Origin of the sequence: Pseudonocardia sp. ICBG1034 (assembly GCF_020131375.1) — a bacterium.
Lineage (GTDB): Bacteria > Actinomycetota > Actinomycetes > Mycobacteriales > Pseudonocardiaceae > Pseudonocardia > Pseudonocardia alni.
Map to the genome: position 1 here is coordinate 567,588 of NZ_JAHLEK010000017.1, position 230,201 is coordinate 797,788.

Annotated in this window: 199 protein-coding genes, 2 tRNA genes, 3 rRNA genes, 3 pseudogenes and 1 riboswitch (2 of these 208 cut by a window edge); of the genes and pseudogenes, 72 read left to right on the forward strand and 135 right to left on the reverse strand. The window is 74.0% G+C overall.

Annotation, left to right across the window (positions count from 1 at the left end; all coding sequences use genetic code 11):
- From KPF22_RS17375 to KPF22_RS17400, 6 genes are all read right to left on the reverse strand, one after another.
- On the reverse strand, positions 1-163 hold the 5' end (the start) of the coding sequence (locus tag KPF22_RS17375; RefSeq protein ID WP_208818539.1) for an arsenate reductase ArsC. 266 nt of this gene lie to the left of the window's left edge; the window shows 163 of its 429 coding nt (coding positions 1-163); the start codon lies at positions 161-163; its stop codon lies off the left edge, out of view.
- A gap of 181 nt (positions 164-344) precedes the next feature.
- Complete coding sequence (arsB, locus tag KPF22_RS17380) at positions 345-1,439, reverse strand: ACR3 family arsenite efflux transporter (protein WP_224402699.1); 1,095 nt, start codon at positions 1,437-1,439, stop codon at positions 345-347.
- Positions 1,440-1,454: 15 nt separating this feature from the next.
- Positions 1,455-1,826 (reverse strand): helix-turn-helix transcriptional regulator, encoded by a 372-nt coding sequence (locus tag KPF22_RS17385; protein WP_224402700.1) that lies wholly within the window; start codon positions 1,824-1,826, stop codon positions 1,455-1,457.
- 32 nt (positions 1,827-1,858) lie between these two features.
- Positions 1,859-2,119 carry a hypothetical protein gene (locus KPF22_RS17390; RefSeq protein WP_208818537.1) on the reverse strand — a complete coding sequence of 87 codons (261 nt, stop codon included), beginning with the start codon at positions 2,117-2,119 and terminating at the stop codon, positions 1,859-1,861.
- A gap of 204 nt (positions 2,120-2,323) precedes the next feature.
- Positions 2,324-2,935 (reverse strand): flavodoxin family protein, encoded by a 612-nt coding sequence (locus KPF22_RS17395; RefSeq protein WP_208818606.1) that lies wholly within the window; start codon positions 2,933-2,935, stop codon positions 2,324-2,326.
- Between the two features lie 104 nt (positions 2,936-3,039).
- Complete coding sequence (locus KPF22_RS17400; protein ID WP_224402972.1) at positions 3,040-3,642, reverse strand: universal stress protein; 603 nt, start codon at positions 3,640-3,642, stop codon at positions 3,040-3,042.
- 244 nt (positions 3,643-3,886) lie between these two features.
- On the opposite strand from KPF22_RS17400, the gene KPF22_RS17405 reads away from it, so the two are divergent.
- Entirely contained in the window at positions 3,887-4,903 is a 1,017-nt protein-coding gene (locus KPF22_RS17405) for an NAD-dependent formate dehydrogenase (protein ID WP_208818535.1), read from the forward strand.
- 75 nt (positions 4,904-4,978) lie between these two features.
- Here the strand turns inward: KPF22_RS17405 and KPF22_RS33205 are convergent, their stop codons facing one another.
- The 4 genes from KPF22_RS33205 to KPF22_RS17425 form a co-directional block, all read right to left on the reverse strand.
- Positions 4,979-6,049: a GAF and ANTAR domain-containing protein gene (locus KPF22_RS33205; protein ID WP_208818534.1), complete on the reverse strand. Its 1,071-nt coding sequence runs from the start codon at positions 6,047-6,049 to the stop codon at positions 4,979-4,981.
- A 619-nt stretch (positions 6,050-6,668) separates the two neighbouring features.
- Positions 6,669-7,805, reverse strand: a complete 1,137-nt coding sequence (locus tag KPF22_RS17415) for a hypothetical protein (protein WP_224402701.1) — start codon at positions 7,803-7,805, stop codon at positions 6,669-6,671.
- Complete coding sequence (locus KPF22_RS17420; RefSeq protein ID WP_224402702.1) at positions 7,786-8,694, reverse strand: zinc-binding dehydrogenase; 909 nt, start codon at positions 8,692-8,694, stop codon at positions 7,786-7,788. The genes KPF22_RS17415 and KPF22_RS17420 overlap by 20 nt, the downstream gene beginning before the upstream one ends.
- Positions 8,695-8,813: 119 nt before the next feature.
- Positions 8,814-9,962, reverse strand: coding sequence for a glutathione-independent formaldehyde dehydrogenase (locus KPF22_RS17425; RefSeq protein WP_224402703.1), 1,149 nt, complete (start codon positions 9,960-9,962; stop codon positions 8,814-8,816).
- Between the two features lie 331 nt (positions 9,963-10,293).
- On the opposite strand from KPF22_RS17425, the gene KPF22_RS17430 reads away from it, so the two are divergent.
- Positions 10,294-11,304 (forward strand): LuxR C-terminal-related transcriptional regulator, encoded by a 1,011-nt coding sequence (locus KPF22_RS17430; RefSeq protein WP_224402704.1) that lies wholly within the window; start codon positions 10,294-10,296, stop codon positions 11,302-11,304.
- Positions 11,305-11,847: 543 nt separating this feature from the next.
- A complete protein-coding gene (locus KPF22_RS17435) occupies positions 11,848-12,666 on the forward strand; it encodes a sigma-70 family RNA polymerase sigma factor (protein WP_224402705.1) in 819 nt (272 codons plus the stop codon).
- Between the two features lie 80 nt (positions 12,667-12,746).
- Here KPF22_RS17435 and KPF22_RS17440 read toward each other — a convergent pair whose 3' ends face one another.
- Entirely contained in the window at positions 12,747-13,877 is a 1,131-nt protein-coding gene (locus KPF22_RS17440; RefSeq protein WP_208818530.1) for a glycosyltransferase, read from the reverse strand.
- A gap of 335 nt (positions 13,878-14,212) precedes the next feature.
- Here KPF22_RS17440 and KPF22_RS17445 point away from each other — a divergent pair, with 335 nt between their 5' ends.
- Positions 14,213-14,485, forward strand: a complete 273-nt coding sequence (locus tag KPF22_RS17445) for a hypothetical protein (protein ID WP_224402706.1) — start codon at positions 14,213-14,215, stop codon at positions 14,483-14,485.
- On the opposite strand, the gene KPF22_RS17450 is transcribed toward KPF22_RS17445, so the two are convergent.
- A complete protein-coding gene (locus KPF22_RS17450; protein ID WP_374107508.1) occupies positions 14,386-15,654 on the reverse strand; it encodes a glycosyltransferase in 1,269 nt (422 codons plus the stop codon). The genes KPF22_RS17445 and KPF22_RS17450 overlap by 100 nt on opposite strands.
- A gap of 77 nt (positions 15,655-15,731) precedes the next feature.
- On the opposite strand from KPF22_RS17450, the gene KPF22_RS17455 reads away from it, so the two are divergent.
- Both KPF22_RS17455 and KPF22_RS17460 read left to right on the forward strand, forming a co-directional pair.
- Positions 15,732-17,144, forward strand: coding sequence for a cytochrome P450 (locus KPF22_RS17455; RefSeq protein ID WP_224402708.1), 1,413 nt, complete (start codon positions 15,732-15,734; stop codon positions 17,142-17,144).
- Positions 17,141-18,172 (forward strand): glycosyltransferase, encoded by a 1,032-nt coding sequence (locus KPF22_RS17460; protein ID WP_224402709.1) that lies wholly within the window; start codon positions 17,141-17,143, stop codon positions 18,170-18,172. The genes KPF22_RS17455 and KPF22_RS17460 overlap by 4 nt, the downstream gene beginning before the upstream one ends.
- Here the strand turns inward: KPF22_RS17460 and KPF22_RS17465 are convergent.
- From KPF22_RS17465 to KPF22_RS17475, 3 genes are read right to left on the reverse strand one after another with little or no spacing between them, the layout of a single operon-like run.
- Positions 18,160-19,056 (reverse strand): glycosyltransferase family 2 protein, encoded by an 897-nt coding sequence (locus KPF22_RS17465; protein WP_208818528.1) that lies wholly within the window; start codon positions 19,054-19,056, stop codon positions 18,160-18,162. The genes KPF22_RS17460 and KPF22_RS17465 overlap by 13 nt on opposite strands.
- A complete protein-coding gene (locus KPF22_RS17470; RefSeq protein WP_208818527.1) occupies positions 19,053-19,907 on the reverse strand; it encodes a glycosyltransferase family 2 protein in 855 nt (284 codons plus the stop codon). Before KPF22_RS17470 ends, KPF22_RS17465 begins: the two co-directional genes overlap by 4 nt.
- Positions 19,904-20,797 carry a polysaccharide pyruvyl transferase family protein gene (locus tag KPF22_RS17475; protein ID WP_208818526.1) on the reverse strand — a complete coding sequence of 298 codons (894 nt, stop codon included), beginning with the start codon at positions 20,795-20,797 and terminating at the stop codon, positions 19,904-19,906. The genes KPF22_RS17470 and KPF22_RS17475 overlap by 4 nt, the downstream gene beginning before the upstream one ends.
- A gap of 106 nt (positions 20,798-20,903) precedes the next feature.
- Between KPF22_RS17475 and KPF22_RS17480 the strand changes: the two genes are divergently transcribed.
- The 8 genes from KPF22_RS17480 (at position 20,904) to KPF22_RS17515 (ending at position 30,059) form a co-directional block, all read left to right on the forward strand.
- Complete coding sequence (locus tag KPF22_RS17480; RefSeq protein WP_208818525.1) at positions 20,904-21,896, forward strand: NAD-dependent epimerase/dehydratase family protein; 993 nt, start codon at positions 20,904-20,906, stop codon at positions 21,894-21,896.
- Between the two features lie 87 nt (positions 21,897-21,983).
- Positions 21,984-23,606, forward strand: a complete 1,623-nt coding sequence (locus KPF22_RS17485) for a carbamoyltransferase C-terminal domain-containing protein (RefSeq protein ID WP_224402710.1) — start codon at positions 21,984-21,986, stop codon at positions 23,604-23,606.
- Positions 23,603-25,201: an HAD-IIIA family hydrolase gene (locus tag KPF22_RS17490; RefSeq protein ID WP_224402711.1), complete on the forward strand. Its 1,599-nt coding sequence runs from the start codon at positions 23,603-23,605 to the stop codon at positions 25,199-25,201. The genes KPF22_RS17485 and KPF22_RS17490 overlap by 4 nt, the downstream gene beginning before the upstream one ends.
- A gap of 53 nt (positions 25,202-25,254) precedes the next feature.
- Positions 25,255-26,301, forward strand: a complete 1,047-nt coding sequence (locus KPF22_RS17495) for a glycosyltransferase family 9 protein (protein WP_224402712.1) — start codon at positions 25,255-25,257, stop codon at positions 26,299-26,301.
- Positions 26,302-26,333: 32 nt separating this feature from the next.
- The gene (locus KPF22_RS17500; protein WP_374107509.1) at positions 26,334-26,867 is read left to right on the forward strand and encodes an SIS domain-containing protein; all 534 of its coding nucleotides are present in this window, start codon (positions 26,334-26,336) and stop codon (positions 26,865-26,867) included.
- Positions 26,864-28,375: a PfkB family carbohydrate kinase gene (locus tag KPF22_RS17505; RefSeq protein WP_208818522.1), complete on the forward strand. Its 1,512-nt coding sequence runs from the start codon at positions 26,864-26,866 to the stop codon at positions 28,373-28,375. The genes KPF22_RS17500 and KPF22_RS17505 overlap by 4 nt, the downstream gene beginning before the upstream one ends.
- Positions 28,372-29,115 carry an SDR family oxidoreductase gene (locus KPF22_RS17510; RefSeq protein ID WP_208818521.1) on the forward strand — a complete coding sequence of 248 codons (744 nt, stop codon included), beginning with the start codon at positions 28,372-28,374 and terminating at the stop codon, positions 29,113-29,115. Before KPF22_RS17505 ends, KPF22_RS17510 begins: the two co-directional genes overlap by 4 nt.
- A gap of 44 nt (positions 29,116-29,159) precedes the next feature.
- Entirely contained in the window at positions 29,160-30,059 is a 900-nt protein-coding gene (locus KPF22_RS17515; protein WP_208818600.1) for a glycosyltransferase family 9 protein, read from the forward strand.
- A 4-nt stretch (positions 30,060-30,063) separates the two neighbouring features.
- Here the strand turns inward: KPF22_RS17515 and KPF22_RS17520 are convergent, their stop codons facing one another.
- Positions 30,064-30,588 carry a DUF4383 domain-containing protein gene (locus tag KPF22_RS17520; protein ID WP_208818520.1) on the reverse strand — a complete coding sequence of 175 codons (525 nt, stop codon included), beginning with the start codon at positions 30,586-30,588 and terminating at the stop codon, positions 30,064-30,066.
- A 264-nt stretch (positions 30,589-30,852) separates the two neighbouring features.
- Here KPF22_RS17520 and ctaD point away from each other — a divergent pair, with 264 nt between their 5' ends.
- Positions 30,853-32,451 (forward strand): cytochrome c oxidase subunit I, encoded by a 1,599-nt coding sequence (ctaD, locus tag KPF22_RS17525; RefSeq protein ID WP_224402713.1) that lies wholly within the window; start codon positions 30,853-30,855, stop codon positions 32,449-32,451.
- Entirely contained in the window at positions 32,448-34,037 is a 1,590-nt protein-coding gene (locus KPF22_RS17530; RefSeq protein WP_208818518.1) for an NAD(P)/FAD-dependent oxidoreductase, read from the forward strand. The genes ctaD and KPF22_RS17530 overlap by 4 nt, the downstream gene beginning before the upstream one ends.
- Before the next feature lie 33 nt (positions 34,038-34,070).
- On the opposite strand, the gene KPF22_RS17535 is transcribed toward KPF22_RS17530, so the two are convergent.
- Positions 34,071-34,523, reverse strand: a complete 453-nt coding sequence (locus KPF22_RS17535) for an SRPBCC family protein (RefSeq protein ID WP_208818517.1) — start codon at positions 34,521-34,523, stop codon at positions 34,071-34,073.
- A 109-nt stretch (positions 34,524-34,632) separates the two neighbouring features.
- On the opposite strand from KPF22_RS17535, the gene KPF22_RS17540 reads away from it, so the two are divergent.
- Positions 34,633-35,118: a hemerythrin domain-containing protein gene (locus KPF22_RS17540; RefSeq protein WP_208818516.1), complete on the forward strand. Its 486-nt coding sequence runs from the start codon at positions 34,633-34,635 to the stop codon at positions 35,116-35,118.
- A gap of 170 nt (positions 35,119-35,288) precedes the next feature.
- Positions 35,289-36,497, forward strand: coding sequence for an NAD(P)/FAD-dependent oxidoreductase (locus KPF22_RS17545; protein WP_224402714.1), 1,209 nt, complete (start codon positions 35,289-35,291; stop codon positions 36,495-36,497).
- Between the two features lie 19 nt (positions 36,498-36,516).
- Here KPF22_RS17545 and KPF22_RS17550 read toward each other — a convergent pair whose 3' ends face one another.
- Positions 36,517-36,909 (reverse strand): alcohol dehydrogenase catalytic domain-containing protein, encoded by a 393-nt coding sequence (locus KPF22_RS17550; protein ID WP_224402715.1) that lies wholly within the window; start codon positions 36,907-36,909, stop codon positions 36,517-36,519.
- A 135-nt stretch (positions 36,910-37,044) separates the two neighbouring features.
- Between KPF22_RS17550 and KPF22_RS17555 the strand changes: the two genes are divergently transcribed.
- Both KPF22_RS17555 and KPF22_RS17560 read left to right on the forward strand, forming a co-directional pair.
- Positions 37,045-37,287 carry an acyl carrier protein gene (locus tag KPF22_RS17555; protein WP_073575391.1) on the forward strand — a complete coding sequence of 81 codons (243 nt, stop codon included), beginning with the start codon at positions 37,045-37,047 and terminating at the stop codon, positions 37,285-37,287.
- Between the two features lie 318 nt (positions 37,288-37,605).
- Positions 37,606-38,481: an ANTAR domain-containing protein gene (locus KPF22_RS17560; RefSeq protein ID WP_208818513.1), complete on the forward strand. Its 876-nt coding sequence runs from the start codon at positions 37,606-37,608 to the stop codon at positions 38,479-38,481.
- Positions 38,482-38,554: 73 nt separating this feature from the next.
- Here the strand turns inward: KPF22_RS17560 and KPF22_RS17565 are convergent, their stop codons facing one another.
- From KPF22_RS17565 to KPF22_RS17575, 3 genes are all read right to left on the reverse strand, one after another.
- Complete coding sequence (locus KPF22_RS17565; protein ID WP_208818512.1) at positions 38,555-38,845, reverse strand: PASTA domain-containing protein; 291 nt, start codon at positions 38,843-38,845, stop codon at positions 38,555-38,557.
- Positions 38,846-38,904: 59 nt separating this feature from the next.
- Positions 38,905-39,783 carry an MBL fold metallo-hydrolase gene (locus tag KPF22_RS17570; RefSeq protein ID WP_307798968.1) on the reverse strand — a complete coding sequence of 293 codons (879 nt, stop codon included), beginning with the start codon at positions 39,781-39,783 and terminating at the stop codon, positions 38,905-38,907.
- Between the two features lie 170 nt (positions 39,784-39,953).
- Positions 39,954-40,388, reverse strand: coding sequence for a bifunctional nuclease family protein (locus KPF22_RS17575; protein ID WP_224402716.1), 435 nt, complete (start codon positions 40,386-40,388; stop codon positions 39,954-39,956).
- 41 nt (positions 40,389-40,429) lie between these two features.
- Between KPF22_RS17575 and KPF22_RS17580 the strand changes: the two genes are divergently transcribed.
- Positions 40,430-41,296 carry an SDR family oxidoreductase gene (locus KPF22_RS17580; RefSeq protein WP_179760091.1) on the forward strand — a complete coding sequence of 289 codons (867 nt, stop codon included), beginning with the start codon at positions 40,430-40,432 and terminating at the stop codon, positions 41,294-41,296.
- A gap of 131 nt (positions 41,297-41,427) precedes the next feature.
- Here KPF22_RS17580 and nrfD read toward each other — a convergent pair whose 3' ends face one another.
- The 3 genes from nrfD to fdh are packed head-to-tail and all read right to left on the reverse strand — an operon-like array spanning position 41,428 to position 46,786.
- On the reverse strand, positions 41,428-42,627 hold the full coding sequence (gene nrfD / locus KPF22_RS17585; protein ID WP_308010422.1) for an NrfD/PsrC family molybdoenzyme membrane anchor subunit: 1,200 nt from the start codon (positions 42,625-42,627) through the stop codon (positions 41,428-41,430).
- Positions 42,624-43,565, reverse strand: coding sequence for a 4Fe-4S dicluster domain-containing protein (locus KPF22_RS17590; RefSeq protein WP_208818509.1), 942 nt, complete (start codon positions 43,563-43,565; stop codon positions 42,624-42,626). The genes nrfD and KPF22_RS17590 overlap by 4 nt, the downstream gene beginning before the upstream one ends.
- Positions 43,562-46,786, reverse strand: a complete 3,225-nt coding sequence (gene fdh / locus KPF22_RS17595) for a formate dehydrogenase (protein WP_224402717.1) — start codon at positions 46,784-46,786, stop codon at positions 43,562-43,564. The genes KPF22_RS17590 and fdh overlap by 4 nt, the downstream gene beginning before the upstream one ends.
- 221 nt (positions 46,787-47,007) lie before the next feature.
- Between fdh and KPF22_RS17600 the strand changes: the two genes are divergently transcribed.
- From KPF22_RS17600 to KPF22_RS17615, 4 genes are all read left to right on the forward strand, one after another.
- A complete protein-coding gene (locus tag KPF22_RS17600; protein WP_224402718.1) occupies positions 47,008-48,057 on the forward strand; it encodes a hypothetical protein in 1,050 nt (349 codons plus the stop codon).
- 81 nt (positions 48,058-48,138) lie between these two features.
- On the forward strand, positions 48,139-49,005 hold the full coding sequence (locus KPF22_RS17605; RefSeq protein WP_208818506.1) for a manganese catalase family protein: 867 nt from the start codon (positions 48,139-48,141) through the stop codon (positions 49,003-49,005).
- A 177-nt stretch (positions 49,006-49,182) separates the two neighbouring features.
- Positions 49,183-49,941, forward strand: coding sequence for a triacylglycerol lipase (locus KPF22_RS17610; protein WP_208818505.1), 759 nt, complete (start codon positions 49,183-49,185; stop codon positions 49,939-49,941).
- Entirely contained in the window at positions 49,938-50,678 is a 741-nt protein-coding gene (locus tag KPF22_RS17615; protein ID WP_224402719.1) for a GAF and ANTAR domain-containing protein, read from the forward strand. Before KPF22_RS17610 ends, KPF22_RS17615 begins: the two co-directional genes overlap by 4 nt.
- On the opposite strand, the gene KPF22_RS17620 is transcribed toward KPF22_RS17615, so the two are convergent.
- Positions 50,651-50,932 carry a hypothetical protein gene (locus KPF22_RS17620; RefSeq protein WP_224402720.1) on the reverse strand — a complete coding sequence of 94 codons (282 nt, stop codon included), beginning with the start codon at positions 50,930-50,932 and terminating at the stop codon, positions 50,651-50,653. The two genes, KPF22_RS17615 and KPF22_RS17620, sit on opposite strands and share 28 nt — an antisense overlap.
- 116 nt (positions 50,933-51,048) lie before the next feature.
- Between KPF22_RS17620 and ppk2 the strand changes: the two genes are divergently transcribed.
- Both ppk2 and KPF22_RS17630 read left to right on the forward strand, forming a co-directional pair.
- Positions 51,049-52,020: a polyphosphate kinase 2 gene (gene ppk2 / locus KPF22_RS17625; RefSeq protein WP_224402721.1), complete on the forward strand. Its 972-nt coding sequence runs from the start codon at positions 51,049-51,051 to the stop codon at positions 52,018-52,020.
- 448 nt (positions 52,021-52,468) lie between these two features.
- A complete protein-coding gene (locus KPF22_RS17630; RefSeq protein ID WP_208818622.1) occupies positions 52,469-52,843 on the forward strand; it encodes a DUF6158 family protein in 375 nt (124 codons plus the stop codon).
- 61 nt (positions 52,844-52,904) lie between these two features.
- On the opposite strand, the gene KPF22_RS17635 is transcribed toward KPF22_RS17630, so the two are convergent.
- The 7 genes from KPF22_RS17635 to KPF22_RS17660 all read right to left on the reverse strand — a co-directional run bounded on the left by KPF22_RS17635 (position 52,905) and on the right by KPF22_RS17660 (position 59,765).
- Entirely contained in the window at positions 52,905-53,993 is a 1,089-nt protein-coding gene (locus KPF22_RS17635) for a catalase (protein ID WP_305080336.1), read from the reverse strand.
- Positions 53,879-54,376: a catalase gene (locus KPF22_RS32725; protein ID WP_305080337.1), complete on the reverse strand. Its 498-nt coding sequence runs from the start codon at positions 54,374-54,376 to the stop codon at positions 53,879-53,881. The genes KPF22_RS17635 and KPF22_RS32725 overlap by 115 nt, the downstream gene beginning before the upstream one ends.
- Before the next feature lie 38 nt (positions 54,377-54,414).
- On the reverse strand, positions 54,415-55,791 hold the full coding sequence (locus KPF22_RS17640; RefSeq protein WP_224402722.1) for an aldehyde dehydrogenase: 1,377 nt from the start codon (positions 55,789-55,791) through the stop codon (positions 54,415-54,417).
- A 153-nt stretch (positions 55,792-55,944) separates the two neighbouring features.
- Positions 55,945-56,709 carry an alpha/beta fold hydrolase gene (locus KPF22_RS17645; protein ID WP_224402723.1) on the reverse strand — a complete coding sequence of 255 codons (765 nt, stop codon included), beginning with the start codon at positions 56,707-56,709 and terminating at the stop codon, positions 55,945-55,947.
- A gap of 171 nt (positions 56,710-56,880) precedes the next feature.
- Positions 56,881-57,381, reverse strand: coding sequence for an ATP-binding protein (locus KPF22_RS17650; RefSeq protein WP_224402724.1), 501 nt, complete (start codon positions 57,379-57,381; stop codon positions 56,881-56,883).
- A gap of 841 nt (positions 57,382-58,222) precedes the next feature.
- Positions 58,223-59,161, reverse strand: a complete 939-nt coding sequence (locus tag KPF22_RS17655; RefSeq protein ID WP_224402725.1) for an alpha/beta hydrolase fold domain-containing protein — start codon at positions 59,159-59,161, stop codon at positions 58,223-58,225.
- Between the two features lie 178 nt (positions 59,162-59,339).
- Positions 59,340-59,765, reverse strand: coding sequence for an STAS domain-containing protein (locus tag KPF22_RS17660; protein ID WP_224402726.1), 426 nt, complete (start codon positions 59,763-59,765; stop codon positions 59,340-59,342).
- 817 nt (positions 59,766-60,582) lie between these two features.
- Between KPF22_RS17660 and KPF22_RS17665 the strand changes: the two genes are divergently transcribed.
- Positions 60,583-60,975: a hypothetical protein gene (locus KPF22_RS17665; protein WP_224402727.1), complete on the forward strand. Its 393-nt coding sequence runs from the start codon at positions 60,583-60,585 to the stop codon at positions 60,973-60,975.
- Between the two features lie 103 nt (positions 60,976-61,078).
- Here KPF22_RS17665 and KPF22_RS17670 read toward each other — a convergent pair.
- Positions 61,079-61,351, reverse strand: a pseudogene (locus tag KPF22_RS17670) (DUF418 domain-containing protein); the annotation flags it as partial.
- A 1,263-nt stretch (positions 61,352-62,614) separates the two neighbouring features.
- Positions 62,615-63,271 (reverse strand): TetR/AcrR family transcriptional regulator, encoded by a 657-nt coding sequence (locus tag KPF22_RS17675; RefSeq protein ID WP_224402729.1) that lies wholly within the window; start codon positions 63,269-63,271, stop codon positions 62,615-62,617.
- Positions 63,272-63,359: 88 nt separating this feature from the next.
- Here KPF22_RS17675 and KPF22_RS17680 point away from each other — a divergent pair, with 88 nt between their 5' ends.
- Both KPF22_RS17680 and KPF22_RS33635 read left to right on the forward strand, forming a co-directional pair.
- Positions 63,360-64,775 carry a serine hydrolase gene (locus KPF22_RS17680; RefSeq protein ID WP_224402730.1) on the forward strand — a complete coding sequence of 472 codons (1,416 nt, stop codon included), beginning with the start codon at positions 63,360-63,362 and terminating at the stop codon, positions 64,773-64,775.
- 313 nt (positions 64,776-65,088) lie between these two features.
- Entirely contained in the window at positions 65,089-65,532 is a 444-nt protein-coding gene (locus tag KPF22_RS33635; protein WP_374107498.1) for a GIY-YIG nuclease family protein, read from the forward strand.
- A 433-nt stretch (positions 65,533-65,965) separates the two neighbouring features.
- On the opposite strand, the gene KPF22_RS17690 is transcribed toward KPF22_RS33635, so the two are convergent.
- From KPF22_RS17690 to KPF22_RS17775, 17 genes and pseudogenes are all read right to left on the reverse strand, one after another.
- Positions 65,966-66,039: transfer RNA gene (locus tag KPF22_RS17690), tRNA-Pro, on the reverse strand.
- Between the two features lie 27 nt (positions 66,040-66,066).
- The gene (locus KPF22_RS17695; RefSeq protein WP_224402732.1) at positions 66,067-66,774 is read right to left on the reverse strand and encodes a response regulator transcription factor; all 708 of its coding nucleotides are present in this window, start codon (positions 66,772-66,774) and stop codon (positions 66,067-66,069) included.
- 44 nt (positions 66,775-66,818) lie between these two features.
- Positions 66,819-67,592, reverse strand: a complete 774-nt coding sequence (locus KPF22_RS17700) for a DUF5995 family protein (RefSeq protein ID WP_224402733.1) — start codon at positions 67,590-67,592, stop codon at positions 66,819-66,821.
- Between the two features lie 74 nt (positions 67,593-67,666).
- Positions 67,667-70,576 (reverse strand): AAA family ATPase, encoded by a 2,910-nt coding sequence (locus tag KPF22_RS17705; protein ID WP_224402734.1) that lies wholly within the window; start codon positions 70,574-70,576, stop codon positions 67,667-67,669.
- A gap of 26 nt (positions 70,577-70,602) precedes the next feature.
- Positions 70,603-70,836 (reverse strand): hypothetical protein, encoded by a 234-nt coding sequence (locus tag KPF22_RS17710; protein WP_224402735.1) that lies wholly within the window; start codon positions 70,834-70,836, stop codon positions 70,603-70,605.
- 59 nt (positions 70,837-70,895) lie between these two features.
- The gene (locus tag KPF22_RS17715) at positions 70,896-71,870 is read right to left on the reverse strand and encodes a zinc-binding dehydrogenase (RefSeq protein WP_224402736.1); all 975 of its coding nucleotides are present in this window, start codon (positions 71,868-71,870) and stop codon (positions 70,896-70,898) included.
- Positions 71,870-73,282 (reverse strand): ribosome biogenesis GTPase Der, encoded by a 1,413-nt coding sequence (gene der / locus KPF22_RS17720; RefSeq protein ID WP_208824014.1) that lies wholly within the window; start codon positions 73,280-73,282, stop codon positions 71,870-71,872. Before der ends, KPF22_RS17715 begins: the two co-directional genes overlap by 1 nt.
- 83 nt (positions 73,283-73,365) lie before the next feature.
- A complete protein-coding gene (locus KPF22_RS17725; protein ID WP_224402737.1) occupies positions 73,366-74,061 on the reverse strand; it encodes a 1-acyl-sn-glycerol-3-phosphate acyltransferase in 696 nt (231 codons plus the stop codon).
- Positions 74,058-74,732: a (d)CMP kinase gene (gene cmk / locus KPF22_RS17730; RefSeq protein WP_224402974.1), complete on the reverse strand. Its 675-nt coding sequence runs from the start codon at positions 74,730-74,732 to the stop codon at positions 74,058-74,060. The genes KPF22_RS17725 and cmk overlap by 4 nt, the downstream gene beginning before the upstream one ends.
- Positions 74,733-74,834: 102 nt before the next feature.
- A complete protein-coding gene (gene aroH / locus KPF22_RS17735; RefSeq protein WP_062394311.1) occupies positions 74,835-75,197 on the reverse strand; it encodes a chorismate mutase in 363 nt (120 codons plus the stop codon).
- Entirely contained in the window at positions 75,197-75,958 is a 762-nt protein-coding gene (locus KPF22_RS17740; protein ID WP_062394310.1) for a pseudouridine synthase, read from the reverse strand. The genes aroH and KPF22_RS17740 overlap by 1 nt, the downstream gene beginning before the upstream one ends.
- A 5-nt stretch (positions 75,959-75,963) precedes the next feature.
- Complete coding sequence (gene scpB, locus KPF22_RS33640; protein ID WP_374107499.1) at positions 75,964-77,283, reverse strand: SMC-Scp complex subunit ScpB; 1,320 nt, start codon at positions 77,281-77,283, stop codon at positions 75,964-75,966.
- 310 nt (positions 77,284-77,593) lie between these two features.
- Positions 77,594-78,457: pseudogene (locus KPF22_RS17755) on the reverse strand (ScpA family protein); the annotation flags it as partial.
- 2 nt (positions 78,458-78,459) lie between these two features.
- Positions 78,460-79,353: a ParA family protein gene (locus KPF22_RS17760; RefSeq protein ID WP_208823965.1), complete on the reverse strand. Its 894-nt coding sequence runs from the start codon at positions 79,351-79,353 to the stop codon at positions 78,460-78,462.
- A gap of 190 nt (positions 79,354-79,543) precedes the next feature.
- Positions 79,544-80,218, reverse strand: coding sequence for a hypothetical protein (locus tag KPF22_RS17765; RefSeq protein WP_224402738.1), 675 nt, complete (start codon positions 80,216-80,218; stop codon positions 79,544-79,546).
- Positions 80,219-80,273: 55 nt separating this feature from the next.
- A complete protein-coding gene (locus KPF22_RS17770; protein WP_373324217.1) occupies positions 80,274-81,188 on the reverse strand; it encodes a site-specific tyrosine recombinase XerD in 915 nt (304 codons plus the stop codon).
- A gap of 11 nt (positions 81,189-81,199) precedes the next feature.
- Positions 81,200-82,192, reverse strand: coding sequence for an LLM class F420-dependent oxidoreductase (locus KPF22_RS17775; protein WP_224402739.1), 993 nt, complete (start codon positions 82,190-82,192; stop codon positions 81,200-81,202).
- Between the two features lie 348 nt (positions 82,193-82,540).
- On the opposite strand from KPF22_RS17775, the gene KPF22_RS17780 reads away from it, so the two are divergent.
- The gene (locus tag KPF22_RS17780; RefSeq protein ID WP_224402740.1) at positions 82,541-82,858 is read left to right on the forward strand and encodes a hypothetical protein; all 318 of its coding nucleotides are present in this window, start codon (positions 82,541-82,543) and stop codon (positions 82,856-82,858) included.
- A 19-nt stretch (positions 82,859-82,877) separates the two neighbouring features.
- Complete coding sequence (locus KPF22_RS17785) at positions 82,878-83,888, forward strand: DUF1707 domain-containing protein (protein WP_224402741.1); 1,011 nt, start codon at positions 82,878-82,880, stop codon at positions 83,886-83,888.
- Positions 83,889-84,018: 130 nt separating this feature from the next.
- On the opposite strand, the gene KPF22_RS17790 is transcribed toward KPF22_RS17785, so the two are convergent.
- The 23 genes from KPF22_RS17790 to argC all read right to left on the reverse strand — a co-directional run bounded on the left by KPF22_RS17790 (position 84,019) and on the right by argC (position 113,247).
- The gene (locus tag KPF22_RS17790) at positions 84,019-84,651 is read right to left on the reverse strand and encodes an NUDIX domain-containing protein (protein ID WP_073575225.1); all 633 of its coding nucleotides are present in this window, start codon (positions 84,649-84,651) and stop codon (positions 84,019-84,021) included.
- A 174-nt stretch (positions 84,652-84,825) separates the two neighbouring features.
- Complete coding sequence (locus tag KPF22_RS17795; protein WP_083474023.1) at positions 84,826-86,604, reverse strand: CTP synthase; 1,779 nt, start codon at positions 86,602-86,604, stop codon at positions 84,826-84,828.
- Positions 86,605-86,626: 22 nt separating this feature from the next.
- Positions 86,627-87,550: a copper transporter gene (locus KPF22_RS17800; RefSeq protein ID WP_224402742.1), complete on the reverse strand. Its 924-nt coding sequence runs from the start codon at positions 87,548-87,550 to the stop codon at positions 86,627-86,629.
- On the reverse strand, positions 87,547-88,734 hold the full coding sequence (gene steA, locus KPF22_RS17805) for a putative cytokinetic ring protein SteA (RefSeq protein WP_208823951.1): 1,188 nt from the start codon (positions 88,732-88,734) through the stop codon (positions 87,547-87,549). Before steA ends, KPF22_RS17800 begins: the two co-directional genes overlap by 4 nt.
- A gap of 173 nt (positions 88,735-88,907) precedes the next feature.
- Positions 88,908-90,911, reverse strand: coding sequence for a DNA repair protein RecN (recN, locus tag KPF22_RS17810; RefSeq protein WP_224402743.1), 2,004 nt, complete (start codon positions 90,909-90,911; stop codon positions 88,908-88,910).
- A gap of 90 nt (positions 90,912-91,001) precedes the next feature.
- Entirely contained in the window at positions 91,002-91,928 is a 927-nt protein-coding gene (locus KPF22_RS17815; protein ID WP_208823947.1) for an NAD kinase, read from the reverse strand.
- Positions 91,925-92,758, reverse strand: a complete 834-nt coding sequence (locus tag KPF22_RS17820) for a TlyA family RNA methyltransferase (protein ID WP_208823944.1) — start codon at positions 92,756-92,758, stop codon at positions 91,925-91,927. The genes KPF22_RS17815 and KPF22_RS17820 overlap by 4 nt, the downstream gene beginning before the upstream one ends.
- 2 nt (positions 92,759-92,760) lie before the next feature.
- The gene (locus KPF22_RS17825) at positions 92,761-92,967 is read right to left on the reverse strand and encodes a hypothetical protein (RefSeq protein ID WP_062402852.1); all 207 of its coding nucleotides are present in this window, start codon (positions 92,965-92,967) and stop codon (positions 92,761-92,763) included.
- 70 nt (positions 92,968-93,037) lie between these two features.
- Positions 93,038-94,045 carry an HAD-IIA family hydrolase gene (locus KPF22_RS17830; RefSeq protein ID WP_224402744.1) on the reverse strand — a complete coding sequence of 336 codons (1,008 nt, stop codon included), beginning with the start codon at positions 94,043-94,045 and terminating at the stop codon, positions 93,038-93,040.
- Positions 94,042-97,011 (reverse strand): hypothetical protein, encoded by a 2,970-nt coding sequence (locus KPF22_RS17835; protein ID WP_224402745.1) that lies wholly within the window; start codon positions 97,009-97,011, stop codon positions 94,042-94,044. Before KPF22_RS17835 ends, KPF22_RS17830 begins: the two co-directional genes overlap by 4 nt.
- A 158-nt stretch (positions 97,012-97,169) precedes the next feature.
- A 5S ribosomal RNA gene (rrf, locus tag KPF22_RS17840) occupies positions 97,170-97,286 on the reverse strand.
- Positions 97,287-97,427: 141 nt separating this feature from the next.
- Positions 97,428-100,510: ribosomal RNA gene (locus KPF22_RS17845) — 23S ribosomal RNA — on the reverse strand.
- Positions 100,511-100,819: 309 nt separating this feature from the next.
- Positions 100,820-102,339, reverse strand: a 16S ribosomal RNA gene (locus KPF22_RS17850).
- The 16S, 23S and 5S rRNA genes sit together here, the layout of an rRNA operon.
- A 435-nt stretch (positions 102,340-102,774) precedes the next feature.
- A complete protein-coding gene (gene tyrS / locus KPF22_RS17855) occupies positions 102,775-104,049 on the reverse strand; it encodes a tyrosine--tRNA ligase (RefSeq protein ID WP_224402746.1) in 1,275 nt (424 codons plus the stop codon).
- A 46-nt stretch (positions 104,050-104,095) separates the two neighbouring features.
- Complete coding sequence (locus tag KPF22_RS17860) at positions 104,096-104,761, reverse strand: DNA-3-methyladenine glycosylase (RefSeq protein WP_374107500.1); 666 nt, start codon at positions 104,759-104,761, stop codon at positions 104,096-104,098.
- A 2-nt stretch (positions 104,762-104,763) separates the two neighbouring features.
- Positions 104,764-105,987, reverse strand: a complete 1,224-nt coding sequence (locus KPF22_RS17865) for an aminotransferase class I/II-fold pyridoxal phosphate-dependent enzyme (protein ID WP_224402747.1) — start codon at positions 105,985-105,987, stop codon at positions 104,764-104,766.
- On the reverse strand, positions 105,984-107,429 hold the full coding sequence (argH, locus tag KPF22_RS17870) for an argininosuccinate lyase (RefSeq protein WP_224402748.1): 1,446 nt from the start codon (positions 107,427-107,429) through the stop codon (positions 105,984-105,986). Before argH ends, KPF22_RS17865 begins: the two co-directional genes overlap by 4 nt.
- Positions 107,426-107,983 carry an arginine repressor gene (locus KPF22_RS17875; RefSeq protein ID WP_062402841.1) on the reverse strand — a complete coding sequence of 186 codons (558 nt, stop codon included), beginning with the start codon at positions 107,981-107,983 and terminating at the stop codon, positions 107,426-107,428. Before KPF22_RS17875 ends, argH begins: the two co-directional genes overlap by 4 nt.
- Positions 107,976-108,899 carry an ornithine carbamoyltransferase gene (gene argF / locus KPF22_RS17880; RefSeq protein ID WP_208823871.1) on the reverse strand — a complete coding sequence of 308 codons (924 nt, stop codon included), beginning with the start codon at positions 108,897-108,899 and terminating at the stop codon, positions 107,976-107,978. The genes KPF22_RS17875 and argF overlap by 8 nt, the downstream gene beginning before the upstream one ends.
- A complete protein-coding gene (locus KPF22_RS17885) occupies positions 108,899-110,092 on the reverse strand; it encodes an acetylornithine transaminase (protein WP_224402749.1) in 1,194 nt (397 codons plus the stop codon). The genes argF and KPF22_RS17885 overlap by 1 nt, the downstream gene beginning before the upstream one ends.
- On the reverse strand, positions 110,089-111,009 hold the full coding sequence (gene argB, locus KPF22_RS17890) for an acetylglutamate kinase (protein WP_062404726.1): 921 nt from the start codon (positions 111,007-111,009) through the stop codon (positions 110,089-110,091). Before argB ends, KPF22_RS17885 begins: the two co-directional genes overlap by 4 nt.
- Before the next feature lie 34 nt (positions 111,010-111,043).
- Positions 111,044-112,216: a bifunctional glutamate N-acetyltransferase/amino-acid acetyltransferase ArgJ gene (argJ, locus tag KPF22_RS17895; RefSeq protein ID WP_224402750.1), complete on the reverse strand. Its 1,173-nt coding sequence runs from the start codon at positions 112,214-112,216 to the stop codon at positions 111,044-111,046.
- On the reverse strand, positions 112,213-113,247 hold the full coding sequence (argC, locus tag KPF22_RS17900) for an N-acetyl-gamma-glutamyl-phosphate reductase (protein ID WP_224402975.1): 1,035 nt from the start codon (positions 113,245-113,247) through the stop codon (positions 112,213-112,215). The genes argJ and argC overlap by 4 nt, the downstream gene beginning before the upstream one ends.
- Positions 113,248-113,413: 166 nt before the next feature.
- Here argC and KPF22_RS17905 point away from each other — a divergent pair, with 166 nt between their 5' ends.
- Complete coding sequence (locus KPF22_RS17905; protein WP_224402751.1) at positions 113,414-114,244, forward strand: hypothetical protein; 831 nt, start codon at positions 113,414-113,416, stop codon at positions 114,242-114,244.
- Positions 114,245-114,283: 39 nt separating this feature from the next.
- Here the strand turns inward: KPF22_RS17905 and pheT are convergent, their stop codons facing one another.
- From pheT to uvrA, 7 genes are all read right to left on the reverse strand, one after another.
- Positions 114,284-116,791 (reverse strand): phenylalanine--tRNA ligase subunit beta, encoded by a 2,508-nt coding sequence (gene pheT, locus KPF22_RS17910; RefSeq protein ID WP_208823879.1) that lies wholly within the window; start codon positions 116,789-116,791, stop codon positions 114,284-114,286.
- A 38-nt stretch (positions 116,792-116,829) separates the two neighbouring features.
- Complete coding sequence (gene pheS / locus KPF22_RS17915; protein ID WP_073576958.1) at positions 116,830-117,885, reverse strand: phenylalanine--tRNA ligase subunit alpha; 1,056 nt, start codon at positions 117,883-117,885, stop codon at positions 116,830-116,832.
- A 37-nt stretch (positions 117,886-117,922) separates the two neighbouring features.
- Entirely contained in the window at positions 117,923-118,789 is an 867-nt protein-coding gene (locus KPF22_RS17920) for a TrmH family RNA methyltransferase (RefSeq protein WP_374107510.1), read from the reverse strand.
- Between the two features lie 16 nt (positions 118,790-118,805).
- Positions 118,806-119,189, reverse strand: coding sequence for a 50S ribosomal protein L20 (rplT, locus tag KPF22_RS17925; RefSeq protein WP_020623392.1), 384 nt, complete (start codon positions 119,187-119,189; stop codon positions 118,806-118,808).
- 77 nt (positions 119,190-119,266) lie between these two features.
- Positions 119,267-119,461, reverse strand: a complete 195-nt coding sequence (gene rpmI, locus KPF22_RS17930; RefSeq protein ID WP_020623393.1) for a 50S ribosomal protein L35 — start codon at positions 119,459-119,461, stop codon at positions 119,267-119,269.
- Positions 119,462-119,561: 100 nt separating this feature from the next.
- Positions 119,562-120,188 (reverse strand): translation initiation factor IF-3, encoded by a 627-nt coding sequence (infC, locus tag KPF22_RS17935; protein WP_073576959.1) that lies wholly within the window; start codon positions 120,186-120,188, stop codon positions 119,562-119,564.
- A 230-nt stretch (positions 120,189-120,418) separates the two neighbouring features.
- Positions 120,419-123,421 (reverse strand): excinuclease ABC subunit UvrA, encoded by a 3,003-nt coding sequence (uvrA, locus tag KPF22_RS17940; protein WP_208823935.1) that lies wholly within the window; start codon positions 123,419-123,421, stop codon positions 120,419-120,421.
- Between the two features lie 369 nt (positions 123,422-123,790).
- On the opposite strand from uvrA, the gene KPF22_RS17945 reads away from it, so the two are divergent.
- Complete coding sequence (locus KPF22_RS17945) at positions 123,791-124,465, forward strand: MBL fold metallo-hydrolase (RefSeq protein ID WP_062404714.1); 675 nt, start codon at positions 123,791-123,793, stop codon at positions 124,463-124,465.
- Positions 124,466-124,468: 3 nt separating this feature from the next.
- Here KPF22_RS17945 and KPF22_RS17950 read toward each other — a convergent pair whose 3' ends face one another.
- Positions 124,469-125,311: an AraC family transcriptional regulator gene (locus KPF22_RS17950; protein ID WP_208823881.1), complete on the reverse strand. Its 843-nt coding sequence runs from the start codon at positions 125,309-125,311 to the stop codon at positions 124,469-124,471.
- Between the two features lie 49 nt (positions 125,312-125,360).
- Here KPF22_RS17950 and KPF22_RS17955 point away from each other — a divergent pair, with 49 nt between their 5' ends.
- Positions 125,361-125,804, forward strand: a complete 444-nt coding sequence (locus KPF22_RS17955; protein WP_208823883.1) for a DUF2000 domain-containing protein — start codon at positions 125,361-125,363, stop codon at positions 125,802-125,804.
- Here the strand turns inward: KPF22_RS17955 and KPF22_RS17960 are convergent.
- Positions 125,779-126,573 carry a hypothetical protein gene (locus KPF22_RS17960; RefSeq protein WP_224402753.1) on the reverse strand — a complete coding sequence of 265 codons (795 nt, stop codon included), beginning with the start codon at positions 126,571-126,573 and terminating at the stop codon, positions 125,779-125,781. The two genes, KPF22_RS17955 and KPF22_RS17960, sit on opposite strands and share 26 nt — an antisense overlap.
- A 222-nt stretch (positions 126,574-126,795) precedes the next feature.
- On the opposite strand from KPF22_RS17960, the gene KPF22_RS17965 reads away from it, so the two are divergent.
- From KPF22_RS17965 to pqqE, 8 genes are all read left to right on the forward strand, one after another.
- Entirely contained in the window at positions 126,796-127,944 is a 1,149-nt protein-coding gene (locus KPF22_RS17965) for a hypothetical protein (protein WP_224402754.1), read from the forward strand.
- A 23-nt stretch (positions 127,945-127,967) separates the two neighbouring features.
- The gene (gene rnhA / locus KPF22_RS17970; RefSeq protein ID WP_208823891.1) at positions 127,968-128,459 is read left to right on the forward strand and encodes a ribonuclease HI; all 492 of its coding nucleotides are present in this window, start codon (positions 127,968-127,970) and stop codon (positions 128,457-128,459) included.
- A gap of 24 nt (positions 128,460-128,483) precedes the next feature.
- On the forward strand, positions 128,484-130,613 hold the full coding sequence (locus KPF22_RS17975; RefSeq protein ID WP_224402755.1) for a prolyl oligopeptidase family serine peptidase: 2,130 nt from the start codon (positions 128,484-128,486) through the stop codon (positions 130,611-130,613).
- 719 nt (positions 130,614-131,332) lie between these two features.
- Positions 131,333-131,425 (forward strand): pyrroloquinoline quinone precursor peptide PqqA, encoded by a 93-nt coding sequence (pqqA, locus tag KPF22_RS17980; RefSeq protein WP_073577122.1) that lies wholly within the window; start codon positions 131,333-131,335, stop codon positions 131,423-131,425.
- Between the two features lie 64 nt (positions 131,426-131,489).
- Positions 131,490-132,404, forward strand: a complete 915-nt coding sequence (gene pqqB, locus KPF22_RS17985; RefSeq protein ID WP_208823896.1) for a pyrroloquinoline quinone biosynthesis protein PqqB — start codon at positions 131,490-131,492, stop codon at positions 132,402-132,404.
- On the forward strand, positions 132,405-133,091 hold the full coding sequence (gene pqqC / locus KPF22_RS17990; protein ID WP_062402795.1) for a pyrroloquinoline-quinone synthase PqqC: 687 nt from the start codon (positions 132,405-132,407) through the stop codon (positions 133,089-133,091).
- Positions 133,078-133,434, forward strand: coding sequence for a pyrroloquinoline quinone biosynthesis peptide chaperone PqqD (gene pqqD, locus KPF22_RS17995; RefSeq protein WP_208823898.1), 357 nt, complete (start codon positions 133,078-133,080; stop codon positions 133,432-133,434). The genes pqqC and pqqD overlap by 14 nt, the downstream gene beginning before the upstream one ends.
- Positions 133,431-134,516 carry a pyrroloquinoline quinone biosynthesis protein PqqE gene (gene pqqE, locus KPF22_RS18000; RefSeq protein ID WP_208823900.1) on the forward strand — a complete coding sequence of 362 codons (1,086 nt, stop codon included), beginning with the start codon at positions 133,431-133,433 and terminating at the stop codon, positions 134,514-134,516. Before pqqD ends, pqqE begins: the two co-directional genes overlap by 4 nt.
- 46 nt (positions 134,517-134,562) lie before the next feature.
- Here the strand turns inward: pqqE and KPF22_RS18005 are convergent, their stop codons facing one another.
- A complete protein-coding gene (locus KPF22_RS18005; protein WP_208823902.1) occupies positions 134,563-135,201 on the reverse strand; it encodes an SMI1/KNR4 family protein in 639 nt (212 codons plus the stop codon).
- A 124-nt stretch (positions 135,202-135,325) separates the two neighbouring features.
- Here KPF22_RS18005 and KPF22_RS18010 point away from each other — a divergent pair, with 124 nt between their 5' ends.
- Positions 135,326-135,703 carry an FKBP-type peptidyl-prolyl cis-trans isomerase gene (locus KPF22_RS18010; protein ID WP_208823904.1) on the forward strand — a complete coding sequence of 126 codons (378 nt, stop codon included), beginning with the start codon at positions 135,326-135,328 and terminating at the stop codon, positions 135,701-135,703.
- Positions 135,679-136,203: a metallophosphoesterase gene (locus KPF22_RS18015; RefSeq protein WP_307799621.1), complete on the forward strand. Its 525-nt coding sequence runs from the start codon at positions 135,679-135,681 to the stop codon at positions 136,201-136,203. The genes KPF22_RS18010 and KPF22_RS18015 overlap by 25 nt, the downstream gene beginning before the upstream one ends.
- A gap of 7 nt (positions 136,204-136,210) precedes the next feature.
- Here the strand turns inward: KPF22_RS18015 and KPF22_RS18020 are convergent, their stop codons facing one another.
- The 4 genes from KPF22_RS18020 to KPF22_RS18035 all read right to left on the reverse strand — a co-directional run bounded on the left by KPF22_RS18020 (position 136,211) and on the right by KPF22_RS18035 (position 140,806).
- On the reverse strand, positions 136,211-136,438 hold the full coding sequence (locus KPF22_RS18020) for a hypothetical protein (protein WP_208823906.1): 228 nt from the start codon (positions 136,436-136,438) through the stop codon (positions 136,211-136,213).
- Between the two features lie 19 nt (positions 136,439-136,457).
- Complete coding sequence (locus KPF22_RS18025) at positions 136,458-137,555, reverse strand: sodium:calcium antiporter (protein WP_208823908.1); 1,098 nt, start codon at positions 137,553-137,555, stop codon at positions 136,458-136,460.
- A 202-nt stretch (positions 137,556-137,757) separates the two neighbouring features.
- Positions 137,758-138,852 carry a TerC family protein gene (locus KPF22_RS18030; protein ID WP_208823910.1) on the reverse strand — a complete coding sequence of 365 codons (1,095 nt, stop codon included), beginning with the start codon at positions 138,850-138,852 and terminating at the stop codon, positions 137,758-137,760.
- Positions 138,853-139,111: 259 nt separating this feature from the next.
- The gene (locus KPF22_RS18035) at positions 139,112-140,806 is read right to left on the reverse strand and encodes a metallophosphoesterase (RefSeq protein ID WP_224402756.1); all 1,695 of its coding nucleotides are present in this window, start codon (positions 140,804-140,806) and stop codon (positions 139,112-139,114) included.
- A gap of 240 nt (positions 140,807-141,046) precedes the next feature.
- Here KPF22_RS18035 and KPF22_RS18040 point away from each other — a divergent pair, with 240 nt between their 5' ends.
- Positions 141,047-144,166, forward strand: coding sequence for an alpha/beta fold hydrolase (locus tag KPF22_RS18040; protein WP_374107511.1), 3,120 nt, complete (start codon positions 141,047-141,049; stop codon positions 144,164-144,166).
- Entirely contained in the window at positions 144,163-145,059 is an 897-nt protein-coding gene (locus tag KPF22_RS18045; protein WP_224402758.1) for an ABC transporter permease, read from the forward strand. The genes KPF22_RS18040 and KPF22_RS18045 overlap by 4 nt, the downstream gene beginning before the upstream one ends.
- 44 nt (positions 145,060-145,103) lie before the next feature.
- Here the strand turns inward: KPF22_RS18045 and KPF22_RS18050 are convergent, their stop codons facing one another.
- The 4 genes from KPF22_RS18050 to uvrB all read right to left on the reverse strand — a co-directional run bounded on the left by KPF22_RS18050 (position 145,104) and on the right by uvrB (position 151,038).
- Positions 145,104-145,871: an acetoin reductase gene (locus tag KPF22_RS18050; protein WP_208823916.1), complete on the reverse strand. Its 768-nt coding sequence runs from the start codon at positions 145,869-145,871 to the stop codon at positions 145,104-145,106.
- A gap of 135 nt (positions 145,872-146,006) precedes the next feature.
- Complete coding sequence (locus KPF22_RS18055) at positions 146,007-147,212, reverse strand: GAF domain-containing protein (RefSeq protein WP_244326959.1); 1,206 nt, start codon at positions 147,210-147,212, stop codon at positions 146,007-146,009.
- Between the two features lie 169 nt (positions 147,213-147,381).
- The gene (locus tag KPF22_RS18060) at positions 147,382-148,671 is read right to left on the reverse strand and encodes a glycosyltransferase 87 family protein (protein WP_224402760.1); all 1,290 of its coding nucleotides are present in this window, start codon (positions 148,669-148,671) and stop codon (positions 147,382-147,384) included.
- Positions 148,672-148,800: 129 nt separating this feature from the next.
- Complete coding sequence (gene uvrB, locus KPF22_RS18065) at positions 148,801-151,038, reverse strand: excinuclease ABC subunit UvrB (RefSeq protein WP_224402761.1); 2,238 nt, start codon at positions 151,036-151,038, stop codon at positions 148,801-148,803.
- Between the two features lie 81 nt (positions 151,039-151,119).
- Between uvrB and KPF22_RS18070 the strand changes: the two genes are divergently transcribed.
- Complete coding sequence (locus tag KPF22_RS18070; RefSeq protein ID WP_208823924.1) at positions 151,120-151,644, forward strand: DUF402 domain-containing protein; 525 nt, start codon at positions 151,120-151,122, stop codon at positions 151,642-151,644.
- Positions 151,645-151,729: 85 nt separating this feature from the next.
- On the opposite strand, the gene KPF22_RS18075 is transcribed toward KPF22_RS18070, so the two are convergent.
- The 5 genes from KPF22_RS18075 to rpsA all read right to left on the reverse strand — a co-directional run bounded on the left by KPF22_RS18075 (position 151,730) and on the right by rpsA (position 157,216).
- Positions 151,730-152,521: a hypothetical protein gene (locus tag KPF22_RS18075; RefSeq protein WP_224402762.1), complete on the reverse strand. Its 792-nt coding sequence runs from the start codon at positions 152,519-152,521 to the stop codon at positions 151,730-151,732.
- Complete coding sequence (locus KPF22_RS18080; protein ID WP_224402976.1) at positions 152,518-153,294, reverse strand: RNA polymerase sigma factor; 777 nt, start codon at positions 153,292-153,294, stop codon at positions 152,518-152,520. The genes KPF22_RS18075 and KPF22_RS18080 overlap by 4 nt, the downstream gene beginning before the upstream one ends.
- A 223-nt stretch (positions 153,295-153,517) precedes the next feature.
- Positions 153,518-154,645, reverse strand: coding sequence for a dephospho-CoA kinase (coaE, locus tag KPF22_RS18085; protein WP_208826915.1), 1,128 nt, complete (start codon positions 154,643-154,645; stop codon positions 153,518-153,520).
- 42 nt (positions 154,646-154,687) lie between these two features.
- Positions 154,688-155,488 carry a hypothetical protein gene (locus KPF22_RS18090; protein ID WP_208826917.1) on the reverse strand — a complete coding sequence of 267 codons (801 nt, stop codon included), beginning with the start codon at positions 155,486-155,488 and terminating at the stop codon, positions 154,688-154,690.
- Between the two features lie 237 nt (positions 155,489-155,725).
- Positions 155,726-157,216, reverse strand: a complete 1,491-nt coding sequence (rpsA, locus tag KPF22_RS18095) for a 30S ribosomal protein S1 (protein WP_208826920.1) — start codon at positions 157,214-157,216, stop codon at positions 155,726-155,728.
- Between the two features lie 300 nt (positions 157,217-157,516).
- Here rpsA and KPF22_RS18100 point away from each other — a divergent pair, with 300 nt between their 5' ends.
- A complete protein-coding gene (locus tag KPF22_RS18100) occupies positions 157,517-158,365 on the forward strand; it encodes a class I SAM-dependent methyltransferase (RefSeq protein WP_208826922.1) in 849 nt (282 codons plus the stop codon).
- A gap of 4 nt (positions 158,366-158,369) precedes the next feature.
- Here the strand turns inward: KPF22_RS18100 and KPF22_RS18105 are convergent, their stop codons facing one another.
- Positions 158,370-158,963 (reverse strand): carbonic anhydrase, encoded by a 594-nt coding sequence (locus KPF22_RS18105; protein ID WP_073576984.1) that lies wholly within the window; start codon positions 158,961-158,963, stop codon positions 158,370-158,372.
- A gap of 228 nt (positions 158,964-159,191) precedes the next feature.
- Here KPF22_RS18105 and KPF22_RS18110 point away from each other — a divergent pair, with 228 nt between their 5' ends.
- From KPF22_RS18110 to KPF22_RS18130, 5 genes are all read left to right on the forward strand, one after another.
- Complete coding sequence (locus KPF22_RS18110; RefSeq protein WP_224402763.1) at positions 159,192-159,620, forward strand: hotdog fold thioesterase; 429 nt, start codon at positions 159,192-159,194, stop codon at positions 159,618-159,620.
- Positions 159,621-159,768: 148 nt separating this feature from the next.
- Positions 159,769-161,178 (forward strand): branched-chain amino acid ABC transporter permease, encoded by a 1,410-nt coding sequence (locus KPF22_RS18115; protein WP_224402764.1) that lies wholly within the window; start codon positions 159,769-159,771, stop codon positions 161,176-161,178.
- Between the two features lie 10 nt (positions 161,179-161,188).
- The gene (locus KPF22_RS18120) at positions 161,189-162,184 is read left to right on the forward strand and encodes a branched-chain amino acid ABC transporter permease (protein ID WP_062402727.1); all 996 of its coding nucleotides are present in this window, start codon (positions 161,189-161,191) and stop codon (positions 162,182-162,184) included.
- Positions 162,174-163,169: an ABC transporter ATP-binding protein gene (locus KPF22_RS18125; protein WP_208826448.1), complete on the forward strand. Its 996-nt coding sequence runs from the start codon at positions 162,174-162,176 to the stop codon at positions 163,167-163,169. Before KPF22_RS18120 ends, KPF22_RS18125 begins: the two co-directional genes overlap by 11 nt.
- Positions 163,166-163,981 (forward strand): ABC transporter ATP-binding protein, encoded by an 816-nt coding sequence (locus KPF22_RS18130; protein WP_224402765.1) that lies wholly within the window; start codon positions 163,166-163,168, stop codon positions 163,979-163,981. Before KPF22_RS18125 ends, KPF22_RS18130 begins: the two co-directional genes overlap by 4 nt.
- Before the next feature lie 246 nt (positions 163,982-164,227).
- Here the strand turns inward: KPF22_RS18130 and KPF22_RS18135 are convergent, their stop codons facing one another.
- From KPF22_RS18135 to KPF22_RS18165, 7 genes are all read right to left on the reverse strand, one after another.
- Entirely contained in the window at positions 164,228-165,553 is a 1,326-nt protein-coding gene (locus KPF22_RS18135; RefSeq protein WP_208826450.1) for an ABC transporter substrate-binding protein, read from the reverse strand.
- Between the two features lie 355 nt (positions 165,554-165,908).
- Positions 165,909-166,541 carry an ANTAR domain-containing response regulator gene (locus KPF22_RS18140; RefSeq protein ID WP_208826452.1) on the reverse strand — a complete coding sequence of 211 codons (633 nt, stop codon included), beginning with the start codon at positions 166,539-166,541 and terminating at the stop codon, positions 165,909-165,911.
- A gap of 149 nt (positions 166,542-166,690) precedes the next feature.
- A complete protein-coding gene (locus KPF22_RS18145) occupies positions 166,691-166,846 on the reverse strand; it encodes a hypothetical protein (RefSeq protein ID WP_208826454.1) in 156 nt (51 codons plus the stop codon).
- Positions 166,847-167,102: 256 nt separating this feature from the next.
- Positions 167,103-167,179, reverse strand: a tRNA-Leu gene (locus KPF22_RS18150).
- A 73-nt stretch (positions 167,180-167,252) separates the two neighbouring features.
- Positions 167,253-167,963, reverse strand: a complete 711-nt coding sequence (locus KPF22_RS18155; protein ID WP_208826456.1) for a metallophosphoesterase — start codon at positions 167,961-167,963, stop codon at positions 167,253-167,255.
- Positions 167,960-169,120: a class I SAM-dependent RNA methyltransferase gene (locus KPF22_RS18160; RefSeq protein WP_224402977.1), complete on the reverse strand. Its 1,161-nt coding sequence runs from the start codon at positions 169,118-169,120 to the stop codon at positions 167,960-167,962. The genes KPF22_RS18155 and KPF22_RS18160 overlap by 4 nt, the downstream gene beginning before the upstream one ends.
- A 32-nt stretch (positions 169,121-169,152) precedes the next feature.
- Positions 169,153-171,234 (reverse strand): APC family permease, encoded by a 2,082-nt coding sequence (locus tag KPF22_RS18165; RefSeq protein ID WP_224402766.1) that lies wholly within the window; start codon positions 171,232-171,234, stop codon positions 169,153-169,155.
- Positions 171,235-171,374: 140 nt separating this feature from the next.
- Between KPF22_RS18165 and KPF22_RS18170 the strand changes: the two genes are divergently transcribed.
- Together KPF22_RS18170 and KPF22_RS18175 are read left to right on the forward strand one after the other, a co-directional pair.
- Entirely contained in the window at positions 171,375-172,037 is a 663-nt protein-coding gene (locus KPF22_RS18170; RefSeq protein ID WP_062402712.1) for a TrkA family potassium uptake protein, read from the forward strand.
- The gene (locus KPF22_RS18175) at positions 172,037-172,690 is read left to right on the forward strand and encodes a TrkA family potassium uptake protein (RefSeq protein ID WP_073576990.1); all 654 of its coding nucleotides are present in this window, start codon (positions 172,037-172,039) and stop codon (positions 172,688-172,690) included. Before KPF22_RS18170 ends, KPF22_RS18175 begins: the two co-directional genes overlap by 1 nt.
- A 43-nt stretch (positions 172,691-172,733) precedes the next feature.
- Here KPF22_RS18175 and KPF22_RS18180 read toward each other — a convergent pair whose 3' ends face one another.
- The 4 genes from KPF22_RS18180 to dut all read right to left on the reverse strand — a co-directional run bounded on the left by KPF22_RS18180 (position 172,734) and on the right by dut (position 178,185).
- Positions 172,734-173,513 carry a DUF3159 domain-containing protein gene (locus KPF22_RS18180; RefSeq protein WP_208826458.1) on the reverse strand — a complete coding sequence of 260 codons (780 nt, stop codon included), beginning with the start codon at positions 173,511-173,513 and terminating at the stop codon, positions 172,734-172,736.
- Between the two features lie 48 nt (positions 173,514-173,561).
- Positions 173,562-173,939 carry an OB-fold nucleic acid binding domain-containing protein gene (locus tag KPF22_RS18185; protein WP_020622832.1) on the reverse strand — a complete coding sequence of 126 codons (378 nt, stop codon included), beginning with the start codon at positions 173,937-173,939 and terminating at the stop codon, positions 173,562-173,564.
- A 250-nt stretch (positions 173,940-174,189) separates the two neighbouring features.
- Positions 174,190-177,669 carry a DUF3710 domain-containing protein gene (locus tag KPF22_RS18190; RefSeq protein WP_224402767.1) on the reverse strand — a complete coding sequence of 1,160 codons (3,480 nt, stop codon included), beginning with the start codon at positions 177,667-177,669 and terminating at the stop codon, positions 174,190-174,192.
- On the reverse strand, positions 177,670-178,185 hold the full coding sequence (gene dut, locus KPF22_RS18195; protein WP_208819639.1) for a dUTP diphosphatase: 516 nt from the start codon (positions 178,183-178,185) through the stop codon (positions 177,670-177,672). It abuts the gene before it with no gap.
- A 25-nt stretch (positions 178,186-178,210) separates the two neighbouring features.
- Between dut and KPF22_RS18200 the strand changes: the two genes are divergently transcribed.
- Positions 178,211-178,708: a DUF3093 domain-containing protein gene (locus KPF22_RS18200; RefSeq protein ID WP_208819638.1), complete on the forward strand. Its 498-nt coding sequence runs from the start codon at positions 178,211-178,213 to the stop codon at positions 178,706-178,708.
- Between the two features lie 73 nt (positions 178,709-178,781).
- Here the strand turns inward: KPF22_RS18200 and KPF22_RS18205 are convergent, their stop codons facing one another.
- Positions 178,782-179,084 (reverse strand): DUF4193 domain-containing protein, encoded by a 303-nt coding sequence (locus tag KPF22_RS18205; RefSeq protein WP_010223990.1) that lies wholly within the window; start codon positions 179,082-179,084, stop codon positions 178,782-178,784.
- Between the two features lie 313 nt (positions 179,085-179,397).
- Here KPF22_RS18205 and KPF22_RS18210 point away from each other — a divergent pair, with 313 nt between their 5' ends.
- Together KPF22_RS18210 and cei are read left to right on the forward strand one after the other, a co-directional pair.
- Complete coding sequence (locus tag KPF22_RS18210; RefSeq protein ID WP_208819637.1) at positions 179,398-180,483, forward strand: phosphotransferase family protein; 1,086 nt, start codon at positions 179,398-179,400, stop codon at positions 180,481-180,483.
- Positions 180,483-181,112, forward strand: a complete 630-nt coding sequence (cei, locus tag KPF22_RS18215) for an envelope integrity protein Cei (RefSeq protein WP_224402768.1) — start codon at positions 180,483-180,485, stop codon at positions 181,110-181,112. Before KPF22_RS18210 ends, cei begins: the two co-directional genes overlap by 1 nt.
- A gap of 35 nt (positions 181,113-181,147) precedes the next feature.
- Here the strand turns inward: cei and KPF22_RS18220 are convergent, their stop codons facing one another.
- Entirely contained in the window at positions 181,148-181,978 is an 831-nt protein-coding gene (locus tag KPF22_RS18220) for an inositol monophosphatase family protein (protein ID WP_062404688.1), read from the reverse strand.
- Positions 181,979-182,208: 230 nt separating this feature from the next.
- Between KPF22_RS18220 and KPF22_RS18225 the strand changes: the two are divergent.
- A pseudogene (locus KPF22_RS18225) lies at positions 182,209-183,669 on the forward strand (RNA polymerase sigma factor); the annotation flags it as partial.
- Positions 183,670-183,732: 63 nt separating this feature from the next.
- Here KPF22_RS18225 and KPF22_RS18230 read toward each other — a convergent pair.
- Complete coding sequence (locus tag KPF22_RS18230) at positions 183,733-184,587, reverse strand: alpha/beta fold hydrolase (RefSeq protein ID WP_224402769.1); 855 nt, start codon at positions 184,585-184,587, stop codon at positions 183,733-183,735.
- A gap of 81 nt (positions 184,588-184,668) precedes the next feature.
- Complete coding sequence (locus KPF22_RS18235; RefSeq protein ID WP_224402770.1) at positions 184,669-185,238, reverse strand: CHRD domain-containing protein; 570 nt, start codon at positions 185,236-185,238, stop codon at positions 184,669-184,671.
- A 239-nt stretch (positions 185,239-185,477) separates the two neighbouring features.
- On the opposite strand from KPF22_RS18235, the gene KPF22_RS18240 reads away from it, so the two are divergent.
- Positions 185,478-188,972 (forward strand): ABC transporter ATP-binding protein, encoded by a 3,495-nt coding sequence (locus tag KPF22_RS18240; RefSeq protein ID WP_224402771.1) that lies wholly within the window; start codon positions 185,478-185,480, stop codon positions 188,970-188,972.
- 25 nt (positions 188,973-188,997) lie between these two features.
- Here the strand turns inward: KPF22_RS18240 and KPF22_RS18245 are convergent, their stop codons facing one another.
- The 5 genes from KPF22_RS18245 to KPF22_RS18265 form a co-directional block, all read right to left on the reverse strand.
- Positions 188,998-189,771: an alpha/beta fold hydrolase gene (locus tag KPF22_RS18245; protein WP_224402772.1), complete on the reverse strand. Its 774-nt coding sequence runs from the start codon at positions 189,769-189,771 to the stop codon at positions 188,998-189,000.
- Positions 189,768-190,910 carry an NADH:flavin oxidoreductase/NADH oxidase gene (locus tag KPF22_RS18250; protein ID WP_224402773.1) on the reverse strand — a complete coding sequence of 381 codons (1,143 nt, stop codon included), beginning with the start codon at positions 190,908-190,910 and terminating at the stop codon, positions 189,768-189,770. The genes KPF22_RS18245 and KPF22_RS18250 overlap by 4 nt, the downstream gene beginning before the upstream one ends.
- 38 nt (positions 190,911-190,948) lie before the next feature.
- Entirely contained in the window at positions 190,949-191,878 is a 930-nt protein-coding gene (locus KPF22_RS18255; protein WP_224402774.1) for a cation diffusion facilitator family transporter, read from the reverse strand.
- Positions 191,879-191,928: 50 nt separating this feature from the next.
- A complete protein-coding gene (locus KPF22_RS18260) occupies positions 191,929-194,436 on the reverse strand; it encodes an ATP-dependent Clp protease ATP-binding subunit (RefSeq protein WP_208819623.1) in 2,508 nt (835 codons plus the stop codon).
- 69 nt (positions 194,437-194,505) lie between these two features.
- Positions 194,506-195,453 carry a hypothetical protein gene (locus KPF22_RS18265; protein WP_208819621.1) on the reverse strand — a complete coding sequence of 316 codons (948 nt, stop codon included), beginning with the start codon at positions 195,451-195,453 and terminating at the stop codon, positions 194,506-194,508.
- Between the two features lie 200 nt (positions 195,454-195,653).
- On the opposite strand from KPF22_RS18265, the gene KPF22_RS18270 reads away from it, so the two are divergent.
- A complete protein-coding gene (locus tag KPF22_RS18270; RefSeq protein ID WP_224402775.1) occupies positions 195,654-197,153 on the forward strand; it encodes an APC family permease in 1,500 nt (499 codons plus the stop codon).
- 22 nt (positions 197,154-197,175) lie between these two features.
- Here the strand turns inward: KPF22_RS18270 and KPF22_RS18275 are convergent, their stop codons facing one another.
- Complete coding sequence (locus KPF22_RS18275) at positions 197,176-198,429, reverse strand: FAD-dependent monooxygenase (protein WP_208819619.1); 1,254 nt, start codon at positions 198,427-198,429, stop codon at positions 197,176-197,178.
- Positions 198,430-198,562: 133 nt separating this feature from the next.
- Positions 198,563-199,798: an FAD-dependent monooxygenase gene (locus KPF22_RS18280; RefSeq protein WP_224402776.1), complete on the reverse strand. Its 1,236-nt coding sequence runs from the start codon at positions 199,796-199,798 to the stop codon at positions 198,563-198,565.
- A 220-nt stretch (positions 199,799-200,018) separates the two neighbouring features.
- Between KPF22_RS18280 and KPF22_RS32730 the strand changes: the two genes are divergently transcribed.
- The gene (locus tag KPF22_RS32730) at positions 200,019-201,431 is read left to right on the forward strand and encodes a lipopolysaccharide biosynthesis protein (RefSeq protein ID WP_208819617.1); all 1,413 of its coding nucleotides are present in this window, start codon (positions 200,019-200,021) and stop codon (positions 201,429-201,431) included.
- 812 nt (positions 201,432-202,243) lie between these two features.
- On the opposite strand, the gene KPF22_RS18290 is transcribed toward KPF22_RS32730, so the two are convergent.
- Positions 202,244-203,134, reverse strand: coding sequence for an ATP-grasp fold amidoligase family protein (locus KPF22_RS18290; RefSeq protein WP_062402669.1), 891 nt, complete (start codon positions 203,132-203,134; stop codon positions 202,244-202,246).
- A gap of 257 nt (positions 203,135-203,391) precedes the next feature.
- On the opposite strand from KPF22_RS18290, the gene KPF22_RS18295 reads away from it, so the two are divergent.
- The 4 genes from KPF22_RS18295 (at position 203,392) to KPF22_RS18310 (ending at position 208,083) form a co-directional block, all read left to right on the forward strand.
- Entirely contained in the window at positions 203,392-204,393 is a 1,002-nt protein-coding gene (locus tag KPF22_RS18295; RefSeq protein ID WP_208819615.1) for a glycosyltransferase family A protein, read from the forward strand.
- A 28-nt stretch (positions 204,394-204,421) separates the two neighbouring features.
- Positions 204,422-205,441 (forward strand): DNA topoisomerase IB, encoded by a 1,020-nt coding sequence (locus KPF22_RS18300; RefSeq protein WP_224402777.1) that lies wholly within the window; start codon positions 204,422-204,424, stop codon positions 205,439-205,441.
- Positions 205,442-205,485: 44 nt separating this feature from the next.
- Positions 205,486-206,688 (forward strand): MFS transporter, encoded by a 1,203-nt coding sequence (locus KPF22_RS18305; protein WP_224402778.1) that lies wholly within the window; start codon positions 205,486-205,488, stop codon positions 206,686-206,688.
- A gap of 66 nt (positions 206,689-206,754) precedes the next feature.
- Entirely contained in the window at positions 206,755-208,083 is a 1,329-nt protein-coding gene (locus KPF22_RS18310; RefSeq protein WP_208819609.1) for an MFS transporter, read from the forward strand.
- Between the two features lie 3 nt (positions 208,084-208,086).
- On the opposite strand, the gene KPF22_RS18315 is transcribed toward KPF22_RS18310, so the two are convergent.
- A complete protein-coding gene (locus KPF22_RS18315) occupies positions 208,087-209,562 on the reverse strand; it encodes an MFS transporter (RefSeq protein ID WP_224402779.1) in 1,476 nt (491 codons plus the stop codon).
- A 117-nt stretch (positions 209,563-209,679) separates the two neighbouring features.
- Between KPF22_RS18315 and KPF22_RS18320 the strand changes: the two genes are divergently transcribed.
- The gene (locus tag KPF22_RS18320; RefSeq protein WP_224402780.1) at positions 209,680-211,236 is read left to right on the forward strand and encodes an acetolactate synthase large subunit; all 1,557 of its coding nucleotides are present in this window, start codon (positions 209,680-209,682) and stop codon (positions 211,234-211,236) included.
- Positions 211,237-211,395: 159 nt separating this feature from the next.
- Here KPF22_RS18320 and KPF22_RS18325 read toward each other — a convergent pair whose 3' ends face one another.
- Both KPF22_RS18325 and KPF22_RS18330 read right to left on the reverse strand, forming a co-directional pair.
- Entirely contained in the window at positions 211,396-212,589 is a 1,194-nt protein-coding gene (locus tag KPF22_RS18325; RefSeq protein WP_224402781.1) for a hypothetical protein, read from the reverse strand.
- Positions 212,586-213,218 (reverse strand): hypothetical protein, encoded by a 633-nt coding sequence (locus tag KPF22_RS18330; protein ID WP_224402782.1) that lies wholly within the window; start codon positions 213,216-213,218, stop codon positions 212,586-212,588. The genes KPF22_RS18325 and KPF22_RS18330 overlap by 4 nt, the downstream gene beginning before the upstream one ends.
- Positions 213,219-213,332: 114 nt before the next feature.
- On the opposite strand from KPF22_RS18330, the gene KPF22_RS18335 reads away from it, so the two are divergent.
- Positions 213,333-214,688, forward strand: a complete 1,356-nt coding sequence (locus KPF22_RS18335; RefSeq protein WP_224402783.1) for an MFS transporter — start codon at positions 213,333-213,335, stop codon at positions 214,686-214,688.
- A gap of 3 nt (positions 214,689-214,691) precedes the next feature.
- Here the strand turns inward: KPF22_RS18335 and KPF22_RS18340 are convergent, their stop codons facing one another.
- From KPF22_RS18340 to KPF22_RS18380, 9 genes are all read right to left on the reverse strand, one after another.
- A complete protein-coding gene (locus tag KPF22_RS18340) occupies positions 214,692-215,753 on the reverse strand; it encodes an alpha/beta fold hydrolase (RefSeq protein ID WP_208819601.1) in 1,062 nt (353 codons plus the stop codon).
- A gap of 95 nt (positions 215,754-215,848) precedes the next feature.
- Complete coding sequence (cobN, locus tag KPF22_RS18345) at positions 215,849-219,550, reverse strand: cobaltochelatase subunit CobN (protein WP_224402784.1); 3,702 nt, start codon at positions 219,548-219,550, stop codon at positions 215,849-215,851.
- Between the two features lie 90 nt (positions 219,551-219,640).
- Positions 219,641-219,714, reverse strand: a riboswitch (cobalamin riboswitch).
- A gap of 55 nt (positions 219,715-219,769) precedes the next feature.
- Entirely contained in the window at positions 219,770-220,396 is a 627-nt protein-coding gene (locus tag KPF22_RS18350) for a hypothetical protein (protein WP_224402785.1), read from the reverse strand.
- Positions 220,397-220,403: 7 nt separating this feature from the next.
- Positions 220,404-220,664, reverse strand: coding sequence for a hypothetical protein (locus KPF22_RS18355; protein WP_224402786.1), 261 nt, complete (start codon positions 220,662-220,664; stop codon positions 220,404-220,406).
- Between the two features lie 69 nt (positions 220,665-220,733).
- Positions 220,734-221,789 carry an ABC transporter ATP-binding protein gene (locus KPF22_RS18360; RefSeq protein ID WP_224402787.1) on the reverse strand — a complete coding sequence of 352 codons (1,056 nt, stop codon included), beginning with the start codon at positions 221,787-221,789 and terminating at the stop codon, positions 220,734-220,736.
- Positions 221,777-222,649 (reverse strand): nitrilase-related carbon-nitrogen hydrolase, encoded by an 873-nt coding sequence (locus KPF22_RS18365; protein WP_224402788.1) that lies wholly within the window; start codon positions 222,647-222,649, stop codon positions 221,777-221,779. The genes KPF22_RS18360 and KPF22_RS18365 overlap by 13 nt, the downstream gene beginning before the upstream one ends.
- A gap of 61 nt (positions 222,650-222,710) precedes the next feature.
- On the reverse strand, positions 222,711-223,877 hold the full coding sequence (locus KPF22_RS18370) for a hypothetical protein (protein WP_208819589.1): 1,167 nt from the start codon (positions 223,875-223,877) through the stop codon (positions 222,711-222,713).
- Positions 223,878-223,890: 13 nt separating this feature from the next.
- The gene (locus KPF22_RS18375) at positions 223,891-224,886 is read right to left on the reverse strand and encodes an ester cyclase (RefSeq protein ID WP_062402623.1); all 996 of its coding nucleotides are present in this window, start codon (positions 224,884-224,886) and stop codon (positions 223,891-223,893) included.
- 96 nt (positions 224,887-224,982) lie between these two features.
- Positions 224,983-225,978, reverse strand: a complete 996-nt coding sequence (locus KPF22_RS18380; protein ID WP_208819587.1) for a LacI family DNA-binding transcriptional regulator — start codon at positions 225,976-225,978, stop codon at positions 224,983-224,985.
- A 125-nt stretch (positions 225,979-226,103) separates the two neighbouring features.
- On the opposite strand from KPF22_RS18380, the gene hisD reads away from it, so the two are divergent.
- Genes hisD through KPF22_RS18395 form a run of 3 tightly spaced genes read left to right on the forward strand, consistent with a single transcriptional unit; the run spans position 226,104 to position 228,918 of the window.
- Positions 226,104-227,435 (forward strand): histidinol dehydrogenase, encoded by a 1,332-nt coding sequence (gene hisD, locus KPF22_RS18385; RefSeq protein ID WP_208819585.1) that lies wholly within the window; start codon positions 226,104-226,106, stop codon positions 227,433-227,435.
- A complete protein-coding gene (locus tag KPF22_RS18390) occupies positions 227,432-228,193 on the forward strand; it encodes an SDR family NAD(P)-dependent oxidoreductase (protein WP_208819583.1) in 762 nt (253 codons plus the stop codon). The genes hisD and KPF22_RS18390 overlap by 4 nt, the downstream gene beginning before the upstream one ends.
- Complete coding sequence (locus tag KPF22_RS18395) at positions 228,190-228,918, forward strand: HpcH/HpaI aldolase/citrate lyase family protein (RefSeq protein ID WP_224402789.1); 729 nt, start codon at positions 228,190-228,192, stop codon at positions 228,916-228,918. Before KPF22_RS18390 ends, KPF22_RS18395 begins: the two co-directional genes overlap by 4 nt.
- A 235-nt stretch (positions 228,919-229,153) precedes the next feature.
- On the opposite strand, the gene KPF22_RS18400 is transcribed toward KPF22_RS18395, so the two are convergent.
- Both KPF22_RS18400 and KPF22_RS18405 read right to left on the reverse strand, forming a co-directional pair.
- Positions 229,154-229,846 carry an alpha/beta fold hydrolase gene (locus KPF22_RS18400; protein WP_224402790.1) on the reverse strand — a complete coding sequence of 231 codons (693 nt, stop codon included), beginning with the start codon at positions 229,844-229,846 and terminating at the stop codon, positions 229,154-229,156.
- 3 nt (positions 229,847-229,849) lie between these two features.
- Positions 229,850-230,201 carry the final stretch of a carbohydrate ABC transporter permease gene (locus KPF22_RS18405; RefSeq protein ID WP_208819579.1) on the reverse strand. It continues 545 nt past the right edge of the window, so 352 of the gene's 897 nt are visible here — the last part of the coding sequence; the start codon falls outside the window, past its right edge; it ends in the stop codon at positions 229,850-229,852.

A 230,201-nucleotide genomic window follows, 5' to 3' on the forward strand; every position in this document is an offset into this window, starting at 1 on the left:
TGACCTCGCGGACCGCGGGGTTGATGCTCTCGGCCGGTGCGGAGCCGGCGGAGCGGACGCGGACCGTTCCGGCCGCGTGGTGGTCCAGCAGGGCGGCTGCCATCTGGGACCGGCCGGCGTTGTGGACGCAGACGAACAGGACTTCGGGGATGGCGTCGACCATCAGGGTGCTCTCCTGGGATCGGTGGTCCGGGGTGGGATCGATGTCGGAGCGGGGCGGCGGCCGGGCCGACCGTGTGTGCAGGGGACGAGCCGCTGGTCGATCGAGAGGGTGTCGCGGCGCCACGGACCGCTCATGGCGGACCTTCTTCGTCGACGGGCGATCCTGGTGTGGACGTGGTGGGTCAGGTGCGGGACAGCGCATCGGGCTGTGCCGGGAACAGGCGACGGCGGAGCCACAGGGAGACATAGACCAGCCCGACCAGCACCGGCACCTCGATCAGCGGCCCGACGACGCCGGCGAGCGCCTGCCCGGAGGTCACGCCGAACGCCCCGATGGCGACGGCGATGGCGAGCTCGAAGTTGTTGCCGGCGGCGGTGAACGCGAGGGTGGTGGTGCGCTCGTAGCCCATGCCGACGGCCCACCCGAGGGCGTAGGAGCCGGCCCACATCAGGGCGAAGTAGGCGAGCAGCGGCAGCGCGATGCGGGCCACGTCGAGGGGCTGTGAGGTGATGGCCTCGCCCTGCAGGGCGAACAGCAGCACGATCGTGAACAGCAGGCCGTACAACGCGAACGGCCCGATCCGGGGAAGGAACTTCTCCTCGTACCAGTCACGCCCCCTGGCCCGCTCCCCCAGCCTGCGGGTGAGGTAACCGGCGAGCAGCGGGATCCCGAGGAAGATCAGCACGGACGTGACGATCTCCCACGTGGAGACGTCGAGGTCGGTCACCGGCAGGCCGAGCCATCCGGGCAGGACCGAGAGGTAGAACCAGCCCAGCACACCGAACATGACGACCTGGAACACCGAGTTCAGTGCGACCAGCACGGCGGCGGCTTCGCGGTCACCGCAGGCGAGGTCGTTCCAGATGATCACCATGGCGATGCACCGGGCGAGCCCGACGATGATCAGACCCGTCCGGTACTCGGGCAGGTCGGGCAGCATCAGCCAGGCCAGCGCGAACATCAGCGCCGGGCCGAGGACCCAGTTGAGCAGCAGCGAGGTCAGCAGCAGCCTGCGGTCGCCGGTGACGGTGTCGAGGCGGTCGTAGCGGACCTTCGCCAGCACCGGATACATCATGATCAGCAGCCCGAGCGCGATCGGCAACGAGACGCCGTCGACGGCCAGGGCGTCCAGCGCCGGGGCGAGCCCGGGGACCAGGCGGCCGAGCAACAGGCCGGCCGCCATCGCCGCGATGATCCAGACCGGCAGGAAGCGGTCCAGGGTCGACAGCCGGGCGACGACAGCGGCACCGTCGTCGGTGGTGTTCTGGTTGGTCACGTCCGTCCTCGTGCGTCAGTTCGCAGGTGCGGTGGATGCAGGGGCCGTGTCGGTGTCGGCGGCGGGACCGAGCAGGCCCGCGAGACGACCGAGGGAGGCCGGGACCGTGCGGTAGTAGATCCAGGTCCCCCGGCGCTCCCCGGTGATCAGACCCGCCTCGCGCAGCACCTTGAGGTGGTGCGAGATCGTCGGGCCGGACAACTCGAACACTCCGGACAGGTCGCACACACACGCCTCGCCCCCCGCGTGCGAGGCGATCAGCGACAGCAGCCGCAGGCGTACCGGCTCCCCGAGTGCCTTGAACACTCGTGCGAGTTCGGTCGACTCCGGCTCGTCGAGGGGGCGCTCCACGAGCACCGATCGACAGATCGGCTCCTGATTCGACACTCGTCTATTTTGATCAGCATCGAATCGTTGGGTCAAGTGAACAGAGGAGGACGGACCGGGTCGCCGCCGTCGGTCCCCTCGACGCCGCGGCGGGCCTGTTCCAGGACGTCGGTGGATATGTCGGTCTCTCCGTGAAAGCTGATCACGGTGTAACCGCTACGAGTGCGAGCGACGGCGGCACCGAGCCGAACTGCTTCGACATCTGGTTGCGCGCTCGTCGGCATCGCAGCGGTGGGCCGTTCGAACCGCTCGCGGACGAACTGATCGACGGACTGGTCGGAAGGCGCAGGCACGGGAGTCATAGAACCTCCGAGGCACGATGCGTGCTTCAGCAGCTGTGAGTCGTGAGGCTCGGAGGTGAGAGGCACCCGAGGGCCGGAGATGCCGACGCGACCCTCGACCGGTGTCGTGCCGAGCGCGCCACCGCCGAACTCACCGCCATGACGCTGCCGTAGGCGCGCCGAGAACGTGGAAGCCGGGGTCCGCCTACTCCCGGCTCAGCCGGCCGGGTACTGCTGGGTGGACAGGACCCGGGCCAGATGGGCCGCGTTGCGTCCCACAGCCGCGATGGTGGCGGCCACGGCGTCGGGCGTACCGTCGAGATCCTTGTAGTCGCGCGGGTTCATCGCCTCGGAGTTCCAGTAGGTGGATCCGTTCGCGGGGATGGTCAGGCCCATGTCGTTCAGCGCCTGGAACACGTCAGCGACGATCTTGTGGGCGCCGTCCTCGTTGCCGACGACCGCGACGACGGCGACCTTGCCGTACAGGCCCGGCCGTCCTTCGTCATCGGTCTCGGACAACTCGGCGTCGAGACGTTCGAGGACCCGCTGCGCGATGCTCGACGGGTGGCCCACCCAGGTCGGCGTCGCGAACACCAGCACGTCGGCGTCGTGGATCCGTCGGCGGATCTGTGGCCACGCGTCACCGGGCCCCATGTCGGCGGCCGTGCCGGGGAGCACCTGGTGGTCGGCGACCCGCAACGTCTCGCCTCCGACGCCGTGTTCGCGCAACGCGTCGAGCACCTGCTGCGCCATCACCTCGCTGCTCGACGGTTCGGATCCGGACTTGAGGCTGCACACCAGGGCCAGGGCGCTGAGATCGTGTGTCATGCGGGGTCGGCTACCCGGGTGTGCCGCCGACATGCCCGGGTAGCCGGCTCGGTCGTCGTCACCACCGACACGTGGCATCGCTCACGAGTACCGCGTTCCCGACGTCACTCCCCTGCCCCAGGGACGACGACGACCGGCACCGACGCTGTCCGCAGGCACTCCACGACCGTCGACGTGACAGCGGTGAGAGCACCCGGGCGGGAGTTGCCTAGCACGAGCATCGCTGCCCCGACCGAGTGCTCGGTGAGGACGGCGGCCGGACGGCCGTGACCGGTCAGCACCGGGACCTCGGCTCCGGCCTGCGCGGCGCGCACCGCGGCCCGGGCCTCGGCCAGGGCCCGTTCGGCAATCCCCGGCCGGCCCGCAGCCCGACGCGGCGAGGTCTGAACGGGGCTGTGCCACGCCGTCACACCGACCACCGGGACGCCGGCCGCCCCGCCGTGGGCAAGCGCCCAGCGCAGCGCGGCGCGCGAGGCCGCAGACCCGTCCACACCGACGACGATGGTGTCCGGCCCGATCTCGCCCCCGGCCGAGACGTCCGGGCCACCCACTACGACGGATCCGGGATCTCCGCCCGCGCGCGCGGCCTGCTCGGCGGGATCCGGCCCGGGAGCGCGCGCGTCCGGATTCGAGGCGATCCGGTCGACGGGATCGTGCGGGTTCGGATCCGGGCCTCCGCGACCTACCGGGCCGCCCGGGGCTTCCATGACGGACTCGTCCTTCGAGAAGTGATGCACCGGGCCTCCTGACCTGAGTTCCTCCGGACGGGCTGCCTACCCGGCCGGGGGCACGACATGCCTCCCCCGTCGGGCTCCGGCCGGGCCGTGGTGCGCCCGACCGGATCCCCGGCGGAGCCCCCTGCAGGACCGGCTGCGCTTCCCGCTGGGTGATTGCCCGCGGCCGGTCCGGGTAGCCGCCGCGGGTAGACCACCCCCTCGTGAGGAGGACCCCGTGAAGGTCGTCGCCGTCCTCTATCCGGACGACCACCCCGAGCACCACCCCGATGTCGTCGCGAGCGCAGCCCGCGGACTCGACCTCGCCGACCACCTCTCCGCAGCCGGGCACGAGCTGGTGGCCACCAGCGACACCGGCGAGCAGCTGGACCGCGAGCTCGCCGATGCCGAGGTGCTGATCACCACCCCGTTCTGGCCGGTCTACCTCGACGACGACCGTATGGCGAAGGCGCGCCGTCTCTCGCTCGTCATCACCGCGGGAGTCGGCTCCGACCACGTCGACGCCGACGCGGCCACCGCCCGCGGCATCAGTGTCACCGAGGTGACCGGCTCCAACGTCGTCAGCGTGGCCGAGCACAACGTGCTGCAGATCCTCGCGCTCGTCCGCAACTTCGTGCCCGCGCACCGCCAGGTCGCCGAGGGCCGCTGGGACGTCGCCGACGCCGCGCAGGAGGCGCACGATCTGGAGGGCAAGACCGTCGGTCTTCTCGGGCTCGGCGCGATCGGCGCCCGGACGGCCCTGCGGCTCAAGGCCTTCGACGTGACGATCCTCTACTACGCGCGGCACCGGCGGACCCCGGCCGAGGAGGCGACCCTCGGGGTCCGCTACGCCCGGCTCGACGAGCTGGTGCGCACCTCCGACGTGATCTGCGCGGCGACACCGCTGACGTCCGACACCGGTGCGCTCTTCGACGCCGACCGGCTCGCGACGATGAAGCCCGGCTCGTGGCTGGTCAACACCGCCCGCGGGGCCATCGCAGACGCCGACGCCGTACGAGAGGCCTGCGAGTCCGGACAGCTGGGGGGCTACGCCGGCGACACCTGGTACCCCCAACCCGCGCCGGCCGACCACCCATGGCGGAACATGCCGCGCCATGCCCTGACCATCCACTACTCCGGCATGACGGTGGAGGCGCAGGCCCGCATCGCCGACGGGGTACGGGAGATCCTCGACGCGCACCTGGCCGGGGAGGCCTTGCCCGACGACTACGTCGTCGCCGCTCCGCAGAAGTGAACGTGCACGGTCACATCGCAGAAGGGGCGACGTGCACGTCGAGGAACGAGTCAGGGCCGTGAGTCGTGCGCGGTCTCACGGTGGGTCGACGGCACCGGCTGCTCGTTCACCGGCGTAGGTCGCCTGGGCATCGGTGATCACCCAGGTCGCGACATCGGCGAGTTTCAGATTCGTGCTCTGCGAGGACTCGATCAGCATCGTGAACGCCTCGCCGTCGGAGATGCGGAAACGTTCCATCAGCACCCCCTTGGCCCTGCCGATGGCTTCACGATTGATCAGAGCCCGAGTCAGCTCGGTCGCCCGTCGTGCCCCGGCGAGCGCAACGGCGGCCTGGTCGGCGAACAGTGCCCCCAGCAACCGCTCGTGCTCGCTGAAGCCGCCCGGCTCGCGCCCCCAGATGTTGAGCGCGCCTGCTGAGCGACCGGCGGACAGTTGGAAGGACAGAACCGCGGCGAAACCCGCCCTGCGGACGTGCGGAGCCAGCCGCGGCCACGGGACTTGGCCCTCCTCACCGAGGTCGGCTACGTCGGTGACCCCGTCGCCGACGCTGTGCAGGGCGTCGATGCAGGGGCCTTCGCGCAAGGACGCCTGCAACTCGTCGACTCCGGCCACCCGATCGTCGGAGGGGGCGTGTGTGGTGATGGCTCCGTGGCGGTCGATCATCGTCACGCTCGCGCCCGCCGCTGACGGGATCATGTCCAGGGCGCTCGCGACGACGGTGTGCAGCATCGCCGTGCTGTGCGGCGAGTCGACCCGGGTGTCGACGAGCCGACGAGCGGACGTGGCCAACGCCGCTCGCAGGGACTCACTGAGCTCCGCCACGGTTGCTGCGTCGGCCGGGTGCAGAGCGAACTCGCTGTCGGAGTGACCGGCATCGAGGCCGCCGACGCTCTCGGCCGCACGGGCGAATGGGTCGTCGGAGGTCATCCGGTCGGGCCTCACTCTTGTCAGCTGGTCGGTGCTCAGCGCCGCGCAAGGTCCGGGCCGCTGCTGAGCAGGCAGTCGTGTCATCGGACGGCACGACGGTAGCGGCCCCACGGCGATGTGCACAGCGTCACCGAGCCGGTCGGAACTGCCGGCCGGTTCGCGGTCGTCTGTCATGAACTCCTCGCCGGGAGCGGGACCGATCGTCGAGTTGCGGTGCACCGCGGCGGAGTGTCGCCGACACCGAGTGGCCCACGGCGGGCGGCTGACGCGGTCGTCGGAGTTCGGCTGGCGATGTGCGGTTCCGTGGACGGGACGCAGGGCACCCCCCCTGCCGGACGGAATCTCCCCCGCCCGGAACTGCCCGGACCCGGCATCGTCGCTCCTGCCGCGGCATCGCACACATCGAGGCCCCCCCGGAGCTCGCCGAGATCGCCGCCGGACCCGGGACCAGCGCCCTGCAGTAAGGGTTCCGTCACCACCTCGACACCACCCCGCTCGGTCACCTGCGGCTGGCGCGGCTCGTGCGCGCCCACCTGCCCCTGCAGCGGGCCGATCCGACGGGAGGCCGCCGTCGTGACCGGCGGGGATCCACGAACGCGGGGCGCTTCGCCGCCGGCCACCGCGCGACCTTCGGTACCTCGCCGGACCCGTACGTTGCGCCGATGATCCCGGCCGGGGTGCGTCGAGCCCGATCAGGCGTTTCGGGACGGTCCACCCACAGCCGCGAACGCCTGGCGTATGCGTCGGAGCCGGACTCCGTGCAGGTACTCCTCGGCGTCGTCAATCGGGGACCCACATCTCGTGTCCGGGCGGCAGTTCCTGCGGCCCGGACGTCCAGCTATGTCGCGCCCGCCGCACAGTCGCGCTGCCGCTCCAGCTCCCGTCTGCCGTAGGTCGCGTTCCGGACTGCCTCCTCGCTCTCGAGACTGGACCCGAGCGCCCCGGCGACGATGCCGACCGAACTCGCCAACCAGACCAGTTTCAGATAGGTACCGATCGAGATGGGCCGCTGCAGCTGCGCCGAGAAGTAGCCGGGATCGATGAGCGCGAGTGCGGCCAGTAGCCCCGCCAGGTAGAGGAGTACGTACATGCACGTGACCCCGATGATCATCGTGATCGCCGTGGCCGCGTTGTACAGCACCGCCTCGGCCCGTGCGTCCTGGTCAGGCGGCCGATCCCACAGATGGTTGTAGGTGATCAGCCAGGTCGACATGGCGACAATCGCCACCACGGAGATGAGCAGCAGCCGCAGCGGCGAGAGTGAGGTGGCCATCGTCCAGAACGTCGTGGTCACGATGGCGTAGGCGCCGGTGGCGGCGGCAGCCGCGGTGGCCGTGGACAGGTACGGGACCAGACGCCACGGGCGGTTGTCGCGCACCATGCCGGCGAGCAGCCTCAACCTGCCGCGCAGACCGACCAGTGCGAGGTGCGCCTCGGCCTCGCCCTCGACCAGGCGCAACGGGCTCCACCGCGGGATGCCCACAGGACGTCGTCCACGGGCGTGGCGGGCGCCTCCGCTCAGCGCCCGTACAAGTTGGACGACGGCCCCCCGTGCCCTCCGACGGACACCCAGCGCCCCGAGCCCGGGCAGGGAGACCAGCCCACTGCTCGTGCGGTCGCTCACGACGGTGGCGACCGGCCGTGCCCCCGTACGCCGGGGAAGGTCGGTCACCACGATCACGAGGTCCCACTCCTGGCGCTCGCGCTGTTCCCGCGCGAGCGACTCCAGCGGCACCCGGCCCCGCTCGTCGAGCGGGACCTCACGGGTCTCGGTGCTCACCACCCATTCGATCGCCTCGTCGACCTGCTCGGCGAGCACCGCGGGAAGGTCGCGTACAAGCCACGAGGCGAGGTCTGTCGGTGCGCCGGGATCGGCCAGCAGCCCGACCCTGACCCGCCGCCCGCGCTGCGGCCCATGGTGGGCAGACCCGCCGTCCTCGCGGTCGGGAGGCCGCTCACCCGCTCGACTGTCCATGACGCCCCTCCTCGGCCGGTCGCGGCGTTGGCGGCGCCGTGCCCGCGCCGGACACGCACGCACCGCTCCCGGCGACAGCGTCCGGCGGTGGCCCGGTCGCGTCCCACCACACGGTCGCCGGGCCGGCACGGCGTCGGTGGCCTTCGCGCCGTCCCCCACCCGTGTACGGGGATGTCGGGGCCAGCAAGCCTGCTTCGATCGTCGTCGTAGAACCTGTCCTGCTCGGAAAGCCGTATCGATACCGGTCGTCCAGGCCCGTCACCCGCCCGGGCGGAACACCGCGCGGACGCACCCGCCCTCCTTCTCCTTGAACATCCGGTAGCCGTCGGGACCGTCGTCGAGCGGCATCACGTGAGTGGCGAGGCGTTCGGGTCCGCACCTCGTCGCGGCTCGTGAGGTCGAGGGTCTCCGGCAGGTAACGCTGCCCGTGCTGCTGGGCGCCACGGAAGGTCAGCGCCTTGTTCATCACCGCACCGAGTGGCAACTTGTCCACCACGCCGACGAAGACCCCGAGTGTGAGCACCGTCCCGCCCTTGTGGCAGGCGTGGATCGCCTCCCGCACCGCGGTGGGCCGGTCGGTCTGCAGCCGCATCTGCTGTTTGGCCTGGTCGTAGAGGTACTGCGGGCCGGGATGATGCGCCTCCGTGCCCACCGCCTCGATGCAGACGTCCGGCCCCCGCCCGCCGGTCATCTCGCGTAGCTCGGCGGGAACGTCCGCCTCCTCGTGGTCGAGCGTCTCCGCACCGATGTGGGTGCGCACCTGCTTCAGGCGGTTGTCGTAGCGGTCGACGACGACCACCCGCTCGGCGCCCATCACCATCGCTGCGCGCGCGGCCATCTGGCCGACGCCGCCGGCACCCCACACGGCGACGACATCACCCGGCCGCACGCCCGCCTGGTGGGCCCCCGTCCAGCCCGTCGGCGCCGCGTCGGAGGCGAACGGCGCACGCTCGTCGGAGACGCCGTCCGGGACGGTGAACGCCCCGTGGTCGGCGCTTCCCCGCCATGTCAGCTCTCCACCGGGTGCAGGATGATCTTCGTCCAGCCGTCGTCCCGCCTGTCGAAGTGTTCGTAGGCCTCCGGTGCCCGGTCGAGGGGCAGCTCGTGGCTCACGATGAACGACGGCTCGGCCTTGCCCGCCGCGATCAGGTCGCGCAGCTGCCGGTTGTACCGCTTGACCGGCGCCTGGCCGCTGCCGACGTGCTGGCCCTTGAACCAGAACGTGCCGAAGTCGAAGGCGATCTTGCCCTGCTTGGCCAGGTCGTCTGAGGCACCCGGGTCCTGCGGGACGAAGACGCCGACGGTGCCGATCCGCCCGGTGAAGCGCACCGAGGCGACCAGACGGTTCATGGTCAGGTTGGGCTGTTCGCCCCCGGCGGGGTCGTGCGCCTGGTAGCCCACGCACTCACACCCGTTGTCCGCGCCGAGCCCCATCGTCCGGTCGAGGACGGCCTGTACCGGATCCACCTCGGAGTCGTCGATGGGGATCGCGCCGATCGACTCCACGAGCCGCAGCCGGTCGGGGTGCCGGTCGACGACCATCACCTTGCTCGCCCCTCGGATGGTCGCCGACAGCGCGGCCATCAGGCCGACAGGCCCTGCGCCGTAGATGACGGTCTGGTCACCGGGCTGGACGCCGGCCATCTCGGTCGCGTGATAGCCGGTCGGGAAGATGTCAGCGAGCATCACGTAGTCGGCCTGCCGCTCCGCGGCGTCCTCACCCAGCCGCAGGCAGTTGAAGTCGCCCCAGGGCACCCGCAGCAGGTCGGCCTGTCCGCCGGCCCACGGGCCCATGTCCGCGAAGCCGTAGGCGGCGCCGGCCATGTTCGGTTCGGGCTGCGCCGTCAGGCAGTAGTTCGTGAGACTCCGCTCACAGTTCTTGCAATGCCCGCAGGCGATGTTGAAAGGCAGGACGACATACTCCCCCACCTGCACCTTGTCGACTCCGTCGCCGACCTCGATCACCTGGCCCAGGTTCTCGTGCCCGAACCATCGACCGGGCTCGAAGTCGGTCCGGCCCTCGTACATGTGCAGATCGGAGCCGCAGATGTTCGTCGACGTGACCTGCACCAGGACATCGGTCGGACGCTCGATCCGCGCGTCCGGCACCTCCTCGACGCTGACGTGCCGCGGGCCCTCGTAGACCACTGCTCGCACGTTGACTCCCTCGTCGTCGGTGCACCCGACCGCTGTCGGCCCGGCGAGGCCTCATTGCAACGGCCGCAGTGCGGGACCCGGTAGTGGCAGACCTACCGATACCGGCCCGGCGGACCCGCGCCGTCAGGACGGTCGCGGGCCCGCGTCACGTCCCGCCCCTGGACGACCTGGCGGGCAGGCACGTCCCGGCCCACGGGTTTCCGTCGCCGCGCCCCGGGTAGTAGCTCCGACCGCAGCCAGACGCCGACGAGACCGGTGCCCGCCCATGCCCGTCGACCGAGCCGCCGTCCGGTGCGCGGGCCGGAGCCACGGCGACCATCTGGGAGGACACATGCGCTCGCACCGGGCCGGGGAGCTGCTCCTGGCCGAGGCTGCCTCCTCGCCCGGCACCACCCCGGAACGCGCCAGGAACCTTCTCGAGGTGCTCCGGCTGCTCGTTCCGTTCGACGGTGCATGGTTGGCGCTCGCCGACCCGGCGGGCAGTGGGTACCACTCCGTGGCCAGCTTCGACCTCGACCGTCCGATCGTGGAGTTCCTCTCCGGACCACTCATGGCACGCGACATCGAGATCACCGGGACGGACCGCGCACGCCCCCCGCTGAGTCCGTCGGATCTTCCCTACCCCGCACAGGAGCTACCGACCTGGGCCGACTGTCTGATCCCGTCCGGGATCAACGAAGCGCTGGCCCTGGGGCTCTTCACATCAACGGGCCGGCACGTCGGCTTCCTGGCGTTGCTGTCGGGCGATCGGAGTCCACCGTCCCCGGTCACGCGTCGCAGGCTCGGTCGGCTCGGGCCTGTCCTCGCACACGGGATCGACCCGATGCGGTCGCTTCTGAGCGTCGTAGGCATGGTGCGCGGGGCCGAGGCCGGCGTCCTGCTCTGCCGGGACGGGGGCTGCCGCCCCCTGCCGGGGCTGGCGGACGACGCGCTGCTGAGCCCGTCCTCCCCTGCTCTGGTCATCGCCCGCGAGCGCGTCGACGACGGGATGGTGCACTCCTCCTTCCTCGGGCCGCGCAACAGTCCGGGGGCGACCGGCGGGCACGTGCGCGTGACCGCCCTGAGCGCGCCCGAGGACTCACCGCCGGCGCTGGCCGGCCTCGCCCTGCTGACCCCCGGAACGGGGCTCCGAAGGTTGACCCCGCGTGAGCTCCAGGTGCTGGGCTTGTTGGTGGAGGGGTGCTCCAACCAGGAAATCGCGCACGCGCTGGCGGTGAGTCCCCGCACCGTGGCTGCCCATCTCGAGCACATCCTGCACAAGCTCGAAGCACCGACCCGCACCCTCGCCGCGGTCCGCGCCGAACGAGAAGGCCTCTACGTTCCGTCTCTCCCGCACGTCTGAGCGGGCGCTGCGACGCCGCCGTCTCCGGCGATGTCGCACCGGCGCCGGTGCTCGGCTCCATCACCCGGTGCACAGCGCGGTCGCGGCCAGGAGCCGGGTGAGCGAGGAGACGACGAGCGGGCTGACGACGCCTTCCTCGCTGTCGAGCAGCTGCCGGGCGAACTCGGCCGTCCGCCTCCGACCGGTGAACCGTGGCCGGTCAGGCCGCTGAGGCGCGGGGCCCCGGTCGCGATCGATCGACGACGGCCCGACCCGACGCCCTGGTCACGCATCGCAGTCTCGGCCGGATCGGTCGCGCAGGGCGACAGTGGGCCCGACGCTCGCCCGACATGAACGCCGAGGTCGGGCCCTCCGCCCGACAGCGTCCAGCTCGGAGACCCGGCAGGGCGCTGACCACGCAGACCGGTGAGGCACGCCTGCGCCGAGCGGTCTTGCGGTGCTCGGGTCATGTTCGTAGGTTCGAGTTCGGGTCACCTCGATCACGGCCCAGCACCGTTGAACACCGCAGCGGAGACGACACCCGTAACGACATCGGGAGCCTCCATGCGGACATCCACGCCCGTTCCGGCCCAGCGCCACTTTGCCATTACCCGGCGGTCCCGCCGCGACGGCCCTCACGGCTACGACGACCTCGCACCCGAGCTGCAGCGCCTGGCCGCCATGGCGCCGGACGATCCGGACCGCGGGCCGCTGCGCGACCGCATCATCTGCGAGTTCCTTCCCCTGGCCCGCAACATGTCCCGCCGCTACATCACGGGCTCGCACGCCGCGGAGGACGTCGAGCAGGCGGCCGTCCTCGGGCTGATCAAGGCTGTCGACCGGTACGACCCGGGCGCCGCGACCGGCGGCCCGCTCGGCTACCTCGTGCCGACCATCCGCGGCGAGCTGATGCGGTACCTGCGCGACCACAGCTGGGCGGTCCGGGTCCCGCGCGACCTCAAAGAGCTCAGCGTCGGGCTGAACCGGGCCGCACTGGCGCTGACCCAGCGGCTCGGCCGCGCCCCGAAGCCGAGCGAGCTGGCCGAGGAGCTGGACGTCGACGTCGCCCGTGTCGTCGACGCGCTCGGCGCCATGGAGACCCATCACGCCCTGTCGCTCGACGCCCCCGGCCCGGACGGCGAGCCGACGCTCGGGCAGCGCCTCGGCGACGAGGACTCCGAACTGGAGCACGCATCCGTGCGCGACGAGCTCCGCGCCCGGATCGACGAGTTGCCCGCCCGGGAGCGACGCATCCTGCTGCTGCGGTTCTACGGCGACAAGACCCAGTCCGAGATCGCCGCAGAGATCGGTGTCTCCCAGATGCATGTGTCCCGGCTGCTCAGCCGGATCGTGGCCCGTCTGCGGGAGGAACTGGACGGCTGACCGGACCGCCGCTCACAACACGCGGAGGACGGGGCCCGCGCGGTGCGGGGCCCGCCCTCCTCCCTCCTGCTGCGGCGGGTTCAGCCGGTGACGGCCGAGCGTGACCGCGCACGGTCGAGTGCCCGGTTCAGTGACGCCACCCCGTGCCCGCGTCGATAGGCGGCTTCGACCCGGTTGCGACCGGCCAGGCCGAGCGCCTGGCTGCGGGCACGGCCCCTCAGCACCGTTCGCAGCCCGCGGGCCAGCGCGACCGGGTCCCGCGGCGCGACGACGAGCCCGGACACCTGGTCCACGACGAGATCGGTGTGCGCACTCACCTGCGCGCTCACCACGGCGCGCCCACAGGCCATTGCCTCCAGCGCGCCGAACCCGGTCGTCCAGAACGGCTCCGGGCAGACGACGACATCAGCCGAGCGCAGCAACCGCGGCACGTCCACACGAGCGACCGGGCCGAGGAACCGCACCCGATCGGCGACACCACACCGGACCGCCAGCGCGAACAGCCGGTCGCGGTCGGCGTCCGGCTCACCGGCGGGGCGGCCTCCGGCGAGCAGCAGTTCTGCGGCGGATACCCCGGTGAGGGCACGCACCGCGTACTCGGCGCCACTGCGCGGGCCGAGGCCACCCAGTGCGACGAGCCGGGGCCGCTCGCCGCGACGGAGGGAAGGGCCTGCGGGGCGGAACTCGTCGGTGTCGACGGTGGCGGGCACGATCTGCAGTCGATCCGGTTCGACGCCCGCGGCGAACAGCCGTCGGCGGTCCTCGACGCTGGTCACCAGCACCCGGTCCACGTCGCGCAGCACGGCCCGCTCCACCGCCCCACGCTCACCGTCGGCTTCCATTGCCGCGCCGTGCACGAGCTGGACGACCGGGACGCCGGGTGCGGCCGAGCGGGCGGCGAGCACCGCCGTCCAGTGGTGAGCGTGGACGACGTCCGGCCGGCCGCCGCGCCACAGCCCGCGCAGCGTCGCGGTCAACGCGTCCACGACACGGTCTGGCGGGGCGCCGGCCGTTCCTGCGACACGGTGGACCACCGGACTACCGGCCGGGACGTCGATGCACGGGTCGCCGGGAGCGACGGCGTCGATGTCGTGCCCGCCGGCAGCGAGCGTGTCGACCACTTCGCTCAGGTGCCGGGCCCGGCCGCTCCAGTCGGGACGGTCGGGGGTGGTCCACGGGTCGAGCGAACCGGATACGACGGTGATGTGCACGCTGACCTCCAGGTGAGCGGCGGACCGCGGAGCCCGCGCAGCAGAGTTCTACGCGTGCGAGTGCGCGGCGTGTACCCGCGCGACGCCGGTTCATGCTCGTGCCGTGCCGAGACGCTCGACCGCGTCCCGTCGGCCGGACGACCGGCACCTCCGGCCCGTAGTCGTGCTCGGCCTCGCCGTCCCGTGCGGATGCGGTCGAGGACGTCATGTGCCGTGGGCGGCAGGGCGGCCATCTCCTCGCAGTGCGAACCGCGCATCGAGCGGTCCTGCGGTGTGACGCGGCCGTGGGCGGGTAGCTGTGGCCGGTCACACACCCGAGAGGCCGAGGAATCACCATGGATCCCCTGCACACCGGCGAACGGCTCGCCCCGTTCGTCGCCTGGCTCGCGACCCGGATAGAGGACGAGTCGACCCGCCGTACCTACCGGCAGATCGCCGAACACTTCCTGCAGTTCTGCGACGCCGACCGCGGCGAGCCCGACACCCGCCGGCAGCGCTTCGTCCACGCTCACCGCAACCGGGTACCGCCCGTGACGACGCGTGCGGCGCTGGAACGGCTCGCCGAGCACGACGCGGTCGTGCGACGCACGCTGCCCGTCGAATCCTGAACCGCGCGCCGATGCACCCGGGCGACGCGTCCGGCGACCCGGTCCCACCCGTAGCCTTCGACGACGCGGGACCGGCCGGCCGTGCCCATCCCGGCCCGGCGTGCCGGATCGGCGAGCAGGTCGCGCAGAGCGGCGGCCAGCGCTGCCGGGTCGTGCGGCGGAACGTGCATCCCGGTGTGGCCGTGCACGACGGTGTCGGCGAGCCCGCCGACCCGGGTCGCCACCACCGGGCGCCCGCAGGCCATAGCCTCCAGCGGGACGATCCCGAACGGCTCGTACCAGGGCGCGCACACGACCACGTCGGCCGAGCGCAGCAGGCCGGGGACCGCGTCGCGGCGGACGGCACCGGCGAACCGGACACGGTCGGCGACGCCCACCCGGTCGGCGAGGCTGCGTAGCCGGGCGACGTCGGGGTCGCGGTCCGGGTCGTCCGACCCGCCCGCGATGACCAGCTCCGCGCCGGGGACCGCGGCCAGTGCCGCCACCGTCTCGTCGATGCCCTTACGGCGCACCAGCCGACCGAGGACGAGCAGCCTCGGGGCATCGGTGCGGAGTGCTTCGGGACCGTCCGGGCAGAACAGAGCGGTGTCGACACCGGAGGGCACCGTCTCGATCGGTCCTACCGGTACGCCGAGACGGGTCAGCTCGGCCGCCTCGTCCGGGCAGGACGCGATGACCCGGTGCGCACGACGGGCCAGCGCCGCCTCGACCCGGATCCGGCTGTTCGGACTGGTGTCCTCGACGCCCTGGTGTCGGCGCTTGACCGAGCCGAGCGCGTGGAAGGTCTGCACCAACGCGGCGCCGTGGCGCCGCGCCGGGCCGGCCGAAGCCCACCCGGACATCCAGAAGTGGGCGTGGACCACGTCGGGTCGCTCTGCCTGCCAGACCCGGTCCAGCCCGTCGGCCAGCTCCGGAACGTGCTCGACCAGGTCGTCCTTGTCGACCGGCATCGGTGGCCCGCCGGTGATGTGCCGGACCCGGACGCCGTCGCCGAGGTCGACGATCTCGGCGAGGTCGGGGTCGTCGCGCCGCGTGCACACGGTCACCTCGTGCCCGGCGCGACCGAGTGCCAGGGCCAGCTCCCGGACGTGGACGTTCTGTCCGCCGGCGTCCGGTCCGCCGGGATCGACGAGGGGGCTGGCGTGTTCGGAAACCATCGCGATACGCACGCTGCGGCGCATCGCCCGTACCGGCCCCGCCCAAACCCCGGGGCATGCTCGGCTCGACCGCGGGTATCGGACCGGGCATGGCCACTCCCTCGAACGACGCCGTGACCTCGGACCCGCCCCGCACCTCGTCGGAGCCGGCAGCGACGAGCGGTCCGGGTCCGCTGCCCGTCCTGTCCCCCGCCGACACCGCGCGGCTGCTCGGCACCGCATTGGGCCCGATCATCGCCCAGGGCGTCATCGCCCGGCGACCGCGCGTGGTGGCGCTGGCAGGGCGGCTCGGGACCGACGATGCAGCCGTGCGGCTGCTGCAGCAGCTGCGCGCCCGCTACGGCGACGGCCCGGTCCGGGTGCCGCTGCCCGGGCGCCCGTTCGCGCTGGTCCTCGACGGCGACGGCGTCCGGCGGGTGTTGACCGAGGGCCCCGAGCCGTTCGCCCCGGCCTCCTGGGAGAAACGCGGCGCACTCGGCCACTTCCAGCCGCACGGGGTGCTCGTCTCGCACGGCGACGCCCGCGCCGAGCGACGCCGCTTCACCGAAACCGTCCTCGACACCGGGACGCCGCTGCACACCGACGCCGCACACATCGCCGCCGTCGCCCGGGCCGAGACCGGCGCGCTGCGCGACATCGCCGCCCGCACCGGCGTGCTGAGCTGGGACGACTTCGTGCGGTCGTGGTGGCGCACGGTGCGTCGCATCGTGCTGGGCCCGCAGGCCCGCGACGACCACGACCTGACCGACACCCTCACCCGGCTGCGCGGGCGCGGTAACTGGTCCTTCCTCGCCCCCCGCCGTGACCAGCTGCGCGAACGATTCGCCGCCGGGGTGCGGCGGCACCTGGATCAGGCCGCCCCGGGCAGCCTCGCCGCCCGGATCGCCGCCCAGGACCCGGGGACGGGGATCACGCCGGAGGACCAGGTCGGGCACTGGCTGTTCGCCTGGGACCCCGGCGCCGCGGTGACCTTCCGGGCGCTCGCGCTGCTCGCCACCCACCCGCAGGTGCGCGGACGGGCCCGCGCCGAGATCGCCGAAGGGGCTCAGGACGGGCCTCCCGAACTGCCGGTGCTGCGTGCCGCGGTGCTGGAGTCGACGCGGCTGTGGCCGACCACGCCCCTGCTGTTGCGCGAGTCCACACGCGCGACGCGGTGGCCGGGCGGCGACCTCGCGGCCGGCACCTCGGTGCTGGTTCCGGCGTGGTTCCTGCACCGCGACGACACCCGCCGCTCCGACGCCGACACCCTCGACGTCGACCAGTGGCTCGACGGCTCCGCCACCGACGACTGGATGCTCACCCCGTTCAGCGGCGGGCACGGGGTCTGCCCGGCCCGCGAGCTGGTGCTGTTCGTGGCCTCCACGGTGCTGGCGACACTGCTCGACGGGCACCACACGGTACTGCTGCCGCCGGAGTCGTTCGACCCGTCCGCGCCGCTGCCGCGGGGGCTCAACCCCTACGCCATGCGGTTCGGTGTCTCCCGCGCGGCGACCACGCCGTGAGCCGGGTCCTGCTGTGGCACGTCCACGGGTCGTGGACGGGCTCGTTCGTCGCCGGAGGTCACGACTATCTGCTGCCGCTCCTGCCCGATGGCGGGCCGTGGGGGCGCGGGCGCTGCGGGCGGGCCTGGCCGGATCGGGTCCGCGAGGTGGGCGTCGACGAGCTCGCCGGGGCCGCGTTCGACGTCGTCGTGCTGCAGCGGCCCGAGGAGGCCGGGCTGGTCAGCCGCTGGACGGGCCGGCGGCCGGGTGTCGACGTGGCGGCGGTGTACGTCGAGCACAACGCGCCGCCCGAGCACGCCGCCCGCAGCCGGCACCCGCTGGCGGCCCGGGCCGACGTGCCGGTCGTACACGTGACCCACTTCAACGAGCTGATGTGGGACTGCGGCGCAGCCCCGACGACGACCGTCGCGCACGGGGTGCCCGACCCCGGACACCGTTTCACCGGCGAGCTCCCCCGCGCGGTCGCACTGGTCAACGAGCCGGTGCGGCGTGGGCGGGTCACCGGGAGCGACCTGCTGCCCCGCTTCGGCGCGACCGTCGGCGTGGACCTGTTCGGCATCGGCACCGAAGGGCTGACCGCCGCCGACCTCCACCCGCTGCGTGATGCCGACGTGCGAGGGCTCGGTGACGTCGCGCAACACGAGCTGCATGCGCTGATGGCGCGGCGGCGGCTCTACCTGCACACCGCTCGATGGACCTCACTGGGATTGTCGCTGCTGGAGGCGATGGCGCTGGGCATGCCGGTGGTGGTGCCCGCGACGGCCGAGGCCGCCGTGGCCGTCCCGGCCGCCGCGGGCGCGGTGGGTACGAGCGTGGCCGGGCTCGTGGAAGGTGCCCGCGAGCTGGCCGCGGACCGTGAACGGGCCGCGACGGCGGGGGCGGTGGCACGGGCGCACGTCCTGGAGCACTTCGGGCTGCCGGCGTTCCTGCGGGACTGGGACGACGTCCTCGGCGCTGCCGTCGCCGGGCGCCCGCTCCCCCGCCCTCAGCGCGCAGGGGCCGGCGCGCCCGTGTATCACCCGACGTAGCGCCGGGCCGCCGAGCGGCGCTGCGGCGCCTCCAGCAGGGTCAGCCCGCGCTCCACCTCGGCCGGGACGACCCGGCGCTGCGCCGCGACCCAGCGCACCCCGCGCAGGGCGTCGAGCACTGCCGCGGCGGTGGTGCGATCGGCGGGGGCGCCGCGCAGCACGACCGCCGAGCGGCGCAGCGCGCTGCGGACGGGGCGGCGCAACCACAGCGTCCACAGCGTGTTGCGGATCCCGAGGCGGCGGCGCTCGCGCGGATCGCGCAGCCGCGACGGCGCGTGATGCACCACCACGTCCTCCCGCCAGCACAGCCACCACCCGGCGGCGGCCAGGTCGAGGGCGAGCAGTTCCTCCTCCCCGCCGAGCCACATCCGGGGGTGGAAGCCGCCGGCCCCGCGGAATGCGGCGACGCGGATCGTCGTCAAACCCGCCATGATGCCCAGCAATGCGGGCCCGGGCAGGCCGGGCGGTGCCGGCACCGGCGAGTCCCGCATCTCCGGCGTGATCGGATCGTCGACCAGGTCGGGCTCGACCACGCAGCGTCCGGTGATGGTGGCGACGGCCGGGTGCGCGTCGAGGACGGCGACGGCCCGGCCCAGTGCCTCCGCCTCGGGGCGGGTGTCGTCGTCGCAGAAGGTCACGTACGGGGTGCGGACCCGCTCGACGGCGACGTTGCGCCCGACCGCTCCGAGGTTCTGCGACGCCACGATCAGCTCGACACCCGGGTGGTGCGCGCGGACGGCGTCGGCGGTGCCGTCGGTCGAGGCGTTGTCGACCACGACGATCGGCCCGGTGTCCGGCAGGGCCTCGAGGTGGGCGAGTGTGTGCAGCAGTTCGGCGCACCGGTCGCGGGTGATGACGACGACCGTCGTGCGGGGCGCGCTCATCGCTGCTCGAGCAGGGTCAGGGCCCGCTCGACCCGGTCGGGCAGCACACGACGGTGGGTCAACGCGCGGGGCGCGACGCACAGCGCGGAGAGGAGAGCGCGCCGCGACGCCGGTCGACCGAGGGCCCGGCCGGCGAGCGCACCCACCTCGGCGCCGACCCGCGGCCACGGCCGGCGCATCAGCGCGATGAGCAGCCGGTTGCGGGCTTCCAGCGCGACGCGGTCCTCGTGCGGCATCCGGTGCGGTGAGGGGTGGTGGTGGGCGACCAGACCTGCGTGGTGACACACCCGCCAGCCGGCTGCGGTGAGGTCCGCCGCGAGCAACGACTCCTCCGCACCGAACCGGAGCAGCGGATCGAACCCGCCGACGTCGCGGAACGCCGCGACCCGCACGACGGCGGCGCAACCGAGGAACCCCAGGACGTCCGGCCCCGGCTCGGCGCCGCCCAGCGGGCTGCCGCGCAGCTCCTCGTTGACCGGGTCGGGACGCTGCGAGGGTCCCACCAGCACCGACGCGGCGAGCAGCCCGACGGCGGGGTGGCCGTCGAGTGCACGCTCGGCGTGGGCGAGGGCGCCGGGTGCCCACCAGGAGTCGTCGTCGGAGAACGCGACGTACGGGGTGCCGACCCGGGCGACGCCGGCGTTGCGGGCCCCGGACGCGCCCATGCGCCGCGGCAGCCGCACCAGCTCCACCCCGCGGCGGGCGGCAACTGTCTCCGGGGTCTCGTCGGTGGAGGCGTCGTCGACGACCACGACCGGGGGCGGCGGCTCGAGTGCCGCCAGCCGGTCGAGGGTGCGGGCCAGCTCCGGCGCCCGGTTCCGGGTAGCGATCACCACACTGGTGCGGCTCACGCCCGCACTCCCCCGGCGACGAGCGCGGCCTCCTCGGCCAGGGCCGCGGGGACCTGGTCCTGGCCGGGAGAGGCGAGCAGCAGCCGGTCGCGGCAGCGGCACCAGGCGGCGTCGAGTGCGTCGGGACCGCCGGGCCCGGTGACAGCCTCGGCGTCGAGCACCGGCAGACCGGCCGCGCGCCCCTGGGCGGCCACCTTCGCCCCGCCCGCGACCGGGTCGACCGCCAGCACCGGGACGCCGGCACGGGCGCCGAGGACGAGCCCGTGCAGCCGGGTCGTGACGAGCACGTCGAGCCGGCCGAGGACGGCGCGGAACTGATCGGCGGTGGCGAAGCAGCGCCAGTCGCGCGGGTCGATCCGTGTGTCCAGAGCGACGCGGGCGACGTCGAGGCCGGTGAGCCAGCGGGTCAGCACCGTGTGCACGTCGTCGTGGCGGCGCCGGTCGCCGTACTCGGGCTGGCCGGGGGCCAGTACCACCCCGACGACGGGCAGCGGCGCGGGCTCCGGAGCGGACCAGCACAAGTCCGGGGTCGCGGCGACGCATCCGTCGATGTCCCGGGCGACGACCCGGTGGAAGCCGGTGGCCGCAGGATCGTGCGGGTCGGGCACGGACACCCCGACCGCGACGCGGCGGGCGGCGGGGAAGCGCTCGTGCAGCGCGGCGACCTGCCGGCCGCGGACCGGACCGCAGGCGAACACGAGTAGCGCGCACCCCGTCGGGTCGACCGTCGTCGCGCTGTCCGCGGACGGGTCGAGCACCGGGCTGAGCAGCTGCTCGACCCGGCGGCCGGGGCCACGCAGCACCTCCGCGACCCGGCACATCGCGAGCACATCGCCCGCGGTCGCCTCTCCGTCGACGAAGCTCGGCCATCCTGCCACCACGATGCGCACGGCAGGGCGGCTACCCCGACAGGGCCGATCCAGTCCCCACGCCGGCGGGTGGTGCCCGCTCCGGGTGCGTCGTTTCACCGCCGCGAGCAGAGGTAGCCGCCGCGCCATGAGCAGCGCCGAGCCATCCCTGTCCTTCGACCACGCCGTCGTCACCGGCGGCGCCGGCTTCGTCGGTTCCCATCTGTGCGACGCCCTCGTCGACCGCGGTGTCGACGTCGTCTGCCTCGACGACCTGTCCAGCGGACGCAGCGCCCACATCGAGCACCTGCTGGGGCGGCGCGGGTTCCGATTCATCGCCCACGACGTGACCCGCCCCTGGCCCCGCCAGGCCGACCCCGCCCCCGACGGCGACGGACGGGTCCTGGTCGCGCACCTGGCGTCGGCGGCGTCCCCGGCCGACTACCACCGCCGCCCACTGGAGACCCTGCGCGCGGGCGCCGCCGGCACCGAGCACGCACTGGCCGCGGCGCAACGCTGCGGCGGCCGGTTCCTACTCACCTCCACCAGCGAGGTGTACGGCGACCCGGCGGTGCACCCGCAGCACGAGGACTACCACGGCGACGTCGACCCGGTCGGTCCACGCAGCTGCTACGACGAGGCCAAGCGATACGCCGAAGCGCTCACCACCGCACACCGCCGGGTGCACGATACCGACACCGCGATCGCGCGGCTGTTCAACACCTACGGCCCGCGGATGCGTCCCGGCGACGGCCGGATGGTGCCGACATTCGCCGACCAGGCACTGCGCGGCGCCCCGCTGACCGTCAGCGGCAGCGGGGAACAGACCCGCTCGCTGTGTCACATCGACGACACCGTCCGCGGGCTGCTCGCACTCGCCGCCTCCGGGCACCCGGGTCCGGTCAACATCGGCAACCCGGCCGAACGCACGGTGCGTGAGGTCGCCGAGTTGATCCGCGAGCTCGCCGGGTCCGACTCGGAGATCGTCGCAGTGCCCGCCACGGCGGACGACCCCCGGCGCAGGCGGCCGGACATCGGGCTGGCCCGCCGCGTCCTGCGGTGGGAACCGCGGATCGGGCTGGAGGAGGGGCTGCGTCGCACGCTGGCCCGGTTGCAGGACCCGGTCGGCTCCGCTGTGTAGCGACGCCCTGGGACGGAGTTTGTCGCCGGTAGCGGAGGGTAGGAGAGCGCCCGTCCCACGTCAGAACACTCGTGATCGGGAGGTGCCATGCGTGTCCTCGGCGTCAACGCCGTCTTCCACGACCCGGCTGCCGCACTCGTCGTCGACGGCCGGGTGGTCGCCGCCGCCGAGGAGGAGCGGTTCACCCGACGCAAGCACGGCAAGGAACCGGTTCCCTTCTCCGCCTGGGAGCAGCCTGCCGCCGCGGCCGCCTGGTGCCTGGAACAGGCCGGGCTCACCCCTGCCGACGTCGACGCCGTCGGCTGGTCCTACGACCCCGATCTCGTCGAGCACGGGCAGGAGGGCACCGACCCCGGCTGGGAGAAGCTGCGGACCGACCTCGCCCGGCGCGCACCGTGGTTCCTGGCCTCGGCACTGCCCGGGCTCGACCCGGGCCGCGTCCGGTTCGTGCAGCACCACCTCGCGCACGCCGCGTCCGCGGCGCTGGCCGCGCCTCGCCCGGACGGCGCCGTGCTGGTGGCCGACGGCCGCGGCGAGGCCACGTCCTCGCTCGCCGGGGTGTACCGCGACGGCGTCCTGGAAGCGTGCGCGTCACAACGGCTCCCGCACTCCCTCGGACTCCGCTACGAGGACCTCACCGCGCACCTGGGCTTCCGCCGCTCATCCGATGAATACAAGGTGATGGCGCTGGCGTCCTACGGGACCCCGCGCTTCGCCGAGGAGCTCTCACGCGAGCTGCACGCCACCGGCGACGGCGGGTTCCGCGCCGCCCCCCTCGATCTGTCGCGGTTCGCGCCGCCGCGCCGCGCGGCCGAACCGATCCGCCCCCTGCACGCGGACCTCGCGGCGAGCATGCAGCTGTGTCTGGAGGAGACGCTGCTCGACCTGGTGCGCTGGCTGCACGCGCGGACCGGGGAGACGCGACTGACCATGGCCGGGGGAATCGCTCTGAACTGTGTCGCGAACACCCGCATCGCCGACGAGGGCCCGTTCGACGACGTCTGGGTCCAGCCCGCCGCCGGGGACGCCGGCACCGCACTCGGCGCCGCACTGCACCTGGCCGCCGAAGGCGGCGACCGGGTCGCGCCGATGCCCGGCGCGGACCTGGGCCGCAGCTGGAGCGACGGCGAGATCGAGCAGGTGCTGCGCCGGGCCCGGGTCCGCTACGAACGACCCGACGACCTCGCAGACACCGTCGCCGCCACGATCGCCGACGACGGGGTCGTCGCCTGGTTCCAGGGCCGCTCGGAGTTCGGGCCGCGCGCCCTCGGGCACCGCTCCCTGCTGGCGCACCCGGGCCGGGCGGAGAACCTGGACCGGCTCAACGCCGTCAAGGGCCGCGAGTCGTTCCGCCCGGTCGCACCGATGGTGCGGGCCGAGCGGGCCAGGGAGCTGTTCACCCGCGGTCCGGTCGAGAGCCCGTACATGTTGTTCGTGCACGACGTCGCGCCGCAGTGGCGGGAACGGATCCCGGCCGTCGTGCACGTCGACGGCACCGCACGCGCGCAGACCGTCGACCCGGTCGAGCAACCGCTGCTCGCGGACATGCTCACCGCCGTGGAGCAGGCCACCGACCTGCCGTGCGTGGTCAACACCAGTCTCAACACCGCGGGCCGGCCGATGGTCGACACCCCGGTGCACGCGCTGGAGACCTTCGGCTCCGCGCCGGTGGACCTGCTGGCGCTCGGCCCGTTCGTGGTGCGCCGGTGACCGCCGACGGGGCCACCCGCGCGGCGGTGACGGCGGTCGTCCCGACGACCGGGCGGGCCACGCTCGCCCGCGTCCTCGACGACGTCCGGTCCCCCGCGCCGGCGGGCGCGGAGATCGCCGAGGTGGTCGTGGTCGACGACCGGCCCGCCCACTCCCGGCACACCGCGCTGCCCGGGGTGCACACCGGAGGCGACGGACCCCCGGTGCGGGTGCTGTGCACCGGCGGACGCGGACCGGCCGCCGCCCGCAACGCCGGGTGGCGGGCCGCTGCGCCCGGCTGGGTCGTGTTCGTCGACGACGACGTCGTCCCCGGCCGCGGCTGGGCCGCCGCGCTCGCCGCGGACCTCGCCCGGGTCGACGACGGCGTCGCCGCCGTGCAGGCCCGCATCGCGGTGCCGCAACCGGCGCACCGCCGCCCCACCGACCTCGAACGCGGTACCGCGGGCCTGGCCGGGGCCCGCTGGATCACCGCCGACATGGCCTACCGGACCGCCGTGCTCGCCGAGGTCGGCGGCTTCGACGAGGGCTTCCCGCGCGCCTACCGGGAGGACGCCGATCTGGCGCTGCGGGTTCTCGCCGCCGGGCACCGGATCGTCGACGGCGACCGGATCACCACCCACCCCGTCCGGGCAGCGGGCCTGCTGGCGTCGGTGCGGGCCCAGGCCGGCAACGCCGACGACGCCCGGATGCTGCGCAAGCACGGTCCCGGCTGGCGGGCCATCACCGGTACCGGTGCCGGCCGGCTGCGCACCCACCTGCTCACCACGGCCGCCGCGGTCACCGCGGTCGGTGCCGCCGTCGCGGGGCACCGCACGACGGCTGCGCTCGCCGCCGGGGCGTGGGCCGCGGCAACGGGCGTGTTCGCCGCCCGCCGGATCGCACCCGGTCCCCGCACCCGCGGCGAGATGGCGACGATGGCGCTGACCAGCGTGCTCATCCCGCCGGTCGCCGTCTGGCACCGCGCGGCCGGGGAGCTGCGGGCCCGGCGGCTGCCGGCCGCGGTGCTGTTCGACCGCGACGACACCCTGGTGCACGACGTGCCGTTCAACGACGACCCGGACCGGGTCGTCCCGGTCGAGGGCGCCGCCGAGGCCCTCGACCGTCTCCGCGCGGCCGGGATCGCGACCGGTGTGGTGACCAACCAGTCCGGGGTGGCCCGCGGGCTCGTCGCCCCCGAGGCGCTGGCCGCGGTGAACGCCCGGATCGAGGGGCTGCTGGGACCGTTCGGGACCTGGCAGGTCTGCCCACACGACGACGCCGACGAGTGTGCGTGCCGCAAACCGGCTCCCGGCATGATCCTCGCCGCGGCACGCGCACTGCGGGTACGGCCCCGGGACTGCGTGGTCGTCGGGGACACCGGCGCCGACATGGCCGCGGCCCGCGCCGCCGGCGCCCGTGCACTGCTGGTGCCGACGGAGCGGACGCGGCCGGAGGAAGTCGCCCGGGCCGGACGGCGCGTGGTACGCGACCTGGTGGGCGCGGTCGACCGGGTGCTGGGCCTGCGCCCGCGTGCCCCGGACCGGCCCGCTCGTACCACCCACGCGTCGTCCGCCGCGGCCGGTGAAGGACGCGCCGCACACGGGGTCGCGCCGTGACCGCCCCGGCGATACCCCGGCCGGGACCGACGCGGCGCGACCGGGTGCTCGTCGTGCGCCAGGACGCGGCCGGGGACGTCCTTCTCGCCGGGCCCGCGATCCGCGCGGTCGCGGCCGGCGCACGCTCGGTCACCCTGCTCGCCGGGCCACGCGGCCACGACGCCGCCACACTGCTGCCCGGCCTCGACGACATCCTCGTACGGGCCGCGCCCTGGATCGAACCGGACCCCGACCCGATCGACCCGGCCGGGCTCCGCGACGCCGTCACCGAGCTGGCTCGCCGCCGCTTCGACGCGGCGCTGCTGCTCACCTCGTTCCACCAGTCCCCGCTGCCCGGGGCGTTGCTGCTGCGCGCCGCCGGCGTGCCGTGGATCGGCGCCGCGAGCGAGGACTACCCCGGCTCACTGCTGGATCTGCGCCACCCGCCCGAGCACCACCTACCCGAGGCCGAGCGGGCGCTGTCGCTGGTCCGCGCCGCAGGCTTCGACCTGCCACCCGGCGACGAGGGACGCCTCGCCGTCGCGCGGCCACTGCCCGCCGTGCGGGAGCTGACCGGGCCACCGGGCTACGTCGTGGTCCACCCGGGCGCGTCGGTGCCCGCGCGGCGCCCCTCGGCGCACCGCACCGCAGCCCACGTCCGGGCGCTGGCCCGCGCCGGGTACCGGGTCCTGGTCACCGGCGGCCCCGACGAACGCGACCTCACCGCGCGCGTCGCCGGCGAGCACGCCGTCGACCTCGGTGGGTGCACCGGCACCGCCGGGCTGGCCGCCGTCCTCGACGCGGCCCGCGCCGTCGTCGTCCCCAACACCGGGCCGGCCCACCTCGCCGCCGCCGTCGGCACCCCGGTGGTGTCGCTGTTCGCGCCGGTCGTCCCGGCGCATCGTTGGCGCCCGCACGCCGTCGCGTCCGTGCTGCTCGGCGACCAGAGCGCACCGTGCCGCGACACCCGCGCCCGCACCTGCCCCGTACCCGGCCATCCCTGTCTGGACGAGGTGGCCCCGGGCGACGTCGTCGCCGCCGTCGACCGTCTCGCCGGCCCCGCGCCGTCCGCCCCGTCCGCGGCCCGACCGGCCGCCCGACCCCCGGAGGTCCCCCGGTGAGCGAGCAGCAGCTCGACGAGTTGAGCCACGCCCTGTCCGACGTCCGATCCGGCCTGCCCACGCTGCGCGCGTGGGGCACCCACCTCGCCGACCTGCTCACGGCCGGCGGGCGGCTCCTGGCCTGCGGCAACGGTGGCAGCGCCGCCGAGGCCCAGCACCTCACCGGTGAGCTCGTCGGTCGCTACGTCCGCGACCGCCGCCCGCTCTCGGCGATCGCGCTGAACGCCGACACCTCGGCGCTGACCGCGATCGGCAACGACTACGGCGCCGAGGAGATGTTCGCCCGCCAGGTACGGGCGCACGGCCGCCCCGGCGACGTGCTCGTCCTGTTGTCCTGCAGCGGGTCCAGCGCGAACGTGGTGGCGGCTGCGAAGACCGCGCACGAGCTGGGCGTCACCACCTGGGCACTCACCGGGCCCACGCCGAACCCACTCGCCGCGCTCTGCGACGACGCGGTCACCGTCGACTCCGGGCTCACCAGCACCGTGCAGGAGATCCACCTCGTACTGGTCCACCTGCTGTGCACCGCCGTCGACGACGCTCTCGGCGTGGGGACGCACCGGTGACCGCCCCACTGGTGGTCGTCGGCGACGCACTGCTCGACGTGGACCTCGACGGGGCCTCCATCCGGGACTGCCCGGACGCCCCCGGCGCCCCGGTCGTCGACGTGGGGCCAGGCGCCGAGCACGTCCGCCCGGGCGGCGCCGCGCTGGCCGCGCTGCTGGCGGCGCGCTGCCTGGCCGGAACCCGCCCGGTGGTGCTGCTGACCGCGCTCGCCGACGACGACGCCGCACACCGCATCGTCGCCCTGCTCGAGGGCAAGGTCGGGCTGCACCGCATCCCGCTGCACGGGTCGACCCCGGTCAAGACCCGGGTCCTCGACGGCGGCCGCCCGGTCACCCGCATCGACACCGGCGACGGCCACGCCGCATCCGGCGGGCTGGACCCGGCGACCGCCTCGCTGGTGGCGTCGGCCGGGGCGCTGCTGGTCGCCGACTACGGCCGCGGCGTCGCCGCACACCCGGGCGTGCGGCAGCTGCTCGCCGCCCGCGCGCACGGTGTCCCCCTGGTGTGGGATCCGCACCCGCGGGGCGCCGCGCCGCCGCCCGACGCCGACCTCGTCGTCCCCAACGCCGCCGAGGCCGCGGCGTTCGCCGGCCCCGGCCACATCGGATGCCCTGCCCGGAGGCTGCGCGAGCGATGGCGGGCCCGCGCGGTCGCGATCACCCGCGGCGCCGACGGCGCCCTGCTCGACACCGGCCGGGCGGCCCCGACCCGGGTGCCCGTGCCCGCCGCGGCCCACCCGGCCGCGGCAGGGTCCGTGGACACCTGCGGCGCCGGTGACGTGTTCGCCGCGGCCGCCGTGGCGGGGCTGTCCGGCGGATCCCCCGTCGCCGACGCGGTCGCCGCGGCCGTCGCCACCGCGTCCCGGTTCGTCGGCATGGGCGGGGCGGCCGCCCTGGACACCGCGATCGCCGCTGCCGGGCCCGATCCCGCCGGTGCCGCGGCCCCGCCCGGTCCCGCGGCACCGGAGGCGGGACCCTCGGCGGCCGCCCCGCACTGCGTCCCGGCGGCGCCCGACCTGCCCTCCGCGGCCGACGGGTTCGCCCTCGCCGACCGTGTGCGCGCCGCCGGCGGGCGGGTCGTGGCCACCGGCGGCTGCTTCGACCTGCTCCACCCCGGGCACCTCGCCGTGCTGCACGCGGCCCGGCGCCGCGGCGACGTCCTCGTCGTCTGCCTCAACGGTGACGAGTCGGTGGCCCGCCTCAAGGGCCCCGGCCGCCCCTGTCTCTCGGCGGCCGACCGTGCCGCGGTGCTGTCCGCCCTGGCCTGCGTCGACGCCGTCGTCGTTTTCGACGAGGACGACCCGTCGACGGTCCTGGACCGGCTCCGGCCGGACCTGTGGGTCAAGGGCGGTGACCACGACCCGGGCCGTATTCCCGAGGCCCGGGTGGTGCGTGCACACGGCGGCACCGTCGAGACGGTGCCCCGGGTGGGCGAGCACTCCACGACCCGGCTGGCCGCCGTCGCGGCCGGCACCAGGTCCCGCACAAGAACGAGGAGAACGGCATGACCACAGCCCGCACCCCCACGACCACGGACGACCGCGCCGACGGCACCGCGGACGGGACCGCGCTCGGCACCGTGCTGGTGACCGGCGGCGCGTCCGGTCTGGGAGCCGCCGTCGTCGACGCCGTCCTCGCCGCCGGCGGAACCCCGCAGGTCCTCGACCTGCACCCGCCGAAGGCCGACGTCGCGCACGTGACCGTCGACCTCGCCGACACCGCGGCCACCGAGGCCGCCGTCACCGAGCTCGCCCGCCTGGCCGGTCCCCCGGACGCGGTGGTGACCGCCGCCGGCATCGACCGTCCCGCACCGTTCGGGACGCTGCCGTCCGCCGACTGGGAGCGCGTGGTGCGGGTCAACCTGTTCGGCACCGCCGCCGTCCTGCGCGCGACCCTGCCGCAGCTCGAGCTGGTCGGCGGACGCGTCGTCACCATCGCTTCCACCCTCGGGCTCAAGGCGGTCCCCGACGCGACCGCCTACTGCGCGTCGAAGTTCGGTGTGCTCGGGTTCAGCCGGGCGCTCGCCGCCGAGACGGCCGGCCGGGTCAGGGTCACCACCCTGGTGCCGGGCGGGATGCACACCGCGTTCTTCGACGACCGCGACGAGCAGTACCGCCCGCCGGAGGGTGCGGCACTCAACCGGCCGCAGGACACTGCGGCGACGGTGCTGTACGCGCTGCGCCAGCCGCCCGGTTGCGAGGTGCGCGAGCTGGTCGTCTGCCACTCGGAGGAGGGGTCCTGGCCGTGACCGGCCCGGACCTGCCCGTGGTGCTCGCCCTGCGGGCGCCGGGGATGGGGGATCTGCTGACCGCGGTGCCGGCGCTGCGGGCCCTGCGCCGCGCGTTCTCCGAGGCCCGCCTGGTGCTGGCCACCCCCGCGCCGTTGGCCGGGCTGGCCGGGCTCGTCGGCGGGGTCGACGACGTCGTCGACGCCGACGGCCCGGGGTCGCTGCGCTGGTGTGGACCTCCGCCGCGGCTCGCGGTCAACCTGCACGGCAGCGGCCCGCAGAGCATCGATGCGCTGCGCGCCACCCGCCCCGACGCGCTGCTCACCCACCGCCACCCCGATCGGCCCGACGTGTCCGGGCCGTCATGGAGCCCGGACACCCACGAGGTGCGGCGCTGGTGCGGCCTCCTCGCGACGCACGGCCTCGACGCCGACCCCGACGACCTCGATCTCGCTGTGCCCGCCGATCCGCCCGCCGCGGCGAAGGGCGCGGTCGTCGTGCACCCGGGCGCGGCGCACCGGGCCCGGCGCTGGCCCCCCACCCGGTTCGCCGCCGTCGCCCGGGCCCTGCACGACGACGGCCACCGGGTCGTCGTCACCGGCGGGCCGGGCGAGCGGGACCTCACCGCAGCCGTCAGCCGGGCGGCCGGGCTGCCTGCGGGGGCCGACCTCGGCGGGCACGCAGGTCCTGTCCGGCTGGCCGCGCTGGTGGCAGCGGCGCGGTTGCTGGTGTGCGGTGACACGGGTCCTGCGCACCTGGCGACGGCCTACCGGACGCCGTCGGTCCTGCTGTTCGGCCCGACGCCGCCCGACCGGTGGGGGCCGCTGCGCGAGCCGGAGCGGCACCTCGTGCTGTGGCGCGGCGAGCGGGGCGACCCGCACGGCGACCGCCCGCACCCGGGGCTGCTGGCGATCGGCACGGGCGAAGCGCTCGCCGCCGCCCGCGCCCACCTGGCCCGGTCCTGAGCGCTCACTCCTCGTCCGAACCCCGGCGGCTGCTGCGGCCCCGGATGCCGGTGAGCCGGCGCCCGGCGTTCTCCACGTTCCGCTGGAACCTCTCGTACGGCATGTCGCTGCGGACCCGCCCGAACACCGCCGTCGCCCCGAGCACGACCATCACCACCGCCATGACGACCGACCCGGTGTTCATCACCAGCGGCCCGGCGGGCACGAGCCCGAACACCCCGGTCAGCAACCCCGCGACGGCCTCGACGACGCCGACGACGACCAGCACGCCCCCGTAGACGCGGGCCGACCTCAGCGTGGACGCGCACAGGAGACCGGCGATGCCGAGCAACAGATGCCCCAGGTCCCGCACCGGGTCGACGGCGATGCCGAGGAGCTCCCGGCTCGCGTAGGGCACGCCGGGCAGCCCGCTGTACCGGAACCCGATCATGCCGTACAGCAGCATCAGGAACGCGCTGAGCACCACCAGCAGCTGCGGCCACGGGAAGATCGCGTGCCCGTGCGAATGGTGTTCGGACTGGACGGGCATGGAGCCTCCCGGGTCGGTCGCCGCACCGGTCCGTCCGGCGCGAGGATGCGCCTACCCGTCGTCGTCGCGTCGATGCACCGGTGCCGATGCGGCCCGTGCGGCCGTGCGCACCGACGGGCGCATGATTCGCCCGCCGGCGGGTAGCAGCACGCGGTGACCCGCACCGAGCGCCCTCGCGGCCGCGGCACCGCCCCGGACGTCGTCCCACGCACGATTCCCCGCCCCGCCGTGCCCCGGCGCGCCCGGGGCAGCCGGTTGCTGCACATGATGCGCACGACCGACCCCAAGGACATCGGGATCCTCTACCTGGTGACCGCCTTCGGGTTCTTCCTCGCGGGCGGGGCGATGGCGTTGCTGGTCCGGGCCGAGCTGGCCCGCCCGGAGCTGCAGTTCCTGTCCACAGAGCAGTACAACCAGCTGTTCACCATGCACGGCACGATCATGCTGCTGCTCTACGCGACCCCGATCCTCTTCGGGTTCGCGAACTACATCGTGCCGCTGCAGATCGGGGCGCCGGACGTGGCGTTCCCCCGGCTCAACGCCTTCTCCTACTGGCTGTTCCTGTTCGGCGGGCTCATCGTCGTGGCCGGGTTCCTGGTACCGGGCGGCGCCGCGGACTTCGGCTGGTTCGCCTACACCCCGCTGTCGAGCGCCACCCACTCCCCCGGGCCCGGCGGGGACCTGTGGGCGGCCGGGCTGATCGTGTCCGGGCTGGGGACGATCCTCGGCGGCGTTAACATGGTCACCTCGATCGTCTGTCTGCGGGCGCCCGGCATGACGATGTTCCGGATGCCGATCTTCACCTGGAACATCCTGTTCACCTCGGTGCTCATCCTGCTGGCGTTCCCGATGCTGACCGCGGCGCTGTTCGGGCTGCTCGCCGACCGCCACCTCGGCGCGAACATCTTCTCCCCCGAGCACGGCGGGGTGGTGCTCTGGCAGCACCTGTTCTGGTTCTTCGGCCATCCCGAGGTCTACATCGTGGCGCTGCCGTTCTTCGGGATCGTCACCGAGGTGTTCCCCGTGTTCGCGCGCACACCGCTGTTCGGGTACAAGGGGCTGATCTACGCGACCGTCGCGATCACCGTGCTGTCGGCGTTGGTGTGGGCACACCACATGTACGCGACCGGGGCGATCGTGCTGTCGTTCTTCTCCTTCACCACCTTCCTCATCGCCGTTCCGACCGGGGTGAAGTTCGTGAACTGGATCGGCACCCTGTGGCGCGGGAAGATCACCTATGAGACGCCGATGCTGTTCGCCGCGGGCTTCCTGGTGACGTTCCTGCTGGGCGGACTGACCGGGGTGATGCTGGCGTCGCCGCCGCTGGACTGGCACATGTCCGACACCTACTTCGTGGTGGCGCACTTCCACTACGTCCTGTTCGGGACGATCGTGTTCTCCGTGTTCGCCGGGACGTACTTCTGGTTCCCGAAGATGACCGGCCGGATGCTCGACGAACGGCTCGGGAAGGTCCACTTCTGGACGATGTTCGTCGGTTTCCACCTGACGTTCCTGGTGCAGCACTGGCTGGGCAACCAGGGCATGCCCCGCCGCTACGCCGACTACCTCCCGACCGACGGGTTCACCACGCTGAACACCGTGTCCTCGATCGGCGCGTTCCTGCTCGGGGCGTCGACCCTGCCGTTCCTGTGGAACGTGTTCCGCAGCTACCGCTTCGGGCGGGTCGTCGACGTGGACGACCCGTGGGGGTTCGGAAACTCCCTGGAGTGGGCGACGTCCTGCCCGCCGCCCCGGCACAACTTCACCGAGCTCCCGCCGATCCGTTCCGAACGTCCGGCATTCGAGCTGCACCACCCACATACCGTCGCCCACGCCCGTGGAGAGGGGAGCGAGAACTCGTGACCGACACCGTCGACGCCGTCGTCGTGGGCGCGGGGCACAACGGCCTCGTCGCCGCCAACCTCCTCGCCGACGCCGGGTGGGACGTGCTGCTCTGCGAGGCGTCCGACGCCCCGGGCGGCGCGGTCCGTACCGCGGAGATCACCGCGCCCGGGTTCCGGTCGGACCTGGCCAGTGCCTTCCACCCGCTCGGGGCCGCCTCCCCCGTACTGCGCGAGCTGGACCTGCCCTCCTACGGCCTGGTGTGGCGGCACGCGCCCGCGGTCGTCGCCCACCCGACGGCCGACGGACGCTGCGCCGTGCTGCACCGCAGCCTCGACGACACCGCGGCCGCCCTCGACACCGACCATCCCGGCGACGGCGACGCCTGGCGCGCCATGGTCGCGGAGTGGGACGCGATCGGCACCGATGTGCTGGAGGCAGCGTTGCGACCGTTCCCACCGGTCCGGGCCGCGTCGCGGCTGTGGCGTCGGCTCGGGACCGGGGACACGTTGCGGCTGGCCCGGACCCTGCTGCAACCGGTCGCGCGCATGGCCGCCGAGCGGTTCGGTGGCACCGCGGCACCGCTGCTCCTGGCCGGTAACGCCCTGCACACCGACCTGGGACCGGACAACGCGGCCAGCGCCGCCTACGGATGGCTGCTCGCGATGCTCGGCCAGCGAATCGGGTTCCCCGTTCCCGCGGGCGGCTCCGGGGCCCTGACCGACGCGCTGGTCGCCCGGTTCACCGCCCGCGGCGGGCGACTCGACGTGGGCCGCCCGGTGACCTCGGTACTCGTGGAGGGTGGCCGGGCCACCGGCGTGCTCGACGCCCACGGCGGCCGGGTGCTCGCCCGCCGCGCGGTGCTCGCCGACGTCGACGCCCCTCGCCTCTACCGCGACCTCGTCGGCGAGGAGCACCTGCCGGCGAGGTTCGTCGCCGACCTCGACCGGTTCCAGTGGGACTTCTCCACCGTCAAGATCGACTGGGCACTGGACCGCCCGGTTCCGTGGACGGCTCTGAGCGCCCGGTCGGCAGGCACGGTGCACGTCGGCGCGGACGTCGACGGGCTGCGCCGCTACGCCTCGGACCTGTCCGCCGGCCGGCTGCCCGGCGAGCCGTTCCTGCTGTTCGGCCAGATGACCACGGCCGACCCGGACCGCTCCCCGCCCGGTACCGAGTCGGCGTGGGCCTACACCCACGTGCCCCGCGGGCTGGGCTGGGGTCGCGACGACGTCCTACGCTGGGCCGACCGGATGGAGCGTGTCGTCGAGGACCACGCGCCCGGCTTCACGGGCCTGGTCCGGGCCCGGTCGGTAGCCGGACCCGCGGACCTGCAGGACTACGACGGCAACCTCGTCGACGGCGCGATCACCGCCGGCACGTGCGCGCCGCACCAGCAGCTGGTGTTCCGTCCGACGCCCGGGCTGGGCCGCGCCGACACCCCGGTCGACCGGCTGTTCCTGTCCGGGGCGTCGGCGCACCCGGGCGGCGCGGTGCACGGCGGGCCCGGCGCGAACGCCGCCCGGGCCGCGCTGGCCGCGTCGGGGCCGGCGGGGCCGCTCTACCGGGGCGCGGTCCGCTTCGCGCATCGACGGATCCACGGCTGAGCCTCCGCGCGGCCCCGGTCACGGGGCTCCCGGTCAGGCCCGCTCGGGCCGGTCCGGGCGCCCCCGGGCGAGGGCGGCGAGCCGGGCCAGACTCTCCGCGTTCCGCAGCTTCAACAGCGGCGCCCGGACCGGCACGGGGATGAGCCGCCCGGGTCCGGCGACGGCGTCCTCGGTCATCCGGATCGTCGTACCCGTTCCATCGGGGGTCAGCTCCAGGCGCACCCGGGCGGTGCCTCCGGGCCCGGCATGGGCGCGCAGCTGCAGCATCTTTCCGGGCTCGTTCTCCTCGACCACGGTGCGGTCCTCGATCATCAGCGGCCACGCCCCGACGCTGTGCTCGATGGTCGAGCCCACCCGCGGCCAGTCCGACGAGACCCGCCGGATGTGCACCGCCCCGACCACCCACAGGCCGTAGCTCCAGCCGTCGGTCAGGACCGCGTAGACATCCTCGGTGCGGGCGTGCACCCGCCGCCGTACCTCGATCATCGGACCGCCTCTCCGTCGCCGACCGGACGATCCGACCCGTACCCACGCTCGGCCCCGCCACACCCCCGCACCCGGGTTTGGACCCACGACCACCGGTGATACATCTGCGGTGACGACCGACCCTGCACCCGACGACCTGATCGACGTCCTCGCCGCCGACCACCGCATGCTGCTGGCCCTGCTCGACCGCGCCGCCGCGGCCGACCCCGGCCCGCAGCGCTCCGACCTGGCCGTCCGCGCCGCGAACGCGGTCCGCCGGCACTGCGTCGCCGAGGAGACCCTGCTGCATCCGGTGCTGCGCCGCTGCCTCGAGGACGGTGACCGCTGCGCACAGGCCGACGCCGAGGAGCACGAGCAGCTCGAAGCCCTGGTCACCGAGCTGCTCGCCGTCGGTACGGGGTCGCCCGACGCGGAGCAGGTGCTGCACCGGCTCGCCGTGTCCACCCGCTTCCACATCGAGGGCGTCGAGACGCGGCGGCTCCCAGCCCTGCGCCGGCGCCTGACGGTCACGGAGCTGCACGAGCTCGCCCGCGCCGTCCAGGAGACGATCGACCCGCGTGACGACCGCCGCGGCCCCACCGCCGTCCTCGGGTGAGGGCCGCACCCACCACGGCCTGCCGCGCGAGGCGGACACAGCGCCGTCGATCGCGGGCGCGGCCTCGATCCCCGGGCCACCGCAGCTCGACCACTGCCCGCGGCTCGGCAGGCGTGCCCCACGGCACGGCGCCCGGGTGTCGACGCGTTCGGTCAGGGTAGGCGGGCGACATGAGCGTGACGACGACCGGACTGCTCGTGGTCGGCGGCGGCCCCGCAGCCCATGCCGCGGTGACCGCGTACCGCGGGCACGGTGGCCCCGGCCCGGTGCTGCTGGTGTCCGCCGACGACCGCCCTCCCTACCTCCGGCCTCCACTGACGAAAGAGCTCCTGCGCGGGGGAAACCTCGGCGAGGACGACCTGCTGCTCGACGACCTGACCCGGCTCGGCGACGTCGAGGTGCGCACCCGGACCACAGTCACCTCGCTCGAGCCCGGTACCCGTACTGCGCGGCTCGGCGACGGCGGCGAGGTGCGCTGGCGAGCATGCGTGCTGGCCACCGGATCGGAACCGGTGCGCCTGCCCGTCCCCGGCGACGGCGACGCCTACCACCTGCGCTCGCTGGCCGACGCGCGGGCGCTGCTGGCGGGACTGCACGACGCGGGATCCGTCGTCGTCGTCGGATCGGGGTTCATCGGCTGTGAGGCGGCGGCGTCGCTGGCCGCGCGCGGCCTGGACGTGACGGTGTGCAGCACGGAGCGGGTCCCGCAGGCCTCGCGGCTCGGTGACGCCGTCGGCAACCGCATCGCGGACTGGTTGAGAGGAGCGGGGGTCCGTCTGCGCGGCGACGCCGAGGTCACCGGGATCGAGTCGACCGGTGGCGCGCCCGTGGTGCACGTCCGGGACGGCGAGCACGTCGCGGCGGACCTGGTACTGGTCGCGGCGGGCGCCCGCCCCCGGCTCGGGCCGGCCGAGGCGGCCGGGGTCCTGGTCGAGGACGGCCGAGTCGTCGTCGACGAGCACATGCGGACCGCGGTGTCGGGTGTGTTCGCCGCCGGGGACGTCGCGCGTGCGTTCAACGCGGCCGCAGGCCGGCACGTCGGGGTGGAGCACTGGGGCGATGCCGAGGAGATGGGCGCCGTCGCCGGGGCCGCCGCCGCCGGGTCGGACGCCCGCTGGGACGCCGCGCCCGGCTTCTGGTCCGAGATCGGCGACCGCGTGCTCAAGTACTCCGCCTGGGGCGACGGGTTCGACGAGGTCGCCCTGACCACCCACCCCGGCGGCGGGTTCACCGCCTGGTATCAGCGCCACGGGTCGGTGTGCGGAGTCGCCACCCACCAGGCCGACGAGGACTACGAGCGCGGCTCGGACCTGGTGCGGCGCAACGCGAGGGCATCGGAGGTCGCGGACGTGCCGACCACGGCCGGCCCCCGGGACTGACCCCGGGGACCGGCGTCGATCAGGTGCCGGGGTCCAACGCGACCTTGACCCAGCCCGCGCGATGGTCGTCGAACTCCTGGTACGCGGTGACGACGTCGCCCAGGCTCTCCCGCACGGTCACTCCGCGGCCGGGGCAGCGCCCACAGCACAGGGTGGACGGCACCACCACCCGGTCGCCGGGGCGGAAGGCCCGCACCCCGTCGCCCACCTCCTCGACCACGCCGACACCCTCGTGCCCGAGCACCGTCCCGGGCCGCATCCCCGGCATGGTGCCGCGGACCATGTGCAGGTCGGTCCCGCAGATCGCGCTGACGGTCAACCGGACGACGGCGTCGCCCGGGTCGCGCGGGGCCGGGTCGGGCACCTCGGCCAGCTCGATCTCGCCGGGGCCCTGCCACACCACTGCCTTCACTCGTCCTCCTCCGGTCGTCGTTCTGCAACGGGCGTGCGCCTACCCGCCGGAACCGGCTCCATGTCCGGCATGAACGCCGGGGTGGCGGGTAGGAGGAGCGCGCCAACGGAACCGACCGAGGAGGAGGTGGCCGTCATGGCCACAGGCGAGACCGGATTCAGCGACGTCGTGTTCGACCTGGTGTCGGTGCAGTACCACGCGCTCAAGGGGGGCCACGACTACGGCCAGTACGTCCGCGACGCGCGCAACGCGGGCTACGACGACATCGCGGAGTTCTTCGAGCGGGTCATGGAGGAGGACGCGACACGCGCCTCCACCTGCCACGACCTGCTCGCGAAGCTGTCCTCGAAGGAGGACACGGGCGCCGCGGTCTCCTGACCGGTGCTCGGGGCGCCGGCCGGCCAGAGGGGGCCGGCCGGCGCCGACCGGACGGGGTGACCCGGCGTGGTGCCGCCCGGCGGCGGTGTCATAACGTTCTGTCGCAGTGCGCCAGGGGCCTTCGGTCCCGGCCGGCGCCGACCCGGGGTCGAACAGCCGGCCCAGCGTCCCCACCCGTGCACGCCCGCGTGCGTCCCGGGCCGGGGACCCCCGTCAGTGCACGAGAATGCGCTGCCGGACCGCGCCCCCGGCCACGCCCGACGCTCCCCCGAGCCGTCCCCCGCACGCCGACCGCGGCCGGCGGTATCGGAGGACGAGATGCCCCCCGGCGGACCGGAGGCGCGCCTGCTGCGCGCCATCAACGACAACCCGCTGTTCCGGACGACCCGCTCGCCGTACGCGGTGCTCGACCGGTCACTGCGCATACGCGCGGTGAACCCGGCCTGGCTCGAGGCGACACTGCGCGAGCCCGGCGAGGCCCTGGACCGGCCCCTGTTCGACGTCTTCCCGGACAACCCTGCGGCGCCGGACGTCGGCGCGGTGGCGGCAGTGACGGCGTCGCTGCTGCGAGTGCTGCGGCGCGGCGCCCGCGACGACATCGGCCTGCAGCGCTACGACGTGCCCGCACCGCGCGGGGCCGACGGCTTCGTCGAGAAGTACTGGGTCGGAGCGCACTCCCCCGCCCGTGACCCCCGAGGCCGGCTCGCCGGAATCCTCGTGCACATCGAGGATGTCACCCCGCTGTGGCCGGTGCGGACCGATGTCGACGACGCGGTGCCGGGCGAGGGACCCGGGACGCTCGTGGACCGGTCACGACGGTGCGGACGGGACGACAACGCTGCGGACGCGCCCGGCGGTCGGACCGCAGGGAACGGCCCCGGGTTCTCCGGGTACGGTCCGGCGGCCCCGCCCGGCTCGCACCTGCCGGCGGTCCCGGCCGACCCGGTCCCGGCGGTCGCGCTCGTCCGCGAGCTCGCCACCGAGGGCGAGGCACTGCGGCTGCGCTTCGGGCGGCACGTCGCCATCGAGCAGGCGAAAGGTGTGCTCATGGCGACCCGCGGCTGCGGGCCGGAGGAGGCGTTCGCGCTGCTGCGGGAGCTGTCGCAGACCACGAACACCAAACTGCGGCAGGTCGCGCTGTCGGTGGTGGAGAACGCCGCGCGGGGCGAGCCCCCGGGCCGGTGCGGCGGCTGAGCGTCCGGCACCGGACGGACGGGGCCCGCGAACTGTGGTCGGGATGGGCGGCGCCGTCAGCGCCGCCCACCGGTCACCACCGGGCCGGGCCCGACCGGGCGCAGCCCACCCCACCGCCCCCGCCGTCGTCACCGGGCGGAGGGCCGGTCCACATCCGCACGGTGCTGCCGAACGTCACGACGGCCCCGGCCCGTGGCTCCTGCTCGAGGACGCACCGCTGCGGTGGGTCCTCGCCGGGACGGCGGTGCTCGACGGCGATCACGCCGCCGTCGAGCGCCACGTCGTGCGCGCCCGCCACGTCGAGACCGGTGAGATCGGGAACCACGACCACCCGCTCGCGGCCGTGTTCGGACGTCGAAGCCATGGGTTCGCATCACCGCTGCCCGGGCCGCCCACACCTCCCCGGTCGACGACATCGGTGGATCAGCGGGGCGGCAGCCCGTCGAACGGTGTGCCGGGCGCGTTCGCCGACCCGGTACCGGGGCCCGGGCTCGCCGCGACCCACCGGCCCGTCGAGGGCGGCAGCTCCACGGTGTCCCCGCGCCCGACCACCCGCACCCGGTCGCCCATCCCACGGGCCCGCATCTCCTCCAGGAAGTGTGTGAGTGGGGACCGGAACACGTCGTAGTCGTCGAAGTGCACGGGGACCACGCGACCGGGACCGACCATCTCCACCAGGTCGCTGCCCTGCGAGGCGTCCAGGGTGACCAGCACACCGCCGACCCGGGTACCGCCGAGGTGGGCGACCATCACGTCGATGTCACCGAACCGGTCGCGGATCTCGCGGAGCTCGGGGACCAGGACGGTGTCCCCGGTGATGTAGAGCCGCAGCACCCGCCGGCCCCGGCGCTCGTGGTCGATCACCGTGCCCTGCACCGGCGGCAGGAGCCGGTGCACACCCACCGGGCCGTGCCGCGCCGGTACCGAGGTGATACGGACCCGCTCCTCGTCGTCACCGAGCTCCCAGCTGTCCCAGGTCTCGAGCCCGGTGGCGGCCTCGAACCCCCATCTGCGCAACCGGCGGCACGCGTGCGGGGTGGTGAGGACGGGCACCGAACGGTCCAGCCCGTCACGGGCGACGTCGTCGAAGTGGTCCCCGTGCAGGTGCGACAGCACCACCGCGTCGAGGCGGGGCAGCTGATCGATGTCCAGCGCCGGGTCGGTTCGCCGCCTCGAGGACAGACCCCAACCCAACCGGGCACGCTGCCCCCGGTGCAGGAAGTTGGGGTCGGTCAGCAGCCGGAACCGGCCCAGCCTCAGGATCACGGTGGCGGTCCCGACGAACGTCAGCGAGGTGTCCACGCCTGCCCGCCTACCCGGCGCCCGCGAGCACACACCCGACGTGAACCCCTCCACCACTCCTTGCGTCTCGGTTGTGCACCAGTGACCCTGGAATGCGGCTCGGATCGGTACCCGGGAGCCGGATCGTGTCAGGCCCCGGTGGTTGAACACGACAGCCGCCGGGGCCGCCCTCAGGGGTCGTCGAAGTCGTCGGGCACCGCGGTGTCGAGGAACCTGCGGAACGCGTCGACATCGTCGGTCTGCGGCCCCGCATCCTGCGCGCCGGCCATGCCGGGGTCGATACCGGCCGCGGCGAGCACCGTGTCCCCGACCTCGATCGCCGCACTGTGCTGCAACGCGAGGACCACCGCGTCACTGGTGCGGGCGTCGATGCGGGTGCCGTCGTCGAGCTGCAGTTCGGCGTGGAAGACGTGGTCGCGCAGGGCGTGCACCCGGACGCACGGCAGCCGGCGCCCGGCTGCCTCGAGCACCGCGCCGATCAGCCGGTGGGTACCGGGACGGGTACCGCGGACCCCCTCCGGCTCGGCGACCGCGGCCAGTGCCTCCGCCCCACCGACCGACACTGCGACTGTTCGCGCGCCTACCCCGGCCTCTGGGACCCACACCCGGCGGCATGGACCGGTGCGGCCCGGGTAGCCGGCCGGACATGCGGCTCGACGGTGCTGTGGTGGTGGTGACGGGTGCGTCCGGCGGGATCGGACGTGCGACGGTGCGGGAGCTGGCGCGCCGTGGCGCCCGGCTCGGGTTGATCGCGCGCGACCGAGCGTCCCTGGAGGACGTGGCGGCGGAGCTGCCCCCGGACCGGGCCCTGGTGGTGCCCTGCGACGTCGCCGACGACGAGGCCGTCAGCGCGGCCGCCGCGCACGTCACCGAGCAGCTCGGCCCGATCGACGGCTGGGTGAACTGCGCAGGCGTCGCCGGGTTCGGCACCGTGCTGTCGACTCCGCCCGCCGACGTGCGACGGCTGCTGGACATCAACATCGGCGGTTGCCTCAACGGCGCTCGCGCGGCACTGCCGTCGATGATCGCCTGTCGGCACGGTGTGCTCGTCAACGTCTCCTCGGTGCTCGGGATCATCCCGGCGCCGTGGGTGACGCCCTATTGCATGTCCAAGTCCGCGGTGCGGACGCTGTCGGCCGGGCTGCGCGCCGAGCTGCGTCGTGCGGGCATCCGCGGGGTCTCGGTGTGCACGGTGCTGCCCGGGGCCGTCGACACCCCGATCTGGTCGACCGCGGCCAACCACACCGGGCGGAAGGTGGCCCCTCCCCCGCCGGTGGACGCCCCGGAGCGCGTCGCCCGGGTGATCGCCGCCCGGCTGCGGCGCCCGCGGCCCGAGACGGTCACAGGCGGGATCGCGGTACGGCTGCTGGTCCTCGCGCACCGGTTCGCACCGGGACCGGTCGAGCGTGCGCTCGGGCTCGTCCTGGGCCGCTGGTCGCTGCACGGCGGCACCGCGCAGACCTCGGGGGCGCTGTGGGACCCCGCCCTGTCTGGGCATCGCACCCGCCGCTGAGCCGTGCCGCCGGCCCGGGCGCGCCGGATCCGGCCGGGACCAGGCACGTCCTCCGGCACGTCCGGCGGCGGGTGCGATCGGTCAGGACGCCCGGACCGTCCCCGGCGGTACCGACCCTGTTCGCCGGGGGCTCACCAGGCCGGTCCGCCGTCGGATCCGGCACCCGCCGGGTCCGGACCGGGGAGGTCCCCCGCGGTGACGGCCTCGCCCGGCGGCACGGTGCCGAGATCGCCGCGCTCCTCCTCCGCGGTGCGGGCGGCTTCGCGACGGCGCAACCGATCCCGCTGAGGGACGACGGTGTAGGCCGGGTCCCACGCGGTCGCCATGCCGGCGTCGAACACGCCCCACCGGGTCGCGGCGGACCCGGCGTTGAGCAGGAGTCCGGCCGCGGCGTCGAACCCGCGGCGGCGCCGTCGTGAGCCCGGGCGCAGCCGGTCGAGCAGCGGCCCGGCCAGCGCTGCCGCCAGACCGCCGAGGGTCGCCGCGCGGGCGGCGCGCAGCACCCGCCCGGCGCGGCCGGTGCGGTAGGCGTGCGCGCTCATCCCGATCGCGGTCTCGGTGCGGTGGGTGGCGACCAGCTCCAGTGCCGCTCCGGCGACGGCGATCCGCCGCGGCGGGCCGTCACCGTGCCCGGTCAGCAGCGCCGACCCGCCGCCTGCGGCGAGCGCCGACCCGGCGAACACGAACGGCAGCTCCCGGTAGGCCCCGTGCCAGCCGGGGACGGCGGTGTCGGCGAGCAGCACGGCGGTGTAGGTGGTCATCGCCGGGCCGAGGAGCCCGCCGACCAGTCCGGCGGCGCGCCCGGCGCCGGGCAGCAGCCCGGTGACCTCCGAGGCCGCCGCGGCCCCGGTGACGGTGCCGAACGGGGCGAGGATCCAGGATCCCACCGACAACGGCGAGGTCGGCTTGAACACCCGCATCATGTGCAGGAACCGCTCGGGGCGGCCGAGGTCGTGGATGAGGAACGCGACCGAGGCGACCGCCCCGCCGGCGGCGACGAGCCGACCGGAGCGACGCAGTCCGGGCCGGCAGGTGAGGTCGGCCAGCGCCGCCGTGGACGCCGCGACCCCGGCCGCGCCGCCCAGATAGAGGTAGGCGGGGACGTCGGGCACCTTCCACACCGGCGGCTTGATGATCGGCCGGTCGTGGTAGCTGCGGAAGTCGGCCTCGGGGACCATCAGCCGCTCGCCGCGGCCGCCCCGGCGGCGTCGCCGTCGCTCGGCGCGGCTGGGCCCGGGGCGGGTGTCGTCGTGCCCGGCGGGGGCCTCGTCGGCCACGTCCGGTCCGGGCGCGGCCTGCCCGGCGGCGGGACCGCTGCCGTCGGCGGTCACCGGCGGGCTCCGACGAACGCGGCGGCGACCGTGGCCGCGACGGTCGCCGCCGCGACCGCCGCGTGCCGCCACATCGACGGCAGGTCCCGCGTCGTGACCACCGGGTCCGGTGGTAGCCCGTAGACCTCCGGTTCGTCGAGCAGCAGGAAGAACGCGCCATCGCCGCCGACGCCGTCGTCGGGGTCGCGGCCGTACAGCCGGGCGCCGTCCACACCCTGGGCCTGCAACGTCGCCAGCCGCTCGTCGGCGCGGGCGCGCAGTTCCTCCAGCGGGCCGAACTGGATGGACTCGGTCGGGCACGCCGTCGCGCAGGCCGGGGCGAGGCCGGCGCCGAGCCGGTCCTGGCACATGGTGCACTTGAACGCGCGGCCGTCGCCCTCGCGCTGGTCGATGACGCCGTACGGGCAGGCGGGGATGCAGTAGCCGCAGCCGTTGCAGATGTCCTCCTGCACGAGCACGGTGCCGTGCTCGGTGCGGATCAGCGAGCCGGTCGGACAGACGTCGAGGCACGCGGCGTGGGTGCAGTGCTTGCACACGTCCGAGGACATGAGCCACCGCACCTCGGTGGCGTCGGCGCGGTGCTCGCCGGCGTCGACGGAGCCGGGCAGATCCATCGCCGGCATGCCCAGGTCGGTCTGGGCGGAGCGGGTCGCGGGAACGCGTTGCTCGACGAACGCGACGTGCCGGTAGCTCGACGCCCCGAGCCCGCCGGTGTTGTCGTAGCCCATCCCGGCCGACTCGAGGACGTCGCCCCCGGCGCCCTGCGGGGTGACTCCGTCGGCGGGCAGCGCGTTCCACTCCTTGCACGCGACCTCGCACGCCTTGCACCCGATGCAGACGCTGGTGTCGGTGAAGAACCCGACCCGGTCGGGGTGGTCCTCGGCGTAGCCGGCGTCGGCGGAGGGGTCCGCCAACGGGCCGTACCACGAGTTGCTCACTGGTCCTCCAACCCGGCGGCGCGCCGCCGGTCGGCGAGGTAGGCGACCAGGTCGGGCCCGCGCGGCCGCCGTCCGGGGCGGATGTCGCAGGTCGCGGCCTTGGTCTCCATGATGTGCACGTTCGGGTCGAGCGCGACCGAGAGGAGCTCGTTGGCCGCGTCCCCGGTCGAGAGTCCGTTCGGGCCCCAGTGCCAGGGCACGCCGATCTGGTGGATCACCGTCGTGCCACCGGAGCCGTCGCCGACACGCAACGGTTTCGCCCGCTCGGTGATCATCACCCGGCCCTCGACGGCCGACCGCGCGGTGACCACGTGCGCCCAGTCGTTGTCCACCAGGCCACGCTCGGCGGCCAGCTCCGGTGACACCTCCAGGAACATCTGCGGGAACAGCTCGTTGAGGTGCGGCGTCCACCGGCTCATGCCGCCCGCGGTGTGGTGCTCGGTGACGCGGAACGTCGTGAACACGTACGGGAAGTGGTCCCCGGGCGGGTTGTAGGTGTTGTCCGGGCGCGGGAACTGCTGACGCGCCGGGTTGGCCCGGTGCCGGGGGTAGAGCACGTTGGGCACGGGGGACTCCTGCGGCTCGTAGTGCGCCGGCATCGGCCCGTCGAGCAGCCCGGCCGGGGCGTAGAGCCATGCCCGCCCGTCGCCCTGCATCACGAACGGCTCGTTGCCGGCGATCGACTCGGCACCGCGTGAGTGCTCGGCGGGGACGTGGTCCGGCGGTGTGCTCACCGGGAAGTCCGGCACGTCCGGCCCGGTCCAGCGCTCACCGTCCCACCACAGGAGCTTCTTGCGCTCGCTCCAGGGCTTCCCGTCCGGGTCCGCCGAGGCCCGGTTGTAGAGCACCCGGCGGTTCATCGGCCACGCCCAGCCCCACTCGGCGGCCACGAGGTCCTGCTCGCGTCCCGGCCTGCGGCGCGCGGCCCGGTTGACCTCCTCGGCGTAGACACCGGTGTAGATCCAGCAGCCGCCCGACGTCGACCCGTCGGCCTTCATGTCCAGGTAGGACGACAGTGCTCGGCCGTCGGCGTCGGTGCCGTTGATCTCCCGCAGCACCGCGTCGGCACTCGGCTCGGCGATCCCGGTCGGCCCGACCTCGACCGGGTAGTCCCAGGTCAGGTCCTGCAGCGGGCGGTCGCGCGGGTCCGTGGACCCGGCCAGACGCTCCTTGAGGCGCAGCCCGAGCTGGTGGTAGAACCACAGCTCGCTGCGGCAGTCCCCCGGCGGTTCGACGGCCTTGTGGTGCCACTGCAACAACCGCTGGGTGTTGGTGAAGGTGCCGTCCTTCTCGGTGTGGTTGGCCGCGGGGAGGAAGAACACCTCGGTACCGATGTCCTCGGTGCGCATCTCCCCGGTCTCGATCTCCGGGCCGTCCTTCCAGAACGTCGCGGTCTCGATCATGTTGAGGTCGCGCACCACCAGCCATTCCAGCTTCGCCAGCCCGAGGCGCTGCTGCTTGGCGTTCGCGGTGCCCACGGCGGGGTTCTCCCCCATCACGAAGTAGCCCGGCACCTCGCCGCGGGCCTGCGCCATCACCGTCCGGAACGACGAGTGATCGCCGGTGAGGCGTGGGAGGTGGTCGAAGCAGAAGCCGTTGTCGGCTGTGGCGGCGTCGCCGAACCAGGCCTTGAGCAGGCTCACCAGGTACGTGTCCATGTGGCCCCAGTAGCCCTTGTCGCCCGAGTTCGACTCGATGAAGGTCGTGAGGTCCTGCTCGCGGTGGGCGTGCGGCATCGGGATGTAGCCCGGCAGCATGTCGTACAGCGTCGGGATGTCGGTGGAGCCCTGGATGGAGGCGTGGCCGCGCAACGCGAGGATTCCGCCGCCCGGCCGCCCGATGTTGCCGAGCAGCGACTGCAGGATGGAGGCGGCCCGGATGTACTGCACGCCCACCGTGTGGTGGGTCCAGCCGACGGCGTAGGCGAACGCCGAGGTCCGCTCCCGCCCGGAGTTGCGGGTGAGCGCGTCGGCGACCGCCCGGAAGTTCTCCGGGGAGATCCCGCAGACCTGCTCGACCATCTCCGGGGTGTAGCGGGCGTAGTGGCGGCGCAGCACCTGGAACACGCAGCGCGGGTGCTGCAGCGTGTCGTCACGGGTCGGGGTCGCGGAGAACGGGGCGCCGCCGGACCCGGAGATCTCGGCGTGCTCGTGCTCCTGCACCATCGCCCGCTCGTCGCGCAGCCCGGCACTGGCCTCGACATCGGCGTCCTGGTACTGCCAGGAGTGCACGTCGTAGGTGCCGGTCGCCGGGTCGAACCCGGAGAACACTCCGTCGAGGTCCTCGGTGTCGCGGAACTCCTCGGACACGAGCATCGGGGCGTTGGTGTAGGCCTTCACGTAGTCCTCGAAGTACGCCCCGGTCTCCAGGACGTGCCGGATCAGCCCGCCGAGGAACGCGATGTCGGTGCCGGCGCGCAACGGCACGTGCACGTCCGCCACGGCCGAGGTGCGGGTGAACCGCGGATCGACGTGGATCACGGTCGCGCCGCGCCGCTTCGCCTCCATCACCCACTGGAAGCCCACCGGGTGGGCCTCGGCCATGTTCGAGCCCTGGATGACGATGCAGTCGGAGTTGACCAGGTCCTGCTGGTAGTTGGTGGCCCCACCACGGCCGAACGAGGTTCCCAGACCGGGAACCGTGGAGGAGTGTCAAATACGGGCCTGGTTCTCCACCTGGACCGCGCCGAGGGCGGTGTAGAGCTTCTTCATGAGGTAGTTCTCCTCGTTGTCGAGGGTCGCTCCTCCGAGACTCGCGATGCCCATGGTGCGGTGCAGGTGCCGGCCCTCCTCGTCGACGTCCTGCCACGTCCGCTCGCGGGTCTCCACGACCCGATCGACGATCATGTCCAGCGCGGTGTCGAGGTCGAGGTCCTCCCACTCGGTGCCGTGCGGGCGCCGATAGCGCACCGCGGTGACCCGCTGCGGGGAGGTGACGAGCGACAGCGTCGAGGAGCCCTTGGGGCAGAGCCGTCCACGGCTGATCGGCGAGTCCGGGTCACCCTCGACGTGGGTGACCCGTCCGCCGCGGGTGAAGACCCTCTGCCCGCACCCGACCGCGCAGAACGGGCAGATCGACGTGGTGACGCCGTCGGCCTCGACGGTCCGGGCGACCGTGCGGTCGGTGCCCGTCGATCGGGACGCCACCCCCCGGCCGAGCGGGTCGCTGCCGGTCAGCTGCCGGGCGACCGGCCAGGACTCGATCCACTCACGCATTCCCACACCCGCCCGTGTGCCCGGTCACCACCGCCCCAAACCTCCGCCGGTCCGGCGGGTGGGTCCCCGGGTGTCCCGGGCGGACGTCCGCTCCGGCCGGCGTGTGATCGACGTCGACGGGTCGCTGGTCGACACCAGCTGGGCGTCGGTCGTTCCGTGCCGCCCGGTCCCCGGCGGACGACCCCGTGCCGGGTTTCGCGCGGTCGGCCCCGGGGAGGCGCCGCCCCATGACAGGACCCGCTCGCGACGACGGCCCGGACGGGGAGACGGCGGATCGCGAGTGGCTGGTGGTGGGGCTGCTCGCCGACCCCGACCTCGCCGAGGACGTCGCACGCGACATCGCGCCGCGGCTGCAGGACGAGCTGCCCGGCGAGGTGGCGGGACGGGCGGTCGGCTGGACCGTCGTCACCGGCCGGGACGCGTTCGAGTCACTCGGCAGCCCGGACACCGACCTGATCGACAAGGCCCGCGAGCGGGTCGCCGACACCGGCTGGGACCTCGCCGTCTGCCTCACCGACGTGCCGCTGCGTTCCGGCGGGCGGACGGTCGTGGCCGATGTCGCCGACGACTGCGTCGCTGTCGTGTCGCTGCCCGCGCTCGGCTCTCTGCGGATGCGCGACCGCGCCCGGCGCGCCGTCGGCGACGCGGTGACGACGATGGCTGCCCAACGTCTCGACCCCGGGTCCGGCTCCACCGGCACCGTGCCCGCCCGCCGAGGCGGCGGCCTGCGTCTGCTGGCCGGGATGGTGCACGTGAACCGGCCATGGGCGCTCACGATGGGCCTGACACGCTCGCTGGCCGGCGGGCTGGCCGGCGCCGCGTTCGGGGTGCTCTACCCGAGTATCTGGACGCTCGCGGCCTCGATGCCCGGCTGGCGGCTCGCGGTGGCCCTGGCCGGCGCAGTAGCGGTGCACGTGGGCTGGCTGGTCGTCGGGCACGGCCTGTGGGAGCGCCGCGGCGACCCGCGCCGGCGCGACCGGCCCAGCACCGGGCTGCGGAACTCGGCGACCGTGGTCACTGTGCTGCTCGGCGTCGTCGCCTACACCGCCGTCCTGTTCGCGCTCGCACTGGCCGCGCTCCTGGTGATCGTGACTCCGGACTACCTCGGACAGGAGATCGGGCACCCGGCCGGGTTCGGCGACTACCTGGCCACCGCGCTGATGGCGACCGTCGTCGGCACCGTGGCCGGCGCGATCGGCTCCGGGCTGGAGGACGGCGCCGCGGTGCGGCGGGCGGCGTACCGGACGCGCACCGCGGAACGGGTCCGGGACGGATGACCGGAATCATCCCGGCGCACCCGGGTAGGAGGGCCGCGCCGCCGGAACCGGCGGCGACCCGAGCGGCCAGGAGGTCGACACGTGTTCCGACACACCAAGCTGCTGCAGTGCGAGGCGAAGCCGGACGGCCCGGACGCCGTGCTGGCGCGCAGGATCCAGGAGCTCATCGGCGGCGCCTGGGGCGAGATGACGGTGGCGACCCAGTACCTGTTCCAGGGCTGGAACTGCCGCATCGAGGGCAAGTACAAGGACCTGATCATGGACACCGCCACCGAGGAGATCGGGCACGTGGAGATGCTGGCGACGATGGTCGCCCGACTCCTCGAGAACGCGCCCGCCACGGACGTCGCGCACGCCGTCACCGACCCGGCGGTAGCCGCGACGATGGGCGGGATGGACGTACAGCAGGCCATCGTCGGTGGCGGCGGCGCGCAGCTGCGCGACTCCAACGGGGTGCCGTGGAGCGGTGCCTACATGGTCGCCTCGGGCAACCTGCTCGCCGACTTCCGCACCAACGTCGCCGCCGAGTCGCAGGGCCGGCTCCAGACCGCACGCATCTACAACATGACCGACGACCCCGGCGTGAAGGAGATGCTGAAGTTCAACCTCGCCCGCGACACCGTGCACCAGAAGCAGTGGATGCGCGCCATCGAGGAGCTCAAGGCCGACGGGATCGAGGGCGACATCGTTCCGGACGATCTGCTCGACGTCGAGGACCAGGTCCACAACAACACGATCTGGCAGCTGTCCGACGGCGGCTCCGGCCCCAACGGCGGCTGGAGCCACGGCGAGAACGCCATCGACTACCTCACCGACCCCAAACCGCTCGGCGGGCCGGGCACCGCGCCCAAGCCGGACCCGGAGCTCTACGCCAGCTACGCCGGCGGGCAGAACGCGATGGGCACCGCGAAGGGCAAGGCCCAGCAGGCAGCCGAGAAGCTCCGCTGACAGCCGGAGCGGTCGCACCGCTCAGGTGAGCGCACGCCGCGTGACGGGCCCGGCCCGGCGCGCGGCGTGCAGCTCATCCAGGACGTCGTCGTGTCGGCGCACCCGACCGCGTTCCGGTGCCACGCGTGCGTCCGGGCGTACCGGGTAGGTGGAGGGCCCCGACGGACGGAGGCTCGTGTGCTCACCGCTCTCGTCGCCGCAGGCCTGGAGAAGGCCGGCGAGCTGACGATGCCCGCTGCCGAACCGGCTCCGTGGCCCGACCCGCACGTCCACCGCGATCCGGTACTGCTGCTCGGTGGTCTCGGCACCACAGCCCCGTTCCTGCGCCCGCTCGCGGGCTGGCTGCGCGCCCGCGGTCATCCCGTGGTCGCGGCCGCCGTCGGTGCCGGGTTGGGGTGCGGGCGCGCCACCACCGACCAACTGGAGCCACAGCTCGCCGAACTCGCCGACGCGACCGGGCGACCGGTGCGCCTGGTCGGACACAGCCGCGGCGGGCAGTTCGCCCGCGCCCTCGCCCACCGCCGTCCGGAACTCGTGGCCGGCCTGATCACGGTCGGAACGCCGTTCCGCCTCGTCGGGCTGCGCGCGCCGATGCTCGTCACCGTCGCCGCGCTGACCAGCGTCGGGACCGCCGGCCTCACGGGGGTCGCCCGAACCGCATGCCTCGTGGGACGGTGCTGCCGCGGGTTCCGCGACGCCCAACGCGCACCGGTACCCGCGACGGTGCCGTTCACCTGCATCTACAGCCGTGGTGACCGGGTTGCCCCGCCACGCGTGTGCACCGATCCGCAGGCGGTGAACATGGAGGTTCCCGGTGGACACACCGGGCTCCTGATCGGCGCCCACGCGCGGGAGGCGATCGCCGAGGCCCTCGACCGCGACACCGCACACGACGACACCGGGACCACCCGGCACACGGAGAGGTGCCCGCTATGACCGTGCCCCCCGATACCGAGGCTGTCCTCGCCGAGCTGCGCGATGCAGCGGCCGGGTTGGTGTCCGCCCGCCACATCACCGACCTCGACGACTCGCTGCGCGGCATCGTCACCGCCGCGGTCGCGACCGTGCCCGGCGCCGAGGGCGGCGGCATCTCCCGCACCCACGGGCGGCGGGTCACGTCGCACCACCCCAGCACTCCCCGGATCGCTCAGCTCGACACCACGCAGAGCCGGCTCGGCGAGGGGCCCTGCGTGGACGCCGCCGACCGTCCGCCTGCCTCCGGCGTGGTGCACGCAGACGACCTCGGGGGCCCCGACGCGGCGCGCTGGCCGCGGTTCGCACCGCGAGCCACGCGGCTGGGCTACCGCTCGATCGTGTCGACCGGACTGGCTCACCGGACCGGCCCACACACAGCGCTCAACCTCTACGCCCGGAACCCGCATGCTTTCGGCGACACCGCCCACGCCGTTGCCGGGCTCTTCGCGGTGCAGGCCGCAATGCTCCTGCACGGCGCCGAGCACACCGCCCACCTGAAGCGGGCGCTGGAGAGCCGCGACATCATCGGCCGGGCGAAGGGCGTGCTCATCGAGCGCTTCGGGCTCGACGACGACGCCGCGTTCCGCCGCCTGGTCACCAGCTCGCAGGAGACCAACATGAAGCTCGCCGACGTGGCGCGGTGGGTCGTCGAGGACGCCGTGGCCCGGCGTCAGGAGCGGGGCAGCTCGTCGGCGTAGGGCACCGGATGGTCCGCGCCCTGGTCGAGGAACGTCTCGTTCAGGACCTGGGCGATCACATTGTGCTCCAGCGCGGACATCGGGTGCTCCCCGCGCAGCAGCGCGGCCAGACCGTCCGGCCCTCGGGTGCCGCCGAGGGCCAGGTAGTTCGACCACAGGGTGCCGTCATCGAGGCCGGACAGCTCCAGGCCGAGCAGCAGCGCGCGTAGCGACTCGTCGTGCCGCGCGGGATCCAGGATGCATCGCGGGTTCATCGGTCACGGCTACCCGCTCGCGAGCGGTCCTGCACGGGTGTGACGGCGGGGCGATTCCGGGCGATTCGTCCGGCCGGGGCGGGGTACCTCCGCACGGAGACGGAGAAAGGGGTGCCATGACGTCGATCGGACAGGCGGTGGACGGCTTCCGCGGGCTGCCCGACGTCGCGGGGCGGTCTGCGTCGACCCGGCGTGAGCTCCGGGAGGCGTTGCGGACCGTCGACCTGCTGGACGACACCCACACCTGGAGCGTGCACGACGACGTCGACGGTGACGGGGTCCTCGTCGACGCCGACGGCCGGGAGGTCCGGACGTGGTGTGAGGAGTCCCCCTACACCGAGCGGATGCCGCGCGAGGAGTACGAGCGCACCAAACGCGCCCTGCAGATCGAGCTGCTGAAGCTCCAGTCGTGGGTGAAGGACTCCGGCGCCCGGGTCGTCGTGCTGTTCGAGGGCCGCGACGCCGCCGGCAAGGGCGGCACCATCCAGCGCTTCACCGAGCACCTCGACCCGCGCGGCGCCCGGGTCGTCGCCCTCGACAAGCCGACGCCCACCGAGCAGGGGCAGTGGTACTTCCAACGGTACCTGGAGCGGCTGCCCACAGCCGGGGAGATCGTGCTGTTCGACCGGTCCTGGTACAACCGGGCCGTCGTCGAGCGGGTCATGGGTTTCTGCACCGACGACGAGTACGAGCGCTTCGTCCGCGAGGTCCCTGGCCTGGAGCGCTCGCTGGTCGACGACGGCATCCACCTGCTGAAGCTGTGGTTCTCCGTGTCGCGCGCCGAGCAGCGCACCCGGTTCGTGATCCGGGTGTTGGACCCGTTGCGCCAGTGGAAGCTCAGCCCGGTCGACCTCGCCGGAATGGCGCGGTGGGAGGACTACACCGCGGCCAAGGAGGCGATGTTCGAGCGCACCCACACCGAGCACGCGCCGTGGACGATCGTCGACTCCGACGACAAGCGCCGCGGGCGGGTCGAGGCGATGCGCTGCCTGCTCTCCGGGCTCGACTACCCGGCGAAGGACGTCGCCGTCGTCGCCACGCCGGACCCGCTGGTCGTCGGACCCCCGGCGACCGGGAACCGCCCCTGACCCCGGTCGCCCCGCGGCGCGGCGCGCGACCCGGGACGGCCCGAGCACGACCTCGCGACGCACCACGGCGTCCGCCGGATCGGCGGCGACCTCGCCGCCGCGGTTCCCCGCCTCGCGCAGCTGCCCGTGCGTCCGCTCCGCAGGGAGGTCGTGCTGCTGGGCCGACCACCCCACGGCCTGCTCGATGCGGGCGCGGCGGGGTGCCCGCAACGGCACAGCGTGGACACCGTGGAACCCCTAGCCGGTCGCGGTGACGACAACGGTCCCACCCGCGCGACGGGCGCGGGGGTGGTCGTCCCACGCCCGCGCCCGTCTCCCCACTACGCGGTGCCCCTCCGCGTCGAGGGAGCATGCCCGGGGTTCGGCATTCCACACCTCCGGCACGCCTCGCGTGCCCGGCCGCGGCGCGGCCGGGTCTACGGCGGCGGGTACCGGGTAGGCGCCTGCCATGACCGATCCGCTGCGGCACGACCAGGATGACCACCAGGACCACGACCAGGACTCCGAGGCCACCATGACCGCTCCGCCCGGGCTGCGTCCCGACGGCGGTGCCTCCTCGGACGCCTGCGACGCAGACGTCGGCACGTCCGGCGAGGATGCAGCGGCCACTCGCGGCGTCGCCCCGACCGACCTCACCGACGACGACCTGCGCCGCGAGATGACCCACCTGCACGAGACCCGCCACGACACCGTCCTCGGTGGGACCGAGGACGCGTTGCAGGTCCACACCACACGGATGCTCGCGCTGGAAGCGGAATTCCTGCGCCGCCTCCCGGATGAGGCCGCCCCGGATCCGCGCCGCACGCGCGCCGGGAGCCGCTGAGCACCGGACGCGGGCCGCGGGGGGCACCCCTCGCGGCCCGCGCCACTTCGGCCCACTCCCCTCAGCCGGGAACCCGGCGGTGCTCGTTCGGCACGCAATGGGTCATCGTGTGCCCTTCCACGTCGCGCGGGCCGTTGGCGCCCAGGTTCTCCAGCCGCTTGCGTTCGCCGTCATCGAGCGTCTGTGTCTCGAGCGGTGTCAGGTCACGGACGTCGTCGGCGGTGATGCCGAGCCCCTCACCGACCCGGCGGCCCAGCTCGTCCTCGCACAGGAACAGGTGCCACACCATCCGGCGCCGCACCTCGTCGGTGGCCTCGCCGATGTTCGCGACCAGGTTGCCGACGAGGTCGTCGCGCTCCCAGTCCTGCATCAGCAGGAACCGCTCACCTGCCTGCGCGTAGTCGTTCGTGCGTGGCAGCCGCGCGCGGGTGAGCCGTCCGGTGAGCTCCGGGCCCTGCTCGTCGGGGTGCGGGTAGTCGGCCTCGGTGAGCCCGCCCATGGCGGACGGTTCGTAGTTCACGTGGGGGTTCTCCCCGCCGGTGTCGACGACGTAGGTCATCTGGCCGTCGCGCTGGTTGGTCGCGGGCGGCCCGTTGCGGGGCGCGTTGACCGGGAGCTGCAGATAGTTCGGGCCGACGCGGTAGCGCTGGGTGTCGCTGTAGGAGAACGTGCGCCCGACGAGCATCTTGTCGTCGGAGAAGTCGAGGCCGTCGACGAGCACACCGGTGCCGAAGCTGATCTGCTCGTTCTCCGCGAAGTTGTTCGCGACGTTGCGGTTGAGCTGCAGCGTGCCGACCTTGCGAGGCGGGAACATCTCCTCCGGCCACACCTTGGTGTCGTCGAGCGGGTCGAAGTCCAGCTCGGGATGGTCGTGGTCGTCCATCATCTGGACATGGAGCTCCCACTCGGGGTACTCGCCGCGCTCGATGGCGTCGAACAGGTCCTTCGAGGCGTGCCCCAGGTCGTCCGCCTGCACCGCGGCGGCGTCCGCCTCGGTCATCGACGCGACCCCGCAGGTGGGCAGCCAGTGGTACTTCACCAGCCGGGTCTCCCCATGCGCGTCGACCCACTTGTAGGTGTTGACGCCGAAGCCCTGCTGGTGGCGGTAGTCGGCCGGGATGCCGCGTGGGCTGAACAGGTTGACCAGCATGTGCCGTCCTCGGTGTAGAACCTGACCGCGAAGCCGCGAGGGTCGCGGGCGGCCTCGGAGGAGTCGCGCCCGCCGATCACGGTGGAGAACCGCAGTGCGACCTCGGTCTGCTTGCCCTCGGCCGCGAAGAGCTTCGCGCGGGTGAACCGCTCGATCGGCTCGTCGCCCCACCGCCCGGTGGCGGTGAAGGTGCCGTAGGCGGTGAACCCGCGGGCGTGCACGACCCGCTCCGGGATCCGCTCCCGGTCGAAGTGGCTGATCCTCTCCAGGAACTGGTAGTTCTCCAGCGTGGCCGGGCCCCGCGGCCCGACCGTGCGCTCGTTCTGGTTGTCGTGGACGGGATGGCCCTGTCGAGTGGTGAGGTGGCGACGCTCTTCGGTCATGGCCGGGCGCGTTCCCGCTGCGGGGACATCGAACCCACTCAGCGCTGTGCGGGCGCCCCCTCCAGGTGCACGACCTTCACCGTGGTCATCTCGTCGAGCAGCTCAGGGCCGTGCCCGAACCCCGTACCGCTCGCGCCGCGCGGCTGGGCGGCCCCACCGGGCGCCCCGCCGAACACGTTGTTGATCTTGACGGTTCCGACGGGCAGCGACCGCCACGCGTGCTGCGCGTGCGCCATGTCGGAGGTGAGCACGGTCGCGGCGAGCCCGTACGGGTCGTCGGCCGCCTCGCGCAGCGCGGTCGCGAAGTCGGGTACCACCCGGACCGGCGCGACGGGGCCGAACGTCTCGGTGGCGAACACGTCCATCTCCGGGGTGCAGTCCTCCAGCACGGTCGGCGGGTAGAACGCGCCGGGACCGTCGGGCAGGGCGCCTCCGGCGCGGACACGGGCGCCTGCGTCGACGGCCCCGACGACCTGGCGGTGCACCTCGGCCCGCAGGGTGCGGTCGACCATCGGACCGATCCGGCCGCCCCACGGAGCGGCCTGCCCTGCGAGCGCGTCGAGGAACGGGGCGGCGACGTCGGCGTGCACCAGGATCCGCTCGACGGACACGCAGATCTGCCCGGAGTTGGCGAACGCGCCCAGCGCGGCCTGCTCGGCGGCCCACCCCGGGTCGACACCGGCGTCGACGACGAGCGGGTCGTTTCCACCGTTCTCCAGCAGCGCGTACGCGCCGGTGACCGCGCAGGCGGCGCGGATCTTCCGGCCGGTGGCGGTCCCGCCGACGTGGGCGACGACGTCCACCTCCGATGCGGCGAGGCGGGACCCGACCTCGCTGTCGCCGTCCAGGATCCGAAGGACGTCCGGCGGCAGGTGCGCGGCGATGATCTCGGCGAACCGACGTCCCGTCGCCGGGCATCGTTCGCTCGGCTTGTGCACCACGGTGTTCCCGGTGGCGAGCGCGGCGCCGAGGAGCCCGGCGGCGACGGCGACGGGGTCGTTCCACGGGGTGAGGACGGCGACGACACCGCGCGGCCCGGGGACCATCAGGTCGGTCGCACCGGGGTCACCGTGCAGGGTACGGCCGCGATGCACCGGGCCGAGCTCGGCGTACTGGATGAGCGTGCCGACCCCGGCGTCGACGCCGCCGCGGGCGTCGGCGGCCGGCTTACCGGTCTCGCGGCCGGTGAGATCGGTGAGCTCGTCCGCGGCGGAGCGGACGGCGGCGGCGGCGCCGTGCAGCGCGGCGGCGCGTTCGGCGGCGGGGGTGGCCGCCCAGCCGGACGCGGCGGCGCGGGCTGCGTCGACGGCGGCGTCGACCTCTGCGGGATCGGCCTGCGGTACCGGCCCGATGACGTCGCCGGTGCGGGGGTCGTGAATCAGACGGTCGGATGTGGTCGGCTCGACGAGGGTCATGCCGCGCGCCTACCCCACACGTCGGCGCTCACCCCGTCCGACGTCCTGCGAGATGGTCCTGCGAACGGATCGGCAGGCGGACAGGTCCGCTCAGGGCTGTCCCACCGCGAACGCGGCCACCGCCGGCCGTGCGGGTCGCACCGGGCGAGCCGGCTACGGCTCGTGTCCCGCCCGACCGCGCCCGGCGGAGACGAGGAACGGGCGCAGCGCCACGGCCAGCTCGGCGCCGTGCGTCAACGGCGCCATGTGCGCCGCCGTCGCGACGTCGGCGACCTCGGCCGCCGCGGCGGAGGAGGCGAGCCGGGCCAGCCAGTCGGCCGAGCAGATCCCGTCGCGAGCGCCGCGCAGCAGCAGCACCGGCCCACCGAACCCGCCGACCACATCGGACAACGGGTGGCGCCGCGTGGCCTCCAGCGCGCGAACAAAGCTGACCATGCCGCTGTAGGTGTAGTCGCGCACCAGCTGCGGCACCTGCTCCGGGCGCTCGGCCACCACATTGCGCAGCCACCCCCGCACCAACGCCGCCCGGCTCCCCGCACGCGGGTCCGCGGTCGGGCCCACCAACACCAGGGCAGGCACCCGGCCCGGGGCGGCACGGGCCGCCTCGGCGACGACCTGACAGCTCGCCGAGTGCCCGAGCAGCACGGCGGATCCGATCCCGAGGTCGTCCATCCGCCGCAGCAACCGCCGCGCCGACGACCGCGGGTCCAGCGGTGCCCGCGGCGAGGCGGGCACCCCGTAAGCGGGCAGCGCCAGCGCCGTCGCCGGGAACGGCGGATCCAGGCACGACAGCGTCGGCTCCCAACCGCGCACCGACAGGCCGAGCCCCGGAACGGCCACGGCCCCGACCTGGCCGAACCGGACACCGTCGGGGAGCGGTAGTACCTCCGGCGGGCAGATCCGGGCCGGCAGCCTCATCGGTCCCCTCCGCGGTTCTGGCGGGTCACGCCGATGAGCACCCGCGACGGCCCCCTCGCGTCACCGTCGAGCGTCACCCCGCCGGATCCGGTGCGGCTGCCGCAGCCGCTGCCGGTGCGCGAGGCGTCGATCCGGTGGACGGGCGCGGGTGGGCGTGCCGGCACGAGCCGGTCACGGCCGTCGCGGAGCAAGGCTGACCTGCGGGCCAGGACCGACCGTGGCCCACACCGTCTTGTCCCGCGCCCGGCGGACGACACCCCAGCCGGCCACCGAGTCGACGATGGTCAGACCGCGTCCGCGGAATCCGCCCCACCGCGACCGGCCGACCGTCAATGGTGCCTGCGGCAGCCCGTCATCGACCTCCACACGCACCTGAGGAGGTCGGCGATGCACGTAGATGCGGACAGTGTCCGCCCCACCCCCGTGATCATGAGCGTTGGCGATGAGTTCGGTGACGACCAGTTCGGCGTCGATACGCAGTTGCTGATCGACACCACGCAGCTGGTCGCGCAGCCAGCTCCGGACAACCGTCAGGCGAGGCGGGGTGCACCCGTCCAAGACCAGCAGAGGCGAATCGAGTTCTGGCACCGTACTTCCCGGGAGGTGGGCCCGGCGGCCGAGCACATCCGTGCGGCCACCGCGAATCACGTACCCGCTCGCCGCGGCCTTCACACACCGGTTCGTCGTGCCCTGCGTCGTCGCACGGCCCGCCTGCCGTGCGGCCGCCCCGACGGGCCGCGCCGACCGACGAAGCCGTTCTGCAACGGGTCGGACAGTGGACCAGCCGGGCGTGGTACGCCGAGCACACCCGCGCCGCAGCGCGGGCGACGGCCGCGTGATCGGACGCCGTCTCCCGCGTGGCATCCGAGGCCGCGGCGGCTGCGGTCGCGGAGTGGGCGCGGCGGGGAGTGTGCCAGTCGTGCGGGTGGACGACCGGCTCGGTGCCCGACCGGTAGGGGCCCTCGCCACACGTGCCTCCGTCGCCGTCGGTGACCGAGAGCACGTCGACGCGGACGGCCTGTTCGCCGGCCCGGGCCAGCAATCCGCCGACCGCGCAGACGTCCTCGTCCACGTGCGGGGTCACCACCACCAGCCGGTGGCACAGCTGGACGTGCAGCGGCCGCGTCCGATCGAGCTCTGCCCGCCATCGCGCATCCAGCAGGCGCGGGCCCACCGCCGACCACCACGCATCACAGCGGAACACCGGCCGCCTCCTTCCTGATCGGCGCATCGTCGTCACTTCGCGCCGGTCCGAGGTCGGGCCGTCCACTCGCGAAGTGGACGTGCCTCCACCCCCGGCCCCGGACCACGATCCGACGACCCCGTGAAGGCTGGGAGGGCGCGACGGGCGGTCACACACGGGCGCTGAGCGGGGTCGGGGTCCTGTCAGGCGTGCCGGATCCGGACAGGGATCCGGCGACATCCGGACGGCCGCGGCCCGGACGGTGCGCAACCGTGCGCCGACGGCTGACGACCAGGGTGTCGCGGGTCGGTGGCTCCGGCCACCGGCCCGTCAGCGACGCAGGAAGTCGAGCAGATGACCACGGGCGACCCGGCCTTCGGGCAGCGGATGCATGATCCAGTTGTGGTACATGCCCCGGTACTGGCGCAGCTCGATCTCCTGTCCGACCCGTTCGGCGTCACGCCGTAGCCGCCGGGCGTCGGCGAGCAGGAGGTCCCGGGTGCCGACGAAGGCGGCGATCCGGCCGAGCCCACGCAGGTCGGCATCGACGGGGCTGATCTCGGGATCGTCCAGCGCGGTCCCTGCCGCGTACCAGCGCCCTGCCTGACGCAGCCCGTCGACCCCCAGCACCGGGTCGTCCGGCGCGATGCGGACCGACATCGCGTCGCCGACCGCCAGGTCCAGCCACGGGGAGAGCAGCCCGATCCGGGAGGGCACCGGCTCGCCCCGGTCGCGCAGCCGCTGGGCCAGCGCCAACGCCAGCCCGCCACCGCAGGAGTCGCCGAGCACGATCCGGTCCTCGGCCCGGTGTCCGGCCAGGAACCGTTCGTAGGAGTGCTCGGTGAACGGCCAGATGTCACGGTGGTCTGCCGCCGGAGCGAGCGGATACATCGGCAGCGTGACGGTCGCGCCGAGCCGGGCGACGAGCCAGCGCGCGAAGTTCCAATGGTGTGCACCGGGCTGCTCGACGAATCCGCCGCCGTGCAGATGCAGCACGTGCACCTCCGAACGCGGACCCCGTGGCGGCTGAAGTGTCCAGCAGTCGTGCCCGTCCAGCGCGGTGTGCCGCACGCGTGTGGTCGCGCGTATCCACCACGGTGGCCGGGTGCCGCTCGGATCCTGGTGCTCCGCCAACAGTGCGCGCATGGTCGCCGGGTCGTCGTAGAACGCCGATGTACGCCGACGGAGCTTCCAGGCGATCACGCCCCGGGCGCGGGCACTGACCCTCGTGCGCGAGCTGTCGATCTCCCCCGATCCGATGTCGGTCATGTCGACGTCGTACCCGGGCGGGGGCGGTGTGAACGCTGCGGCGGCTCGACGCGCATGGCCGTGTGCGACGGCGCCGTGGGGCCACTCCGGGGGCGCTCGGCGCCGTCCCGGTCATTCTGGGGCCGACCCGGCTCGGCCACGGCCCGTTCGTCACGGCGACACCGACCCGCCGGGAATGTCACCTCCGCCCGGTGGCGGAGGTGATGGCGACCTCGACGGTCGGGTACCAGGTGAGCGCAGCCAATCTCCGCTGCGCGGCGGGCGAGAGGAAACGCAGGTCGAAGGTCCCGGCCACGGCCAAGCCGATCCGACGACGGGTACAGGCATGAAGCGCGTGCGCAAGCGCCTCGGGGCCACCTCGGCTGATCGTGTCCGACTCCGACACGTCGATGACGACGGTGTCGAGCCGTCGGTGACCGGCACGGGCCATCTCGATCTCCGCATCGAGGAGGCGCAACAACCGGCCACCGGAGGCCGAGTCGAGATGGCCCCGTGCCCGGATGACCGACGTGCCGTCATGAGGGCGGATCACGAACGGTCGCTCCGCGCCCGGTCGCGGGGTTGAGGTACGACTGCCGTGGATCGCAGATCCGGGATTCTCCATGGCCGGCTCCCAGCACAGGTCCATCGCGCGCAGAGCGCTCCGGGCGGAACGGCGAGCTGGTGCTCGACCCGGTGTCGTGCAGCTACCCGGATCGTCGCGTCCCACACCTCACGGCACGAGCCCAGGACCACCCGGGTTCCGCCCCGCCGCAACCCGCGACCGTGACGGGTACCCGATGACGAGACTGGACAGGTGAGCCTTCGCTCGTCGGCCTGGGGCGCCCACCGGCGCACCGTTACCGGGGAGCCGCCACGTCGGCCACCGTGCGCGCGGTCCAGCCGGCGTTCCAGCGACATTCGACACCACCCGACGCCCTACCTCAGTACGGGCGTCTGGATCGCGCCCACCGCGACCCGATCGCCGCAGACCCGCACCGCGACCGTCGCCGAGATCGCCACGGGGTGGGGTTCGGTCACCCGTCGCGGTTCGCGGCCCACTGCCGCGCCGCACACGCGGTGCCACCGAGCCGCACCCTGCGCCCCGGCACCTCGACCGGCGCGCGGTGACCGGATGCACCGCCGGTCTCGGCGATACTCCCCGCGATCGCGGGTACAGGACGACGATGTGGACCTGGAGCCGGAAGCCCACGGGGTGCGGGCCCGTCAGCACGCCACCCGGTCCGTCCGACGCCCGCGCCTGCAGTGCTCGGGCGGCACGACACCGCCTCTCGCGTCGGTACAACGCCGGCCTGCATCAGAGCGCGACCCGGGATCACGACATGGACCGTCCTCCGACTGTGGTGCGACTGTCGGGTCGGCCGCGTTCGGGATCTCTGCAGGAACCGATCTCGGCCGCAGGAACCCGGCGGTAGGTGGCGATGGGAGACAAGCCGGATCCCGACCGCAGGACGTACTGGGGCGCGCGATATGCCCGCAGCTGGTTCACGATGCTCGTCGGGGCGCCTCTGGCGGTCGGCATCTACCTGTCGATCCTGCAGAACACGTCGGCATGGCTGGTGCTGGCGCCGATCACCGTGGTGATCGTCGCAGCGCTGTGGCTGGTGCCGGTGGCGGTCGTCTCCGACAGGGGCATCCGGTTCGTACTGTCCGGCACGACCCTGCCCTGGTGCCGGGTGGCAGCGGTACTCGACCCACGCCCCGGGGACGAGGTGGTGCGGCTCGAGATGACCGACGGGCGCATCGTCAGGGTGCCTGGCGTGCCGCCGAGCGAAGCACCCCACCTCCGGACACTGCGCTCCGGTGGGTCCTGAGCGCACGCGCCGCCACCCGCCGTCCGCTCCGCGTGGCGGTACGGACTCGTTCTGTCTGCAGCTCCCGCACACGCAGTGATGCTGACGCGCCCTGCGCACGTGGTCAGGCTGTCGCCGGACGCGGAGCCCTCCGCCCGGCGCCGTAGGTGAGGCGGCGCAACAGAGCCTCGGCCGGCCCGCGCCGGCCCGCGCGATCCAGACCAGCGGCGACGACCACGGTGATCACCCAGGTGGCGACGGCGACCGCGGCAGCCGTCGCGGCGCCGAGCCGCCCGCCGAGGTCGAGCAACGCCGGCTCGGTGGCGACGAACCACACCGGCGACTGCGCGATGTAGAAGGTCATCGACCGGCGACCGCAGGCGACCAACGCGTTCGTGACCGGTCCGCGCCGCCGCCCGAGGCGGGCTGCACAGTCCTCGGCCCCGGGCGTCGGCCTCCCGGGCCGGCCCCGCGCATCGTGGCTCTGTCAAGATCCGGAGAACGCCTGCTGTACTCGGCCGGTACCGGCTTTCCCGCGGCGCCCGACGGTGGGCTGCTCCTCAGCCACCCCGCACCGAGTCGAGGCGTCGATCGGCCGGGGTCCCGGTGCCTCGGTCCGAGCGCCGGGACGAAGGTCGGGGCAGTGGCCGGCCATGTCGGGTGGCCCGGTCCGTTCGGGTCGCCGCCGCGGGCGACGGCGGGCAGAACAGCAGGTTCTCCCAGTCCTGGAGCACACGAGGCCTTCCTGATGGTGGGGTAGCGCCGCAGCCGCGTCGGCTCCGCCGGCGAGACCACCGGGTTGGGAGCCCTGCCTGGCCACAGGGGTCAGACCGGTGAAGGCCCTGCGGTGGCGAGGGCTTGTGCGGGTCGATCCCGATCCCCTACGCGAGCGTGCAGCTCGTACAGATGCTCGGGCGAATCGACGCGACGGTCGGGATCCCGTCATCGGTGACGACACGCACGACCTCGACGGGATGACGGGGCCCGCCGACGCTGAGCACGACTCCGCCGAGCCGGTGGCGACCGGCAACGGGGCCCGGACGTCGGCGGCCATTACGGCCGCGCCGAGGGCTCGGAACGTGCGGCACGGTGCAGCGCCGCAGTGGACGTCCACCGTCATGTCCACCGCCACGTGGTGGCCGAGCTCGAGGCAATCCCCGTCCCGGGGATTGCGGGGCGTGCAATGGTCGATCCATGGACATGGCACTTCGGGCTGGCCTCGGTCGCCATCTCAGCCGGTGTGTCGACCTGTGCATCGCTCACCTGCGGCGCGGCGCAGCCACGACTCGCGGACCGCAAGAATCCGAGCGGCGTCGGCGGGAGTGCGCAGCGGAAGCGCTCCGACGCTCTCCTCCCTGGGCGGCACCGCTTCCCGAGCGCATGCCGGCTGCCCGCGATACCGAACCCAACCGCACCACACCGCGCTAGATTCACCCGAACGGCACAACCATCACGGAGCATGAACTCTGACCTCTTTCCGCGCCGTGGAGCGGCGTGCTCCACGGTACGACCACAGTGGACTCACGCATGATCATCCAGGACGATCATCCGAGGATCACCGCTGTCGCCGTACCCACAGGTCAAACACAGAGAAGACGGGGCGCGGCCGCCGACGTCCGAGTTGGTCTGCGCCGTCGCGAGACGGTTGTCTGCGGGTCAGTCACTCGATCGCTGCGCTCCCGGTTGTATCGACGATTGCCCCGGGTTCCATGTTGCGCACGGCGGCGATGACGAACGAGCTTGCCATCGCGCCGGCCCGTTCTGGGCTTGTTCGTTCGACGACGACAGCTTGGTATGTGCCATGGACGGCTACACCGATGATCATCGCGGCGATCATGTCGGCGGAGGCCGAGGCGTGCGGGTGGCGAGCGTCGAGGGTCCGGCGGACCCGCCGCGCGACCTCATCCCGGATCGTGTCGAGCAGCGTCTGACGGATGCGTGCGGCGGGTCCGGCGGCCTCGGGGCCGAACAGCAACCTGAAGCCGGCGGGGTTGGCGGCGGCGTGGTGGAAGAAGGCGAGCATGTCACCTTCGAGCTGCTCGGACACGCTCAGTACGTCGGCGGACTCGTATGCGGTGACCAGGTGGACGCGCATTCGCTCGGCCTCCCGGTGCAGACACGCGGTGTAGAGGTCGTCCTTGCTGCCGAACCGGCTGTAGTACGTGGCTTTGGTGGCCGTGGACCGTTGGGTGATCGCGTTCATCGTCGCGCCGTGATAGCCACTCTCGCCGAAGACCAGGACGGCGGCGTCGAGGAGCTCGTCGGTGCGCCACCGCATCCCGTTGCGGGTGCGGGTGCCCTCCTCGGCCGAACTCATGGAGCCAACCTACGGCCCACCCGTATCCCCTGAGTTATACCGCTCGTTCTGACTCAGTGAAGGCCATCACCGGTCGAGGAGGACGGGCATGATGAGGAAGGCAGCGGTACGGACGCTGGCCGCAGCAGCTACCTGCGTCGCACTGGCCGGCCTCGTGATGGTCGGGCAGGCCCAGGCCGACCCGGCCCCGGCCGCAGATGCCTCGACCGCCTGCCCGCTGCCGTCCGGTTCGGCCGCACCAGGCCGCTCCGACCCGGGCGCCCAGCAACTCGACCCGGCCGCCGTGCGCGATGCCGTGGCCTACGCCCAAGCGAACATGCGGCTCTCGGTGCGGATCTACCGCAACAACTGTCTGGTCGGGACCGGACCGCTGGACCCGGTCACTCAGAATGTGCCGTTCAACGTGTTCAGCTCGACCAAGAGCGTCGTGTCGATGGCCACTGGCATCGCCTACGGGCAGCGCAAGCTTGCCCTCGACGACCCGATCGGCAAATACCTACCCGAGGGGCCCGGCTGGGGCGACGCCGACCACCGAGCGATCACCATCCGCAACCTGCTCAACGAGGCCGGCGGGCTGGACGAGGCCATCCTCAGCGAATTCGCCACGATCGGCAACGACCCGAACGTGGCACGTCAGGCCCTCGCTCTGCCGATAACTCACGAGCCCGGCACGAACTTCGACTACAGCCAGCGCACCCCGGACCTGGTCGCCTTCGTCGTCGCCCGAGCCGTCGGGCAGGACTTCCAGGACTTCGTCCAGGACAACCTGTTCGACCCGGTCGGCATCGACCGCAACAGCTACTTCTGGCTGCGCGACCGCTCGGGCAACACCTACGGCTACGCGAACCTGTTCATCCCCAGCGAGCAGTTCGCCCGCCTCGGTCTTCTCATGCAGAACGGCGGACGCTGGAATGGTGAGCAGGTCGTCCCGGCCGACTACGTCCAGCAGGTCAGCGTCCCCTCTGCACCCAACCCCTGCTACGGACTGCTCTTCTGGACCAACCGCGGCGACATCTGTAAAACCACCGACATCCCCGCCAGCAGAGTTCTGGACCACCAGCTCACCCCGAGCGCGCCCCGGGACATGTACGCCATGGTCGGAGCCCTGCAGCAGAACAACTTCATCATCCCCAGCCTCGACATGACCGTCACCTGGACCGGCGTCCTCGGCGACAAGGCACCTGACCCGCAGGCCATCGCCAGCGCCAGCCCCGGCGCGGACCTGTACTACAACTTCTTCCGCATCCTCATGCGCGGGGTCCGCGACCAGGACGTCCCCGACCCCGGGCCGTACGTCGCCGATGCGGCGAGCGCGAACCTCGATCCCGCCAACTACCTCGATCCGAAGATCCTCGGCAACGGCATCGGGATCGGTCCGTACGCCCCACCCGGCTGCAACCTCGTGTTCTGCCCGCCCGGTGACCTCACCACCGGCCCACGCCAGGAGATCCCGGACATCATCGAGTCCGTTGGCGGCGCGACCGACCTCGGCAACAACGAGTAGCCGCTGGCGCGTTTCGCCGCCATCCAGACGTTGAAGCGGAACGAATCAGCGCGATCCGCAGACCTGGGGTGTTCGCGATCCAACATGCCCCGACCAGCGTGAACCTGCCCGGACGACTGTCGCTTCCTATCACCGTTGGTGGACGCGCTGACGAACGATTTGACGAACAGCGACCTCGCCGCTCGGCCCCCGGGCAGACTGCCGTGGGTGTCGCCTGCTCCCCGCCGATCGAGTCCGTCGTCGACGCGCTGATCGACAACCCGGGCCCCCACCGAGGACGTCCGCATTCTGGCGCCGTCGGTTCCGGGCCTCTATGCCTGGTGGGCGCCTCCCGCCATCCTGCCCGACCTTCCGGGCCGCCTCCGTGCAACGGTTCCGGACCTGCGGCTTCTCCACGTCGGCCTCGCGACGAAGCTCCGCGCGGCTCGCCTCGAACCATCTACGTCGGAGCGGCAGTTCAACCCTGTGCCGCACACTCGCCGGCCTCCTGCTCGATGAGCAGCAGTACCGGACGCGCTGGAGCGACCGCGTCGTCCTGGTCGACGACGACGAGGCTCAGCTCACCCAGTGGATGAGCGAGAACGTGGACCTCCACGGGGCTCCGAACGCGACTCCCCCGCTCCCACCGACGATCTCCGTCGTCAGATCGGTGCGGATCGGTGGGGACACCGATATGCGGAGGTCCCGCCGTCGCCTCGGGATGCCGCAGCGCTGCGTCACCGTGCTCCGTGACCACGACATCTTCCCCCTCGCATAGCTCGCGTTGCACACGCGACGCCAGCCGACTGCCGCACGGGTTCGACCTACTTCATCGACCGACGCACAGTAAGCGCAACAAGACGACTGAACTGCGCGGCCGTCACTCCCCGGTTCCCCAGCGCGCACACGCCAAGCGGGATCCAGAGCAGCGCGGCGCCGTCGATAGTGATCGTGACGGAACCCATGAGCCCCACCTCCAGGGTGAGTTCATGCAGGTGGCCCGCTCCGAGAGTGGTGTGGGCGACCCGGCAAGCGACATGGTGCTCCGCTGCTCCTGCTCACATAGCTCGGGGGGTGGATACGCCACTGGCAACGTCCGGACCACAACGGTTGTCGACCGCCGGGTGGTTGAGCCCCTCCCAGGGAGGACGTAGCGCATCAGACGAGTAAAGGCCGGTACCCGATGCTCTCGGATACCGGCCTCCGGCCTGTCGGGACGACAGGATTTGAACCTGCGACCCCTTGACCCCCAGTCAAGTGCGCTACCAAGCTGCGCCACGTCCCGGCCACCCCTCGCGGGGCACGTGGAACCTTACCGTACCCACGGCAGCATCCCACCGGGGGTGTCGTCCGTGGCGTCGACACTGCGCACGAGCGCGACGGCCTCCAGCTGCGACCCGACGTCGAGCTTCGCGAGCACCGCTCTGACCTGCGTGCGGACCGTGGGGAGCGACACGACGAAGTGCTCGGCGATGGCGTGCGCCCGCACCCCGCCGGCGAGCAGTTCGAGGACCTCCCGCTCGCGGCGGGTCAGGGTCGCGATGCGTTCGCGGACGGCACGCTGACGGCGGTCCCACTCGACGTAGCGCTGCACGAGCTCGTCGCGGTGGGTGGCGTGCAACAGCGACCGCCCGACGCGGGCCTCCCGGATCGCGACGACCAGTGCGGGCATCGAGGCCGTCTTCGACACCCAGGTGAAGCCGCCCTGGTGCAGGGCCGCGCCGATCCGGGTGGGGCTGGAGCTGCCCGAGAGGACGAGAACCCGCCACCCCTGGGCGCGCAGCCACGGGATGAGCGGGATGGTGTCGATCCGGCGGCCCTCGGCGTCGCGTCCGAGGTCCAGGTCGAGGACCAGCAGTCCGGGCTCGACCCCGGCGACGGCGCGGTGCACCTCGACGTGCGAGTGCGCGGGGCGGAACGCGGCCGGTTCGCCCTCCGCGCGCAGAGCCAGCGCCAGCGACGACCCGACGAGCTCGTGGTCGTCGATGATCAGCACCGTCGCGAGCGGCGCGACCGCCACCGGCCGGGGGTGTGACACCCGCCCGCCCCCCACTCGGGCGGGTGTCACGTCAGGGCTCCCAGCGTGAGCAGGCCACGCCCCAGGAGCGCGGTCCGGCGGTCGAGCGCCGCGACCTCGTTCTCGTACTCCATCGGCCGGGAGCGGAGCTCCCACAGCTCGAGGGCCTGCCGCCAGGCGACGTCGCGCGCCAGCACCACCGGCACGTCGGCGACGCAGCCGAGCAGCTGCTCGGACAGCGAGGTCTCGCCGGGGTCGTTCCGGTCGAAGCCGTCGAGCAGGCGGACCATGTGCAGCGAGAACACGTCGTTCACGGCCCGGTAGTCGGCCCGCTCGGCCGGGCCGGGGGTACTGCGCCCGAGGACCGTGCAGGTACGCACGACCGCGGGCGCCAGATCGAAGTTGACGTGCGCGTTCACCCCGACCACCGCGTACTCCACCGGGGAGATCCGCTCGTGGTGGCGGCGTTCCAGCAGCACCCCCCAGGACCGCGGCGGGGTCCCCCCGGTCGCCTCGGCGTACAGGGCCCGGAAGTAGCGGCGGGCGAACTCGACGTCGAGCCGGACCAGGAAGTCCCGGTCGGCGAACAGGTCGTCGTCGAGCTGGTCCCGGATGCCGCGGGTGATGCGCAGGTAGAGCCGGTTGAACGAGGCGACGCCGTCACCGGGGCCGTACTCGCACTCGAGGATCTCCTGGAGGTGCTCCAGGTGCGCGACGACGCCGTCGATCGTCTCCGGTGGCGTCGCGAGCAGCGCTCCGACGCGCGCCCGGCCCGCCGGGGCCGTGCCCTCACCGGAGGGCGTCTCGATGGTGGCCGTCATCGCCTGCCTCCGTGTCGCTCGATCCGGTGATCAGCCTGGTCGAACGTGCCCGGCGAAGGTATCGGGCGAATGACCTAGATATCGGTGCGGTGCTCGCGGAGGACGGCCGCGGCGCTGGTGCGGTTGGTGACGTCGAGCTTGGCGAAGACCGAGGCGAGGTGGGCACCGACCGTCTTCGGGGTGATGAACAGCCGGGCCGCGATCTGCTTGTTGGTGGCGCCGTCGGCGAGGACCTCCAGCACCTCCCGTTCCCGGTCGGTGAGCCGGGCCAGCGGACCGTCCACGGCGACCGGGGCACGACCGTCCGTCGCGACCGCGGCGAGCTCGGGCACCTCGATCCGGGCCCGGCGGGCGACCTCGGCGATCTCGTGGAGCAGCGGACCGGCCCGCAGGCCTGCGGCGAGCCGGGCGGCGCGGCGCAGGTCCGCGGTGCCGTCCTCGGTACGGCGGCCCGCCAGCAGCGCCTCGGCGCTGCGCAGTCGGGCGTAGGAGCCGGGGTAGGGCTGGCCGAGGCCGTCCAGCAGGTCGGCGACGCCTCGCCAGGTGCCCGGGTCGGACCCCGCGGTGGTCCGGGCGTCCTCGGCGGAGCACATGGCCTCGTAGCTCGCGATGACCCCGCGCAGCGCGGGGGCGGAGCGGTCCCCGCGGTCGAGGAGGTCGCGCCGGTGGCGGCGCAGCCGTCGCAGTCCGCTGGCGTCGGGGGGACGTCCGGCGAGGACGGCCTGGGCGTGCGCGCGGGCACCGTGCCAGAGCAGCGGCGCGACCGCGAAGACGTCGTCGATGCCGGACTCGACGACGTCGAGCCCCTTCCCGACGTGGGCGAACGCCAGCTCCGGGTTGCCCCGCCACATCTCCAGCCCGGCGCGCAGGATCAGCAGCGGCAACCGCTGCTTGGGCAGGCCCGTCGATCCGGCGATCAGCTCGGCCGCGGTGAGGTCGACGTCGGAGCCGTCGAGGTCGCCACGGCCCATCCGCAGTCGGGCGCGGGCCAGGCGCAGCTCCAGCATCTGCGCCCCGGACGGGCCGGCCGACCATGCCGTCGCCACTTCCCGTTCGGCCTCGTCCCAGGCACCGGCGCGGAACAGCCCGTTCGCCGCCACCACCCGCAGCGACACCGACGAGGTCCGGCCCAGCCCCAGCCCGGCCATCCGCTCGGCTCCCGCCCGGGCCGCGGCGACGCCGTCGTCGAGGGCGTTGAGCGGGCCGGTCAGCAGCTCCGCGCGCCGGGCCAGGCACTCCCCCAGCGTCTCCGGGTCGCCGTCGACCTCGGCGACGGCGACGGCCTCGGTCAGCGCGTCGAGTCCGGCGGCGCCGTCGCGGGAGTGCGCGGCACCGAACCCGAGCGTCGCCAGTACCGACGCCAGCGCCCGCGGCTCCCCCACCCGGCGTGCCGCGACCAGTGCGTCCTCGGCGACGGCGCGGGCACCGGCGTAGTCGGCCCGGTCGAGCAGCGCGGCCGCGTAACCGGCGAGGACCTCGGCGCGGGCGGCGACGGCGGTGTCGGCCGGATCGTCGCCGGCGGGCAGGGCGGCGACGGCGCGCCGGTAGGCCTCCTCCGCCTCGGCCAGCTGGCCCGCCGCGCCGAGGTAGCGCCCCAGCCGGGAGCGCAGCACCGCCTGTTCGGTGCCGGGGGGAGCGTCGGGCTCGCCCAGCCGTTCGGAGAGCAGCGCCACGGCCGAGTCGTGGTCGCCCGCCAGGGCCGCCGCGGACGCGGCCTGCTCCAGGTAGCGGCTGCGGTCGCGGACGGCGTCGGGGACCGGCAGCGTCGCTGCGCGCAGCCAGTGCCGGTGCGCCTCGGCGTAGCCGCGCAGCCGTTCGGCCTCCTGTGCCGCGTCGAGGGTCGCCGCCAGCGCCTCGTCCGGGCGCCCGGCGAGCTGCCAGTGGTGGGCGAGGCGGGCCGCCGACCCGGGCACGCGGTGGCCGCCGTGCAGCGCGGTGGCGTAGCGGCCGTGCAGCTCGACCCGCTCGGCGGGGAGCAGGTCCGCGGAGACGACCTCGGTCATCAGGCCGTGCCGCAGCGTGTAGCCGTCGGCACCGGCGACGACGACGAACCCGGCGTCGGCCGCCTCCCGCACGGCTGCGGCCAGCTCCGGCCCGTCGACGTCGACGACGGCGGCCAGCAGCGTGTGCTCGACCTCCCCGACCCCGGCCGCCACGGCCCGCACGACCTCCACCGCCCCCGTCGACAGCCCGGCGGCGCCCGCCCGCACCAGCTCGCGGACGGTCTGCGGCACGCCCCGCGGGTCCCCGTCGAGCACGGCACGGACGGTCTCGCGGGCCAGGAACACGTTCCCGCCGGAGTGTCGCCACACCAGGTCCTCGACGTCGTGGCGCTCCGGTGCCCACTGCGCGACCAGCTCGGCCAGCTCGTGCCGGGGCAGCGGCTCCACCCGGGCGAAGCGAACGCCGCGGTGCCGGCGCAGCTCCCCGGTGAGCCCGAGCAGGTCGATCGGGACGCCACCGGCCGGGTCGTCGCGGTAGGTGCCGACCAGCAGCACCGGCGACGACGACAGCGCCGCCAGCAGGTAGGCGAACAGGTCGCGGGTGGAGCGGTCGGCGCGGTGCAGGTCGTCGACGACGAGCACCACCGGTGCCCGGCGGGCCGCCCGCTCGACGACGGCGGCCAGCTCGCCCAGCATCTCGACCCGCCCGGCCGGCCCGTCGGCGCGGTCCAGCCGGGACAGCGCGGCCGCGCACTCCCGGCCCAGCGCGCCGCGGGTGCGGGACTGCTCGCGCAGCGCCGACACGACGGGCCAGAACGGCGGGGCGTCGGCGATGTCCAGCGCGCGGCCGGACAGCACGACCGCGCCGCCGCTCGTCGCGGTGCGGCCGAACTCCGACACCAGCCGGGTCTTGCCGACCCCCGCGTCGCCGCCGAGGAGCACGGCCGAGGCCCCGCCGGCGACGGCGTCACGCAGCGCGTCGGCGAGCAGGTCCAGCTCCGCGACTCGGCCGTGGAACACCTCGGCCGGGGTCTCCCTCACGCCCGGCCACGATAGTGACGGTGTCGTCACCGTTCCAGGGGTCCCGCGGCGACGGTGCGCCGGGCGAGCAGGATCGACAGCCAGGCGTGGACGCGGGCGTCGGGCTCGCAGCCCCGGCCGTCCCACGGGTGCAGCAGGTCGGCGTACCAGGAGGCCTCGGTGCGGGCGTCGTCGACGAGTTCGTCGCCGCCGCACAGGGCCAGCGCCAGCTCGCAGGCGGCGCGCACTCGCCACACCCAGAGCCGCTCGAACACCGTCACCTCGACACCGTCACGCCCGGGCACTCGTCGGGGCACCGCCGGTGGTTACAGGCGCGGCGTCACGATCCGGCGACCTCGATCACGACCTTGCCGACGGCTCCGCCGGACCGCAGGTGCGCGACGGCGCCGGGGGCGTCGTCGAGGGACACGGCCCGGTCGACGGTGGCGCGCACCTGGCCGTCGCCGATCAGGCCGAGGACCGGCGTCAGCGCGGCGGCGACGGCCGCCCGCTCGTCGGCGCTGCGGACGCTGAAGGTGGTCCCGATCAGGCGGAGCCTGCGGAAGGACAGGGTGTTGAGGTCCAGCGTCGCCGACGGGCCGGCGAGCCGGCCGATCTGCACGACGGTCCCGCCGATCCGCACGGCGGGCAGGGCGGCAGCCAGGTGGTCGCCGCCGACGAGGTCCAGCACGACGTCGACGGGCCCGTCGAGGTCGCCCAGCGCGTCGACCCCGACGAGCGGGACCGCCCCCGCGTCGACGAGCGCGGCGCGCTTGGCGGGCGAGGTCGTCGTCGCGAGGACCGGTGCGGCCCCCAGCGCGGCGGCGAGCCGGATCGCGACCTGCCCGACCCCCGTACTGCCGCCCAGCACCAGCACGGTGCCGCCCTCGGCGCCGAACCCGGCCTGGGTGACCAGCGCGTCGTGCGCGGTCTCCAGCGCGACCGGCAGCGCGGCGGCGTCGGTCCAGGACAGGCCGGACGGGACCGGCAGGGCGCGGCGGGCGTCGACGACGGCGTACTCGGCGAACGCGGCGGGCGCGGACGCGAACACCCGGTCCCCCGGCCCGCGCCCCGGGGCACCGGTGACGCCCGGACCGGCGTCGACGACCTCACCGGCGAGCTCCATGCCCGCGGTGAACGAGCCGTCGTCGTCGGCGTGCGGGACGGGATAGCCGCCGCCCAGCGCGAGCAGGTCGGCACGGTTCACCCCGGCCGCCCGGACCCGCACGAGCAGCTCCCCCGGGCCCGGGACCGGGGTGTCGATCTCGTCGACCTCCCAGGTCCGGGCACCGGGACGGCCGCGCAGGGCCCGCATCACTTCTTCCGGGGGCGCTTCTCGCGGACCCGGACCGAGACGCGGATCGGCGTGCCGCCGAACCCGAACTCCTCGCGCAGCCGGCGCTCGACGAAGCGCCGGTAGCCCGCCTCGAGGAACCCGCTGGTGAACAGCACGAACGTCGGCGGGCGGGTCTGCGCCTGCGTCGCGAACATGATCTTCGGCTGCTTGCCGCCGCGGACCGGCGGCGGGGTCGCGGCGACGAGGTCGTTGAGCCACTGGTTGAGCCGCCCGGTCGGCACCCGGGTGTCCCAGGACTCCAGCGCGCGGTTCAGCGCGGGCGCGATCCGCTGGGTCGACCGCCCGGTCAGCGCGGAGACGTTGACCCGCTCCGCCCAGCGCACGCTGATCAGGTCGCGCTCCAGCTCACGGGTGAGCTGGTGGCGGCGCTCCTCGTCGACCTTGTCCCACTTGTTGAACAGGATGACCAGGGCGCGCCCGGACTCCACCACCATCGTCAGGACCCGCTGGTCCTGCTCGGCGATCGGCTCGGAGGCGTCGATCAGCACCAGCGCGACCTCGGCGGACTCGATCGCGGAGCTCGTCCGCAGCGAGGCGTAGTACTCCATGCCCGAGGCCATCTTGACCCGCTTGCGCAGGCCGGCGGTGTCGACGAAGCGGAACACCTGGCCGTCGAGCTCGACCAGGGAGTCGACCGGGTCGACGGTGGTGCCCGCGACGTCGTGGACGACCGACCGCTCCTCGCCCGCCAGCTTGTTCAGCAGGCTGGACTTGCCGACGTTCGGCTTGCCGACGAGCGCGACGCGGCGCGGACCGCCCCCGGAGGCACCGAAGTCGTCACGCGGGGTCTCGGGGAGGATCTCCAGGATCGCGTCGAGCAGGTCACCGGAGCCGCGGCCGTGCAGGCCGGACACCGGGTGCGGCTCGCCGAGCCCGAGCCGCCACAGGTCGGCGGTGTCGGAGGTGAGCCGGTCGTCGTCGACCTTGGTGGCGCACAGCATCACCGGCACGTCGGCGCGGCGCAGGACCCGCGCGACGGCCTGGTCGGTCGCGGTGGCGCCGACCGAGGCGTCGACGACGAGCAGCACGGCGTCGGCGAGGCGCATCGCGGTCTCGGCCTGCTTCGCGACGAACCCCTGCAGGCCGGCGGCGTCGGGCTCCCAGCCACCGGTGTCCATCAGCTTGAACCGGCGACCGTTCCACAGCGCGTCGTAGACGACGCGGTCGCGCGTCACCCCCGGCACGTCCTGCACGACCGCCTCGCGACGGCCCAGCATGCGGTTGACCAGGGTCGACTTGCCGACGTTCGGGCGGCCGACGACGGCCAGGGTCGGGGTCGCCAGCATCTCGTCGGGGTCGATCCCCGCGGTGACGACGCCCTCCTCGTCGACGGCCACGAACTCCGTCGGGTCCAGCCCGAGCCGGTCCATCTCGGCCCGGTCGGCCGCGTCACCGATCTCGACGCCGCCGCGGTACGCCCCGCCGAGGCTCGTTCCGCGTTCGCTGCTCTCGCTCACTGCTCTCTCACGTCCCCGGCCGCGTCGGGCCGTGTCACTTGCCTGTGTTCGTTGTCCAGTTCGCGGACCAGTGTCCGCAGGGCCTCCGTGACCTCGGTGGTCGCGGCGGCCAGGCCGTTCCGTCCCGGCGCCGTCGGCGCCGGCAGCGGGTCGCCGACCAGCACGTCCACCCGGGGGCGGAGGCGGCGGGCCGCACCCGCCGGGCGGTGCGTACCGCGCACCGCCACCGGCAGCTGCGGCGCCGATGCCGCGCGGGCCAGCCAGGCCGCGCCCTGCCGGGCACTGCCGATGTCGCTGCCGACCTCGCCGGTACCGCGGGTGCCCTCCGGGAAGACGGCGACCATGCCGCCGTCGCGCAGGACCTCCAGCAGGGTCGTCAGCGGCCGCCGGTCGACGACGTCACGCCGCACCGGCACCTGTCCCAGCCACCGCAGCAGTGTCCCCACGATCCCGGAGAACATCTCCGCCTTCACCAGGAACACCACGCGGCGCCCGAACATGCCGAACAGCAGAGGTCCGTCGACGAACGCGCTGTGGTTCGCGACGAGCACCACCGGACCGGTCGCCGGGATCCGCTCCCGGTGCCGGATCCGCACCCGGAAGAACGGGACCCACAGCCAGGTGCCGATCCAGCGGCCGAGGTCGTGCAGCCACCCGAGAGCGTCCTCCGGCAGCGCACGCGCCCGGCTCACCCGTCCAGCCCCCGCGCGGACACGAGCTCGCGCAGCTTCGCCAGCACCGCGTCCGCCGACAGGTGGTCGGTGTCGAGCACCAGCGCGTCCGCCGCCGCGTAGAGCGGGGAGACCCGGCGCGACGAGTCGAGCCGGTCCCTGCGTTCGACGTCGGCGAGGGTGACGTGCAGGTCGGCCTTGCGGCCCGCCTTCTCGTCCTGCCGCCCGCGCCGCGCCGCGCGGACCTCCGGCGACGCCGTCAGGTAGACCTTGAGGGGCGCGTCCGGCACCACGACGGTACCGATGTCGCGCCCCTCGACGACCATCCCGCCGTTGCTCTCGACCGCCGCGCGGATCAGGGCGTGCTGGCGGGCGACCATCTCGGCCCGGACCTGCGGCACCGCGGAGACGGCCGAGACGAACCCGGTCACCTCGGGGCCGCGGATCGGGCCGGAGACGTCCTCGCCGTCCAGGGTGATCGTCGGGGCGACCGGGTCGGTGCCCGACTCCAGACGGGCCCCGATCGCGGCGCGGGCGATCTCGTCCTCCGCCGCACCCTCGCCCAGGCCGGCGCGCAGCGCGGCCAGCGTCGCGGCGCGGTACATGGCCCCGGTGTCCAGATAGGCCGCCGAGCAGGCCTGCGCCAGCCGTCGGGAGACGGTCGACTTGCCCGTCCCGGACGGACCGTCCATCGCGACGACGCCCCGCAAGGCCACCTTGTTCCCCCACCGTGTTCGAGTTGCTGCGTCCGGCATTGTCGCCGGTCGGCCCCCGCCACGACGGGGCGGGGTGTCCTACTGGGGCAGATCGGTGCGCAGCGCCCGCGCCCCGTGCAGGTAGACGTGCCGCATCGCCGAGCGCGGCTTCGGGGTGTCGACGTGGGCGAGCAGCCGCAGCACCCGCGGCAGCGCGCCGGGCACCGACATCTCGGTGGCGCACATCAGCGGCACGTCGGTCAGCCCGAGCAGCCGTGCCGCGTACGCCGGGAACTCGGCGGTGAGGTCCGGGGTGGCGGTGAACCAGATCGAGATGATGTCGTCGGACACCAGCTCGTTGCGCTCCAGCACCGCGGTGACCAGCTCGGCGGAGCGGTCGAGGATCTGCCCGCGGTCGTCGGCGTCGACCTGGGTCGCGCCCCGCAGGGCCCGCACGGCCATCAGAGACCCACCGCCTTGTACAGGGAGCCCACCTCGACGCGGTCGAGGGGACGCAGCTTGCCGGGACGCTGGTTGCCCAGGGCCACGGTCCCCACGTGGGTCCGGACCAGGCGCTGCACCGGGTGGCCGACCTCGGCGAGCATCCGCCGCACGATGTGCTTGCGGCCCTCGTGCAGGACCAGCTGCACGGTGGCCCGGCCGGGGACGGCGTCGACGAGCTTGAACGAGTCGACACGGGCGATGCCGTCGTCCAGCTCGATGCCGTCGCGCAGGCGTCGCCCGAGGTCGCGGGCGATCTTGCCCTCGATCTCGGCGAGGTAGGTCTTGGGCACCTCGTAGGACGGGTGCATCAGCCGGTGGCCGAGCTCGCCGTCGTTGGTGAGCAGCAGCAGCCCCTCGGTCTCGGCGTCGAGCCGGCCGACGTGGAACAGCCGCTGCGCGGTGTTCATGATCTCGACGCGGTCGGCGAGCAGGTCACCGACGCAGGGTCGGCCCATGTCGTCGGACATCGTGGAGTGCAGCCCGAACGGCTTGTTCAGCGCCAGGTAGACCTGGTCGTCGCGCAGGGTGACCCGCGCGCCGTCGACGTGGACGACCGCGGTGTCCGGGTCGATCCGGCGGCCCTGCTCGCGGACGGTCTCGCCGTCGACCTGCACGCGTCCCTGCGCGATGAGGTCCTCGGCCGCGCGCCGGGAGGCGACGCCCGCGCGGGCCAGCACCTTCTGGAGCCGGACGCCGTCGGGGTCGTGTGTGTTGCTCATGGTGCCTAGCTTTCCAGGTCGTCGATCGCGTCGATGTCGGGCAGCAGCGGTGCCAGCGGGGGCAGCTCGGCCACGGAGGAGATCCCGAGCCGTTCGAGGAACAGCTCGGTCGTCCGGAACAGTGTCCCCCCTGTGTGTTCCTCGGTGCCGGCCTCCTCCACCAGTCCACGGGTGAGCAGGGTGCGGAGCACGCCGTCGCAGTTGACGCCGCGGACCGCGGAGACCCGTGCACGGGTGACCGGCTGCCGGTAGGCGACGACCGCGAGGGTCTCCAGCGCGGCCCGGGTCAGCCGGGCGCGCTGGCCGTCCATCAGCATCTTCTCGACGTAGGGGGCGTAGCGGTCGCGGGTGTAGAACCGCCAGCCCTCCCCTGCGCGGCGCAGGTCGATGCCGCGCCGGTCGGCGGTGTAGGCCAGCGACATCCGGTGCAGCGTCTGCCGGATCCGCGACGGCGTCTGGTGCAGCGCCGTGGCCAGGGACGGCTCGTCGACGGGGGCGTCGACGACGAGCAGCAGCGCCTCCAGGGCGTGCTCGAGCTCGGTGTCGTCGGCGAGCTCGTGGAACTCGGGCTCCTCGGGATCCGGCTCGTCCCGGGTCCCGGGTTCCTCCGCTCGGGGGTCCTCTGCTCCGCGGGCCGTCGGCCCGTTCTCCGGCGCAGCCGGGTCGTCCGGCCCGGCAGCCGGGTCGGGACGGCCGGAGTCGCGCCCACCGGGGCGCCCGGACCGGTCGTCCTGGACGTCGAGCGTCGCGGATGCGTCGTCGCGAGCACCGTTTCGCGACGCTCGACCGTCGGTCGACGTGTCCGAGGGGGCGGCATCGCCGGCGGTGGGGTCACCGGACGGGTCGGGATGCACGTCTCCGCCCTCGGCGGGGCCGGAACGTGCGTCCCGATCGCCCGGCGGCGCAGGTGCGGTGGTGACGGGTCCGGAGACCGCCGGCTCGGTGCCGGCGAGCCGGGCCGCCACGGGCTCGGTGCCGGCAGCGGGCCCGGCGTCGGCTGCGGGCCCGGCGTCCCGGGCGGGCTCCGCGGAGCGGGCGAGCTCGGCGTCGGCGGTCGTCGCCTCCTCGTCGGCCCCGTCGGCCTCGTCGGCCCCGTCGGCCCCGTCGGCCCCGTCGGCCCCGTCGGCCCCGTCGGCCCCGTCGGCCCCGTCGGCCCCGTCGGCCGTAGCCTCCGGTTCCGGGGCGGCTCGGTCCTCCGCGCCGGCCGCGACCTGCGGCGACGCGGTGGCGTGCGGGCTGCGCGGCACCGTGCGGCCGATCAGGCGCAGCAGCTCGGACGGGTCCTCCGGGTCGTCGGAGCCCGGCCGGTCGTCCGGCTCAGTCACCGGTGGTTCCGGTCCTCTCGTCGTCGGGGTCGGGACGGGGCGCGTGCAGACCGTCGCGGTCCGCGTCCGGGCCGACCGGATGCGGATCCGCCTCGTCCGGGCGGTCGAGGTCGGAGTCCGGACCGCCGAGGTCGTCGAGGTCCGCGCCCGGGTCGTCCAGGTCCGTGTCCGGATCGTCCGGGTCCGCGTCCCGAGCATCCGGGTGCGCTCCGGAACCGGAGTCGGCATCGGGATCGGAGTCGGGGCCGGACGCGACCGACTCGTCGACGCGGTTCCTCTTCCGGCGGCGCCGGTTGCGCGCCCGCACCGCCTCCTCGGCGGCCGCGGCCTCGTCCTCCAGCGCGGCGGCGTAGGCGACCGGGTCGTCCTCGCGGTCGGCGGTCCAGGTGACCGTCAGGTCGGCGAACGCCTCCGGCTGTTCCAGGGCGACCGAGCGCTCCCGGTACAGCTCCAGCAGCGCCATGAACCGGGCGATGACCTCCAGCGTCGCGACGCAGTCGGCGGTCAGGTCGGCGAAGGTGGCCGTCCCGGCGAGCGCGAGCCGCTCCCGCAGGATCGCCGCGTGCTCGGGCACCGACACGTGCACCGCGTGCAGGTGGTCGACGCCGACCTCGTCGGGCGGGCGGGGCCGGAACACCGCGGCGGCGAGCTCGGCGAAGGCCTGCGCGTCGACGCCGAGCAGCACCTCGGGCAGGAGCTCGGCGTAGCGGTCCTCGATCGCGACCGAGCGCGGGAAGCGGCGCATCGCGCCGTTCTCGAGCTCGACGAACAGCGCCGCGGCCTCCTTGTAGGCGCGGTACTGCAGCAACCGGGCGAACAGCAGGTCACGGGCCTCAAGCAGGGCGAGGTCGTCCTCGTCGTCGACCTCGGCGCCGGGCACGAGCCGCGCGGCCTTCAGGTCGAGCAGGGTCGCCGCGACGACCAGGAACTCGGTGATCTCGTCGAGGTCGGCGTCGTCGCCGAGGTCGGTGAGATGGGCGATGAAGTCGTCGGTGACCTTGTGCAGGGCCATCTCGGTGAGGTCGAGCTCGTGCTTGCCGATCAGCTGCAGCAGCAGGTCGAACGGGCCCTCGAAGTTGTACAGCCGGACGGTGAAGCGCCGGGTCCGCGGCGCGGCGACGTCGTTGTCGTCGAGACCGTCGCCCAGACCTTCGGGAGCACCGTCGGCGAGCAGCGTCACCGGGCGATGACCTCGCGGGCGAGCATCCGGTACGCCTCCGCGGCATACGACGTGGGCGCCCACGTCGTGATCGGCTCACCGGCGACCGTGGTCTCCGGGAACTTGATCGTCCGGTTGATGACGGCGTCGAACACCTTGTCGCCGAACGCCTCCACCACGCGGTCGTGGACCTCGCGGGTGTGCAGCGTGCGGGTGTCGAACATCGTCGGGAGCACGCCGAGCAGGCGCAGGTCCGGGTTGAGCCGCTCGGTGACCTTGTCGATGGTGTCCATCAGCAGTGCCACACCGCGCAGCGAGAAGAACTCGCACGCCAGCGGGATGAGGACCTCGTCGGCGCAGGCCAGCGCGTTGATCGTGAGCAGGCCCAGCGACGGCTGGCAGTCGATGAGGACGATGTCGTAGTCGGGCAGGAACCGCTTGAGGGCACGGCCGAGTGCCTGCTCCCGGCCGACCTCGGTGACGAGCTGGACCTCGGCCGCCGACAGGTCGATGTTCGACGGCAGCAGGTCCAGGTTCTCGACGCCGGTGTCCTGGAGCACCTCGTCGGCCTCGACGCCGCGTTCCATCAGCAGGTTGTAGACGGTGGACTCGAGCTGGTGGGGCTGCACGCCGAGGCCCACCGACAGCGCACCCTGCGGGTCGAAGTCGACGAGCAGGACCCTGCGGCCGTACTCGGCGAGCGCGGCCCCGAGGTTGATCGTCGACGTCGTCTTCCCGACGCCGCCCTTCTGGTTCGCCACCGCGATCACGCGGGCCGGGCCGTGCACCGACAGCGGTGCGGGCTCGGGAGCGCGCGCGCTGGTGGTCTGGGTGCCTCGCCCGTGATCCGGCGCCGGCTCGTCGCTCGGGTCGTCGAGCCTGCTCTGGGCCTCCGGCCGCGTCGGGTTCATGCGGTCTCCGGTCTCGTCGCGGGTACCGTGCCGGGTCTCGGGTCCCGGTCAGGGCCTGAGACCGCACTGCAGGAGATGTCCCCACGTGCGGCGACGTCCCCGTCGGGCCACGTCGCGGTATGGATTTCCAGGTCACCCTACCTGCGGGCGGGCGCCGTCCGGTCGACGGTGCGCCCCGGCGTGTCGCGCCTCAGCGGGCGGGCAGGACCGAGACCCCGCCCGCGCTGCTCGTCGCGGTGATCCGGTGGTCGGCACCGGGCTGGTCGGGGACGCCGACCTCGGTCGACCCGGCGGAGGTCTCGGCGGTCACCTCGTAGGCGGGACCGACCGGGACCCGGATCCCGACGCCGCCGGCGCCGGACTCCGCGGTCACGTCGGCGGCCGCCGCGGCGAAGGTCAGCTCGACCGCGCCGGCGCTGGACCTCGCCCGCACGTCGCCCGGTCCGGCACCGGTGGCGCTGACCTCGCCCGCCGACGACGTCAGGTCCAGTGCCCCGGTCAGTCCCTGGACCTCGATGCCGCCCGCACGCACGTCGACCAGCGCCGACGACGCGGCGGGCGCGGTCACCACGAGACCGGCCTGGCAGCGGTCGCTGCCCTGGTCCGGGCAGCGGACGGTGATCCGCAGGACGCCGCCGTCGACCTTCTGCTCGACCTGCGGGCGGGCCTCGCCGGTCCACCGCAGGTCCTGCTCGACCGACGCCTTCTCCCCCGCGACCAGGCGCAGCGCCCCGGCGTCGGAGTCGACCTCGACCCGGGTGACCGTCCCGTCGACGGGCTCGTTCACCGCCTCCTGCCGCTCCTGCCCGGCGGCGACACCACCGCATCCGGCCAGGAGGAGTCCGGCCGCCGCCAGTGTCGTCACCCGTGTCGCCCACGCTCCGTGCCGCATGGGTCCCGGAACGTAGTGCCCGCGCCCCTCAGCCGCGGGCGCGGGGGTGCGCGGTGGCGTAGACCTCGCGCAGCGTGTCGACGGTGACGTGGGTGTAGATCTGCGTGGTCGCGACGCTCGCGTGCCCGAGCAGCTCCTGCACCACCCGCACGTCGGCGCCGCCGGAGAGCAGGTGGGTGGCGAAGCAGTGCCGCAGGGTGTGCGGGGAGACCGCGGCGACGACGTCGCCGGGCAGCCCGGACGCCTCGGCGGCGGCGCGCAGCACGTGCCAGGCGCTCTGCCGGGACAGCCGGTTGCCGCGGGCGTTGAGCAGCAGCGCCGGGCTGCCCGTGCCCCGTCCGGCGAGGTCGGGCCGGGCCCGGACCCGGTAGGCGTCGACGGCGGCCAGCGCGGGACGCCCGACGGGCACGATCCGCTGCTTGTTCCCCTTGCCGTGCAGCAGGATCGTCCGCGCGTCCGGGTCCAGGTCGTCGAGGTCGGCGCCGACGACCTCGGAGATCCGGGCGCCGGTGGAGTACAGCAGCTCCAGCAGGGCCCGGTCGCGTAGCCCGACCGGGCCGTCGGACACGCAGCCGGCGAGGAGCTGGTCGACCTGGTCGACCGACAGCGCGGACGGCAGCCGCGAGCCCAGAGCCGGCGGCGCCACTCCGGCCGCGACGTCGGTCGGGGTGAGCCCCTCGTGCAGCGCGAACCGGTGCAGCCCGCGCACCGCGGCCAGCGCCCGCGCCGCCGAGGACGCGGCCAGCGGGCGCTCCCCCGTGCGCAGCGCCGTGACGAACGCGGCGACGTCGGCCTCGGCCACCTGGGTCAGCTCCGCGCGTCCCAGGTGGTCGAGGTGGTCGAGGTAGCGCCCGAGGTCGAGCCGGTAGGAGCGCAGGGTGTTCTGCGCCCGCCCCCGTTCGACGGCCAGGTGGTCGAGGTAGTCCTCGGCCACCCGGCGCACGGTCGGCACCGTCAGTCCCGCAGGGCCGGGACGACCTCGCGCTCGAACAGCTCGATGCCCGACCGGTCGTAGGCGGCCTCGGGGAAGTAGAAGATGCCGTAGCTCATGCCGACGGCCTGCAGCGCGGAGAGCTTGTCCACGATCTGCTCCGGGGTCCCGACACCGGGCATCCCGCGGAACGCACCCAGCGCGCCCTGGGCCTTCTCCGCACCGACGATCGGCTCCAGCCGGGCGACGAGCCGGGCGAGCCGCTCCTCCACCTCGGCCTCGGTGTGCCCGATCGCGACGTTGTAGTTGGCCGAGCGGACGATGGCGTCGTAGTCGGTGCCGACGTCGCGGCAGTGGTCGGCGAGCAGCGCCGACTTGTGCCGGAAGCCGTCGAGGGTGCCGTCGAAGTTGGTGTACTGCGCGTACTTCGCGGCGATCTTGAGGGTGACCTTCTCGCCGCCGCCGGCGATCCACAGCGGGATGCCGCCGTCCTGGAGCGGGCGGGGCGCGACGATGGCGTCGTCGACGGTGTAGTGCTTCCCGTGCAGGGTGGCCCGGCCCTCGCGCCATGCCTGGGCGAAGATCTGCACGCCCTCGTCGAGCATGCCGAGCCGCTCGCCGGGCCGGGGGAAGCCGTAGCCGTAGGCGCGCCACTCGTGCTCGTACCAGCCGCCGCCGATGCCCATCTCGACGCGGCCCTTGGAGATGACGTCGGTGGTGGCGGCGACCTTCGCCAGGTACGCGGGGTTGCGGTAGGCCATGCAGGTGCACATCTGGCCGAGCCGCACCCGCTCGGTCGTCGCGGCGAAGGCGGCCATCAGGCTCCACGCCTCGTGGCAGGCCTCGTCGGTGGGCGCGGGGACGGTGTGGAAGTGGTCGTAGACCCAGACCGACTCCCAGACGTCGCCGCGGTCGGCGTGCTCGGCGAGGCCGCGCATCACGTCCCACTGGGCGGCGGGGTCGATGCCGACGAGGTCGAGACGCCAGCCCTGGGGCACGAAGAGTCCGAAACGCATGCGCAGAGCCTAGGACGGCCGTCGCGCGGCGGCCCGTGAGGGCAGTCTGCACAGTGGTCGGCCCCGGGACGGGCACATCGCCCCGTGACCGGGCTCTGACCTGCACCTACCGTTCTCGCAACCAGGCGGGAGTCGGCCCTGAGCCAGTTCCTGCTCGGCTCGACACCCGGTCTCGGGATGGGTTCTGGGACGCCTTCGTCGCCGTCACCCTCGGCGCGGTGGTCCTGGAGCTGGTCTCGATCCGCGTCGGGGTCATCGGCTGCGAGGAGGGCCTGAACACCTCGCTGCTGGCCCGCTGGACCGGCTGCGGCCACGGCGGCGGCGCGCTGATCGGCGTCGCGATCGGGGGTGAGGCTCGTCGGCTGGTTCGGCGTGCGGTCCGGGGTCTCGGCCGAGGGCCTGGTCACGCTGATCGGCGGGCTGCCGGTCCGGGCGTGGTCGCTGGTGTTCGGCCTGGTCGTCAGCATGATCGTGCTGTGGGGCTTCGGCTCGACCGGGGTGGGACGGGTGCACCGCGGGGCGGGCGGGCCGGCCCGCACCCTCGGCGAGGCCGGGGACGCGGCCCGGCCCGAACGGGTACGCCACGTGCTCGGCGCCGACCTCGCCGACCCGGACGAGCGCCTCGCCCTGCATCGCGCGTGTCGCAGCGTGCTGTTCCACAGCTGATCGCGGCTACGGTCGGGGTATGAGCGCGGACCCGATCGGCTACGCCGAGCAGGAGGAGACGGTGCGGGCGCTGTCCCGCCACTACACGGGCGGGGCGCTGGATGTCGACGCGTTCGACGCGCGGGTGCGCCGGGCCCGGGCGGCGACGACGCGGTCGGAGCTGGCGGCCCTGTTCACCGACCTGCCCGAGCCGCACCCGGCGTCGCTCGCCGGGGTGGCGCCGCCCCCGTCCGCGGCCGGCGACGACCCGGGCGGTGGCCCCACCGGTGCGGGTCCCACGACCACCGGGTCCAGCGCCACGGATCCCACCTCCGCAGATCCGGCCACCACCGGCGCGACCGCGCGCACCGGGACGTCCACCGGCAGCGGCTCCGCGGACGCCCACGACGACGGGCACGGCGGTGACGCCGAGCGCACCGCGCGCTTCGCGGTCCCCGGCCCGACCCGGGCCACCCCGTACCCGGATCCGTCGGGTCACCACCCCGCGGCGGGCCCCTACCCGGACCCGTCGCCGACGACCGCCGGTACCCGCCCGCCGTGGCCGGCCCCCGGGGCGCCCGGGTACCCGGGCGCGGGGTACCCCGGCGGGCCGTACCCGGACGGCGGCCCCGCGGGCATGTCCCCCGGCGGCGGGTTCCCCGGCGGCGGGTTCCCTGGCGGACCGGCGTGGGCCGCCGGTGCGCCGGGCTGGGCGTCCGGGCAGCCGCAGCACCCGGGCGCGGCCTACCCGCCGCACCCCGGGCCCCCGTCCTACGGCTCCTACGGCTACGACCCGTCCGCGCCCTACGGCCGCGAGCCCTACTCGGGGCTGCCGTACTCGGACAAGCAGAAGATCGTGGCGGGGCTGCTGCAGCTGTTCCTGCCGTTCGGCATCGGCCGGTTCTACTCGGGCCACACCGGGCTGGCCGTCGCGCAGCTGCTGGTCACGTTCCTGACCTTCGGGATCGGTGCGATCTGGTCGTTCGTGGACGGGATCGTGGTGCTCGCCGGGTCGCCCCGGGACCCGGCGGGTCGTCCGCTGCGGCCCTGACCACCGCCCGGCGCAGGCACCCGTGGGCGCCGCCGGGCGGACACCCGCCGGCCCGGCAGGCCGTCACCCGGAGACCTGGCGCGGTCACCCGTCGCCGCGGCCCGCGGTCACCCGTCGGCGCGACGGAGGATCACTCGTCGGCGCGGCGGGCGAAGCGGAACGGGCGGTCGGCCCACTCGGCGTCGACCGGGCGCGGGTCGAACTCCCCGGCCAGCACCGCGCGGGCCGCGAGCAGCCCGGCGCAGGACACCGCGTTGACGATCTCGCCGGAGAACACCATCCCGACGGCCTCGGCGATCGGGATCCAGCGCAGCTCCAGGTCGGCCTCCTCGTCGTCACCCAGGTCGGGGCGGGGCTTCTCGACGAGCTCGCGGGCGAGGAAGATGCGGACCGACTCGTCGGAGAACCCGGGTGAGGGCACGACGTCGAGCAGCACCGACCAGTCCGACGCGGACAGCCCGGCCTCCTCGGTCAGCTCCCGGTCGGCGGTGACCGCGGGGTCCTCCCCCGCCACGTCGAGCAGGCCGGCGGGGAGCTCCCACAGCCGTCGCCGGACGGCGTGCCGGTACTGGTGCAGCATCCGGACCCGCCCGGCCTCGTCCACCGCGACGACGGCGACCGCCCCCGGGTGCTCGAGGATCTCGCGGGTCGCGACCCGGCCGCCGGGCATGACGACGCGGTCCGACCGCAGCGCCATGACGCGGCCGGAGTAGATGTCGGTGGCCGAGCGGACCGGGAAGTCGTGCTCACCGGGGCGGGTCACCGGGTCACCGCCCGGCGGGTGCGCAGTTCGATCACCTGTCGGACAGTAGTCGCCGGGCCCGGCCCGTGCGGGGCGCGCGGGCCGTGCGGGCCGCGTGCCGCGCCCGGCGGCAGGGCCCCGGGCCGCCGGGCCGGACCGGGCCACCGTCGGCGGCCCGGCCCGGCCCGGCCCGGGTCAGCGGGCGGAGGTGCTCTCGGCCCGGGCCACGCCGTTGCCGCCCGCGCCGACGGCGACGTCGTCGCCCTCGACCGTCTCGGCGTCGTCGGCGTCGGTGTTGTCCCGGCCGGGCAGGTGCACCGGCAGCCGGTCCTCGGCCCGGTAGCGCAGCGCCGCCTTCACGAACGCGGCGAACAGCGGGTGCGGCCGGGTCGGGCGGCTCTTGAGCTCGGGGTGCGCCTGGGTCCCGACGAAGAACGGGTGCTGCGACGACGGCAGCTCCACGAACTCCACGAGCGTCCCGTCCGGGGAGGTCCCGAACACCAGGCCCGCCTCGGTGAGCTGCTGCCGGTAGGCGTTGTTCACCTCGAAGCGGTGCCGGTGCCGCTCGGAGATCTCGCGCGACCCGTAGGCCTTCGCCGCGACCGAGCCGGGCTGCAGCACCGCCGGGTAGGCGCCCAGGCGCATGGTCCCGCCCATGTCCCGCTCGCCCGCGACGACGTCGCGCTGGGTCGCCATCGTCGAGATCACCGGGTGCGCGGTCTCCGGGTCGAACTCGGTCGAGCTGGCGTCCTCCAGGCCGGCGACGGTGCGCGCGGTCTCGATGACCATGCACTGCAGGCCCAGGCACAGCCCCAGGGTGGGGATGCGCCGGGTGCGGGCGTGGGTGATGGCGCCGAGCTTGCCCTCGATGCCGCGGATGCCGAAGCCGCCGGGGACGAGCACCCCGTCGACGCCGTCGAGCGCCTCGGCCGCGCCGGCCGGGGTCTCGCAGGAGTCCGACGGCACCCAGCGGATCGCCACCTTGGCGTGGTGGGCGAAGCCGCCGGCCCGCAGCGCCTCGGTGACCGAGAGGTAGGCGTCGGGCAGGTCGACGTACTTGCCGACCAGCGCGATCGTCGCGGTCTCCCGCGGGTGGTGGACGCGGTCGAGCAGGTCGCCCCACACGGTCCAGTCGACGTCGCGGAACGGCAGCCCGAGCCGGCGCACGACGTAGGCGTCGAGGCCCTCGCCGTGCAGCACCTTCGGAATGTCGTAGATCGACGGTGCGTCCGGGCACGCGGCGACGCCGTCGAGCTCGATGTCGCACATCAGCGAGATCTTGCGCTTCATGCCCTCGGGGATCTCCCGGTCGGCACGCAGGACCACCGCGTCGGGCTGGATACCGATGTTGCGCAGCGCCGCGACGGAGTGCTGGGTCGGCTTGGTCTTCAGCTCGCCCGACGGCGCCAGGTACGGCACCAGGGACACGTGCAGGAAGAAGCAGTTGTCCCGGCCGACCTCGTGGCGGACCTGGCGGGCGGCCTCGACGAACGGCAGCGACTCGATGTCGCCGATCGTGCCGCCGACCTCGGTGATGACGACGTCGGGGGCCAGGCCCTCGGCGTCGGGCTCGGCCATCGCGAGGACGCGGTCCTTGATCTCGTTGGTGATGTGCGGGATCACCTGGACGGTGTCGCCGAGGTACTCGCCGCGACGCTCCTTGGCGATGACCTCGGAGTAGACCTGGCCGGTGGTGACGTTGGCCCGCCCGGCGAGGTCACGGTCCAGGAACCGCTCGTAGTGGCCGACGTCGAGGTCGGTCTCGGCACCGTCCTCGGTGACGAACACCTCGCCGTGCTGGAACGGGTTCATGGTCCCGGGGTCGACGTTCAGGTAGGGGTCGAGCTTCTGCATGGTGACGCGAAGCCCGCGCGCGGTGAGCAACTGACCGAGACTGGAGGCGGTCAGGCCCTTACCCAGCGAGGACGCGACCCCACCGGTGACGAAGAGATGACGGGTGGCGCGAGTCTGCACGGAGTTTCAGCCTACCGATCGGTCAAGGGGCGGCGGGAACCGGCCCCACCGTTCCGGCCCCGGAACCGTAGCGGCCGGTGCCTCCTGCCTGTCGTTCGGCGAGCGCGAGCACGGTCGCGACCCGCCCGGCCCCGGTACCGACGCCGTCGACGGTGGCCAGCCGGCCCACCGGACCGGCCCCGGACGAGCGGGCGGCGGCGACGGCCGAACCGTCCCCGGCGTCCCGCCCGGCCAGTACGGCTCCCGCGCCACGACGGTCGAGCTCCGCGGCCAGTGCCGCGGCGGTGGACGCCGAGGCGCCGGCGTCCACACCGGAGTACGCGTCACCGGTGACGACGACGGCCACCCGTCCGGCCGCGGGACTGCCCTGCGGTGCCTCGGCGAAGCCGCCGCCGGCGAGCCCGGCCAGCACCGCGCCGGCCCCGTCCGGGTCGGGTGCGGGGCCGTCGGCCGGGGCCAGCAGCGCGGAGCCGAGCAGGCCCCCGGCGAGCGCACCGGCGTCGGTGGCGGTGGGGAGCTGGGCCCCCGACGGCAGCAGCCGTGCGGACAGGTCGCGCAGCTGGTCGGCGCGGGCCGGGTCGGTGACGGCCGGGGTGAGCACGACCTCCCCCGCGACGCTGCCTCCCGCGGCGACGACGAGCTCGGCGACCGCGCGCGTGTCGGCCGGGTCGGCACCGAGCGCCACGACGGTCACGGGCACACCGGTGAGCTTCCCGCGCACCAGCTCGGGTCCGACGCGGCCGGCGAACTCGTCACTGGCGTGCAGCTGCGCGGCCAGGGTGTCGCGTTCGACGCTCAGCCGGGCGGTCTCGCCCGTGTCCGTCCCCGAGGCCGCGACGTCGGCGATGCGCTGCGGCAGCCCGACGACGGCGAGGACGAACCCGGCCGCGAGGGCCAGCACGAACACCGCGACCAGGGCGATGCGGTGGTGGCGCCGCGAGATCACGCCGGGAACCATCCGGCGACCAGGGCCCGCACGCTCTCCAGCACGCCACGCAGCCACTCCAGCACCGCGGGGCCGCCGCCGGACACGAGCACGGCGACGACGACCGCGACCACCGCGGCCGCGATGAGCAGCAGCAGCGGCGCGAACGAGGTCCGGCTCCGGTACATCTGGGCGATCATCGCGCCGTCGACGACGCTGCCCCCCGCCTGCAGCCGGGTCAGGAACGTCGAGGCGTTGCTGCCCGACCGCCCGCGGTCGAGGAACTCCCCCATCGACGCCGACAGCCCGACCGTGACGATCATCGAGGCGCCGCGGTGGTGGGCGAGCAGCAGGGCGAGGTCCTCGGGGTTGGCCATCGACGGGAACGTCACGGCGCTGGCGCCCAGGTCCTGCACACGGTGCAGCCCCGGGGCGTGCCCGTCGGGGAAGGCCGGGACGACGACGTCGGCGCCGCTGGTCAGCGCCTGGTTCGACACCTCGGACGGGTCGGCGACGATGAGGTCCGGGCGGTGGCGCGCGTTGAGCAGCGCGTCCGCGCCCGCCCCGACGCCGACGAGCACCGGCCGGTACTCCTTGATGTAGGTCTTGAGCCGCTTCAGCACGGCGAGGTGCTCGAACCCGGCGGCGACGACGAGCACCGGCCGCCCGTCGAGGGCGACGTCGACCTCGGGGACGCCGTGCCCGTCGAGGAGCAGCGAGCGCTCGCGGCGCATGAACTCGATGGTGTTCGCGGCGAACGCCTCGAGCTGGTGGGTCAGGCCCTGCTTGGCCTCGTCCAGGGCGTCGGCGACGGTGTCCTCGGTCTGCTCGCGGCCCTCGCACAGCGGCTGTTCGCCGGTGTAGAGCACGCCGTCGTGCAGCCGCACCCGGATGCCGTCCTTGACCGCGCGCAGGGTGTCGGGACCGCAGTCGTCGACGAGCGGGATGCCCGCCTCGACGAGCACCTGCGGGCCGAGGTTCGGGAACCGGCCGGAGATCGACGGGGCGGCGTTGACGACCGCGGCGACCCGGGCGGCGACGAGCGCGTCCGCGGTCGCCCGGTCCAGGTCGACCTGGTCGATCACGGCGATGTCGCCGGGGCGCAGGCGCCGGAGCACCGACTCGATGCGGCGGTCGGCGCGGGCCGGGCCGGTCAGGCCCGGCAGCTCCGGTCGGGAACGGTGCAGCAGGCCGGACAGCTTCATGTGGCGCACTGTGACAGGTGGGGCGTCCGTGACCACGCAGGCACGCCGCGCGAGACCGCGACGTCACCGGCCCGGACGACCCCCCGTCGCCCCCCGGGTGGCGGTGCCCGAAGCACCGCGCCGCTCACCCACAGCGACGGCACGCCGCCCGGGCGGCCGTCGGCCGGGCCCGCTCAGCCGGCCCGGGCGACCCGGCGGCGCCGCGATGCGGCGGAGGGACGGCCCGCGGCACCGTCCGGGTCGACGCCGCGGGAGTCGGTGCCGCGGGAGTCGGTGCTGCGGGAGTCGGTGCTGCGGGAGTCGGTGCTGCGCGGCCCGGGGACCGCACCCTCCGCCGGCGCGGTCGCGGCGCCGGTGTCCGTGTCCTGCGCGGTCCGGCCGCGCCGGGACTGCGCGCGACGCGACCGGGCCTCGGCGAGGTCCGCGGGCCGTGCCGCCGCGCGGTCGGCCTCCCGGTGCGCGGTCGCGGCGCTGAGCAGCTCCTCGGCGTGCGCGCGGCCGGTGTCGGTGTCGTCCATCCCGGCCAGCATCCGTGCGAGCTCCCCGGTGCGCTCCTCCTCGGTGAGCCGCCGCACGCTGGAGCGGGTGACCCCCGCCCCGGACGCCTTCTGCACCACGAGGTGCCGGTCGGCGTACGCCGCGACCTGCGGCAGGTGGGTGACGACGATGACCTGGTGGCGGGCCGCGAGCTGCGCGAGCCGGCGGCCGATCTCCACCGCGGCCCGGCCGCCGACGCCGGCGTCGACCTCGTCGAACACCATGGTCGGCACCGGGTCGGCGCCGGCGAGCGCGACCTCCAGGGCCAGCATGACCCGGGACAGCTCACCCCCGGAGGCCCCCTTGTGCAGCGGCTGGGCCACCGCCCCGGCGTGCGGGACGAGTCGGATCTCGACCTCGTCGACGCCGCTGGACCCGGCCTGGCAGCGCCGCCCGCCGACCTCGAGCACCGGCCCGGTGTCGGCGGCGGGCCGCGGCTGCACGCCGACCTGCAGCGTCGCGTCCTTCATGGCGAGCCCGGCGAGTTCCGCCGTGGTCGCCTCGGCCAGCCGGGACGCGGCGGCGGTGCGCGCCGCGGTGACCGCGGCGGCGTGACCGGCCAGCTCACCGGCGAGTGCGTCACGGCGGGCCGACAGCTCGGCGAGCGCCTCGTCGGAGGTGTCGAGCCCGGACAGCCGCTCGCGGGCGGTGTCCGCCCAGGCCAGCACGCCGTCGGTGTCCGCCGCGTACTTGCGGGTGAGTGCCTTGAGCTCGGCCTGGCGGGTCAGGACGCGGGACAGCAGCTCGGGGTCGGCGTCGAGCCGGTCGAGGTAGCCGCTCAGCTCGGCCGCGGCGTCGGCGAGCACCGCGATGGCCTCGGTGAGGCGCGGGCCGAGCTCCTCCAGCGCGGGGTCGCCGCTGCCCTCGGCGAGCCCCTTGGCCTGCCCGGCGAGCCCGACCGCGCCGGGAGCCTCGCCGTCGTCCGAGCCGGACAGTGCGAGGTGTGCGCTCTCGGCGGCGGCTCGCAGGTCGTCGGCCTCGGCCATCCGTCGGGCCTGCTCGACGAGCTCGCGGTCCTCACCGGGCTGCGGGTCGGCGGCCTCGATCTCGGCGAGACCGTGGCGCAGCAGGTCCGCCTCCTGGGCGAGCCGGCGGGCGTTGTCCCGTCGCTCGGCGAGCTCGGTGACCACCTGCAGCCACTCGGTGCGCACCGTCCGGTAGGCGGCCAGCGGGACCGCGACGGGGTCCCCGGCGAAGCGGTCGAGCAGGGCCCGCTGGTCGGAGCCGCGCAGCAGCCGCAGCTGGTCGTTCTGCCCGTGCACGGCGAGCTGGGTCTCGGCGAGCCTGCCCAGCACCCCGTTGGGCACCGACCGGCCGCCCAGGTGGGCCCGGGAGCGCCCGTCGGCCGACACGGTGCGGGCGGCGATCAGCGACCCGTCGTCGTCGGCCTCGGCGCCCACCTCCTCGGCCAGTTCCAGCGCCCCCGGCGACGCCGCGAACCGGCCCTCGACGACGGCGCGGCGCGCCCCGGCCGACACCCGCGAGGACTCCGCGCGGCCACCGCCGAGGAGGTTCAGCCCGGTCACGACCATGGTCTTCCCGGCGCCGGTCTCACCGGTGAGCACGGTCAGGCCCGGGTCGAGCTCCAGGGTCGCGTCGTCGATCACGCCGAGGCCCTGGATCCGCATCTCGGACAACATGCGTGGGACCATACGTTCGAACACCGACAGCGTTCGAGCCCCGACACGCGAACGGCACCGAACGGATGTTCCCGTGCGCCGAACGGTCGATCAGGTGTTCGAACCCGGTGGCTGGGTCCGGGCCCCGCGCCAGCCCCGGACGGGTAGGTCGAACTTGCGGACGAGCCGGTCGGCGAAGGGCTGCGCGGCCAGGCGCACCATCCGCACGGGCTCCGATGCGCGGCGCAGCTCCACCCGGGCCCCGGGCGGCACCGCGACGGTGCGACGGCCGTCGCAGTCCAGCACGGCGGACGGGCCGTCGGCGGACACCTCGATCGCGACGGTGCTCTCCGGCGCGATCACCATCGGCCGGGCGAACAGGGCGTGTGCGTTGCTGGGGACCACCAGCAGTGCCTGCACCTGCGGCCAGATCAGCGGCCCGCCCGCGGAGAAGGCGTAGGCGGTGGAGCCGGTCGGGGTGGAGCAGAGCACCCCGTCGCAGCCGAAGGAGGACACCGGGCGACCGTCGACCTCGAGGACGACCTCGAGGATGCGGCCGCGGGTGGTCTTCTCGACCACGGCCTCGTTCAGCGCCCACGCCCGGCCGAGCACCTGCCCGCCGGCGGTGACGACGGCCTCGAGGGTGGTCCGTTCCTCGACCTCGTAGTCGCCGTCGGCGAGCTTCTGCAGCGCCTCGGGCAGCGTGTCCTCCTCGGCCTCGGCGAGGAAGCCGACGTGGCCGAGGTTGACGCCCAGCAGCGGCACGCCGGCGTGGCGGGCGAGGTCGGCGGCGCGCAGCAGGGTGCCGTCACCGCCGAGCACCAGGACCGCCTCGGCGCCGCGGGCGCACTCGGGGCTCCCGGGGACCGGGACCGGCTCGTAGCCCGCCGGGACGTCGGGGTCCGCGGCGAGCTCGGCCCACTCGTCGGCGAGCACCCGGGTGCGCAGGCCGAGCCGCCCGAGTTCGCCCATCACGTGCAGCGCGGTCTTGCGGTTGGTGGGCCGCCCGGTGTGCAGGACCAGCAGGACCTCCCTCATGCGGGGCCGTCCGCGACCGCGGCGGTCAGCATCGGCGCGAGCTCGGGCTGCTCGGGGGCGCCGCCGGCCGGGCCGGCGGCGGGCCGGCGCAGGTGCAGGAAGTACTCGACGTTGCCCGACGGGCCCGGCAGCGGACTCGCGGTCGCGCCGAGGACGTGCAGCCCGGCCGCAGCGGCGGCGGTCGCGACCCCGTGCAGCGCCTCGGTGCGCAGGCCCGGGTCCCGCACGACCCCGCCGGAGCCGAGCCGGTCCTTCCCGACCTCGAACTGTGGTTTCACCATGGGCAGCAGGTCGCCTCCGGGCGCGGTGCAGGCGGCGAGGGCCGGCAGCACGGTGCGCAGCGAGATGAACGACAGGTCGGCGACGGTCAGGTCGACCGTCCCGCCGATCTGCTCCGGTTCGAGGGCCCGGACGTTGGTGCGGTCGTGCACGTGGACGCGCTCGTCGGACTGCAGCCGCCACACCAGCTGGCCGTACCCGACGTCGACGGCGACGACCTCGGCCGCCCCGCGGGTGAGCAGCACGTCGGTGAAGCCGCCGGTGGAGGCGCCGGCGTCGAGGCAGCGCCGCCCGGCGGGGTCGACGTCGGTGAAGGCGTCGAGGGCGCCGAGCAGCTTCTTGGCACCGCGGGAGGCCCAGTCGGGTTCGCCGTCGTCGTCCGGGCGGACGAGGACGGGTGCGTCCCGGTCCACCACGGTGGCGGGCTTCGCCGCCGGCATGCCGTTGACGACGACCCGGCCTGCGGCGATCAGCTCGGCGGCCTGGCCGCGGGAGCGGGCGAGCTTGCGGCGGACGAGCTCGGCGTCCAGCCGGGCGCGGGTGGGGCCCATCGTCACTCCCGTTCCGAGCCGGCGCTCAGCGCGCGGCCGAGCGCGGCGTGCACCCGCTCGAACGCGGCCGGGTGCTCGGAGACCGGACGGTCGTCCAGCGCGTCGAGCGCCGCGACGGCCGCGTCGACCTCGGCACGCAGGGCCGCGACGGGGCGGTCCTGCTCGGGCCGCGGGTCGCCCGGACGGGGTCCGGGTGCGGGAACGCTCATGGATGATCTCCGGGGACGGGGTTCTGACGCCACGGTAGCCGACGGTCCCGACCGCGGCCGCGACGCGGCGTCACCGCCCTGGCCGCTCCGCCAGGCCGAGGTCCGCCAGTGCCGCGGCGGCGGCCGCACCGTCGGGACGGACGTCCTGGACGCCCTGTTCCCAGGCCACCGGGCACAGGGCACGCAGCGCGTCCACCGTGGGTTCGGGCCCGTCCCCGTCGCCGGACAGCACGAGCGTGCCGCCGTCGGCGCGGACGTCCCAGCCGGGCCGCGGCCCGGGGGCCAGCTCGTCCGGTGGGCGGGTGAGCGCGGCGAGGTCGGCGCCGATGTGGGTGGGCCGCAGCTCCGGGGCGGCGGTGAGCAGCTCCGCGGCGCCGCTCACCCCGGTCAGGACCATCAGCGACGGGGCGCCCATGGCGTTGGCACCCTCGATGTCGGTGTCGAGGCGGTCCCCGATGACGAGCGGGGCCTGCGCGTCGCCGCACCCCTCGCGGAGCAGCCGGGCGGCGGGCTTGCCCGCCACCTGCGGCCGCGCCCCGGTCGCCGTCCGCACGACCTGGACCATCGAGCCGTTGCCGGGCAGCGCCCCGCGCTCGGTGGGCAGGGTGGGGTCGACGTTGGAGGCGACCCACAGCGCTCCGGCCCGGACGGCGACGACCGCCTCGGCCAGGATCCGCCACCCGGTGTCGGGCGAGTGCCCCTGGACGACGGCGTCCGCGCCGTCGGCGTCACCGACGACGGCGAGCCCGCGGGCCCGGACCTCGTCGGCCAGCGCCGACGTGCCGACGACCAGCACCCGCGCACCCGGCGGGAGCTGCTCGGCCAGCATCGCGGCCGCGGCCTGTGAGCTGGTGCGGACGTCCTCGACGCGCGCCGGGAAGCCGAGCTCGGCGAGGTGCGCGGCGACGTCGGCGGGGCTGCGCGAGGCGTTGTTGGTGACGTACACCGTGGGCACGCCGCGGTCCGCCGCCCCGCGCACCGCCTCGACGGCCCCCGGGACGACCTCGGGGCCCCGGTAGAGGGTGCCGTCGAGGTCGGCCAGGAGGACGTCGTGGCGGGACAGGAGGTCGTCGGTCACCGGTCGCCGGCCCCGGTGTCCCGGACCTGCTGGTGGTCCGTGGCGGGAGCCGCCCCGGAGGCCTCCGGCTCCTCGACCACGGCGCCTCCGTCGCCCGCGTCGGTCCCGTCGCGGACCTCGTCGGTCCCGTCGACGTCGGTCCCGTCGACGTCGGTCCCGTCGACGTCGGTCCCGTCGACGTCGGTCCCGTCGACGTCGGTCCCGTCGACGTCGGTCCCGTCGGCGCTCGGGGCGTCGGCCCCGGACGCGTCGTCGGCATCGGGGTCGCCGACCGCTCCGGCGTGGTCGTCGGCGTCGATCCGACCGGATGGCACCGGGGCGTCGCTGTGCGGCGCATCGGCGTGGTCGTCGGCGGCCGGGGACACCTCCTCCCAGCCGACGGAGAGCTCGTCGTCGGCGCCCTCGAGCTCGTCGCCGGTCAGCTCGGCGATCCGCGCGGCGGCGTCGGTCTCCCGGTGCTGGTCGGCATCGTGGGCGTGGACGAACCACTGCACGGCCTCCGACTCCCGGCCGGCGGCGAGCAGGTTGTCGGCGTAGGCGTAGAACAGCCGGGCGCTCCACGGATCGCGGCGGACCGGGTCGAGCTCGGGGACCTGGAGCCCGACGACGGCGGCGTCGGCCTCGCCCAGGTCGCGCCGGGCCCCCGCGGCGACGATGAGCAGCTCGATCCGCTCCTCGTGGCCGAGGTCGCGGGCCTCCGGGCTGCGGGCCAGGTCGAGAGCACGCTCGGGACGGCCGAGGGCGCGCTCGATGTCGGCCATGACGTGCACGTGCCCCGGTCCGCCGCCCATCCGGCGGGCGGCGCGGAACTCGCCGAGGGCCTCGTTCCACTCCCCCGCGTGGTAGGCGACGATGCCGGCGGCCTCCCGGACGACGGCGATCCGCGACGCCCGGCGCCGCGCGTAGCGCACGTGCTCGAGCGCCTGCACGGCGTCCTCGTCGACGAGCAGCCCCGCGGCGACGAGGTGCCGCGCCACGACCTCGGCGGTCTCCTTCTGGAGGCCGCGCAGGTCCCGGCGCACGCTCGGGTCGAGCTCGGCGGCCGTCACCGAGTCCGGCAGGTCCGGCTCGGCGACGAAGGTCCGCTCGGCCGACTCCGGGATCGCCCGTCGCGGACGGGCGTCGCGATCACGGCGGTCGTCACGGCCACGGTCGTCGCGGCCACGATCGTTCCGGCCACGGTCGTCACGTCTGCGGTCGTCACGGCCGGAGTGCGGGCCCCGGTCGTCCCGGCCGCCACGCGGGCCACGGTCGTCACGCTCCCGGCGCGGGCCACGGTCGTCACGGTCACGGAGCGGGCGACGCTCGTCGCGCCCGATGGGACGCTCGGCACGGTCGGTGCGCGGACCGTCGACGGTGTCGCCGTCCGATCCGGTCGTGCCCGGGGCGGTCCCGGCGCGGTCGACGGCGTCGGCCCCGGTACCGGCCCCACGGGCGTCGGTCACGGGGGTGTCGATCCGGTCCCCGCTGTCGGACCGGGGGCCGTCGGGCGCGGTGCTGCCCGTGCCGACCGCGTCGTCGGTGCGCTCGTCGCGGGTGACCGGCGCGTCGGCCGCCTCCACGGGCGAGGTCTCCGGAACCCGGGTAGCGGTGTCGGAGGCGGTTGCGCCGGTCGGCGCGGCCGCCTCCCGCGTGTCGGCCGTCGACGGCGTCACGGCAGGCGCGTCACCGGCCGGCTCGGCCTGCACCGCGGCCGGCTGCGCGACGTCCCGGGGCGCGACGACCGCGGACCGCTCGGACGGGCGGTCGTGCGACGGGCGCTCCTCGCGGGCGCGGTACGGGCGGTCGTCCCGGTCCCGTGACGGGCTGCGCCGGTCGTCGCGACCGCGGGGCGCGCGGTCGTCACGGTTCCGGTAGGGACGGGCGCCACGGTCGTCGTCGCGCTGCGGACGGGGGCCACGGTCGTCACGGCCACCGAAGGAACGGCCGCCACGGTCGTCACGGTCCCGGGACGGGCGACCGGCCCGGTCGTCGCGATCACGGAACGAACGGCCACCGCGGTCGTCGTCGCGCTGCGGACGGGGGCCACGCTCGTCGCGGTCCCGGAAGGAACGGGCACCGCGGTCGCCGGACGGACGTCCCCCGCGGTCGTCACGGTCGCGGAACGAACGGCCACCGCGGTCGTCGTCGCGCTGCGGACGGGGGCCGCGGTCGTCACGGCCACCGGAGGAACGGCCGCCGCGGTCGTCACGGTCGCGGAAGGAGCGGGCACCGCGGTCGTCACGGTCCCCGGAGGGCCGACCGCCACGGTCGTCACCGCCGCGGAACGGACGCCCGTCACGGTCACGGTCACGGGCAGGACGGCGGTCGTCCCGGCCGCCGGAGGAGCGACCGTCACGGCCCCCGGACGGACGCTCCCCGCGGTCGTCACGACCGGAGAAGGAACGCCCGCCACGGTCGTCGCGACCGGAGAACGAGCGGCCACCACGGTCGTCACGGCCGGAGGAGGGACGACCGGCGCGGTCGTCGCGGTCCCGGAACGAGCGTCCGCCGCGGTCGTCGTCGCGCTGCGGACGGGGGCCACGGTCGTCGCGGTCACGGTAGGGACGGCGGTCGTCACGGCCCGCGGAGGGCCGGCCACCGCGGTCGTCGCGGCCACCACGGAACGAGTCACGCCGGCCGGTGCCGCCGGAACGGCGGTCGTCGTCACGCGCGGGACGACGGTCGTCGTCGCGACGCGGCCCACGGTCGGAGCGGTCGTCGCCGCGGAAGCCGCTGTCGCGCCGGCCGGTGTCGCGTCCACCCCGGTCGGACCAGGAGCGGCCCTCGGTGCGGCGCTCGCCCGGACGTCCCCGGTCGTCGCGCGCACGGTCGCCGCCGCGGGTACCCCGGTCGTCGCGACGCGTGCGGTCGTCGCCGTCGCGGCGCCGTCCCCGCTGGTCGTCACCGCGGGACCATCCCGACCCGCTGCGCGAACCGCGCTCCTCGCCTGCCCGGCCGTTGCCGGGACGTTCCCCGTCCGTCACGTGGTCAGGGTACAAACCAACACCGTCACTTCCGCGGTCGGCGACCGCACTGGGCGAACCGGTCCGCGCAGAGAGGCGGACACGGCTGCAGACATACGAAAAAAGGGGAGTCCACAGCGGCTTCTACACCGTTGCGGACTCCCCTTTCAGAGGTTGAATGTCGGCGGCGACCTACTCTCCCACACCCTGGCGAGTGCAGTACCATCGGCGCTGGAAGGCTTAGCTACCGGGTTCGGAATGGGACCGGGCGTTTCCCTACCGCAATGACCACCGACAACACTATCCAACTATCACCCCACCCCGAACCCGGGGACAGGGTCGAGCACACACACCACCCCACACCCTGCCCGGGCATACCCGGGGACAGTGTGGATGGTTGTGGACTCAGGGTCACACAGTGGATGCGAACAACTCGTTGTGGCAAGCCCTCGGCCTATTAGTACCGGTCAACTCCACCCCTCACAGGGCTTCCATCTCCGGCCTATCAACCCAGTCATCTACTGGGAGCCTTACCCACTCGAAGGTGGTGGGAGACCTCATCTTGGAACAGGCTTCCCGCTTAGATGCCTTCAGCGGTTATCCCTCCCGAACATAGCCAACCAGCCGTGCCCCTGGCGGGACAACTGGCACACCAGAGGTTCGTCCGTCCCGGTCCTCTCGTACTAGGGACAGCCTTCCTCAAGTCTCCAACGCGCGCGGCGGATAGGGACCGAACTGTCTCACGACGTTCTAAACCCAGCTCGCGTACCGCTTTAATGGGCGAACAGCCCAACCCTTGGGACCTACTCCAGCCCCAGGATGCGACGAGCCGACATCGAGGTGCCAAACCATGCCGTCGATATGGACTCTTGGGCAAGATCAGCCTGTTATCCCCGGGGTACCTTTTATCCGTTGAGCGACACCCCTTCCACAAGGTGGTGCCGGATCACTAGTCCCGACTTTCGTCCCTGCTCGACCCGTCAGTCTCACAGTCAAGCTCCCTTGTGCACTTACACTCAACACCTGATTGCCAACCAGGCTGAGGGAACCTTTGGGCGCCTCCGTTACTCTTTGGGAGGCAACCGCCCCAGTTAAACTACCCACCAGGCACTGTCCCTGAACCAGATCATGGCCCGAGGTTAAGACACCCAATTCGACCAGAGTGGTATTTCAACAACGACTCCACCACCACTGGCGTGGCGATTTCACAGTCTCCCACCTATCCTACACAAGCCGAACCGAGCACCAATACCAAGCTATAGTAAAGGTCCCGGGGTCTTTCCGTCCTGCCGCGCGTAACGAGCATCTTTACTCGTAGTGCAATTTCGCCGAGTCTGTGGTCGAGACAGCGCCCAAGTCGTTACGCCATTCGTGCAGGTCGGAACTTACCCGACAAGGAATTTCGCTACCTTAGGATGGTTATAGTTACCACCGCCGTTTACTGGCGCTTAAATTCTCCGCTTCGCCCCGAAGAGCTAACAGGTCCTCTTAACGTTCCAGCACCGGGCAGGCGTCAGTCCGTATACATCGTCTTGCGACTTCGCACGGACCTGTGTTTTTAGTAAACAGTCGCTTGGGCCTGGTCTCTGCGACCGGCCGTCCCTAGCCCGCAAGGAGCCTCAAGACAACCGGCCCTCCTTCTCCCGAAGTTACGGAGGTATTTTGCCGAATTCCTTAACCACAGTTCGCTCGATCGCCTCGGTATTCTCTACCTGACCACCTGTGTCGGTTTGGGGTACGGGCCGCAACAGCACTCGCTAGAGGCTTTTCTCGACAGCATGGGATCACCCTCTTCGCCTCAATCGGCTACGCATCACCTCTCACCCTTTGATGAGCCCCGGATTTACCTAGGACTCGGGCTACAGGCTTACACCACGACAACCACCGCGTGGCGGAGCTACCCTCCTGCGTCACCCCATCACTTGCCTACTACCAGATCGGATCCCACGCTCCCCCACAAACAACACTCCCGAAGGAGCGAAGGTGGGTTCGGATGGTTAGCATCACCAGCCTCGGCATGGACGCACTATCACGAGCACGGGAATATCAACCCGTTGTCCATCGACTACGCCTGACGGCCTCGCCTTAGGTCCCGGCTCACCCTGGGCGGAACAACCTGGCCCAGGAACCCTTGGTCATCCGGCGGCAGAGATTCTCACTCTGCATTCGCTACTCATGCCTGCATTCTCACTCCCACACCCTCCACCCGTAAATCACTCCCGGGCTTCACCAGATGCAGGACGCTCCCCTACCCAACAACACAAAAGTGTCATTGCCACGGCTTCGGCGGTGCGCTTGAGCCCCGCTACATTGTCGGCGCAGGACCACTTGACCAGTGAGCTATTACGCACTCTTTCAAGGGTGGCTGCTTCTAAGCCAACCTCCTGGTTGTCCGGGCGATCCCACATCCTTTCCCACTTAGCGCACGCTTAGGGGCCTTAGCCGGTGATCTGGGCTGTTTCCCTCTCGACCACGAAGCTTATCCCCCGCAGTCTCACTGCCGCGCTCTCACTCACCGGCATTCGGAGTTTGGCTGACTTCGGTAAGCTTGTCGGCCCCCTAGGCCATCCAGTGCTCTACCTCCGGTGAGAAACACACGACGCTGCACCTAAATGCATTTCGGGGAGAACCAGCTATCACGAAGTTTGATTGGCCTTTCACCCCTACCCACAGCTCATCCCCCAGGTTTTCAACCCTGGTGGGTTCGGGCCTCCACGACGTCTTACCGACGCTTCACCCTGGCCATGGGTAGATCACTCCGCTTCGGGTCTACACCCCGCGACTCACACGCCCTATTCGGACTCGCTTTCGCTACGGCTACCCCACACAGGTTAACCTCGCCACGAAGCATAACTCGCAGGCTCATTCTTCAAAAGGCACGCCATCACCCCGAAAGGCTCTGACGGCTTGTAAGCACACGGTTTCAGGTACTATTTCACTCCCCTCCCGGGGTACTTTTCACCTTTCCCTCACGGTACTTGTCCGCTATCGGTCACCAGGTAGTATTTAGGCTTGACGGGTGGTCCCGCCAGATTCACAGCGAATTTCACGGGCTCGCTGCTACTCGAGAACACGCCCACAACAGAACCCAATGTTTTCGCGTACGGGGCTATCACCCACTACGGCCGACCATCCCAGAGTCGTTCCGCTAACACAGATCCTTGCTGTCCCACCCTCGGCAGAAGATGAACGACACGTCTCACAACCCCGCACCCGCAACGCCTGCCGGCTTGACACGGACACGGTTTAGCCTCTTCCGCTTTCGCTCGCCACTACTCACGGAATCACTATTGTTTTCTCTTCCTGTGGGTACTGAGATGTTTCACTTCCCCACGTTCCCTCCACGCACCCTATGAATTCAGGTACGGGTAACGCCCCATGACGGGCGCTGGGTTTCCCCATTCGGACACCCTCGGATCACAGCTCGGTTGACAGCTCCCCGAGGCCTATCGCGGCCTCCCACGTCCTTCATCGGCTCCTGATGCCCAGGCATCCACCATGTGCTCTTAACAACTTGACCACAACAAGATGCTCGCATCCACTATGCAACACTCAACCCACAACCACACCCAACCAAGAAACAACCACCACCCACACACGCAGGCGTTAGGAAGCCCTCGACCAGAGCGGCCAAAGAAAACAACCCACAGGATGTCTTCTCAGGACCCAACAGTGTGCCAAGCCAAACGGTCCGACGTACTGCGTTCCACCCAACGCACCCGACCCACGAACGAGGCCGCAAATGCGATTCAATGAAGGAACCACAGACTCACCATGAGCACAACTCACAGAGCATCGTGGTGCCCCACCACATGATGGGACTCCTTAGAAAGGAGGTGATCCAGCCGCACCTTCCGGTACGGCTACCTTGTTACGACTTCGTCCCAATCGCCAGTCCCACCTTCGACAGCTCCCTCCACAAGGGTTGGGCCGCCGGCTTCGGGTGTTACCAACTTTCGTGACGTGACGGGCGGTGTGTACAAGGCCCGGGAACGTATTCACCGCAGCGTTGCTGATCTGCGATTACTAGCGACTCCAACTTCACGGGGTCGAGTTGCAGACCCCGATCCGAACTGAGACTCACTTTAAGGGATTCGCTCCACCTCACGGTCTCGCAGCCCTCTGTATGAGCCATTGTAGCATGTGTGAAGCCCTGGACATAAGGGGCATGATGACTTGACGTCATCCCCACCTTCCTCCGAGTTGACCCCGGCAGTCTCCCATGAGTCCCCACCATTACGTGCTGGCAACATGGAACAAGGGTTGCGCTCGTTGCGGGACTTAACCCAACATCTCACGACACGAGCTGACGACAGCCATGCACCACCTGCACACCAACCACAAGGGAAGCCCTATCTCTAGGGATGTCTGGTGCATGTCAAACCCAGGTAAGGTTCTTCGCGTTGCATCGAATTAATCCACATGCTCCGCCGCTTGTGCGGGCCCCCGTCAATTCCTTTGAGTTTTAGCCTTGCGGCCGTACTCCCCAGGCGGGGCGCTTAATGCGTTAGCTGCGGCACAGAAACCGTGGAATGGTCCCCACACCTAGCGCCCAACGTTTACGGCGTGGACTACCAGGGTATCTAATCCTGTTCGCTCCCCACGCTTTCGCTCCTCAGCGTCAGTATCGGCCCAGAGACCCGCCTTCGCCACCGGTGTTCCTCCTGATATCTGCGCATTTCACCGCTACACCAGGAATTCCAGTCTCCCCTGCCGAACTCAAGTGATGCCCGTATCGACCGCACGCTCAGAGTTAAGCCCCAAGTTTTCACGGCCGACGCGACACACCGCCTACGAGCTCTTTACGCCCAATAATTCCGGACAACGCTCGCACCCTACGTGTTACCGCGGCTGCTGGCACGTAGTTGGCCGGTGCTTCTTCTCCAGGTACCGTCAATTGCTCTTCGTCCCTGGCGAAAGAGGTTTACAACCCGAAGGCCGTCATCCCCCACGCGGCGTCGCTGCGTCAGGCTTCCGCCCATTGCGCAATATTCCCCACTGCTGCCTCCCGTAGGAGTCTGGGCCGTGTCTCAGTCCCAGTGTGGCCGGTCGCCCTCTCAGGCCGGCTACCCGTCACCGCCTTGGTAGGCCATCACCCCACCAACAAGCTGATAGGCCGCGGGCCCATCCCCCACCGAAAAAACTTTCCACCACCAACCATGCGATCAGTGGTCCTATCCGGTATTAGACCCAGTTTCCCGGGCTTATCCCAGAGTGGAGGGCAGGTCACCCACGTGTTACTCACCCGTTCGCCGCTCGTGTACCCCCGAAAGGGCCTTACCGCTCGACTTGCATGTGTTAAGCACGCCGCCAGCGTTCGTCCTGAGCCAGGATCAAACTCTCCAACAAAACCCTGACTTGCAACAAACAACTGGCCACAACACCCGACGGGATCGAATGCTGCAACCAAACAAACAATTTGGCACAAAACGCCAAACCGAATCAAAATAGCTCGACACACTGTTGAGTTCTCAAAAGACACCCGCACTCGAGGACCGGGCCTGATGGCCGTCGCCCCGGGGCGTCAGAGTTGGCCCCGCTGGGAGGCAACTCTCTTATGCTACGTGTACCGGAGAGCAGCGTCAAGCCTTGCTCCGGGCGGCCAGATCTCCACCGAGGTGGAGTTCGTGGGCCGTCGCCTCCGGGCCGGATCAGCGTCCCTGACCTCTCGGCCGGTCTCGCTCTCGTCCGTCCCGTCCTGGCGACAACGAGAAAGTTACAGGACGGCCCGGAGGCGATTCACAGGGGGGTACCTGTTCAGCGTTCCCGCAGGTCAGCGGCCGATCACGCCGATCCGACCCGCACACCGGCCAGGTTGCGCTTCCCCCGCCGCACCACCAGCCAGCCGCCGTCGAGGACGTCCCCGGCACCCGGGACCCACTCCTCGTCGACGACCTTGACGTTGTTGACGTACGCCCCGCCCTCCTTCACGGCGCGGCGCGCGGCCCCCTTGCTGTCGGTCAGACCGGTGGCGACGAGCAGGTCGACGATCGTGTCGGCCGGGCCGGCGTCGGCCGTCGGCACCTCGGCGAGCGCGGCACCGAGGGTGGCCGCGTCCAGGTCGGTGAGCTCCGCGCGGCCGAACAGGGCCTGGCTCGCCGTCGTCACCTGCTTCGTCTGCTCCTCGCCGTGCACCAGCGTCGTCAGCTCGGCGGCGAGACGTCGTTGCGCGCCACGCAGATGCGGCTTCTCGGCGAGCTCGGTCTCCAGTGCCTCGATCTCGGCGCGGTCGAGGAAGGTGAAGAGCTTGAGGTAGGTGATCGCATCGGCGTCGGCGACGTTCACGAAGTACTGGTACCAGGCGTACGGCGAGGTGCGCTCCGGGTCGAGCCAGACGTTGCCGCCCCCGGTGGACTTGCCGAACTTGCGGCCCTCGGAGTCGGTGACCAGCTGCAGCGTCAGCGCGTGGACGTGGTCACCGGTCACCCGGCGGACGAGGTCGACACCGCCGACGATGTTGCCCCACTGGTCGGAGCCGCCGATCTGTAGCCGCACCCCGAGCTCCCGGTACAGGTGCAGGTAGTCCTGGGCCTGGAGCAGCAGGTAGCTGAACTCGGTGTAGGACATCCCGTCGCCGGCGAGGCGGCGCTTCACCGTGTCCCGCGAGATCATCGTGCTGACGGGGAAGTGCTTGCCGAGATCGCGCAGGAACTCCAGGACCGTCTGCTGCCCGGTCCAGTCGAGGTTGTTGACGGCGACGGCGCCGGTCGGCCCGTCGTCGAAGGACACGAAGCGCTCCAGCTGGCCCCGGATGATCCGGGTCCAGTCGGCGACGGTCGAGGCGTCGTTGAGCGACCGCTCCCCCACGTCGCGCGGATCCCCGATCATCCCGGTCGCCCCGCCCGCGAGGATGACCGGACGGTGTCCGGCCTCCTGGAAGCGACGCAGGGTCAGCATCGGGATCAGGTGCCCGGCGTGCAGGCTCGACGCGGTCGGGTCGAAGCCCGCATAGATCGACACCGGGTCGTCGGCGGCGAGCTCCTTCGCGAGCGCGTCGCGGTCGGTGCTCTGCGCGATCAAGCCGCGCCACTCCAGGTCGTCGAGGATGTCGGTACCCACGGTGCCCATCTTGGTCGGGCCGCCGCGGCCCGTGCACGCGGGTGCCTCAGGCGCTGCGACGACGGCGCGTCCCGGCCCGGTACTGGCTCACTGCCGGTGAGCCGTCGACCCAGAACCGCCAGGGCAGCTCGGCCGCCGCGGCGACGCCCACCCGAGGTCCGGTCCGGACCAGCTCCGGTGCGACCGGGTCGCCCGCGCGCAGCCGCACCCGTGACGCCGGGTCGGTGACGTCGGTCCCGTCGTCCTCGCGGCGCATCCCGAGCAGTGCGGCGAGCCGCGCGGGACCGCGGGCCAGGTCGGCGTCCCGGCGGGCGGTGGGCCGGCGCTCCCGGGCGACCCCCGGGTCGGTGAGCAGCTCACCGGCCCGCAGCAGGACCGCGCCCGGCTCGCCGTCGGACAGGCACGAGACGTTCGCGCAGAAGTGCATGCCGTAGACGAAGTAGACGTACAGGTGCCCGGGTGGGCCGAACATCACCGCGTTGCGCGGGGTCCGGCCGCGGTAGCAGTGCGACGCGGGGTCGTCGCGGCCCCGGTAGGCCTCCACCTCGACCAGGCGCACCGCGACCGTGCCGTCGGGGGTGTCGGCCTCGAGGACGCAGCCGAGCAGGCGTCGTGCGGCGGGCAGGACGTCGACGGCCAGGGCGGACCGGTCCAGCAGACCGGCGGGGCCCGGCCGGTCGTCCCGGCCGGGCCCCGCCGTGTGGTCGTCCACCGTCAGCGGCGCGCGAGCGCCAGCTGCACGCAGGTCACGACACCGGCCATGGCCTTCTCGACCTCGTCGAGCGGGGGCAGGGTCGGGGCGAGACGGATGGTCGCGTCCTGCGGGTCCTTGCCGTAGGGGTGCGTCGCACCGGCCGGGGTCAGGACGACGCCCGCCTCCTTCGCCAGTCGCACGACCTCCGAGGCGAGGCCGTCCGGGACGGTCAGGCTCACGAAGTAGCCGCCCCGGGGCTTGGTCCAGGACACGCCCTCGACGTCGGAGAACGCCTCGGTCAGCAGCCGGTCGACCGCGGCGAACTTCGGCGCGATCAGCTCGCGGTGGGCGGCCATGTGCGCCCGCAGCCCGGCGGCGTCCTTGAGGAACAGGGCGTGCCGCAGGTGGTTGACCTTGTCCGGGCCGATCGTCTTCTTCGACGCCAGCTTCAGCCACCAGTCGACGTTCGCCGGCGAGGCACCGAAGAACGCGACGCCCGCACCGGCGAGGGTGATCTTGGAGGTGGACCCGAAGACGAACGGGCGGTCCGCGTTGCCGGCCTCGGCGGCCAGGGTGAGGACGTCGGCGATCTCGACCTCCTCGGTGGTCAGGTGGTGCACCGCGTAGGCGTTGTCCCACATGATCCGGAAGTCCGGCGCGGCGGTCGGCATGGTGGCCAGCCTGCGCACGACCTCGTCGGAGTAGACGACCCCGTCGGGGTTCGAGTACTTCGGCACGCACCAGATGCCCTTGATCGACGGGTCCTCGGCGACGAGCCGCTCGACCTCGTCCATGTCGGGGCCGTCCGCGGTCATCGGGACGGTGACCAGGTCGATCCCGAGCCGCTCGCACACGCCGTAGTGGCGGTCGTAGCCGGGGACCGGGGCGATGAACGCGACGCGGCCGGCGTCGACCCAGCGGGTCGGGGCGCCGGGCAGCGCGGTCAGCAGCGCGTGCACGAGCGTGTCGTGCATCAGCTCCAGGCTGGAGTTGTTCGACGCCACCAGCTGCCCGACCGGGACCTGCAGCGACGGCGCGAAGATCTCCCGCAGCTCGGGCAGACCCTGGCCGCCGCCGTAGTTGCGGGTGTCGGTGCCGTCGGCCGCGCGGAACTGTCCCGCGCCCGGCAGACCGAGCAGCTCGTGGGACAGGTCCAGCTGCTGCGCGGACGGCTTGCCCCGCGTCAGGTCGAGCTTCAGGCCGGCGGCCTTGAGCTCCTCGTAGGCTGCGGCAGGGTCGGTCATGCGGTTCCTCCGGTGAACTCTCGCGCTGCTGCGACCGCGGTACGCAGGTCGGTGAGCTGCTCGGCGACCCGGTCGCCGGCCGTCCCACCGCGCGCGTTCCGCGACGCGATGGAGCCTTCCACGCTCAGTACGTCGCGGACACTCGGGTCGAGTGCCGGGTGCACGGCGGCCAGCTCGGCGTCGGTCAGGTCCTCCAGCCCGACGCCGCGGGCCTCGGCTGCGCGGACGCAGCCGCCCGCGGCCTCGTGCGCCACGCGGAACGGGACGCCCTGCCGGACGAGCCACTCGGCGACGTCGGTGGCGAGGGTGAACCCGGCCGGGGCCAGCTCGGCGAGCCGCCCGGTGTGGAAGGTCAGGGTGGCCACCATCCCGGCGACCGCGGGGAGCAGGAGCTCCAGCTGCGCGACCGAGTCGAACAGTGGCTCCTTGTCCTCCTGGAGGTCCCGGTTGTAGGCCAGCGGGAGCCCCTTGAGGGTGGTCATGAGCCCGGCGAGGTTGCCGACGAGCCGGCCGGACTTGCCGCGGGCCAGCTCGGCGACGTCGGGGTTCTTCTTCTGCGGCATGATCGAGCTGCCGGTGGAGAACGCGTCGTCGAGGGTGACGTAGCCGAACTCGGCCGTCGCCCAGAGGATGATCTCCTCCGACAGCCGCGACAGGTCGACGCCGATCATCGCGAGGACGAACGCGGCCTCGGCGGCGAAGTCCCGCGAGGCGGTCCCGTCGATCGAGTTGGCCGAGGACCCGGTGAAGCCGAGCTCGGCGGCGACGGCCTCCGGGTCGAGCCCGAGCGAGGACCCGGCGAGCGCGCCGGAGCCGTAGGGTGACCAGGCGCTGCGCCGGTCCCAGTCGGCGAGCCGGTCGACGTCGCGCAGCAGGGCCTGGGCGTGCGCGGCCAGCTGGTGGCCGAGCAGCACCGGCTGGGCGTGCTGCAGGTGGGTGCGGCCGGGCATCGGCGCGCCGGGGTGGGCCTGCGCCTGGGCGACGAGGGCGTCGACGACGTCGAGCACGCCGGAGCCGACCCGTCGCGTGGCGTCGCGCAGCCACATCCGGAACTGGGTGGCGACCTGGTCGTTGCGCGAGCGACCGGCCCGCAGCTTGCCGCCCAGGTCGGCACCGGCCCGCTCGATGAGGCCGCGCTCCAGCGCGGTGTGCACGTCCTCGTCGCCCGGGTCGGGGCCGAACGCCCCGGAGGCGACGTCGGCGGCGAGCTCGTCGAGCGCCTTGTGCATCCCCGACAGCTCCTCGTCGGTCAGCAGACCGGCGCGGTGCAGGACCCGGGCGTGCGCCTTCGAGCCGCGGATGTCGTAGGGGGCCAGTGCCCAGTCGAAGTGGGTGGACTTCGACAGCGCCGCGAGCGCGTCGGCCGGACCGGACGCGAACCGGCCACCCCACAGCGCTCCGCCACCGGCGACCGCGCCCTGTCGGGGGTCCGCGTCGGTCATGTCGGGTCTCCTTCTCGTTCGTCGTGCGTCCCGGCGGCCGCGTGGGCCCTCCGGGGCAGGTCCTGCAGCCGTTCGGCCAGCTCCGCCCCGGTGAGGGGTTCGCGGGCGACGACGATGACGGTGTCGTCGCCGGCGATGGTGCCGACGACGTCGTGCAGTGCGGCCCGGTCGAGTGCGCTCGCGAGGTAGTGCGCCGCACCCGGCGGGGTCCGCAGGACCGCCAGGTTCCCACTCGCGTCGGCGGACACGAGCAGCTCCCCCAGCAACCGGGCGACCCGCCCGGTGCCGCCCTCGACCCCGCGCACGGGGCTGCCGTCCTCGGGGATGCGGTAGACCGGCTGCCCGCCGTCCGCGCCGCGGAGCTTCACCGCGCCCAGTTCGTCCAGGTCGCGCGAGAGCGTGGCCTGGGTCGTCTCGATGCCGTGCCGCTCGTGGAGCAACCCGATGATCTCCACCTGGCTGCTCAGCTCGTAGTTCCAGACCACGTCGATGACGGCCGCCTGCCGGCTGGCCCGGCTCACCGGGTTCCTGCGGTCGCGGTCCGCCTCACCCATGCCGCAGGAGCCAGGTGAGCAGCGCCTTCTGCGCGTGCAACCGGTTCTCGGCCTCGTCCCAGGCGGCGCTGGCGGGGCCGTCGAGGACCTCGTCGGTGATCTCGTCGCCCCGGTGGGCGGGCAGGCAGTGCAGCACGATGGCGTCCGGTGCGGCGCGCTCCAGCAGGGCGGCGTTCACCTGGTAGGGCCGGAACGGCGCGACCCGGTCCAGCCCGTCGTCCTCCTGGCCCATCGAGGTCCAGGTGTCGGTGACGACGACCTGGGCGCCGTCGACGGCGGCGACCGGGTCCGCGACGAGAGTGACCGATCCCCCGGTCTGCTCGGCCCGGGTCTTGGCATCGCGCAGCACGTCGTCGTCGGGGGTGAACCCGGCGGGTGCGGCGATCCGGACGTGCAGCCCGGCGGTGGCCCCGCCGAGCAGCAGCGAGTGGGCGATGTTGTTCGCGCCGTCGCCGAGGTAGGTCAGGGTGAGCCCGGCGAGGCGGCCGAACCGCTCCCGCACGGTCTGCAGGTCCGCCAGGATCTGGCACGGGTGGAACAGGTCGGTGAGCGCGTTGACGACCGGCACGGTCGCCGCGCCGGCCATCTCCCGGATCCGCTCCTGGCCGCTGGTGCGCCACACGATCGCGTCGACGTAGCGCGACAGCACCCGGGAGGTGTCGGAGATCGTCTCGCCGCGCCCCAGCTGGCTGGTGGTGCCGTCGAGGATGATCGCGGTGCCGCCGAGCTGGGTGATCCCGGCCTCGAACGACACCCGGGTGCGGGTGGAGGACTTGTCGAACACGACCCCCACGGCGCGCGGCCCGGCGAGCGGGCGCTCGGCGAACGGGTCGGCCTTGAGCCGGTCGGCGAGGTCGAGGACCTCGGCCTGCTCGGCCGGGGTCAGGTCGTCGTCGCGGAGCAGGTGACGGACCATCAGTTCCCCTGCCCCTCGTGCTGGGCGGCGGCCGCGTCGAGGACGGCGGGCAGCGCCGTCAGGAACTCCTCGGCCTCGTCGTCGGTCAGGGTCAGGGCCGGGGCCAGCCGCAGCCGGTCCGGGGTGGCGTTGTTCACCAGGATCCCGGCGTCGCGCGCGGCCGCGGCGGCCTGGCCGGCGACCGGCGCGGTGAGGCCGACGCCGATGTGCATACCGGCGCCGGAGACGTCGCCGACCAGGGGGTGGCCGAGACCCTCGATCCGGCTGCGGATCTCCTTGCCGAGCCGGTCGACGTGGGCGAGCAGCCCCTCGGCGGCGACCGTGTCGAGGACGGCGAGCGCCGCGGCGCACGACACCGGGTTGCCGCCGAAGGTGGTGCCGTGCTGGCCGGGCTCGAGCAGGGCTGCGGCGTCGCCGAACCCGACGCAGGCCCCGATCGGGAGACCGCCGCCGAGGCCCTTGGCCAGTGTGATCACGTCGGGGACGATGCCGTGCGCCTGGTGGGCGAACCAGTACCCGGTACGGCCGATGCCGGTCTGCACCTCGTCGAGGACCAGCAGTGCGCCGCGCTCGGCGGTGATCCGACGGGCCTGTGCCAGATACCCCTCGGGCGGCACGATCACTCCGGCCTCGCCGAGGATCGGCTCCAGGAACACCGCGGCGGTCCGTTCGGTGACGGCGGCGTCGAGTGCGGCGGCGTCACCGAACGGGATGTGGGTCACCCCGGCGGGCATCGGCTCGAACGGCGCCCGTTTGGCGGGCTGCCCGGTCAGCGCGAGCGCACCCATCGTGCGGCCGTGGAACGCGCCCTCGCAGGCGATGATCTCCGGCCGGCCGGTCCGGCGGGCGATCTTGAAGGCGGCCTCGTTGGCCTCGGTGCCGGAGTTGCAGAGCAGGGTCCGGGCGTCGTCGCGGCCGAGCAGTGCCTGCAGCCGCTCGGCGAGCTGCAGCGCGGGCTCGGTGATGAAGAAGTTCGAGGTGTGGCCCAGGGTGCGGACCTGCTCGGACACCGCCTCGACGACGGCCGGGTGCGCGTGTCCGAGTGCGTTGACCGCGATTCCGGAGTAGAGGTCCAGGTACGCGCGACCCTCGGCGTCCCAGACGCGGGCGCCCTCGCCGCGGACCAGGGTCAGCGGCGGGGTGCCGTAGTTGTTCATCAGTGCGGCCTGCCACCGCTGCGCGTGCGTGGTCATGTCGTTCCCCCGGCTGTGGCGTCCGGCAGCACCATGGTGCCGACGCCTTCGTGCGTGAACACCTCGAGCAGGACCGAGTGCGGCACCCGCCCGTCGATCACGTGGGCCTGTCCGACGCCCGACCGCACGGCGCGCAGGCAGGCCTCCATCTTCGGGGCCATGCCGCTCTCCAGGCGGGGCAGCATCGGCTCGAGCTGGTCCGCGGTCAGCGAGGTGATGATCGACTCCGGGTCGGGGTAGTTCGCGTAGAGCCCCTCGACGTCGGTGAGCACCACGAGCTTCGCGGCGTCCAGCGCGCCGGCGAGCGCCGCGGCGGCGCTGTCGGCGTTGATGTTGTGGACCTGGCCGTCGGCGTCCGGCGCGATCCCGGCGACGACCGGGATGCGACCCGCCGCGATGATGTCCAGCACCGCGTCCGGGTTGACCTTCGTGACGTCACCGACCAGGCCGATGTCGACGGGCTCGCCCCCGACCAGCGCGGTGCGCTTCTCGGCCGTGAACAGGCCCGCGTCCTCACCGGACAGGCCGACGGCGAGCGGCCCGTGTGCGTTGATCAACCCGACGAGCTCGCGCCCGACCTGGCCGAACAGCACCATCCGGACGATCTCCATCGTCTCCGGGGTGGTGACGCGCAGGCCGCCGCGGAACTCGCCGGGCATGCCGAGCCGCTTCAGCATCGCCGAGATCTGCGGCCCGCCGCCGTGCACGACGACCGGGTGGATGCCCGCGAGCCGCAGGAACACCATGTCCCGGGCGAAGGCCTGCTTCAACTCGTCGTCGATCATGGCGTTGCCGCCGTACTTGACGACGACGATCCGGCCGTGGAAGCGCTGCAGCCAGGGCAGCGCCTCGGCGAGCACACCGGCCTTCTCCCCCGCCCGCTTCAGCCGGGCCGGGGTCTCCGGGGACGGTGCGATCTGCGGCTGCGGCAGCGCGTCCGGGGCGACCGGCTCAGGAGGAGTAGGCACTGTTCTCCTCCACGTAGGCGTGCGACAGGTCGGTGGTCCGGATCTCGGCGGTGTGACCGTCGGCCCCACCGGACAGGCCCAGCTCGACCTCGATCAGCACGTCCTTCCCGGACAGGTCGCAGTCGGCCCGGTCCCCGGCGACGACGGCGCCCTTGCACAGCAGCACACCGTTGATCGTGACGTCGAGGCGCTCGGGGTCGATCTCGGCGTCGGCGTACCCGGCGGAGGCGGCGACCCGGCCCCAGTTCGGGTCGGACCCGAACATCGCGGTCTTGACCAGGGAGTCGCGGGCGATCGTGCGGGCGACGGTGACCGCGTCGTCCTCGGAGGCGGCGCCGGTGACCCGCACGGTGATCCGCTTGGTGACGCCCTCGGCGTCGGCCTGCATCTGCTCGGCGAGGTCGCGGCACACCCGGGTGAGCGCGGCGGTGAAGACCGCCGGGTCGGCCTCGACGCCGGACGCGCCGGAGGCCAGCACCAGCACGGTGTCGTTGGTGGACATCGAGCCGTCGACGTCGAGCCGGTCGAAGCTGTAGCGGACCGCCTCGCGCAGCGCGGCGTCGAGCGTCGCCCGGTCGAGGACGGCGTCGGTGGTGACCACGCTGAGCATGGTCGCCATCGACGGGGAGATCATCCCGGCGCCCTTGGTGGTGCCCCCGACAGTCCAGCCCGCCGGGTCGGTCACCGCGGACTCCTTCGGGACGGTGTCGGTCGTCATGATCGCGGCGGCGACGGCGGACCCGGCCTCGGGCCCGGACGCCAGCTCCGCGGCGGCCGACCGGACCCCGGCCAGCACGGTCTCCCGCGGGAGCTGCTCACCGATCAGGCCGGTGGAGCACACGGCGACGTCGATCGCGCCGCAGCCGACCACCTCGGCGACCTGCTCCGCGGTGGCGTGCGCGACCTGGAAGCCCTCGGCGCCGGTGCAGGCGTTCGCCCCGCCGGAGTTGAGGACGACCGCGCGCAGCGAGCCGGTGGTCAGCACCTGCTGGGACCAGAGGACGGGCGCGGCCTTGACCTTGTTGCGGGTGAAGACCCCGGCGGCCTCGGCGCGCGGGCCGTCGTTGACGACGAGCGCCAGGTCGGCCCTCCCGGACTTCTTGATCCCGGCGGCGATCCCGGCGGCCCGGAAGCCCTGGGCTGCGGTCACGCTCACGGCGCCACTCCCGTCGTCGGCAGGCCGGTGGTCTCGGGCAGACCGAGGGCCAGGTTCATGCACTGGACGGCGCCGCCCGCGGTGCCCTTGGTGAGGTTGTCGATCGCGGAGACGACGACCAGCCGGGCCGCGTCGACGTCGACGGTGACCTGCAGCGCGACCATGTTGGAGCCGAGGGTCTGCGCCGTGGTGGGCCACTGGCCCTCGGGCAGCAGCCGCACGAACGGCTCGTCGGCGTAGGCCTTCTCGTAGACCGCCCGGACCGCCTCGGCGTCGGTCGCCGGGTCGGCGAGCGGGGCGGAGCAGGAGGCGAGGATGCCGCGCGGCAGCGGCGCGAGCACCGGGGTGAAGCTCACCGACACGGGAGAGCCGAGCGCGGTGGACAGGTTCTGCGCGATCTCCGGGGTGTGCCGGTGCACGCCGCCGACGCCGTAGGCCGACAGCGACCCCATGACCTCCGCGCCCAGCAGGTGCGGCTTGGGCGACTTGCCCGCGCCGGAGGTGCCGGTGACCGCGGTGATCACGACCTCGGGGGCGACCAGGCCGGCCACCAGGGCCGGGACCAGCGCGAGGCTGGTGCCGGTCGGGTAGCAGCCCGGCACCGCGACGCGACGGGTGCCGGTCAGCGCGGCCCGGGCACCGGGCAGCTCGGGCAGCCCGTAGGGCCAGTGCCCGGCGTGCTCGCCGCCGTACCAGCGGTCCCAGGCGGCCGGATCGGTGAGGCGGTGGTCCGCACCGCAGTCCACGACGAGCGTGTCCGGCCCCAGCTGGGCCGCCAGCTCGGCGGACCTGCCGTGCGGGAGTGCGAGGAACACCGCGTCGTGTCCGGCGAGGTTCACCGCGGTGCTCTCGCCCAGGACGCGGTCCGCGAGCGGGGTCAGGTGCGGCTGGTGCTCGCCCAGACGCGTCCCCGCGTTCCCGCCGGCCGTGAGGGCGCCGATCTCCACCTCGGGATGTGCGAGCAGCAGCCGGAGGAGCTCTCCCCCGGCGTAGCCACTGGCTCCCGCCACTGCGATGCGTACCACGTGGATGAGTATGCACGCCCACGGAAAGCCATGCAATCGGGATTCACGATCGCGATCGGACGGTGCGGAACCGGCCCGGCGGCCGCGTGCGACGCCTAGTTTCCCGCGGGTGCGGCGACGGGTGACACGCGGGGTGGGACCGGGCGCGGGAGCGCCCGCACGGGGACGGTCGGTGGCGCGCACGGCGGCCGTCGCGGCGGTGCTCGCGGGGCTGCTCGGCGGGTGCGCGTCGACCGTGTCCGGGACGCCGTGGCCGACGGGTCAGGGGCCCGCGCTGCCGCCGTCCGGGGCGGCGCCGGTGGAGCCCACGCGACGGCCGCCGACGTCGTTCACGGTGCCGGGGCCGCTGTCGAGCGGGCCGCTCGCCGCCCCGACCACCGACGGCCGTCCGACGGCGACGGTCCCGCCCGTCCCGGTGCCGCCCCCGTCCGGGGTCCCGTCCGGTCCGCCCGACGGCGGGGCCGGTGTGGCGCGCACGGTGCCACCGGTGCCGGTCGGGGACGGGGCGTCCCGTGTCCCGGACGGCCGGGTCCGGCCCTCCCCGGGTACGGCGCGCGCCACGGCCCGGCCCGCCTCTCCGGCCGCTCCGGCCCCGCTGACCTCGGACGTGGTGGCCGACGAGTGCCTGCTCGACCGGGCGGCGCTGACCGGCCTGCTGGGCGGGCCGCCGGTCGCGCCGGCGACGAACGCCGTCGTCACCCGCACCGACGGGACCCGCACCCGGGCCTGCTTCGCGCTCGCCGACGGCGTGACGGTGTCGGTCAACGTGTACACGACGAACCGGGGCACGCCGGCCGGCTACGTCGCCGGCGCCCGGCACGGCAGCGCGGTGACCGGGCTCCCGGCGGGGACCTCCGCGACGGTGCTCGACACCGTCGCCGGGCCGACCCTGCAGCTGTCCACCGCCCGGTACCTGGTGACGGTGGCGGTCGCGGGGCGGACACCGTCCCGCGACCGGTGGCGGACCGCCGCGGTCGCCGCCGTCGCGGCGGCCCCGCGCTGAGCCGGCCGTGGCCCGGCGCGGGCCCGCCGCGGACCGGGGTCAGCGCAGCGCGGCTCCGTGCCGGGCGGTGGCCTCGGCGACCGCCGCGTCCCGCGCGGCGTTCGCCTCCTCGCTGGTCAGCGTGCGGTCCGCGGCGCGCAGGCGCAGCGAGAACGCCAGCGAGCGGCGGCCCTGTCCGACCTGGTCGCCGGTGTAGACGTCGAACAGCCGCACCGACTCCAGCAGCTCGCCCGCGCCCGCGGTGAGCGCATCGGAGAGGTCCGCGGCCGGGACCGTCTCGTCGGCGACCAGCGCGACGTCCACGGCGACCGGCGGGAACGCCGACACCCGCGGCACGGGCAGGTTCTCCCGCAGCGGGACCGCGTCGAGGTCGATCTCGGCCGCGGCGGTGCGGGCCGGCAGCCCCAGCGCCTCGACGACCTTGGGGTGCAGCTCCCCGGCGTACCCGACGACGGTGTCGGTGCCCGCGACGACGAGCTCCGCGCACCGGCCCGGGTGCCACGGCGCCCGCTCGGCGCGACGCGGCCGCAGCTCCACCCCGGCGGCGGCACCGGTCAGCCGGGCCGCCTCGACGGCGTCGGACCAGGCGGCGGGACGGCCCCGGCCCCACCAGCCGCGCGGCTCGCGGTTCCCGGCGAGGACGACCCCGACGTGCACGGGCTGGTCGGGCAGCGCGGCGCGCAGGGCGGCGTACTCGGCGTCGGACGGACGGCCCGTGACGGCCGGGTCGGGCATCGCGGGGGTGGTCTCCCCCGGCTGCACGACCTGCGCGATCGCGTACAGCGCGAGGTCCTCGGCGCCGCGGGAACGGTTGCGCACCAGCATGTCCAGCAGGCCGGGGAGCAGGGTCGTCGTGAGCCGGGACCGCTCGGCGTCGAGCGGGTTGGTGACGGCCACGGTGCGGCGGCGCTCGTCGTCGGCGGGCAGGCCCAGGTCGTCCCACACGGCGTCGGAGACGAACGGGAACGGCAGCACCTCGACGTGCCCGGCCTCGGCCAGGGCGCGCGACACCGCGCGGCGGCGCCGCTGGGCGGCGGTCAGGCCACGGCCGGCCGGGGCGGTGGGCAGCACGGAGGGGATGGCGTCGTAGCCCTCCAGGCGCAGCACCTCCTCCACCAGGTCGGCGGCCATGGTGAGATCCGGGCGCCAGGTCGGCGGGGTCGCGACGACGACGCCCTCGCCACCGGCACCGGTGTCCAGCGCGACGGCGCAGCCGACCTGGGTCAGGCGGCGCACGGTGGCCCCGCGCGGGTAGTCGACGCCGGCGACACGGTCGGGCATCGACAGCGGCATCCGCACGCTCGCGACGGCGGGGACCCCGCCGGCGTCGGTGCGGCCGTCGGCGAGGGTCCCGCCGCCGAGCTCGACGAGCAGCTGCGCGGCGCGCTCGGCCGCGACCGGCGGCAGCGCGGGGTCCACCACCCGCTCGAACCGCTTGGACGCCTCGCTGGGCAGCTTGTGCCGGCGCGCGGCGCGCGCGATCACCGGTGGGGAGAAGTGCGCGGCCTCCAGCAGCACGTCGACGCGGGCGCCGTCGGCGAGGTCCTCCGGCGCGGGGATCTCGGTGGACGCGCCGCCCATGACACCGGCGAGCCCGATCGGGCCGGAGTCGTCGGTGATGAGCAGGTCGTCGGTGTCCAGCGCACGGGTGTGGCCGTCGAGGGTCTGCAGCTTCTCCCCCGTTGTCGCGCGGCGGACCTCGATGGTGCCGGTCAGGCGGGTCGCGTCGTAGGCGTGCAGCGGCTGGCCGAGGTCGAGCATCACGAAGTTGGTGACGTCGACGATCAGCGAGATCGGCCGCATCCCGGCCGAGAGCAGCGCGCGCTGCATCCACCAGGGGCTGGGCGCGGCCGGGTCGACGCCGTCCACCCGGCGGGCGACGAACCGCGGGCAGGCGTCGGTGTCGGCGAGCCGCACCGGCCACGCGTCGCCGGTGGTGTCCGGGACGGTGACCCGGGTGACCGGGTCGGTGTAGTCGGCGTCGAGCGAGGTCGCGAGCTCGCGGGCGAGACCGCGGACGGCGAAGCAGTAGCCCCGGTCCGGGGTGACGGCCAGCTCGACGACGGGCTCGGACAGGCCGAGGACGTCGAGGGCGTCGTCGCCGGGCTCGGCGGTGCCGGGCGGCAGTACGAGGATGCCGCCGCTCTCGGCGCCGAGGCCGAGCTCCTTCGCCGAGGCGATCATGCCGTCGGAGACCTTGCCGTACGTCGTGCGCTGGGCGATCGCGAAGTCACCGGGCAGCACCGCACCCGGCTCGGTGACGACGACGAGGTCGCCGACCGCGAAGTTGCGGGCGCCGCACACCACGTAGCGGTGGCGCTGCCCCTCGAAGCCCACCCGGCAGTACCGGATCGGCTTCTTGAACCCGGTGAGCTCCTCGATCTCCTCCACCCGGGCGACCGTGACCGGCCCGGTGACCGCGGGGGCCGGGTGGATCTCCTCGACCTCCAGCCCGACGCGGACGAAGGCGTCGCCGATCGCCTCGGGACCGGCGGGCAGCGCCGCCGGGTCGATGTGCCGGGCGAGCCAGGACGCGGACACTCGCACTGCTCAGAACTCCTCGTGTGGAAGCGGGGTGGGCCGGGTCAGACGCCGAACGCGGTCGAGAAGCGCACGTCGCCCTCGACCATGTCCCGCATGTCCGGGATGCCGTTGCGGAACATCAGGGTCCGCTCGATGCCCATGCCGAACGCGAAACCGGAGTAGACGTCGGTGTCGACGCCGCAGGCGCGCAGGACGTTGGGGTTGACCATGCCGCAACCGCCCCACTCGACCCAGCCGGGGCCGCCCTTCTTCTGCGGGAACCACAGGTCCACCTCGGCCGAGGGCTCGGTGAACGGGAAGTACGACGGCCGCATCCGGGTGCCGGCCTCCGGGCCGAACACCGCGCGGGCGAACGCGTCGAGCGTCCCCTTCAGGTGGGCCATGGTCAGCCCGCGGTCGACGGCGAGGCCCTCGACCTGGTGGAACACCGGGGTGTGGGTGGCGTCGAGCTCGTCGGTGCGGAAGGTCCGGCCGGGGCAGGCCACGTAGACCGGCAGCTCGCGCTCCAGCAGCGACCGGACCTGCACCGGCGAGGTGTGCGTGCGCAGCACCGTGCCCGAGTCCTGCCCGCGCTCGGGGTCACCCAGGTAGAAGGTGTCCTGCATGGTGCGGGCGGGGTGGTCCTTGCCGAAGTTGAGCGCGTCGAAGTTCAGCCACGACGCCTCGACCTCGGGACCCTCCGCGACCTCCCAGCCCATCCCGACGAAGATGTCGGCGATCCGCTCGGACAGCTGTGTGATGGGGTGGCGCGCACCGCGCGGGCGACGGTCCCAGGGCAGCGTGACGTCGACGGCCTCCTCGGCCAGCACCCGGGCGTCGCGCTCGACGAGCAGGACCTCGCGGCGCGCGTCGAACGCGGCCTGGGCCTCCGCGCGGGCGGCGTTGACCCGCTTGCCGGCGTCGGCGCGCTCGGGGCCGGGCAGCTGCCCGAGCGACCGGCGGGCCATCGGGATCGGGGCGCGGTCGCCGAGGTGCGCGGGCTTCGCCGCGGCCAGCGCGTCGAGGTCGCCCGCCTCGTCGAACGCCGTGCGGGCGGCCTCCACCGCGGCCTTCAGTGCATCCGGGTCGAGAGGGCTCGCCGTGTCGTTCTCACTCATGGTGCCCACGATCGTAGAGGGCGGCCGCGAGGCGGTTTCAGTCGCGCGCCGGGGACAGCCGCGGGGCGACGCCCGCGCGGGCCCCGACCGTCGCGTACAGGCATATCGCCGCGGCGGTGGCAAGGTTCAGCGACTCGGCGCGGCCGTGGATCGGGACGCGGACCCGATGGTCGGCGGCGGCGTGCACCTCGGCCGACGGGCCGTGCGCCTCGCTGCCGAGGATCCAGGCGACGGGCCCGGCGAGGGTCGGGGTGACGGCGGGATCGTGCAGGTCGACCTCGCCGTGCCCGTCGGCGACGAGCGTGGTCAGCCCGGCCGCGCGGCACATCTCGACGACGGCGGGCGCGTCCCGGTCGCGGGCCAGCGGCAGGTGGAACACGCTGCCGGTGGAGGCCCGCACGGCCTTGCCGTTGTGCGGGTCGACGGTGTCCCCCGCCAGGAGGACCGCGTCGCAGCCCGCCGCGTCGGCGACCCTGATCACGGTGCCGACGTTGCCGGGGTCGGAGATGCCGTCGCAGACCGTGACGAATCCGGGGACCCCGGCCAGCGCGGTGGCGGCCGGGACGTCGAGCAGGTCGCAGACGGCGACGATCCCCTGCGGGGTGACCGTCTCGGACAGACCCGCGGCGGCCTTGTCCGTCACCGGGGACACACGGGCGCCGGAGCGCTCCGCGGCCTCGACGAGCTCGGGGTGGCGCTCGGCGGCGACGGTGGTGACGAACAGCTCGTGCACCGTCACGGCGGCGAGGGCCTCGCGGACGGCCTGGGCGCCCTCCACGAGGAAACGCCCGGCCCGATCGCGCCCCGCGCGCCGCAGCAGCTTGCGTGCTGCTGCAACGCGGGGAGTGCGTTCGGTACCGGGCGTGGAGTCCGCGGAGCGCTCGCCGGCGCCGCGCGACTCGATGTCGCCTCGGGTCACCTCAGGCCGCGGAACCCTGCTCGGTGCCGACCGGCAGGTTCTCCTTCGCCACCGCGACGAGCGCGGCGAAGGCGGCCGGGTCGCTGACGGCGATCTCGGCGAGGTTCTTGCGGTCGACCTCGACACCGGCGGCCTTCAGGCCCTGGATGAACCGGTTGTAGGTCATGTCGTTGGCGCGGGCCGCGGCGTTGATACGAGTGATCCACAGCTGCCGGAAGTCGCCCTTGCGCGCACGACGGTCCCGGTAGGCGTAGTTCATCGAGTGGAGCATCTGCTCCTTGGCCTTGCGGTACAGCCGCGAGCGCTGCCCGCGGTAGCCGGCGGCCGACTCCAGCGTGGTGCGGCGCTTCTTCTGGGCGTTCACGGAGCGCTTCACGCGTGCCATGGGGTATCTCCTGGGGCTTCTCCGGCACTACCGCGATGGGGGTACGGCGTGCCGGGGTTCGTGAAAGGGGCGGAAGGTCAGTGACCGAGCAGCTTCTTGACGCGCTTCACATCGGCCTTGGCGAGCTCGACGGTGCCCGACAGGTCGCGCTTCTCCTTGCGCGACTTGACCTCGAGACGGTGCCGCAGCCCGGCCTGCTGGCGCATGAGCTTGCCGCCACCGGTGATGCGGACGCGCTTCGCGGTCCCCTTGTGCGTCTTGTTCTTCGGCATGACGTATCCGTTCGATGTCGGCCCCCGAGGTTCCGGGGGTCGGTGCGGGTACTGCGTGTCCCTCCCGTGCCCGGCTGCGGCCGGGCACGGGAGCGGGACCTCACGCCTCGGCGTCTGCCGGGGCGTCGGAGCTGGCTGCCGCCGTCGTCTTGCGCGACGCCGGCTTCTTGGTCGGTGCCAGCACCATCGTCATGTTGCGGCCGTCCTGTTTCGGAGCGGCCTCGACGACGGCCATGTCACCGATGTCCTCGGCCAGGCGCTGGAGCAGGCGGTAGCCCAGCTCGGGACGCGACTGCTCGCGACCACGGAACATGATCGTGACCTTGACCTTGTTGCCGCCTTCGAGGAAGCGGATGACGTGACCGCGCTTCGTCTCGTAGTCGTGCTTGTCGATCTTCGGCCGGAGCTTCTGCTCCTTGATCACGGTGAGCTGCTGGTTGCGCCGGGACTCCCGGGCCTTCTGCGCGCTCTCGTACTTGAACTTTCCGTAGTCCATGAGCTTGCAGACCGGCGGGCGGGCCTGGCCGGCGACCTCGACGAGGTCGAGGTCGGCGTCCTGGGCCAGCTTGAGGGCGTCCTCGATGCGCACGATCCCGACCTGCTCGCCGTTCGGGCCCACGAGGCGGACCTCGGGCACGCGGATGCGGTCGTTGATGCGGGGCTCTGTGCTGATGGGGTCTCCTGTGTGACTCGCTGTGTCGCTACTACCTGCTGCCGGCGACGACAAGCGAAGACCCGTTGATCGGCCCGCGACAGAATGCTGCCGCGAAGCCGGACCATGGACCCGGACACCGTTACGATCACGGCGCGGGTGGGAGCGGGGCTCCACTTGACGCCCGGAACACACGTATCAACGCGATCCCGGGTGGTCGCATTCCCGAGGGTAACAGGCCGCCGGTACGCCGGGAACGCGGGGTCCGGGCCGGGACCTGCGCGGACCCCGGGCCGGGGCCGGGCTCAGCCCGCGCTGGCGGCCTTGGCCCGGCTGCGCCGTGCGGTCGCCGGCCGCCCCGCGCCCGCGGTGCCGTTGCCGTTCGACGACGAGGTCCGCCGCCGGACCGGCTTGACCGGCGTGTCGTCCGGGGTGACCAGGTCGCGCAGGAACCGGCCGGTGTGGCTGTCGGGGTGTGCCGCGATCTGCTCCGGCGTCCCCTGGGCCACCACGGTCCCGCCGCCCGAGCCGCCCTCCGGGCCCATGTCGATGACCCAGTCCGAGGTCTTGATGACGTCGAGGTTGTGCTCGATCACGATCACGGTGTTGCCCTTGTCCGCCAGCCCCTGGATGACGGCGAGGAGCTTGCGGATGTCCTCGAAGTGCAGACCGGTGGTCGGCTCGTCGAGGATGTAGACGGTGCGGCCGTTGCTGCGCTTCTGCAGCTCACTGGCGAGCTTGACGCGCTGGGCCTCACCGCCGGACAGCGTCGGCGCGGGCTGCCCGAGCCGGACGTAGCCGAGGCCGACGTCGACCAGGGTCCGCAGGTAGCGGGCGATGGAGGTGATCGGCTCGAAGAACTCGGCGGCCTCCTCGATCGGCATGTCGAGGACGTCGGCGACGGTCTTGCCCTTGTAGTGGACCTCGAGGGTCTCCCGGTTGTAGCGGGCTCCCTTACAGACCTCGCACGGAACGTAGACGTCCGGCAGGAAGTTCATCTCGATCTTGATCGTGCCGTCGCCGGTGCACGCCTCGCAGCGGCCGCCCTTGACGTTGAAGGAGAAGCGGCCCTCGGCGTAGCCGCGGACCTTCGCCTCGGTGGTCGCGGCGAAGAGCTTGCGGACCTTGTCCCACACGCCGGTGTAGGTCGCCGGGTTGGACCGCGGGGTCCGCCCGATCGGCGACTGGTCGACCCGGACGAGCTTGTCGAGCTCGTCGATGCCGTTGATCCGGGTGTGCCGGCCCGGCACCTGGCGGGCTCCGTTGAGCCGGTTCGCCAGCACCGTGGCGAGGATGTCGTTGATCAGCGTCGACTTGCCGGACCCGGACACCCCGGTGATCGACACCAGGCCGCCGAGCGGCACGTCGACGTCGATGCCGCGCAGGTTGTGCTCGCGGGCGCCGACGATGGTCAGCCTGCGGTCGTGGTCGAGCTCGCGGCGCTCGGGCAGCGGGATCGACTTGCGCCCGGACAGGTAGGCACCGGTCAGTGAGGTGTCGTGCGACTCCAGGTCGGCGATGGTGCCGGAGTGCACGACGCGGCCGCCGTGCTCACCCGCGCCGGGGCCGATGTCCACCGCCCAGTCCGAGGCGCGGATGGTGTCCTCGTCGTGCTCGACGACGATCAGGGTGTTGCCCAGCTCCTTGAGCCGGGTCAGCGTGTCGATCAGCCGCCGGTTGTCGCGCTGGTGCAGCCCGATCGACGGCTCGTCGAGCACGTAGAGGACCCCGACCAGGCCGGAGCCGATCTGGGTGGCCAGCCGGATGCGCTGCGCCTCGCCGCCGGACAGCGTGCCCGCGGCGCGGTCCAGCGACAGGTAGTCCAGCCCGACGTCGAGCAGGAAGCCCAGCCGGGCCTGCACCTCCTTGAGCACCGCGCCGGCGATCATGGCCTGCCGGTCGTCGAGGACCATGCCGTTCAGGAACTGCGAGCACTCCGCGACCGACATGTTCGACACCTGCGCGATCGACCGCTCCCCCAGGTCGCGGTGCGGCAGGGTCACCGACAGCACCTCGGGGCGCAGCCGGGCGCCGTTGCAGGCGGGGCAGGGGATGTCGCGCATGTAGCCCTCGTAGCGCTCCCGCTGAGACTCGGACTCGGTCTGCTCCAGGCGGCGCTCGAGGAACGGCATGACGCCCTCGAAGTTCGCGTAGTACGAGCGCTCGCGGCCGTAGCGGTTGCGGTAGCGCACGTGGACCTGGTCGTCGCTGCCGTGCAGGACCGCCTTCTGGGCGGCGGCGGGCAGCTTGCGCCAGGGGGTGTCCATCCGGAACCCGACCGCGGCGGCCAGGCCGGACAGCAGCCGGCCGAAGTACTCCGCGTTGTGCCCGGACGACCAGGGCGCGATCGCGCCGTCGCCGAGGGACAGGTCCGGGTCGGGGACGACCAGCTCGGGGTCGACCTCCTTCTTGACCCCGATGCCGGAGCAGGCCGGGCAGGCGCCGTAGGGCGAGTTGAAGGAGAACGTGCGGGGCTCGAGGTCGTCGACCGCGAGGGTGTGCCCGTTCGGGCAGGCCATCTTCTCGGAGAAGCGGCGCTCGCGCTGCGGGTCGTCGTCGGGCAGGTCCACGAAGTCCAGCACGACCAGGCCGTCGGCCAGCCGCAGCGCGGTCTCCACCGAGTCGGTGAGGCGCTGCTTGGCGGTCGCCTTCACCGAGAGCCGGTCGACGACGACGGAGATGTCGTGCTTCTCCTGCTTCTTCAGCTTCGGGGGGTCCGAGAGCGGGTGGACCGTGCCGTCGACGAGGACGCGGGAGTAACCCTGGGCCTGCAGGTTCCCGAACAGGTCGACGAACTCGCCCTTGCGGGTGCGCACGACCGGCGCGAGGACCTGGAAACGGCTGCCCTGCTCCATCCCCAGGACCTGGTCGACGATCTGCTGCGGGGTCTGCTTCTCGATCCGCTCGCCGCAGGTCGGGCAGTGCGGGATGCCGGCGCGGGCGTAGAGCAGCCGCAGGTAGTCGTGGATCTCGGTGATCGTGCCGACCGTCGACCGCGGGTTGCGGTTGGTCGACTTCTGGTCGATCGAGACCGCCGGGGACAGTCCCTCGATGAAGTCGACGTCGGGCTTGTCCATCTGCCCGAGGAACTGGCGCGCGTACGCCGAGAGGGACTCGACGTAGCGCCGCTGACCCTCGGCGAAGATCGTGTCGAACGCCAGGCTGGACTTGCCGGACCCGGACAGCCCGGTGAAGACGATCATGCTGTCGCGGGGCAGGTCGATGTCGATGCCCTGCAGGTTGTGTTCGCGCGCGCCACGCACCACCAGCTTCGGCCCGTCCGGGACCGGCGACGCGCCCGGGGACAGGGCGGTGCCGGCGTCGCGGCGGTCGGTGCTGTGGTCGCTCACGTTTCGCGCCTCCTGGGGTGGCGGTGCCGTCCGGGTGATACCCCGTCGTAGCGCCCGCAGGGCTGGGGGACATTCCGCGACCGGGCACCTGTGGCCGGTGAGGTTCGTCCCCACGTCCGCCGCCGATGCTAGGTCGACCCACCGACAGCGAGCCCGTCGAGCCGGCCCCGCAGGCGGTCCGGCGCGGTGGATGCACACCGGGACGCGCCGGTCGGTCCGCAGCGCACGGTACTCGCACGTCCGTTCGATCCGTCAGCGGCCCCGTGGGTGCGACCGGCGGGTTCTCCCCACCGCGGGATGTCGGTGCGGGCCGCTACCCTCCCGCTCGTGGACGTCCTGGAGAACTACACCGGTCACACCGACCCGGGCGGCGCGGCCATCCGCCGCGACCTCGAGCGGCTGAGCATCAGCAAGGTCTCGGTCGGCGAGATGGACAACAACGCCTACCTGCTCGTGTGCAAGCAGAGCAACGAGGCGCTGCTGATCGACGCGGCGGCCGAGCCGACCCGCATCGCCGACCTCATCGGCGCCGCCGACGAGCGCCCGGACCTGCGCCACCTGGTCACCACCCACCGCCACGCCGACCACTGGCAGGCGCTCGGCGCGATCGCGGGCATGTTCGAGCCGCGGCTGATCGCCCACCCGCAGGACGCCCCGGAGCTGCCGGCCCCGATGGACGAGTTCGTCGAGCACGGCGACACGATCACCTTCGGCGAGATCGAGCTGGAGGTCATCCACCTGCGCGGGCACACGCCGGGCTCGCTGGCGCTGCTCTACCGCGGGGAGGACCGGCCGCACCTGTTCACCGGGGACAGCCTGTTCCCGGGCGGGCCGGGGAAGACCTGGTCGGCCGAGGACAACGCGCAGCTCATCGGCGACCTCGAGGAGCGGGTGTTCGACCGGCTCGACGACGACACCTGGTTCTACCCGGGCCACGGTGACGACTCGACGCTCGGAGCCGAGCGGCCGAGCATCCCGGAGTGGCGCTCGCGGGGCTGGTGACCCTCAGCGCACCGCCGGGCCGCTGCGGGCGTAGCGGCCCGGCGTGACCCCGACCAGCCGGACGAACCTGCGGTGCAGGTGCGCCTGGTCGTGGAACCCCACCGCCGCGGCCGTCGCCGCCGGCGGGGTCCCGTCCAGCAGCAGCGACCGCGCCCGTTCGACGCGGCGGGCGTCGAGGTAGCGGTGCGGCGGCAGCCCGAAGCGCCGCGAGAAGGTGCGGACCAGGTGGCCGGGGTGGGCGTGCAGCAACCGCCCGGCCTCGGCGAGGGTCACCCCGTCGACCAGCCGGGTGTCGAGCAGGTCCCGCAGCCGGCCGGCCAGGTCGTCCGCGGGTGCCCGGCCGGGTCCGGCGGCCGGGTCCAGGTGCCGGGCGAGACGTTCGGCGACGAGCGCGAGCCTGCTCTCGGCGTGCAGCTCCTCCCCCGGCACGACCAGCGCGCGGTGCAGCTCGTCGAGCCTGCGGCGCAGGACCGGGTCGGCCACGCCCGGCCGGTCGACCGCGGGGCCGACCAGCCCGCCCGTCCCGGACGCCCCCGGGTCGAGCGCGGCGGGGTCGAGGTAGAGGACCCGCTTGCGGAAGCCGGAGCCGCCCGCCGCGCGTCCGTCGTGCGCGACCCCGGGCGGCAGCAGCGTCACCGGGGCCTCCTCGGTCCCGTGCGGGCGCCGGTCCAGGTCGTAGCGGACGGCGCCGTCGTCGACGATCAGGACGGTCCACGTGGAGTGCGCGTGCAGCGGGTACCGGTGCCGGACGAAGCGGGCGTGCAGCACCTCGGCGATGCCCGGCACGCGCTGCGGCCGCCAGGCGGTGACGGCCTCGCCCGGCGCCTGCGGCCCGGCCCCGTCCATGTGAGGAACGTACAAGAGTGCGGGCGCACGGCCGTCGAGGATCGACGACGTGACCATCTCCGCCCCGCTCCCCCCTTCCCCCGCACGCGCCGCCACCAAGATCGCCGTCGTGCTGCGTGACGACCTGCTCGGCTGGCAGGTCGCGAACGTGACCGCGTTCCTCGCCGCCGGGATCGCGGCCGGCGTCCCCGAGCTGATCGGCGAGCCCTACGCCGACGCCGACGGCACCGCCTACCTGCCGACCCTCGGCCTGCCGGTACTCGTCCGCGCCGGTGACGCGACGACGCTCGCGGCCTGCCGGGCCCGGGCGGTCGGCCGCGGGCTGCCGGTGGCGGTGTTCACCGCGGCGATGTTCTCCACCGGCAACGACCACGACAACCGTGCGGTGGTCGCCGCGGCCCGGGCCGAGGAGCTCGACCTGGTCGGGGTGGCGCTGCACGGTCCGCGCAACGCCGTCGACAAGGTCCTCACGGGGACGACGACCCATCCGTGACGGCCGGCGGGGCCAGCCCGGCGTCGTCGAACAGCTCTCGCCAGCGCGCCGCCGGGAGCCGGTCCAGCGGCCGGTCGGCGGACGCCCACGCCTCGGCGACGGCCCCGGGCAGCAGGTCCGCGCCGACCAGCCCGGCGTCGGTGAGCTCGGCGAGCAGCTGCGGCACGCGGTGCCCGCCGACCCGGGCGACGGCGGCGTCCCAGTCGGCCCGGGTGAGCGGGCGATCGCGGTCGAGCAGCGCGTTGACGGTGATCTCGTACAGGGCCTGGCTCACGCGGTCAGGATGCCCCCTCAGCCCAGCTCCTCCAGCGCGAGTCCGGTGGAGCGCGGGCCGAGCAGGCCGACGTCGAGGCACAGCAGCACGACGAGCGCCGCCGCCGCCGAATACCGCGACCGGCCCGGCCGTGGCCAGCGGCGGGACGGCGACGAACGGGAGGAACGCCGACGTCGCCCGGGACAGCGAGTAGGCGATCCGACCCGCGGTGGAGCGGATCGTCGTCGGGAGGATCTCGGCCTGGTAGATGTGGAACGCGTCGGAGAACACGTTGCTCACCGCGGTCAGCAGGAACCCGGAGCCGACGATCACCAGCGGTGTCGACCCGGCCGCGAACACGATGCCGAGCACGCCGCCGAGGAACACCTCGTACAGGTCGAAGAACGACCCGATCCCCACCAGGACGACGAGTCGCCGGTGCCGTCCCGACAGCGGCAGCGACTCCGGCACCGCCGCGGGTCCCCGCGTGGCCGTCGTGCGCAGTGCCTCGGTCATCGCCGCCTCCCCCGCCGTCGTTGGCGTTGCTCACCATTGCTCATCGCAACGATGTCGTGCGGTGACCGGTACGGGACGGGCGGCGTCCGGCTGGACCGCCGGGAGGGGCGCGACGGACGGTCGTCGTGCACGGACGGTCACCGTGACGAGGCGACCGGCCGCCGTTACTGCTCCGAACGGCCGCTGTTCGGGAGCGGTCGGCCCGCTTAGCGTCCCGCACCGATGAGCGCTCCCCACGCCGACGACCGCACCCCCGCGCGCCCGGAGGGCCGCCGCAACGGGCATCCGACGACGCTGCTGACCGGCGCCGCACCCACCGACGGCGACCCGGCCCCCGGCACCGCCGCACCCGCGCCGGGCCCGGTCCCCGCCCCGCGCGCCGGGGACGGGACCGCCGATCCCGCCGGGACGCCGCCGGAGCCCGCACCGGAGCCCACCGAGCTGACCGGGCCGGTGGACGTCCGGAACCGGCCGGGCCCGCGGACCCCGCCGATGCCCTGGCCAGCCGTGCCCGCCGAGGAGCGGTCGGTGGGCGGGGTCCCCGCACAGCGGACCGGTCCCGGCGGGGCCGGGAGCGACCGGACCGGCGGAGCCGCACCGTCCCCGGCCCGTTCGGCCGCCGGTCCGCACGCGCCGTGGACCGCGGTGCCAGCGCCCGGACGCGCCCCCTTCCCCACCGCGCCCCGGGCGGCACCGGTCCGGGGCGGTGGGCGCTCCGCCGCGCCCGTGCCGGTCGTGTACCCGCCCGGCCACGCCGCGTCCGGGACCCCCGCCGGCCGCTGGGACGCCCTGCGCGACCGGCTGTCCGCGGCCCGGCTCCCCGACGGCGGGCTGCGCGGCGCCGTCCCGCACCGGGCCGCGGCGATCGCCGTGGCCACGACGCTCGTGCTGGCCGCGGCGGTGGTCGTCGCCGCCTACGTGGGATCCGGGCGCACCGGCGGCCCCGGTGCGCCGCAGGGGTCCGGCACCGGTACCGCGCCGGTGGCGGCGCCGGCGGACCTGGTCGCGGGCACCACCGCCGCCGACCCGGCCGCATTCGGGTCGCCGGCGTCGTTCACCTCACCGACCGGCAACATCTCCTGCCGGATCACCGGCGGCGTCGGGGACGGCGCCGTCCGCTGCGATGTCACCGCCCGCACCTGGTCGGCGGGTGACTGCCCGGACGCGGCGCTGGTCACCGGCGGGCCGGCGGGTGCCCGCACCGAGTGCGGCGGCGCGCCCGTCGGCTCCGGTGCGGCGGTGCTCGACTACGGCACACACCTCACCGAGGGCGACGTCACCTGTGTGAGCTCCCGGACCGGCGTCGAGTGCCGCGACGCCCGCACCGGCGCCGGGTTCACCGCGGCCCGGGCGGCGTACCGGCTCTACTGAGCCGACCGCTAGCGTCACCGGCCGTGAGCACCGCCGACCCGTCCGTCGTCGTCGAGATCTTCACCGACGGGGCCTGTGTCCCGAACCCGGGACCGGGCGGGTGGGGCGCGGTGCTGCGGTACGGCAGCCACGAGCGCGAGCTGCACGGCGGCGAGCCGGAGCGCACGACGAACAACCGGATGGAGCTGACCGCCCCGATCCGCGCGCTGGACGCACTGACCCGGCGCAGCGTTGTCCACCTGCACACCGACAGCACCTACGTGCGCAACGGCATCACCCAGTGGCTGCCGCGCTGGCAGGCCCGCGGCTGGCGGACCGCCGCCGGGGAGCCGGTGAAGAACGACGACCTGTGGCGCGAGCTCGACACCGCCGTCCGCCGCCACGACGTCACCTGGTTCTGGGTGAAGGGGCACGCCGGGCACCCGGAGAACGAGCGTGCCGACCGGCTCGCCGCCCGCGGCTGCGAGGAGGCGGGCGGACGCGCGTCCGGGAAGCGGCCGTCCCGCACGCGGTGACGCCGGGGAGATAGCGTCGGCCGCGTGGCCGACTCGTTCCCCCGCCTGCACGCCCGCACCCGCCGCTTCACCCTCGGGGTCCCCCGCGGGTTCACCGTCGCCCCCGACGGGTCGCGGGCGATGTTCCTGCGCAGCCGGTCCGGTACCGACCCGGTCACCTGCCTGTGGTCGGTCGACGCCGCGACCGGCGCCGAGCGGCTGCTCGTGGACCCGGCGTCGGTGCCCGGGCTGCCGGGCGAGGAGGACCTGCCCGCCGCGGAGCGGGCCCGGCGCGAGCGGGTCCGGGAGCAGGCGGGCGGCGTCGTCGGGTACACCACCGACGCCGCGGTCACCCGCGCCGTGTTCGCGCTGTCCGGGCGGCCGTTCACCGTCGCGCTGACCGGTGAGCCGGACGTCCGCCCGCTCGACGTCGGCGGGATCGAGGCCGTGGTGGACCCGCGGATCGACCCGAACGGGGCCCGGGTGGCCTTCGTCGCCGAGGGCGCGCTGCACCTGCACGACCTCACGACCGGCACGACGACGGCCGTGCTCACCCCCGACGGCGACGACGTCTCCTGGGGCCTGCCCGACTTCGCCGCGGCCGAGGAGATGGACCGCCACCGGGGGTTCTGGTGGTCCCCCGACGGCGGCGCGCTGCTCGTCGCCCGGGTCGACGAGTCGCCGGTCGTACGCTGGCACATCGCCGACCCGGCGCACCCCGACCGCGTCCCGACCACGGTCCGCTACCCCGCCGCCGGCACCCCGAACGCCCGGGTGGGGCTGGTCGTCGTCGCGCTCGACGGCAGCCGCACCCCTGTGACCTGGGACGACGAGACCTACGAGTACCTCGCCACCGCGGGCTGGGACGCACACGGCCCGCTGCTGTCGGTCCAGCCGCGCGACCAGCGCGAGGTCCGCACCCTGGCTGTCGACCCCGCGACCGGGCGGACCACCACGCTGCACTCCCAGACCGACCCGGTGTGGGTGGAGAACGTGCCGGGCGTCCCGGCGCGCACCGCGTCCGGGGCGCTGGTGCGGGCCGAGGACTCCGGCGGGGCGCGCCGGCTCGTCGTCGGCGACACCTACCTGACCGGTCCGGAGCTGCAGGTGCGCGGGGTCGTCGGCATCGACGGCGAGACCGTCCTGTTCCGCGCCTCGACGGAGCCGACCTCGGTGGCCGTCTGGTCGGTGACCCCGGGGTCCGAGCCGGTCGCGGTGACGCCGACGACCGGGGTGCACGCCGTCGCCGCAGCGGGGGGCACCACCGTGCGCGTGTCCCAGGACCTCGCGACGGCGCCGCACGCCGTGCTCGTCACCGCCGCCGGGGCCGAGCATCCGGTCGCCGGGCACGCCGTCGACCCCGGGTTCGACCCGGCCCCGGTGCTGCACTCCTTCGGTGAGCGGGAGCTGCGCACCGCCGTGTTCCTGCCGTCCGGCCACGTGCCCGGCACCCGCCTGCCGGTGCTGCTCGACCCCTACGGCGGCCCGCACTCCCAGCGGGTGCTGCAGGCCCGCAACGCGCACCTCACCAGCCGCTGGTTCGCCGAGCAGGGTTTCGCCGTGCTGGTCACCGACGGTCGTGGCTCCCCCGGCCGCGGCCCGGAGTTCGACCGCGCGATCCACGGCGACCTGGCGGGACCGGTGCTGGAGGACCAGATCGCGGCCCTGCACGCGGCCGCCCGGGCCTACCCCGACCTGGACCTGGGGCGGGTCGGGATCCGCGGCTGGTCGTTCGGCGGTTACCTGTCCGCGCTGGCGGTGCTGCGCCGGCCCGACGTCTTCCACGCGGGCATCGCCGGCGCGCCGGTCACCGACTGGACGCTCTACGACACCCACTACACCGAGCGCTACCTCGGGATGCCGGGCGGCGAGCCCTACACCCGCTCGTCGATCATCGACGACGCCGCGACCCCGCCGACCGCGGACCGGCCGCACCGCCCGCTGATGGTCGTGCACGGTCTCGCCGACGACAACGTCGTCGCCGCGCACACCCTGCGGCTGTCCTCGGCGCTGCTCGCGGCCGGGCGTGCCCACCAGGTGCTGCCGCTGTCCGGCGTCACCCACATGACGCCGCAGGAGGTCGTCGCCGAGAACCTGCTGCTCCTGCAGGTCGGGTTCCTCCGGGACGCCCTGGTCGCGCGGCCCCGGAGCGCGGACCACTCCGCTCCGATGTGACTCCGGACACATATGGGCGCTGCGGCGGCCTGGTGCACGGCGTCCGGGCCGGGCACGGACGAACAAGGGCCACGCGGCGGGATCCGTCGTACGACACGCTGACGGCGCCGGAACGAACGGTACGCCGTGCGCCACCGGCGGCGTGACCGACCGACGGACGGGAGGTCGGGGCGCCGGGACGCCGCGGACGGGGCACGCGCACCATCCCGCCGCCGGGCGCACATCATTGGGTGAAACACCTGTTTCGGCGATGGGCGACCACAGCACGCACCGGGGAATTCACCGGCCTGTCGCCGGGCTGCGCCCCGCTCCGACATCGTCCGGCCGGCGTCGGGGATCCGCGCACCGCACGTCAGAGGCTCCGCCGGGGTCCGGAGCCGGATCGCCGGCGCACCTCCGTTCCGGTGCGGAAATGCGTCGTCACTGCAGTGCAAGATTCATTTCGCTGCCATTTCGGCCGGGCCCGACGACATTCTTGCATTGATCGTCCGCCGTACGGTGAACGCCGTTTGCGGGTACCTCTGAGCTGCTGGATGTCTCTCTCGCCGCTATCATTGCGATCGGTTCGGAGCGAGCGGAATGCCGGGGTTGACACTCCTCCCCGGTCGGTGTGAAAGTGATCACCCAGCGGCCCGGGGAAATGAGATCCCGGGGGTGGGGTCACCTGCCCTCCCGAACCGGAACCGCACCCCACGATGACGTGAAGGGAGGTGATCGCCATGGAGCCGACCACCGACTGGGAGGCGCCGGAGTTCGAGGAGATCGGCTGCGCGCCCGAGGTGACGATGTACATCGCCCGTACCGAGGCGTGAGGCGACCCGACGGCCGGGGGCGCGCGAACCGCGGGCCCCCGGCCGTCGACACGGGAGGGGTGCGATGAGGATCCGGGTGCTGGGAGCCGCCGCGGGTGGCGGGTTCCCGCAGTGGAACTGCGGTTGTCCGGGCTGCCGCGCGGTCCGCGACGGCACACGGCCGACGACCCCGCGCACCCAGTCCTCGATCGCCGTCAGCCCCGACGGGGAGCGCTGGTGGCTGGTCAACGCCTCCCCCGACGTCCGCACCCAGCTCGCCGACTCCCCCGCCCTGCACCCGACCGGCGACCGGACCACGCCGTTGCACGGCGTCCTGCTGACCGACGCCGAGATCGACCACACCCTGGGCCTGGTCCTGCTGCGCGAGGGCCGCGGTGTGCACGTGCACGCCACCGCCGCGACGGAGCGGACCCTGCGCACCGGGACGGGCCTGCTCACCACCCTGGAGCGTTTCTGCCCGGTGACCTGGACCGAGGTGGTCCCGGGAGCGGAGCACGACCTCGGCGGACTCGTCTACCGGGCGTTCGACGCCCCCACCGCCAAGCACGACCGGTTCGCGCCCGCGCCGGCCGGACCGGGCACCGGCACCGACGGCACCGGTCGCGTCGTGGGGTACCGGTTCACCGACCCCGCGACCGGACGGTTCGCCGTCCATCTCCCGGGCGTGCAGGAGCTGACCCCCGCGGTGCTCGCCGAGATCGACGGGGCCGACCTGCTGCTCGTCGACGGCACCACGTGGTTCGACGACGAGATGGTCCGGCTCGGGCTGGCCGCGAAGACCGCGCACGACATGGGGCACCTGCACGTCGGCGGTCCCGGCGGGAGCCTGGAACGGCTCGACGGGCTGCGCGTGGGCCGCACGGTGTACGTGCACATCAACAACACCAACCCGATGCTGCTGGACGACTCCGACGAACGCGCCGAGGTGGAGAAGGCCGGCGCGCTCGTGGGATACGACGGTCTGGAACTGGAGATCTGAGTGACCGCATCCGACGCACTCGTCGAACGGCTGCGGGCGCACGCCGCGAGCTATCACAGCGCCCACCCGTTCCACGTCCGCATGAACGACGGGACCCTGACCCCCGACCAGATCCGCGGCTGGGTGGCGAACCGGTTCGCCTACCAGGAGGCGATCCCGGTCAAGGACGCCGCGATCCTGTCGAACTGCCCGGACGTCGCGGTCCGGCGGCGCTGGATCAGGCGGATCACCGACCACGACGGGACAGCCGAGGACGGGCCCGAGAGCGGCGGCATCGAGGCCTGGCTGCAGCTGGGCGAGGCCTGCGGGCTGACCCGGTCGGAGATCACCGACCACCGCCACGTGCAGCCCGGCGTGCGCTTCGCCGTCGACGCCTACATCACCTTCGCCCGGACGAAGCCGTGGGTCGAGGCGGTCGCCTCGTCGCTGACCGAGCTGTTCGCGCCCGACCTGATGGCCGAGCGGCTGGCCGCGTTCGAGAAGTACTACACCTGGATCGACCCGGCCGGGCTGCAGTACTTCCGCAACCGGCTGTTCCAGGCGCCCCGCGACTCCGAGCACGCGCTCGAGGTCGTGCTGGCGCACTGCCACACCCCGCAGGAGCAGGACGCCGCGGAGGCCGCCCTGTCGTTCAAGTGCGACGTCCTGTGGGCGGTCATGGATGCGATCGATCATGCCTACGCGTGACAGCGCGACCGGCGCCGCGAAGGTCCCCCCGCAGCGGCGCGGCGACGGCACGGGCCGGCTCCCCGTGGTCACCGGGGAGTCCCGGCCCCGGCTGGGCCGGCACGTGCGGATGCGGCCCGACCGCCCGACCGGCGGCTGGGTGCTGCTCGGGCCGGAGACCGTCGTCGTGCTGAACCGGACGGGGCACGCCGTGCTGCGGCTGTGCGACGGGCAGCGCACCGTCGACGACCTCGTCGCCGCGCTGGTCGAGGACTTCGACGAGACCGACGCGCTCACCGTGGGCGACCAGGTCCGCGACTACCTCGGCCGGCTCGCGGCGCGCAGTCTGGTGGCCCTCGGATGACCGCCGCCCCGCGCCCGTTCGGGCTGCTCGCCGAGCTGACCTACCGCTGCCCGCTGGCGTGCGCGTACTGCTCGAACCCCATCGAGCTCGCCCGCTACGACGACGAGATGACCACCACCGAGTGGCAGCGCGTCTTCACCGAGGCCGCCGCGATGGGCGTGCTGCAGTGCCATCTGTCCGGCGGCGAGCCGCTGCTGCGACGTGACCTGCCCGAGCTGGTCCGCACCGCGTCCGAGCTGGGTATGTACACGAACCTGGTCACCAGCGCCATGGGCCTGTCCCGGCCGCGCGCGATCGAGCTGCGCGAGGCGGGCCTGGACCACGTGCAGGTCAGCGTGCAGGCCGACGAGCCCGCCACCTCCGACCGCATCGCCGGGATCCGCTCCTTCGACCGGAAGCTCGAGGCCTGCCGGCTGGTGCGCGAGCTGGGCTGGCCGCTGACCGTGAACGTCGTGCTGCACCGGCAGAACATCGACCGGATCGCCGAGATCGTCGACCTGGTCGAGCGGCTCGGCGCGGACCGGGTGGAGCTGGCCAACACCCAGTACTACGGCTGGGCGTGGCGCAACCGCTCGGCGCTGCTGCCGACGCGCGACCAGCTCGACCGGGCCGAGGTGGTCGTCACTGCGGCCCGCGCCCGGCTCGCGGGCCGGATGGAGGTCGTGCACGTCCTGCCCGACTACTACTCGGCGTACCCCAAGCCGTGCATGGGCGGATGGGCGCAGCGGCAGCTGACCGTCGCCCCGGACGGCGACGCGCTGCCCTGCCCGGCCGCGCAGACCCTGCCCCTGCCGCGGGCCTCGGTGCGCGATGCCGGCCTGGCCGAGATCTGGTCGTCCGCACCGCTGTTCACCGCCTACCGCGGCGAGGACTGGATGCAGGATCCGTGCCGCACCTGCGACCGGCGGGAGGTGGACCTCGGCGGCTGTCGCTGCCAGGCGTTCCAGCTCACCGGCGACGCCGCGGCCACCGACCCGGTCTGCCACCTGTCACCGCAGCACGACCTCGTGACCGACGCGGTCGCCCGGGCGAACGGACCGGAACCGGTGGACGTCGAGCTCGTCCCCCGGCCCCACCGCTGACCGCGGGGCATCCACCACCGTGGACGGCCGATCCGGACCGGCCGCGTCAGCGCAGGTGCCGGACGTCCCAGAACCGGTGGTCCGGGGCGTCGTCGCCGGTGTCCTCGCAGACGGGTGCCGGCTCCGCGAGCAACCGGTGCAGGTAGTCGGCCACCCCCGTCGCGACACGGCGGCGCTCGTCCTCGTCCGGCCCGGCGACGACGACCTGCCCGCGCACGCCGCCCGGCTCCGGCACCGTGTCGACGACCAGGGCGTTGCCGCCGCCGTCGACCGCCAGCGGCCACCAGCCCGGATCCCAGTAGCGGGCCCGCACCGGGTCACCCTCCCGCACGGTGATGTGGTCGTCGTCCCCGTCCTCGATGACGTCGAGCCACCCGCGGTACTGCACCACGGCCTCGTCGAGCGGGACGAAGCGGTAGGTCGCGGGGAAGATGCTCGTCGCCACCTCGGGCCGGGGTCCGGGGGCCCGTGGGTGGTCGTTCAGCTGACCGTCGGCGAGCAGGTAGAGCGCGGCCAGGTCGGCGGGGAACGGCGCTCCGAACACGGCCTCCGCGGCCCGGACCTCCTCCGGTGAGGCCGGCGGGCGGACGTTGGCGGTGGCCGGGAACCCGGCCTCGTCGAGCGCGCGCAGCCAGGCGGTCCACACCTCGGAGAGCCCGGCGGACGACGGGGAGGAGTCGCTCATGGGGTCAGCCTCGCACGGCGGGGCGGGCCCCGGGCGCGTACGGCGGAGCCCTCTGGCAAGGTCGTGGCGCACCACAGCCTCCTCCCCGTCCGGCCGGAGGAGCACGTCTCCCAGGAGGTCTCCCGTGACCGCACCGCAGAAGCCCGCTGTCGAGATCGTCGACGGCCCGCTGCCCACCGAGCTCGTGACCCAGGACCTGGCCGTCGGCGACGGCCCCGAGGCCAAGCCCGGGGACACCGTCGCCGTGCACTACGTCGGCGTCTCGCAGTCCACCGGCCGCGAGTTCGACAACTCCTACGACCGCGGCCAGCCGCTGCAGTTCGGCCTCGGCGCCGGCCAGGTCATCTCCGGCTGGGACAACGGCGTCGCCGGGATGAAGGTCGGCGGCCGCCGCCGGCTCGTGATCCCGCCGCACCTGGGCTACGGGGCCCAGGGTGCGGGCGGCGTCATCGCCCCGAACGAGACCCTGATCTTCGTGTGCGACCTGGTGGGCGTGCGCTGACCGCGCTCCTGCTGATCTCCGACACCCACCACCCGAGCCGCGGGGCGGCCCACGCCGGTGGGCTCCCCGGGCCGGTGTGGGAGGCCGTCGACGCCGCCGATGTCGTGGTGCACGCCGGTGACTGGTCCTCGGTGGAACTGCTCGACCGGGTCGAGGGCCGCGCGGCCCGGCTACTCGCCTGCTGGGGCAACAACGACGGCGACGCGCTGCGCGCCCGGCTGCCGGAGACGGCGCGGGCGACGCTCGGCGGAGTCCGGGTCGCCGTCACCCACGAGACGGGCCCGAAGCAGGGCCGCGAACGCCGGGCGCTCGCCGCGCACCCCGAGACCGACCTGCTGGTGTTCGGGCACTCCCACATCCCGTGGGACTCCACGACCGACGGGTTGCGCCTGCTGAACCCGGGGTCACCGACCGACCGGCGCCGGATGCCGACCCACACCTGGATGACGCTGACCCTGCACGACGGCCGCATCGACGACGTCGTGCTGCATCACCTCTAGCGCCTCCTCAGTCGTCGTCATCGTCGTCGGGTTGCTGCTGCCCCGGCGCCGGGTCCTGCTGCGCCGGGACGGCCGGGGACTGCCGGTCGTCGTCCATCCGCGTGACCGCCGGCGGGCCGCCCGCGTCGTCGTCATCGTCGTCGCGGGCGCCCTCGCCCGTGCCGAACACGAGGACCAGGCCGATCACGGCGGCCACGACCACGAGCGCCGCGGACATCCGGTTCTTGGTGAGCATCGTCCCTCCCTGCGGGTGCTCAGTCGTCGACGGGGACGCCGCCGAAGACGGTGAGGCTGATGACGAAGTAGGCGATGTAGAGCGCGAGCAGCACGACACCGTGCCAGCGGCGGATCCGCCCGGTTCCGAGGAACACGGCCGAGAGGACGGTGAGTCCGAGCAGCACGGGCAGGTGCCAGACCAGGGCCGTCGGGTCGACCACGATCGCCCCGCCGACCAGCAGGATCACGCCGAGCTTGCCGGTCACCGAGAACACGACGCTGCCCAGGACGTTGGCGACGGCGATCTCCGGCGCCCCGCGGCGGGCGGGCTCGACGGTGATCAGGAGGTCCTCCAGCGATAGGGCCAGGGTCGCGATCGTGACCCCGAAGACCGTGCCGCTGATCGCCCAGGTCTCGAGGATGCCCTCGGTGCCCTGCCCGGCGATCAGCGCCCCGACGACGAGCCCGATCAGCGCGATCACGGCGAACAGGATCGTCCGGCCGGGCGGCTGTGCGCGCGCGGCGAGGAAGCCGTCGTCGACGCGCAGGTCCTCGGGCAGCCGGAAGCCCGGGGATCCGGTGGCCTCGTCGGGCCGGGGCGGACCACCCGACCCGGCCGACGACGTCCCGCTGCCGCCCGCGCCGACACCGGCCTTCTCCAGCTGCTCGTAGACCTCCGCGTTGCGCCAGACGGGCCGTCGGGCCGAGTACTCGCGGTAGGCGATCCAGCCGACGAAGGCGACGAACAGCAGGATCAGCACGACGCCGGTGCCGGCGGTGAGCAGCCCGCCGAGCGCGAGCAGGAACATCACCACCGGAGCGGCGACGTAGAGCGCGAGGTAGTCGCGCGGGACCTCGACGCGGGTCGGCGCGATGATCGCGGCCAGCGCCAGCACGATGCCGGTCAGCGCGATCGTGGTGCCGATGACGGCGCCGAGCGCGACGTCGCTGAGGTCCTCCAGGTTGAGCACGACGCCGAACGCGAGATCATCGAACTCGATCCCGGTGAAGACCACGGCGATCAGGAACAGCGAGATCGCCCACCGGCTCGCCACCCCGACCAGATAGCCGATGAGCTTCTCCGCGCTGTAGACCAGCACGGCGACACCCAGAACGAATTCGATCACCGGGATCATGCATCAGCCCCTCGCTACGATGCCAGGATCGACTGATCGTGAACGGGATCACCTGTCGATGCAACACTTGACACGGTAAACGCCATCGTTTCCGCAGGTCACAGGCATAGCGCGCGGACCGGCGCCGGACACGGGTCCGCCCCGGTGTCCGATGGGGAACCGGACGCCGGGGCGGAGGACTGCCCGCCGGGGAGGGTGGGTCTCAGTCGCGCGGGGGCGCGCTCACCCGGTGGTCGGCCTGCTCGTCCTGGGCCTCGATCTGCGCGGCCTCCTCCTTGGTGCGGGCCAGCGGCGGCGCGGTGATCCCGCTGCCCTGCTCGGCCAGCTCGGGCTTCATCCGGACCGCGACGAGGCTGACGATCGTGGTGAGCGCGAGGACGCCGACGATGACGCCGAGCGAGAGTCCGATCCCGACCTCGGGGACCGGGACCGGCTCCCCGCCGTTGATGAAGGGCAGCTCGTTCTCGTGCAGGGCGTGCAGGGCGAGCTTGACGCCGATGAAGGCGAGGAGCACCGCGAGGCCGTAGGACAGGAAGACCAGCTTGTTGAGCAGACCGCCGAGCAGGAAGTAGAGCTGGCGCAGCCCCATCAGCGCGAACGCGTTCGCGGTGAAGACGAGGTAGGGCTCCTGGGTGAGGCCGAAGATCGCCGGGATCGAGTCCAGGGCGAACATGATGTCGGTGACGCCGATGGCGATCATCACGATCAGCATCGGGGTCAGCCAGCGCTTGCCGTCGATCTTCACGGTGGTCTTGGCACCGTGGTAGTCGTCGGTGACCGGGAATGCCTTGCGGACCCACTGCAGGACCCGGCCCTCCTTCCACTCCTCGTCGTCCCCGCCGGCAGCCTGCTTGACCAGCGAGACGGCGGTGTAGATGAGGAACGCGGCGAAGAGGAAGAACACCCAGCTGAAGCGGTCGATGACCGCCGCGCCCGCGGCGATGAAGATGCTCCGCATGATCAGCGCGATCACGATGCCGACCAGCAGCACCCGGTGCTGGTGGAGGACCGGCACCTTGAACGCGGACATGATGATGAGGAAGACGAACAGGTTGTCGACCGACAACGAGTACTCGGTCAGGTAGCCGGCGAAGAACTCGCCGGCGTAGGTGCCCCCGGAGAAGAACCAGACCCCGCAGCCGAACGCGACGGCCAGCGCCACGTAGAAGACGACCCAGCGGGTGACCTCGCCCAGGGTCACGGCGTGCGGCTTGTGGTCGTTGAGCCACAGGTCCGCGCCGATCACCAGCACGAACCCGACGATGGTGACCAGCCAGACCCACAGGGGCACGTTCACGAAGTTCCTCCAGACCAGGGCAGCATGAGACAGCCCGAGGTCTCTCCCGCCACGGCAGCCCGTTGCTGTGGCTGCCGAGCGTGGCCGGTGGTGCCGGGTCCGCTCGCGAACCACGCTCGCGACGACACCGTGCTGACGACACCACCGCGATAGGGATACTCCCCTGCGGTAGGTGAAGTGTCCTCCCTGGTCCGTTGCATGGCGAGTCGGGGTGACCCAGGGCACCCGGTCGGGCCGGAAGTCGTCCTTCGTGTCCGGTTCAGCGGGGCGTGCGACGGCTGAGCCGGACCATGTCGATCTCCTCGCCGAGGTCGGAGATCGCGTGCACGACGAGCCGGGAGTCGGTGCCGCCGGAACCGGGGACCACCGAGCAGCGCAGGTAGGCGTAGCCGAGGTAGCGGGTCCGCGACCAGGTGACGGTCTCGGTCTGCTTCTGGTCGTCGGGACCGGCCAGGAAGCTCGTGACCGGCGCCTGCTCGGTCTCGTGGCCGCGGAAGCTGTCGGTCTCGCCGGGCTGCCAGCGGTAGCGGGGCCGTCCGCCGGAGCCGACGCAGACGTAGGTGGTGCCGTCGGTCTCCGGGTGGACGGTGGAGCGGTCCGGCGCCGGACGGGTGGGGCGGCCGTCGCGGATGGGGTCGGTGCGCTCGTACTGGTGGTTGTGGCCCTGCACGCACAGGTCGACCCGGTAGCGGTCGCACAGCGGCGCCAGCGCCCGTCGCACCCCGGCGTCGGAGGCGTGCGAGCCCGAGGTGGCGAACGCGCAGTGGTGGAAGAACAGCACGATCCAGTCGATGTCCGGGTCGGCGCGCCAGCCGGCCAGGGTCCGCTCCAGCCAGGTCAGCTGGGTCCCGCCGGAGTAGCCGGCGTTGGTCGGGATCTCGGTGGAGAGGTCGTTGGCGTCCACGCTGACGACCCCGACGGTGCCGTGGGTGAACGCGTACACCGAGGGGCAGCCGCGGGGGCCGGTCCCGGGCAGCGCGAGCCGGGCGGCGTGACCGGCGTAGCCGTGCGCGGGGCCGTCGGCCCGGTTCAGGTCGTAGAGCGCCTCCATGTCGTGGTTGCCGGTGGCGAACATCCACGGGGTCGACGCGGCCGAGCGTTCGATCGCGGCGAAGTAGGTGCTCCAGACGGTGGGGTCGAAGCTGTCGTGGGCCTCGTCGTCCTGCGGGGCGCCGTTGCGGACCGGCCTGCCCGCGCCGGAGGGGTCGGCGTAGCAGATGTCGCCGGCGAGCAGGTGGAACGCGGGTGTCTCCGCGGCGACGAGCGCGGTCAGCGCCTCCGCGGGCGCCGGGCTGCGGTGGGTGTCGTCGGGCTTGTAGTGGTTCGGCTCCCCACCGCTGCTCACGCCCTGGTCGGCGAAGGCGGTGAAGGTGAACCGGTGCCGGGTGCCGCGGGGCGCGGCCGTGCGGAAGGTGCTGGTGGCGGTGGTCGCCGTGGTTCCGCCGGGGCCCTCGATGCGGAACCGGTAGACGTAGCGGCTGCCGGGGGTCAGGCCGTCGGCGCGGGCGTGGGCGAACCACTGACGGGTTCCGCGGATGCTGCCGTCCACCTGCGGGACGAGGCTCTCCAGCGGGCGGACCTGCACCGGGAGCGTGAGCCCGAACCCGGAGTCGGTGCCGACGTCGACGACCATCCGGCCGGGCGGCGGGGCCGCGGTCAGCTCCCCGGAGAACGACATCGAGCGGGCCGGGTCGGGCCCGTAGGCCAGGTGCCGTCCGACGACGGTCACCGGCGCGGGTGCGGCGGCCGCGGCCACCCCGCGGGCCCAGGGCGACCCGGACGCCGCGAGGGTCGCCAGGACTCCGGCGCCGCCGCGCAGCGCGGTGCGCCGGCTGACGGGGTGGCGTCGCAGGAAGGCGGCGAGCCAGTCCTGCTGGTCGGCGATCGTCATGTCGACGGCGAGTGCCCGCGGGACACCGACGCCGGGGGTCTCTCCGGTGGGGTTGACGCTCACACCCGGTGACGGTGCCGGGCTGCGGTCTCCGGTCGGCGTTGCACGGCGGAACGTCGGGTGAACGCCCGGCGACACCCCGGGGTCACGCGCCGTTGGTGCGGCATTCATCCCGGGTGCCCGGTTCGCCGCGGCCGGTGCCGGTTCCCGTGCCGGAACGGTGCCGGGCGGCGGGCGTGGCGGGACGCACCCGCCGACCGGCGACGCGGTCGCGGCGATCTGCGTAGTTTCGATGACGTGCACGTGCTCCCCCGGACCCGGTGGGTCCGTACCCCGATCGTGGCGGCGACGGTCGCCGCCCTGGTGCTGGCGGTCGCCCCGGCCGCGTCGGCCGCACCCGGTGTCCCGGTCGCCGCGCCGGCGTCCGCCGCGGCGGCGGCCGACGACGGCGGCGCGGTCGCCGTGACCGAGGAGAAGGTCGCCGTCCCGGCCGGCCCCGGGCAGCCGGGCACGATCGACCTGGACACCTCGCTCTACGTCCCCGCCTCGGCGACCGCGGCCTCCCCCGCGCCCGCGGTGCTGGTGGCGCACGGCTTCGGCGGCAGCAAGGCCTCGGTCGACTCCGACGCCCGCGAGCTCGCCGCCCGCGGCTACGTGGTGCAGACCTGGACCGCGCGCGGTTTCGGCGCCTCCGGTGGCTCGATCGGGCTGGACGACCCCGACCGTGAGGTGGCCGACGCGTCGCGGCTGGTGGACCGTCTCGCCGCGCGCGCCGACGTGCAGCGCGACGCCGACGGCGACCCCCGCGTCGGTGTGACCGGTGGGTCCTACGGCGGTGGCCTCGCCCTGCTGCTGGCCGGGTACGACCGGCGGATCGACGCGATCGTGCCGGTGATCACCTGGAACGACCTGGGCCAGGCGCTGTTCCCCAACAACGCCGTCCCGGCCGGTGCGACGCCGCCGGGCACGCCCGCGGCCGGTGCGGGCGCCGGCGACGGGGTGTTCAAGAGCGGCTGGGCCGGGGTGTTCTTCGGCTCCGGTGGCCGGGTGCCCGCGGGCGGGGACTCCCCGGCGGGTGCCGCCGCCGGCTCCTCCGGCGGGCTCGGTGGCTCCGGTTCCGGCGGCTCCGGCGGTGGGAGCGGTTTCGGCTCGTCCTCGGGCGGGGCGTCCTCCTCCGACGGCACCGGCACCGCGGGCGCGTCCGGGCCGGACGGCGCCGGCACCGCGGGACCGGGCACCGCCGCCGGCACCGCGGCCGGTCCGGGAGGCGCCACGGCGCCCGGCGCGGCCACCGGCCGTGCACCGGACGCGTCGCGGCCGGCGTCGGACCCGATCTGCGGACGCTTCGCCCGCGACGTCTGCGCCGCCTACGGCGAGGCCGCCCGCACCGGCCGCGTCTCCCCGGAGCTGGCCGAGCTGCTCCGCCGCTCCTCCCCCGCGACCGTCACCGACCGGATCACCGCACCGACGCTGCTGGTCCAGGGCGAGCAGGACACCCTGTTCGGCCTCGACCAGGCCGACGCGAACGCCCGCCAGATCGCCGCGAACGGCACCCCGGTGTCGGTGCTGTGGTTCGCGGGCGGCCACGACGGCGGCGGCCCCGACTCCGAGGTCCGCGCCCGCGTCGCCGACTGGTTCGACCAGCACCTGCGGGGCCTGCCCGCGGCGGAGGGCACCACCGGTGGTCTCGCCGAGGCCCCCTTCGCCTACCAGGTCCGCAGCACCGTCCGCACCCGCGGCGACACCCCCACCGGCCGGACCGTCCTCGCCGGGGCCTACCCCGGCCTGACCGCGGGCTCCGGACCCGCCCCGACGACCGCGCTGCCCCTGGAGGGCGGCGAGCAGACCGTCGTCCACCCGCCGGGCGGGAACCCGTCGGCGCTCACGTCGCTGCCCGGCCTCGGCTCGGCGCTCGGGTCGCTGGGCTCGCTCGGCGGCCTGTCCGGCCTGACGACGCCGGGCCAGTCCGCCCGGTTCCTCACCGCACCCGTCGCCGACGCGATGCAGCCCTCCGGGGCGCCGCGGGTGACGGTGCGCGTCGCGCGGGTCGCCGGACAGCCCGCCCCGGACACCGCGGTGCTGTTCGCGTCGCTCACCACGCTCACCCCCGACGGGCGCAGCACGCTGCTGGGCAACGCCGTCGCGCCGCTGCGGATCGCCGTCCCCGCCGACGGCTCCCCCGCCGAGGCGACGGTGACGCTGCCCGGCGTCGTCGCGCCGGTGCAGGCGGGCAGCCGCCTGCTGGTGCAGCTGTCGACGACCGACCAGGGCTACGACTCCGGGGCCGACCCGGCCGTGTGGCGGGTCGGGCTCGCCGGGGACACCGCGCTGTCGGTGCCCCAGGTGCCCGGCCGCACCGAGTCGGCGGGGACCGTCCCGCTGTGGCCGGTGCTCGGGATCGCCGCGGTGCTGGCCGCGGCACTCCTGGTGTGGCTGGTGGCGCGGCTGCGGTCGCGCCGGACCGAGCCCTCCGACGACGACGTGCCCGGCGACGCTCCGCCGCTGGTCGTCGGCGGGCTGGCGAAGACCTACCGCAACGGGTTCGCCGCGGTGTCGGACGTGTCGTTCACCGTGCCGCGCGGCGCGGTGCTCGGCCTGCTCGGCCCGAACGGCGCCGGCAAGACGACCGTCCTGCGCATGCTCATGGGCCTGATCGCACCCACCGCCGGGACGATGACGGCGTTCGGCCGTCCCATCCGTCCCGGCGCGGCGGTGCTGTCCCGGATCGGCGCGTTCGTCGAGGGCCCCGGGTTCCTGCCGCACCTGTCGGGCGCGGAGAACCTGCGGCTCTACTGGGAGGCCACCGGGCGCCCGCCGGAGCAGGCGCGGATGGAGGAGACGCTGGAGATCGCCGGGCTCGGCGACTCGGTGCACCGCCGCGTCGGCACCTACTCCCAGGGCATGCGGCAGCGCCTCGCGATCGCGCAGGCGATGCTGGGCCTGCCCGAGCTGCTCATCCTCGACGAGCCCACCAACGGGCTCGACCCGCCCCAGATCCACGCGATGCGCGAGCTGCTGCGCCGCTACGCCGCGGGCGGCCGGACCGTGCTCGTGTCCAGCCACCTGCTGTCGGAGGTGGAGCAGACCTGCTCGGAGGTCGTGGTCATGCACCGCGGCACGGTCGTCGCCGCGGGGACGGTCGCCGAGCTGATGGCGGCCGGGGGCGGCTCGTCGTTCACCGTGGACGACACCGGCCGGGCCGCGGCGGTGCTGGCCGCCCTCGACGGCGTCACCGACGTCGTCACCGGGGACCAGCCGGGCGTCGTGCACGCCCATCTCGACGGCACCGCCCGCGCCGACGCCGTCGCCGCGCTGGTGTCCGGCGGGGTCGCGGTCAGCGCGGCCGGGCCGCGCGGGCGGCTGGAGGACGCGTTCCTGGAACTGGTGGGCCCCGAGGGGCGCGACGTCGGAGGTACCTCGTGAGTGACGACCGTCAGCTCTCGACCCGCCGCGGGCACGTCGGCGACCTCGTGAGCGGCCGGGCCGCGCCGCCCGCCGTCCCGGGACGGACCATGCCGCTGCGCACCGAGCTGGTCCGCCAGCTCCAGCGCCGTCGCACCCAGGTCGCGTTCGCGCTGGTGGTGGCGATGCCGATCATCCTGTGGGCGGCGTTCTCCCTCGGCGACGACGAGCCCGGCGCCCGTGGCCCGAGCCTGGTCGACCTGGCGTCGGGCAGCGCCGCGAACTTCGCGGTGTTCACGCTGTTCGCCTCGGCGAGCTTCCTGCTGGTGGTGCTGGTCGCGCTGTTCTTCGGCGACACGGTGGCCTCGGAGGCGTCGTGGTCGTCGCTGCGCTACCTGCTGGCCGTCCCGGTGCCGCGGGCGCGGCTGCTGCGGCAGAAGGCCGTCGTCGCGGGGGTGCTGTCGGTGGCGGCGCTGCTGCTGCTGCCGGTCGCGTCACTGGTGGTGGGGGCGATCGCCTACGGCACCGGGGACCTGGTCTCGCCGATCGGGGAGTCGCTGCCGTTCTGGAGCGCGGCCGGGCGGGTGATGCTCGGCGCGCTGTACGTGACCGTGCAGCTGAGCTGGGTGGCCGGGCTGGCGCTGCTGCTGTCGGTGAGCACCGACGCCCCGCTGGGCGCGGTCGGCGGCGCGGTGATGGCCTCGATCGTCTCCCAGATCATCGACCAGATCGAGGACCTGGGGATCATCCGGGACTTCCTCCCGACCCACTACGGCGACGCCTGGTCGGCGCTGCTGGCGACCGACGTCGACTGGTCGGACATGACCTACGGGACGTTCTCCGCGGTCTGCTACGCCACCGGGTTCCTGGGGCTCGCGGCGTGGCGGTTCCGCACCAAGGACATCACCAGCTGACCGTGGTGCCGGGCCGGCCGCACGGCCCGGCACCCGGTGGGCCCTCAGACCATGACCACCCCACCGTCGATCATGACGGCCTGGCCGGTCATGTAGTCGGAGTCCGGGCCGGCGAGGTAGGAGACGAAGGCGGCGACGTCGTCGGCGGTCTGCACCCGGCCCAGCGGGATGGCGGCCGCGTACTGCTTCAGCGTCTCGCCCTTCCCCGCGCCGCTGCGGGCGCCCATCTGCTCGTCGATCAGGTCCCACATGTCGGTGCCGACGATCCCCGGGCAGTACGCGTTCACGGTGATCCGGTGCGGCGCCAGCTCCTTGGCCGCGGCCTGGGTGAGGGCACGGACGGCGAACTTGGTCGCCGAGTAGTGCCCGAGGAGGTCGAAGCCCTGGTGCCCGGCGATCGACGCGGCGCTGACGATCTTGCCGCCGGTCCCCCGGTCGATCATCACGCGGGCGGCGGCCTGCAGGCAGTAGACGACGCCGAACACGTTGACGTCGAAGATGGTGCGCAGGTCGTCGGGTGTCACCTCGAGCAGCGGCTTGACCTGGGCGATACCGGCGTTCGCGACCATCACGTCCAGACCGCCGAGCTCCTCGGCGACCTGGCCGACCATCGCGGTGACCGCGTCGGGGTCGGTGACGTCGGCCGGGTAGGCCACCGCGGTCCCGCCCGCCGCGCGGATCTCCTCGGCGACGGCGGTGGCGCCGTGGGCGTCCCGGTCGTTGACGGCGACGGCGTGCCCGTCCCGTGACAGGCGCAGGGCGATGCCCCGCCCGATCCCGCGTCCGGCTCCGGTGACCACGGCGACACCCATGTCGGCCTCCCAGTTCGCTCGCGCGGGCCGCCGGGGGCGGCGTCCCTGCCGCGGCGGGACGTTCCCGCGACCCCAGTCCAGCCGGTGATGCGGGTCACGGACAGCGTTGCAGCCGGGTTGCAGCGACGGGGTCGCTCAGTCGCGACGCAGTGCGGCCACGCCCGGCGCGGTCGACTCCCGCACGACGCGGCTGCCGGCCAGCCCCGTCAGGTCCAGCTCGACCTCGGGGGCGATCCGGTAGGGGCGGGCCAGCAGGATCCCGCCCAGGTTCCGGCGCAGCCGCGACATCTCGGCGCGGACGGTGACCAGGTGCGCCCGGTCGCCGTAGAGCCCCTGGGACAGCGTGGCCGCGTCCAGCCCGCTCGCCCCCGCACGGGCGAGCAGCGCCAGGACCTCGGCGTGCCGGGTCGACAGCGGGTGCACCCAGCGGGTCGTGCCCTCGATGACGGCCTGCGGCGGACGACCGTCCAGGTCCAGGCGCAGCCGCATCCGCCTGCTCCCGCCGGACGCCGGGCGCAGCAGCCAGCCGCCGGGCACCGGCTCGGGCAGGCACGGCCCCAGACCGTGGACGGCGATCAGGCGCTCCGGCACCGGTGCGGCGACCCGTTCGACACCGGGCAGCCCGGACGCGGCGGCGACCCAGCCGTGGTCGTCGACCACCAGGCCCGGTCCGGTGTCACCGGCGAGCATCGGGGCGCCGATGGTGCGCAGCGCGTCGAGGCGGGCCTCGTGCCGCTGCCACAGCCCGGCCTCGGCGAGCCGCACCGCGGTGTCGACGAGCGCGACGGTCGTCGGGTGGATGGTCTCGGCGGGCCCGGACAGGTCGACGACACCCAGCAGCTCGCCGCTGCGCGGATCATGGACGGGGGCCGCGGTGCAGGTCCAGCCGTGGTGGCTGCGCACGAAGTGCTCGGCGGAGAAGATCTGCACCGGCCCGCCCTCGGCGAGCGCGGTCCCGATCGCGTTGGTGCCGACCGCCTGCTCGGACCACTCCGCGCCCTCGGTGAACCCGAGCGCGTCGGCGCGGCGGCGGACGGCGGTCGAGCCCTCCCGCCACAGCAGGACCCCGTCGGCGTCGCAGACGACCATCACGTGCCGGGCGTCCTCGGCGACCGAGGTCAGCGCGGCACGCAGTGCGGGCAGCACCGGCACCAGCGGTGACGTCGCGCGGCGCTGCTCGACGACGGCGGCGTCCAGCGGGCCGGGCGGCTCGCCGGCGTCGGGGTCCACGCCCTGGGCCCGGACCCGGTCCCAGGAGCGGGTGACCAGCCGACGTCCGCGCGCGGTGTCGTCGGGGCGCGCGTCGCCGGACAGCACCGCGTCGTGCAGCCGGGACAGCATCCGGGCGTGCCGACCGAGGTCGGTCCCCGGGCGGACCGCGCACACGCCTGCCCGGTTCCGGTCGTCGTCGACTGGCTCCACCGGCACCTCCGGCTCCCACAGTAGGCGGGTGTCCGTGACCCGCGCCATAGTCGCGGGCGGTCGTGCCCGGCCGGCCCCCGCCGGAGGGTCAGGACCCGACGTGACGCCGCTCGGGGTGCGGGGCCCGCGGACCGCCGGGACGGCCCGGGCCCCGGGTGACGTACCAGCAGCCCAGTCCGAGGGTCAGCGCGGCGGGGATGACGTAGCTGGCCCCGAGGACCTGCTCCCAGAGGCTCCACTTCATCTCGACGCCCCACACGTTGGGCATCCAGCGGAACGGCGCGATGTAGAAGATCGCGGCGATCACCGCGCCGACCGCGGCCCACCCGGCGCTGCGGTACCGCAGGGCGTGCGCACCGATCCCGATCAGCGCGGGCACGACCCACACCCAGTGGTGCGACCAGGCGGTCGGGGTCGCCATCAGCACGACGGCGGCCGTCGCCGACATCGCGATCACCGGCTCGGAGCGCCGGACGACCGGCACGGCCAGCGCCAGCAGGACGGCGACGATGCCCAGCCACAGGATGTGGAACCAGGGGTCGGGGACCTCCTGGCGGGCGAGCACGGCCTGCACGGTCTCGTTGGAGAAGAACGTCGAGCCGCTGACCCCGGCCGCCGGCCCCCCGACGAACCAGTACCGCACCGAGGAGTCGAGGTCGACGACGAACCCGAGGCCGGTCGCGAGGATGCCGGTGACGACGGCGACGCCCGCCGCCTTCCAGTCCCGCCGCACCAGGAAGTACAGGACGAACCCGCCCGGGGTCAGCTTGATCGCCGCGGCCAGGCCGAGCAGCAGCCCGCGCGGCCACCAGGTCCGCGGGGCGAGCAGGTCGACCAGCACCAGCAGCATCAGCACGAGGTTGATCTGGCCGAAGGCGAAGGTCTGCGCGACCGGCTCCATGAGCAGCGCCGCGGCCAGCACCGGCACGCCCAGCACGAACGGGGCCCGCCGCCCGCCCGCGGGCCACGCGACGCGGATCGTGAGCGCGATGCAGACCGCCAGCGACAGCACCGAGGCGACGAACTGGGCGGTGAACGCGACGGCGTAGGGCACCACGGTCAGCGGCACCATCGTGATCGCCGCGAAGGTCGGGTAGATGAACGGCAGCTCGGGCCCGTGCAGGGGCAGCGGGAGCCGACCGTACATGTCACCGCCGTCCAGCCAGACCTGCACGCCGATCCGGTAGACGTCGAGGTCGAGTGCGTAGTCGCGCAGCCGGAACCAGGACCAGTACAGCGCCGCGGCCAGCAGCGGCACCGTGACCACGAGTGTCCAGGGGGTGAGTGCCGCCGTCCGCAGCCGTCCGGCGAGGACCGCGGCGGCCCCGCCGCGGGCGGCGGGCACGTCGGGGTCGTGCGGGGTGCGGGTGACGGTCACGCGGGCTCCTCCGTGTGCGGCCGGGCCGGACGGGTACGGGCCGCGCGACGGGCGGAGCCCGGCGGCCGCTGGGGACGACGGTGGACCACGGTAGCGGGGCGCGACCCCGCGCCCCGCCGCGGGACCCGCCTACGACACCCCGGCCGCGTCCATCCCCCGCAGCTCCTTCTTGAGGTCGGCGATCTCGTCGCGGAGCCGGGCCGCCAGCTCGAACTGGAGGTCCCGTGCGGCGGTGAGCATCTGGTCGTTCATCTGCTGGATGAGGTCGGCCAGCTCGGCACGCGGCATGCCCGCCGTGTCCTTCGCCGCCACACCGGAGCTGCCCGCCGCGGCCGGACGGCCCTTCTCCCCCGCCGCCCGCTTGCCGCGTGAGGCGTTGCGGCCCGACCCGCCGACCGGGACGGCCTCGGTGTCCTCGGCCTCGCGGTAGACCTGGTCGAGGATGTCGGCGATCTTCTTGCGCAGCGGCTGCGGGTCGATGCCGTGCTCGGTGTTGTAGGCGACCTGCTTGGCGCGGCGCCGGTCGGTCTCGTCGATGGCGTACCGCATCGAGTCGGTGATCCGGTCGGCGTACATGTGGACCTGGCCGGAGACGTTGCGCGCCGCGCGGCCGATGGTCTGGATCAGTGACGTGCCGGAGCGGAGGAAGCCCTCCTTGTCCGCGTCGAGGATCGCCACCAGTGACACCTCGGGCAGGTCGAGACCCTCGCGGAGCAGGTTGATGCCGACCAGCACGTCGTACTCGCCGGACCGCAGCTGCCGCAGCAGCTCCACCCGGCGCAGGGTGTCGACCTCGGAGTGCAGGTACCGGACCTTGATCCCGAGCTCGAGCAGGTAGTCGGTGAGGTCCTCGGCCATCTTCTTGGTCAGCGTGGTGACCAGGACCCGTTCGTCCTTGGCGGTCCGGTCCCGGATCTCGGCGACCAGGTCGTCGATCTGGCCCTTGGTCGGCTTCACGACGACCTCGGGGTCGACCAGGCCGGTGGGGCGGATGACCTGCTCGACGAACTCGCCGCCGGTGCGGTTGAGCTCGTAGGGGCCCGGGGTCGCGGACAGGTAGACGGTCTGGCCGATCCGGTCGGCGAACTCCTCCCAGGTGAGCGGCCGGTTGTCCACCGCGGAGGGGAGACGGAAGCCGTACTCGACGAGGTTGCGCTTGCGGGACATGTCGCCCTCGTACATGCCGCCGATCTGCGGCACGGTCACGTGCGACTCGTCGATGACCAGCAGGAAGTCGTCCGGGAAGTAGTCGATCAGGGTGGCCGGCGCGGTGCCGGCGCCGCGGCCGTCGATATGGCGCGAGTAGTTCTCGATGCCCGAGCAGAACCCGACCTGGCGGATCATCTCGATGTCGTACTGGGTCCGCATCCGCAGCCGCTGGGCCTCGAGCAGCTTGCCCTGGTTCTCCAGCTGCGCGAGGCGCTCCTCCAGCTCCGCCTCGATGGCGCGCACGGCGCGCTCCATCGCCTCCGGGCCCGCGACGTAGTGCGTCGCCGGGAAGACCTTGATCTCGTCGACCTGCTCGACCTCCTCGCCGGTCAGCGGGTTGAGGTAGTACAGCGCCTCGATCTCGTCGCCGAAGAACTCGATCCGCAGCGCCAGCTCCTGGTAGGCGGGGATGATCTCGACGGTGTCACCCCGGACCCGGAACGTGCCGCGGGTGAAGGACATGTCGTTGCGGGTGTACTGCACGTCGACCAGCAGCCGCAGCAACCGGTCCCGCTCGACCTCCTCGCCGACCCGCAGCGAGACGGACCGGTCGAGGTAGGACTGCGGGGTGCCGAGGCCGTAGATGCACGACACCGAGGCGACCACGACGACGTCGCGGCGGGACAGCAGGTTCATCGTCGCCGAGTGCCGCAGCCGCTCGACGTCGTCGTTGATCGAGCTGTCCTTCTCGATGTAGGTGTCGGTCTGCGCGATGTAGGCCTCGGGCTGGTAGTAGTCGTAGTACGAGACGAAGTACTCGACCGCATTGTTCGGGAGCATCTCCCGCAGCTCGTTCGCCAGCTGCGCGGCCAGGGTCTTGTTCGGCGCCATCACCAGCGTCGGGCGCTGCTGCTGCTCGATCAGCCACGCGGTGGTGGCCGACTTGCCGGTGCCGGTGGCGCCCAGCAGGACCACGTCCTGCTCGCCGGCACGGAGGCGCCGGTCCAGCTCGGCGATCGCGGTCGGCTGGTCACCGGCCGGGACGTGCTCGCTGACCACCCGGAACGGGGCCGTGCTCCGCTCGACCGCACCCACCGGGCGGTGCTCGGAGTGCGCACGCGGGGTGTCCGTCGGGGTGGTGCCCGCGTCCGGGTGTGCCTCGTCCTCCCGGGCACGGGAGTCCGCCGCGCTGCCCGGGACCTCGGTCGCGAATGCCATGACACCAGGGTACGAGCGACCCCCGACACTTTCCCGCCGTGCGCCCCGCCGGATCCTCCGGAGGAGGCAGGATGGGCGACCGTGCACCCGCCCAAGACGCAGACCTTCGACCCCGGACGGGGCGTCCAGATCGACACCAAGGGGACCCACCGCGAGATCGCCACACTGCGCGAGGAGACCTGGGGGCTGTACCTGTCCCGGCCCGTCGTCGCCCGGCCGAACGCCTGGTGGATCGAGACCTGGGTGCTCCCGGAGCTGGGCGTGTGCCTGTCGGACTGGCGGTGGCGGCCGGGGCACGAACGCGACCAGGACGTGTACGTCGACGTCGCCGCGATCACCCGTGAGGGCAGGCGGCTGCACATGACCGACCTCTACCTGGACCTCGTGGTGCGCCGCGGCCGCGGGACCGACGTCATCGACGTCGACGAGTTCGTCGCCGCCGTGGCGCAGGGGCTGGTCGGGACCGACCTGGCCGAGTACGCCCTGGAGCGGTCGCACGCCGTGCTCGACGGGCTGGTCCGCCACGACCACGACCACGTGGCCTGGCTGGCGTCCCTGGGGATCGACCTGGGCCCGCGGGACCGGCCGGAGGACGCTCGGGACTGACCGTCGCCATCGACCGGTGACGGCGGCCGGTCCGTGCGGCGCGCCCGGGGCACCGGCCGGCCGCGGCCGGACCGGCCCGGGTGGGTCAGAGCGCGGAGGACTGCGCCGGGCCGAGGCCGACGGCGCTGGTCGAGGTCTCCGGCGTCGTGGTCCCGGTGGTGGTCGTCGGGTCAGGCGAGGTGGTGGTCGGCGCGGCCGAGTTGGTCGTCGTCGGGACCGGGTCGGTCGTCGGCTCCGGGGTGCCCTCGTCGGTCGGCTTCGGCGTCGAGGTCTCCGGCGGCGGAGTCGTCGTCACCGGCGGCTTCGTCGTGGTCGGCGGCGTCGTCGTGGTGGGCGGCGGAGGCGTCGTCGGCTCCGGCGAACCCTCGTCGGTCGGCCGCGGCGGGGTCGTGTGCGGCGGCGGGGTCGGCTGACCGCCGCCGGTGGGCGGCGGCGGGACCACCGGCGCGCCGGGGGTGCCGGGCGCGGGGGCGGGACCGGGTGCGGGGGCGGCGGGCGAGCCGCCACCACCGGGCAGCGCGCCGCCCTGGGTCGCCGCGACGGTCGGGTCGAACGCCGGCGGGAGACCGCCCTGACCACCGGTGGCGCCACCGGCGCCGCCGGTCTCGACCGGCTCCGGGGTCGGGCCGCTCTCCTGCGGCGCGGCGATGGCGAAGGGCGGGCCGACGAAGCTGCCGCCGGGTGCGGCCGCGGTCGCGACGGCGGTGATCCCGCCCAGCGACCCGACGGTGAGCACCGCCGCGGCCGCGGCCGAGGTGGCCCGGCGCGCACCGGCGGCGCGGGAGATCACGTCGTCGACGGCCGGCAGCGGCACCGCCGCCGCCAGGACGTCGTCGAGCCGGTGGAACTCCCGGTCGATGTCGGCGAACCCGTTCATACCCGTCCCCCCTCGGTGGCGGGTGGGTACCCGCCACGCAGGTCGTACAGCGGCGCCCCGTGACCCGGCGGCGGTCCCCCGACCGCGCCACCCGCCGGTCCGATGATCTCCTCCAGCACCTCGGCCATGCCCTCGGTCACGACCTCGCGACCGCGGACGAGCCGGCGCCGCACCTCGTGCTCGGTGACCCGCTCGAGCTCGGCGACCGCGCCGGTCGACAGGCCCGCCATGTGGTGCAGCACCACGGCCCGGCGGTCGACGGGTGCGAGCCTCCCGAGCGCCTCCAGGAGCGCCCCGGTGCGCGGGTCGGTCTCCTCCGGCGACGGCCTGCGACGGCGGCGCAGGATCCGCCCCCGCATCGACGTGCGGATCGCGACCCGCCGGACCCAGCCGACGGCCGCGTCCTCGTGGTCCGGGCCCGCGGGCTCGGCGCGCAGCGCGGCCCAGCGCCGCCAGGCCCGCGAGTAGGCGTCCTGCACGGCGTCGTGCGCGTCGTGCGGGTTGAGCGTGATCGCGTAGAGCTGCGCGACCAGGCGCGGGTAGTGCGTCTCGAGGTGTGCGCCGAAGTCCGCACGGAGCTCGCCGTGCGGGAGCGTGCGGTGCTGCTGGACGACCGCGCCGCTGATCGGCGGGGCCTCGTACTCGGCGCCGGTCCACGCGTCGCGGTCGAGCGCGCCCGGCTCCGGCGCAACGCCGTACTCGTCCGTGTGGGGGAAAGCGGGCGCGCGCTCGGGCTCGGCGAACTCGCCGTCCGCCCCGGAACGCTGGGCCACTGTGCTCAACCCCGTGTCCTCTCGTCGCCGTCACCGGACCCTGCGGTCCGGTGCCGATCACCCCGGTGACCGGCCCGATCGACGGGTACCCGCAGGTACCGCGGCCGATCCGGGCAGGAGCACCCTCTGCCCCGCCTGATCGACCAACGAGCGTGCGGCGTTACAGAAACGGGTTCGGCGCGACCCGATCGTCACGTTCCGCGTGATCTGCGTCCCGGGACGCTCAGCCGTTCGGGTCGGATCGCCACGCTGCCGTGTACGCACGGTAGTGACGCGGGTCCGGGTCGTCGGCGTGCCGTTCCGCCGCCGCACGCTTGTGCGCGGCGTAGCCGGCACGGGCGGTCGCGTCGGCGCGCAGCCGGTCCCGCAGCTCGATCGCGTGCCGCCAGGCGGGCGAGCCGTGCACCCGCACGGCCACCACGGCGGCCCGCCCCGGGTCGGCCGAGCGGTGCACCCGAACCGTGCCCGTGGTCTCCTCCGGGGCGGCGGTGTCGACCGGGAACCCGGCCGCGACCAGGGCATCGGTGACCGTCACGGCATCGGCGGGCGACTCCACCGCGAGCTGCAGGTCGAGCACGTCGCGGGCGGGGAGCCCCGGGACGGCCGTCGACCCGACGTGGTCCACCCCGCGGCCGGAACCGCCCGCGGCGACCGCGACCCGCTCGGCGAGCCGGTGGGCCTGCGCCGCCCAGTCCGGGTCGTGCTCGACGAGCCGGGGCGGCCCGTCCGCGGCCGGGCGGCCCGTGCGCAGGTTCTCCTCGAACCCGGCGAGCCGCCCGTCCCACAAAGCGTCCACCCGGCGACGGGTGTCGTCCGGCTCCCCCGAGTTGTCCAGCCAGACGTCGGCGGCGGCGCGGCGCTGCTCGTCATCGGCCTGGGCGGCGATCCGGGCCCGGGCGTCCTGCTCGCTCATCCCGCGCGCGGACACCAGCCGCCGGACCCGCTCCTCGGCGTCCACCCCGACCACGACGACCAGCGGGAACGCCGGAGCCATACCGCCCTCGACGAGCAGTGGGATGTCCTGCACGACGATCGCGTCCGCCGGGGCGGCGGTGATGAGCTCGTCGGACCGGGCCCGCACCAGCGGGTGCACGATGCCGTCGAGGGTGCGCCGTGCCCCGGCGTCGGAGAAGACGACGGCGGCGAGGGCGGGCCGGTCGAGCCGGCCGTCGGCGTCGAGGACGTCCCGGCCGAAGGCCTCGACGATCGCCGCCAGCCCCGCGGTGCCCGGTTCGACGACCTCACGGGCGATCACGTCGGAGTCGACCAGCACCGCCCCGCGTTCGACCAGTCGCGTCGCGACCGTCGACTTGCCCGCACCGATCCCGCCGGTCAGCCCTGTCCGCAGCACGTGATCACCGTAGCGGGCCGTGCCGGGGCGTCCCGGCCGCGCTCAGGTGGTGCCGCGTGCGTTGCCCGCGGCACCGGTGCCGGCCTGCGGGGCGGGCGCCGGCGGTGCGGCGGGCGTCGGCCGCGCGGACGGCGGCTGCGTCGGCGTCAGCGCCGGGATGATGCGCTGGGCCAGGTCGGGCAGGGTCTCGGCCGCGGACCGGGTCTGCCCGGGAGCGGCCACCGGCAGGATGAACGTCAGCGTGTCGACGCCGTAGACCAGGGCGAGGGTGGTCTCGTCCGGCCGTTCGACGAGGACGCCGGGGACCGAGCCGACGGTGATGTCACGCGAGGCGGTGGCCGAGCCGCGCTCGGCGTTGGTGTTGAGCTGCCACTGACGGGTCGCGGACGCGGTGTCGCCGTAGCGGCCGATGTTGAGCTGGAACAGCACCGGGCCGGAGTTGCGCGCCCCGCCGAAGGCCTGGGCCTGGCCGCCCGCGCGGTAGGTGCAGGCGGTGCGCTCGGTGCGGTTCACCGACGCCTCGGGGACGCCGCGGACCGACTGGACCGACACCGACCCCAGGACCTGCCCGAACAGCGCTCCGGCCTGCTCGGGGTCCATCAGCTGCGCGCAGTCGGTGGGCAGCGCGATCGGGATCGGTCCCCGCCCTGCCTGGGCGGCGCCGGACTGCTCGGCCGGGAACGTCGGGACCGCGATCCCGGTGTCCCCGGACGCCGTGCCGCATCCGGCGAGGACCGCGGTGAGCAGGACGCCCGCGAGTGCGGACCGCCCGCGACGCAGGAACGTGCGGTCGTGGGACAGGGACTCGCCGGAACGCGTCCGGCGGACGGTACGGCCGGCCATGCACCCAATCTAGGCCGACCCGAAGATCGACTCCGGACCGGTGCGCGCGCCGTGACCAACCGCAGCCGAACCGTGATCTGCACCTGGCGTGTCCGCTCTGACACGCCGGGCGACGTGAACGGGCGTCGACCGGGACCCGTAGGGCCCCCGGAAACGGGCCGGGCCCCGGTGACCGTGACGGTCACCGGGGCCCGGTGTGGTGCAGTCGCCGGTCCGCGTGGGACCGGCACGGGACCGTCAGGCCCCGCCGGAGAGCTTCTCGCGCAGAGCGGCGAGCTGCTCGTCGCTGGCGAGCGAGCCACCCGACTCGGCCTGGCCACCGCCACCGCCGGTCGAACGGTCGTCGTCACCGCCGGAGGAGTAGTTCGCCGGCGCGATGTCGTCGCCGCCCTCCGCCTCGGCCTCGGCGGCCTTGCGGATCTGCGCCATGTGCTGGTCGTAGCGGGCCTGCGCCTCGGCGTACTGCTTCTCCCAGGCCGCGCGGGCCTCGTCGAAGCCTTCCTTCCAGTCGCCGGAGTCGACGTCGAAGCCCTCGGGGTAGATGTAGTTCCCCTGGTCGTCGTACTCGGCGGCCATGCCGTAGCGGGTCGGGTCGAACTCGGTGTCGACCGTCATGCCCTCGTTGGCCTGCTTCAGCGACAGCGAGATGCGACGGCGGTCGAGGTCGATGTCGATGACCTTGACCATCGCGTCGTCGCCGACCTGGACGACCTGCTCCGGGATCTCGACGTGGCGCTCGGCCAGCTCGGAGATGTGGACCAGGCCCTCGATGCCCTCCTCGACGCGGACGAACGCGCCGAACGGGACGAGCTTGGTGACCTTGCCCGGCACGATCTGGCCGATCGCGTGGGTCCGGGCGTACAGGCGCCACGGGTCCTCCTGGGTCGCCTTCAGCGACAGGGAGACGCGCTCGCGGTCCAGGTCGACGTCGAGGACCTCGACGGTGACCTCCTGGCCGACCTCGACGACCTCGCTCGGGTGGTCGATGTGCTTCCAGGACAGCTCGGAGACGTGCACCAGGCCGTCGACCCCGCCCAGGTCGACGAACGCACCGAAGTTGACCACCGAGGAGACGACGCCCTTGCGGACCTGACCGCGCTGCAGCTGGTTGAGGAACTCGCTGCGGACCTCGGACTGGGTCTGCTCGAGCCAGGCACGGCGGGACAGGACCACGTTGTTGCGGTTCTTGTCCAGCTCGATGATCTTGGCCTCGATCTTGCGGCCGACGTACGGCTGCAGGTCCCGCACGCGGCGCATCTCGACCAGCGAGGCCGGGAGGAAGCCGCGGAGCCCGATGTCCAGGATCAGGCCGCCCTTGACGACCTCGATGACGGTGCCCTCGACCGGCTCGTCGGCCTCCTTGAGCGCCTCGATCGTGCCCCAGGCGCGCTCGTACTGCGCACGCTTCTTGGACAGGATCAGCCGGCCCTCCTTGTCCTCCTTCTGGAGGACGAGGGCCTCGACGAACTCGCCGACCTCGACGACCTCGGCGGGGTCGACGTCGTGCTTGATCGACAGCTCGCGCGAGGGGATGACGCCCTCGGTCTTGTAGCCGATGTCGAGCAGGACCTCGTCACGGTCGACCTTGACGATGGTGCCCTCGACGATGTCGCCATCGTTGAAGTACTTGATCGTCTGGTCGATGGCGGCGAGGAAGTCCTCCTCCGACCCGATGTCGTTGATAGCGACCTGCGGCGTGGTCGGGGCGGCGGTGGTGTCGGTGGACATGTAGTGAGGTGCTCCGATGGATTTCTCTGGCATGGTCGGCCCGGTCGGCTCTGCTGCAGCAGTGCGCCCCGGTTCTGGTACGTGTAGCTGTGACGTTGTAACAGTCACCCTCTGGCGTCGATTCCCGTGGTCGGGAACATCGGTGCACGGACGTCCGCGAGACCGGCGCTGGAGTGGCGCCGCGCGGTCGGCCGACACGTTGACCACGGTGCGGGAAGAATGCTACGCGGCCCGCAAACCCCCCGGCAATGCGGGTCCGCCATCCGCGAGCGCGCACGGGCTTGCGACGATCGGGTGGTCATGAGCAGCCGCGACGAGTACTTCTCCGCCGAGGACGCCGTGGGGACCGCCGGTGTCGCCCGGCGCCGCGTCGGCAGCGCCGAGTCCGAGGCGGCCGGGCGCCGCTGGTGGGACGCCGACGCCGACGACTACCTGGCCGAGCACGGTTCCGACATCGGCGACGAGGCGTTCGTCTGGTGCCCGGAGAACCTGCACGAGGACGAGGCGGGCCTGCTCGGCCCGCCCGCCGACCTCGCCGGGAAGCGGGTGCTGGAGGTGGGCGCGGGCTCCGCCCCGTGCAGCCGGTGGCTGGCCCGCCGCGGGGCGCACCCGGTCGCGCTCGACGTCTCCGGCGGGATGCTGCGTCACGCGGCCCGGCTGAACGACGCGCTCGGGCTGCCGGTGCCGCTCGTGCAGGCCGGCGCCGAGCACCTGCCGTTCGCCGACGCCACGTTCGACCACGCCTGCTCGGCGTTCGGGGCGATCCCCTTCGTCGCCGACCCGGGCCGGGTCATGCGCGAGGTGCACCGGGTGCTGCGTCCCGGCGGGCGCTGGGTGTTCGCGGTGAACCACCCGATGCGCTGGGTCTTCCCCGACGACCCCGGCGAGCAGGGGCTCACCGTCGTCCAGTCCTACTTCGACCGGACCCCGTACCTGGAGGTGGACGGCGACGGCCGGGCCACCTACGTCGAGCACCACCGCACGCTCGGCGACCGGGTGCGCGACGTCGTCGCCGCCGGCCTGGTGCTCGACGACCTGGTCGAGCCGGAGTGGCCGGAGGGCCACGAGCGGGTGTGGGGACAGTGGTCGCCGCTGCGCGGCGCGCTGTTCCCCGGCACCGCGATCCTCGTGACCCACCGGCCGGGCTGAGCCGTCAGACCTCGAGGACCGCGCCGGTCTCCAGGTCGTAGCGCGCACCGATGATCGTGAGGTGGTTGTTGCAGACCGCCCCCGACAGCGACGGGTCGGAGGTCAGCTGCGCGACGACCCGGCGGACGTTGGCGTCGACCGCGCCGGCCACGGCGCCCTCGCCCTCCCCCTCGCACACCGGGACGATGTCGCCGACCAGCGCGCCCAGCGTCGACGGCGCCGGCGCGGGCTGCCCGGCGGCGACCGACACGGCCGCCTTCACCGCGCCGCACTGGGAGTGGCCGAGCACCACCAGCAGCGGGATGCCCAGCGCCCCGGCGCCGAAGGCCAGCGTGCCGAGCACCGCGTCGTCGACGACCTGACCGGCCGTCCGCACCACGAACAGGTCTCCCAGCCCCAGGTCGAACACCAGCTCCGCCGGGACGCGGGAGTCCGAGCAGGAGAGGATCATCGCGGCCGGCGTCTGCCCCGCCACGGCGGCGGCGCGCTCCTCGGCGGACCGTCGCGGGTCCTCGCGCTCGTCGCGCTGCCAGCGCCCGTTGCCCTCCAGCATCATCTGCCACGCCTGGGCCGCGGTCGGCCTGCTGTCGTTCGCCATAGGGTCTCCCTCGGTCGGCTTCTCACCGACCAAGATCGGCGAACGGGTCCGCGCGGGCAAGCATGCACGCCGCTGCGCCCCTCCCGTGTGACGAGACCCGCACGGCCGGCGGCCCGGAGCGTCCCGAGCCACTCCGCCCGGCCGGTGGCCGGGTCGTGGCGGGCACCGGCGACCGGGGCCACGGGGCGCCACGTCGTCCCGGGCCGCGGCGCGTCGTAGGGTCGGCGGGTGCCGATCACCCCCGACCAGCTGCCGGAGCTGAGCTCCGAGCACGCCGACGAGCAGCTCACCGACCGGATGGGCATCGAGATCCTCAAGGCCGACCTCGACGAGGTCGTCGGCCGGATGCCGGTCGCGGGCAACCGCCAGCCCTACGGGCTGCTGCACGGCGGCGCCAGCGGCGTCCTCGCCGAGACCCTCGGGTCGACCCTGTCCGCGATGCACGCGCTGCCCGAGCGGTTCCCGGTCGGGCTGGAGCTGGCCTGCACCCACCACCGTTCCGCCACGTCCGGCTGGGTCACCGGGACCGCGCGGCCGATCCACGTCGGGCGGTCCACCTCGACCACCGAGATCGTCCTCGTCGACGACGACGGCCGCCGCGTCTGCACCGCGAAGCTGACCTGCCTGCACCGCGACACACGACCGCCGGTGACCTGACGCTCGCCCTGCGACACCGTCGCGTTACGTCTCGGCTACGTCCTGGTCCGAGACGTCCGTACCAGTTCTCTCCTCGGCTACGTTCGCCCCCATCACCCATCAGGGTGTCGCACAGAGTCGTGTCCGACGACCCCATCGAGGACGAACGTTGTCACCACCCCCGCTCCCGCGCCGACCGCGCGCCGACCGCGCGGCCACCCCGCCCGACGGTGCGTCCCGGCCCTCCCCGATCCCCACGACCGCCCGGTGGCTGGTGGGCCTGCTCATCACCCTGCTGGGCGCGCTCGCCCTGTCCGGGACGGCCGCCGCGGCGACCGCTCCCGCCGGCCCCGTACCGGCCTCCCCCGGTGCCGTCGCCCCGTTCCAGCAGGCGGACGGCATCGACGTCAGCGGCACGCTGCGGGACCAGAACGGTCAGCCGCTGCCGAATGTGCGCATCACCGCCGAGCGCGACGGTGCGCCGGCCGGTGAGACCCGTTCCGGGGCCAACGGCCGCTGGACCCTGACGGTCCCCGGCGCGGGCTCGTACCTGTTCCGGCTCGACGAGGCCTCGCTGCCGCCCGGCACCGAGGTCCTGCAGGGCGAGACCACCCGCGAGGTGACCGCCGGATCGCTGAACACCGTGGTGTTCCGCTTCGGCGCCGAGGTCGAGGGCACCGCCACCGGCGGGTTCGCGACCTTCCTGCGGCTGCTCGTCGACGGGATCCGGTTCGGTCTGGTCATCGGCATCTCGGCGGTCGGCCTGTCGCTGATCTTCGGCACGACCGGCCTGACGAACTTCGCACACGGCGAGATGGTCACCATCGGTGCCGTCATCGCCTGGTTCATCAACGTCGGCGGCGGCGTGCAGCTGATCCCCGCGACGATCGTCGCGATGCTCATCGGCGCCCTGCTGGGCGCCGCGAACGAGCTCGGCATCTGGCGGCGGCTGCGCCGGCGGGGCGCCGGGCTGATCGCCCAGCTCGTCGTCTCCATCGGCCTGTCGATCGCACTGCGCTACCTCGTACTGATCATCTTCGGTGGCCGGTCGGAGTCCTTCGCCGACTACACCGGGCAGACCGTCCGCAACTACGGCCCGGTCGCGCTGACCGACAAGGACCTGTCGGCCATCGTGATCGCGGTCGTCGTCCTCGTCGCGGTCGCGCTGCTGCTCCAGAAGACCCGGATCGGCAAGGCCATGCGCGCGGTGTCCGACAACCGGGACCTCGCCGCGTCGTCGGGCATCGACGTCGACCGCGTGGTGCTGTTCGTCTGGATGCTCGGCGGGGCGCTGGCCACCCTCGGCGGCGTGCTGTTCGCGCTGTCGGAGCTGTCCTCCACCGTCCAGTACGAGATGGGCTTCCGCCTGCTGCTGCTGATGTTCGCCGGCGTGATCCTCGGCGGCCTCGGCACCGCCTACGGCGCACTGCTCGGCTGCCTGATCGTCGGCGTCCTGGTGCAGCTGTCGACGCTGGTGCTGCCGCTGGACCTCAAGTACCTGGGCGGGCTGGCCGTGCTGATCGTGATCCTCGTGTTCCGGCCGCAGGGCCTGCTCGGGTCCCGGGCACGGATCGGCTGAGGGGGCGGACATGATCGACTTCGGACAGCTCCTCACGGTCGGGCTCTCGCAGCTGATCGGCCCCTCGGCCATCTTCTTCGCGCTGCTGGCCCTCGGCCTCAACATCCACTTCGGCTACACCGGGCTGCTCAACTTCGGCCAGATCGGCTTCGCGCTGGTCGGCGCCTACGGCATGGGCATCTCGGTCGCGAACTACGGCGCCCCGCTCTGGCTGGGCGTCCTCATCGGCATGGCCTGCGGGGTCGCGCTCGCCCTGGTGCTCGGCATCCCGACGCTGCGGCTGCGCGCGGACTACCTGGCGATCGTCACGATCGCGGCGTCGGAGATCCTGCGGCTGATCACCCGGTCGACCTCGCAGACCGGGTTCACCGGCGGCACCCAGGGCCTCACCGGGTTCGCCGACTCCTTCGCCCGCGCCAACCCGTTCGGCACCGGCACCTACGATTTCGGGGTGCTGTCGCTGCGGGGGCCGGACCTCTGGTCGATCCTCGTGGGCTGGACGGTCGTCGGGCTGTGCGTGCTCCTCACCTGGCTGCTCGTGCGCAGCCCGTGGGGCCGCGTGCTCAAGGCGATCCGGGAGGACGAGGACGCCGCCCGCGCGCTGGGCAAGAACGTCTTCGCCTACAAGATGCAGGCGCTCGCCCTCGGCGGGGTGTTCGGTGCGCTGGGCGGCATCGTGTTCGCCCTGGCGACCCAGTCGCTGACGCCGGACTTCTACTCGCCGCCGCAGACCTTCTTCGCCTACGCCGCGCTCATCCTGGGCGGCGCGGGACGGGTCTTCGGCCCGGTGGTCGGCGCGATGGCGTTCTGGTTCCTCCTGTCGGTCGCCGACGCGTTCCTGCGCCAGGCGACGGCCGGGGAGTCGCCGCTGCTGCCGTTCATCTCCTCCCAGGACGTCGGCGCGATCCGCTTCGTGCTCGTCGGCCTGTTCCTGGGGCTCATGATGGTGTTCCGACCACAGGGCATCTTCGGACGCCGCAGGGAGGTGCTGGGCGATGGCCGCTGAGGACACGACCCCCGACCCGACCGTGACCGACCCGGCCCGCACGCTGACCGGCGTCGCCCCGGAGCCGGGCGTCGCCAAGCCGGACCCGGTGCTCACCGTGGACGGCGTGACCCGGACGTTCGGCGGCCTGAAGGCCGTGGACGTCGCCCACCTGGAGTTCCAGCGCGGCGCCATCACCGGCCTCATCGGCCCCAACGGCGCCGGGAAGACGACCCTGTTCAACCTGCTGACCGGCTTCGACCGGGCCGACACGGGCTCCTGGATCTACGAGGGCAGCCCGCTGCAGAAGCTGCCGCCGCACCGGGTGGCCCGTAAGGGCGTCGTCCGCACGTTCCAGCTCACCAAGGCCCTCGCGGGCATGACGGTGCTGGAGAACATGAAGCTCGGCGCGGTCGGGCAGCGCGGCGAGAGCTTCCTCGGCGCGCTGTTCACCGGCTGGGGCGCGCAGGAACGGCGGATCACCGAGCAGGCCCGCGAGCTGCTGGCCCGCTTCAAGCTCGACACCAAGGCCGAGGACCTGGCCGGGTCGCTGTCCGGCGGGCAGCGCAAGCTGCTCGAGATGGCGCGGGCCCTGATGATGGACCCGAAGGTCGTCATGCTCGACGAGCCGATGGCCGGGGTGAACCCGGCGCTCACCCAGAGCCTGCTGGGGCACGTGAAATCGCTGCGCGACGAGGGCATGAGCGTCGTGTTCGTCGAGCACGACATGGACGTCATCCGGGACATCTCCGACTGGGTCGTCGTCATGGCCCAGGGGCAGGTGATCGCGGAGGGTCCGCCCTCGGCGCTGTCGTCGAACCAGGCCGTCGTCGACGCCTACCTCGGTTCGCACCACGACCAGGTCCTCGAGTTCGACGAGCACGGCAACCCGGTCGGGCAGACCGCGGAGATCGTCGCCGAGATGGAGGCCGCCGAGATCGAGGGCGCCCTCGCCGACGACGGCACCGGTCCGGCCCGCCCGGATCAGGAGGGGAAGCGCACATGAGCGAGCAGGCACCCGGTGCCGACCGGGCCATGACACCGGAGCAGGCCGCCACCCCGGAGGTCCACCGCGCGCTCGCCGAGGGCGCCGTGCTGCGGGTCGACACCCTCGTCGCCGGGTACGTGCCGGGCGTCGACATCCTGACCGGCAGCGACTTCTTCCTCCGCGACGGCGAGATCGTCGGCATCATCGGGCCCAACGGCGCCGGCAAGTCGACGCTGCTGAAGGCCATGTTCGGGCTGATCCCCGTGCGCAGCGGCACGGTCCGGCTGCGCGACGCCGAGATCACCGGGGCCAAGGCGCACGCCCTGGTCACCAAGGGGCTCGGCTACGTCCCGCAGCGCGACAACGTGTTCCCCTCGCTCTCGATCGAGGAGAACATGCAGATGGGCGTGTTCCTCCGGCCGAAGACGTTCGCGAGCCGCTTCGACGTCGTCGCGGACCTGTTCCCGATGCTGGGGCAGCGCCGGAAGATCAAGGCGGGGTCGTTGTCCGGCGGTGAGCGCCAGATGGTCGCGATGGGGCGGGCCCTGATGATGGAACCGTCGGTGCTGCTGCTCGACGAGCCGTCGGCGGGCCTGTCCCCGATGCTCCAGGACGAGGTGTTCGTCCGTTGCAAGCGCATCAACGCGGCCGGGGTCTCGGTCATCATGGTGGAGCAGAACGCGCGTCGCTGCCTGCAGATCTGCGACCGCGGCTACGTGCTCGACCAGGGCCGCGCGGCCTACACGGCGGGTGGCCGCGACCTGCTGAACGACCCGAAGGTCATCGAGCTGTACCTGGGGACGCTGGCCGGCAGCAGCGAGAAGAAGTGACCTGACGCGCCGGTCCCGCGACGGCCCCGCCCCCACCCACGGGGGCGGGGCCGTCGTGTTCCCGCCGCCGGTCCACCGGGGCCACCGCGCCGGTGCGTTCCGGGTGCCGCCGGGGCGTCGTGCCCTGCGTCGCGCCGGGTGCCGGGCCGGTGCATCGTCCCGGTGGGGCGCGGCCGGTCCCGGGGACGACGAGGGGGCGGGCCGTGGCGGCCCGCCCCCTCGTGTCGGTGCGTGTGGTGCGGTGTGTCAGCCCTGGGCGCCGACCCGGACGTAGGTGGTCGCCGCCTCGTCGATCTTGTTCTGGGCGTTGAACGTCTGGACCCCGTACGACCCGGATCCCGGCTCACCGGCGTCGGTGAAGTCGAGCGTCCCGGTGGCGCCGTCGTAGTCGACGTCACCGCCCCGGTCGAGGATCGCCTTGCAGCCGGCGAAGTCGGTGCACTTCTCGCCGTCCTTGGTGATCCCGTTGATCTGGGTCGCGATGTCCGCGCCGTTGGTCGACTTCGCGGCCTCGGCGGCCAGCGCCGAGACCACGACGGCGTCGTAGGACTCGGCCGCGTAGTTGAAGTCGGTCAGGCTCGGGTCCTGCGCGGTGAGCCGCTGCCGGAAGTCACCCGACAGCTCGGTGAGCGGCAGGGTGCCCTTCATCCCGTTCAGCAGGCCGGCGGGCAGTCCCTCGCCCAGGGCGTTGCCCATGTTGCCGTCGGTGCCGTACACGGCCTTCTGGGCCGGTCCGATCTGCACCTCGCTCATGCGCGACAGGATCCGCTTGGACTCGTCGAAGCCGATGACCGCGACGGAGTCCGGGTTGAACTGGGCGACCTGGTCGATCTCGGGGTTGAACGACGCCGCGTTCGGGTCGTAGATGATCTTGGTGATCTGGTCCTGCGGGATGCCGGCGGAGACCAGGTTGCGCTCGGCGCTGTCCGCCAGGCCCGAGCCGTACGGGTCGTTGCGGGCGAGCAGCGCCACCCGCTGGCCACCGTCGGAGGTGATCAGCTGCGCGAGCGCCTGCCCCTGCAGGACGTCCGGCGGCGCGGTCCGGAAGTACAGGCCGCGGTCCTGCCAGCAGGTGAACTCGTCGGAGGTGTTGGCCGGCGAGAACTGGACGACACCCGCACCGGTGATCTTGTCGATGACCAGCTTCGACACACCCGACGCGGCGGCACCGACGATGACCTGCGTCCCGGCGCCGAGCTGCCGGTCGACGGTCTGGTTCGCGATGTCGGTGGTGTCGTCACCCGAGTCACCGCGCAGGTGCTGGACCGGGTTGCCGAGGACTCCCCCGGCGGCATTGATCTCCTTGACCGCCACGTCGACCCCCGCGAACTCGGGCGGACCGAGGAACGCCAGGCTCCCGGTCTCCGGCAGCAGGGAGCCGATCTTCAGCGGCGCGGTGCTGGGGTTGCCGGTGGCCTGTGCCTGCGGCGGGGTGCATGCCTGCCCCGCGGCGGCGGGCTCCTCCGAGCCGCCGGTGGCCCCGCCGGAACCGGTGTCCCCGCCACCGCATCCGGCCAGTACCAGCGACGCCGCCCCGGCGAGGGCGGCGAGTCGCCACGTCGTTCGCGTCATTCGAATCCCCTTCGGTTCTCCGCCCGCCCGAAGCAGCGCGGGAGGATGGCGGAAAAGTAGTACGCCCGAACCAGGAAAGGGGACACCGTCACCACTCGTGACAGGAATGTGATCCGCGGACACCAGCGTGACACAAGTGGATCTTTTCCGGTGCCCGGACGGCCACATTCGGTAACCGGAATTGTCTCGTGACGCATCGGAACGGGGGGCACCGGTCCCGTCGACGGACCGTCGGCCCTCCGGGCCCGGCAGGGTGGCCCGCCCGCCGGCACGGACGACGCCGGCCCCGCCGCGCGGTGCGCGGCGGGGCCGGAACGACGGTGCCGGGCGGCGGTGGTCGACCGCCGCCCGCGCCTCAGGAGGACTTGGCCGGGGCCAGCCCCTCGACGACCGCCTCGGCGACGGCCTTCATGGTCGTCCGGCGGTCCATCGCGGTCCGCTGGATCCAGCGGAAGGCCTCCGGCTCGGACATCTTCTGCGCGGTCATGAGCAGGCCCTTGGCCCGGTCGACGACCTTGCGGGTCTCGAACCGCTCGTTGAGCGAGGCGACCTCGTCCTCGAGCGCCTTCTTCTCGGCGAACCGGGAGACGGCGAGCTCGATGGCCGGGACCAGCTCGTGCCGCGCGAACGGCTTGACCAGGTAGGCCATGGCGCCGGCGTCGCGGGCGCGCTCGATCAGCTCGCGCTGGCTGAACGCGGTCAGCATGACCACCGGCGCGATCTTCTCCTCGACGATGGTCGACGCCGCCTCGATGCCGTCCTTCCTGGGCATCTTGACGTCCATGATCACCAGGTCGGGCCTCAGCTCGCGGGCCTGGGTGATGGCGGCCTCGCCGTCGCCGGCCTCGCCGGCGATGCGGTAGCCCTCCTCGGAGAGCATCTCGGCCAGGTCCATGCGGATCAGCGCCTCGTCCTCGACGACCAGCACCCGCCACCCGGGCTGCGGGCCGTCCTCGGCCGGCTTCTCTGCGGGAACGTTGTCGGTCACCGGAGAACTCCTTCATCGGTCAGTGGGGTGTCCGGAGCGCCCACGCTACCGGCGGTATGGGTGCACAGCCGAACCACTTCGGCCTTTCGTGTGCGGAAACACGATCCGGCGACCGCATTACCCGTCCGATCGGGCAGGACCGGCGGTGCTCACGTCGTCGGGCCGATCGCGGCGTCCGGGGCGGCGACGGCGTCACGGCACGCGACCGACGGTGAGGTCGCGTGCGCCGGCCGGTGTGCGATCCCCGGCCGGTCCCCGGCGAGCCGCACGATGTCGTCGGAGGTGGTGTCGAGGGATCGGCGCACAGTGGCGTACTCGCGCAGGGAACCGTCGGACCGGCGGGCCCGGACACGGTTCGTGGCGCGACCGTCGTCGGACGGGGGACAAGCCGCGCGGGGAGCGGTCGGGGTGGGCGTCGACGATGTGGCGCCGCCATTGCCGAGCCGGACCGGGGGGTGTGCCTACCACGTCCACCCGGAGGAACATGCAGGCCAGACGGCGAAGGCACCCCGGGACGCGGCGCCCGGAGCCGTGGGCCGACACGTCGGGCGGATCGGCGAATGGTGCCCCCGGTGGGATTCGAACCCACACTGTACGGTGTTTGAGACCGCTTTCTCTGCCAGTTGGAATACGAGGGCGAAAGCAATTCACTGCATTCTGTGGTGAACCGATCCTAGCGGGTTCCGGGCAACCCGCGGCAGCCGACCCGCCTCACACCGGCCAGCTCAGGAACCTGCTGCGCGGCGGCCCGTCCCCGAGCACGTGCAGCACCCCGCCCGGCGCCGGGACGGGGTCGCTCCCCCCGGTCCCGGGCACGTCCGGCCAGCGCAGGGCGGGCGCCACCGACGGGGCGACGACGAGCGGGTGCCCGGCGAACGTCGTCGCCAGCGGGGTGTGGACGTGCCCGCACACCACCAGCGTCGGGTCGCGGCGCGCGGCGAGCAGGGCCTCGAACACACCGGCCTCGACCAGCCGCATCCCGTCGAGGACCGGGTGCCCGACCGCGACCGGCGGGTGGTGCAGGGCGACCAGCAGCGGCGCGGGGTCCCGGACGGCCTCGGCGAGCAGGGCGACCGCGGCGTCGGACAGCGCACCGTGCGGCGCCCCGGGGACGAGGGTGTCGAGCAGCGCGACGGTGGTCCCGCCGGTGCGGTGCAGCCGGTCGCCCACCGGTCCGACGGCGTCGGCCATCGCGGCGCGGTCGTCGTGGTTGCCGGGCACGTGCAGCGCGCCGAGGCCGTCGAGCAGCCGTGCGGCGGAGGAGTAGGACTCGGGGGCGCCGTCGTCGGCGAGGTCGCCGGTGACGAGCACGACGTCCGGCGCCGGGTCCAGCGCACGGACCCCTGCGACGGCGCGGGCGGCCCGGCCGTCGGTGTCCGGGCGGCCGAGGTGCAGGTCCGACAGCTGGACGACGGTGGTCACCGCGGGATCGGCTCCAGCAGGGCGGCCGCCTCCATGTGGTGGGTCATCGGGAACGCGTCGAACGCCCGCAGCGCGGCGGTGCGGTACCCGGCGGCGGCGAACAGCGACAGGTCCCGGGCCAGCGCGGCCGGGTCGCAGGCGATGTGCACGATCCGCTGCGGGGCGCGGGCGGCGAGGTCGCGCACCGCGGCCTTCCCGAGCCCGGCGCGCGGCGGGTCGGTGACCACGACGTCGGGGTCGGGGCCGAGCCGGCTGATCTCGCGCTCGGCCCGGCCGCGGACGAACTGGACCTGCGGCAGGTCGGCGAGCGCGGAGGCACCGTCGGCGACCGCGGACGCGGCGGACTCGACGACCAGCACGGTCCCCGACTCCCCCACCTGGTCGGCGAGGACCGAGCCGAGCAGCCCGACGCCGCCGTAGAGGTCCCAGGCGACGCCGCCGGTGGGGGCGCCGGCCCAGTCGCGTACGACGGACGCGAGGGTGTCCGGCAGCGCCGGGTGGACCTGCCAGAACGTGCCGGCCGACAGCTCCCAGGTGCGGTCCGCGGCGTGCACGGTCGCGCCGGAGCCGACCCGGGCGGCGCCGTCGCCGACGACGGTGACGTCGAGCTCGGAGTCGGGCCGGAAGCGGCGCTCCAGCACCGGCGGCAGCGCGCCGGCCGGGACGAGCGGGCAGTCGCCGATCTCGCACACGTCGTGGCTGCGGTGGGCGCGCAGGCCGGGGACACCGTCGTCGTCGACGGCCAGCCGGACCCGGGTGCGCCAGCCGAGCGGACCGCCGGGGAGCTCCTCGACCTCGACGGCGGCGAGGTCGGCGGTGGCGACGACCGCGGCGCCGGCGCCGAGACGCTCCAGCTGCTCGCGCAGGACCGTCGTCTTCAGGGCGCGCTGGGTGGCGTGGTCGGTGTGCTGGAAGTCGCAGCCGCCGCAGCCCCCGGGACCGGCCCACGGGCAGGCGGGCTCGACCCGGTCCGGGGACGCCTCCAGCACGGCGACGGCGTCGGCGCGGCAGAACGCCCCGCCCGGGTCGTCGGTGACCACCGCACGGACCAGCTCACCGGGCAGTGCGTGCCGGACGAACACGACCCGGCCACCGTCCCCGTCGCGGGCCACGCAGTGGCCGCCGTGCGCGACGGGGCCGACCCGCAGCTCCAGCATGCGGTCGGTCCAGTCGGTCGCCGTGTCGGCGTTCACCGGTTCTCCTTCCTCGTCACCCGGGGTGCGGACGGGGTGCCGCCACCCGTACCGACGCCCGCGCCGTCGCGGCGTTCGCCGGGTAGCTGCTCCATACCCGGGTAGCCGCGCCGGGACGCCCCCGGCGCCTGCAGCGGCGACAGCGCCCGTGTGCGCGACGACGACGGCAGCTGCCACGGCACGCTGGTCACCATCACCCCCGGCTGGAACAGCAGCCTCGACTTGAGCCGCAGTGCGCTCTGGTTGTGCAGCACCTGCTCCCACCAGTGTCCGACGACGTACTCCGGGATGTAGACGGTGACGACGTTGCGCGGGGAGTCGCTGCGGATGCGCTTGACGTAGTCCAGCACGGGCCGGGTGATCTCCCGGTAGGGCGACTCGACGACCTTCAGCGGGACCGGCAGGTTCCGCTTGTGCCACTGCTCGACGAGCTTCTTGGTCTCGGAGTCGTCGACGTTGACCGTGACCGCCTCGAGGATGTCCGGGCGGGTCGCGCGGGCGTAGGCCAGCGCCCGCAGGGTCGGCTTGTGCAGCGTCGAGACCAGGACGACGGCGTGGTTGCGCGAGGGCAGGACGTCGTCGGACTCGTCGGCGACCAGCGCGGCGGCGACCCGGTCGTAGTGGAGCTGGATCATCCGCATCAGCACGAAGAACCCGCCCATCGCGACGATCGCGATCCAGGCGCCGAGGGCGAACTTCGTGACGAGCACCGTGACCAGTACGACGCCGGTCATGCAGGCACCGAACCCGTTGATCGACTGGGCGCGGCGCATCCGGCGGCGTTCGGACGCCGAGGGGTCCAGCGCGAGCTCCCGGTTCCAGTGCCGGACCATCCCGGCCTGGGACAGCGTGAACGACACGAACACGCCGACGGTGTAGAGCGGGATGAGCCGGGTGACCTCGGCCTGGAACCCCACGACCAGCAGGATCGCGAACAGCGCGAGCGCGACGATGCCGTTGGAGAACGCGAGCCGGTCGCCACGGGTGTGCAGCTGACGGGGCAGGTAGCGGTCCTGGGACAGGATCGAGCCCAGCACCGGGAAGCCGTTGAACGCGGTGTTCGCGGCGAGGACCAGGATCAGCGCCGTCATCACGATGACGAAGAAGTAGCCCGGCGGGAAGTTGTCGAACACGGCGTCGGCGAGCTGGGCGATCATGGTGTGCTGCTCGTAGCCGGGCGGCGCGTCGGGGAACTGGCGCGCCGGGTCCTCGGCGATCTGGACGTGGGTGAGCTGGGCCAGGGCGATCAGCCCCATGAACAGCGACACCGACATCACGCCGAGCAGCAGCAGCGTGGTGGCCGCGTTCCTCGACTTCGGCTTGCGGAAGGCGGGCACGCCGTTGGAGATCGCCTCGACACCGGTCAGCGCGGCGGCGCCCTGGGTGAAGCTGCGCAGCACGAGCAGCACGAGCGCCAGGCCGGTGAACGCGTCGCCCTCGGCGACCAGGTGCAGGTCGGCACTCTCCGCCCGCACGGAGTCGCCGAGGATCAGCACCCGGGTCAGGCCCCAGATGATCATCGTCGCGACGCCGATGACGAAGGCGTAGACCGGGACCGCGAAGGCCGCGCCGGACTCGCGGATGCCACGCAGGTTGACCGCGGTGAGGACGACGATCGCCGACACCGCGAACAGCACCTTGTGCTCGGCGACGAACGGCACCAGCGCGCCGATGTTGGCCGCGGCCGCGGAGATCGAGACCGCGACGGTGAGGGTGTAGTCGACGAGCAGGGCGCTGGCGACGGTCAGCCCGGCGTTCTTGCCGAGGTTCACCGTCGCGACCTCGTAGTCACCCCCGCCGGAGGGGTAGGCGTGGACGTTCTGCCGGTAGCTGGCGACGACCGTCAGCAGGACGACGACGACGGCGAGACCGATCCACGGCGACATCGCGTAGGAGGCGACACCGGCGACCGACAGGGTCAGGAAGATCTCCTCGGGGGCGTAGGCGACCGACGACATGGCGTCGGAGGCGAACACGGGGAGGGCGATCCGCTTCGGGAGCAGGGTGCTGGTCAGGCGGTCGCTGCGCTGCGGTCGTCCGACCACGAGCCGCTTGAGAGCGACGGCGAGCTTGGACACGGGGCGCAGCCTATGCCCCCGCTCCGTTGCGCTTCGCGATAGCGTTCACTCCGCGTCGTCGGCGTCCGCGTCGCCGTGCGTACAGAAGGAACGAACCGTACATCCCGGGCTCCCCACCCGGCGGAAGGATCCCTGACGCCATGCACGTCGTGATCATGGGATGTGGCCGCGTCGGCGCGTCCCTGGCCTCGGGCCTGGAGCGGCTCGGCCACGAGGTCGCGGTGATCGACCGCGACCCCCAGGCCTTCCGCAGGCTCGGCCCGGACTTCCGCGGGCGCCAGGTCGTCGGTTTCGGCTTCCACCGCAGCGTCCTCGACGAGGCCGGGCTGGAGTCGGCCGACGCGTTCGCCGCCGTCTCCTCCGGGGACAACTCCAACATCATCGCCGCCCGGGTGGCGCGCGAGAGCTACGGCGTCGGCAAGGTCGTCGCCCGGATCTACGACGCCAAGCGTGCCGCGGTGTACGAGCGCCTGGGCATCCCGACGGTCGCGACGGTCCCGTGGACGACCGACCGGCTGCTGCGCATGCTGCTGCCCGACGGCGTCGCCACCGCCTGGCGCGAGCCCACCGGCACCGTGGCCGTCCTGCCGCTGCCGCTGCACGGGGACTGGGTGGGGCGCCCGATCCGCGACCTGGAGCGGGCGACGAGCTCGCGGGTCGCGTTCATCGTGCGGTTCGGCACCGGGGTGCTGCCGACCAAGGACACCACCGTGCAGCACGAGGACACCGTCTACGTGGCGGCGGTCTCGGGCACGGTCAGCGACGTGACGGCGGCCGCCGCGGCGCCGCCCGAGGAGGACTGATGCGGGTCGCGATCGCGGGGGCGGGCGCCGTCGGGCGGTCCATCGCGCTGGAGCTGGTCGAGTCCGACCACCGGGTCATGCTGATCGAGCGCGAGCTGACCCACATCGACCCGAACGCCGTCCCCGAGGCCGAGTGGGTGCACGCCGACGCCTGCGAGCTGTCCTCGCTGGAGGACGCCGGCATCGAGGGCTGCGACGTCGTGATCGCCGCGACCGGCGACGACAAGGTCAACCTGGTGGTCTCGCTGCTGGCGAAGACCGAGTTCGGGGTCCGTCGGGTGGTGGCCCGGGTGAACGACCCGCGCAACGAGTGGCTGTTCGGCGAGAACTGGGGCGTCGACGTCGCGGTGTCGACGCCGCGGCTGCTGGCGGCGCTGGTCGAGGAGGCCGTCGCCGTGGGTGACCTGGTGCGGCTGCTGACGCTGCGCCAGGGGCAGGCGAACCTCGTCGAGGTGACGCTGCCCGAGGACACCCCGCTGGCCGGACGGCCGGTGCGGGTGCTGGAGCTGCCGACGGACTCGGCACTGGTGACGATCCTGCGCGGCGGCCGGGTGATCGTGCCCCAGCCCGACGACGCCCTGGAAGGCGGCGACGAGCTGCTGTTCGTGGCGACGACGGCGGTCGAGGAGGACATCCGCGCCGCCCTCATGTGACCCCGCCCGGGACCGGCGCGCGGGCGTCGCGCGCCGGTACGGGTCAGGCGGTCGCGGTGCGGGCGCGCTCGGCGCGGCGCACGATGAGGATCGTGGCCAGGATCGCGACACCGGTGAGCGGGTAGCCCATCGCGAGCCGCGCGACGCCCAGCCAGGTCTCGGAGTCGGCCAGGTACAGCCCGCCCTGTACGACGACCTTCGCGAGGAAGGTCGTCGCCCACACCGCGGTGGCCCAGCCGTAGGCACGGACCAGGTGGGGGTCCCGGCGCCACTCGGTGCCGTGTCCGTTGATGCCGTGCCAGATCACCCCGGCCAGCGGCCAGCGGGCGATGATCGAGACCAGCGCGACGATCCCGAGGGCGCCGCTGTAGAGCAGACCGGGCAGGTAGAAGCCGCGGGCCTCGCCGGTCCGGCTCGCGACGAGCGCGCACACCCCGACGCCGAGCAGGCCGGAGATGGCCGGCATCACCGGGTCGCGCCGGACCAGCCGCCAGAGCAGCACCAGCACCCCGGCGCCGAGCGCGGCGTACAGCGCGGTCCGCAGGTCGCCCAGGACGTTGGCGACGACGAACACCACGACCGGGATCGTCGAGGCGACGATCCCGGTGACCCCGCCCATCTGCTCGAGCAGGGTGGGGGTCGGAGCCCGCCCGCCCGCGTCCGTCGCCGGTGCCGCCGCGGGCCCGGTCCGCTCCGGCTCGGGCCCGGCGGCGTGCGCCGGTGCCGTCACCGGCCGGCCGAGGGGCGCGGTCCGGTCCTGCGGGTCCACGTCGGGGACACGCGGGATCCGGGTGGTCGGGGCGTCGTGGTGGTGGTCGTTCAAGCCGGTCCGATCCGTCGGCTCAGGAGCAGACCGCGAGGGTCCCGCGGGTCACTGCGCCTGGCAGATCTCGTAGTACGGGTTGTAGAGCACCTTGCGACCGTCGCGGACCGAGATCCGTCCACGGACCCGCATGGTGCGCCCGGCCTCGATGCCGGGGATGCTCCGCCGGCCCATCCAGACCAGGGTGACGCCGTCGGTGCCGTCGAACAGCTCGGCCTTCAGCGTGGCGTCGGCGCTCTGCGGACAGAGGTCGACGCTGCGGATCCGGCCGAGCATCGTGACCTCCTCGCCGCAGGCGCAGTCGCGGGCCGGGCGTGCCCCGGTCTCCTCGACGTCCTCGGCGAGATCGCGCGCGTCGAGCTCGTCGACGTCGCTGGTGAGTTTGCGGAGCATCCGGCGGAACGCTCCGCCATCCGTGCTGCCCATGTCTCTCCTCGGCCCGCATCCGGTACCGGCCCGGGGTCACCGGACCCTCCGGTGACCCGCACTCGCGTGGCGACCCGACAGGGTGTCGTGGTGGCGCCGAGAGCGTAACGCGCGGACGCTCCGGTTTGTGCCCGTGGCGGCCCTGACCTCCCGGTCGCCGCCCCGCCGACCGGTTCCCGGGCCGCGCCCGGTGGTCGGTGGGCAGGCGCGGGCCGGGCGTACCGGACACCCGCGCCCACCGCACTCCCGCTCAGTCCCGGCGGTGCCGTCCGAGGTCGCGGGGACCGGTGCCGCCCGCGCGCCGACCGGACGACCACTGGCCGGTCAGCCCGGACCCGCCCGCCGCACGGCCGGCGTCGAGCGCGTCGGGGACGTCGTCGGTGTCGTCGTCCCCGGTGCCGGTGCGGGCCGGGTCCGCGTCCGCGGGGTCCTCGGCGGCGCGGGCCGCGGCCCGTCCGGCGGCGGCCCGGCTGGCCCTGTAGTCGGCCAGACCGGTGACGCCGCCGTGCGCGTCGGTGCGGTCGGCCCCCCGCCCGTCGGCGTCGGGTCCGCGGTCGGCCGACGCGCTGCGGAGCAGGTCCTGCAGGGCGCTGCGTGCCTCGTCGGCCGAGGTGGGACCGCCTCCGTGCCAGGGGCGGCCCGCGTCGCCCGCGGCCCGGAACAGGTCGTCCCCGCCCGGGCCCGGCTCGGCCCGGCCGTTCGTACCCGGCTCGGCCCGGCCCGATTCCGGCCGGCCCGGTCTCGCCGGGTCGTCCGTTTCCCGGCCGGACGGGACCGGCGCTGCGGGGCCCGGCACTGCGGGGCCCGGCGCGGCGGCGTTCGCCGACCCGGGGCTCGCCGACCCGGGGTTCGGCGACGCGGGGACGGCGGGCGCGGGACCCGCGGTGCCGCTCCCGGTGTCGGGGGCGGCGTCGGGTTCGCGGCGTCGTCCGCCGCCCGCGGGGGCGTCGAGGGCGACGGCGGCGAGCAGGTCGGCCACCGAGGTGCCCGCCCCCGCTCCGTGCCGGCCGGAGCGGCGGCTGGCGGCGATCTCGGCGGACAGCCAGCCGTCGTCGTCCGGGGTGGGGTCGGCGGGTGCCGTGTGGCCGGGCGCGTCCGCGGCGGGGCGGGCGCCCCGCCGACGACGGGCGGGCGCAGGTGCATCGGGCTCCGGCAGGGCCGGGAGGCGGTCGAGCGTGGCCTCCATCAGCGGCACGTCCGACAGCGGGATGTCCTCGATGGCCCCGGTGGGCTGCGCCGCCGGTGCGGGGGTGGCGGCCGGAGTGTCCCGGATGCGCCCGGCGAGCAGGTCCGCGGCGTCGACACGGGTGGCGTCGGCCGCGCGGTCGCGCCGGGAGCGCCGGCCCGCCCCACCGGTGCCCGGTGCGGCCGTGCCCGCGGCACCACCGGCGGTGGTCGCGCTGCCGCGGGTCTCGCGCCCGTCCGCGGCGTCACCGTCGCCGAGGCCGGTCCCGATGCCGGTACCGCCGCCGAGGGACGGTCCGCCACCGGGAGCCGTACCGGGGTCGAGAGCCGAACGGCCGTCGAGGGCGGTGCCGGACAGGGAGGGGCCGTCGTCGAGGACGGAGGCCGGCACGGGGGCCGGAACGGGGGTGCCGGTGTCCAGGATGTCGCCGGCTGACGCGCCCCGGCCGAAACCGGTGAGCGGGGTCGCGGACCGGTCGTCCTCGGCACCCGCGAGCAGGTCGGCGACCGACAGCGCGGTCACCGCCGGGTCCCGGCGGGCCGGGGTCTCCACCGGCTCGGGCTCGGCGGCCCGGACCGGGGCGGCCGCGGACGGCGCCGGGTCCGGTGCGTGCAGCGGCGCCGGGGCGTGGTTCGGCTCGCGGCCGGGCAGCGGGCGCGCACCGGTGTCGGCCCCGGGCCGGGCCGGGCCGGCCGCGGGGGCGACGCCACCCGTCGTCGGGATCGCGCCGGTCGGGGTCGCGCTGCCGGGGACGCCCCCGGCCGGGGCGCCGCCGAGGCGGTTCGCGCCGGTCCGGTCGGGCCGGGCCGGACGTCCGCGACGGCGGCCGGGCCGCGCCTCGGACCCGGGGGTGACCAGCGGGCCGCCGGTCAGCGCGGTGCGCTCGGCGGGCGACTCGTCGGCGCGGACGGCGGGGGTGAGCTCCGTGCGCTCCGCGGGCAGCTCGGCCGGAGCCGCCGCGGCGGGGCGGCGGACCTGCGGCAGCGCGCGGGTGCGCGGGTCGGCGGCCTCGACCGACGGGCGGGGGCCCACCGGCCCCGCGGGGGGCTGCGTGGCCCGGGCCGCGGGGGCGGCGGGCGCGGTGCGGCGCGGACCGGCCGGGCGGGCGGGCTCCACCGGCGTCGCCGGTTCCGCGGAGGCGGCGGCCGGCACCGGGCGGGCGCCGGTCGCCGGGCCGGACGGCACCGGGGTCGCGCCGGTGGTGCCCGACGGCACCGGGGTCGCGCCCGTCGCGCCGGTCGGGGCCGGGACGGAGACGGTGATGCTGGGTTTCTGGGGCGCGACCTCGGGCTGCTGCTCGCGCAGGTGCTCGGGCAGCTCCAGCGGCAGGACCGTCCGCGGCGGGTACGGCGACTTCCCGCGGACGACGATGATCCCCCGCAGCACGCGGCGGAGCTCGACGTCGAGGGCCTCGACGGTCTCCAGCGACGCCGTCGCCACGCCGTAGACCATCCAGCGCGGGCCGTCGCAGCCGACGAACACCGAGGCGGCGTTCTCGGTGCGGGCATGGAGCTCGCGGCCCCAGTCGCCGCGGGCGTTGCGCACCCGGGCGCCGCCCTTGCGCAGGGACTGCTCGATCTCCGCGGACAGGTCCGCCCACAGACCGGACGATCGTGGCGCGGCCAGCGCGCTCACCGCGATCCGGCCCTCGGCCAGCAGCAGGTGCACGGCCTGGGGGCGCTCGGCACCCGTGGGCTCCAGCTTCAGCTCGGCGCCGTAGGGCACCGGGACCTGCAGGGCACCGAGGTCGACGCGGGCGAGCGCGTCGGTCATCGACGGGTCGAGCTCCTCGACGTCGGCCGGGCCCAGCGGGCGGCCGCCGCTGCCGGGCGGCGGGACCGAGAGCGGGGCGTCGCCGACGCCGTACTCGTCCTCGTCGTACTCGTCGTAGTCGTCGTAGTCGTCGTACTCGTCGTCGAGGTCGTCGGACGGCGGCGCGGAGGGACGCCGGCCCCAGGACGGGTCGTCGGGGTCGCCGCCGTCGAAGCCCTGCGGGGTGCGGTCGCGGGCGTAGGCGAGTTCGTCGTCCTCGGCCCGGTGCGACAGCAGCGGCGGCTCCTCGTCGTCCCAGCGGCCGTCGGGGGCGACCCGGTCGTCGTGCGCGGCGGGTGCGGGGTCGGGCAGGCGCCCGGAGGCGCCGGTGGCGGGGGGACGGCCGGTGGCGTCGCGGCCGACCGCGCGCACCGCCGTCGTCGCCGCGGCGGTGCCGTCGGGGGCGGGGACGGCACCGGTCCGCGGGCCGGCCGGAAGGACGTTCGCCGGTACCGGGCGGGGGCCGGCGGAGGGCACGGAGCCGTTGCGCCCCGGCGCGGGCGGCCTGCCGTTCGGCGCACCGGGTCCGGAGCCGTTGCGCGGGGCCGCGCCGTTCACCGGCGGCGCCCCGCGACGGGCGTCCTGCTCTGCATAGTGGTCGGCGTAGTCGTCGAAGTCGTCGATGTCGGAGTCGCCGTAGCCGGGATAGCCCGGATAGGCACCCGTCCCTGTGTCCTCGACCCCGTCCTCGGGACGGATGTCGAACATCCGACCGCGTGCGCGTCCCGGCATCTACTGGTCCCCTCCCCCGGCGACGAGCGCGGCGTTCCCGCCGGTCGAGCCGTGACCGGCGGCGCCGCGTACCGACGCGGGCAGCGCGGTGACCTCCACGAACCGGGCCGTCTCGACCCGCTGCACCACCAGCTGCGCGATGCGGTCCCCCCGGTGCAGCTCCACCGGCGTGTCCGGGTCGGTGTTGACCAGGCACACCGTGATCTCGCCGCGGTACCCGGCGTCCACGGTGCCGGGTGCGTTGACGATCGACAGCCCGCAGCGGGCCGCGAGGCCGGACCGCGGGTGCACGAACCCGGCATAGCCCTCGGGCAGCGCGATCGCCACCCCGGTCCCGACGAGCGCCCGGCGCCCGGGCTGGAGGACCACGTCGGTGGTCGTCACGAGGTCGGCCCCGGCGTCCCCGGGCCGCGCGTACGCGGGGTGGGGGACGTCGGGGTCGAGCCGCATCAGCAGGACGTCGACGGACGCTGCTGCCGGCGGCTGGTCCGGGGGAGCGGGCACGGAACCGGGCACGGCGGGCGACGCTACCCTGGGCCCCGTGAGCGAACGGGTTCCGGAGACCGACTCTGCGACGGCTGGCCCTGCTGCGTTCGACGAGCGGTTGTCCGTCCCGGTGTGGTGGTACCTGCTCGCCGTCGGGCTCGGTGTCCTGATGGGCGCGCAGATCCACATGGGCTATCCCGGCCTGCGGGCGTGGCTGGGCTATCTGGTCATGGTGCCGCTGTGCGTCGGCGTCCTGTGGTGGATGGGCCGCAGCCGCACCACCGTCCGCGACGGCGTGCTGATCTCGAACGGCCGGGAGCTGCCGCTGTCCGCGGCCGGGGTCACCGACACCGTCGCGCGCGCCGACAAGCAGCAGGCGATGGGCCCCGACCTCGACCCGCAGGCCTACGTGCTGCACCGGGCGTGGGTGGGGCCGCTGGTACGGGTCCAGGCGACCGGCCGCGAGGAGCCCTACTGGGTGCTCAGCACGCGCCGTCCCGACGCGCTGCGGGCGGCGATCGCCGCGCAGGCGCCGCACCCCCAGCAGAGCTGACCCCGCGGACGCACGACGGGCCCCGGCGGAGTCCGCCGGGGCCCGTCGTCGTGGTCCCGCAGTGCGGGCCCGGTCAGGCCGCGCAGTCGCGGCAGAGGAACTGCCCGCCCGAGGTGCTGGCGAGACGGCTCCGGTGGTGCACCAGGAAGCAGCTCGCACAGGTGAACTCGTCCGCCTGCTTCGGCAGGACGTTCACCGTCAGCTCCTCGCCCGACAGGTCCGCGCCCGGGAGCTCGTAGCTCTCCGCGGTGTCGGTCTCCTCGACGTCGACGACCGCGGACTGCGCCTCGTTGCGGCGCTGCTTGAGCTCGTCGAGCGAGTCCTCGGCCATCTCGTCGGCCTCATTGCGACGTGGGGCGTCGTAGTCGGTCGCCATCAGGTCTCACCCTTGCCTTACGTCCGTGCTGCTCGATTCGGCCCTCGAACAGCGGTACTTCGCATCGGTTGGTCGTCGCGTGCCGCTGAGGAACGTCGCGGGAAGCGGGTTTGTGCCCGGCGCCCGGAGTGACGCCGGTCTCACCTTCCCCGGTGGTCCGGGTGGCTCGTCCGCCGTGCGTCCTGTCGCGGCCGGTCCGGCACCGGCGGCGGGGAGGGTAGCCCAGCGTCCGGCGGGCGTCGCAGCGAGTCCCCCGATCACGCCGGGTGTCGCCCGGGCGCGGGCGCCGCCGGGCGCACTAGTGTCGCCCGGTGTGACGACGAGCGCCCGCACGCCCACGCCCGGTGCCGACCCCGCCACCGTCGGCGCGTGGCTGTCCACGGCCCTCGGCGACGAACGGTGGCGCGAGGCGCAGCTCACCTCGATCGGCGCCGGGCGGTCCAACCTGACCTATCGGGTCTCCTCCCCCGCCGGCGCCGTCGTGCTGCGTCGTCCGCCGGTCGGCGAGGTCGCCGCGACCGCCCACGACATGGGCCGCGAGCAGCGCGTGATCTCCGCTCTCGGGCCGAGCGCCGTGCCGGTCCCCGCGGTGCTGGCCGCCGACGACGGCGACGTGCTCGGCGCCCCCTGCTTCGTGATGGAGCTCGTCGACGGCGTCGTGCCGCTGGACGACCTGCCCGAGGGCTGGGCGTCCACCGAGGCGCAGCGCCGCGCCGCGGGCGACGCGCTGGTGGACGTGCTGGCCGCGCTGCACGCCGTCGACCCGGTCGCGGCGGGGCTGGGTGACTTCGGTCGCCCGGACGGCTTCATGGAGCGCCAGATCCGGCGCTGGGGCACGCAGTGGGCCGCCGCCCGCGACGGCGACGACCCGGTCCCCGTCGACGCCGACGAGGAGTCCGAGCTCACCCGGCTGTCCGAGCGGCTGGCCGCCGACGTCCCCGCCGCGCAACGGCACACCGTCGTGCACGGTGACTACCGGCTCGACAACTGCGTGTTCGACGCCGAGGACCCCGGCCGCATCCGCGCGGTGCTGGACTGGGAGATGTCCACCCTCGGCGACCCGCTGGCCGACCTCGGGCTGCTGCTCGTCTACTGGAAGCAGGACGGCGACGACGCCGTCTGGTCCGCGGCCCAGCCGTTGCCGGGCCCGACCGGCCTGCCCGGCTTCCCGACGCGGCGCGAGCTCGTCGCGGGCTACACCGCGCGGACCGGCCTCGACGCCGGTCCGCTGCCCTGGTACGTCGGGTTCGGCGCGTTCAAGCTGGCCGTCGTGCTCGCCGGGATCCTGGCCCGGGTCCGGGCCGGATCGGTCCCCGAGGAGATGGCCGAGGGCCTCGACGGGTCGGTCGGCCCGCTCGTCGCGCTGGGGCACCACGTCCTGGACGGAGGGTCGTTCTGATGCTCCCCACCCGTACCCGCGGCGACCGTCCCTACGAGCGGCGCCGGACCCGCCCCATCCTGGTCACCACCGCGCTGCTGGCCGTGCTGGCCGTGGCCACGTGGGCGGTCGTGCTGGGCACCGCCTCGGACGGCTCGGCGTCGACGAACTGCCCGGCGCCGTCGTCGGGGACCCTGGCGGGCTCGAAGGTCGACCGCACGGAGCTGGAGTCGGCCGCCCCGACCGCGCCGGACGACGTCCGGTTCCAGGTCCGCAACGCCGGCGGGCAGCGCGGCCAGGCCAACCTGGTGTCGGCCGAGCTGAAGGACCTGCAGTTCGGCGAGGCCGGTACGCCGGGCAACGACACCGTTTTCCCCGACGGGGACCTGGACTGCATCGGTCAGCTGCGGTTCGGCCCGGACGGTGCGGCGTCCGCGTCGACGCTGGCGCTCGCGCTGCCGTGCGTCGAGCTGATCCGCGACGACCGGCAGGGCGCGGTGGTCGACGTCGTCGTCGGGTCGGCGTTCACCGACGTCGCACCGGGCCGCGCGGCCCGCGACGTGCTGGACCAGCTGTCCGCGCCGGGGACCGAGGGCGGTCCCCGAGCGGACCCGGGCCTGCTGGCCCAGGCCCGCGCCGCGGTCTGCTGAGCCGCGACCGTCCGGGCGGGGGGGGCCGGACCCGCTCAGACGGTGTCGGCGCCGCTGCGGCGGGCCAGCGCGGCCAGGTCGGCGGCGACCCCGGGCGCGGCGGCGAGGGTGACGTCGGCACCGAGGGCGTCGCCGTCGACGGGACCGCGGACGCCGGGGCTGCCCGCGACGTGCACGACGGCACCGGCCTCGGTCGCGATCAGCGCACCGGCCGCCCAGTCCCACCAGTTGCAGCCGTGCTCGAGATAGCCGTCGAGCCAGCCGGCCGCGACCGCGCACAGGTCCAGCGACGCCGCGCCGGCCCGGCGCACGTCGCGGACCTCGGGGAGCATCGCCGCGACCATCCGGGCCTGGCGGGCGCGCCGCTCGGCGCGGTAGGCGAACCCGGTGCCGACCAGGGACTGGCCCAGCTCGGTCGTCGCCGCGGCGCGCAGGGGGCGCCCGTCGAGGGTCGCGCCGAGACCGCGCCCGGCCGACCAGAGCCGTCCGGAGGCGGGCTCGGACACGGCACCGGCGACGCCCTCCCCGTCGAGGACGGCGGCGATCGAGATCCCGTACCAGGGCAGCCCGTAGAGGTAGTTCACGGTGCCGTCGATCGGGTCGACCACCCAGCGCGCGGCGGCGGCGTCGCCCGCGCCCTCCTCCCCGTACACCGGCTCGCCGGGGCGCAGCTGCGCGAGCCGGTCCCGGACGAAGCGCTCCACCGACGCGTCGGAGGCGGTGACGACGTCGGTCGGCGAGGACTTCGTCGTGACGCCGTCGTCGTGCGGTGCGGGCAGGCCGCGCAGGTGCTCCGCGGCCTCGGCCGCGACCTGCTCGGCGACGGCGCGCAGGGTGGCGGGATCGCTGCTCTCGTGCGGGCTCACCACCCCATCCGACCACGTGCGGAGCCACCCGGACGCGCGGGGCGGCGTGAGGTGCGTCCCCCCGGCCGGTACGCAGTTACAATGGAACGCGTACCCCGTCTCCGGGACGCGCGGCGACCACCATCGACGCCGGCGACCGAGGCGGTGGCAGGACAGGACATCCCGGCCGTCGTGGCCTCGTCTCCCCCGACGAGCGCGCCGCGACCGGGCCGCGTAACGACTCCAGCGCACGTAGCGAGAGGGCCCAGGTGGCAGCCGCAGACTCCGCAGCACGCAGCGACTCGACCGTCGAACCGACGTCGGGTACCGCATCCCGCAGCCGCCGTACTTCCGGCACCACGAGCACCGCGTCGGCGACGACCGGCACCGCCAAGAAGCCGGCCGCACGCACCCGCAAGCCCGCCGCGGCGGGTGGCACGGCGACCAAGGCCGCGCCGAAGACCGGCCCGCGCAAGGCCGCCCCGAAGAAGGCCTCCACCAAGAAGGCCGACGGCGACGAGCCGGACGCCGACGGCGACGAGGTCGTCCTCGAGGACGGCGAGGTCGACGCCTCGGACATCGAGGCCGATCTGGCCGAGGCCGCGAAGGAGGAGACCGCCGACGAGTCGTCCGACGACGACGATGACGACGACTCCGACGACGAGACCAACACCGGCAAGAACCGGGTGGCGCCGACCACCCGGGCGTCGCAGCAGAAGTCGGCGGACTTCGTCTGGGACGAGGAGGAGTCCGAGGCCCTGCGCCAGGCGCGCAAGGACGCCGAGCTCACCGCCTCGGCCGACTCGGTCCGCGCGTACCTGAAGCAGATCGGCAAGGTCGCGCTCCTCAACGCCGAGGAGGAGGTCGAGCTCGCGAAGCGCATCGAGGCCGGCCTCTACGGCGCCGAGCGCATCCGCAAGGTCTTCGAGTCCAACGAGAAGCTGTCCCCGCAGCTGCGGCGCGACCTGCGCTGGATCGTGCGGGACGGCGAGCGCGCCAAGAACCACCTGCTCGAGGCGAACCTCCGGCTCGTGGTCTCGCTGGCCAAGCGCTACACCGGCCGCGGCATGGCGTTCCTGGACCTGATCCAGGAGGGCAACCTCGGCCTCATCCGTGCGGTCGAGAAGTTCGACTACACCAAGGGCTACAAGTTCTCGACCTACGCCACGTGGTGGATCCGGCAGGCCATCACCCGCGCGATGGCCGACCAGGCCCGCACCATCCGCATCCCGGTGCACATGGTGGAGGTCATCAACAAGCTCGGCCGCATACAGCGTGAGCTGCTCCAGGATCTCGGGCGCGAGCCCACTCCCGAGGAGCTCGCCAAGGAAATGGACATCACCCCGGAGAAGGTGCTGGAGATCCAGCAGTACGCCCGGGAACCCATCTCCCTGGACCAGACCATCGGCGACGAGGGCGACTCGCAGCTCGGTGACTTCATCGAGGACTCCGAGGCCGTCGTCGCGGTCGACGCGGTGAGCTTCACCCTGCTGCAGGACCAGCTGCAGTCGGTGCTGGCGACGCTGTCCGAGCGCGAGGCGGGCGTCGTCCGGCTGCGCTTCGGTCTCACCGACGGCCAGCCGCGCACCCTCGACGAGATCGGCCAGGTCTACGGCGTGACCCGCGAGCGGATCCGCCAGATCGAGTCGAAGACGATGTCGAAGCTGCGGCACCCGTCGCGGTCCCAGGTGCTGCGCGACTACCTGGACTGAGCACCACCCGTCGCACGACGAGGGCCCCGCCGGACGATCCGGCGGGGCCCTCGTCGTCCGCGGTCAGAACAGGTCCGGCGTCGCGGGTGCGACGTCGTCGAGGAACGCGGTGACGGCCGGCACGAGGGTCGCCGTCTCCCCCACCAGGCCGATGTGCGAGGTCGCGGGCAGCACCACCAGGCGCGCACGGGGGACCTCCTGCAGCATCCCGGTCGCCGCGGCCCGTTCGTCACCGCCGCCGAGCAGGCGGAACATCTCCACCGCGTGCTCGGGCCGCACGCCGTCGGCGTCGCCGACGATCACCATGGACCGGGCCGTGATCGCACGCATCCGGTCGTCGGGGATCTCCTGGTCCTCGGCGTTGAGGACCTTCACCTTCTCCACCCACGCCGCGAACGCGACGGGGTCCGGCGTGTGCTCCAGGAAGGCCGTCTCGACGGGCGAGCCGGCCAGTGTCGTCGCGTCCATCCCCGTGATCGCGGCGTGCACGGCGGGGTACCAGCCGTCGCGGCGGAACGTCGCGGCCATCACGACCAGCTTGCCGACGAGGTCCGGATGCCGGAGCGCGAGCTGCAGCGCCACGCCGCCGCCCTGCGAGTAGCCCATCACGTCCGCCCGGCCGACGCCCAGGCCGCGGAGCAGCGCCGCGGCGTCGTCGGCGAACTGCTCGTAGGACAAGGCACGGGGCACGTCCGGTGTCCGGCCCTGGCCCTGCATGTCGGCGACGACCACGGTGCGGTCGCCGGCGAGCCCGGCCGCCCACGCCGCCATCGAGCCGGCGGCCATGAACGCACCCGGCAGCAGGAGCAGCGGTGGCGACGTCCCGAGCTCGCCGTACACCTCGTGGTACAGGTCCAGGCCGTCGACCGGCAGGTGCCCGCTCGAGGTCGGCGACGGGGTGGTGGCCGCTCCGGTCATGGTGTCTCCCGCGGTGGGTCGAGGGTCCGTCCCCCTACCGACCGTGCCGGGGCCGCGGACTCATCGGCCCCGGCAGCGCCGTCAGCCCGTCTTGGACAGCTGCCCGCGCACCGCGCCGGTCCGGTACTGCTCGGTGTGGGTGTCCACGAACCAGGCCGCCGGGTTGGCCTCCAGGTCCTTGACCGTGAACCCGGTGCCGGTGTCGACGCCGCCGACGACCACACCGGTGGTGAACGGCCCCTGCAGGCAGCCCTTGCTGGTCATCGGGCCGCCGGGCGGGCCCTGCGGGTCCGGGAAGACCATCCGCGGGTTGCCGGACTCGTTCGGCTGCCCCTCCTGCAGGTGCGTGGCGGTCCGCGCGGGGCTGCTGAACGGCGGGGTGACCCCGGTCATCTGGATGTCGTAGCAGACGATGTCCTGCCGGCTGTTCAGGCGCAGGGTGAACTGTCCGCTCGCGCCCTGCTGGCCGGGCACCGGTGCGCCGTCGTCGGCGCGGACCGCGTCCGGGGTCAGGGTCGCGGTGAGCGTGCTGGTGAACGTGGGGGGCTCCGGTACGGGTGCGTCCTCGGCCAGCGCCGGTGACGCGGTGAGTGCCAGTGCCGCCACCGCGCAGAGCGCGCCCCCGGCCCACCTGGTCGACCACGGTCCCATCGGTTCCCCCTCGTGTTCCACGCATCGCTGCGGGGCAAGCATGCGGACACCGGGGCCCGGACGCGCCCCCTCGGGGCGTTGTCGACCGCTTCGTGTGGGGCACCGCCCGATCCGGTTTCGACCGGCCGATCGGGGGCAGGGCCGCCGAAAACCGGGCGATTCTGTCGGGGGTCGCGGTTAACGTCGATCACCGACGGCGCCGGAGATCCCGTAGCGCGGTCTCGTCGGGGGTGTCGAGGGTGCGCGCGCTGTCCTGGCGTCGGCTGGGTGGACCGGTGTCGGTCGTGGCGGTGGGCGCCGCGGTGGTGGCCGCGGTGGCGGAGGCGACGGCGGCGACCGTGGTGGGGGCGGTGGTGAGCGGGCCGACGGCCACCCTGGTCGCCGTGCTGGCCGCGCTGCTGCTGGGCGCCGCCCTGCTGGACACCCTGGGCCGGGTCCTGTTCTCCGGGGTGGTCGGGCGCGCGGAGGGAAGGCTCCGGTCGGACCTCGTGGGGTCCGCGCTGGCGCAGCCGCTGCCCGCGCTGGAGGACCAGGCGGTCGGTGAGCTCCTCGACCGGGTCGACGACGACTGCCGCCAGCTCGCCCAGCTCATCCGGCGGATCGGCTGGGAGACGGGCCGCTCGCTGCTGCGCTCGGTCGTCGCGTGGATCGTCGCCGGACTGGTGTTCTGGCCGGCGTTCGTCGTGTTCCCGCTGGTCGCCGCCGTGATCGTGCTGGTGGCGCGGCCGTTGACGCCGCAGATCGCGCGGGCCAAGGTCGCCGAGGAGACGGCCTGGTCGGACCACGCGGCGCAGCTGGAGGAGGCGGTCGCCGGGCAGGACGACGTGCGCACCTCGCTGGGCCAGCCGCACGTGGTGGCCGGGTTCGCCCGCCGGGCCGCGACGGTCGTCGCACGCACCCACGAGGTGTGCCGGATCGCGACCCGGCTCGGGCTGCGGACGGGCACCGTCGCGCACGCGCTGCTCGGGGCGCTCGCGCTCGGCGGGGTGTGGCTGGTCGCCGGCGACCCGGGCGGGATCGCCGCGCTGGTCACGCTGTGGCTGCTGGTCACCGCGTTCGTCGGGCAGATCGACGCGATCGTCGACCGGATGCCCGACATCCAGGCCGGTCTGGGCGCGCTCACCCGGGTGTCGTCGCTGCTGGAGACCGAGCGGGAGCCCGAGGGCGGCCGTCCGCTGCCGCCGGGGCCCGCGGCGGTGGAGCTGCGCGGGCTGACCGCCGGGTACGACGACGGGTTCCGCCTGGGCGGGATCGACCTGACCGTCCCGGCCGGGACGACGTGCGCGCTGCTCGGCCGTACCGGCTCGGGGAAGTCGACGGTCACCAAGGTGCTCTCGCGCGCCGTGGAGCCGCCGCGCGGGCAGGTGTTCCTGGCCGGGGTCGACGTGCGCGATCTCGACCTGGACGGGCTGCGCCGCGCGGTCGGGGTCGTCACCCAGCGCACCGAGATCCTGGCGGCGACGCTCGCGGAGAACATCACCCTGTTCGACCCCGCCGTCCCGCGCGGCGCGGTCGAGGCCGCGACGGCCGCGCTGGGGCTCGACGAGTGGGTCGAGGCCCTGCCCGACGGCCTGGACACCCGCCTCGGCACCGGCGGGATCGCCCTGTCCTCCGGCGAGGAGCAGCTGGTGGCCTTCGCCCGGCTGCTGGTGCGCGACGTCGCCGTCGTCGTGCTGGACGAGGCCACCGCGCGGATGGACCCGCGCTCCGAGGAGCGGGTGACCCGCGCGTCGCGGGCGCTGCTCGCGGGCCGCACCGGGATCGTCGTGGCGCACCGGCTGTCGACGATCCGCCGCGCCGACGCCGTCGCGGTGCTGTCCGACGGCCGCCTGGTCCAGCACGGTGCGCGGGAGCAGCTGGCCGCCGAGCCGGGCCGCTACGCCGACCTGCTCGCCGCGGACCGGTCCCTGCCCGGGGCCACGGGCGCCGCCGGCGCCGTCCGGACCGGGCCCGCGACGGCGCGGCGCGACGGTGCGGTCGCCGTCGCCGACCCGGGGTCGCCGCTGCTGCACCGGGCGGTCCGGCGCGCGGTGCCGCCCGTGGACCCGGTGCCCGCTCCCCCGTTGTGGCGGGTCGTGCTGCGGCTGGCGCTGGCCCACCCGCGCTGGGGGCTGGCCGGCGGGTCGATGTTCACCCTCGCCACCCTGGGCTCGGCCACCGGTGTGCTCACCGGCTGGCTGTGGGGGCTCGTCGTCGCGGGGTTGGAGGGCGGCGGCACGCCGTGGGGGCCCGCCGTCGCACTGACGGTCGTGCTGATGCTGTTCCCGGTGTGGATCGCCGTCGCGTTCCGCACCTACCCGCGCTGGTGGTCCGCGACGACGCTGCGGCTGCGGCTCGGGGTGCTGCGCGGGCAGACCATGCAGCGGCGTGGTCCGCGCTCCCCCGCGGGCGAGGTCGTGGCGCGGGCGCTGGACTCGGACCGGATGATCCTCTATGTGGACCGCTGGGTCGACGTCACCAACTCGGTGGTCGTCGTCGTGGTGGCCGGGCTGGTGGCGGCCGACGTGCGGGCGGCCGCCGTCATCGGCGGGTTCCTGCTGGTCTGCGCGGGCGTCGCGGCGATCGGGGCGCCGTTCGCGGGGCGCTCCGGGCGGATCGCGGCCGACGCTCGGGCCCGGTTCGGCACCGCGCTGGGGTCGGTCCTGGAGTCGGTGCGCACGGTGAAGCTCGCCGCCGCGACCGGCGCGCTGCGGGCCCACCTCGGCGCCGTCGACGGCGACCGGGTCCGGGCCACGGTCCGCGAGTACCGGGTGCGCACCCTGCTCGACGGTGTCCCCGGTGTGCTGCTGCAGTGCGCGGTGGTGCTCACCTGGTCGCTGTACCTGGCCGGGACCTGGCCGCTGGCGACGGCGCTGCTGGTGTCGACCACGCTGAACGGGGCCGGGTTCCTCGGGCAGGTGTGCGCGGCCGCGGTCACCGAGGCCCCGATCGCACGGCGCTGGCTGCGGGCCGTCGCCCCGTTCGCGGGTCCCGCGGACCTGACCCGGCTGCCGCCGGGGGTCGACCTGGCCACCGGGGCCGCGCCGGCCCCGGGGCCGGTGGAGCGCGAGCCGCTGCAGCGGCTGAGCCTGGAGAAGGTCGCCGCCGTGCACGACGACGGCACCGTCGGCGTCGAGGGTGTGGACCTCGACATCGACGCGGGCTCGCTGGTGCTGGTCACCGGCCAGGTCGGGTCGGGCAAGTCCAGCCTGCTCGCGGGCCTGGCCGGGCTGGTGGGGCACGAGGGCGTCATCCGGTGGAACGGGCGCGCGGTCGAGGATCCGCAGACGTTCCTGCGTCCCGGGCAGGTCGCCTACGTCGGGCAGGTCCCCCGGGTGCTCTCGGGCACGTTCGGCGACAACATCGCCCTCGGGCACGACCGGCCGGTGCAGGACGCGGTCGGCGACGCCCGACTCGACCGGGACGTGGCCGCGGCGGGCGGGCCGGACGCCGTCGTCGGACACCGGGGCATCCGGCTGTCGGGCGGGCAGGTGCAGCGGGTCGCGATGGCCCGGGCGCTGGCGACCGGCGCCGAGCTCATCGTCGCCGACGACGTGTCCTCCGCGCTGGACGTCCGCACCGAGATCGAGCTGTGGGCCGCGCTGCGCCGCCGCGGCAGCACCGTGGTCGGCGCGAGCACGAAGCGGGCGGCGCTGGCCCGGGCGGACCGGGTGGTCGTGCTGGACCGCGGGCGGGTCGCCGACGAGGGCACCTGGGACGAGCTGTCGGTGCGGTGGTCGCACCTGGCGGGCTGAGCCCGGTACCGCGGGCCCGGCCGGCTCAGCCGGGCGGGAGCGGGTGCCGGCCGAGGAACGTCAGTACCTCGTCGGTCGCGCGCCGCTCCAGGAAGTAGGCGTGCCGGGCCCCGGGCAGCACGACGAGTTCGGCGCCGGGGATGCGCCGGGCGAGGCGGAGCCCGTTGTCGGGCGGGGTGAGCTCGTCGTCGCCGCCGTGCAGCACCAGGGTCGGGGCGGTGATCGTGGCGACCGCGTCCCACGCGTCGTGCCGTGCGCTCGCGCGGCGGTGGCCCGCCCGCGCAGCCGGACTCATCGTGTCGTCGCCGAGGACGGGCAGCGGGTCCGGGATCTCCGGGCCGGCCATGAGGCGGCGCAGCTCGCTGGCGTGGGTCGCCGGCTCGGCCAGGCGGCGCGGTACGTCCGGGTCGGGGGCGACGGTGCCGGGTCCGCCCGCGGTGGTGCAGCCGAGCACCAGCGCGCCGACCCGGTCGGGGTGGTCGGCGGCCACCCACTGCGCGACCCGGCCGCCCATCGACGTGCCGTAGACGTGGGCGCGACCGATCCCAGCCGCGTCGAGGACGGCGACGACGTCGCGGGCGAAGCGGCGGGTGCTCCAGTCGTGGTCGGCCGCGTCGTCGCTGGTCCCGGTGCCGGCGGTGTCGACGGCGACGGTGCGGTACCCGGCGAGGCCCTCGCGTACGGAGCTCCACCAGTGCCGTGCGTTGGCCTGCCCGGCCAGCAGGACCAGCGGCTCGCCACTCCCCCGGACGTCGAACCCGATTCCGGTCCCGTCCGGTGCGACGGCCCGTGCACTCACCGGACCACCCGCGGCTCGGGCCAGCCGATGCTCGGGGTGTGGCCACGCATGTTCCGCAGCCACCAGGCGTAGTCGTCGGGGACGAGTGAGAACGGGTCGTCATGGCCGAGCTCGCGGGCGGCCCACACCGGCCAGTGCGGGTTGGCCAGCGCGGGCCGCCCCAGCAACACGACGTCCAGGGCGCCGGACCGGACGGCCTCGTCGGCGGCCTGCGGTACACCGAGGTTCCAGCTCGCCGCGACCGGGATGCCGATCTCCGCACGGATCCGCCGGGCCCGATCGACCCACGCGCCCTGCTCGCCGCGCATCGCGTCGCGCGAGTCGGGGGTGTTCCCGCCGAAGGACAGGTCGGCCAGGTCCAGGCCGTGCTCGCGCATCCAGCCGATCGCGGTGACGGCGTCGTCGAAGGTGGTGCCGTCGGGGTGCAGGTCGTCGGCGCCGAGCCGCATGGTCAGCGGGTACTCCTCCGGCCACGCCCCGCGGACGGCGTCGAGCGCCTCCAGCAGGAACCGCGCGCGGTTCTCCAGGCTGCCGCCGTAGGCGTCGGTGCGGCGGTTGGAGATCGGCGAGAAGAAGCTCGACCCGAGGTAGCCGTGCGCGAAGTGCAGCTCCATCCACCGGTAGCCCGCCTCGGCGGCACGGCGGGCGGCGTCGGCCCACGCGCGGTGCAGACCGTGGATCTCGGCGACGGTCAGCTCGTGCACGGCGTGGTCGTGCTTCGGCCCGCCGAACGGCACCGGCGACGGTCCGGAGGTCAGCCAGCCGTCGGGATGCTCGGGCGGGAGCTGGGCCTTGCCCTCCCAGGGGAGCTGCTCGCTGCCCTTGCGGCCGGTGTGGGCCAGCTGGATCCCTGCGACCCCGCCCATCGCCTCGACCATGGCGACGGTGCGGGCGTGCCCGGGGACCTGGTCGTCGCGCCAGAGCCCGGCGCAGTGCACCGAGGTGCGCCCCTCGGCGCTGACGGCGATCTGCTCGCCGAAGACGAGTCCGAACCCGCCCGCCGCCCGGGCGCCGAGGTGCATGAGGTGGAAGTCGCCCATGTGCCCGTCGTGTGAGCGGTACATGGTCATCGGCGACATCGCGATGCGGTTGCGCAGGGTCACGCCCCGGAGCGTGTACGGGCTGAACAGGTGCGCCATTCCACGGACTACCCCGGGCGGCGGTGGATCACCGCGGCTCAGCCGCAGTGGTTCTCGTGCCCGGTGTGCGCGGCGTGCTCGACCTGCAGGGTGGAGTGGTCGAGCCCGAACCGCTCGCGCAGCTCGTGCCCGGCGCGGTCGAGCACCGAGGAGTCCCCGCAGTGCGCGGAGACCTCTTCGTCGACGACGACGTGCGCCGACATCGCGGGGGTGCGGTCGTTGATCGCCCACACGTGCAGGTCGTGCACGTCGGCGACTCCCTCGACGGCCAGCAGCGCCGCCTTGACCTCCTGGGCGTCGATGCCCTTGGGCGCCCCCTCCAGCAGGACGTGCGCAGCCTCGCGCAGCAGCGACACCGCGCGCGGGAGGATCAGCGCGACGATGAACAGCGAGGCGATCGTGTCCGCGTAGGGCCAGCCGGTCGTCATCAGGACGACGGCGGCGGCGAGCACGCCCACCGAGCCGAGGGCGTCGCCGAGGACGTGGAGCATGGCACCGCGCATGTTCATGTTCCCGCGGTCGCCGCCGGCCAGGACGGCGAGCGACACCAGGTTGCCGATCAGGCCGAGCACGCCGATGACCAGCAGCGGCAGGCCCGGGATCTCCGCGGGCACGAACAGCCGCTGCACCGCCTCGATGCCCACCCACACCACGACCGCGACGAGGGTCAGCGCGTTCAGCGCGGCGACGAGCACCTCGGCCCGGCCCATCCCGTAGGTCCGCGACGTCGTCGCCGGTCGGGCGGCGAGCACACTGGCGATCAGCGCCGCGACCAGCGCCCCTGCGTCGGTCAGCAGGTGGCCGAGGTCGGCCAGCAGCGCGAGCGAGCCGGTGTACACCGCGCCCGCCGCGCCGAGGACCGCCGTGACCAGGGTGACGCCCAGCGCCGTCGCGAGCCGGCGGCGGTCGGTGCCCGCCCCGGCGTGCCCGTGGCCCGATCCGCCGCCGTGTCCGTGTCCGTGCCCCATGCCGCCACCATACATGCATACATTCGCATGTGAATCGTGCGCGGCCGGGTTCAGCCGGTGGGGACCGCCACGGACTCGATGCTCAACGCCCCGGCCTCGACGCCGACCCGGGCGGTGCGGCCCGCGCCGATCCGCCCGTCGAGCAGCATCGACGACAGCGGGTTGTCGAGCTCGCGGCGGATGGTGCGGCGCAGCGGACGCGCCCCGAACTCGGGGGCGTGCCCGTGCTCGGCGAGCAGCGCGACGGCGTCGTCGCTGATCTCGAAGCCGATGTCCATCCGGCCGAGCCGGTCGCGGGTGTCGTCGAGCAGCAGCCGGGTGATCCGGGTGAGCTGCTCGGCCTCGAGCCGGCGGAAGACGATGGTCTCGTCGATCCGGTTCAGGAACTCGGGCCGGAAGACCTCCCGCAACCGCGGCATCAGCCGGTCGCGCAGCACCGCGTCCTCCCGCTCGGCGGGGGTGGTGCCCGGACCGGCGGCCGGGCCGAAGCCGAGCGTGGTGCCGTGCCCGGTGATCAGCTCCGACCCCACGTTGGAGGTCATGATGATCACCGTGTGCCGGAAGTCGACGGTCCGGCCCTGGCCGTCGGTGAGCCGGCCGTCGTCGAGGACCTGCAGCAGCGTGTTGAACACGTCCGGGTGCGCCTTCTCGATCTCGTCGAGCAGCAGCACCGAGTAGGGCCGCCGGCGCACCGCCTCGGTCAGCTCGCCGGACTCGCCGTAGCCGACGTAGCCGGGCGGGGCGCCGACCATTCGTGCGACGGTGTGCTTCTCGCCGTACTCGCTCATGTCCAGGCGGACCATGCGGTCCTCCTCGCCGAACAGCGCGACGGCCAGGGCGCGCGCCAGCTCGGTCTTGCCGACCCCGGTGGGGCCGAGGAACAGGAAGCTGCCCACCGGGCGGTTCTCGTCGCCGAGCCCCGAGCGCGAGCGGCGGATGGCCTCGGCCACGGCGGTGACCGCGGCGTCCTGCCCGATGACGCGCTCGTGCAACTCGTCCTCCAGCTTGAGCAGCCGGTCCCGCTCGGCCTCGGTGAGCTGGGCGACCGGGATGCCGGTGGAGCGCGCGACGACCTCGGCGATCTCCTCGACGCCGACGACGGGTGCGCGGCCGTCGGGGTCGGTGGGGTCGGCGGCCAGCTCCTCGCGGGCGGCGGTGATCTCGTCGCGCAGCTGGGAGGCCTTCTCGTAGTCCTCGTGCGCGACGGCCTGGTCCTTGTCGCGCTGCAGCGCGTCGAGGCGCTGCTCGACGGCCCGCCGGTCCACGGTGGGGGTGCGGGTGCGCAGCCGGACCCGGGCGCCGGCCTGGTCGAGCAGGTCGATCGCCTTGTCCGGCAGGAACCGGTCGGTGACGTAGCGGTCGGACAGCTCCACCGCCGCGCGCAGCGCGTCCGGGGTGTAGCGGACCTGATGGTGGGCCTCGTAGCGGTCGGCGAGACCGCGCAGGATCGTGACGGCGTCCTCCACCGACGGCTCGGGCACCAACACCGGCTGGAAGCGACGGGCCAGCGCGCTGTCGGACTCGATGTGCCGGCGGTACTCGTCGAGCGTGGTGGCGCCGATGACGTGCAGCTCGCCGCGGGCCAGCGCGGGCTTGAGCAGGTTCCCGGCGTCCATCGCGCCGCCGCCGTCCCCTCCCCCGGTGCCCGCGCCGACCATCGTGTGCAGCTCGTCGATGAACACGATCAGCGCGTCGCTGTGCGACCGGATCTCCTCGATCAGCGTGCGCATGCGTTCCTCGAAGTCGCCGCGGTACTTGGTGCCGGCGACCACCCCGGCCAGGTCCAGCTGCACGACGCGGCGTCCGCGCAGGGTGTCGGGCACCTCGCCGTCGGCGATGCGCTGGGCGATCCCCTCGACGACGGCGGTCTTCCCGACCCCGGCCTCCCCGATCAGCACCGGGTTGTTCTTGGTCCGGCGGGACAGGACCTCGACGGTCTGCTCGATCTCGTCGGCGCGGCCGATGACCGGGTCCAGCCGGCCGCCGCGGGCGGCCTCGGTGAGGTCCTGGCCGTACTGGTCCAGGGTCGGGGTGCCGGTGTCCGCGGCCGCGCCCGGGTCCGGGGTGCCCGTCGCGCCCGGCCCGGCGGGGGCCTGCGGGGTCATCGCGCCGGGGCTGAACCGGGAGCGGGCGAGCAGCCGGCCCGCGGCGGAGTCCTCGTTGGCGGCGAGCGCGAGCAGCAGGTGCTCGGGTCCGATGTAGCTCGACCCGAGCGAGCGGGAGATCTGGTGCGCGTCGAGCAGCGCGCGCTTGGCCGACGGCGTCAGCGACGGCGGCCGCCCCGCGTCGTGGCCGCCGCCGGGCCGTGGCAGGCGCTCCTCCAGGATGCGGGCGATCGTGTCCGGGTCGCCGCCGGCCCGGGCGATCCAGCCTCGGGTGGAGTCGGTGCGGGCGCAGGCGAGCAGGATGTGCGTGGCGTCGAGGTCGGTGTCACCGCGTTCCGCGGCCTCCTGGGCCGCCCGGGCCATGATCTCGCGGGCACCGCCGCTCAGCAGCCGGGTCAGGTCGATCCGGTGCACCGGGCCGCGGGGGTCGCCGGGGCCGAAGAAGCCGGTCATCGTCCACCTCTCGTCGGGTCGGGGCGATCGACCGCATTCCCGGTACCGGGCCCGTCGAAACCGCCCGCCTCAGGAGGTGGCGAGCACGTCCGCGGCGACGTCGCGGCAGACCTGCCAGCCGTGCTCGACCCCGAGCCCGCCCGGGTAGGTGGTGAGGACGGCCAGCGCGCGGTCCTCCCAGGCCAGCACGCAGTGCACGTTCCAGCCGTCGCCGCCGTGCAGGGTCCAGCCGTTCTTCTCCGCGACGGCGCCGGGCAGCACGGGCCGGATCCCGGACCGCCCGTCCGGGGTGACGGCGTCGAGGTCGGCGAGCAGCTCGGGTCCGCCGGGCAGGGCCGGGGCGCGCTCGCGCACGCAGGCGAGGACGCGGGCGGCGTCGAGCGCACTGACCTGCGTGTACGACCACCACCCGGGCCGCGACGTCGACACCGTCACCCCGCACTCCGGGGCGAGCCGCGCGGTGCTCGCGTCCCGGCCGAGCGCCCGGTAGAGGCGTTCGGCGGCGTCGTCGTCGGAGGCGCGGACGGCGGCGGCGATGTCGGCACGTACGGCGGGCGGGACCGGGCGGCCCCGCTGCGCGGCGGCCCGCAGGGTGTCCAGGGCCAGCCAGGCCTTGATCGTCGACTCGGCCTCGCTGCGGCGGGTCGCGGCGTCCGCGGAACCGGTCCAGCGGCCGTCGCCGGTGTCCAGCAGCGCCCAGGACACGGCGAGCCCCTCCTCCCCCTCCCGGTCGACGGCGAGCGTGCCGGGCGCGAGGTCGAGCGGGTCGGCCGTCGCCGACCCGGTGATCGCCGCGAGGAGCTCGCGCAGGGTGCCGGGCGGCTCCGCGTCGGCCGCGGGGGCGTGCTGCAGCCGGGCGGCGGACGGGGGTGTCTCGGCCGGGCCGGCCAGGGCCGCCGACACCGGCCCGGCGGCCCCGGCGGCCCCGGCGGCCGGAGCCAGCACGAGCGCGGCGACGACGGCGAGCACCGCTCCCCGGGCCGCCCGGGACCGTCGGCGTCCCGGCCTCCGCTCCACCACGGCTCCTCCGGTCGTGGACACCCGGTCGGTTGCCCACGACCGACATCGTGCCCCGATCGTGGCCGATTCGGACAGGGAGAACAGAACGTTCACACGGGATTATCAGGATCGTCGTCGCACCTGGTGCGGCGCGTCGTCACCCGGCGTCATACCGTCACGCAACGACCGGTCGACCGACGACGAGTGGGGGTGGCGGAGTGGGCTGGACGCGCACGATGCCGGTGGAACGGATCCTGGCCCGGAGCGAGCACGGGGACGGGGGTGCCGACGGGCACGGGACGCCGCTCAAGCGCACGCTGAAGGCCCGTGACCTGGTCGGATTCGGTGTCGGCATCATCATCGGCACCGGCATCTTCACCCTCGCCGGGGTCGAGGCCCAGCAGCACGCGGGCCCCGCCGTCACGCTGTCGTTCCTGATCGGTGCGGTCGTCGCCGGGCTCGCCGCCGTCTGCTACGCCGAGCTGGCCTCCTCGGTCCCCACAGCGGGCTCGGCCTACACCTACGCCTTCGCCACTCTCGGCGAGGTCTTCGCCTGGATCATCGGCTGGGACCTGCTGCTGGAGTTCGGCCTCGGCCTCGCCGTCGTCTCCCGGAGCTGGTCCGGCTACCTGGCATCGCTGTTCGGCCTGCCGACGGAGTGGTTCGGCGAGGACGCGACGGTCAACGTCGGCGCGGTGCTGATCATCGCGCTGCTGACGGTCGTCGCGGTCGCGGGCATCCAGCAGTCGGCGCGGCTGACGAACCTGCTGGTCCTGGTGAAGCTCGCGGTCTGCGTGCTGATCCTGGCCGTGGGCGTGTTCTACATCGACCCGGCCAACCTGCAGCCGTTCATCCCGCCGGCGCAGGCGCCCGAGGACGGCGGCTCGGTGTTCACCCAGCCGATCATCTCCGGGGTGTTCGGGCTCGCGCCGACCGTGTTCGGCGTGGGCGGCATGCTCACCGCGGCCGCGGTGGTCTTCTTCGCCTACACCGGGTTCGAGGCGCTGGCCAACCTCGGCGAGGAGGCGAAGCGTCCCGACCGCGACCTGAAGATCGGCCTGCTCGGCGCGCTCGCCGTCTGCGCGGTGCTCTACGTCGGTGTCTCGATCGTGCTCACCGGGATGGTCCCCTACACCGAGATCGACACCGGCGCCCCGCTGGCGTCGGCGTTCGCCGGCGTCGGGCTGCCGTGGGTGGGCGCGCTGATCGCTCTCGGCGCGATCACCGGACTGACCTCGGTGATGATGGTGGAGCTCGTGACCATCGGCCGGATCGGCTTCGCGATGGGTCGCGACGGCCTGCTGCCGAAGGCCATCGGCACCGCGCACCCGAAGTGGGGCACCCCGCACCGCATGACGATCATCGGTGGTGTCGTCTGCGCGGTGATCGCGGCGTTCACCCCGATCACCGCACTGGCCGACATGGTGTCGATCGGCGCGCTCTCGGCAATGATCATCGTGGCGATCGCGGTGCCGGTGCTGCGCCGGACCCGCCCCGACCTCGACCGGCCGTTCACGGTGCCGTTCTCGCCGGTGGTGCCGGCGATCACCGCGATCGCGTGCCTCTACCTGATGCTGAACCTGAACCTGGACACGTGGATCCGGTTCATCGGCTGGCTGCTGCTCGGCCTGGTCGTCTACGCCGTCTACGGGCGGAGGCACTCGTTCCTCGCGCGCGAGGAACGGGAGGGTTCCGGGGCCGGGCGGGACCGGGCCTGAGCCGGTCCCGCCGGGCCGCGGGTCAGCGCTGCAGGGCCTCGCGGGGGGTGATCTCCCCGCGGGCCAGCGCCCGCCGGACCCGGCGGGCCGCGGTCAGCCTGCGACGGACCTGGCGGACCGGCTCGACCTGTGTCGCGCGGTGCAGACGCTCGTTGAGCCGGCCCTGGTCGTGCCGGCGGTCGAGCAGCGACCAGGAGAAGGCCAGCGCGTCGTCGGCGCCCTCGAGGCTCTCCGGGACGGTCTCGAACCACTCCATGCTGGCCCGGGCCATCCGCTGGATGGGCGCCATCGCGGCGCGGCGACGCGCGTCGTACCCGGCGAGGGCGGCCTCGACGTCGTCGGTGCCGCGGGTCCCACGCGGGTACAGCTCCTCGGCCAGTGCGATCGAGTCGGCGACCGCGAGCACGGTGCCCGAGCCGATGGCGAAGTGCGTGGTGTGCGCCGCGTCGCCGGCGAGGACGACGTTGCCGTCGCGCCAGGACATGTTCCGGACCTCGCGGAACTGCAGCCACGGCGAGGACCCCATGCCGGGCGGGGCGATCAGCGAGTGCCCGTCGAGCGAGCGGGCGAAGACGCCCTCGAGCATCCGCATGGCCTCGTCGGGCGCCATCGTGTCGAGCCCCAGGCCCGCCCACGTCTCCGGCGTGCACTCCACGATGCAGGTGCTGACGCAGTCCGCCGCGGGGTAGGCGTGGAACCAGATCCAGCCGGCGTGGGTCTTCTCGAACGCGAAGGTGAACGGCCGGAACGGCTTGCTCGTCCCGAACCACACGTAGCGGTTGGCGCCGTGGGCGATCCGCGTGCCGAAGACGTCGGCCCGGGCGGCGCGGATCGCGGACCCGACCCCGTCCGCGGCGACGACGACGTCCGCGTCCGCGGTCAGCGGGTCGCGTGCGGTGTCGCCGTCGGCGGCGACGGCGGTGTCGAACATGAGCTTCACGCCGACCTGACGGGCCCGCTCGGCCAGCACCTCCAGCAGTCGCGCCCGGCCGATGGAGTAGCCGTAGCGCCCGCCGAGGTGCACCGGGCGCCCGGAGACCTCCACGACCTGGGAGTCCCACACGTGCGCGGCGGCCCGCACCTTCTCGGCACCGAGGGGGTCGGTGCGGAAGAGCTCGTCGAGGATGTCCTCACCGAGTGTGACCGCGAAGCCGGAGGCCGTGCCAGGACCGTTGCGCTCCGCGAGGACGACCTCGTCCTGCCCGCCCGACCGCAGCCGGGCCAGGATCGAGAAGTACAGACCGGCCGGTCCACCACCGACGACCACGATCTTCACACCGGACCTCCATCGGATGTCATCGATCTGGGACGCAACGACCCTACGAACGTGGCGGACCTGTGTGGACACCGGGTCCGACCACGATCGGTGACGGTGCGCATGCCGGCGGCAAGCGGTTTCGCGACGGAACTCAGCTCTGCCGACCGCGCAGGGCCGACCGCCGGACGCGGCGGGCGGTGGTCAGACCGCGCCGCACCTGACGCAGCGCGGGCACCTGGGTGGCGCGGTGCAGGGTGCGGTGGATGCGGCCCATGTCGCCCCGGCGGTCGGTGAGCGACCACGCGAACTCGACGGGGTCGGTGACCTGCTCGAGCTGGCGTCCGGCCTGCTCGAACCACTGCATGTTGCGCCGGGCGGCGTCCTGGATCGGGCCGATCTCCGCACGCCGGCGGGCGTCGTAGGCCGACAGCGCGGCGCCGCGGCCGTTCGGGCAGGTCAGGTCGGCCGCAGCAGTCCGGCCCACGACGCCGTAGAGGGCGTCGACCAGACCCATCGAGTCCTGCATGGCCAGCACGGTGCCCGAGCCGATACCGAAGTGCGTGGTGTGGGCGGCGTCGCCGGCCAGCACGAGGTCGCCGTCGCGCCAGGTCCGGTTGCGGACCTCGCGGAAGCGCAGCCAGGGCTTGTCCCCGAGCCCACCGAGGGGCTCGATGAGCCGGCGCCCGGCCAGCGTGCGGTGGAAGACCGACTCGACGAGCCGGACGGCCTCGGCCCCGGACATGTGGTCCAGGCCCAGCGCCTCCCAGGTGTCGGGCTCGCACTCGACGATGCAGGTGCTGACCCCGTTCGACGAGGGGTAGAGGTGGATCCACATCCAGCCCGCGTCGGTCGGCTGGAAGTCCCAGACGAAGGTGTCGGAGTCGCTGTCGGCGCCGAGCCAGACGTAGGGGTTCGTCCCCTCGTCGACGGTGGTGCCGAAGTGCTCGGCGCGCGCGCTGCGGATCCGGCTGCCGACGCCGTCGGAGGCGACGACCAGGTCGGCGTCGAGGTCCGCGCGGTCGACCGCGGAGCCGTACTCGATCGTCACGCCCAGCTGCTCGGCCCGGCGCGCCAGTACGTCGAGCAGGTCGACGCGGGCGATCGCGTAGCCGTACTTGCCGCCGACGTGCACCGGGCGGTGGTCGCCCACCCGGATCTCCTGGGCGTTCCACAGCCGCGAGGCGCGACGCAGGGCCTCACCCCCCTCGGGGTCGTTGCGGAACGCATCGTCGAGCATGTCCTCGCCGTAGGTGACGGCGAACCCGTGGGTCCGCCCCGCCTCATTGCGTTCGTGCACGACGACCTCGTCGCGTCCACCGGACCGGAGCCTGGCGAGGACCGCCAGGTACAGACCGGCCGGCCCACCTCCTGCGCAGGCGATTCGCACGCAGACCCCCTTCGGTTCATCAGGTCACCGGAAGAAATGAACCGTAGCGCAGGAGTTGCGGAGCGCGACGGGGTGTGTATGTCCGCGGTGTCCGACCCCGGACGGTGACGGGCCGTCCGGGGCCCCTCCCCCTGGCACCCGGGTGGTCGACCCCTGGTTAGCGTGGTGGTGTGCACGCACTCAGCGGGACGTCCCGCGCCGCCGTCCGGTGGTGCGCGCGATGAGCGTCGGGGAGATGGTCGCCGGCCGGGTCCGCTCGGTCCGCCGGGAGATGGGCAACCCGCTCTACCGCAACGCGTACGCCCTCATGCTCAACACCGTCGTCAACTCCGGCTTCGGGTTGCTCTACTGGGTCTTCGCCGCGCGCGTGTTCAGCACCGAGGACGTCGGCCGCGGCAACGCCATGGTCAACCTGATGATGCTGATCTCGGTCCTGACCTCGCTGAACTTCGGTCAGGCCCTCATCCGCTTCCTCCCGACGGCCGGACGCGACTCACGGTCGCTGGTGCGGCTCGCGTACGGGATCAGCGCCGCCATGGCGGTCGTCGGCTCGGCCGCGGTCATGACCTACTGCCACGTCGCCTACGCCCCCGGCGACCCGCTGCACGTCTCCCCCGGCTTCGCCGCGTGGTTCGTGGTCTCGACCGCCGCGTGGTCCATCTTCAACCTGCAGGACCAGGTCCTCACCGGGCTGCGCTCGGCGATGTGGGTGGTGCTGGAGAACGGCGTCTACGGCGTCGTGAAGCTCGGGCTGCTCGTGGTCGTCGCGTTCACCTCGGTCTCCGACGGCGTGTTCACCTCCTGGAGCGCGCCGGTCATCGCGCTGCTGGTGCCGTTCACCCTCCTGATCTCGCGGCGGCTGCTCCCCCGGCACACCGCCGAGACCGCGGACCGCGACGACGCGGGCGCCCCGGACCGCGCCACGCTCGCCCGCTACATGGGCGGCGACTACCTGGGCCAGGTGTTCAACCAGGCCATGTCGTCGTTCCTGCCGGTGCTGGTGGTCATGACGATCAGCCAGGCGGCCAGTGCCTACCTGCTGCCGGCCCAGACGGTCTTCCTCGCGATGAGCATGCTGTCGATGGCGATCACCTCGGCACTGGTCGTGGAGGGCTCCCGGAACCCGGCGCACGCGCACGTGTTCGCCCGGGCGGTGCTGCGGCGGATCTGCCTGCTGGTGTGGCCCGCGTCGCTGGTCATCGCGCTGGCCGCGCCGCTGCTGCTGTGGTTCTACGGGCCGCAGTACGTCGAGAACTCCACGACGCTGCTGCAGCTGCTGATGGCCTCGATGTTCCCGCGCGTGATCGTGACGATGTGGATGACGAAGTCCCGTCTGGCGAACCGCACCTTCCCCCTGGCCGTCCAGCAGCTGGTGCACTGCGCGATCGTGCTCGGCGGGATCCCGCTGCTGGCCCCGGTGCTCGGCGTCGACGCGGTCGGCTGGATGTGGCTCGCGGGCGAGCTGGTCCTGGCGATCGTCTTCCTGCCGTCGGTGGTGCGCTGGCTGCGCCGGCCGGTCCCGCCGCACCCGCCCGGCGACGGCGGCCCGGATCCCCTCTCCCGGGACGACGACACCCGGCCCATCGGTGGGCCGGAGGCACGGACCCACGAGTTCCCCCGCGTCCGCGACTGACCCGCGGTACCGCGGGCTCCGGCGCTCCCCCTGACCCAGGGTGCTCGGAGCCTCCGGGCTCCGGAGGCCCCGGGGCTCGGATCCACCGAGCTCCGGGCTTCCGGGCTCCGATTCACCCGACCTTCCGGCTTCCGGAGGTCCGATCCGGCGAGCTCCGGGCCTCCGGGCGACAGACCGGCCCACGGTCCGCCGGCCACCCGGCGCAATGGCCACCAGCGCCTCTGCTCGCAGGCGACCACAGCCGCGAGGCTGCGCCGCGGTACAGCACGGCACGCCGGTCCACGCCTGCCCCCGGCCCGGCGGTCCTGTCGCACCTCGGACGAGGTCGTCGCACCCGCCGCATGGGGTGCGACGAGGGTGGTCCTCACCCACGCGCCGAGGAGCGCCCCACCGGGCGACGTGCGGGACGGACCTGTCGATCAGTACGTGTGCGCTGTCCGACCAGGCGTCGGCACGCTCAGGTACTGATCGATCGGCGGCGGGCGCCGTCGTCGCACGCTCTCCCCGGCTGGCATCCCGGTTCCGCTCCGACGACCGCCAGGACGGCATCCCGGGGACCGGCGTCGGCGGCATCCCGTCCCGACGCCACACCCCTTCGCGGCGGGCCACACCTGTTGCAGGAGGTGTGGCCGCCCGCGAAGGGGTGTGGACGGGGCGGCGACCCGCGACGACGCACGGCGACCGTCGCGCGGGGTGCCGCGACCGGCGGCGGGTCACCACGGGGTCGTCGGGGCTCGGCGCGGCGGACGGGTCGTGCGGAGGGTGTGCGGCGACGAGGGCGGCGCAGGACCAGGGGCTGCGCGAGAGCCCGGTCAGGAGCGCTGGATGAACTTCTCCGGGATCGGGGTCCCGTTGCGCCACAGGTTCCCCAGCGCCCGGTCGAAGGCGCGGGGCCGCAGCCGGACGAGCCCGCCGCCCGGGTTGTGGGTGATCTCGCCGAAGTAGACGTGGCCGTCGACGTCGTAGAGGTCGACGCGGGCGAAGGTGAAGTCCTTGCCCAGCGCGCGGGCGATCTCCAGCATCCGCTCGTAGGACGCGGGCTTCTCCGGGAGCGCGTCGGCCTGGGAGAAGCGCCCGGAGATCCGGAACGGCACCCAGTCCGGGTGCAGCATCGTCGAGGTGTGGGCGACGAAGCGGTCCTGGTCGATGACGACCATCGCGGGCTCGCCGTGGAAGACGAAGAACTTGTAGTCGGCGGGCGGCTTGGTGCCGTCGCCGATCATCTCCTCGACGACGGCGCGCGGGGTGAGCCCCTCGTAGGGGCGCTCGCGCCAGCCGTGGGTGAAGAAGTCGGTGCGCAGCCAGCGGGCGACCGTCGACCGGATCTTCGCGTGGTCGGCGGCGGCCGGGTGGCGCACCAGGATCGTCATGTCGCAGCCGTGGGTGCCCTTGACGACGTAGGGTCCCGCGGGGGCCTCCAGGTCGAGGTCCTCGGGCCGCTCGACCACCTGGATGAGCGGGATGAGGTGCTCGGCCCCGATCCGCTCGGCCACGTGTTCCCGGACGGCGTACTTGTCCGCGGTGACGTGCACCAGCTCGGGCTGGTCGTCGAGGTTCTTCTTCGCGAGCAGCTGGGACCAGGTCCGCGGCCGCCGGAACGTCGTCAGCTCCCCCTGGAACAGGGCGTGGTGGGCGATCGCGAAGGCGCGGTGCGGCAGGAACCGGAGCCGCCGGGACAGCATCACCCGTGCGTCGAACGACATTCTCCGGACGATAGCGACCCTCTCCCACCACCCGGCGCACCGGCCCCGGACCGGGTGGCCGGCCGCCCGGGGCAACCACGGATGCCGCACGGGCGTCACCAACAGTGCGCAGGCTCGTTGCCATTCGCGAGGAACGCCCGCAGCACGGCCTCGGTCGAGGGCGTGCCGAATGCTCTGCGTCACCCCTTACGGTGAAGGCGGGGCCGACGGCGCCGAAGACCGGCGCACCCCGGAAGGAGCTGGCGACTGTGCCGACCGTGCGGAACCCCCACGTTCTCGTCACCGTGATCACCCCGGCCTACAACGTCGGTCCCTGGATCGGCGAGGCCATCGACTCGGTGCTCGCGCAGACCGAGTCCCGGTTCGAGTACCTCGTCGTCGACGACGGGTCGACCGACGACACCGCCGACGTCGTCCGCTCGCGCGCCGAGCGCGACCCGCGGGTGCGGCTGATCCAGGTGGAGAACGGCGGCTCGGGTGCCGCGCGCAACCGCGCCCTGGCCGAGAGCGCCGCCCCCTTCGTCGCGTTCCTGGACGGCGACGACCGCTGGCACCCCGAGTTCCTGTCGCACATGCTCGAGACCATGCACACCGCCCCGCCCGGGGTCGGGATGGCGTACTGCCACACCCGCGTGATGCTGGAGTCCGGGCAGGTCGTGGCGCTGCGCTGGCAGCCGTCGGGCAAGGTCGACATCGACAAGCAGCTGGTGGAGAACAACCCGCCGCACAACGGCAGCTCGCTGATGATCCGCCGGGCCTGCTTCGACCAGGTCGGCGGCTTCGACTGCTCGCTGCCCTCCGCGGTGGACTTCGAGATGTGGCTGCGGATCGCCGCCGGCTCGAACTACCCGCTGATGTGGGGCACCCGCCGCTGGCTGCTCGACATGCGCCTGATGCGCACCGGGTCAATCAGCTCCAACCGGCAGCGGCGGTTCGAGTGCCTGGACAAGGTCATCGCCGACTACGCCCCCCGGATGGGCCGCCAGCACCCGGGCATGGCCTACGTCCGGCCCGCGGTCTTCGCCTACCGCGACGGGCTGGACGACTTCGGCGACCGGTGGGCGCTGCTCGCCCGCGAGGCGGGCACGAAGGAGCTCGCGAAGGACTCGTGGGGCCGGTCGCTGCTGGCGTGGAGCAGCGCGGGCCGCGAGCGTCGCGCGCAGCTGCGCAACGTCCGCGACACCGCCCGCAACGGTGCCTACAAGGGCATGTCCGGGGCGCTCCGGACCGCGGTGAAGATCAACTCGCTGCGGGGGTGATCCCGGCGCGCGGCGGGTATCCCCCGGCGTGCGACTGACCAGGGCGATCCCGTACCGCGGCGGCCTCACCCGTCGTCGTCGGGGGCGGGGGTTCAGCTACCACGACGCGACCGGCGCCGCCGTCGCCGCGCCGGTGCGGGCCCGGATCGAGGAGCTGGTGATCCCGCCCGCCTGGCGGGACGTATGGATCTCCGAGCGGGAACGCGACCACATCCAGGCCGTCGGCTACGACGACGCGGGCCGCCGCCAGTACGTCTACCACCCGCGCTGGCACGCCGACCGCGACACCGAGAAGCACGACCGCGTGCTGGAGCTCGCCCGCAGGCTGCCCCGTTTCCGTGAGCGCGTGCAGCGCGCCCTCGACGGCCGCGGGACCGGCCGCGACCGGGTGCTCGGCGGGGCGATGCGCATCCTCGACCTCGGGGTGTTCCGCACCGGCGGCGAGCAGTACGCCGAGGAGAACGGCACCTTCGGGCTGTCGACGCTGCGCCGCGAGCACGTCCGGCTGCGCGGCGGCGGGTGCGAGTTCTCCTACACCGCCAAGGGCGGCATCCACCGGCGCGTCCGGATCCGCGACGACGGCCTGGTCCGCCTGGTCCAGGCGCTGCGCCGGGCCCGCCCGGACGGCGACCGCTTCCTCGTCCACCGCGACGGGCGGCGCTGGCGCGAGATCCGCTCCGACGACGTCAACGACCACTTCCGGTCGCTCACCGACGCCGCGCACACCGCGAAGGACCTGCGGACCTGGAACGCCACCGTCGTCGCCGCGGTCGCGTTCGCCGAGCACGGCGCCGCCGGTGGCGCCGAGCTGTCCGCGACCGCGCTGAAGCGGGCCGAGGCCGCCGCGATGCGCCAGGTCGCCCGGGCGCTGGGCAACACCCCGGCCGTCGCCCGCAGCAGCTACGTCGACCCGCGTGTGGTGCGGGCCTTCGAGGAGGGCCACACGGTCGCGGCCGGGCTGCGCCGCATCCCGCGCGGCGCCGACGAGCACCGCAGCCGGGTCGCCGTCGAACGGGCGGTGCTACGCCTGCTCGAACGCCACAGCTGACCCCGCGGCCCGCCGGTGCCGGCCGGTCGGCGCATGATGGGGCCGTGGTGGCAGTCGAGGCAGGCCGGACGGAACGACGGGCCCGGGCGGCGGTGGCCCTGGTCTTCCTCACCAACGGCCTGGTCTACGCGAACCTGCTGCCCCGCTTCCCGCAGATCAAGGCCGATCTCGGGCTGTCCAACACCCAGCTCGGGCTGGCGGTGGCCGCGATGCCGTTCGCGGCGCTGCTCGCCGGACTGACCGCGGGCCCGCTCATCGCCCGGTTCACCTCGGCGAGGGTGGCCTCGTTCGGGATGGCGGTGATCGCGCTCGGTGTCGTGCTGGTGGGGTTCGCGCCCTCCTGGGCGCTGTTCGCCACGGCGATGCTGCTGGTCGGGGCGTCCGACGCCGTCGTCGACGTCGCGCAGAACGCGCACGGCCTGCGGGTGCAGCGCCGCTACGGCCGGTCGATCCTCAACGGGTTCCACGCGCTCTGGTCGGTCGGGGCGGTCGCGGGCGGGCTGATGGGCTCGGCCGCCGCCGGGATCGGGCTGGCGCTGCCGGTGCACCTGGGGCTGTCCTCGCTGCTGTCGGTGGTGATCGCCGTCGCGGTGTACCCGCTGCTGCTGCGCGGCGACGACGGTGACGACCGCCCGACCCCCGACGCGGCCGACGGTGCACCGCCGCGGCGGCCGTGGACCGGGCTCGGCCCCCGCACCGTGGCGCTGCTCGCCGTGTTCGGGCTGGTCGCGATCTCCGGCACCCTGGTCGAGGACTCCGGCGCCACCTGGGCGGCGGTGTACCTGCAGGGGCTCGGGGCCGGTGCGGCCGTCGCCGGCCTCGGGTTCGTGGCGCTGCAGGGCTGCCAGTTCGTCGGCAGGCTGATCGGTGACCGGATGGTCGACCGGTTCGGCCAGCGCGCGGTGGCCCGAGCCGGCGGTGGGCTGGTGCTCGCCGGGATGGGGCTCGCGCTGGCGTTCCCGACGGTGCCCGGGACCGTCGCCGGGTTCGGTCTCGCCGGGTTCGGGGTGGCGACGCTCGTCCCGGCCGCGATGACCGCCGCCGACCACCTGCCGGGGCTGGCCCCGGGGACCGGGCTGACGATCGTCACCTGGCTGATGCGGGTGGGGTTCCTGGTGTCCCCACCGGTGGTCGGCCTGGTCGCCGACGCAACGTCGTTGCGGGTCGGGCTGCTGGTCGTCCCGGTGGCCGGGCTGGTCGTCGTGCTCGTCGCGGGGGTGCTCTCCACCCGTCGCCCCCGGGCCTGAGCACCGGCCGATCGGACCACTCGTGCGTCTCGACACGAATCGGACGACCCCTTAGCGTCACGGCGCATGACCTCCACCGTCCCGCCGGCGTCGCCGGGACCCGCACTCCGGTCCTCCCGCAAGGTCGCCACCGCCAGCCTGGTCGGCACCACCATCGAGTGGTACGACTTCTTCATCTTCGGCACGGCCGCGGCCCTGGTGTTCAACCAGGTGTTCTTCCCGTCGGTCGACCCCGTCACCGGAACCCTGTCCGCGTTCGGCGCCTTCGCCGTCGGGTTCATCGCCCGCCCGCTCGGCGGGGCGGTGTTCGCGCACTTCGGCGACAGGGTCGGCCGGAAACCGATGCTCGTCTACTCGCTGCTCCTGATGGGCGCGGCGACCGTCGGGATGGGGCTGCTGCCGGGCTACGACACGCTCGGGGTCTGGGCTCCGGTCCTGCTGGTGACGCTGCGGTTCCTGCAGGGGTTCGGCGTCGGCGGCGAGTGGGGCGGTGCGGCGCTGATGGCCGTCGAGCACGCCCCGTCGCACCGGCGCGGGTTCTACGGCAGCTGGCCGCAGGTCGGCGTGCCGCTCGGCCTGGTGCTGGGCACGGCGACGTTCGCGGTGCTGTCCGCGACGCTGACCGACGAGCAGTTCCTGGCGTGGGGCTGGCGGGTGCCGTTCCTCGCCAGCATCGCGCTGATCGCGGTCGGGATGTGGATCCGGCTCGGCGTCCACGAGTCGCCGGTGTTCCGGAAGGCGATGGACGAGAAGGCCGCGAACCGGATGCCGGTGCTGGAGGCGCTGCGCACCTACCCGAAGGAGATCCTGCTCGCCGCCGGGTCGTTCCTGGCGACGAACTCGACGTTCTACGTCTCCTCGGTCTGGCTGGTCACCTACGCGACGCAGTCCCTGTCCTACGACCGCACGACGATCCTCGCGGCGAACTCGGTGCTGTCGCTGTCGGACATCCCGCTGATCATGGCGTTCGGTCTGCTGTCGGACCGGATCGGGCGTCGTCCGATGTTCGTCGGTGGGATGGCGCTGCTCGCGGTGTTCGCGGTGCCGTACTTCTGGCTCGTGTCGACCGGGAGCATCTGGCTGTTCCTGCTGGGCGGGCTGGTCGTGCAGGTGGCGCGCTCGGCGGTGTACGGGCCGCAGTCGGCGTTCTTCGCCGAGCAGTTCTCCACCAGCATGCGGTACTCGGGGGCGTCGCTGGCCTACCAGATCGCGTCGATCCTCGGCGGTCTCGCGCCGCTGCTGTGCACCGCGCTCGTCGCGCTGACCGGTTCGCTCTACGCCGTCGCCGGCTACGTCGTCGGGATCGCGCTGGTGTCGATGGTCTGCTCGTGGCTGATGACCGAGACGCTGCGGTCGGGGCTGCGCGAGGACGCCGCTGCCGTCGCCCGGACCTGACCCCTACCGTCCGCCGGTCGCGGTCACCGGCGTGCCCCGTCCGCGGGCACGCCGGGCCGCGACCAGGTCGGTGACCCCGAGCACGAGGGCCAGCGCCACCAGCCCGACGGTGATGAGCAGGCCGTGCGAGATGGCGTCCGCCCAGTCCCCGCCGGACGCGGTGAGCCTGCCGAAGAACACCGCGCCGACCGCGGACAGCCCGATCGCCGTCCCGATCCGCTGCCCGGTCTGCAGCACCCCGCCCGCGGTACCGCCGGAGGTGTGCGGGATCTCCGCCAGCGCGAGGGTCTGGTTCGGCGCGATCACCAGCCCTCCGCCCGCCCCGGCGAGCAGCAGCGGTCCGGCGATCGCGAGCCCGGTCCACGGGCTGTGCGCGGTCGCGGCCAGGACGAGGTCGGTGACGCCGAGCCCGACCATCACCGTCAACAGCCCGACGACGATCATCGGCTGCCCGAACCGCGCCACCAGGCGCCCACTGAGTGCGGAGGTGACGGCCGAGCCGAGCGCGAACGCCGTCATCGTCAGCCCGGTCTGCAGCGGGGTGTAGCCCAGCCCGTTCTGCAGGTAGAGGGTGAGCACGAAGAAGATCGAGGTGAACCCGGCGAAGTAGACGGTGCCCAGCGAGGCTCCGACGGCGTAGCTGCGGGTCCGCAGCAGCGCGAAGTCGATCAGCGGGTGACCGTGGACGCGCTTGGCCCGACGCTCCCACGCCACGAACGCCACCAGCGCCGCGACCGAGACCGCGACCAGCCACCACGGCGCCGACGCCGGGTCCCGTTCGGCGAGCACCAGCGGCAGCATCAGCGCGACGACGGCGACGCCGAGCAGCACCGAGCCGCCCAGGTCCAGCGGGCGCCGCTCCCCCGTGGTCACGGTGTCGGCGGGCAGCAGCCGGAACGCCGCGACCAGCGCCGCGGCGCCGATCGGGATGTTGACGAAGAAGACCCAGCGCCAGCCGTCGGCGTCGTCGGCCCAGGCCAGCAGCAGCCCGCCCAGCAGCGGGCCGACCGCGGTCGAGATCCCGACGACGGCACCGAACATGCCGAACGCGGTGCCCCGCTCCGGGCCGCGGAACAGGTCCTGGATGAACCCGACGACCTGCGGGGACAGCAGGCCGGCCGCGACGCCCTGCACCAGCCGGACCGCGACGAGCACCTCCGGGTTCGGGGCGAACCCGGCGACCGCGCTGGTCAGGGTGAACAGGGCGAGGCCGGTGACGAACATGCGACGGCGGCCGCGGTCGTCGCCGAGACGCCCGGACGCGACCAGGACCAGGCCGAACGTCAGCGCGTAGCCGGACACGATCCACGACAGCTGCGCCGCCGAGGCCCGCAGACCGGCCTGCATGGCGGGCAGCGCGACGTTCACGATGCTGACGTCGAGCAGGCTCATGAACCCGGCGACCAGGCAGACCGACAGCGCCCGCCAGCGTCGCGGGTCGGGGATGTACGCCTCGGGCGCGGTGCGGTCGTCGCTCACAGTCCCTCATTCCCCGTCCTGGCGATGCGGGCCGCAACTCGAACCCGGGTCCTGCGGACACGCGTCACATCGTGTGGACTCACCGACCATGTGGACCGAAGAGATCGGGAACCGGTCGTGAGGGGCGCCGAGGCGCTGGTCGGGTCGCTCACCGCGGCCGGGGTCGACGTGTGCTTCATGAACCCGGGGACCTCGGAGATGCACTTCGTGCAGGCGCTCGACGCGGTGCCGGAGATGCGCGGGGTGCTGGCCCTGTTCGAGGGCGTCGCGACCGGTGCCGCCGACGCCTACGCCCGCATCGCCGGGAAACCGGCGGCGGTGCTGCTGCACCTCGGGCCGGGGCTGGGCAACGGGCTGGCGAACCTGCACAACGCGCGCCGGGCCGGGACGCCGCTGCTGTGCGTGGTCGGCGGGCACGCGACCGACCACGTCCGCTTCGACGCGCCGCTGGAGTCCGACATCACCGCGGTGGCGCGGACCGTGTCCGGGTGGGTGCACACCAGCGGCGACGTCCGCGACGTCGCCGCCGACGCCATGCGCGCCCTCGCCGCGACCGGCGAGCGCGGCGGGCAGGTCGCGACGCTGGTGCTGCCGGCCGACGTGTCCTGGTCGGAGGGCGCGTCGCCCGCCCCGCCGCTGCCGGCCGCCGGGCCGTTCCCCCCGGACCCCTCGCGGATCGCCGCGGCCGCCGACGCCGTCCGCGCGCCCGGTGCGACGCTGCTGCTGGGCGGGCCCGCTCTCAGCGCCGCGGGGGTCGACGCCGCCGGGCGGATCGCCGCGGCCACCGGGGCCCGGCTGCTCGTGGAGACCTTCCCCCGGTGCTGGGAGACCGGCGCCGGCCGGACCCGCATCGACAAGCTCGCCTACTTCGCCGAGCAGGCGATCGCGCAGCTGGACGGCACGTCGTCGCTGGTGCTGGCCGGGGCGCGGTCACCGGTGTCGTTCTTCGGCTACCCGGGGGTGCCCGGGGACCTGGTGCCCGAGGGGGCCGCCGTGGTGGGGCTGGCCGACCCGGCCACCGACGCGACAGCTGCGCTGGAGGCCCTCGCCGACGCCGTCGCCGGCGACGCGGCGCCCGCGCTCGCCCCGCACGAGGCGCCGGAGCCCGGGCCGGGGGCGCTCGACGTGCGGGGGCTGTGCGCCGCCGTCGCCGCGACGCTGCCGCAGGACGCGATCGTGGTCGACGAGGCGCTGACGGCGGCGGCGTCGCTGGCGATGTCGTTGCAGACCGCGCCGCGACACACCCAGATCGCGCTGACCGGTGGCGCGATCGGGATGGGGCTGCCCGCCGCGGTGGGTGCCGCGGTCGCCGCGCCGGACCGTCCGGTGGTGGCGGTGCAGGCCGACGGCAGCGCGCTCTACACCGCCCAGGCGCTGTGGACGATGGCCCGCGAGCGGCTCGACGTCACCGTCGTGCTGATCAACAACGCGGCGTACTCGATCCTGCGGGTGGAGCTGGCCCGCACGGGGGCCGGGGAGGCGGCGCACTCCGGGCGGGCGGGCCGGATGCTGGACCTGTCCGACCCGACGCCGGACTTCACCGCACTCGCGACCGGGCTCGGGGTGCCCGCCGAGCGGGTCACCACCACCGAGGGCCTGCTCGACGCGCTGCGGAGGGCACAGGCCGAGCCGGGCCCGCACCTGGTCGAGGCGATCGTCCCCGCCCTGGGTTGAGCCCTCCCGTCCGGAGGGCGCGGCCGGGCCGCGCGGTCCGGCTCGCCCCGGCGTCCGGCCGGTCGGCGCCGGCCCGCGCAGCCGGACGCCGTGCAGGTCCGCGGTGCGCCGCACAGGTTCCACCCTGTGCGGCGCGGCCGGAACCCGCGCGGCGCGGCGTCAGAGGGACAGCAGGCGGTCGAAGAACTCGCGGTAGCGGGTGAGCGCCTGGCGCAGGTCCTCGGTCGAGGCGTCGTCGCGGGAGAACTGGGCCTCCAGGTCGTCGCGCTGACGACGGAACAGCGACTCCATCTCGTCGAGGATCTCCCCCACCAGCGCGTTCGCCCCGTGGACGGCGCGGCGGGGCTCGTCGACGAACTCGCCCTTCAGCGTCGACCAGCGGTCCTGGTACTCGCGGGCCCGGTCGGCCGGGAGCAGCGACGAGCCACCGGTGGCGGGGTCGGTCGCCGCCGGGTCGGCCCCGGCGCCGGTCGCGCCGCCCCGTGGGTCGCGCAGGTCGTCGTGCCCACGGCCGGGTGTCGCGTCGTGGTGACGGCCGCCGGGCGCGCCCTCCTCCCGTGCGGGTGCGTCACGGGTGGTCGCCGCGGCGGCCACGCCGGCCGCGGTCCCGCCTGCGGCCGCGGCGGTCCCGGCACCGCCCGCGGAGCCGGGCGCCGCGTCGTGGGGCGGTGCGCCCGTCCCCGGTGCGCCGTTCCCGACACCGCCGCCGGGCGGGACCCCGCCCGCGTCGACCGGTCCGCGGCCGCCCGCCGCCGCGGGGTCGCCGAGGGTGTCGCGCCGTCCGGCCGGGCCGGCGTCGCGCGGGTCGGCACCCGGTGCGCCCGGGCCACCGTGGGGGTCGCCGCCGGGCAGATGCCCGCCACGGGGGTCGGCACCACGCGGGTCCCCGCCCCGTACGTCCGCGCCGCGCGGGTCGCCACCGCGCAGGTCGCCGCCCCGCGGATCCCCGCCTCGGAGGTCCCCGCCGCGCGGGTCGCCGTCCCGGGGGTCCACGCCGCGGGGCCCACCGGCACCCGGGTCGGTGCCGAGCGGGCCGGCGCCGCGGGGGTCACCGGCCCGCGGGTCCCCGCCGGGGTCACCGGCACGTGCGGCCCGCGGGTCCCCGCCGGCCGCACGGTCCTCGGCCAGTCGTCCACCGGGGGCGTCGCCCGGCCCGGCCCCGGGGCCCGCCAGCGGCGGGGCGTCCGGGTCGCCGTGGCGCCGGCCCGGGACGCCCGCGTCCTGCTCGGCGGTGCCCGCCGCCTCACGGCGCTCCCAGCCGGCGTCGCGCTCGTCCTCGCTGCGGCCGGTGAAGGCGTCCTTGATCGAGTCGGCCAGTCGGGCCGCCTTGCTGCTGCCCTGGTGCTCGCTCATGCCGTGGTCTCCCGTCGGGTGTCCTGGTCCGGTCCGCCCTGGCGGTGGCGGCCGTCGTTCTCGGGACGGCCACCGGAACCGGTGCCGTCGCCGTCGTCGAGCAGGGCGTCGATCAGCGCGCGGTAGCTCGTGACCGCGTGCCGGAGGTCCTCGGTCCCGGCTCGCCCGGCGGAGTGCTCACGGGAGATGGCCCGCGCCTCGCGGTAGCGCTGCGTGACGACCGGGTAGGCGACGGACAGGTCCTCCTCGCGGCGGTCGACGTCCTCGGCGGGGTATCCGCGGGCCGCCATGACGTCGGCGACCAGCGCGTCGGCGTCGTGCACCGCCCGGGACGGGTCGTCGACGAACCCCTCCTGCACCTGCTGCCACCGGCGGCGGTAGCCGTCGCGCTCCTGCGGGTCGAGGGATCGCAAGGTCAGCGCGTCGTGGCGCTTGCGGCGCTGCGCGAGCTCCTTCTCCGCGTCGCGGGGGTCGTCCGCGTCGCGCACGGTGCGCTCGTACTCGGGTCCGAACCGGTCCCGGAGCTCGGCGGAGCGACGACGGCGCAGCATCGTCGCGGCGGCCACGGCGAGTACGGCGACGACGATCACCACCACGGCGACGACGATGATCGTTGTGATGTCGGTCATAGCGCGGGATACCCGATCGCGCGAGCCGGAAACACGGAGCGTGGTTGTTGATCACGAAAGGTGATCACTGAATCGACTTGACCTGCACCGGGGTTCAGGGAGCAGGGTGGCGCCGTGGTCGAGGCGCGGACGGACGGGACGGGGGTCTGGTCCCACGGGCGCGCCCCGACCACCGTCGGCATCCTGCTGCTGATCAGCCTGACCGCGTTCGAGGCGATGGGCGTCGGGACCGCGATGCCCGCGGTCGTCGCCGACCTGGGCGGGGTCGCCCGCTACGCCTGGCCGTTCGTGCTGTTCCTGGCCGCGGCGGTCCTCGGCACCGTCGCCGGCGGCCGCTGGTGCGACGTCCGGGGCCCGCGGGTGCCGCTCGTCACCGCGCCGGTCCTGTTCGGGGCGGGCCTGCTGGTCGCCGGGTTCGCGACGACGATGACCGGGCTGCTCGCCGGCCGGGTCCTGCAGGGACTGGGCGCGGGGGCCCAGGGCGTCGCGGTGTACGTGCTCGTCGCCGAGGTGTACCCCACGCGGGCGCGCCCGGTGGTGTTCGGGCTGATCTCCTCGGCGTGGGTGCTGCCCGCGCTCGTCGGTCCCCCGCTGGCCGGGCTGGTGACCGAGCACCTCTCCTGGCACTGGGTCTTCCTGGGACTGCTGCCGGTGGTGGGGCTGGCGCTGGTGCTGGTCACCCCGGTGGTGCGCGTCCTGCGACCGCCCGCCGGACCGGCGGTGGGCGGCCACGGGGCGGGCCTGGTCCCCGCGGCACTCGGTGCCGCGGTCGGCGTCGCCGGGCTGAGCTGGGCGCTGGAGAACCTCGACCCCGGCGGCGCGGTGGCCGGCGTCGTCGCCGTCGCGGCGTTGGTGCCCTCGCTGCGCAGGCTGCTGCCCCGCGGGACCGTCCTCGCGCGCCCGGGCATCGCCGCGGTCGTCGCGGCCCGCGGCCTGGTCGCCGCGGCGTTCTTCCCGGTCGTGTCGTTCCTGCCGCTGGTGCTCACCGCGACGCACGGCTGGTCGCTGACCGCCGCCGGGACGCCGCTGATCGTCGCCTCGCTGGGCTGGTCGGCGGCGGCCGCCTGGCAGGCCCGCCGGCCTGGCAGCGACCGCTCGGTGATGCTGCGCGCGGGGTTCGCGACGATCGCCGCGGGCCAGCTCGCGCTGGTCCCGGTCGCCGCGGGACTGCTGCCGGGCTGGCTCGCCGTCGGATTCTGGGGCGTGTCGGGGCTCGGGATGGGTGTGGCGTTCTCCGCGATCGCCTACCTGACCCTCGCCCACTCCGACGCCCACGACGTCGGCTCGCACTCCTCGGCGGCCCAGCTGCTCGACCAGCTGGCGACGGCGGCGTTCGTCGGCCTGGGCGGCGCGCTGCTGGTGGCGCTGGCGTCACCGGCCGTCGCGCTGCCGGTGCTGCTGGTCGTGGTCGCGGTGCCCGCGGTCGCCGGTGCGCTGACCGCGTCGCGGACGCGGGTACCGGCGCCCTGAGCCTCAGATCCCGGACGGGCGGGCGAGCAGTTCGGCCACGGCGGCGTCGATGAAGGCCGTGTCGACCGGGTTCTTCCCGCCGCCGGCGAAGTGGCCCCAGACCCCGGGGATCACCCGCAGCTCGGTGCCGGCCCGCATGTGCGACACCGCCCAGGCCTCGTCCTCGGGCGGGAAGTACAGGTCCTTCTCCGCGGGCATGACGATCGCCGTCGCCCGGATCGAGGCCAGTGCCTCCTCGGTCGAGCCGGCGCCCGGGGTCGCGCCGACATCGCCGTGCCACCAGGTGTCGAGCATGGTCAGCAGGTTGTTCGGGTCACGCCCGTCGAGGAAGAAGCCCTCCCAGAAGTCGACGACGAAGTCCTCCAGCGAGGTGTTGCCCAGCCGGCGCCACTCCTCGTCGCGGTAGAACGCCTGGGAGAAGCCCCAGCCGGCGTAGATCCGGGCGAACGCGCGCAGCCCCTGCGCCGGCGGGACCGTGTAGCGGCCGCCGTCGAACCCGACGGCGGCCATGAGCGCGGCACGCAGCGAGTCGAGGAACACCTGGTTGTGCGGCGCGGTCCGCGGCGACCCGCAGAACGGCAGGATGCGCTGCACCATCCCGGGGTGGCTGACCGCCCACTGGTAGGTCTGGCCCGCGCCCATCGACCACCCGAGCACCAGCGCCAGCGTGCTGATCCCGAAGCGCTCGGTGACGAGCCGGTACTGGGCCTCGACGTTGTCGCGCACCCGGATCGGTGGGAACGACGGGCCGTCGTGCGGCACCGGGGCGTTCGACGGCGAGGTGGACAGCCCGTTGCCCAGCATGTTCGGCACGATGACGAACCAGCGGTCCGGGTCGAGCGCCATCCCCTCACCGATCAGCCACTCGTTGTCCCAGTGCCGCCCGGAGTACCAGGTCGGGTAGACGATCGCGTTGTCCTTCGCCGCGTTCAGCTCGCCGTAGGTGCGGTAGGCGATCCGGGCCGGGCGCAGCGTCCGCCCGCAGTCGAGCGTGAGGTCGTCGATCTCGAAGACCTCGTAGGGCTCGTCGCGGCCGTAGCGGGGCCGGGCGGTGGGCTCGGGCACGGGGATCCTCCGGGAGCGGCGACGGTCGACCGATGGTTTCCCAGGAAATATGTTCCTGGGAAACCATCGGTGTCAAGGCCGGCGGGTCCCGCGGCTCAGCCGTCTCCCTCGATGTCGCCCTCGGACTCCAGGTAGGCCTGGCGCAGCGCGTCCAGCGTCCCGGGCTCCGGGCTCTCCCAGAGACCACGGTCGACGGCCTCCAGCAGCCGCTCGGCCATGCCGTGCAGCGCCCACGGGTTGGACTCGGCGAGGAACTTCCGGTTGTCCGGGTCCAGCACGTACTCGGCGGTCAGCGTCTCGTACTGCCAGTCCGCGATGACGCCGGTGGTGGCGTCCCAGCCGAACAGGTAGTCGACGGTCGCGGCCATCTCGAACGCGCCCTTGTAGCCGTGCCGGCGCATCGCGGCGATCCAGCGCGGGTTGACCACGCGGGCACGGAAGACCCGGGCGGTCTCCTCGTGCAGGCTGCGGGTACGCACCGCCTCCGGACGGGTCGAGTCCCCGACGTAGGCGGCCGGCGCGGTACCGGTCAGTGCGCGCACCGTGGCGACCATGCCGCCGTGGTACTGGTAGTAGTCGTCGGAGTCGGCGATGTCGTGCTCGCGGGTGTCGATGTTCTTCGCCGCCACCGCGATCCGCCGGTAGGCGTTCTCCATGTCGTCCCGGGCCGGGACGCCGTCGAGGCCGCGGCCGTAGGCGTAGCCGCCCCAGGTGGAGTAGACCTCGGCGAGGTCGGCGTCGCCGCGCCAGTCACGGGAGTCGACGAGCTGCAGCAGCCCGGCGCCGTAGGTGCCCGGCTTGGAGCCGAAGATCCGGGTGCGGGCGCGGCGGTCGTCGCCGGTGCGCTCGCGGTCGGCGTCGACATGGGCGCGGACGTAGTTCTGCTCCGGGGTCTCGTCGAGCTCGGAGACCAGCTTCACCGCGTCGTCGAGCAGGGCCAGGACGTGCGGGAACGCGTCGCGGAAGAACCCGGAGATGCGGACCGTGACGTCGACGCGCGGACGGCCGAGCTCCGCGAGGTCGATGACCTCCAGGCTGCGCACGCGACGGCTCGCGTCGTCCCACACCGGGCGGACGCCGAGCAGGGCGAACACCTCGGCGACGTCGTCGCCGGAGGTCCGCATCGCGCTGGTCCCCCACACCGACAGCCCGACCGAGCGCGGGTACTCGCCGTGGTCGGCCCGGTAGCGCTCGACCAGCGACTCGGCCATCGCCTGCCCGGTCTCCCAGGCCAGCTTCGACGGGACCGCCTTGGGGTCGACGGAGTAGAAGTTCCGCCCGGTCGGGAGCACGTTGACCAGCCCGCGCAGCGGCGAGCCGGACGGGCCGGCCGGGATGAACCCGCCGTCGAGGGCGTGCAGCACCCGGTCCAGCTCGTGCGCGGTGGCGTCGAGCCGGGGCACGACCTCGTCGGCGGCGAAGCGCAGCACGGCCGCGACCGCGTCCACGTCGACGCCCGGGAGCCCCCCACCGGTGCCCCCAGGGGAACTCTCGTGGCTTAGAGCGCTACGAGAGTTCCCCTGGGGGCCACCGGGGACGGGGGCCAGGTGCTCGGCGACCACCGCGGGGACGGCGGCGGGGTCCCAGGAGCGAGCCTCCATCGCGGCGCACAGGGCGCGGGCGACGGTCTCGACGGCGTCGGTGCGGGCGTTGGACTCCGAGCCGTCCTCGGTCAGGCCGAGCGCCTGGCGCAGGCCCGGGACGGACTGCTCGCCGCCCCACATCTGCCGGGCGCGCAGCACCGCGAGCACCAGGTCGACGCGCTGCTCCCCGGCCGGTGCCTGGGCCAGCACGTGCAGGCCGTCGCGGATCTGCACGTCCTTGATCTCGCACAGCCAGCCGTCGACGTGCATCAGCATGTCGTCGAAGACGTCCTCGTCGGGGCGCTGCTCCAGTCCGAGGTCCTGGTGCATCTGGGCCGCGGTCATCAGCGTCCAGATCTGCTGGCGGATCGCGGGCAGCTTCGCCGGGTCGAGCGCGGAGATGTTCGCGTGCTCGTCGAGCAGCTGCTCCAGCCGGGCGATGTCGCCGTAGGACTCGGCGCGCGCCATCGGCGGGATGAGGTGGTCGACCAGGGTGGCGTGCGCCCTGCGCTTGGCCTGGGTGCCCTCCCCCGGGTCGTTGACGAGGAACGGGTAGACCAGCGGCAGGTCGCCGAGGACGGCGTCGGTGCCGCAGGAGGCCGACATGCCCAGCGTCTTGCCGGGCAGCCACTCCAGGTTGCCGTGCTTGCCGATGTGCACGATCGCGTGCGCGCCGAACCCGCCCTCGGACTCGGGCGCGGCCAGCCAGCGGTAGGCGCCCAGGTAGTGGTGCGACGGCGGCAGGTCCGGGTCGTGGTAGATCGCGACCGGGTTCTCCCCGAACCCGCGGGGCGGCTGCACGATCAGCGTGACGTTGCCGCGGCGCAGTGCCGCGACGACGATGTCGCCGTCCGGGTTCTGCGAGCGGTCGACGTAGTGCTCGCCCGGCGCCTCGCCCCAGTGCTCCTCGACGCCGGACCGGAAGTCCTCGGGCAGCGTGTCGAACCAGCTGCGGTACGTCGCGGCGGAGATCCGGACCGGGTTGCCGGCGAGCTTGTCCTCGGTCAGCCAGTCCGGGTCCTGCCCGCCGGCCTCGATGAGGGCGTGCATGAGCGCGTCACCGTCGCCGGCCTCGACGCCCGGGAACGCCGCCTCGCCCTCGGTGGCGACCCCGTAGCCCGCCGCGGCCATCGTCCGCAGCAGCGCCACCGTGGACGCCGGGGTGTCCAGCCCGACCGCGTTGCCGATCCGCGCGTGCTTGGTCGGGTACGCCGACAGCATCAGCACGATCTTCTTGTCCGCGTTCGGGACGCGGCGCAGCGTCGCGTGCTTCACCGCGATCCCGGCGACCCGGGCGGCCCGCTCGTCGTCGGGGACGTAGACCGACAGGCCGTCGGCGTCGGTCTCCTTGAAGGAGAACGGGACGGTGATCAGCCGGCCGTCGAACTCCGGCACGGCGACCTGGGTGGCGACGTCGAGCGGGGACATCCCGTCGTCGTTGGCCTCCCAGGTGGCGCGGGAGCTGGTCAGGCACAGGCCCTGCAGGATCGGGACGTCGAGCGCGGCCAGCTCGGTGACGTCCCACTCCTCGTCCTCGCCGCCGGCCTGCGCGCTCGCGGGCTTGGTGCCGCCCGCGGCGAGCACGGTGACGACCATGGCGTCGGCCTCGCGCAGCCGCTCCAGCAGCGCGGCCGGGGCCTGGCGCAGCGACGCGCACCAGATCGGCAGCGCGCGGGCGCCCTTCGCCGCGATCTGCTCGCAGAGCGCCTCGATGTAGCGGGTGTTCCCGGCCAGGAACTGGGCGCGGTAGAACAGCACCGCCACCGTCGGTCCGTCGACCTCCGTGCCGGGCAGGGACAGCTCGCCCCACTCGGGCAGCTCCACCGGCGGCGCGAACCCCTCGCCGGTGAGCAGCACCGTGTCGGACAGGAATGCGTGCAGCTGCGCCAGGTTCTCGGTCCCGCCCTGCGCCAGGTAGGTGTGGGCCTCGGCCGCGACGCCCGCGGGCACCGAGGACAGCTCCATCATCTCCGCGTCCGGGGCCATCTCCCCGCCCAGGCAGACCAGCGGCGTCGCGCGGGCCCGCAGCAGGTCCAGCCCCTCCTCGAAGTAGCGGTACCCGCCGAGGACGCGGACGACGACGACGTCGGCCGCGTCGGCCATCTCCGCCAGCTCGTCGTGGGTGACCCGGTTCGGGTTCGCGAGGCGGTAGTCCGCGCCCGAGGACCGGGCCGAGAGGAGGTCGGTGTCCGAGGTGGACAGCAGCAGGATCACCGGACGGCTCCGGGGGCGGTGTGGGCGCGCGTCATCGACGTACCTTCCTCGGGATCCTCGTCCCGGGTGGGGTGGCGCGGCGAACGGGCGCAGTGTCTGGCTCCCCCTCGCCGCGGCGAGGGGTCACAGTGGCGGGACCGCGCCGGACTCGCACCGGCTTCCTGGGGTTCCGCTCGCCGTCTTCGGTTGTCGTGAGTCACCATCGGTGGCGCCACCGGGTCACGTCAAGGAGCGCTCGACCAGGGTGGTGATCCGCACGTGCGACGGTGTGGCGGGGGCCGAGCCGAAGCCGAACCGGACCGGCGGGACGACCGGGGCCAGCCCGCCGCAGTCGCCGTCGTCCCAGCGGGCCCAGGCGGCGGCGACGCGGTGCAGGTCGCGGGCCCCGTAGTACTCGCGCCGGCCGCCGCCGGCACTGCCGACGGTCCGTACCCCGGGCACGGCCCTGCGGGCGATCGGGTCGATCACCCGCAGCCACCACGGGTGCACCGCGAGCGGTCCCGGGACCGCGCGCAGCAGCCTGCCGAGCAGCGGGCGGCCGCCGATCCGCCAGCTCACCTCCAGCGGGCCCGCCACGACCCGTCGCCGGTCGTCGTCGACGGTGTGGCTCACCGGGACGACCCGGACCTCGTCGAAGGTGTAGGTGGCCGAGACGAACTCCGCGACCTCCCCGGTCGGGGCGAGCAGGGTGCGGTGCCCGTCGGCGGACTCGGTCATGACGTCGGTGAACGACCCCAGCGGGGTGTCCGGCCAGTGGCCGACCACGATCCGTCTGCCCGAGGTCGTGCCCAGCCCGCAGATCCAGCCGTCGAAGCGGTCCAGGACGGGGGATCCGGCGGTAGGCACCCCGCCATCAGAGCGGATCGGCGCCGTTCCCGCCCGGGGAGACCCCGTCCGTGCCGGCCCGCCCGAGGTCACGGGCCTGCAGGGCGGGCCACGCCCTGATCGGCACGGCGGCGCAGGTGGTCGTCCTCGGCCCGGCCGAGCGCGACGACGCGTTCGCCGCGGTCGTCGAGGCGGCGCTGCCCCCGGTGTTCGCCGAGCTCGGCTGCGGGCCGGTCGCGTTCGTCGCGGTCTCGCTCGCGGCCCGCCCCGTCGACGACGGCGTCCGCACCGGCCGGGACCGGCGGGTGGGCGCCGCCGGGGCCGGGACGGAGGGACCCGGGCGGCGGCGTCCGGGCCGTCAGCCCAGCCGGGTGCCGTCCGCGGCGAACAGGTGGGTACGCGCCGGGTCCGGTGCCAGGTGCACCCCGGTGCCCCGCGCCGGGGGCCGGCGCCCGTCCACCCGGGCGACCATCGGGTGCTCGACGCCGTCGAGGCGGGTGCGGCCGTAGACGTAGGCGTCCGCGCCGAGCTCCTCGACCAGGTCGATCTCCAGGGGGATGCCGTCGTCGGCGAGGTGCAGGTCCTCGGGGCGGACCCCGAGGGTGACCGTGTCCCCCGCCCCGCGCGGCACCGCGACGTCGACACCGCCCAGCCGGACGCCGTCCGCGGTCACCGGCAGGCTCAGCAGGTTCATCGCGGGCGAGCCGATGAACCCGGCGACGAAGGCGTTGGCCGGGCGGGCGTAGAGCTCGCCGGGAGCGGCGCACTGCTGCAGCAGACCGTCCTTGAGCACGGCCACCCGGTCGCCCATCGTCATGGCCTCGACCTGGTCGTGGGTGACGTAGACGGTGGTGACCCCCAGCCGGCGCTGCAGCGAGGCGATCTGGGTGCGGGTCTGCACGCGCAGCTTGGCGTCGAGGTTGGACAGGGGCTCGTCCATCAGGAACACCTGCGGCTGGCGGACGATCGCGCGTCCCATCGCGACGCGCTGGCGCTGCCCGCCCGACAGCGCCTTGGGCTTGCGCTCGAGGTAGGCCTCCAGGTCGAGGATGCGCGCGGCCTCGGCGACCCGGTGCGCGATCTCGGCCTTCGCGGTCCCCGCCATCCGCAGCGCGAAGCCCATGTTCTCGGCGACCGACATGTGCGGGTAGAGGGCGTAGTTCTGGAACACCATCGCGATGTCGCGTTCCTTGGGGGCGACGCCGGTGACGTCGCGCTCGCCGATGCGGATGCGGCCGCCGTCGACGTCCTCCAGACCGGCGAGCATCCGCAGCGAGGTGGTCTTGCCGCAGCCCGACGGCCCGACCAGCACGAGGAACTCGCCGTCGGCGATCTCGAGGTCCAGGGCGTCGACGGCGGCCCGGGTCGACCCGGGGTAGCGCCGCGTCACCGCGTCGTAGGTCACGCCGGCCATGGTGGTGGTCCTTCCGGTGGTGGGTCGGGCTCGCGGTACAGCGGCGGCCTGCGGTCGCGCAGGACGTGGTTGTGCGGGGTGAGGCGCTTGTCGCGGGCGGCGGCCGGGTCGAGCGTGGCCAGCAGCACGCCGGGCTCCCCCGGCGGCGGACCGCCGGGCCCGGCGAGCAGGTCCCCGTCGGCGCCGGCGATCACCGGCGCCCCGAACCAGGCGACCCCGCGCTCGGTGCCGCAGCGGTCCGCGGCCACCACGTGCACCCGGTACGCCCCGGCGACGGCGCGCACCTTCGCCACCTCGAGCGGGTCCTGCCCGCCGGGGGTCGGGCGCCACGGCCAGTTCACCGGCGCGGCCACGATCTCGGCAGCGTCCTGCGCGGCCCGGCGCACCCACTCGGGGAACTCCAGGTCGTAGCAGACCATCGGGGCGATCCGGCCGGCCGCGGTCGGGACGACCGGCGGTGCGGCGTGGCCGGGGGTGAACAGCGTGTGCTCGCGGTCCCAGAGGTGGACCTTGCGGTAGACCGCGCGGGGCACCCCGTCCTCGACGAGGACGGCGCTGTTGTACACGCGGCCGTCGTCGCCGAGCTCGGCGAACCCGGCGACGACGACGCAGCGCAGCTCCGCCGACAGGGCCGCGAAGCGGGCGACGGTGGGACCGTCGGCGGGTTCGGCGGCGGCCCGCGCCTCGGCGGCGTCGGCGAAGGCGTACCCGCAGACGGTGAGCTCCGGCAGGACGACGAGCCGGGCCCCGCCGGCGACCGCCTCGCGCACCGCGTGCTCGGCGATCGCCGGGTCCGGGGCGTCGATCCGCGCCGGGATCCGGCACGCCGCCACCGTCACCGCACCGGCGGCGCCCGGCACCACCGGTCCGGGCGCCGCCCCCGTCGGCCCCGTGGGTCCTGTCCGCGGCATCGGCCCGGCCTCAGTCGTCCTCGGCCGCGAACGCCAGCACGGCGGCCGGGGCGAGGTAGCCGTCGGCGTCGAGGACCCGGCCCCGGTCACGGGCACCGGCCACGACCTCGGGCGCCCACTCGTGCCGGACCCGGCCGTCGCCGCCGGTGACGACCAGCAGCTCACCGGTGCCGGGGGTGGCGGTCCGGCCGCCGTCGGCGTCGAGCGCGGTCATCGACCGCCAGGCGCCGGGCGGCACCGACAGGGTGTCCCGCGGGCCGAGCTCGACCGTGCGCGCGTCGTCGCCGGTGTTGAGGGTGACCGCCCAGTGCCCGGCCTTCACCGTCAGCACCTGGGTCGCGTCGTGCCGGTGGGTGAGCACGCCGTCCCCGGGCAGGGCGCGCAGCCACGCCAGCGCGAACCCGTGCGGGTCGAGCAGCCGCGGTGCCGCGGCCCGGCTCTCCGCGGTGCCCCAGCCGATGACCGGGGCGAGCTCGGCGCCACCGCCGGGCAGCCGCGAGCACAGGTAGGGCTCGGCGACCCACGGCCGGTCGGCGGCGTGCACCACGCGGCCGCGGAACTGCTCGGCGGTGTAGACGTCGAGCCGGTCGATCTCGGCCTGGTCCATCGGCCGGATCAGCGCGACGTCCTCGGGCAGCGGGTCCCCGGCGACGGTGTCGATGAGCCGGTTGTCCGCGGTGAGGTGCAGGCCGTGACCGGCGGCCTCGGCCAGGACCGTGGGGCCCCAGATGATGCCGCCGGTGTCGTCGCGGCCCAGGACGGTGAGCAGGATGCCGTCGTCGTCACCGACGTTGGTGAAGCCGCGGAAGATCCACGGCGGGACCGAGACGATGTCGCCGTCGACGCTGCGGTAGGTGCCCTGCGTGCCGTCCGGGCCCCAGCGGAGCTGGTAGTCGCCGTCGAGGTTGATGAAGACCTCGGCGGTGAAGTGCAGGTGCAGGCTGTTCGTGGTGCCGTGCGGCATGCCCGCCGCACCGAGGTTGAAGCCGTGCGGCTCGCGGAGGTTGACGTGCTGGGACGCGTTCTGCGTGACCCCGGGGCCGATGAAGGAGTAGTTGTCCTTGCGGTCCGAGCCCGGGGTGCGGCAGTCGATGAACGCGGCCCTGCACGGGACCCAGTCCGCGTGCCGGACGGTGCGGCGGACGAGCTCGTCCGCGCTGACCACCGTGTCGTGCATGTCGGTGCTCCGGTCAGTAGATGTTGGTGTCGGTGAACGCCTCGGTCCGGCCGGCGTCGATCTGCGCACGCAGCGCGATCTCGTCGAACACCCGGACCTCCTTGACGATGCGGCCGCCCTGGACCAGGAACTGCGAGACGCCGAGCAGCTCCACCTCGCCCCCGGTGAGCGGACCGAACGCCGGTGTCCCGCGGTAGGTCCCGCGCATCACCCAGGTCACCGCGATCCGCAGGCCGGCGTAGCGCTCGGCGTGGTTGGTCTGGACGTCGCGGACCTCGAACCGGGCGTCCGGGAACGGTGCGACGAGCGCGAGCAGGTCGCGCTGGTAGCCGTCCGGACGCACCACGGTCCGGTCCCCGACGGTGTGCAGGAACAGGTCACGGTGCATGTAGTCGGTGACCTTCTGGTAGCGCCGGGAGTTCCAGACCTCCTCGAGGAACTCCAGCACCATCTCGCACTCGGGCCGGAAGTCGTCCGGCCGCGGCCCGCTGTCGCCGACGGCGAGCACGTCCTTCGGCGGCTGCTCGGTCATCGAGCCCTGGTAGCCGCGGAAGCGCTGCCCCCGGGCCGCCTCGGCCGGGTCGATGCCCCGCTGCAGGCACTCGGCGAGCTCGTCGCGGACCACCCACTCCTCGACCATGCGGCCCCGCCGGTAGAGGCAGTTGGCGATGGTGCGCTTGCGGATCCGCTTCACGACGCCGTCGACGAGGATCTCGTCGGCCGAGAAGACCAGGTGCGAGCTCAGGAACGCGTCGTCGCCGCGGGCCTCCCACACCACGTCCTCCGCCTGGCCGACGTGCTGCGGGGTGCCCGCGATGCGCATCAGGCTGCCCTCGATCACCCCGTCGCGGCCGACCACGGTGCCGAGACCGCCGTGGACGATCGAGTCCGGCTCGTAGTTGTCGACGATGTAGGACACGTCCCGCTGGACCCAGATCCGGTCGGTCACCTCGCGGATGAAGTCGTCCGGGTCGTTGTAGGGCTCGTACGCGACCGGGTCGAGCGTCATGGTGGTCCTTCCTCGTCGGGTCCGTGCGCCTCGCACTGTATGCGTATGCACAACCGACGGCAAGGGTCCCGCGGGGATTTCCGGCGACCGGAGCGGCTACGCCCGGGGCGCGTCCACGGTGGCACGGGCGACGTAGTGCGTCGGGTACACGACGTGCCGCGGCTCGGCCCCGGGGTCGGTCAGCCGGGCGACGACCAGACGGGCGGACTCCCGCGCGACCTCGTCCAGGTCGTAGGCGACGGTGCTGAGCCGGACCAGGGCCCAGCGTGAGGTGGGCAGGTCGTCGAAGCCGACCACCGAGGTGTGACCGGGCACCGGGACGCCGGCCTCGGCGGCCGCGTCGAGCGCCCCGAGCGCGACGACGTCGTTGCCGCACAGCAGCAGGGTCGGGCCACCGGCCCGCTCGTGCAGCGTGCGGAACCCCTCGCGACCGGTCGCGAAGTCGAACGGACCGTGCAGGACGTCGCGCTGGGCGAGCGCCAGCCCGTGCTCGTCGAGCACCGTGCGGACGACCTGCTCGCGCAGCTCACCGGTACTGGTGTTGCGCGGCCCGAAGATGGCCCCGACCCGGGTGTGACCCAGGCGGACGGCCTCCGCGACCACCTCGCGCACGCCCTGCTCGGGGTCGACGGTCACCGCGTCGGCGGCCACGCTGGGCGCGGTCCGGTTCAGGTAGACGAACGGCACGCCGCGGTCGCGCAGCCGGGCGGGCTGGATGGAGTCCACCGTCGTCGTCGACAGCACCACCCCGGCCAGGCCGTGCGCGGCGACCCGCTCGGGCAGCGGCGCGGTCCCGGCCGACTCGGTGATCAGCACGAGCTCGTGACCGAGTGCCTCCAGCTCGTGGTGCAGCGGGCCGATCATGTTCGCGTAGAACTGGTTCTCCAGGTCGGCGACGACCAGCCCGATCCGGTTCGAGCGGCCCACCGACAGCGCGCGCCCGATCGCGTTGGTCGAGTAGCCCAGCGCCAGGGCCGCCTCACGGACCCTGCGCTTGGTCGCCTCGGAGACCCGGGGGTGATCGGTGAGCGCGCGCGACACCGTCGGCTGCGAGACCCCGGCGAGCCTCGCCACGTCGCGACTGGTGACCATGTCCGCCCTTCCCCCGACCGCGCTCCGAGCCTAGTGCGCCCCGGGACGCACCCTTGACAGCGGCGCGTCACCGCCGTTCACTGCGAACCCGTAGCGCATACGTATGTTATGCCAGGGAGGACGGAATGTCGCAGGAACTGAAGAGCGCGACGGGGTCGGCCCCGCGCCGCAGCGACGAGGGCGTCGCCGCACGGGTGCGGGCGATCGTGGACGGCGTGCGGACGCGCGGCGACGCGGCGGTGCGGGAGTACGCGGACCGGTTCGACGGCCGCGCACCGGAGCGCCTGACCCCCGCGCGGGTCGACGAGCTGGTCGCGTCGCTGCCGCAGCAGGTCGTCGACGACATCCGGTTCGTGCAGGACCAGGTCCGGAACTTCGCGCGGGTCCAGCGGGAGTCCCTGCACGACGTCGAGGTCGAGACACTGCCCGGGGTGGTCCTCGGGCACCGGCACGTGCCGGTCGGCTCGGCGGGCGCGTACGTACCCGGCGGGCGGTACCCGCTGACCGCCTCGGCGCACATGACGATCGTGACCGCGAAGGCCGCGGGGGTGCCGCACGTGGTCGCGGCCACGCCGCCGATCCGCGGCGAGGTCCCGGCGGCGACGGTGGCGGCGATGCACCTGGCCGGCGCCGACGAGATCCACGTCCTCGGCGGGGTCCAGGCCGTCGCGGCGATGGCGCTGGGCACCGGGTCGGTCTCCGCGGTCGACATGCTGGCCGGTCCGGGCAACGCCTATGTGGCGGAGGCGAAGCGGCAGCTCTACGGCGAGGTCGGCATCGACCTGTTCGCCGGCCCCACCGAGATCCTCGTCGTCGCCGACGGGACCGCGGACCCGCTGACCGTCGCCGTCGACCTGCTGTCACAGGCCGAGCACGGCCCGGACTCCCCCGCCGTGCTCGTCACGACCTCCGAGGCGCTGGGCCGGGCCGTGCTCGACCTGGTCGGGCGGCTGCTGCCGGGCCTGCCCACGAACGACCTGGCCGGGCCCGCGTGGCACGACCACGGCCGGATCGTCGTGTGCGACGACGCCGACGAGATGTGGCGGGTCGCCGACGACCTCGCCGCCGAGCACGTCCAGGTCCTCACCGCCGAGCCCCGCGACGCCCTGGAGCGGATGCGCAACTACGGTGCGCTGTTCCTCGGGGAGAACACCTGCGTGTCCTACGGGGACAAGGTGATCGGGACGAACCACGTGCTCCCCACGCTCGGTGCCGCGCGCTACACGGGCGGGCTGTGGGTCGGGAAGTACCTCAAGACCTGCACCTACCAGGAGGTCCGCGACCCCGCGACGAGCGCCGAGCTCGGCCGGGTGTGCGGGCGCGCGTCGCGGGTGGAGCTGTTCGAGGGGCACGCCCGCTCCGGGGACCTGCGGGCCTGGCGGCACGGCGGGGACCGCGTCGACTGGCTGGACGAGATCGCACCGCTCGGGAGCACGGCACCGGTGGCCGGGTCGTGAGCACGCCGGTCACGGGACGCACCGCGCTGGTGACCGGCGGCGGCAGCGGGCTGGGTGCGGCGATCGCGTCGCACCTGGCCGGTGCCGGGGCGCGGGTCGTGCTGGCCGGTCGGCGTGCCGACGCCCTCACCGCGACCGCGGCCCGGATCGGGCCCGCCGCCCGGGCCGAGGTGTGCGACGTCGCCGACCCGGACTCCGTCGCGGACCTGGCGGTCCGGCTCGCCGACGAGGAGGTCTCGATCGTCGTCAACAACGCCGGGATCGCCGGTCCGGTGGCCCCGCTGGTCGAGGTGACCCCGCAGGAGTGGGACGAGGTGTTCGCGGTCAACGTGCGCGGCACCTACCTGGTGTGCCGGGCGTTCCTGCCGCCGATGCTCGAGCGCGGGGACGGCGACGTGGTCAACGTGGCCTCGGTGTCGGGGAAGCGGCCGCTGGCCCGGCGCACGCCCTACTGCGCGTCGAAGACCGCGGTGCTCGGCCTGACCTCGACGCTCGCGTTCGAGGCGGGCCCGGCCGGGGTGCGGGTCAACGCGCTGTCCCCCGGCCCCGTCGAGGGCGACCGGATGGACCGGAACTTCGCGCTGGAGGCGCAGCGGACCGGCACCGACGTCGCCGCGGCGCGTGCGGCGTTCGTCGGGCGGGCCGCGCTCGGCCGGATGATCACCGCCGACGAGGTGGGCGCGGCCGTCGTCGCGATGCTCGCCATGCCGGGGCTGTCCGGCGCCGACGTCGACCTGTCCGCGGGGATGATCGCGTGAGGGCGCGGGTCGCCGCCGGGGAACGGCTCGCCGGGGCGCTGGTGCGGATGCCCTGCGAGGAGATCGTGGAGATGCTCGCCGTCGCCGGCCTGGACTTCGTACTGATCGACTGCGAGCACGGGCCGGCCGACGTGTCGATGCTGCGCACCCACATCGCGTTCGCCGACGCGCACGGCCTGCCGGTCCTCGTACGAACCGGGGAGGACGAGCACCACCTCGCCCAGCGGGCGCTCGACCAGGGCGCCCGCGGGATCGTCGCCCCGCACGTGGAGGACGCCGCACAGGCCACGGCACTGGTGCGGGCGCTGCGTCACCCCCCGCACGGCACACGGGGGTTCGCGACCTACCCGCGGGCGGGGAGGTTCGGCAGCGTCACCGCCGAGGAGCACCGCGCGGCGGCCGAGGACGTGCTGGTCGTGGCGATGCTGGAGTCGCCCGGTGCCCTCGCGCGCGCCGGGGAGATCGTCGGCGTGGACGGGATCGACGGCTGGCTCGTCGGCGTCGCGGACCTGGGTGCGTCCCGCACGGGCACCGACCCGTCCGTCGCCGGGATGCTGGAGTCGGTGCGCGCCGACCCGGCTGTCCGGGACGCCGTACGGGCCGATCTGGCGAGTTCGGCGGACGCGGCCGCGGCGTCGTTCGCGGGTGGGGCGCAGCTGGTGGTCTACAACCTGACCGCGGTCATGATGGCGTCGTTCCGGGAGCTGGCCGCGGCGACGGGCTGAGCCGGCCGTGATCGCCACGCGCGAGGGTTCCGGTGCCACGGACGGCACCGGAACCCTCGTTCGTGCTGATCGTGCGGACAGGTGGCCGCCTCGGCTCCCGGCCCCGAGGTGATCCGCGCCGCGCGCGCGGGGCCGGTCGTCGCGCGCGTCCCGACACGCGCGAACAGCCGATCACCGCGCGGGCGTCGGATCAGCACGCGGACACGGGATCGCGGCCCGGGGTCCGGCTCATCGATCAGCGGGCGGAGCGCCCGTGCACCTCGGCCAGCCAGTCCCCCGTCAGCTCCGCCACCGTGTCCGGGGCCTCGACCGGGAGCAGGTGACCGGCGCCCGGCAGCACGTGCAGCCGGGCGCCCGGCACCAGCCCGGCGATCTCGGTGTGCCGGTCGACCGGGCACAGCCGGTCGAGCGCCCCGGCCAGCACCAGGGTCGGCACCGCGACGGCGGGCAGGGCCGGGCGCTCGTCGACGCGGGAGCCCTGCAGCCGCAGCTGGGCCGCGAGCCGGCGCTCACCGACCTCGTCGGCCATCCGCAACGCGGTGTCGTCGTGCGACCGGTCGTGCAGCAGCAGCTCCAGGGGCTGCAGAGCGCGGGCGGGGGCGCCGTCGTCGAGCCGCGTGAGCGCCGCGTCCCAGCCGGCGCGCTGCGCGGGCGTCGGCGGGCGGGCGTTGGTCGCCATCAGGCACAGCCCGGCGACCCGGTCCGGGGCCCGCCGGGTCAGCGCCATCGCGACGATCCCGCCCAGGCTGAGCCCGCCGAGGGCGAACCGGTCGGGCAGCGCGTCGAGCAGCGCCTCGACCTGGTCGTCGAGGGTCGGCCGGTCGAGGACCGGGTGCAGCGCCCCGGCCCCCGCCGGGCCCCACAGCCGGGCCGAGCAGTTCATGCCCGACAGCAGGACCAGCGGCGGGGACGACGGGACGGCGGGCACCGCTCAGCCCTTGACCGAGCCCGCGCCCAGACCGGCCACCAGGTACCGCTGGGCGACGAAGGCGAACCCGATCACCGGCAGCGTCAGCAGGATCGCGGCGGCGCCGGCCTGCTGCAGCATCGGCAGCGTCTGCCCGAGCTGGGTGGCGATGAAGACCGGGACGGTGCGGGCGACGACGTCGGTGAGGACGTTCGCCGTCAGGTACTCCTGGAACGCGAACAGGAACATGAAGATCCCGGCGGTGAGGATGCCCGGGCCCATCAGCGGCACCATCACCCGCCACAGGATCTGGAAGCGGCTGCAGCCGTCGAGCATCGCGGCCTCGTCGAGCTCCTTGGGGATCTCGGCGAAGAAG

What these genes read in the sequence shown, in the direction of transcription:
- KPF22_RS18230 (WP_224402769.1), bottom strand. Translation starts at nt 184,587, where the DNA reads ATGACCGGAGCGGCCACCACCCCGTCGCCGACCTCGAGCGGGCACCTG.
- KPF22_RS17760 (WP_208823965.1), bottom strand. Translation starts at nt 79,353, where the DNA reads ATGAACCCGACGCGGCCGGAGGCCCAGAGCAGGCTCGACGACCCGAGC.
- argF (WP_208823871.1), bottom strand. Translation starts at nt 108,899, where the DNA reads ATGGTCCGTCACCTGCTCCGCGACGACGACCTGACCCCGGCCGAGCAG.
- KPF22_RS17485 (WP_224402710.1), top strand. Translation starts at nt 21,984, where the DNA reads ATGCGTGTCCTCGGCGTCAACGCCGTCTTCCACGACCCGGCTGCCGCA.
- KPF22_RS17960 (WP_224402753.1), bottom strand. Translation starts at nt 126,573, where the DNA reads ATGACCGAGGCACTGCGCACGACGGCCACGCGGGGACCCGCGGCGGTG.
- KPF22_RS18120 (WP_062402727.1), top strand. Translation starts at nt 161,189, where the DNA reads ATGATCGACTTCGGACAGCTCCTCACGGTCGGGCTCTCGCAGCTGATC.
- KPF22_RS17615 (WP_224402719.1), top strand. Translation starts at nt 49,938, where the DNA reads ATGACCGTGCCCCCCGATACCGAGGCTGTCCTCGCCGAGCTGCGCGAT.
- KPF22_RS18330 (WP_224402782.1), bottom strand. Translation starts at nt 213,218, where the DNA reads ATGACCGACATCACAACGATCATCGTCGTCGCCGTGGTGGTGATCGTC.
- KPF22_RS17455 (WP_224402708.1), top strand. Translation starts at nt 15,732, where the DNA reads ATGGCCACTCCCTCGAACGACGCCGTGACCTCGGACCCGCCCCGCACC.
- hisD (WP_208819585.1), top strand. Translation starts at nt 226,104, where the DNA reads ATGTCGCAGGAACTGAAGAGCGCGACGGGGTCGGCCCCGCGCCGCAGC.
- KPF22_RS18185 (WP_020622832.1), bottom strand. Translation starts at nt 173,939, where the DNA reads ATGGGCAGCACGGATGGCGGAGCGTTCCGCCGGATGCTCCGCAAACTC.
- KPF22_RS17815 (WP_208823947.1), bottom strand. Translation starts at nt 91,928, where the DNA reads ATGAGGGAGGTCCTGCTGGTCCTGCACACCGGGCGGCCCACCAACCGC.
- KPF22_RS18005 (WP_208823902.1), bottom strand. Translation starts at nt 135,201, where the DNA reads ATGAGCGACTCCTCCCCGTCGTCCGCCGGGCTCTCCGAGGTGTGGACC.
- KPF22_RS17620 (WP_224402720.1), bottom strand. Translation starts at nt 50,932, where the DNA reads ATGAACCCGCGATGCATCCTGGATCCCGCGCGGCACGACGAGTCGCTA.
- KPF22_RS18260 (WP_208819623.1), bottom strand. Translation starts at nt 194,436, where the DNA reads ATGACCGGCTTCTTCGGCCCCGGCGACCCCCGCGGCCCGGTGCACCGG.
- KPF22_RS17950 (WP_208823881.1), bottom strand. Translation starts at nt 125,311, where the DNA reads ATGGACGGGGCCGGGCCGCAGGCGCCGGGCGAGGCCGTCACCGCCTGG.
- pheS (WP_073576958.1), bottom strand. Translation starts at nt 117,885, where the DNA reads ATGAGTGAGAACGACACGGCGAGCCCTCTCGACCCGGATGCACTGAAG.
- KPF22_RS17700 (WP_224402733.1), bottom strand. Translation starts at nt 67,592, where the DNA reads ATGACGGCCACCATCGAGACGCCCTCCGGTGAGGGCACGGCCCCGGCG.
- KPF22_RS18055 (WP_244326959.1), bottom strand. Translation starts at nt 147,212, where the DNA reads ATGCTGTCCCGGCTGCACGACGCGGTGCTGTCCGGCGACGCGCGCCCC.
- KPF22_RS17580 (WP_179760091.1), top strand. Translation starts at nt 40,430, where the DNA reads ATGCGGCTCGACGGTGCTGTGGTGGTGGTGACGGGTGCGTCCGGCGGG.
- KPF22_RS17535 (WP_208818517.1), bottom strand. Translation starts at nt 34,523, where the DNA reads ATGATCGAGGTACGGCGGCGGGTGCACGCCCGCACCGAGGATGTCTAC.
- KPF22_RS18250 (WP_224402773.1), bottom strand. Translation starts at nt 190,910, where the DNA reads ATGGCGCACCTGTTCAGCCCGTACACGCTCCGGGGCGTGACCCTGCGC.
- KPF22_RS17645 (WP_224402723.1), bottom strand. Translation starts at nt 56,709, where the DNA reads ATGAGGCTGCCGGCCCGGATCTGCCCGCCGGAGGTACTACCGCTCCCC.
- KPF22_RS17655 (WP_224402725.1), bottom strand. Translation starts at nt 59,161, where the DNA reads ATGACCGACATCGGATCGGGGGAGATCGACAGCTCGCGCACGAGGGTC.
- KPF22_RS18130 (WP_224402765.1), top strand. Translation starts at nt 163,166, where the DNA reads ATGAGCGAGCAGGCACCCGGTGCCGACCGGGCCATGACACCGGAGCAG.
- der (WP_208824014.1), bottom strand. Translation starts at nt 73,282, where the DNA reads ATGGACCGGCTCGGGCTGGACCCGACGGAGTTCGTGGCCGTCGACGAG.
- KPF22_RS18170 (WP_062402712.1), top strand. Translation starts at nt 171,375, where the DNA reads ATGCACGTCGTGATCATGGGATGTGGCCGCGTCGGCGCGTCCCTGGCC.
- KPF22_RS17785 (WP_224402741.1), top strand. Translation starts at nt 82,878, where the DNA reads ATGAGCGCGGACCCGATCGGCTACGCCGAGCAGGAGGAGACGGTGCGG.
- ppk2 (WP_224402721.1), top strand. Translation starts at nt 51,049, where the DNA reads ATGACGTCGATCGGACAGGCGGTGGACGGCTTCCGCGGGCTGCCCGAC.
- KPF22_RS17415 (WP_224402701.1), bottom strand. Translation starts at nt 7,805, where the DNA reads ATGGACAGTCGAGCGGGTGAGCGGCCTCCCGACCGCGAGGACGGCGGG.
- KPF22_RS18310 (WP_208819609.1), top strand. Translation starts at nt 206,755, where the DNA reads ATGACCTCCACCGTCCCGCCGGCGTCGCCGGGACCCGCACTCCGGTCC.
- KPF22_RS17430 (WP_224402704.1), top strand. Translation starts at nt 10,294, where the DNA reads ATGCGCTCGCACCGGGCCGGGGAGCTGCTCCTGGCCGAGGCTGCCTCC.
- KPF22_RS17820 (WP_208823944.1), bottom strand. Translation starts at nt 92,758, where the DNA reads ATGGGCCCCACCCGCGCCCGGCTGGACGCCGAGCTCGTCCGCCGCAAG.
- KPF22_RS18020 (WP_208823906.1), bottom strand. Translation starts at nt 136,438, where the DNA reads ATGCTCACCAAGAACCGGATGTCCGCGGCGCTCGTGGTCGTGGCCGCC.
- KPF22_RS18135 (WP_208826450.1), bottom strand. Translation starts at nt 165,553, where the DNA reads ATGACGCGAACGACGTGGCGACTCGCCGCCCTCGCCGGGGCGGCGTCG.
- aroH (WP_062394311.1), bottom strand. Translation starts at nt 75,197, where the DNA reads ATGGCCGTGCGGGCCCTGCGGGGCGCGACCCAGGTCGACGCCGACGAC.
- KPF22_RS18175 (WP_073576990.1), top strand. Translation starts at nt 172,037, where the DNA reads ATGCGGGTCGCGATCGCGGGGGCGGGCGCCGTCGGGCGGTCCATCGCG.
- KPF22_RS18025 (WP_208823908.1), bottom strand. Translation starts at nt 137,555, where the DNA reads ATGATCCCGGTGATCGAATTCGTTCTGGGTGTCGCCGTGCTGGTCTAC.
- KPF22_RS32725 (WP_305080337.1), bottom strand. Translation starts at nt 54,376, where the DNA reads ATGACCGAAGAGCGTCGCCACCTCACCACTCGACAGGGCCATCCCGTC.
- KPF22_RS17515 (WP_208818600.1), top strand. Translation starts at nt 29,160, where the DNA reads ATGGGGGATCTGCTGACCGCGGTGCCGGCGCTGCGGGCCCTGCGCCGC.
- KPF22_RS17480 (WP_208818525.1), top strand. Translation starts at nt 20,904, where the DNA reads ATGAGCAGCGCCGAGCCATCCCTGTCCTTCGACCACGCCGTCGTCACC.
- KPF22_RS17740 (WP_062394310.1), bottom strand. Translation starts at nt 75,958, where the DNA reads ATGAGCAACACACACGACCCCGACGGCGTCCGGCTCCAGAAGGTGCTG.
- cmk (WP_224402974.1), bottom strand. Translation starts at nt 74,732, where the DNA reads ATGGACGGTCCGTCCGGGACGGGCAAGTCGACCGTCTCCCGACGGCTG.
- KPF22_RS18370 (WP_208819589.1), bottom strand. Translation starts at nt 223,877, where the DNA reads ATGCACGACACGGTGGTCAGCGCGGACGAGCTCGTCCGCCGCACCGTC.
- KPF22_RS17665 (WP_224402727.1), top strand. Translation starts at nt 60,583, where the DNA reads ATGGGAGACAAGCCGGATCCCGACCGCAGGACGTACTGGGGCGCGCGA.
- pqqB (WP_208823896.1), top strand. Translation starts at nt 131,490, where the DNA reads ATGAGGATCCGGGTGCTGGGAGCCGCCGCGGGTGGCGGGTTCCCGCAG.
- recN (WP_224402743.1), bottom strand. Translation starts at nt 90,911, where the DNA reads ATGTTGTCCGAGATGCGGATCCAGGGCCTCGGCGTGATCGACGACGCG.
- pqqA (WP_073577122.1), top strand. Translation starts at nt 131,333, where the DNA reads ATGGAGCCGACCACCGACTGGGAGGCGCCGGAGTTCGAGGAGATCGGC.
- KPF22_RS18075 (WP_224402762.1), bottom strand. Translation starts at nt 152,521, where the DNA reads ATGAACGGGTTCGCCGACATCGACCGGGAGTTCCACCGGCTCGACGAC.
- KPF22_RS18160 (WP_224402977.1), bottom strand. Translation starts at nt 169,120, where the DNA reads ATGCTGGAGCTGCGGGTCGGCCCCGTCGCGCACGGCGGCCACTGCGTG.
- KPF22_RS18050 (WP_208823916.1), bottom strand. Translation starts at nt 145,871, where the DNA reads ATGGGTGTCGCCGTGGTCACCGGAGCCGGACGCGGGATCGGGCGGGGC.
- KPF22_RS17635 (WP_305080336.1), bottom strand. Translation starts at nt 53,993, where the DNA reads ATGCTGGTCAACCTGTTCAGCCCACGCGGCATCCCGGCCGACTACCGC.
- KPF22_RS17465 (WP_208818528.1), bottom strand. Translation starts at nt 19,056, where the DNA reads ATGAGCGCGCCCCGCACGACGGTCGTCGTCATCACCCGCGACCGGTGC.
- KPF22_RS17680 (WP_224402730.1), top strand. Translation starts at nt 63,360, where the DNA reads ATGATGAGGAAGGCAGCGGTACGGACGCTGGCCGCAGCAGCTACCTGC.
- KPF22_RS17555 (WP_073575391.1), top strand. Translation starts at nt 37,045, where the DNA reads ATGGCCACAGGCGAGACCGGATTCAGCGACGTCGTGTTCGACCTGGTG.
- KPF22_RS17520 (WP_208818520.1), bottom strand. Translation starts at nt 30,588, where the DNA reads ATGCCCGTCCAGTCCGAACACCATTCGCACGGGCACGCGATCTTCCCG.
- pqqD (WP_208823898.1), top strand. Translation starts at nt 133,078, where the DNA reads ATGCCTACGCGTGACAGCGCGACCGGCGCCGCGAAGGTCCCCCCGCAG.
- KPF22_RS17395 (WP_208818606.1), bottom strand. Translation starts at nt 2,935, where the DNA reads ATGACACACGATCTCAGCGCCCTGGCCCTGGTGTGCAGCCTCAAGTCC.
- KPF22_RS18380 (WP_208819587.1), bottom strand. Translation starts at nt 225,978, where the DNA reads ATGGTCACCAGTCGCGACGTGGCGAGGCTCGCCGGGGTCTCGCAGCCG.
- KPF22_RS18375 (WP_062402623.1), bottom strand. Translation starts at nt 224,886, where the DNA reads ATGACGCTCGACCCGGTCGCGTACGAGCCCTACAACGACCCGGACGAC.
- KPF22_RS17435 (WP_224402705.1), top strand. Translation starts at nt 11,848, where the DNA reads ATGCGGACATCCACGCCCGTTCCGGCCCAGCGCCACTTTGCCATTACC.
- KPF22_RS17715 (WP_224402736.1), bottom strand. Translation starts at nt 71,870, where the DNA reads ATGCGGGCCCTGCGCGGCCGTCCCGGTGCCCGGACCTGGGAGGTCGAC.
- KPF22_RS18235 (WP_224402770.1), bottom strand. Translation starts at nt 185,238, where the DNA reads ATGGGACCGTGGTCGACCAGGTGGGCCGGGGGCGCGCTCTGCGCGGTG.
- KPF22_RS17400 (WP_224402972.1), bottom strand. Translation starts at nt 3,642, where the DNA reads ATGGAAGCCCCGGGCGGCCCGGTAGGTCGCGGAGGCCCGGATCCGAAC.
- rplT (WP_020623392.1), bottom strand. Translation starts at nt 119,189, where the DNA reads ATGGCACGCGTGAAGCGCTCCGTGAACGCCCAGAAGAAGCGCCGCACC.
- KPF22_RS17965 (WP_224402754.1), top strand. Translation starts at nt 126,796, where the DNA reads ATGAGCGCTCCCCACGCCGACGACCGCACCCCCGCGCGCCCGGAGGGC.
- KPF22_RS18290 (WP_062402669.1), bottom strand. Translation starts at nt 203,134, where the DNA reads ATGTCGTTCGACGCACGGGTGATGCTGTCCCGGCGGCTCCGGTTCCTG.
- uvrB (WP_224402761.1), bottom strand. Translation starts at nt 151,038, where the DNA reads ATGGCATTCGCGACCGAGGTCCCGGGCAGCGCGGCGGACTCCCGTGCC.
- KPF22_RS17560 (WP_208818513.1), top strand. Translation starts at nt 37,606, where the DNA reads ATGCCCCCCGGCGGACCGGAGGCGCGCCTGCTGCGCGCCATCAACGAC.
- KPF22_RS17545 (WP_224402714.1), top strand. Translation starts at nt 35,289, where the DNA reads ATGAGCGTGACGACGACCGGACTGCTCGTGGTCGGCGGCGGCCCCGCA.
- rpmI (WP_020623393.1), bottom strand. Translation starts at nt 119,461, where the DNA reads ATGCCGAAGAACAAGACGCACAAGGGGACCGCGAAGCGCGTCCGCATC.
- KPF22_RS18100 (WP_208826922.1), top strand. Translation starts at nt 157,517, where the DNA reads ATGAGCAGCCGCGACGAGTACTTCTCCGCCGAGGACGCCGTGGGGACC.
- KPF22_RS18090 (WP_208826917.1), bottom strand. Translation starts at nt 155,488, where the DNA reads ATGGCCGGCCGTACCGTCCGCCGGACGCGTTCCGGCGAGTCCCTGTCC.
- KPF22_RS17885 (WP_224402749.1), bottom strand. Translation starts at nt 110,092, where the DNA reads ATGACCACGCACGCGCAGCGGTGGCAGGCCGCACTGATGAACAACTAC.
- KPF22_RS18360 (WP_224402787.1), bottom strand. Translation starts at nt 221,789, where the DNA reads ATGGCCGGCGTGACCTACGACGCGGTGACGCGGCGCTACCCCGGGTCG.
- argH (WP_224402748.1), bottom strand. Translation starts at nt 107,429, where the DNA reads ATGACCGACGCGGACCCCCGACAGGGCGCGGTCGCCGGTGGCGGAGCG.
- KPF22_RS17865 (WP_224402747.1), bottom strand. Translation starts at nt 105,987, where the DNA reads ATGACCGACCCTGCCGCAGCCTACGAGGAGCTCAAGGCCGCCGGCCTG.
- KPF22_RS17510 (WP_208818521.1), top strand. Translation starts at nt 28,372, where the DNA reads ATGACCACAGCCCGCACCCCCACGACCACGGACGACCGCGCCGACGGC.
- KPF22_RS17775 (WP_224402739.1), bottom strand. Translation starts at nt 82,192, where the DNA reads ATGCGTTTCGGACTCTTCGTGCCCCAGGGCTGGCGTCTCGACCTCGTC.
- KPF22_RS18190 (WP_224402767.1), bottom strand. Translation starts at nt 177,669, where the DNA reads ATGCCGGGACGCGCACGCGGTCGGATGTTCGACATCCGTCCCGAGGAC.
- pqqE (WP_208823900.1), top strand. Translation starts at nt 133,431, where the DNA reads ATGACCGCCGCCCCGCGCCCGTTCGGGCTGCTCGCCGAGCTGACCTAC.
- KPF22_RS17600 (WP_224402718.1), top strand. Translation starts at nt 47,008, where the DNA reads ATGACAGGACCCGCTCGCGACGACGGCCCGGACGGGGAGACGGCGGAT.
- KPF22_RS18105 (WP_073576984.1), bottom strand. Translation starts at nt 158,963, where the DNA reads ATGGCGAACGACAGCAGGCCGACCGCGGCCCAGGCGTGGCAGATGATG.
- KPF22_RS17630 (WP_208818622.1), top strand. Translation starts at nt 52,469, where the DNA reads ATGACCGATCCGCTGCGGCACGACCAGGATGACCACCAGGACCACGAC.
- KPF22_RS17640 (WP_224402722.1), bottom strand. Translation starts at nt 55,791, where the DNA reads ATGACCCTCGTCGAGCCGACCACATCCGACCGTCTGATTCACGACCCC.
- KPF22_RS32730 (WP_208819617.1), top strand. Translation starts at nt 200,019, where the DNA reads ATGAGCGTCGGGGAGATGGTCGCCGGCCGGGTCCGCTCGGTCCGCCGG.
- rpsA (WP_208826920.1), bottom strand. Translation starts at nt 157,216, where the DNA reads ATGTCCACCGACACCACCGCCGCCCCGACCACGCCGCAGGTCGCTATC.
- KPF22_RS18205 (WP_010223990.1), bottom strand. Translation starts at nt 179,084, where the DNA reads ATGGCGACCGACTACGACGCCCCACGTCGCAATGAGGCCGACGAGATG.
- KPF22_RS18325 (WP_224402781.1), bottom strand. Translation starts at nt 212,589, where the DNA reads ATGAGCGAGCACCAGGGCAGCAGCAAGGCGGCCCGACTGGCCGACTCG.
- cei (WP_224402768.1), top strand. Translation starts at nt 180,483, where the DNA reads ATGCTCCCCACCCGTACCCGCGGCGACCGTCCCTACGAGCGGCGCCGG.
- KPF22_RS17660 (WP_224402726.1), bottom strand. Translation starts at nt 59,765, where the DNA reads ATGGAGAATCCCGGATCTGCGATCCACGGCAGTCGTACCTCAACCCCG.
- KPF22_RS17675 (WP_224402729.1), bottom strand. Translation starts at nt 63,271, where the DNA reads ATGAGTTCGGCCGAGGAGGGCACCCGCACCCGCAACGGGATGCGGTGG.
- KPF22_RS17565 (WP_208818512.1), bottom strand. Translation starts at nt 38,845, where the DNA reads ATGGCTTCGACGTCCGAACACGGCCGCGAGCGGGTGGTCGTGGTTCCC.
- KPF22_RS18255 (WP_224402774.1), bottom strand. Translation starts at nt 191,878, where the DNA reads ATGGGGCACGGACACGGACACGGCGGCGGATCGGGCCACGGGCACGCC.
- KPF22_RS17825 (WP_062402852.1), bottom strand. Translation starts at nt 92,967, where the DNA reads ATGAGCGTTCCCGCACCCGGACCCCGTCCGGGCGACCCGCGGCCCGAG.
- KPF22_RS18125 (WP_208826448.1), top strand. Translation starts at nt 162,174, where the DNA reads ATGGCCGCTGAGGACACGACCCCCGACCCGACCGTGACCGACCCGGCC.
- steA (WP_208823951.1), bottom strand. Translation starts at nt 88,734, where the DNA reads ATGAAGCTGTCCGGCCTGCTGCACCGTTCCCGACCGGAGCTGCCGGGC.
- KPF22_RS33635 (WP_374107498.1), top strand. Translation starts at nt 65,089, where the DNA reads ATGCCTGGTGGGCGCCTCCCGCCATCCTGCCCGACCTTCCGGGCCGCC.
- ctaD (WP_224402713.1), top strand. Translation starts at nt 30,853, where the DNA reads ATGATGCGCACGACCGACCCCAAGGACATCGGGATCCTCTACCTGGTG.
- KPF22_RS17875 (WP_062402841.1), bottom strand. Translation starts at nt 107,983, where the DNA reads ATGGGTGAGGCGGACCGCGACCGCAGGAACCCGGTGAGCCGGGCCAGC.
- KPF22_RS17445 (WP_224402706.1), top strand. Translation starts at nt 14,213, where the DNA reads ATGGATCCCCTGCACACCGGCGAACGGCTCGCCCCGTTCGTCGCCTGG.